The organism is Flavobacterium daemonense (assembly GCF_007341385.1).
GTDB lineage: Bacteria > Bacteroidota > Bacteroidia > Flavobacteriales > Flavobacteriaceae > Flavobacterium > Flavobacterium daemonense.
This window is the reverse complement of the sequence record NZ_VJYD01000004.1, coordinates 173,015-401,517: the sequence shown is the minus strand read 5'-3', so window position 1 is coordinate 401,517 and position 228,503 is coordinate 173,015. Positions and strand designations below refer to the sequence as shown.

Annotated in this window: 188 protein-coding genes (1 of these 188 cut by a window edge); 95 read left to right on the top strand and 93 right to left on the bottom strand. The window is 33.8% G+C overall.

Going from position 1 to position 228,503, the window contains the following annotated elements; genetic code table 11:
* The first annotated feature begins 338 nt into the window (after positions 1 to 338).
* From FND99_RS07950 to FND99_RS07925, 6 genes are read left to right on the top strand one after another with little or no spacing between them, the layout of a single operon-like run.
* Positions 339 to 1,193 carry a hypothetical protein gene (locus FND99_RS07950; RefSeq protein WP_144337439.1) on the top strand — a complete coding sequence of 285 codons (855 nt, stop codon included), beginning with the start codon at positions 339 to 341 and terminating at the stop codon, positions 1,191 to 1,193.
* 10 nt (positions 1,194 to 1,203) lie between these two features.
* Positions 1,204 to 1,623 carry a PH domain-containing protein gene (locus tag FND99_RS07945; RefSeq protein WP_162615543.1) on the top strand — a complete coding sequence of 140 codons (420 nt, stop codon included), beginning with the start codon at positions 1,204 to 1,206 and terminating at the stop codon, positions 1,621 to 1,623.
* A 50-nt stretch (positions 1,624 to 1,673) separates the two neighbouring features.
* Positions 1,674 to 2,276 carry a trimeric intracellular cation channel family protein gene (locus FND99_RS07940; protein WP_144337437.1) on the top strand — a complete coding sequence of 201 codons (603 nt, stop codon included), beginning with the start codon at positions 1,674 to 1,676 and terminating at the stop codon, positions 2,274 to 2,276.
* Between the two features lie 8 nt (positions 2,277 to 2,284).
* Positions 2,285 to 3,256 (top strand): GNAT family N-acetyltransferase, encoded by a 972-nt coding sequence (locus FND99_RS07935; RefSeq protein WP_144337436.1) that lies wholly within the window; start codon positions 2,285 to 2,287, stop codon positions 3,254 to 3,256.
* A 50-nt stretch (positions 3,257 to 3,306) separates the two neighbouring features.
* The gene (locus FND99_RS07930; RefSeq protein WP_144337435.1) at positions 3,307 to 4,800 is read left to right on the top strand and encodes an O-antigen translocase; all 1,494 of its coding nucleotides are present in this window, start codon (positions 3,307 to 3,309) and stop codon (positions 4,798 to 4,800) included.
* Positions 4,793 to 5,539 carry an acyltransferase gene (locus tag FND99_RS07925; protein ID WP_246074191.1) on the top strand — a complete coding sequence of 249 codons (747 nt, stop codon included), beginning with the start codon at positions 4,793 to 4,795 and terminating at the stop codon, positions 5,537 to 5,539. The genes FND99_RS07930 and FND99_RS07925 overlap by 8 nt, the downstream gene beginning before the upstream one ends.
* A gap of 129 nt (positions 5,540 to 5,668) precedes the next feature.
* Here the strand turns inward: FND99_RS07925 and FND99_RS07920 are convergent, their stop codons facing one another.
* On the bottom strand, positions 5,669 to 6,592 hold the full coding sequence (locus FND99_RS07920) for a glycosyltransferase family 2 protein (RefSeq protein ID WP_144337434.1): 924 nt from the start codon (positions 6,590 to 6,592) through the stop codon (positions 5,669 to 5,671).
* A gap of 173 nt (positions 6,593 to 6,765) precedes the next feature.
* Between FND99_RS07920 and FND99_RS07915 the strand changes: the two genes are divergently transcribed.
* Together FND99_RS07915 and FND99_RS07910 are read left to right on the top strand one after the other, a co-directional pair.
* Positions 6,766 to 7,863, top strand: a complete 1,098-nt coding sequence (locus FND99_RS07915) for a glycosyltransferase (protein ID WP_144337433.1) — start codon at positions 6,766 to 6,768, stop codon at positions 7,861 to 7,863.
* A gap of 106 nt (positions 7,864 to 7,969) precedes the next feature.
* Entirely contained in the window at positions 7,970 to 9,055 is a 1,086-nt protein-coding gene (locus FND99_RS07910; protein WP_144337432.1) for a glycosyltransferase family 4 protein, read from the top strand.
* 68 nt (positions 9,056 to 9,123) lie between these two features.
* On the opposite strand, the gene FND99_RS07905 is transcribed toward FND99_RS07910, so the two are convergent.
* Both FND99_RS07905 and FND99_RS07900 read right to left on the bottom strand, forming a co-directional pair.
* Entirely contained in the window at positions 9,124 to 9,990 is an 867-nt protein-coding gene (locus tag FND99_RS07905; protein WP_144337431.1) for a glycosyltransferase family 2 protein, read from the bottom strand.
* Positions 9,990 to 10,673 carry a cell division ATP-binding protein FtsE gene (locus FND99_RS07900; protein ID WP_144337430.1) on the bottom strand — a complete coding sequence of 228 codons (684 nt, stop codon included), beginning with the start codon at positions 10,671 to 10,673 and terminating at the stop codon, positions 9,990 to 9,992. Before FND99_RS07900 ends, FND99_RS07905 begins: the two co-directional genes overlap by 1 nt.
* A 308-nt stretch (positions 10,674 to 10,981) precedes the next feature.
* Between FND99_RS07900 and FND99_RS07895 the strand changes: the two genes are divergently transcribed.
* The 10 genes from FND99_RS07895 (at position 10,982) to secDF (ending at position 31,075) form a co-directional block, all read left to right on the top strand.
* Positions 10,982 to 13,999: a tetratricopeptide repeat protein gene (locus tag FND99_RS07895; protein ID WP_144337429.1), complete on the top strand. Its 3,018-nt coding sequence runs from the start codon at positions 10,982 to 10,984 to the stop codon at positions 13,997 to 13,999.
* An 87-nt stretch (positions 14,000 to 14,086) separates the two neighbouring features.
* On the top strand, positions 14,087 to 14,950 hold the full coding sequence (locus tag FND99_RS07890; protein ID WP_144337428.1) for a PhzF family phenazine biosynthesis protein: 864 nt from the start codon (positions 14,087 to 14,089) through the stop codon (positions 14,948 to 14,950).
* A gap of 145 nt (positions 14,951 to 15,095) precedes the next feature.
* Positions 15,096 to 16,850 (top strand): TonB-dependent receptor, encoded by a 1,755-nt coding sequence (locus FND99_RS07885; RefSeq protein ID WP_144337427.1) that lies wholly within the window; start codon positions 15,096 to 15,098, stop codon positions 16,848 to 16,850.
* A 160-nt stretch (positions 16,851 to 17,010) separates the two neighbouring features.
* Positions 17,011 to 17,460: a GreA/GreB family elongation factor gene (locus tag FND99_RS07880; protein ID WP_144337426.1), complete on the top strand. Its 450-nt coding sequence runs from the start codon at positions 17,011 to 17,013 to the stop codon at positions 17,458 to 17,460.
* 570 nt (positions 17,461 to 18,030) lie between these two features.
* The gene (gene asnB / locus FND99_RS07875) at positions 18,031 to 19,707 is read left to right on the top strand and encodes an asparagine synthase B (protein WP_144337425.1); all 1,677 of its coding nucleotides are present in this window, start codon (positions 18,031 to 18,033) and stop codon (positions 19,705 to 19,707) included.
* Positions 19,708 to 20,023: 316 nt separating this feature from the next.
* Positions 20,024 to 21,643 carry an asparagine synthase B gene (asnB, locus tag FND99_RS07870; RefSeq protein WP_144337424.1) on the top strand — a complete coding sequence of 540 codons (1,620 nt, stop codon included), beginning with the start codon at positions 20,024 to 20,026 and terminating at the stop codon, positions 21,641 to 21,643.
* Between the two features lie 209 nt (positions 21,644 to 21,852).
* Positions 21,853 to 24,597, top strand: a complete 2,745-nt coding sequence (locus FND99_RS07865) for a M16 family metallopeptidase (RefSeq protein ID WP_144337423.1) — start codon at positions 21,853 to 21,855, stop codon at positions 24,595 to 24,597.
* 291 nt (positions 24,598 to 24,888) lie between these two features.
* On the top strand, positions 24,889 to 26,829 hold the full coding sequence (gene gyrB, locus FND99_RS07860; protein ID WP_144337422.1) for a DNA topoisomerase (ATP-hydrolyzing) subunit B: 1,941 nt from the start codon (positions 24,889 to 24,891) through the stop codon (positions 26,827 to 26,829).
* 109 nt (positions 26,830 to 26,938) lie between these two features.
* On the top strand, positions 26,939 to 27,874 hold the full coding sequence (gene mdh, locus FND99_RS07855) for a malate dehydrogenase (protein WP_144337421.1): 936 nt from the start codon (positions 26,939 to 26,941) through the stop codon (positions 27,872 to 27,874).
* 228 nt (positions 27,875 to 28,102) lie between these two features.
* A complete protein-coding gene (gene secDF / locus FND99_RS07850; RefSeq protein ID WP_144337420.1) occupies positions 28,103 to 31,075 on the top strand; it encodes a protein translocase subunit SecDF in 2,973 nt (990 codons plus the stop codon).
* A gap of 545 nt (positions 31,076 to 31,620) precedes the next feature.
* Here the strand turns inward: secDF and lgt are convergent.
* From lgt to FND99_RS07820, 6 genes are all read right to left on the bottom strand, one after another.
* A complete protein-coding gene (lgt, locus tag FND99_RS07845; protein ID WP_144337419.1) occupies positions 31,621 to 32,553 on the bottom strand; it encodes a prolipoprotein diacylglyceryl transferase in 933 nt (310 codons plus the stop codon).
* A 66-nt stretch (positions 32,554 to 32,619) separates the two neighbouring features.
* Positions 32,620 to 32,868 (bottom strand): membrane protein insertion efficiency factor YidD, encoded by a 249-nt coding sequence (yidD, locus tag FND99_RS07840; RefSeq protein WP_144337418.1) that lies wholly within the window; start codon positions 32,866 to 32,868, stop codon positions 32,620 to 32,622.
* A gap of 103 nt (positions 32,869 to 32,971) precedes the next feature.
* On the bottom strand, positions 32,972 to 34,450 hold the full coding sequence (gene cysS / locus FND99_RS07835) for a cysteine--tRNA ligase (protein WP_144337417.1): 1,479 nt from the start codon (positions 34,448 to 34,450) through the stop codon (positions 32,972 to 32,974).
* A gap of 83 nt (positions 34,451 to 34,533) precedes the next feature.
* Positions 34,534 to 34,899: a four helix bundle protein gene (locus FND99_RS07830; protein WP_144337416.1), complete on the bottom strand. Its 366-nt coding sequence runs from the start codon at positions 34,897 to 34,899 to the stop codon at positions 34,534 to 34,536.
* A gap of 93 nt (positions 34,900 to 34,992) precedes the next feature.
* Positions 34,993 to 35,664: a GTP cyclohydrolase I FolE gene (gene folE, locus FND99_RS07825; RefSeq protein WP_133525116.1), complete on the bottom strand. Its 672-nt coding sequence runs from the start codon at positions 35,662 to 35,664 to the stop codon at positions 34,993 to 34,995.
* 184 nt (positions 35,665 to 35,848) lie between these two features.
* Positions 35,849 to 37,045, bottom strand: coding sequence for a pyridoxal phosphate-dependent aminotransferase (locus tag FND99_RS07820; RefSeq protein ID WP_144337415.1), 1,197 nt, complete (start codon positions 37,043 to 37,045; stop codon positions 35,849 to 35,851).
* Between the two features lie 123 nt (positions 37,046 to 37,168).
* Between FND99_RS07820 and FND99_RS07815 the strand changes: the two genes are divergently transcribed.
* The 5 genes from FND99_RS07815 to FND99_RS07795 all read left to right on the top strand — a co-directional run bounded on the left by FND99_RS07815 (position 37,169) and on the right by FND99_RS07795 (position 45,006).
* Positions 37,169 to 38,494, top strand: a complete 1,326-nt coding sequence (locus FND99_RS07815) for a PDZ domain-containing protein (RefSeq protein ID WP_144337414.1) — start codon at positions 37,169 to 37,171, stop codon at positions 38,492 to 38,494.
* Between the two features lie 147 nt (positions 38,495 to 38,641).
* Positions 38,642 to 41,269, top strand: coding sequence for a gliding motility-associated C-terminal domain-containing protein (locus FND99_RS07810; protein WP_144337413.1), 2,628 nt, complete (start codon positions 38,642 to 38,644; stop codon positions 41,267 to 41,269).
* 31 nt (positions 41,270 to 41,300) lie between these two features.
* A complete protein-coding gene (locus FND99_RS07805) occupies positions 41,301 to 42,230 on the top strand; it encodes a PorP/SprF family type IX secretion system membrane protein (protein ID WP_144337412.1) in 930 nt (309 codons plus the stop codon).
* A 10-nt stretch (positions 42,231 to 42,240) separates the two neighbouring features.
* Positions 42,241 to 44,373: an OmpA family protein gene (locus tag FND99_RS07800; RefSeq protein WP_144337411.1), complete on the top strand. Its 2,133-nt coding sequence runs from the start codon at positions 42,241 to 42,243 to the stop codon at positions 44,371 to 44,373.
* 147 nt (positions 44,374 to 44,520) lie between these two features.
* Complete coding sequence (locus tag FND99_RS07795; RefSeq protein WP_144337410.1) at positions 44,521 to 45,006, top strand: hypothetical protein; 486 nt, start codon at positions 44,521 to 44,523, stop codon at positions 45,004 to 45,006.
* Between the two features lie 126 nt (positions 45,007 to 45,132).
* On the opposite strand, the gene FND99_RS07790 is transcribed toward FND99_RS07795, so the two are convergent.
* Positions 45,133 to 45,513 carry a DUF1573 domain-containing protein gene (locus FND99_RS07790; protein ID WP_144337409.1) on the bottom strand — a complete coding sequence of 127 codons (381 nt, stop codon included), beginning with the start codon at positions 45,511 to 45,513 and terminating at the stop codon, positions 45,133 to 45,135.
* 284 nt (positions 45,514 to 45,797) lie between these two features.
* On the opposite strand from FND99_RS07790, the gene FND99_RS07785 reads away from it, so the two are divergent.
* The gene (locus tag FND99_RS07785; RefSeq protein ID WP_144337408.1) at positions 45,798 to 48,431 is read left to right on the top strand and encodes a valine--tRNA ligase; all 2,634 of its coding nucleotides are present in this window, start codon (positions 45,798 to 45,800) and stop codon (positions 48,429 to 48,431) included.
* A gap of 213 nt (positions 48,432 to 48,644) precedes the next feature.
* On the opposite strand, the gene FND99_RS07780 is transcribed toward FND99_RS07785, so the two are convergent.
* The 3 genes from FND99_RS07780 to FND99_RS07770 all read right to left on the bottom strand — a co-directional run bounded on the left by FND99_RS07780 (position 48,645) and on the right by FND99_RS07770 (position 53,407).
* Complete coding sequence (locus FND99_RS07780; protein ID WP_144337407.1) at positions 48,645 to 49,958, bottom strand: APC family permease; 1,314 nt, start codon at positions 49,956 to 49,958, stop codon at positions 48,645 to 48,647.
* Between the two features lie 172 nt (positions 49,959 to 50,130).
* Entirely contained in the window at positions 50,131 to 52,359 is a 2,229-nt protein-coding gene (locus FND99_RS07775; protein WP_144337406.1) for a TonB-dependent siderophore receptor, read from the bottom strand.
* Positions 52,360 to 52,681: 322 nt separating this feature from the next.
* Positions 52,682 to 53,407 carry a DUF4198 domain-containing protein gene (locus tag FND99_RS07770; protein WP_144337405.1) on the bottom strand — a complete coding sequence of 242 codons (726 nt, stop codon included), beginning with the start codon at positions 53,405 to 53,407 and terminating at the stop codon, positions 52,682 to 52,684.
* 183 nt (positions 53,408 to 53,590) lie between these two features.
* Between FND99_RS07770 and FND99_RS07765 the strand changes: the two genes are divergently transcribed.
* Positions 53,591 to 54,751, top strand: a complete 1,161-nt coding sequence (locus FND99_RS07765) for an MFS transporter (protein ID WP_144337404.1) — start codon at positions 53,591 to 53,593, stop codon at positions 54,749 to 54,751.
* A gap of 141 nt (positions 54,752 to 54,892) precedes the next feature.
* Here the strand turns inward: FND99_RS07765 and FND99_RS07760 are convergent, their stop codons facing one another.
* The 5 genes from FND99_RS07760 to FND99_RS07740 all read right to left on the bottom strand — a co-directional run bounded on the left by FND99_RS07760 (position 54,893) and on the right by FND99_RS07740 (position 60,570).
* Positions 54,893 to 55,354, bottom strand: a complete 462-nt coding sequence (locus FND99_RS07760) for a hypothetical protein (protein WP_144337403.1) — start codon at positions 55,352 to 55,354, stop codon at positions 54,893 to 54,895.
* 42 nt (positions 55,355 to 55,396) lie between these two features.
* Positions 55,397 to 56,251 carry a hypothetical protein gene (locus FND99_RS07755; protein WP_144337402.1) on the bottom strand — a complete coding sequence of 285 codons (855 nt, stop codon included), beginning with the start codon at positions 56,249 to 56,251 and terminating at the stop codon, positions 55,397 to 55,399.
* A 33-nt stretch (positions 56,252 to 56,284) separates the two neighbouring features.
* Positions 56,285 to 56,761 carry a DUF6265 family protein gene (locus FND99_RS07750; RefSeq protein ID WP_144337401.1) on the bottom strand — a complete coding sequence of 159 codons (477 nt, stop codon included), beginning with the start codon at positions 56,759 to 56,761 and terminating at the stop codon, positions 56,285 to 56,287.
* Positions 56,762 to 57,003: 242 nt separating this feature from the next.
* Positions 57,004 to 59,310, bottom strand: a complete 2,307-nt coding sequence (locus FND99_RS07745; protein ID WP_144337400.1) for a type IA DNA topoisomerase — start codon at positions 59,308 to 59,310, stop codon at positions 57,004 to 57,006.
* Positions 59,311 to 59,460: 150 nt separating this feature from the next.
* Positions 59,461 to 60,570, bottom strand: a complete 1,110-nt coding sequence (locus tag FND99_RS07740) for an acyltransferase family protein (RefSeq protein ID WP_144337399.1) — start codon at positions 60,568 to 60,570, stop codon at positions 59,461 to 59,463.
* 143 nt (positions 60,571 to 60,713) lie between these two features.
* Between FND99_RS07740 and FND99_RS07735 the strand changes: the two genes are divergently transcribed.
* Positions 60,714 to 61,718 (top strand): hypothetical protein, encoded by a 1,005-nt coding sequence (locus FND99_RS07735; protein ID WP_144337398.1) that lies wholly within the window; start codon positions 60,714 to 60,716, stop codon positions 61,716 to 61,718.
* Between the two features lie 86 nt (positions 61,719 to 61,804).
* On the opposite strand, the gene FND99_RS07730 is transcribed toward FND99_RS07735, so the two are convergent.
* The 6 genes from FND99_RS07730 to FND99_RS07700 form a co-directional block, all read right to left on the bottom strand.
* On the bottom strand, positions 61,805 to 63,715 hold the full coding sequence (locus FND99_RS07730) for a S9 family peptidase (RefSeq protein ID WP_144337397.1): 1,911 nt from the start codon (positions 63,713 to 63,715) through the stop codon (positions 61,805 to 61,807).
* A 215-nt stretch (positions 63,716 to 63,930) separates the two neighbouring features.
* Positions 63,931 to 64,443 (bottom strand): hypothetical protein, encoded by a 513-nt coding sequence (locus FND99_RS07725; RefSeq protein ID WP_144337396.1) that lies wholly within the window; start codon positions 64,441 to 64,443, stop codon positions 63,931 to 63,933.
* A 909-nt stretch (positions 64,444 to 65,352) separates the two neighbouring features.
* Positions 65,353 to 65,847 (bottom strand): SRPBCC family protein, encoded by a 495-nt coding sequence (locus tag FND99_RS07715; protein WP_144337394.1) that lies wholly within the window; start codon positions 65,845 to 65,847, stop codon positions 65,353 to 65,355.
* Between the two features lie 13 nt (positions 65,848 to 65,860).
* Positions 65,861 to 66,217 carry a lysozyme inhibitor LprI family protein gene (locus FND99_RS07710; RefSeq protein WP_144337393.1) on the bottom strand — a complete coding sequence of 119 codons (357 nt, stop codon included), beginning with the start codon at positions 66,215 to 66,217 and terminating at the stop codon, positions 65,861 to 65,863.
* Between the two features lie 10 nt (positions 66,218 to 66,227).
* Positions 66,228 to 67,043, bottom strand: coding sequence for a DoxX family protein (locus tag FND99_RS07705; RefSeq protein ID WP_144337392.1), 816 nt, complete (start codon positions 67,041 to 67,043; stop codon positions 66,228 to 66,230).
* A gap of 268 nt (positions 67,044 to 67,311) precedes the next feature.
* Positions 67,312 to 67,548 (bottom strand): helix-turn-helix domain-containing protein, encoded by a 237-nt coding sequence (locus FND99_RS07700; protein ID WP_144337391.1) that lies wholly within the window; start codon positions 67,546 to 67,548, stop codon positions 67,312 to 67,314.
* Between the two features lie 118 nt (positions 67,549 to 67,666).
* On the opposite strand from FND99_RS07700, the gene FND99_RS07695 reads away from it, so the two are divergent.
* Positions 67,667 to 67,963 carry a hypothetical protein gene (locus tag FND99_RS07695; protein ID WP_144337390.1) on the top strand — a complete coding sequence of 99 codons (297 nt, stop codon included), beginning with the start codon at positions 67,667 to 67,669 and terminating at the stop codon, positions 67,961 to 67,963.
* An 80-nt stretch (positions 67,964 to 68,043) separates the two neighbouring features.
* Here FND99_RS07695 and FND99_RS07690 read toward each other — a convergent pair whose 3' ends face one another.
* The 5 genes from FND99_RS07690 to FND99_RS07675 all read right to left on the bottom strand — a co-directional run bounded on the left by FND99_RS07690 (position 68,044) and on the right by FND99_RS07675 (position 70,946).
* Positions 68,044 to 68,547, bottom strand: coding sequence for a hypothetical protein (locus FND99_RS07690; protein WP_144337389.1), 504 nt, complete (start codon positions 68,545 to 68,547; stop codon positions 68,044 to 68,046).
* 237 nt (positions 68,548 to 68,784) lie between these two features.
* A complete protein-coding gene (locus FND99_RS07685; protein WP_144337388.1) occupies positions 68,785 to 69,333 on the bottom strand; it encodes an REP-associated tyrosine transposase in 549 nt (182 codons plus the stop codon).
* 153 nt (positions 69,334 to 69,486) lie between these two features.
* On the bottom strand, positions 69,487 to 70,032 hold the full coding sequence (locus FND99_RS07680) for a hypothetical protein (RefSeq protein ID WP_144337387.1): 546 nt from the start codon (positions 70,030 to 70,032) through the stop codon (positions 69,487 to 69,489).
* A 200-nt stretch (positions 70,033 to 70,232) separates the two neighbouring features.
* Positions 70,233 to 70,370: a hypothetical protein gene (locus FND99_RS20175; RefSeq protein ID WP_162615542.1), complete on the bottom strand. Its 138-nt coding sequence runs from the start codon at positions 70,368 to 70,370 to the stop codon at positions 70,233 to 70,235.
* 57 nt (positions 70,371 to 70,427) lie between these two features.
* Positions 70,428 to 70,946 carry a hypothetical protein gene (locus FND99_RS07675; RefSeq protein ID WP_144337386.1) on the bottom strand — a complete coding sequence of 173 codons (519 nt, stop codon included), beginning with the start codon at positions 70,944 to 70,946 and terminating at the stop codon, positions 70,428 to 70,430.
* A gap of 325 nt (positions 70,947 to 71,271) precedes the next feature.
* Between FND99_RS07675 and prfA the strand changes: the two genes are divergently transcribed.
* Together prfA and FND99_RS07665 are read left to right on the top strand one after the other, a co-directional pair.
* Positions 71,272 to 72,348 carry a peptide chain release factor 1 gene (gene prfA / locus FND99_RS07670; protein WP_115886433.1) on the top strand — a complete coding sequence of 359 codons (1,077 nt, stop codon included), beginning with the start codon at positions 71,272 to 71,274 and terminating at the stop codon, positions 72,346 to 72,348.
* Positions 72,349 to 72,838: 490 nt separating this feature from the next.
* Positions 72,839 to 74,170 carry a DUF5723 family protein gene (locus FND99_RS07665; RefSeq protein ID WP_144337385.1) on the top strand — a complete coding sequence of 444 codons (1,332 nt, stop codon included), beginning with the start codon at positions 72,839 to 72,841 and terminating at the stop codon, positions 74,168 to 74,170.
* A 344-nt stretch (positions 74,171 to 74,514) separates the two neighbouring features.
* On the opposite strand, the gene FND99_RS07660 is transcribed toward FND99_RS07665, so the two are convergent.
* The 11 genes from FND99_RS07660 to FND99_RS07610 all read right to left on the bottom strand — a co-directional run bounded on the left by FND99_RS07660 (position 74,515) and on the right by FND99_RS07610 (position 81,061).
* The gene (locus tag FND99_RS07660) at positions 74,515 to 74,892 is read right to left on the bottom strand and encodes a hypothetical protein (protein WP_144337384.1); all 378 of its coding nucleotides are present in this window, start codon (positions 74,890 to 74,892) and stop codon (positions 74,515 to 74,517) included.
* 34 nt (positions 74,893 to 74,926) lie between these two features.
* Positions 74,927 to 75,286 (bottom strand): hypothetical protein, encoded by a 360-nt coding sequence (locus FND99_RS07655; RefSeq protein ID WP_144337383.1) that lies wholly within the window; start codon positions 75,284 to 75,286, stop codon positions 74,927 to 74,929.
* A gap of 45 nt (positions 75,287 to 75,331) precedes the next feature.
* Positions 75,332 to 75,616, bottom strand: a complete 285-nt coding sequence (locus FND99_RS07650; RefSeq protein WP_144337382.1) for a YtxH domain-containing protein — start codon at positions 75,614 to 75,616, stop codon at positions 75,332 to 75,334.
* A 49-nt stretch (positions 75,617 to 75,665) separates the two neighbouring features.
* A complete protein-coding gene (locus tag FND99_RS07645; RefSeq protein ID WP_144337381.1) occupies positions 75,666 to 75,818 on the bottom strand; it encodes a lmo0937 family membrane protein in 153 nt (50 codons plus the stop codon).
* A 37-nt stretch (positions 75,819 to 75,855) separates the two neighbouring features.
* On the bottom strand, positions 75,856 to 76,500 hold the full coding sequence (locus FND99_RS07640) for a porin family protein (RefSeq protein WP_144337380.1): 645 nt from the start codon (positions 76,498 to 76,500) through the stop codon (positions 75,856 to 75,858).
* A gap of 36 nt (positions 76,501 to 76,536) precedes the next feature.
* A complete protein-coding gene (locus FND99_RS07635) occupies positions 76,537 to 77,118 on the bottom strand; it encodes a DUF4142 domain-containing protein (RefSeq protein ID WP_144337379.1) in 582 nt (193 codons plus the stop codon).
* Positions 77,119 to 77,320: 202 nt separating this feature from the next.
* Complete coding sequence (locus FND99_RS07630) at positions 77,321 to 79,105, bottom strand: sensor histidine kinase (protein ID WP_144337378.1); 1,785 nt, start codon at positions 79,103 to 79,105, stop codon at positions 77,321 to 77,323.
* Between the two features lie 14 nt (positions 79,106 to 79,119).
* Positions 79,120 to 79,569 carry a response regulator gene (locus tag FND99_RS07625; RefSeq protein ID WP_133525071.1) on the bottom strand — a complete coding sequence of 150 codons (450 nt, stop codon included), beginning with the start codon at positions 79,567 to 79,569 and terminating at the stop codon, positions 79,120 to 79,122.
* Positions 79,570 to 79,590: 21 nt separating this feature from the next.
* Positions 79,591 to 80,142, bottom strand: coding sequence for a helix-turn-helix domain-containing protein (locus FND99_RS07620; RefSeq protein ID WP_144337377.1), 552 nt, complete (start codon positions 80,140 to 80,142; stop codon positions 79,591 to 79,593).
* A 158-nt stretch (positions 80,143 to 80,300) separates the two neighbouring features.
* Positions 80,301 to 80,486, bottom strand: a complete 186-nt coding sequence (locus FND99_RS07615; protein WP_144337376.1) for a CsbD family protein — start codon at positions 80,484 to 80,486, stop codon at positions 80,301 to 80,303.
* 101 nt (positions 80,487 to 80,587) lie between these two features.
* Positions 80,588 to 81,061 carry a Dps family protein gene (locus tag FND99_RS07610; protein ID WP_144337375.1) on the bottom strand — a complete coding sequence of 158 codons (474 nt, stop codon included), beginning with the start codon at positions 81,059 to 81,061 and terminating at the stop codon, positions 80,588 to 80,590.
* Positions 81,062 to 81,327: 266 nt separating this feature from the next.
* Between FND99_RS07610 and pyrF the strand changes: the two genes are divergently transcribed.
* Both pyrF and FND99_RS07600 read left to right on the top strand, forming a co-directional pair.
* Positions 81,328 to 82,155, top strand: a complete 828-nt coding sequence (pyrF, locus tag FND99_RS07605; protein WP_144337374.1) for an orotidine-5'-phosphate decarboxylase — start codon at positions 81,328 to 81,330, stop codon at positions 82,153 to 82,155.
* A gap of 251 nt (positions 82,156 to 82,406) precedes the next feature.
* Complete coding sequence (locus FND99_RS07600; protein ID WP_144337373.1) at positions 82,407 to 83,207, top strand: ABC transporter substrate-binding protein; 801 nt, start codon at positions 82,407 to 82,409, stop codon at positions 83,205 to 83,207.
* A gap of 1,058 nt (positions 83,208 to 84,265) precedes the next feature.
* Here FND99_RS07600 and purU read toward each other — a convergent pair.
* The 5 genes from purU to FND99_RS07575 form a co-directional block, all read right to left on the bottom strand.
* Positions 84,266 to 85,120: a formyltetrahydrofolate deformylase gene (purU, locus tag FND99_RS07595; protein WP_144337372.1), complete on the bottom strand. Its 855-nt coding sequence runs from the start codon at positions 85,118 to 85,120 to the stop codon at positions 84,266 to 84,268.
* 123 nt (positions 85,121 to 85,243) lie between these two features.
* Positions 85,244 to 85,960: a DUF4197 domain-containing protein gene (locus FND99_RS07590; protein ID WP_144337371.1), complete on the bottom strand. Its 717-nt coding sequence runs from the start codon at positions 85,958 to 85,960 to the stop codon at positions 85,244 to 85,246.
* 228 nt (positions 85,961 to 86,188) lie between these two features.
* Positions 86,189 to 86,614 carry a cytochrome c oxidase assembly factor Coa1 family protein gene (locus FND99_RS07585; protein ID WP_144337370.1) on the bottom strand — a complete coding sequence of 142 codons (426 nt, stop codon included), beginning with the start codon at positions 86,612 to 86,614 and terminating at the stop codon, positions 86,189 to 86,191.
* A 78-nt stretch (positions 86,615 to 86,692) separates the two neighbouring features.
* Positions 86,693 to 87,064, bottom strand: a complete 372-nt coding sequence (locus FND99_RS07580) for a hypothetical protein (RefSeq protein ID WP_144337369.1) — start codon at positions 87,062 to 87,064, stop codon at positions 86,693 to 86,695.
* A 168-nt stretch (positions 87,065 to 87,232) separates the two neighbouring features.
* On the bottom strand, positions 87,233 to 88,789 hold the full coding sequence (locus FND99_RS07575) for a L,D-transpeptidase family protein (protein WP_144337368.1): 1,557 nt from the start codon (positions 88,787 to 88,789) through the stop codon (positions 87,233 to 87,235).
* A gap of 296 nt (positions 88,790 to 89,085) precedes the next feature.
* Between FND99_RS07575 and FND99_RS07570 the strand changes: the two genes are divergently transcribed.
* The 4 genes from FND99_RS07570 (at position 89,086) to FND99_RS07555 (ending at position 94,841) form a co-directional block, all read left to right on the top strand.
* Complete coding sequence (locus tag FND99_RS07570; RefSeq protein WP_144337367.1) at positions 89,086 to 92,526, top strand: methylmalonyl-CoA mutase family protein; 3,441 nt, start codon at positions 89,086 to 89,088, stop codon at positions 92,524 to 92,526.
* 127 nt (positions 92,527 to 92,653) lie between these two features.
* Positions 92,654 to 92,995, top strand: coding sequence for a hypothetical protein (locus FND99_RS07565; protein ID WP_144337366.1), 342 nt, complete (start codon positions 92,654 to 92,656; stop codon positions 92,993 to 92,995).
* Positions 92,996 to 93,054: 59 nt separating this feature from the next.
* On the top strand, positions 93,055 to 93,252 hold the full coding sequence (locus tag FND99_RS07560) for a hypothetical protein (RefSeq protein ID WP_144337365.1): 198 nt from the start codon (positions 93,055 to 93,057) through the stop codon (positions 93,250 to 93,252).
* 386 nt (positions 93,253 to 93,638) lie between these two features.
* Complete coding sequence (locus FND99_RS07555) at positions 93,639 to 94,841, top strand: hypothetical protein (RefSeq protein ID WP_144337364.1); 1,203 nt, start codon at positions 93,639 to 93,641, stop codon at positions 94,839 to 94,841.
* Between the two features lie 224 nt (positions 94,842 to 95,065).
* Here FND99_RS07555 and FND99_RS07550 read toward each other — a convergent pair whose 3' ends face one another.
* Positions 95,066 to 95,452 carry a tetratricopeptide repeat protein gene (locus FND99_RS07550; protein WP_144337363.1) on the bottom strand — a complete coding sequence of 129 codons (387 nt, stop codon included), beginning with the start codon at positions 95,450 to 95,452 and terminating at the stop codon, positions 95,066 to 95,068.
* Positions 95,453 to 95,724: 272 nt separating this feature from the next.
* Here FND99_RS07550 and FND99_RS07545 point away from each other — a divergent pair, with 272 nt between their 5' ends.
* A complete protein-coding gene (locus FND99_RS07545; protein WP_144337362.1) occupies positions 95,725 to 96,171 on the top strand; it encodes a hypothetical protein in 447 nt (148 codons plus the stop codon).
* 53 nt (positions 96,172 to 96,224) lie between these two features.
* Here the strand turns inward: FND99_RS07545 and FND99_RS07540 are convergent, their stop codons facing one another.
* From FND99_RS07540 to FND99_RS07525, 4 genes are all read right to left on the bottom strand, one after another.
* On the bottom strand, positions 96,225 to 96,611 hold the full coding sequence (locus FND99_RS07540; RefSeq protein WP_144337361.1) for a secretion protein: 387 nt from the start codon (positions 96,609 to 96,611) through the stop codon (positions 96,225 to 96,227).
* Between the two features lie 375 nt (positions 96,612 to 96,986).
* Positions 96,987 to 97,394 carry a DUF3244 domain-containing protein gene (locus FND99_RS07535; protein ID WP_144337360.1) on the bottom strand — a complete coding sequence of 136 codons (408 nt, stop codon included), beginning with the start codon at positions 97,392 to 97,394 and terminating at the stop codon, positions 96,987 to 96,989.
* Positions 97,395 to 97,733: 339 nt separating this feature from the next.
* Complete coding sequence (locus FND99_RS07530) at positions 97,734 to 98,135, bottom strand: DUF3244 domain-containing protein (RefSeq protein WP_144337359.1); 402 nt, start codon at positions 98,133 to 98,135, stop codon at positions 97,734 to 97,736.
* Positions 98,136 to 98,584: 449 nt separating this feature from the next.
* Entirely contained in the window at positions 98,585 to 98,989 is a 405-nt protein-coding gene (locus FND99_RS07525; protein ID WP_144337358.1) for a secretion protein, read from the bottom strand.
* A 449-nt stretch (positions 98,990 to 99,438) separates the two neighbouring features.
* Between FND99_RS07525 and FND99_RS07520 the strand changes: the two genes are divergently transcribed.
* The 3 genes from FND99_RS07520 to FND99_RS07510 all read left to right on the top strand — a co-directional run bounded on the left by FND99_RS07520 (position 99,439) and on the right by FND99_RS07510 (position 101,964).
* Positions 99,439 to 100,311: an AraC family transcriptional regulator gene (locus FND99_RS07520; protein ID WP_144337357.1), complete on the top strand. Its 873-nt coding sequence runs from the start codon at positions 99,439 to 99,441 to the stop codon at positions 100,309 to 100,311.
* 175 nt (positions 100,312 to 100,486) lie between these two features.
* Entirely contained in the window at positions 100,487 to 101,356 is an 870-nt protein-coding gene (locus FND99_RS07515; protein WP_144337356.1) for an alpha/beta hydrolase, read from the top strand.
* Between the two features lie 86 nt (positions 101,357 to 101,442).
* Positions 101,443 to 101,964, top strand: a complete 522-nt coding sequence (locus FND99_RS07510) for a hypothetical protein (protein ID WP_144337355.1) — start codon at positions 101,443 to 101,445, stop codon at positions 101,962 to 101,964.
* Positions 101,965 to 102,034: 70 nt separating this feature from the next.
* Here FND99_RS07510 and FND99_RS07505 read toward each other — a convergent pair whose 3' ends face one another.
* Positions 102,035 to 103,009: a TerC family protein gene (locus FND99_RS07505; RefSeq protein WP_144337354.1), complete on the bottom strand. Its 975-nt coding sequence runs from the start codon at positions 103,007 to 103,009 to the stop codon at positions 102,035 to 102,037.
* Positions 103,010 to 103,394: 385 nt separating this feature from the next.
* Entirely contained in the window at positions 103,395 to 104,411 is a 1,017-nt protein-coding gene (locus tag FND99_RS07500; RefSeq protein WP_144337353.1) for a glutamine synthetase beta-grasp domain-containing protein, read from the bottom strand.
* Positions 104,412 to 104,838: 427 nt separating this feature from the next.
* Here FND99_RS07500 and FND99_RS07495 point away from each other — a divergent pair, with 427 nt between their 5' ends.
* From FND99_RS07495 to FND99_RS07440, 12 genes are all read left to right on the top strand, one after another.
* Positions 104,839 to 107,028 carry a glutamine synthetase III family protein gene (locus FND99_RS07495; RefSeq protein ID WP_144337352.1) on the top strand — a complete coding sequence of 730 codons (2,190 nt, stop codon included), beginning with the start codon at positions 104,839 to 104,841 and terminating at the stop codon, positions 107,026 to 107,028.
* Between the two features lie 392 nt (positions 107,029 to 107,420).
* Positions 107,421 to 108,104 (top strand): hypothetical protein, encoded by a 684-nt coding sequence (locus FND99_RS07490; protein ID WP_144337351.1) that lies wholly within the window; start codon positions 107,421 to 107,423, stop codon positions 108,102 to 108,104.
* A 66-nt stretch (positions 108,105 to 108,170) separates the two neighbouring features.
* Positions 108,171 to 108,653: a hypothetical protein gene (locus tag FND99_RS07485; RefSeq protein ID WP_144337350.1), complete on the top strand. Its 483-nt coding sequence runs from the start codon at positions 108,171 to 108,173 to the stop codon at positions 108,651 to 108,653.
* Between the two features lie 4 nt (positions 108,654 to 108,657).
* Positions 108,658 to 109,395, top strand: coding sequence for a CsgE family curli-type amyloid fiber assembly protein (locus FND99_RS07480; RefSeq protein WP_162615541.1), 738 nt, complete (start codon positions 108,658 to 108,660; stop codon positions 109,393 to 109,395).
* A 75-nt stretch (positions 109,396 to 109,470) separates the two neighbouring features.
* A complete protein-coding gene (locus tag FND99_RS07475; protein ID WP_144337348.1) occupies positions 109,471 to 109,947 on the top strand; it encodes a curli assembly protein CsgF in 477 nt (158 codons plus the stop codon).
* 51 nt (positions 109,948 to 109,998) lie between these two features.
* Complete coding sequence (locus FND99_RS07470) at positions 109,999 to 111,375, top strand: CsgG/HfaB family protein (RefSeq protein ID WP_144337347.1); 1,377 nt, start codon at positions 109,999 to 110,001, stop codon at positions 111,373 to 111,375.
* Between the two features lie 73 nt (positions 111,376 to 111,448).
* The gene (locus tag FND99_RS07465; RefSeq protein ID WP_144337346.1) at positions 111,449 to 112,939 is read left to right on the top strand and encodes a carboxypeptidase regulatory-like domain-containing protein; all 1,491 of its coding nucleotides are present in this window, start codon (positions 111,449 to 111,451) and stop codon (positions 112,937 to 112,939) included.
* Positions 112,940 to 113,120: 181 nt separating this feature from the next.
* Positions 113,121 to 114,299, top strand: coding sequence for an AIR synthase related protein (locus FND99_RS07460; protein WP_144337345.1), 1,179 nt, complete (start codon positions 113,121 to 113,123; stop codon positions 114,297 to 114,299).
* 184 nt (positions 114,300 to 114,483) lie between these two features.
* Positions 114,484 to 114,840 carry a hypothetical protein gene (locus FND99_RS07455; RefSeq protein WP_144337344.1) on the top strand — a complete coding sequence of 119 codons (357 nt, stop codon included), beginning with the start codon at positions 114,484 to 114,486 and terminating at the stop codon, positions 114,838 to 114,840.
* A 349-nt stretch (positions 114,841 to 115,189) separates the two neighbouring features.
* A complete protein-coding gene (locus FND99_RS07450) occupies positions 115,190 to 115,795 on the top strand; it encodes a GNAT family N-acetyltransferase (RefSeq protein ID WP_144337343.1) in 606 nt (201 codons plus the stop codon).
* Positions 115,796 to 116,000: 205 nt separating this feature from the next.
* The gene (locus tag FND99_RS07445) at positions 116,001 to 118,334 is read left to right on the top strand and encodes a GH92 family glycosyl hydrolase (RefSeq protein WP_144337342.1); all 2,334 of its coding nucleotides are present in this window, start codon (positions 116,001 to 116,003) and stop codon (positions 118,332 to 118,334) included.
* A 213-nt stretch (positions 118,335 to 118,547) separates the two neighbouring features.
* Positions 118,548 to 118,991, top strand: coding sequence for a hypothetical protein (locus tag FND99_RS07440; protein WP_144337341.1), 444 nt, complete (start codon positions 118,548 to 118,550; stop codon positions 118,989 to 118,991).
* Positions 118,992 to 119,152: 161 nt separating this feature from the next.
* Here FND99_RS07440 and FND99_RS07435 read toward each other — a convergent pair whose 3' ends face one another.
* From FND99_RS07435 to FND99_RS07365, 15 genes are all read right to left on the bottom strand, one after another.
* Positions 119,153 to 121,012 (bottom strand): M61 family metallopeptidase, encoded by a 1,860-nt coding sequence (locus FND99_RS07435; protein WP_144337340.1) that lies wholly within the window; start codon positions 121,010 to 121,012, stop codon positions 119,153 to 119,155.
* Between the two features lie 100 nt (positions 121,013 to 121,112).
* Entirely contained in the window at positions 121,113 to 121,391 is a 279-nt protein-coding gene (locus tag FND99_RS07430; protein WP_144337339.1) for a DUF2805 domain-containing protein, read from the bottom strand.
* Between the two features lie 119 nt (positions 121,392 to 121,510).
* On the bottom strand, positions 121,511 to 122,338 hold the full coding sequence (locus FND99_RS07425) for a sterol desaturase family protein (RefSeq protein ID WP_144337338.1): 828 nt from the start codon (positions 122,336 to 122,338) through the stop codon (positions 121,511 to 121,513).
* A 205-nt stretch (positions 122,339 to 122,543) separates the two neighbouring features.
* Positions 122,544 to 122,786, bottom strand: coding sequence for a GlsB/YeaQ/YmgE family stress response membrane protein (locus FND99_RS07420; protein ID WP_144337337.1), 243 nt, complete (start codon positions 122,784 to 122,786; stop codon positions 122,544 to 122,546).
* A gap of 38 nt (positions 122,787 to 122,824) precedes the next feature.
* Positions 122,825 to 123,532: an aquaporin Z gene (aqpZ, locus tag FND99_RS07415; RefSeq protein ID WP_144337336.1), complete on the bottom strand. Its 708-nt coding sequence runs from the start codon at positions 123,530 to 123,532 to the stop codon at positions 122,825 to 122,827.
* 34 nt (positions 123,533 to 123,566) lie between these two features.
* Positions 123,567 to 123,923: a DoxX family protein gene (locus tag FND99_RS07410; RefSeq protein ID WP_144337335.1), complete on the bottom strand. Its 357-nt coding sequence runs from the start codon at positions 123,921 to 123,923 to the stop codon at positions 123,567 to 123,569.
* Positions 123,924 to 124,010: 87 nt separating this feature from the next.
* Positions 124,011 to 124,907 carry an EamA family transporter gene (locus FND99_RS07405; RefSeq protein ID WP_144337334.1) on the bottom strand — a complete coding sequence of 299 codons (897 nt, stop codon included), beginning with the start codon at positions 124,905 to 124,907 and terminating at the stop codon, positions 124,011 to 124,013.
* A 218-nt stretch (positions 124,908 to 125,125) separates the two neighbouring features.
* Positions 125,126 to 126,268, bottom strand: a complete 1,143-nt coding sequence (locus FND99_RS07400) for a peptidylprolyl isomerase (RefSeq protein WP_144337333.1) — start codon at positions 126,266 to 126,268, stop codon at positions 125,126 to 125,128.
* A gap of 33 nt (positions 126,269 to 126,301) precedes the next feature.
* Positions 126,302 to 127,378: a peptidylprolyl isomerase gene (locus tag FND99_RS07395; RefSeq protein ID WP_144337332.1), complete on the bottom strand. Its 1,077-nt coding sequence runs from the start codon at positions 127,376 to 127,378 to the stop codon at positions 126,302 to 126,304.
* Positions 127,379 to 127,393: 15 nt separating this feature from the next.
* Positions 127,394 to 128,083: a gliding motility-associated peptidyl-prolyl isomerase GldI gene (gene gldI / locus FND99_RS07390; protein WP_144337331.1), complete on the bottom strand. Its 690-nt coding sequence runs from the start codon at positions 128,081 to 128,083 to the stop codon at positions 127,394 to 127,396.
* 6 nt (positions 128,084 to 128,089) lie between these two features.
* Positions 128,090 to 129,097, bottom strand: a complete 1,008-nt coding sequence (locus FND99_RS07385) for a DHH family phosphoesterase (protein WP_144337330.1) — start codon at positions 129,095 to 129,097, stop codon at positions 128,090 to 128,092.
* 157 nt (positions 129,098 to 129,254) lie between these two features.
* A complete protein-coding gene (locus FND99_RS07380; protein WP_144337329.1) occupies positions 129,255 to 130,511 on the bottom strand; it encodes a voltage-gated chloride channel family protein in 1,257 nt (418 codons plus the stop codon).
* Between the two features lie 139 nt (positions 130,512 to 130,650).
* Positions 130,651 to 131,034: a RidA family protein gene (locus FND99_RS07375; protein ID WP_056204327.1), complete on the bottom strand. Its 384-nt coding sequence runs from the start codon at positions 131,032 to 131,034 to the stop codon at positions 130,651 to 130,653.
* Between the two features lie 162 nt (positions 131,035 to 131,196).
* Complete coding sequence (locus FND99_RS07370; protein WP_144337328.1) at positions 131,197 to 131,502, bottom strand: chaperone modulator CbpM; 306 nt, start codon at positions 131,500 to 131,502, stop codon at positions 131,197 to 131,199.
* Positions 131,492 to 132,412 carry a DnaJ C-terminal domain-containing protein gene (locus FND99_RS07365; protein WP_144337327.1) on the bottom strand — a complete coding sequence of 307 codons (921 nt, stop codon included), beginning with the start codon at positions 132,410 to 132,412 and terminating at the stop codon, positions 131,492 to 131,494. The genes FND99_RS07370 and FND99_RS07365 overlap by 11 nt, the downstream gene beginning before the upstream one ends.
* A gap of 303 nt (positions 132,413 to 132,715) precedes the next feature.
* Here FND99_RS07365 and FND99_RS07360 point away from each other — a divergent pair, with 303 nt between their 5' ends.
* Positions 132,716 to 133,438 carry a hypothetical protein gene (locus FND99_RS07360; RefSeq protein ID WP_144337326.1) on the top strand — a complete coding sequence of 241 codons (723 nt, stop codon included), beginning with the start codon at positions 132,716 to 132,718 and terminating at the stop codon, positions 133,436 to 133,438.
* Between the two features lie 99 nt (positions 133,439 to 133,537).
* On the opposite strand, the gene FND99_RS07355 is transcribed toward FND99_RS07360, so the two are convergent.
* A complete protein-coding gene (locus FND99_RS07355; RefSeq protein ID WP_144337325.1) occupies positions 133,538 to 134,065 on the bottom strand; it encodes a hypothetical protein in 528 nt (175 codons plus the stop codon).
* A gap of 258 nt (positions 134,066 to 134,323) precedes the next feature.
* Here FND99_RS07355 and guaA point away from each other — a divergent pair, with 258 nt between their 5' ends.
* The 4 genes from guaA to FND99_RS07335 all read left to right on the top strand — a co-directional run bounded on the left by guaA (position 134,324) and on the right by FND99_RS07335 (position 140,427).
* A complete protein-coding gene (gene guaA, locus FND99_RS07350) occupies positions 134,324 to 135,853 on the top strand; it encodes a glutamine-hydrolyzing GMP synthase (RefSeq protein ID WP_144337324.1) in 1,530 nt (509 codons plus the stop codon).
* 62 nt (positions 135,854 to 135,915) lie between these two features.
* A complete protein-coding gene (locus FND99_RS07345; protein ID WP_144337323.1) occupies positions 135,916 to 137,832 on the top strand; it encodes a LysM peptidoglycan-binding domain-containing protein in 1,917 nt (638 codons plus the stop codon).
* Between the two features lie 94 nt (positions 137,833 to 137,926).
* The gene (locus tag FND99_RS07340) at positions 137,927 to 140,026 is read left to right on the top strand and encodes a LysM peptidoglycan-binding domain-containing protein (protein WP_144337322.1); all 2,100 of its coding nucleotides are present in this window, start codon (positions 137,927 to 137,929) and stop codon (positions 140,024 to 140,026) included.
* Positions 140,026 to 140,427: an OsmC family protein gene (locus tag FND99_RS07335; protein WP_144337321.1), complete on the top strand. Its 402-nt coding sequence runs from the start codon at positions 140,026 to 140,028 to the stop codon at positions 140,425 to 140,427. Before FND99_RS07340 ends, FND99_RS07335 begins: the two co-directional genes overlap by 1 nt.
* 152 nt (positions 140,428 to 140,579) lie before the next feature.
* On the opposite strand, the gene FND99_RS07330 is transcribed toward FND99_RS07335, so the two are convergent.
* From FND99_RS07330 to FND99_RS07295, 8 genes are all read right to left on the bottom strand, one after another.
* The gene (locus tag FND99_RS07330) at positions 140,580 to 141,866 is read right to left on the bottom strand and encodes a DUF3472 domain-containing protein (RefSeq protein WP_144337320.1); all 1,287 of its coding nucleotides are present in this window, start codon (positions 141,864 to 141,866) and stop codon (positions 140,580 to 140,582) included.
* Positions 141,867 to 141,963: 97 nt separating this feature from the next.
* On the bottom strand, positions 141,964 to 144,147 hold the full coding sequence (locus FND99_RS07325) for a M1 family metallopeptidase (protein ID WP_144337319.1): 2,184 nt from the start codon (positions 144,145 to 144,147) through the stop codon (positions 141,964 to 141,966).
* A gap of 23 nt (positions 144,148 to 144,170) precedes the next feature.
* Complete coding sequence (locus tag FND99_RS07320) at positions 144,171 to 147,266, bottom strand: DUF5107 domain-containing protein (protein WP_144337318.1); 3,096 nt, start codon at positions 147,264 to 147,266, stop codon at positions 144,171 to 144,173.
* A 278-nt stretch (positions 147,267 to 147,544) separates the two neighbouring features.
* Positions 147,545 to 150,541, bottom strand: coding sequence for a glycoside hydrolase domain-containing protein (locus FND99_RS07315; RefSeq protein WP_246074190.1), 2,997 nt, complete (start codon positions 150,539 to 150,541; stop codon positions 147,545 to 147,547).
* A 44-nt stretch (positions 150,542 to 150,585) separates the two neighbouring features.
* Positions 150,586 to 151,575, bottom strand: a complete 990-nt coding sequence (locus tag FND99_RS07310) for a c-type cytochrome (protein ID WP_144337317.1) — start codon at positions 151,573 to 151,575, stop codon at positions 150,586 to 150,588.
* 13 nt (positions 151,576 to 151,588) lie between these two features.
* Positions 151,589 to 153,001: an aryl-sulfate sulfotransferase gene (locus FND99_RS07305; RefSeq protein ID WP_144337316.1), complete on the bottom strand. Its 1,413-nt coding sequence runs from the start codon at positions 152,999 to 153,001 to the stop codon at positions 151,589 to 151,591.
* Between the two features lie 99 nt (positions 153,002 to 153,100).
* Positions 153,101 to 154,612 carry a RagB/SusD family nutrient uptake outer membrane protein gene (locus tag FND99_RS07300; RefSeq protein ID WP_144337315.1) on the bottom strand — a complete coding sequence of 504 codons (1,512 nt, stop codon included), beginning with the start codon at positions 154,610 to 154,612 and terminating at the stop codon, positions 153,101 to 153,103.
* A 32-nt stretch (positions 154,613 to 154,644) separates the two neighbouring features.
* A complete protein-coding gene (locus FND99_RS07295) occupies positions 154,645 to 157,743 on the bottom strand; it encodes a SusC/RagA family TonB-linked outer membrane protein (RefSeq protein ID WP_144337314.1) in 3,099 nt (1,032 codons plus the stop codon).
* Positions 157,744 to 158,451: 708 nt separating this feature from the next.
* Here FND99_RS07295 and FND99_RS07290 point away from each other — a divergent pair.
* Positions 158,452 to 159,090, top strand: a complete 639-nt coding sequence (locus FND99_RS07290; protein ID WP_144337313.1) for a sugar-binding protein — start codon at positions 158,452 to 158,454, stop codon at positions 159,088 to 159,090.
* Between the two features lie 244 nt (positions 159,091 to 159,334).
* Here the strand turns inward: FND99_RS07290 and FND99_RS07285 are convergent, their stop codons facing one another.
* Positions 159,335 to 160,372 carry a LacI family DNA-binding transcriptional regulator gene (locus FND99_RS07285; RefSeq protein ID WP_144337312.1) on the bottom strand — a complete coding sequence of 346 codons (1,038 nt, stop codon included), beginning with the start codon at positions 160,370 to 160,372 and terminating at the stop codon, positions 159,335 to 159,337.
* 231 nt (positions 160,373 to 160,603) lie between these two features.
* On the opposite strand from FND99_RS07285, the gene FND99_RS07280 reads away from it, so the two are divergent.
* From FND99_RS07280 to FND99_RS07210, 15 genes are all read left to right on the top strand, one after another.
* Entirely contained in the window at positions 160,604 to 161,695 is a 1,092-nt protein-coding gene (locus FND99_RS07280) for a mevalonate kinase family protein (RefSeq protein WP_144337311.1), read from the top strand.
* Between the two features lie 10 nt (positions 161,696 to 161,705).
* Positions 161,706 to 162,581, top strand: a complete 876-nt coding sequence (locus tag FND99_RS07275) for a sugar phosphate nucleotidyltransferase (RefSeq protein ID WP_144337310.1) — start codon at positions 161,706 to 161,708, stop codon at positions 162,579 to 162,581.
* Positions 162,582 to 162,758: 177 nt separating this feature from the next.
* Positions 162,759 to 164,132 (top strand): sugar MFS transporter, encoded by a 1,374-nt coding sequence (locus FND99_RS07270; protein ID WP_144337309.1) that lies wholly within the window; start codon positions 162,759 to 162,761, stop codon positions 164,130 to 164,132.
* Positions 164,133 to 164,165: 33 nt separating this feature from the next.
* On the top strand, positions 164,166 to 166,094 hold the full coding sequence (gene nagB, locus FND99_RS07265) for a glucosamine-6-phosphate deaminase (RefSeq protein ID WP_144337308.1): 1,929 nt from the start codon (positions 164,166 to 164,168) through the stop codon (positions 166,092 to 166,094).
* Between the two features lie 298 nt (positions 166,095 to 166,392).
* Positions 166,393 to 166,626: a DUF3820 family protein gene (locus tag FND99_RS07260; protein WP_144337307.1), complete on the top strand. Its 234-nt coding sequence runs from the start codon at positions 166,393 to 166,395 to the stop codon at positions 166,624 to 166,626.
* Between the two features lie 75 nt (positions 166,627 to 166,701).
* The gene (locus FND99_RS07255) at positions 166,702 to 167,415 is read left to right on the top strand and encodes a tetratricopeptide repeat protein (protein WP_144337306.1); all 714 of its coding nucleotides are present in this window, start codon (positions 166,702 to 166,704) and stop codon (positions 167,413 to 167,415) included.
* Positions 167,416 to 167,662: 247 nt separating this feature from the next.
* A complete protein-coding gene (locus FND99_RS07250; protein WP_144337305.1) occupies positions 167,663 to 168,499 on the top strand; it encodes a DUF6625 family protein in 837 nt (278 codons plus the stop codon).
* 62 nt (positions 168,500 to 168,561) lie between these two features.
* Positions 168,562 to 169,410 (top strand): hypothetical protein, encoded by an 849-nt coding sequence (locus FND99_RS07245; RefSeq protein ID WP_144337304.1) that lies wholly within the window; start codon positions 168,562 to 168,564, stop codon positions 169,408 to 169,410.
* Positions 169,411 to 169,907: 497 nt separating this feature from the next.
* The gene (locus FND99_RS07240; protein WP_144337303.1) at positions 169,908 to 172,094 is read left to right on the top strand and encodes a peptidase domain-containing ABC transporter; all 2,187 of its coding nucleotides are present in this window, start codon (positions 169,908 to 169,910) and stop codon (positions 172,092 to 172,094) included.
* On the top strand, positions 172,087 to 172,386 hold the full coding sequence (locus tag FND99_RS07235; RefSeq protein WP_144337302.1) for a hypothetical protein: 300 nt from the start codon (positions 172,087 to 172,089) through the stop codon (positions 172,384 to 172,386). The genes FND99_RS07240 and FND99_RS07235 overlap by 8 nt, the downstream gene beginning before the upstream one ends.
* A complete protein-coding gene (locus FND99_RS07230) occupies positions 172,374 to 173,411 on the top strand; it encodes an HlyD family efflux transporter periplasmic adaptor subunit (RefSeq protein WP_144337301.1) in 1,038 nt (345 codons plus the stop codon). The genes FND99_RS07235 and FND99_RS07230 overlap by 13 nt, the downstream gene beginning before the upstream one ends.
* Positions 173,412 to 173,633: 222 nt before the next feature.
* Complete coding sequence (locus tag FND99_RS07225) at positions 173,634 to 175,247, top strand: CTP synthase (protein WP_144337300.1); 1,614 nt, start codon at positions 173,634 to 173,636, stop codon at positions 175,245 to 175,247.
* Between the two features lie 77 nt (positions 175,248 to 175,324).
* Positions 175,325 to 177,232 (top strand): membrane protein insertase YidC, encoded by a 1,908-nt coding sequence (gene yidC / locus FND99_RS07220; RefSeq protein ID WP_144337299.1) that lies wholly within the window; start codon positions 175,325 to 175,327, stop codon positions 177,230 to 177,232.
* Between the two features lie 94 nt (positions 177,233 to 177,326).
* Positions 177,327 to 178,043 (top strand): toxin-antitoxin system YwqK family antitoxin, encoded by a 717-nt coding sequence (locus FND99_RS07215; RefSeq protein WP_144337298.1) that lies wholly within the window; start codon positions 177,327 to 177,329, stop codon positions 178,041 to 178,043.
* Positions 178,044 to 178,162: 119 nt separating this feature from the next.
* Positions 178,163 to 178,720, top strand: a complete 558-nt coding sequence (locus tag FND99_RS07210; RefSeq protein ID WP_144337297.1) for a DUF4956 domain-containing protein — start codon at positions 178,163 to 178,165, stop codon at positions 178,718 to 178,720.
* On the opposite strand, the gene FND99_RS07205 is transcribed toward FND99_RS07210, so the two are convergent.
* Positions 178,721 to 180,598, bottom strand: a complete 1,878-nt coding sequence (locus tag FND99_RS07205) for a PEP/pyruvate-binding domain-containing protein (protein WP_144337296.1) — start codon at positions 180,596 to 180,598, stop codon at positions 178,721 to 178,723.
* Positions 180,599 to 180,741: 143 nt separating this feature from the next.
* Between FND99_RS07205 and mnmA the strand changes: the two genes are divergently transcribed.
* Genes mnmA through FND99_RS07185 form a run of 4 tightly spaced genes read left to right on the top strand, consistent with a single transcriptional unit; the run spans position 180,742 to position 184,969 of the window.
* The gene (gene mnmA / locus FND99_RS07200) at positions 180,742 to 181,929 is read left to right on the top strand and encodes a tRNA 2-thiouridine(34) synthase MnmA (protein WP_144337295.1); all 1,188 of its coding nucleotides are present in this window, start codon (positions 180,742 to 180,744) and stop codon (positions 181,927 to 181,929) included.
* Positions 181,930 to 181,976: 47 nt separating this feature from the next.
* Positions 181,977 to 183,581 (top strand): S8 family serine peptidase, encoded by a 1,605-nt coding sequence (locus FND99_RS07195; RefSeq protein WP_144337294.1) that lies wholly within the window; start codon positions 181,977 to 181,979, stop codon positions 183,579 to 183,581.
* Between the two features lie 12 nt (positions 183,582 to 183,593).
* Positions 183,594 to 184,538: an NAD(P)H-dependent flavin oxidoreductase gene (locus FND99_RS07190; protein WP_144337293.1), complete on the top strand. Its 945-nt coding sequence runs from the start codon at positions 183,594 to 183,596 to the stop codon at positions 184,536 to 184,538.
* A gap of 20 nt (positions 184,539 to 184,558) precedes the next feature.
* Complete coding sequence (locus FND99_RS07185; protein WP_144337292.1) at positions 184,559 to 184,969, top strand: hypothetical protein; 411 nt, start codon at positions 184,559 to 184,561, stop codon at positions 184,967 to 184,969.
* A gap of 154 nt (positions 184,970 to 185,123) precedes the next feature.
* Here FND99_RS07185 and FND99_RS07180 read toward each other — a convergent pair whose 3' ends face one another.
* The gene (locus FND99_RS07180) at positions 185,124 to 185,558 is read right to left on the bottom strand and encodes a DUF4268 domain-containing protein (RefSeq protein WP_144337291.1); all 435 of its coding nucleotides are present in this window, start codon (positions 185,556 to 185,558) and stop codon (positions 185,124 to 185,126) included.
* Positions 185,559 to 185,650: 92 nt separating this feature from the next.
* Here FND99_RS07180 and FND99_RS07175 point away from each other — a divergent pair, with 92 nt between their 5' ends.
* Both FND99_RS07175 and FND99_RS07170 read left to right on the top strand, forming a co-directional pair.
* Positions 185,651 to 186,301 carry an NUDIX hydrolase gene (locus FND99_RS07175; protein ID WP_144337290.1) on the top strand — a complete coding sequence of 217 codons (651 nt, stop codon included), beginning with the start codon at positions 185,651 to 185,653 and terminating at the stop codon, positions 186,299 to 186,301.
* Positions 186,302 to 186,425: 124 nt separating this feature from the next.
* Entirely contained in the window at positions 186,426 to 187,235 is an 810-nt protein-coding gene (locus FND99_RS07170) for a lysophospholipid acyltransferase family protein (protein ID WP_144337289.1), read from the top strand.
* Positions 187,236 to 187,350: 115 nt separating this feature from the next.
* Here the strand turns inward: FND99_RS07170 and FND99_RS07165 are convergent, their stop codons facing one another.
* From FND99_RS07165 to FND99_RS07155, 3 genes are all read right to left on the bottom strand, one after another.
* Entirely contained in the window at positions 187,351 to 187,983 is a 633-nt protein-coding gene (locus FND99_RS07165; protein WP_144337288.1) for a hypothetical protein, read from the bottom strand.
* A gap of 8 nt (positions 187,984 to 187,991) precedes the next feature.
* Positions 187,992 to 188,486 carry an RNA polymerase sigma factor gene (locus FND99_RS07160; RefSeq protein WP_059118031.1) on the bottom strand — a complete coding sequence of 165 codons (495 nt, stop codon included), beginning with the start codon at positions 188,484 to 188,486 and terminating at the stop codon, positions 187,992 to 187,994.
* A gap of 147 nt (positions 188,487 to 188,633) precedes the next feature.
* Entirely contained in the window at positions 188,634 to 189,695 is a 1,062-nt protein-coding gene (locus tag FND99_RS07155; protein ID WP_144337287.1) for a DUF3810 domain-containing protein, read from the bottom strand.
* Positions 189,696 to 189,873: 178 nt separating this feature from the next.
* On the opposite strand from FND99_RS07155, the gene FND99_RS07150 reads away from it, so the two are divergent.
* Positions 189,874 to 191,334, top strand: coding sequence for an aminoacyl-histidine dipeptidase (locus FND99_RS07150; RefSeq protein WP_144337286.1), 1,461 nt, complete (start codon positions 189,874 to 189,876; stop codon positions 191,332 to 191,334).
* 86 nt (positions 191,335 to 191,420) lie between these two features.
* Here the strand turns inward: FND99_RS07150 and FND99_RS07145 are convergent, their stop codons facing one another.
* From FND99_RS07145 to FND99_RS07120, 6 genes are all read right to left on the bottom strand, one after another.
* Positions 191,421 to 192,734, bottom strand: a complete 1,314-nt coding sequence (locus tag FND99_RS07145) for a DUF389 domain-containing protein (RefSeq protein WP_144337285.1) — start codon at positions 192,732 to 192,734, stop codon at positions 191,421 to 191,423.
* 172 nt (positions 192,735 to 192,906) lie between these two features.
* Positions 192,907 to 193,263 carry a DHCW motif cupin fold protein gene (locus FND99_RS07140; RefSeq protein WP_144337284.1) on the bottom strand — a complete coding sequence of 119 codons (357 nt, stop codon included), beginning with the start codon at positions 193,261 to 193,263 and terminating at the stop codon, positions 192,907 to 192,909.
* A gap of 76 nt (positions 193,264 to 193,339) precedes the next feature.
* Complete coding sequence (locus FND99_RS07135; protein ID WP_144337283.1) at positions 193,340 to 194,113, bottom strand: carboxypeptidase-like regulatory domain-containing protein; 774 nt, start codon at positions 194,111 to 194,113, stop codon at positions 193,340 to 193,342.
* A 207-nt stretch (positions 194,114 to 194,320) separates the two neighbouring features.
* Positions 194,321 to 196,216 carry a DEAD/DEAH box helicase gene (locus FND99_RS07130; RefSeq protein ID WP_144337282.1) on the bottom strand — a complete coding sequence of 632 codons (1,896 nt, stop codon included), beginning with the start codon at positions 196,214 to 196,216 and terminating at the stop codon, positions 194,321 to 194,323.
* A gap of 204 nt (positions 196,217 to 196,420) precedes the next feature.
* Complete coding sequence (locus FND99_RS07125; protein WP_144337281.1) at positions 196,421 to 196,999, bottom strand: non-canonical purine NTP diphosphatase; 579 nt, start codon at positions 196,997 to 196,999, stop codon at positions 196,421 to 196,423.
* The gene (locus tag FND99_RS07120) at positions 196,971 to 197,369 is read right to left on the bottom strand and encodes a ribosomal maturation YjgA family protein (RefSeq protein ID WP_144337280.1); all 399 of its coding nucleotides are present in this window, start codon (positions 197,367 to 197,369) and stop codon (positions 196,971 to 196,973) included. The genes FND99_RS07125 and FND99_RS07120 overlap by 29 nt, the downstream gene beginning before the upstream one ends.
* A gap of 215 nt (positions 197,370 to 197,584) precedes the next feature.
* On the opposite strand from FND99_RS07120, the gene FND99_RS07115 reads away from it, so the two are divergent.
* The 3 genes from FND99_RS07115 to FND99_RS07105 all read left to right on the top strand — a co-directional run bounded on the left by FND99_RS07115 (position 197,585) and on the right by FND99_RS07105 (position 199,820).
* Positions 197,585 to 198,763: a glycoside hydrolase family 88 protein gene (locus FND99_RS07115; protein ID WP_144337279.1), complete on the top strand. Its 1,179-nt coding sequence runs from the start codon at positions 197,585 to 197,587 to the stop codon at positions 198,761 to 198,763.
* 8 nt (positions 198,764 to 198,771) lie between these two features.
* Entirely contained in the window at positions 198,772 to 199,176 is a 405-nt protein-coding gene (locus FND99_RS07110) for a hypothetical protein (protein WP_144337278.1), read from the top strand.
* A gap of 206 nt (positions 199,177 to 199,382) precedes the next feature.
* Positions 199,383 to 199,820 carry a hypothetical protein gene (locus FND99_RS07105; protein ID WP_144337277.1) on the top strand — a complete coding sequence of 146 codons (438 nt, stop codon included), beginning with the start codon at positions 199,383 to 199,385 and terminating at the stop codon, positions 199,818 to 199,820.
* A gap of 189 nt (positions 199,821 to 200,009) precedes the next feature.
* Here FND99_RS07105 and FND99_RS07100 read toward each other — a convergent pair whose 3' ends face one another.
* Together FND99_RS07100 and FND99_RS07095 are read right to left on the bottom strand one after the other, a co-directional pair.
* The gene (locus tag FND99_RS07100; RefSeq protein ID WP_144337276.1) at positions 200,010 to 201,524 is read right to left on the bottom strand and encodes an FMN-binding glutamate synthase family protein; all 1,515 of its coding nucleotides are present in this window, start codon (positions 201,522 to 201,524) and stop codon (positions 200,010 to 200,012) included.
* Between the two features lie 28 nt (positions 201,525 to 201,552).
* Entirely contained in the window at positions 201,553 to 202,332 is a 780-nt protein-coding gene (locus FND99_RS07095) for an NYN domain-containing protein (protein WP_144337275.1), read from the bottom strand.
* A 518-nt stretch (positions 202,333 to 202,850) separates the two neighbouring features.
* On the opposite strand from FND99_RS07095, the gene FND99_RS07090 reads away from it, so the two are divergent.
* Both FND99_RS07090 and FND99_RS07085 read left to right on the top strand, forming a co-directional pair.
* Positions 202,851 to 204,110 carry an aminotransferase class I/II-fold pyridoxal phosphate-dependent enzyme gene (locus FND99_RS07090; protein ID WP_144337274.1) on the top strand — a complete coding sequence of 420 codons (1,260 nt, stop codon included), beginning with the start codon at positions 202,851 to 202,853 and terminating at the stop codon, positions 204,108 to 204,110.
* A gap of 124 nt (positions 204,111 to 204,234) precedes the next feature.
* Complete coding sequence (locus FND99_RS07085; protein ID WP_144337273.1) at positions 204,235 to 204,717, top strand: hypothetical protein; 483 nt, start codon at positions 204,235 to 204,237, stop codon at positions 204,715 to 204,717.
* A 104-nt stretch (positions 204,718 to 204,821) separates the two neighbouring features.
* On the opposite strand, the gene FND99_RS07080 is transcribed toward FND99_RS07085, so the two are convergent.
* Both FND99_RS07080 and FND99_RS07075 read right to left on the bottom strand, forming a co-directional pair.
* Positions 204,822 to 205,940, bottom strand: coding sequence for a GTP cyclohydrolase (locus FND99_RS07080; RefSeq protein ID WP_144337272.1), 1,119 nt, complete (start codon positions 205,938 to 205,940; stop codon positions 204,822 to 204,824).
* A 49-nt stretch (positions 205,941 to 205,989) separates the two neighbouring features.
* Positions 205,990 to 206,958 (bottom strand): transporter, encoded by a 969-nt coding sequence (locus FND99_RS07075; RefSeq protein WP_144337271.1) that lies wholly within the window; start codon positions 206,956 to 206,958, stop codon positions 205,990 to 205,992.
* A gap of 124 nt (positions 206,959 to 207,082) precedes the next feature.
* Between FND99_RS07075 and FND99_RS07070 the strand changes: the two genes are divergently transcribed.
* From FND99_RS07070 to FND99_RS07045, 6 genes are all read left to right on the top strand, one after another.
* Positions 207,083 to 207,370, top strand: a complete 288-nt coding sequence (locus FND99_RS07070) for a DUF4834 family protein (protein WP_144337270.1) — start codon at positions 207,083 to 207,085, stop codon at positions 207,368 to 207,370.
* Positions 207,371 to 207,420: 50 nt separating this feature from the next.
* A complete protein-coding gene (locus tag FND99_RS07065; protein WP_144337269.1) occupies positions 207,421 to 209,880 on the top strand; it encodes a YfhO family protein in 2,460 nt (819 codons plus the stop codon).
* A 64-nt stretch (positions 209,881 to 209,944) separates the two neighbouring features.
* The gene (locus tag FND99_RS07060; protein ID WP_144337268.1) at positions 209,945 to 211,231 is read left to right on the top strand and encodes a glycosyltransferase family 4 protein; all 1,287 of its coding nucleotides are present in this window, start codon (positions 209,945 to 209,947) and stop codon (positions 211,229 to 211,231) included.
* 45 nt (positions 211,232 to 211,276) lie between these two features.
* Positions 211,277 to 212,746 carry an oligosaccharide flippase family protein gene (locus FND99_RS07055; RefSeq protein ID WP_144337267.1) on the top strand — a complete coding sequence of 490 codons (1,470 nt, stop codon included), beginning with the start codon at positions 211,277 to 211,279 and terminating at the stop codon, positions 212,744 to 212,746.
* A gap of 96 nt (positions 212,747 to 212,842) precedes the next feature.
* Positions 212,843 to 214,495 carry a mechanosensitive ion channel family protein gene (locus FND99_RS07050; protein ID WP_144337266.1) on the top strand — a complete coding sequence of 551 codons (1,653 nt, stop codon included), beginning with the start codon at positions 212,843 to 212,845 and terminating at the stop codon, positions 214,493 to 214,495.
* Between the two features lie 242 nt (positions 214,496 to 214,737).
* Positions 214,738 to 215,037, top strand: coding sequence for a hypothetical protein (locus tag FND99_RS07045; RefSeq protein ID WP_144337265.1), 300 nt, complete (start codon positions 214,738 to 214,740; stop codon positions 215,035 to 215,037).
* Positions 215,038 to 215,180: 143 nt separating this feature from the next.
* Here the strand turns inward: FND99_RS07045 and uvrA are convergent, their stop codons facing one another.
* Complete coding sequence (gene uvrA / locus FND99_RS07040; RefSeq protein WP_144337264.1) at positions 215,181 to 217,976, bottom strand: excinuclease ABC subunit UvrA; 2,796 nt, start codon at positions 217,974 to 217,976, stop codon at positions 215,181 to 215,183.
* A gap of 193 nt (positions 217,977 to 218,169) precedes the next feature.
* Between uvrA and FND99_RS07035 the strand changes: the two genes are divergently transcribed.
* The 5 genes from FND99_RS07035 to FND99_RS07015 all read left to right on the top strand — a co-directional run.
* The gene (locus tag FND99_RS07035; protein ID WP_281282463.1) at positions 218,170 to 220,977 is read left to right on the top strand and encodes a triple tyrosine motif-containing protein; all 2,808 of its coding nucleotides are present in this window, start codon (positions 218,170 to 218,172) and stop codon (positions 220,975 to 220,977) included.
* 241 nt (positions 220,978 to 221,218) lie between these two features.
* Positions 221,219 to 224,284: a SusC/RagA family TonB-linked outer membrane protein gene (locus FND99_RS07030; RefSeq protein ID WP_144337263.1), complete on the top strand. Its 3,066-nt coding sequence runs from the start codon at positions 221,219 to 221,221 to the stop codon at positions 224,282 to 224,284.
* A gap of 11 nt (positions 224,285 to 224,295) precedes the next feature.
* Positions 224,296 to 225,795 (top strand): RagB/SusD family nutrient uptake outer membrane protein, encoded by a 1,500-nt coding sequence (locus FND99_RS07025; protein ID WP_144337262.1) that lies wholly within the window; start codon positions 224,296 to 224,298, stop codon positions 225,793 to 225,795.
* 11 nt (positions 225,796 to 225,806) lie between these two features.
* Positions 225,807 to 227,420: a PKD domain-containing protein gene (locus tag FND99_RS07020; protein ID WP_144337261.1), complete on the top strand. Its 1,614-nt coding sequence runs from the start codon at positions 225,807 to 225,809 to the stop codon at positions 227,418 to 227,420.
* A gap of 11 nt (positions 227,421 to 227,431) precedes the next feature.
* On the top strand, positions 227,432 to 228,503 hold the 5' portion of the coding sequence (locus tag FND99_RS07015; protein ID WP_144337260.1) for a glycoside hydrolase family 16 protein. Its footprint extends 593 nt past the window's final position; only the first 1,072 of its 1,665 coding nucleotides appear in the window; it begins with the start codon at positions 227,432 to 227,434; its stop codon lies beyond the right edge, outside the window.

Genomic DNA, 228,503 nt, shown 5'->3' with positions numbered 1-228,503 from the left:
TTTGATTTTTAAAACTTTGCGACTCTGCGACTTCGCGTGATTTTTTAGTTAGTGTTTTTTAGTTTAAAAGGTTTATTTGCAATGTTTTGGATTTTTTTAAAGTTGCTATTCCGAAGCCTCGGGACTAAGACACTAAAGTTTCTGATTTTTTTGTAAAGTATTTGATTTTTAAAACTTTGCGACTCTGCGACTTCGCGTGATTTTTTAGTTAGTGTTTTTTAGTTTAAAAGGTTTATTCGCAATGTTTTGGATTTAATTTTTTAAATTTAACAAGTTTAATATTTAGAAAAGGAGTATACCGAAAAGCCAAAGAGTAGGAAAATCTAAGCGTAAATACCATGAAAATCAAAAGAGCTGCCGCGTTATTACTATTATTTTTTGTTTCTGTTTTTTCTTTCGCTCAAGGCGGAAAAAAATTGGATAAAATCATTAAACGAGATTACACAATTATTGAGTGTACCGTTTCTAAAGTATCTGATCAAACTGTGGAATATTCTTTGCCAGGCGAAACAGTTCAAATCGTTCTAGATGTTTCGCAAATTGCCCGAATCGATTTTGCCAGCGGGCGCTCCCAAACATTTGATGTAAGTCAGGGAAGCAGTTCTACATCGCCGTCGCCAAGTTCAGGATATGTTGCTGCGGCAGAAATAAAACAGAATACAATCGCAGTGCTTCCGGTTCCGTTTTTAAATGCAGACAATCAGCAAAGTTCTGAGGAAATGGCAAAATTTGCTCAAAATGATATGTACAATAAATTGTTGGATAAATCGGGAAATATTGCACCGCTGACCGTTCAGGATTTGAGAACAACGAATAGTTTGTTAAGCAAAGCCGGAATTGATTATCGCAATATCGATTCAACTCCTATTGAAGATCTTGAAAAAATATTGGGCGTCGATAATATTGTCGCAGCGAAGGTTTCGTATACGATTGGAACCGCTACAACTGCAACGACCTACAATAGTGGCAATGCAAAAGTGAGCGACAATAATAAAAAAGTTACCACAAATGATTATTCGACTACAACAGCAAATAATCAGCAATATTATTACTACACCGTTTATTTTGACATGTACAAAAATGCTGCAAAAATATACTCTCAAACGCGTAAACCTTTCCTTGCGGTAAAAGACAGCTGGATGGAGTCTGTCCAATATTTATTGAAAAGAAGCCCGATTTATGTTAGAAAGTAAAAGCACTTTAATGGAAAAATTTAGATCTAAAATTGATATTTGGCTTGTTCTTTTTTTAAGTGTCGCTCTTGGTGGTGCTCTAATAAATATGCTTTATAATAGAGTTTGGGGCGCAAGTATAATTTTATGTTTTACTATTGGCTTTGTTGTACACATGTTTTTAAATACTTATTATAGTATTGAGGATCAAAGATTGATTATAAAAAGCAGTTTTTTGATTAACAGTTCCATTAATATTTTGAGTATTAAGAAAATTTCGGAAACAAATAGTATAATGAGCGCACCTGCACTTTCTTTTGATAGACTCGAAATATTATTTAATGAGTTTGATACGATAATTATTTCGCCAAAAGAGAAAATAAAATTTTTTGAAGCAATAAAAAAAATAAACCCTGAAGTAGAAATAGTGTTAAAAAATAAGCAGAATTAAGGATAACCTTTGCACCTTTGTAGCTCTGAACCTTTGCACCTAAAAAAAGAATGTTTCATTTACTAGATATTATTGGGACAATGGCTTTTGCTATGTCCGGCGCTTTAACGGCAATGCATAAAAAACTTGATCCTTTTGGAGTTTTTATTATTGCATTTGTAACTGCCGTTGGTGGCGGAACGCTTCGTGATGTTTTGATTGGCAGAACTCCCGTTGGCTGGATGCGCGATATGCAATATGTATATGTGATTATTTTAGGTTTTTTTCTGGCTATTTTGTTCCGAAAAAAGTTTGATAAATTGAGACGATCTTTGTTTTTGTTTGATACAATTGGACTTGGAGTTTTTACTTTAATCGGACTTGAAAAGGGAATTACAATTGGTCTTCATCCCGTTATTTGCATTGCATTGGGAACTATGACAGCCTGTTTTGGCGGTGTTTTGCGTGATATTTTGTGCAACGAAATCCCCAATGTTTTTAGAGAAGAAATCTATGCAACGATCTGTATTTTGGGAGGCGTCGTTTTCTTTGTTTTGCGAAAATTAAACTTAAATGTTGATGTACTCTATCTTGTAACTTCTGTAGTCATTATCGTAGTTCGATTAATGGCGGTTAAATACAAATGGCATTTAAAGGCATTTGATCATAAATGATTTTAAATATGGCATTTACTGTAAAAAAATACGACCAAAACGATTATAAAACTTGGAACGATTTTATCGCTCTGGCTAAAAATGCTACGTTTTTATTTCATCGCGATTTTATGGAATATCACAAAGATCGTTTTGAAGATTTTTCGCTTTTAATATTTGAGGATGAAAAATTAAAGGCTGTTCTTCCAGCCAATATAAAAGGAAAATCGGTTCACTCACACGAGGGACTTACTTACGGAGGATTGATTTTTTTATCAAAATTAAAAGCAGAAAAAGCTGAAGTTATTTTAGATGAAATCTTGTCTTTTTTGAAAGAAAACCAGATCGAAACTTTTTATTATAAGCCAATTCCTGATTTTTATTTTTCGAAAGGAAATAGAGAGTTAGACTTTTTTCTATTTAAAAGAAATGCCATTTCAGAGCGAAAAGAAATGAACATGGCTGTTAATCTGCAATTGCCTTTAAAGATTTCAAAAAGCAAAATGAAGCATTTCAGACGAATTGAAAACTTGGATTTGGATATTGTCGAAGAATATGATTTTGAGCCTTTTTGGGATCAAATTTTGGAACCGAGATTATTAGAGAAATTCAATGTAAAACCAGTTCATACAAAAGCTGAAATTGCTCATTTAAAACAAAAATTTCCGCAGAATATCAGACAATATTCGGTTTACCAAAACGACGAAATAATTGCTGGAATTACCATTTTTGAAACTGAAAATGTGATAAAATCACAATACGGAGCAACATCAAAAAAAGGAGAAGAAGTGAGAGCGCTTGATTTTTTATTCATTAACTTGATTCATAAATACAAACGAAAAGGCAAACATTTTTTTGATATGGGAATTGTAAATGAGGATAATGAAAGCGGTTATCATCCTGGGCTTTTGAAACAAAAAGAAGAGTTGGGCTGTGCGGTTTACAATCAGGATTTTTATAAGATTGATTTAATGCAATTGCCGAAATTCACTCAAAAATAAAGGTTGTGAAAGTTAAAGCGATTATCAAAATTTTAAATAATTTCTAATTCTTGACGGATAAAAAATCATATCAACAGATTCTTAAAACAACTTCACTTTTTGGCGGAGTTCAGTTTTTCTCGATTTTGATTTCCATTATCCGAACCAAATTAATTGCTGTTTTTATCGGTCCCGCCGGAATGGGAATTATTGCTTTATTGAACTCGACTTTAGGTGTTTTGAGCAGTATTTCGGGTTTCGGAATAGAAACGAGTTCGGTAAAAAATATCTCCGAAAATTATAAAAATGAAGATTTGAAGACCGTTTCAAAGACCATTCAAATTGTAAAGAAAATTGTTTTTTTTACGGGAATATTTGGAATGGTTTTGACTTTTGTGTTTTCCAAAGCTTTGAGCATAATGACTTTTGGTGATTCCAGCCAGACATTTGCTTTTGCGGTTCTTTCTGTAACTGTTTTGTTTAAACAATTAAGTTCGGGACAATTGGCGGTTTTGCAAGGATTGCGTTCATTTCGTTTTTTGGCGAAAGCCAATTTGTACGGAAATCTTTTCGGGCTTCTTTTTTCGATTCCGCTATATTATTTTTTAAGTATTGATGCTATTCTGCCCACAATTATAATTGCATCTTTTTCGGCTTTGATTTTTTCATTTTATTATTCCAATAAAATAAAAACTGAAAAAGAGAAAATTGATAATTCCGTTTTTCTGTTGGAAAGCAAAGCCATTGTAAAACTCGGTTTTATGTTGACAATCAGCAGTGTTTTGACGCTTTTGTCAACATATTTTGTTCAGGTTTTTGTTGGAAAAATAGGAGGTCTAGAACAAGTTGGGTTTTATAACGCCGGATTTACCTTGCTGAATTCCTATGTCGGAATTATTTTCACAGTCATGAGCACCGATTATTTTCCAAAACTTTCTGCTATTAATTCTGATAATGAAAAAGTTAGAAAAAGCGTTCAGCAACAAGCTTTTATTTCGGTTTTAATTATAATGCCAATAATCGTTTTATTTTTGGCTTTCAGTCCAATAATTGTAAAAGTAATTTATACAGCAAAATTTGATGCGATTTTGCCCATGATTAGCGCCGGAATTTTAGGAATGCTTTTTCGCGCCGTTTCCTGGTCAATGGGATTTATTTTAATTGCAAAAGGCGATTCAAAAATTTTTATTAAAACGGCAATTGGTTTCAATCTTTTGTCTTTGCTAATGAATATTGCAGCGTATTATTTTTATGGTTTAGAAGGTCTGGGTTTTAGTTTTTGCCTGTATTTTTTGTGTCATTTTATCGGAATGAAAATCATAACTAAAAACCGCTATAATTTTTATTTTGAAAGCGAATTTTATAGGTTATATTTCATTTGTTTTGTTATTTGTGGACTTTCTTTTTTGGTGCAGTTCGTCGAAAATCCAATTTTAAAATATGTTTTATATGCTGTACTGATTTTATCGTCTTTAGGAATTAGTTTATTCGAAATCAATAAAAAAATGAATTTAAACGAAATTTTTACGTCATTTGTTCAGCGAAAAAAAGATAAAAATGATTAAAAATAGTTACAGAAAATGTCGTTCGTTTTATCATAAAATCAAGTTTTACTGGTCGGTAAACTGGACAAAAACGCTATATTTTAATTTTAAGAAATTGCCTTTTGAAACCGCTAAAAAACTGCCTGTTTTCTTTTATAAAAGAGTAAAGTTTGCTTCGATTTCTGGAGAAATTCAAATTGATGGTGAAATCAAAAGAGGAATGATCGGTTTTGGTCAACCTTATGAATTGAATACCGTTCATCGAGGCATTGCAGAAATCAATATTCAAGGAAAATTAATCTTTAAAGGAAAATTTCAATTTGGAAAAGATTACTTTCTTTTTGTTGGAGAAAATGCCGTTTGCGAATTGGGAAATATGTCCTCAATGGCTTCGAGTGGAAAATTAATTTGTACCGAAAAAATTATCCTCGGCAATTACGCTCGTTTTGGTTCTGAATCCCAAATTATCGACACCAATTTTCATGATTTAATCGATACACAAACTGGAGAAAAGCTAGAAAAATCGGCTCCAATTATTATCGGAAATTATAATTTTATGAGCAACAGAGTGTCGGTCTTAAAAGGGACGCAGACGCCCGATTTTTCTACCGTTGCATCAAATAGTGTGTGTACTAAAGATTACAAAGCTTTGGGTGAAAATATTTTGATTGGAGGAATTCCCGCAAAATTAATTAAGTCTAATATTTCCCGAGATTGGCAAGGTGAAAAACAACAATTAGAAGATTTTTTAACAATCTAAAATTTTAAACACATAGAGACATAGATTAAAAAATGTTAAAAAGGCGTTTCACTCAAAATAAAAAACATAAGCTAAGCTATGTGTGAAAATTGAGATTTTCTTGATTCTCTTCTTTAAGCAAGAAAAAATCTATGTTTCTATGTGTTTAAAAGATTTAGCGAAAACAATTTTAATTCTTTGTTTAATTTCCAATAAAATATATTTCAACAACAACTTAAAATTCGAAGTTTTGAACGCAAGAATCATTTCAAAATGTATTCGTTTCAAAATGGCTTTATGTTCTTCTTTTGTTTTATTTAAAGCAATTGCTTTTTTGATAATCAAACAAGTAGAATAATTTATTTTTCTGGATCTCTCATCGTTTTTGAGAAAGAAATGCGTTCCCAATGAATTCGTCGAAATTCTTTTTTTGATTAAAATTTCGTCAATAAAATCAACCTCATATTTTCTTGAAGCCCTAATCCAAAGGTCTAAATCTTCATAAGCCAGATTTTCATCATAACCTTTTAAGTCATCAAAAGCCGACTTTTTCACCATTGAAGAAACCGAACAAATACTGTTTCCTCCAGAAATTACGCTTAAATAAATATTGCCGGTTTGTCTTTTTTCGATTGTTTTTTTTGATGAATTTACTGGAAAATAATACGATTGATGTTCGTTGTTTTCAGAAATTAATTCAGTGTTTCCGTAGACAATTCCGAGATTTTTGTATTTGCTTTTTTGAAAAGCATTTATTTGAAGAGAAACACAATTTGGCAATAAAATATCATCGCAAGCCAAGTCTATTACAAAATCGCCTTTCGCAAGTTTCAACGCTTTATTGAAAGATTTTGTGCTTCCTATATTTTTTTTGTTTGCAATGAATTGAATTTCGGGATAGTCTTTCAGCCAGTTTTCAATTGTTTCTTTAGAATTATCAGTGCTAAAATCGTCAACAATAATCACTTCAATAAACGGATAATCCTGATTTATTGCCGAAGTTAAGCTTTCGGCAACAAATTTTTCCTGATTATAGCACAAGCAAATAATGGTTACTAATGGATTATCCTTCATGTTTTTTTGTTTTACCATTAAGATATTAAGGAAATTAAGTAGGCATGAGCTTAATTTTCTTTTCTCCGTTAAGAAAATTAAGTCCAAAGCCTTATACAGCTTAATGTCTTAATGGTTCTAAATCTTATTTTATTTTAAAGAGTTATATTTGATACGAAAATAAGAAAACACGAATGATATCGACTCACAAAAAAAAGAAAATTGCTTTAATTGGTTACCGTCTGAGCGGAGGTGGAAGCGATAAAGTGATGGCAAATTTGTCGATCTTTTTTGAGCAACAAGGTTCTGAAGTCGATATTATTATTGTTTTAGACGAAGTAGGTTTTCCGTATTCCGGGAAATTAGTGAATTTGGGTTTGCTGAAAAATAAAACAAATGGAGTTTTCAATAAAATTAAGCGCTTAAAGGCTTTAAACACTTACTTGAGACAAAATAAATTCGATTTTATTATTGATTTTCGTTTCCGAACCAAGATAATTCAGGAACTTATTTTGTCCCGATTTATTTATAATACCAAAACGATTTTCACGGTTCACAGCTTTTTGATCGATCATTATATGCCAAATAATTCGTGGTTGACACGTTTGATATACAATCATTGTTTGGCGAATGTCGCAATTACAGATGAAATGAAAACCTTGATTGAAGAGAAACATCAATTACAAAATGTAGTTAAGATTCATAATCCAGTTTATTTGGAAGAAATTGTAAAAAAGCAAAATGAAAAAATAGATCTCGAATTTGATTTTATAATCGCCGTTGGTCAATATGAAAATGAAATAAAACAGTTTGATCAATTGATTTCAAGTTATGCGAAGTCCGATTTGTCTCAAAAGAATATTCATTTAGTGATTGTTGGAAATGGTGACGAATCAAAACTTAAAAAAGCAATTTTGGAGAATAATATTTCAGAATTTGTTCATCTTTTAGGTTATCAAAACAATCCTTTTAAATATCTTCGAAAAGCAAAATTTCTAGTTTTAAGCAGTAAAAATGAAGGTTTTCCAAATGTTATTTTAGAAGCTTTAGCGTGTGAAATTCCTGTTGTTTCTTTTGATTGTGATTTTGGGCCGAGAGATATGATTGCTGATTTTGAAAATGGAATTTTAGTAGAAAACCAGAATTGGGAAAAACTAACGGAAGCTTTGAATTTATTGATTTCAGATGATGCTTTGCGTCAGAAATTGAAACAAAATACTTTAAAAAGCATTGAACCTTTTTTATTAGAAAAAATTGGAAAACAATGGTTAGATTTGTTAGAAGTACATTAGAAATATGGTAACAATTCAAAATATAGAAGTGTTAAAAATTCTTGTTGAAGAAGTCTTAAGTAGAAATTTGGCTTATATAGCGAATAACCATTTTAAATTCTAAAAAATGAAGTTGCTGTATATTGTTCCAAAGATAAAAAACGCTGGAGGAGTTGCTCGGGTTTTGTCAATAAAAACCAATTATTTTGTAGAAAATTTTGGATATGAAATTCATATTTTATCTCAAAATGAAAATGGCAAACCGCCGTTTTACAGCTTCAATTCTAAAATACACTTTCATGATATTTCTTTAGAAGGAAATGCAGTTGTTTTCCTGAAATCCTATCAATCGCAAGTAAAACAGAAAATTAAAGAGATTCAGCCTGATGTTATTTTAGTTGCAGACAACGGTTTAAAAGCGTTTGTTTTTCCTTTTTTGATCAAAACAAAAATCCCGATTGTTTTCGAATCTCATGGTTCTAAATTTATTGAAGAAAAACCGTTTGGAAATGATTTTCTCTCAAAGACATTTACAAAAGTTAAGTATCGTTTTAAAGATTTTGCAATTGAAAAATTTACCAAAATTGTAGTTTTATCTGAAGAAAATAGAAAAGAATGGAATGTTGAAAATGGAATTGTGATTCCGAATCCGTCTTGGATTCAAACGGAAACGGTTTCTAATTTAAAACATAAAAAAGTAATCGCGATTGCTCGGAATTCTTATGAAAAAGGATTAGATCGATTGTTGTTGATTTGGGAAAAAGTAATCAAAAAATATCCAGATTGGACTTTAGATATTTATACGGATGATGTTATTTCTTTAGAAAATATAATTACCGATTTAGGAATAAAATCAAACACAAATATTTTTTCTTTTCAGAAAAATATTAAAGAAAAATATGTCGAAGCTTCAATTTACGCCATGACATCTAGATCAGAAGGTTTTCCGATGGTTTTGTTGGAAGCAATGGCTTGTGGTTTGCCTTGCATTGCTTTTGACTGCCCGACAGGTCCACGATCCATAATCACAAACGCCGAAAATGGTTTTTTGATTCCAGACAATAATATTGAAATGTATGTTGAAAAACTTTCCTTTTTAATGGAAAATGAAGAAGTTAGATTGAAGTTTGGACGTGATGCAAAAGAGACTTCTGAAAATTACTCGGTTGAGAAAATAATGGGGAAGTGGAGGCAGTTTTTTGAGAAGCTTTAGTTCCGCTATCCTGCAAGGTTTTCAAAACCTTGTAGGTTTTAGTTAAGTTAAATGTGGAAAAGTAATACCTACAAGGTTTTGAAAACCTTGCAGGAGAAATGTCCCAATTTATAAAGATCAAAAAAGAATAAAGAAGGTTTTTCGGAAAGTAAATTTCTTTCGATTTTTATTTGACTTTTTTTGAAAATAGAAATAGCAAAATGAACCAACTTTAATTTTTTAAGTGCTTCAAAAGCTTTAATTATTTTACTTTCATCTGAAGAAATTTTTCCAGAATTATAAAGAAAAACTAGATTTTCAAGCGCTGTTTTTGTTTTGGCTAAAAACACTTCAGAAGTTTCTAAATTCAGATGAAAAGTTGGATTTTGTATTTCGGAAATTTGAAAATGATTTTTTTCTAAAACTGAAAAGAAAAGCAAATCTTCATAGCCATATTTTGTGATAAATTCATCAAATGGAAATTGTAGAAAAACTTCTTTTTTGATTAATAAATTAGAAGTTAAGATTGCAACAGTTTCTCTTTTCTGACCATAAATCCAACGTAAAAGCTTTTCTTTTTGAGGCTTTTTATCTCCATAAACAATGCCACCAAAAACAATTTTTTGTTCAGAATTTGAAATTGCAGAAATGTAGCTTTGGATAAAATTATCTTCTGCCGGAAAAGTATCGCAATCCAGAATCAGCAACCAATCATATTTTGCTTTTTGAGCTAAAGAATTGATGTTTTTTCCTCTTCCGAAATTGTTTTCATTTATAAAAAAGGAACAATTAGAAAAAGAATTAATTTCTTGATTTTGAATGTTTTTGTTGGAGTTGGATGCGTCGTCCTGACAAAGAATTTCAAAAGTAATTCCGCATAAATTGCATTGCTTTACGAGTTCTTCAACAAGCGAAAAAGCATCATAATCATAAACCGGAATTAAAATGGAAAGCATTACACGCTTCTTTGCACCACTTCAAAGATTCTTTCATCCTCGCATTTCAATGTTTTAGAAGGGAATTTCATCAATAAAGCATAATCATGAGTTGCCATGATAACTGTTTTGCCATTGGCGTTGATGTTTTTTAAAACCTCTAAAACTTCTGAACTTGTCTGAGGATCAAGGTTTCCTGTTGGTTCATCGGCCAAAATAAATTCAGGATCGTTAAGCAAAGCTCTTGCAATTGCAACACGTTGTTGTTCACCACCCGAAAGTTGGTGAGGCATTTTGTTTAGGAAATTGATCATTCCTACTTTGTTTAAAACTTCATCGATTTTATGTTCCATTGCTTCTTTTTCTGTCCAGCCAGTTGCTTTTAGAACAAAAAGCATGTTGTCTTTTACAGAACGGTCTGGAAGCAATTTGAAATCCTGAAACACAATCCCGATTTTACGTCTTAAATACGGAATATCATTTTCTTTTAAAGTTGCCAAATCAAATTCAACAATATGTCCTTCGCCTTCAGTTAAAGGCAAATCTGCGTACAAAGTTTTTAAGAAACTACTTTTTCCAGAACCTGTTTTTCCAATGATGTAGATAAACTCACCATGTTGAACATCTAAATTAATATGAGATATAATTTTTCTTCCTTCTTGATATATAGTGACTTCTTTAAGCGACAGTACGGTTTGTGACATAATAAAATTGATTTGATTGGTAAAAGTAATAAGATAACGATTGGATTCAAAATAAATTTCAATCATTTCTTAAGAAAAATTCTAGAAAATGAAATGAAAATTTAAACCGTATAAGTGATGTAAGTTCGTTTTAGTTCATCTGCTAAAACATCCTAGCTTATAATTACTTATATAACTTATAAGTTGAAAAAACGGTTTTTATTGTGCGTTAAAATGTCTTCGGTTGAAGATTTGTTTATAATAAAAGCCAGAAACGTTTCGTTATAAACGGTATAAAATGATAAATTTGAATACTAAATAAAACTAAAATGCGTAGACTTTCCTGGTTCTTTTTACTCCAAATTATTCTTATTTCGACCACGGTTTCGGCACAAAAATCAGCTATATACACTTACGATTTAAAGGATTTTGATAAAGCAGTGGCTTTATACAATGACAAGCAATACGCTTCGGCACAACATATTTTTGAATATGTAAAAAATAATGTGGCACCAACTGAGGAGGTAAAATCAGATTGCGCTTATTATATCGCAAACTGCGCCATTAGAACCAATCAGCCAAATGCTGATGCTTTGATGGAGAAATTTGTTGACGATTATCCAACAAGCACCAAACAAAATCAGGCTTATATTGAAGTGGCGCAATATTTCTTCGAACAAGGAAATTACCCAAAAGCGTTGCAATGGTTTGATAAAGTGGATGAAACTTATATGAGCAAATCGGATTCTGATAAATTTAATTTTCAGAAAGGGTACAGTTATTTCAATGCCAAAAAGAAAAAAGAAGCTACAACGTATTTCAACAAAGTGGTGAACTCTCCTGAATATGGTTCACAAGCCAAATATTATTTAGGATTTATGGCGTATGAGGGCGACGATTACAAAGAAGCGACTAAATATTTTGATGAAGTTTCTGGTGAAGAAAAATACAAAGAGAAGCTTTCGTATTATCAAGCTGATATGAATTTCAAACTTGGAAATTTCCAAAAGGCAATTGATTTGGGCCAAAAGGCAATGGCAAAATCAAATGAAATTGAAAAATCAGAATTGAATAAAATCATTGGAGAAAGTTATTTTAATTTAAAACAATACGACAAGGCGATTCCGTTTTTAGAGAAATATGCTGGTAAAAAAGGAAAATGGAACAATACCGATTTTTACCAATTAGGTTACGCATATTACGAGCAGAAAGACTACGAAAAAGCGATTTCTCAATTCAATAAAATCATTGAAGGAAAAGATTTCGTTGCTCAAAATGCTTATTATCATTTAGGTTTAAGCTACTTGAATACAGGCAAAAAACAAGAAGCGCTGAATGCTTTCAAAAATGCTTCTGAAATGGAATTCAATGCTCAAATTCAGGAAGATGCGGCTTTGAATTATGCTAAATTGAGTTATGATATTGGAAATGCGTACCAAACTGTTCCAGGAATTTTGCTTGATTTCTTAAAAAAATATCCAAATAATTCTAGCCGTTCTGAGGTTGAGAAATTATTAGTTGATTCTTATATTTCGACTAAAAACTACAAAGAAGCTTTAGTTTTATTGGAAAAAAATAAGTCTGCTGAAAACAAAGCTGCTTATCAAAAAGTGCTTTTTTACAGAGGATTGGAATTGTACAATGAATCTAATTATGCCGAAGCTGGAAAAATGTTCAAAAGTGCCATCAGCGAACAAAAAACGCCTGAATTTACTGCACGTGCCACTTTTTGGAAAGCAGAAACAGAATATCTAAATGATGATTTTCAGAATGCTTTATTGACTTACAAACAATTTGCAGGTCAAGCTGCTGCAAAATCGACAGAAGAGTATAAAAACATCAATTATAATATTGGTTACACGTATTTTAAACTGAAAGATTATGATCAGGCGGCGAATTCGTTTCAGGCGCAAATTGACAATTCACCTTCAGATAAAGTTCGTTTGAACGATTCTTATTTGCGTTTGGGAGATTGTCGTTTTGTGACTTCAAAATATGCTCAAGCAAACGAAGCTTATGCAAAAGCGATTGCGGCAAAAGGTGTTGATGCTGATTATGCACAATTTCAAAAAGCACTTTCGTACGGATTCATGTCAAATAACGCAAAGAAAGTTGATGAATTGAACAACTTTATTCAGATGTATAAAAAATCATCGTATCGCGATGATGCTTTATTCGAATTAGGAAATACGTACGTTGCAGAAAAGAAAAATGATCTGGCAATAAAAACATACGATCAGTTAATTTCAGAGTTTAAAGACGGGTCATTTACTTCAAAAGCGATTTTAAAACAAGGTTTGATTTATTATAATTCTGATCGTGATGAATTGGCTTTGGCGAAATTTAAAAAAGTAGCGGCTGAATTTCCAAAAAGCCCAGAAGCTTTAGAAGCAGTTTCGACAGCGAGATTAATTTATGTTGATTCAGGAAAAGTAGATGAATATGCGACATGGGTTAGAACTTTAGATTTCGTTTCGGTTACCGATGCTGAGCTGGATAATGATACTTACGATGCGGCTTTCAAACAATACAGCCAAAATAACAGCAAAGCGGCAATTACAGGTTTTGCGGGTTATGTGGGCAAGTTTCCGACAGGATTACATGCTTTGGAAGCTAATTTTTATTTGGCGCAATTGTATTATGCAGACGGTTCTGAAAATAAATCGACTCCAAATTATCAATATGTAATTGATCAGCCTAGAAATGAATTTACAGAACAAGCTTTGAATAGATTGGCACAAATTTATTTAAAAGCAAAAGATTGTGATAAAGCAATTCCAGTTTTGGTTCGTTTAGAAAAAGAAGCCGATTTTCCTCAGAATAAAACCTTTGCGCAAGCAAACTTGATGAAATGTTATTATGACAAGAAAGATTATGACAATTCGGTTATTGCTGCAGAGAAAGTTTTGGAGAACCCAAAATCAGATGCAGGTGTAAAAGCTGATGCGCAGATTATTGTTGCCCGCGCGGCCATGCAGACAAGAAACGAAGACAAAGCAAAAGCAGCTTATGCAAAACTTTCGGCATCTTCAAAAGGAGAATTAGCTGCCGAAGCGTTGTATTATGATGCGTATTTTAAAACGAAAGAAGGAAAATTTGACGCTTCGAATGTTGCTGTACAAAAACTAGCAAAAAGCTATTCAGCTTACAAATATTACGGAGCGAAAGGCTTGGTTTTAATGGCGAAAAACTTCTACGGATTGAAAGACAGTTATCAAGCAACTTATATTTTGGATAATGTAATCAACAACTTTACAGATTATCCGGATGTTGTCGAAGAAGCTAAGACTGAATTAAGTGCAATTAAGTTAGAAGAGTCCAAAACGAATTCGTCTATCAGTAAATAATTTTATAAGTGAGAAGTAATATGTTATCTGTAAAATGAAAGATAACAGAATTACATTTTACATTTCACAAAATACATTTCACAAATTATGAGTTTACCTTTTTATATAGTTGATGTTTTTGCTGATAAAAAATATGCTGGAAATCAATTGGCAGTTTTTTTGGATGCAGGAAATTTGAGTTCACAGGAAATGCAGCAAATTGCGCGCGAAATTAATTTTGCCGAAAGCACTTTTGTAACCAAACTTGACCAAGAAAATAATAAAGCAGAGATTAAAATATTTACGCCGGCTCAGGAAATGCAGTTTGCAGGTCATCCAATAATTGGGACTTCATGGGTTTTGATGAATAAAGTGTTCGGAAATTCGCCTGAAAATATCACTTTAAATGTTCCAATTGGACCAATCCAAATTAATCAGTCAGAAGGTTTGATCTGGTTGAAAGCGGCACAGCCAAAATTTTGGGATGTTTTCTCGAAAGAAGATTTTACATCGTTTAGTAACCTAGTTGTGAGTGATTTTGAAAATCAATTTCCAATTCAGGAAGTTACCACAGGGAGCGCGTTTGTACTAGTACCGTTGAGCAGTAAAAAAGCATTAGAAAATCTGGTTTTAGATAAAGATAAAGCCGATCAATGGATGAAAAATCATTGCAAAACAGATCATAGAGGACTTTATTTTTATTATTTGGAAGGTTCAAAAGTATTTAGCCGACTTTTATATGTGCAACACAACCAGCTTATGGAAGATGCAGCGACAGGAAGCGCAAGCACTTGTTTGCAAGCTTCTTTATTAAAAAATCATTTGCCTGAAATTGAAATAGTAAATCATCAGGGAGATTATATGGGACGTCCGTCTGAGATTTATTTCAAAGGAAAATTAAGCGATAATAATTTCGATATTAATATTGGAGGAAAAGCGCAGTTTATTGCAAAAGGAGATTGGGAAGTTTAGATTGAGAAAAGAAGAAAGAAGCGAGAAGAAAGAAACAAGAAGAAACATTAAGATATTAGAAAGTAGAAAAGATAGAGAAAAATAAGAATAAAGAAGAAGTTTTTCTTCTTTATTCTTGCATCTTTTCTCTAAAAAAGAAAGAAATATGAAAATTAAGTGCCGAAATAAAATAATTGTTTTGCTAGTATTATTTGCCTGCCAGCTTTCGTTTTCGCAAGTTAAGAAAAATGAAACCATTGGAACCGAAACGGTAAACGTAGTAAAGCCTTATTCACCAACAATATCAGATGCTTTTAAAGTAAAGGAAACCCCTTCTTTGGACGATTCTGGAAACCAACCTAAGGAAACAATTAAATACAGTATTTTGTCTGTTCCTGTGGCATCGACTTTTACCCCGTCAAAAGGAAATGCACAAGCTGTTGATAAATCTAAAAAAGAAAGACTTTTCAATAACTACGCCACTGTAGGAGTTGGAAATTATGGGACATTAAATGCTGAATTATTTGTAACTCAGGATTTGGGAAACAATGATTATGTTGCCGGAATGCTTCGTCATCATTCTTCACAAGGCGGTATAAAAGATGTCAACTTGAACGATGAATTTTATGATACAGCATTAAATGTTGGTTACGGCGTAATCAATCGTGATATGTCTTGGGGCGTTGATTTAGGATATCAAAATCAGCTTTATAATTGGTACGGTCTTCCAGCTGATTTTGGGATGAATCTACCGCCAGATACGCAAGAAGATTTAATCAGAGGAATCAATCCGAATCATTCTTATAATACCATTTCTCTTGGAGGAAATATCGAATTTACAGAAGGAATATTTGATAAGATTTCAACCAGATTTACGCATTTTTCAGATAGTTTTTCATCTTCAGAAAATCGTTTTTATGTGAAACCCTCGTTCAATGTTGATATAATGGATCAGGCAATTCATACCAATGTTGTTGTTGATCATGTAAGTGGTTCTTTCGAAAATAACTACACTTTAACGAATACAGAACCTGTAAAATATAGCTTGACCAATTTTGGAATTGAGCCAAGTTTTGTGGTTCATGAAAATGATTGGACACTTGAATTGGGCGCTGGTTTATATTATGCTTTAGATTCTGAAAACAGCGGCAACAAGTTTTATATTTATCCAAAAGTGAATGCTTCGTACAAATTAGTGGGTGATTTGATGATTTTCTATACAGGTGTTAACGGTAGTTTAAATCAGAATTCTTATGCTGATTTTGTGACCGAAAATCCGTTTTTGTCGCCAACTTTAGAGATGAGACCTAGCAGTACGCAATACAATGTTTTTGCAGGGTTAAAAGGTAAATTAGCAAATAATATTAGTTATAATTTGACAGGTTCGTTCCTAAATGAAAAAGAAAAAGCCTTGTTTAAAAGCAATGATTATACAGAGGATTTCTCGAACCAGAATTATGCTTTTGGGAACTCTTTTGGAGTTGTTTATGACGATGTAAGAACGCTTCGTTTTTACGGAGAATTAAAAGCAGATTTTTCTCAAAATGTATCTTTCGGAATCAACGGAACTTTTAACAGTTACAAAACAGATGGTTTAGAAGCTTGGAACTTGCCGTCTATGAAAATAAGTTCAAATTTAGATGTCACTATCACGAAACAATGGTATGCTGGGTTGAATGTTTTCTTTGTTGGAGAGCGTAAAGACATGCAGACTAATTTTGACGTGGCAACACTTGGAGTTCCAGTTACTTTAAAAAGTTATTTTGATGCCAATGCACATCTTGGATATAAATACAATGAGCGTTTAACTTTCTTCTTAAAACTGAACAATATTGGAAATCAAGCCTACCAAAGATGGCTGAATTATCCAGTTCAAGGTTTTCAGGTTTTAGTAGGAGGTAATTATAAATTCGATTTTTAAGTTTTCAATACGAAGACAGTAGGACGTTGAGTTTTTTTGACGTCTTTTAGCCATGGGTTCATGAATTTTTTGGAGTAGATTCGTGAATTCATGGCTATTTTTTTTGCACCAACAAAAAACCTTTGCACCTTTGCGTCTCAGAACCTCAGAACCTTTAAAAATGACTTTCAAACAAAAAATACATTCGCATTATTTACAAATGGTTCAAGACCGAATTGATGTTTTTAAAGACATGATTTCGGGATTAACCGAAGATTCTAAAAACGATGCAAAAGGTTCAGCTGGCGATAAACATGAAACGGCTTTGTCGATGATGCATATCGAGCAGGAAAAACTGACCAATAAACTAAAAGAAGCAATCGCTCAAAAAGCGATTTTAGATAAAATTGACGCTTCCAGAAATACTGAAAACATTATTTCTGGAAGTTTAGTAAAAGCAAACGGAATCTATTTATATGTTAGTGTTGCACTTCCAAAAATTGCAATAGACGGAATCAATGTTATTGCGCTTTCTCCTCAATCTCCTCTTGGAAATCATTTAATGGGAAATAAAGTTGGGTTTGAGTTTGAGATTAATAAGACGCATTATACTATTCAGAGTATTGAGTAATTAACGTTATAATGTGAAGTCCCTACGGGACAATTTTAGCTGTGAATATATTTTTCTACCAATATCAAACTCCTATCGGAGTAAATCTCGGAGAGATTAAATATTGGTAGAAAGGAAATTAGTGTGAATCATTAATTTGTCCCGTAGGGACTAAATAACATAAGCTATTCCGCGAAGAAAATCGCCAATCTTTGTAGAATTCTATTGTGATTTACTTCATCGGTTTGCTGTCGCTCGAGTCTCCCTTCGGTCGAATGACAAGATTGAGTAAAAAATAGTTTCTGAATAGTTTTATACTTCCTCTTTGCGAATCTTTCATCAATATTTTAACATCTTAAAATTTAATTCAAACATTTCTGTAAAACCTTAAATTTTACGCGCATTTTATCTTCAAAATTGAAATTTTTAAGTTTAGGTCATTTTTTGATGTTAAAATTTTACATTTTATATGTAAAATTTAATTATTGGTTTTAAATTACAACTTAAATAACTATTTGTGTTTTTCAATTATAACCATTACCGCATCTTTGCCTTATCAAATTAAAAATTACAAAATAAAAATATAGAATTATGTGCGGAATTGTATGTGCCTTTGATCTAAAACAAAAAGCCGAAACTTTAAGACCTCAAGTATTAGAAATGTCTAAAATCATTCGTCACCGCGGACCAGACTGGAGCGGGATTTACAGTAATGATAAAGCAATTCTTTCTCACGAGCGTTTGGCGATTGTCGATCCAGCTTCAGGAAAACAACCTTTATTTACAGAAGATAAAAAGTTGGTTTTGGCTGCAAATGGTGAAATTTACAATCACAGAGATCTTCGCAAGCAATTTGAAGGGAAATATAACTTTCAAACAGAAAGTGACTGCGAAGTTATTTTGGCACTTTATAAAGAAAAAGGACCTCATTTTGTTGATGAAATGAACGGAATCTTCGGATTCGCAATTTATGATGTGGATAAAGATGAGTATTTCGTAGCTCGTGACCATATGGGAATTATTCCATTGTATATTGGTTGGGATCAACACGGAACTTTTTATGTAGCTTCAGAATTAAAAGCTTTAGAAGGATATTGTACAAAAATTGAATTATTTCCTCCAGGGCATTATTTGTCTAGCAAAGACGGTGAATTTGTACAATGGTACAAAAGAGACTGGACAGAATATGATGCAGTAAAAGACAATGAAACAAGTATTCCAGAAATCAAAAAAGCGCTTGAAGCAGCGGTTCACAGACAATTGATGAGTGACGTTCCTTATGGAGTTTTACTTTCAGGAGGTCTAGATTCGTCTATTACTTCGGCTGTAGCCAAAAAATATGCAAAAAACAGAATCGAGTCTGATGATACTACAGAAGCTTGGTACCCGCAATTGCACTCGTTTTCAGTTGGTTTAGAGGGTTCGCCAGATTTAGCGGCTGCAAGAAAAGTAGCAGATCATATTGGGACTATTCATCACGAAATCAAATTCACAATTCAAGAAGGTTTAGATGCTGTTCGTGATGTAATTTACAACCTTGAAACTTATGATGTAACTACAGTAAGAGCTTCGACTCCAATGTGGTTGATGGCGAGAGTGATCAAATCAATGGGAATCAAAATGGTGCTTTCAGGTGAAGGTGCAGATGAGTTGTTTGGAGGGTATTTATATTTCCACAAAGCGCCAAACGCAAGAGAATTCCACGAAGAAAACGTTCGTAAATTAGGAAAACTTCATATGTACGATTGTTTACGTGCAAACAAAAGTTTAGCAGCATGGGGAATTGAAGGTCGTGTTCCGTTCTTGGATAAAGAATTTATGGATGTTGCAATGCGCATCAATCCACAAGATAAAATGATCAACAAAGAACACCCTATGGAAAAATGGGTAGTTCGTAAAGCTTTTGAAGACATGCTTCCTGAAAGTGTTGCATGGAGACAAAAAGAACAATTTTCTGATGGAGTAGGATACAGCTGGATTGATACTTTGAAAGAAGTTGTAGCAAGAGAAGTTTCGGACGAGCAATTGGCAAATGCGAAATACAAATTCCCATTGCAGACACCAACTTCAAAAGAAGAATACTACTACCGTTCAATTTTTACAGAACATTTCCCAAGTGATGCTGCAGCATTATGTGTTCCGCAAGAAGCAAGTGTGGCGTGCAGTACAAAAATTGCTTTGGAGTGGGACGAAGCTTTCAAAAACATGAACGATCCTTCTGGAAGAGCTGTGGCAAACGTTCACGACGACGCTTATGTTAAAGCATAAACAAGTATAATTTTAGAATTAGTATATATATTGCAGAAAAACGTTCTCTTAATTGAGGACGTTTTTCTTGTCTAAAGTTGTTAAATTGTTTGTTTTTAGATAGTTGTAATGTGTTTTAGACGATAATTTGACTTTCTTTTTTATATTTGACATTTAACGAAATAAAGTTAAATCCCTTATATTATAATTAAGATTATCAAGGAAAAGCAGAAAATAATATTTAGTTTTGCTGCAGATTATAAATTATAATCGTTTTTGCAGCTAATTGGCTTCATATAGTGTGTTTGAAGAAAATAATAAGTAAAAAAAGTAGAATATGTCTGGATTATTAGCCGTAATAGGCAAAGGAAAAGACCCTAAACTTGTACAAGAGCTTTCAGCAAGAATGTCTCATCGCGGTCCTGATGAGAGTGACCTGCACATTATGGATAATGGAAGTGTGCTTTGCCACGAAAGCTTATCAATTGTTGACTTAAAGACTGGCAAACAGCCTATTCAAGGAACAAATAGAGCGTGGATGATTCATGATGGTGAAATCTACAATTATGAGGAATTAAAGAATACCATTTTAAAGGATCATACATTCAGAACCAATTCAGATTCAGAGGTAATTGTTCATTTATATGAAGAATTTGGATATAATTTCTGCAATAAACTAGATGGAGATTTTGCTTTCGTTATAATCGACGGAGACGATTATATCGCAGGAAGAGATCCAATTGGTGTAAAGCCACTTTATTACGGACTTGATGAAAGAGGAAGAATTTATTTTTCTTCTGAAATGAAATCAATTGCAGATCAATGCAAATCGTTTTCAACTTTTCCTCCGGGACATTATTACACTGCAAAAACCGGCTTTGTAAAATACTATCAGCCAGAATGCGAAGATCATAAAAAAGCGATCGAAAATCTTGATTTAGATTTAATTCGCGAAAGCTTAATTGAGGCAACTCGCAAGCGTTTATTGAGCAATGTGCCTTTAGGATCTGTATTGTCTGGTGGTTTAGATACCTCGTTGATTTCGTCTATTACTTCAAGACTTTTAAAAGAAAACGGACAAAAACTGCATACATTTTCTATCGGTTTAAATGCCGATGCGCCAGATAATATAGCGGCTCGAAAAGCAGCAGCGTTTTTAGGAACGGAACATCATGAAATTCACTTTTCTGTAGAAGAAGGTGTTAAGGTTTTAGAGCAAGTAATTTATCATATTGAAACATATGATATTATTTCTGTGAGATCTGGAGTTCCAATGTACTTGTTGTCAAAAGCAATTGCTGATGCCGGAATAAAAGTGGTCCTTTCAGGAGAAGGTGCCGATGAGATTTTTGGTGGACATTTATATTTTAGAAATGCGCCTTCAAGAGAAGCATTTCAGGATGAAACTATAGAGAGGGTTCAAAAATTGTTTACGGCCGATTTGCTTCGTGTGGACAAAACTACAATGGCGCATGGTTTAGAAGCCAGAGTTCCATTTTTAGATACTTCATTTTTAGATGTTGCGATCCGAATCAAGCCAGAAGAAAAACAGCCGAAAACATACGACGGAATTGAAAAATATATTTTAAGAAAAGCATTTGATACGCCAGAAGATCCGTATTTGCCAGCAGAAGTTTTATGGCGTCAAAAAGAACAGTTCTCTGATGGAGTTGGCTATAAATGGGTTGATGAGTTGATTGAATATTGTGCAACACAAGTAACAGACGAGCAATTGGCGGGCGCAAGTGCAGAATTCCCATACAATTCACCAACAACAAAAGAAGCATATTTATACAGAAGTATTTTCCATAAATATTATCCGCAGGTAAGCGCGGCGCATACGGTTCGCAAATGGATTCCGAAATGGCAGGATAATCTTGACCCAAGCGGAAGAGCAAATGCGGCACATGTAAAAGTGCCAGGTGTTGAACTTCCAAAATCTGGAATTACAGTTTAAGAGCGTCTTTAAAATTATAAATTATAAAACCCGAAACGGCATTTTAAAAGCTGTTTCGGTTTTTTTTGTTTTTAGTTTAAAAGGGTTAATTACATTCCTTTACGGCATTCCGTAAAATATTAAAAGTAAGTTAATAAGGGTTTTCTGTCTTGGAAAAATATTATATTTGGTTACCAAGAATAAATTAACATTAAACCACTAAATAATCTATGAGAAACCTATTACTAAGCGGAATTCTATGCTGTTCATTGATTTCCGTGAGTTCAGTTTGTGCACAAAAATCGGCGGCGCCTAAAGAGACACCTAAATTTATTACCAATGTCGAAGGTGTCAAAGAGTATTCTTTAAACAATGGATTAAAATTGCTTTTAATTCCAGATGCATCACAAAGCAATATGATTGTCAATATTGTTTATAGTGTAGGTTCTCGAAACGAAGGTTATGGTGAAAAAGGGATGGCGCATTTGCTGGAACATATGCTTTTTAAAAGCACAAAAAATCTTGGAGATATTAAAAAAATGCTTTCAGATAAAGGAGGAAATGCGAACGGGACGACTTGGCTTGACCGAACTAATTATTATGAAATTTTTCCGTCAAATGATGAAAATCTAAAATGGAGTATTGAAATGGAAGCCGACAGAATGGTGAACTCCACCATTTTACAGGCTGATCTTGATAAAGAATTTTCGGTAGTGCGAAATGAGTTTGAAATTGGAGAAAATAATCCTGATGGAGTTTTGCAAGAACGTATTCTTTCAACTGCTTATTTGTGGCATAATTACGGAAACAGCACAATTGGAAGTAAAGAAGATATTGAACGAGTAAAAGCAAACAGGCTTCGACTTTTTTATGAGAAATATTACCAGCCAGATAATGCAACTGTGATTGTGGCAGGTAAATTTGATGAGAAAAAAGCATTGCAGTATGTTGGACAGTATTTTGGCGCGATTCCGAGGCCAAAACGAGTTCTTGATAAAACCTATACAATTGAACCTGCTCAAGACGGAGAAAAATACGTAGAATTAAAAAGAGCTGGAGACAGCAAAAATGTTGGTGCGGTGTATCATACGGCATCTTATGCTGATAAAGATTATGCCGCAATTGATGCTTTGGGCGAAATCTTGACAGCAGATCCATCTGGCTATTTGTATAAAAGTTTAATTGAAACACAAAAAGCATCTAGCTTTTATTTTTGGCAGCCTACTGTAAGAGATGCTGGTTATATTTATTTTGGAATTGCAATTCCTAATAACAAAGATGTAATGGAAACCAAAGAAATTGTTAGAACGGAACTTGATAAAATCGCGACAACACAATACACAGATCAGGATGTAAGCAGAGCACAGGCAAAAATCATGAAACAACTTGATGCTGTAAAAAACAATACGATTTCGTATGCTATAAACATGACCGAGATTATTGGAGCGGGTGATTACCGACTTGGATTTTTATACAGAGATGCAATCGAAAAATTAACAAAAGAAGATATTCAGAGAGTTGCAGAGAAATATTTTAAAGCAAATAATAGAACAGTTGGTGTATTTATTCCGTCAAAAGATGAAGTACGTGTAAAACCAAATGAATATACAGATGAGCAGTTAGTTGCTTTCACCAAAGATTACAAAGGAAAAGCTTTAGAAAAAGAAGCTGCGCCATTTGAAGCGTCGATTAAAAATCTAAAACAGAATTTAGTTGAAGGGAAATTATCAAACGGAATAAAATACGGATTGATCAAAAAAGAAATCAAAGGTGGCAAAGTCAATGCGAGTTTTAAATTTCCAGTAAGCAACGAAAAAGAGTTGGAAGGCAAAACTGATGTAGCCGGAATTCTTGCTCAATTGCTAAAAACCGGAACAAAAACGCAAACTAAAGAGCAAATTCAAGATCGTTTAGATAAACTGAAATCATCTGTTAATTTTAATTTTTCAAGACAAACTTTATCTGTCAGCATCAGCACTTATAAGGAAAACTTTAAAGAAGTGATGGAAATTGTGGGAGATTTGTTGGCTAATTCTACTTTCCCAGAAAATGAATTGACAAAAACAATCAGCGATTACAACACCTCTTTAGAATCTAGTCTTAACGATCCGCAGTCTGTTGCGTTTACAGAAATTAATAGACAGACTACAAAATATCCTAAAGAAAGCGTTTTTTATACACCAACTATTCAAGAGCAAATTGATGCCTTCAAAAAAATAAAACAATCACAAATTGTTGATTTTTATAGCAATATATTGGGTGGAAATAATGGTATTGGAAGCGTTGTAGGAGATTTGGATCCTAAAACTACAGGTGATATTTTAGAGAAAACATTTGGAAAATGGAATTCTAAATCGAAATATGAGCTAATTAAGCCAACTTATTTTGATACACAAAAAGAAGATAGAGATATAGTTACACCAGACAAAGAAAATGCTGTTGCTATAGGAAGAATCAGTTTTAAAATGGACAGAAAAAGTCCAGATTATCCGGCTTTTATAATGGCGAATGAAATGCTAGGAAGCGGCGGATTTTTGAGTGCTAGAATTCCGATGCGATTAAGAGAAAAAGAAGGAATCAGTTATGGTGCGGGTTCTTTTATTGACGTGCCAATTACAAACGATGTTGCAGCCTGGTCGTATTTTGCATTTTTGAATCCGACGAAAAAAAATGCAGTTGAAACCGCCGCAAAAGAGGAAATTGCTAAAGCGTTAAAAGATGGATTTACAGCTGAAGAATTAAAATCAAATTTAGTGAGCTGGCAAAACGAAAGAAAAACAAGATTAGGAACGGATTATACTTTGATGGATTTGACAAATACGTATCTTCAATACGGAATTCCGTTAGAAGATTATGATGATCTTGAAGCTAAAGTAAAAGCGCTAAAAGTGGAAGAAGTAAACACTGTTTTGAAAAAATATCTTTCTCTTGATAAAATGAGTTCAGTTTACGCAGGAGATTTCAATAAAAAATAATAAAAATTTAAATTCCAATTGAGAATTCAGTTGTAAAAACATCATATCCGGAATGACTTAAATGTTATTTCGGATATCGTTTTTTATGGCATTTTGTTTTTTTGAGTTTTGGTCGCGATGCTTCACGAAGAAATAATAAGAATTTAAATTGAATGTTCTTTTTTTTATTGCCTTTTTTTGATAATATGTTAATAACTTAAGCGCTTTAAATGCTATTTTAACGGATATATAATCCGCGTTTTTATATATTTGCGTGTTAGACAATAATTACATTTTTTTAGAATAAATTATATGAGCGAAGAAATCAAGAAGAACAATTATTCAGCAGATAGTATTCAGGCATTAGAAGGAATGGAGCACGTAAGAATGCGTCCATCGATGTATATTGGAGATGTGGGGGTTCGAGGGCTTCATCATTTGGTTTATGAAGTAGTTGACAACTCTATTGATGAGGCGATGGGAGGTCATTGCGACACAATTGGAGTTGCTATTAATGAAGACGGTTCGATTACAGTTGAGGACAACGGTCGTGGTATTCCAGTAGATTTACATAAAAAAGAAGGCGTTTCTGCACTTGAGGTTGTAATGACTAAAATTGGTGCCGGAGGTAAATTTGATAAAGATTCATATAAAGTTTCTGGAGGTCTTCACGGTGTTGGGGTTTCGGTTGTAAACGCACTTTCGGTTCATATGAAATCGACTGTTTTTAGAGATGGAAAAATCTACGAACAGGAATATGAAAGAGGAAAATCATTATATCCGGTAAAACAAATCGGAGAAACAGATAAAAGAGGTACTCGTCAGACATTTTACCCTGATAATACCATTTTTACACAAACTACAGAGTTCTCTTATGATACTTTGTCGGCTCGTATGCGTGAGCTTTCTTTCTTAAACAAAGGAATCACCATTACTTTTACAGACAAAAGAGAAGTTAATGAAAAAGGCGAATTCAAAAGCGAAGTTTTCCATTCTGATGAAGGATTAAAAGAATATATCCGTTATTTAGATGGTAACCGTGAGCCAATTATTTCTCACGTAATCAGTATGGATCACGAAAAAGGTGAAATCCCGGTTGAAGTTGCTTTGATCTATAATACAAGTTACACAGAGAATATTTTCTCTTATGTAAATAATATCAATACACACGAAGGAGGAACGCATTTACAAGGTTTTAGAAGTGGTTTGACAAGAACACTTAAAAAATATGCAGATGCTTCTGGAATGTTGGATAAACTGAAATTTGAAATTTCTGGAGATGACTTCCGTGAAGGTTTGACAGCGATTATTTCGGTAAAAGTAGCAGAGCCTCAGTTTGAAGGACAGACAAAAACAAAACTTGGAAACAGAGAAGTAGTTTCTCCAGTTTCTCAAGCAGTTGGAGAAATGCTTGAAAATTATTTGGAGGAAAATCCAAATGATGCTCGTGTTATCATCCAAAAAGTAATCTTGGCTGCACAAGCTCGCCACGCTGCTAAAAAAGCGCGTGAAATGGTACAGCGTAAAACCGTTATGGGCGGTGGAGGATTGCCAGGAAAATTATCAGATTGTTCTGAGCAAGATCCTGCAAGATGTGAGGTTTACTTGGTCGAGGGAGATTCGGCGGGTGGAACTGCAAAACAAGGACGTGACCGTAACTTTCAAGCTATTTTGCCATTGAGAGGTAAGATTTTGAATGTTGAAAAAGCGATGCACCATAAAGTGTTCGAAAACGAAGAGATTAGAAACATCTTTACAGCTTTAGGAGTAACAGTTGGTACAGCAGAAGACAGTAAAGCATTAAATATTGAAAAACTAAGATATCATAAGGTAATCATCATGTGTGATGCCGATGTCGATGGTAGCCACATTTCTACCTTAATATTAACGTTCTTCTTCCGTTTCATGAAAGAGCTTATTGAAGAAGGACACGTATATATTGCGGCGCCACCTTTATACTTAGTTAAAAAAGGAAATAAAAAAGAATATGCTTGGAACGATGTTCAACGTGATCAAGCAAATGAAAGAATGGGCGGAAGTGCTAATATTCAGCGTTATAAAGGTCTTGGAGAGATGAACGCGGAGCAATTATGGGAAACTACAATGGATCCAGAATTCAGAACTTTGCGCCAAGTAACAATCGATAGTCTTGCTGAAGCTGACCGTGTTTTCTCAATGTTAATGGGGGATGAAGTACCGCCTCGTAGAGAATTTATCGAGAAAAATGCGGTTTACGCAAATATTGACGCATAAAATGAAAATTTAATAATTCCAATTCGTTTAATTGTTTAAATTTACTAGACAATTAAACGAATTGTCTGTTTAAGGAATAGACAAATTAATAACCGATAAAGTATAAAATATGAAAGTTACCATTGTAGGAGCAGGAAATGTTGGAGCTACTTGTGCAGATGTTATTTCTTATAGAGGAATTGCCAGCGAGGTAGTATTGTTGGATATTAAAGAAGGTTTTGCCGAAGGTAAAGCGTTGGATATTATGCAATGTGCCACAAACACAGGTTTTAATACCAAAGTGTCTGGTGTGACCAACGATTATTCTAAAACTGCTGGAAGTGATGTAGTAGTAATTACATCTGGAATTCCAAGAAAACCAGGAATGACAAGAGAAGAATTAATTGGTATCAATGCGGGAATTGTAAAAACAGTTGCCGAAAATGTACTTAAATATTCTCCCAATACAATAATTGTTGTTGTTTCGAATCCGATGGATACAATGACATATTTGGCCTTAAAAGCAACAGGTCTTCCAAAAAACAGAATAATAGGTATGGGCGGCGCATTAGACAGCTCACGTTTTAGAACGTATCTTTCATTGGCGCTGGATAAACCTGCAAATGATATTTCAGCAATGGTAATTGGAGGTCATGGCGATACGACTATGATTCCGTTAACGCGTTTAGCATCTTATAATGGTATTCCGGTTACGCAATTTCTTTCAGAAGAAGTGCTTCAAAAAGTAGCTGCCGATACAATGGTTGGTGGTGCAACTTTGACGGGTCTTTTGGGGACATCGGCTTGGTATGCTCCAGGAGCTTCTGTAGCGTATTTAGTGGATAGTATTTTGAACGATCAGAAAAAAATGATTGCTTGTTCAGTTTTTGTTGAAGGCGAATATGGACAGAGCGATATCTGTATTGGAGTGCCGTGTATAATCGGTAAAAACGGGGTTGAAGAAATTGTAGATATTGATTTAAACGACCAGGAGAAGGCATTATTTTCGAAAAGTGCAGATGCAGTTCGTAACATGAATGATGCTCTAAAGTCGATTTTAGTATAATAAAAACAGTAAAAAAAAGAAAAGGCTGCACTTTTGCAGTCTTTTTTTTGAGATTAATTAATAAATAAATTGCTTAATCATTTCGAGAATTATATATTTGCTCGGTTTAAAAAAAATGTTGTAATTCGTGATCTCGATTTTTTAGTTTTAAAATCTCATGTCAGGGCTTATTTTTAGGGAATTTAGAACCAAAAACAAACAATAAAACATAATTAATTTTTAGTAATAATGCAGAATAAAGGACTTATTAAATTTTTCGCAATTCTATTTGCATTGGTAAGTATTTACCAACTTTCATTCACTTTTGTGGCAAATAATGTCAAAGGTGAGGCTAAAGCTTTTGCAGGAGATAATCCTGATAAAGAGCTAAAATATTTAGATTCTATTGGTAAAGAGAAAGTATTTGATCTTGGTTTTACGGATTTTACTTATAATGAAGTAAAAAACAAGCAACTGAATAAAGGTCTTGACTTAGAAGGAGGAATCAACGTAATTCTTCAAATTTCTATTAAAGACGTTTTAAAAGGTTTAGCAAATAATTCTAAAAATCCAGTATTTAATAAATCATTAGCTGATGCAACTGCAAATTTAGAAGGAAACAAAACGTATTTAAATAAGTTCTTCGAAGCTTTTGAAGCAAATTCAAACGGAACTACAAAATTAGCTTCACCAGATATTTTTGCAAACAGAAGTTTACAAGGAGAAGGTGGAATTGATTTTCAAATGACTGATGCGCAAGCTCAAAAAGTAATTAAAAGAAAAGTTGACGAATCTGTTGAGAGTGCTTACAAAGTATTAAGAGAGCGTATCGACAAATTTGGTGTAACACAGCCAAATATCCAGAAATTAGGAGAAACAGGAAGAATCTTAGTAGAGCTTCCAGGTGCTAAAGATGTTGATAGAATCAAAAAATTATTAGGTGGAAAAGCTCAATTAGAGTTTTGGGAAACTTTTAAAATTGAGGAAATCGGAAACTTCTTAGTAGCTTCTAATGAGGCTTTGAAAAAAACTGAAGTTAAGAAAACTGAAACTAAAACTGTTGCTAAAGATTCATTGAATGCTTTATTGACTGATGCTAAAGATTCTGTTGATACTAAAAAAGGAAACAATCCATTATTTGACAAAATGATTGGTCAAGGTGGTGGACCAGTTTTAGGATACTTTGCTCCTAAAGATACTGCAACTGTTAATGCTTACTTCAAAAGAGCAGATATCAGAATTTTATTGGGTGCTGACCAACACAATGCAAAATTTGTTTGGAGTAAGCCAACTACATTAAAAGATGCTAAAGGAAAAGAAGTTGAAGCAGTAGAATTATATGCTTTAAAAGGTAACAGAGATAACGTTCCTGCTATGAGCGGTGGTGTTGTTACTGATGCAAAAGATACTTTTGATCAATTAGGAAAACCAGCTGTTTCTATGCAAATGAACAGCCAAGGTGCGAAAGTTTGGGAAGAATTGACAGGAAGAGCTTTCAATCAAAAAGGTTATATTGCTATTGTTTTAGATGATATTGTTTATTCTGCTCCTGGAGTTACAAGCGGACCAATCGCTGGAGGAAGATCTGAAATTACGGGTTCTTTTGATGTAGCAGAAACTAAAGATTTAGCTAACGTATTAAATGCAGGTAAATTACCAGCTTCTGCAGATATTATTCAGTCAACTGTTGTTGGACCATCTTTAGGTCAAGCTGCAATTGATGCAGGTACTATTTCATCTGTAATTGGGTTTTTATTAGTTTGTTTATGGATGGTATTCTATTATGGTAAAGCAGGATGGTACGCTAACCTTGCATTATTATTGAACTTACTATTCTTGTTCGGAATTATGGCAAGTTTTGGTTTTGTATTGACATTGCCAGGTATTGCAGGTATCGTATTAACATTGGGTACTGCGGTAGATGCCAACATTATTATATTTGAAAGAGCAAAAGAGGAATTGCGTGAAGGTAAATCTTTATCTGAGGCGGTTGTAACTTCTTACGGATGGCACGGTGCAATGCGTTCTATTATTGATGCAAACGTAACTCACGTTTTAACTGGAGCTATCTTGTTTATTTTTGGAACAGGACCAATTAAAGGTTTCGCATTAACATTATTAATTGGTATTGTAACTTCTTTGTTTACATCAATTTTTATTGCTAGAATTTTTATCGACAGAAATATTGCAGGAAAAGCAGATTTGACTTTCTCTACAAACATTACTAAAAACTGGTTTACTAATTTCCACTTTGACTTTATTAAAATCAAAAAATTCACTTATATCTTCTCTTCAATTGTAGTTGTAGTGAGTTTAGTTTCTATCTTCTTCGTTAACGGATTAGATGAAGGTGTAGATTTTGTTGGAGGTAGAACTTTCCAAGTTAAATTTGAAAAACCAATCGATGCTACTGTAATTTCAGATGAATTATCGGCTGCTTTTGGAACTCCAGTTGAGGCTAAAGTTTTAGGTGATGATGATCAGTTGAAAATTACAACTAAATATAAAATTAAAGAAGATGGTGTTGCTATCGATGAGGAAGTAAACCAAAAATTATATCAAGCTTTACAGAAGTACTACCCAAATACTACTTACGATAAATTCATCAACTCTTATGATGGTAAAAAAGTAGGGGTATTGCAAGCTTCTAAAGTTGGAGCTTCTATCTCTGAAGATATCAAAACTAACTCATACTGGGCAGTTCTTGGTGCTATGGCAGTTATCTTCTTATACTTAATGATCTCTTTCCGTAAATGGCAATATTCATTAGGTGCGATTGCAGCTGTTGCGCACGACGTTATCTTTGTATTAGGAATCTACTCTTTATGCTATAAATTCATGCCTTTCCACATGGAAATGGATCAGCACTTTATCGCTGCAATTCTTACCGTAATTGGTTACTCAATGAACGATACTGTAATTGTATTTGATAGAATTAGAGAGTTTATCATTGGAAACCGTAAAGGTAGTTTTGAAGATATTGTAAATGCATCTATTAACACTACATTATCAAGAACATTGAATACTTCATTAATGATGATTATCGTATTATTAACGATGTTTATCTTTGGTGGTGAATCAATCAGAGGATTTATCTTCGCGATGTTAATTGGTATTGTTGTAGGTACTTATTCTTCATTATTTATCGCGACGCCAGTATTGGTTGACACGATTTCTAAAGATGATAAACATACAATCGAAGAAAAACATAACAAGGCTTAATTAGAACCTTAGTTACTATAGAAAAAGATCCAGCGAAAGCTGGATCTTTTTTGTTTTATAGGAATTGATTTTTGAATTTCTTTGGTTTTAAAGCCAAGCTTTTTGTTGGAAATTTAAGTGTGATCTTTTTTATTGCTAATTTAATTTTAAGAGTAGATATTTTTTGAGTTTTTATGAAGATTTGCAAAAGCAAGAAAAGAAGCTGTATTTAAGTTTTAAGTGCTCATAGAGTGGGTTTTGCCAATTTGTTTGAGTGATTTGCTTGTGGCGTAATTTTGTTTATTAGCGTGATACTAAGTTTTTTTTTGCAGTTTTGCTAAAAGGTCTTTCGAAAACAAGAAAGTCTATTCTAGCCCCGATGGGAGCGGTATCCTTTTTATCTGCTTTTTTGCGGATAAAAAGATATAGCGGACAGCGGGACTGAAAGTTGTTTTGGAAAAATTTATTTCTGCTTCTAAAGCCAAATATGAATCTTAGAAATGTGTATATAAAAAAAACGCCCAATAATTTAATATTGGGCGTTTATATATTTTTAATTTTTTTTTTTATGATGTAGCTAGCGGATTTCTTTGTGCTCTAATGATAAAGAAAAGACCGATGATTATAAATGGTATGCTTAACCATTGTCCTGTTGAAAAATAACCTAACTCGCTTTCAAAACCACCTTGGCTTTCTTTTACAAATTCAACGATGAAACGTACTACGAATAGAAGAACAAGGAATAATCCGAATAATAATCCAGATTTAAGTCTTGCATTTGTTTTCCAATATAAAAAGTATAAAATCGCGAATACAAAAATATAGCAGAATGCTTCATATAATTGTGTTGGGTGTTTTGCAGGAACCTGAGCTAATAAATCGGCAAATTTTGGGTCATGTGCGATTGCGTTGTATGCTTCTTTTGGATCGGCAATACGGGTTGCGTTAGCAGCTTCTGATTTACTGAATGTATCATGCAAAAAACGAATTCCGAATGGCGAAGTTGTTTCGTGCCCAATAATTTCAGAATTGAAAAAATTTCCTAAACGAACGAATATCGCGCCACTAGCAACTGGAATAACAACGCGGTCTAAAATCCATAATAACGGACGTTTTAAAACCATTTTGCTGTAAAAATACATTGCAACAATAATTGAAATCGCTGCTCCATGGCTTGCTAAACCTTGATATCCTGTAAATTCAAATTTTGGTTCAAAACGGAATGGCAAGAAAATTTCAAGCAAATGATTTCTGAAATATTCCCAGTCATAAAAGAAAACATGTCCTAAACGAGCACCAGCTAAAGTGGCTAAAACGGTCCAAACAAATAAAGAATCCAGTTTGTCAAGCGATTCATTTTCGCGTTCGAAAATCTTTTTCATTAGGAACCAACCCAATCCAAAAGCAATTACGAACATTAAACTGTAATAACGAATCATAAAAAATCCCAGATTTATTCCTTCAGAAGGATTCCAAACCATGTTTAAGGCGTGTGTCATGTAATATTGTGTTTTTTATTAATTGTAAAAATAAATATTTAAAGCAGAGTTCCTATTTATAAAAAGTTAATGTTTGTGTGAACATTTCTTTTCTGGAACAGGATCGTAGCCGGTTCTTCCCCACGGATGACAGCTCAAAATACGTTTGATTCCTAAATATCCTCCATAAAATAATCCATGTTTTTGCAATGCTTCAATCATATAGCTGGAGCATGTTGGCTCAAAGCGGCATGACGCTGGTGTAAACGGCGAAATAGCGGTTTGATAAAAGCGCACGAGCATTACAAATGGATATATCAGAATTTTTGAAAACATATTTTTTAGTGTTCAGTGATCGTTAGTGCTCAGTGATCAGTATTTAGTAATCAGTTAAAGTATTTAATCTGTCAACTTTGAACTGATTACTGAACACTTTTTATTAGATACTAAAAGAAGTTCCCTCTTTGCCGTCCTTCAGCTGAATTCCTAAAGCGATCAACTGATCACGAATTTGATCTGAAAGGGCGAAATTTTTATCGGCTCTGGCTTGATTTCTCATTCCGATAAGCATGTTTACAACACCTTCTAATTTGTCGTTGTTGCTGTCAGCACCTTTTTCATCACTTAGTCCTAAAACGTCAAATACAAAAGCATTAATTGCGGCTGTAAATGTTTTTAGATCTTCGGCAGAAATGGTTTCTTTTCCGTCTTTAAGCAAATTGATATAGCGAACGCTTTCAAATAACTGCGCAATTAAAATTGGCGTGTTAAAGTCGTCGTTCATTGCATCATAACATGACTGTTTCCATGCATTGAAATCAATAGAGCTTGTTTTGCCTGCGTTGATTGCTGGCAAAGCATCTAGAGCTTCCATTAATCTTTTATAACCTTTTTCGGCTGCTGTAATAGCATCATCAGAAAAGTCTAAAATACTTCTGTAGTGCGCTTGAAGCATGAAAAATCTTGTTACCGATGCAGAAAATGCTTTGCTTAAAATGGTATTGTCGCCACTTAGAATTTCGCCTGGCAAAATATTATTTCCGGTAGATTTTGCCATTTTCTTACCGTTTAAAGTAAGCATATTGGCGTGCATCCAGTAATTTACTGGTGACTGTCCTGTGCAAGCTTCGTTTTGAGCAATTTCACATTCGTGGTGTGGGAATTTCAAATCCATTCCGCCACCGTGAATATCAAAATGATTGCCTAAGTATTTTGTACTCATTGCAGTACATTCTAAGTGCCAGCCCGGAAAACCATCGCTCCAAGGTGAAGGCCATCTCATGATATGTTCTGGTTCTGCTTTTTTCCAAAGTGCAAAATCCTGCGGATTTCTTTTATCTGATTGTCCATCAAGATCACGAGTATTTGCCAGCATATCTTCGATATTTCTACCGCTCAAAATTCCGTAATTATTGGTTTCGTTATATTTTACAACATCAAAATAAACTGATCCATTGGCAACATAGCCAATTCCTTTGTCGATAATTTTTTTGATGATTTCGATCTGTTCAATTATATGTCCAGTTGCAGTTGGCTCGATGCTTGGAGGTAAAAAGTTGAACGCTTTTAAAATATCGTGAAAATCTACAGTATAGCGCTGTACAACTTCCATCGGTTCTAATTGTTCTAATCGTGCTTTTTTTGCAATTTTGTCTTCACCCTCGTCAACATCATCTACAATATGGCCAACATCGGTAATATTACGAACGTAGCGAACTTTGTAATCCAGATGTAAAAAGTATCTGAAAATAATGTCAAAAGACATGAAAGTTCTCACGTTTCCTAAATGCACATTGCTATAAACCGTTGGACCGCAAACATACATTCCAACATTTCCTTCATGGATTGGTTTGAAATTTTCTTTTTCACCCGAAAGTGAGTTGTATATTTTTAAGGGCTGTGTTGTATATAATGGCATAAAATTAATGTTTAACCGTTTAATCGTTTAACTGTTGATTTGTTTAATCGTGTAAACGTTTGATCGTTTTAATTTACTTCGTCTTATTCTTTAGAAAGATAGTATTTTTTTAAACTGTTTATCTGATTGCAGATTTTTTCAATTTTTTCACGAGATTCTACATATTCCGCTTCAGAAACATAATTTAAATCTTTTGAAATAATTAAATGATTCAAAGTTTCCATTGCAGATGAATAAGATATCGTTAAAAAATGTGCTTTATCTTTATTTGTATTTCTTGAAGTTCCTTCTGCAATGTTTGTTGCAATAGATGATGAACTTCTTTTTATTTGAGATGTTATTCCGAATAATTCATTTGATGGAAATTTACTAGTTAATTTATAAATATCCAAAATAAACATTCTAGCATTTTGCCAAACTTCTAGTTTTTCGAATGAAAAAATGTACATTCTTTTCTGTTTAATTGTTGATTTGTTTAATCGTTTAATCGAAAAAATAAGTTCAATGAACCGATTAAACAAATTAACGATTTACCGATTAAACTAGAATTGTGTTTCAAGTTTGATGTAATCAAGAAATTCTCTCTTAGTTTGAGGATCTTTGAATTTTCCGCCGAATTCAGATGTTACAGTGCTGCTTTCGATATCTTTAATTCCTCTTGAGTTTACACAAAGATGTTTTGCGTCAATAACGCAAGCTACGTCTTCAGTTCCTAAAGCTTTTTGAAGTTCTTGAACAATCTGCATGGTTAAACGCTCTTGTACTTGAGGTCTTTTAGCATAATATTCAACAATACGGTTCATTTTTGATAAGCCAATAACTCTTCCGCTTGAAATATAAGCAACGTGAGCGCGCCCGATAATTGGCAGTAAATGGTGTTCGCAAGTAGAATAAACAGTAATGTTTTTTTCTACCAACATTTCGCCATATTTGTAATTATTGTCGAAAGTCGAAGCTTTTGGCTGCTTTGCAGGGTTTAGACCACCAAAAATTTCTTTTACAAACATTTTAGCCACACGGTTTGGAGTGCCTTTTATGCTGTCATCCGTCAAATCCATTCCAAGTGTTTGCAGAATGTTTTCAACATCTTTTTTAATTTTTTCTATTTTTTCTTCATCAGTTATGTCAAAAGCGTCCGCTCTTAGAGGGTTTTTTGCATTACTGCTGAAATGACTGTCACCTATTTCGTCTAAAAAATCTTCGTTGTTTATCATTAAAAACTACTATTATAATGGGTATATCTTTTTAAGGCGGTAAAGATAATTAATAAATGGGAAACCTTTTCTATGGTTTTTATTATTTAATCGATCCTTTTTGTAGATAATTTAAAATTGATCAAAAAACAAAAGACAATAACAGAAATAGTTATTGTCTTTTGAAAGTTTAAGTTTAGTTTGTTTATCTATTGTTGTACACCTGCAAAGCTTCTTTTAAAATGCCTACAGCCGTAATTAGATCTTTTTTGTTTAAAACATAAGCAATTCGAACTTGATTCAAGCCCATTCCTGGAGTTGAATAAAATCCTTTTGCAGGAGCAATCATAACCGTTTCTCCGTTTAGATTGTAACTTTCTAAAAGCCATTGCGCAAAATCATCAGAATCTGCAATTGGCAGTTGAACAATGCAGTAGAAAGCACCTTTTGGCTTCGTTACAATAACACCATCGATTTTATTTAATTCTGAAATTAAAGTGTTGCGACGTTCTTTATATTCGGCAATTACTTCGTCAAAATAACTTTGAGGCGTGTCAATTGCAGCTTCACAAGCAATCTGCTCTATTGTTGGCGGACTTAAACGTGCTTGAGCAAATTTCATTACTGTTGCTAAAACCTCTTTGTTTTTAGTAACCAAACAGCCAATTCTTGCGCCACACATACTGTAACGTTTTGAAACAGAATCAACCATGATGACATTTTGCTGTACATCTTCAAGATTCATTACAGAAAAATGCACATCATCTCCGTCATAAAGAAATTCACGATATACTTCATCAGCAATTAAATACAAGTCATGTTTTTTGATCAAGCTTGCCAGTTGTTTGATTTCTGTTTCAGAATATAAATATCCAGTCGGATTTCCAGGATTGCAAATCAGAATGGCTTTTGTTTTAGGTGTAATCAATTTCTCGACTTCTTCAATGCTTGGCAATGCAAATGCCGTTTCGATTGTAGAAACGAGAGGCACTACAGTTGCACTCGTTGAAGATGCAAATGCGTGGTAATTAGCATAAAAAGGCTCAGGAATAATAATTTCATCTCCTGGATCTGTAATTGTGGCCAGTGCAAAAAGTAAGGCTTCAGAGCCACCAGTTGTTACAATGATGTCTTCTGAGTTAACGTTTACATTTTGGCGCTGGTAAAATTTTGCTAATTTTTTTCTATAGCTTTCATATCCTGCAGAGGGACTGTATTCTATAAGAGTTAAATCAATATTTTTTACCGCCTCGATGGCCACTTCGGGTGTCTTGATATCCGGTTGACCAATGTTTAAGTGATACACCTTGTGTCCTTTTTTCTTTGCTAAATCTGCAAAAGGAGCCAGCTTGCGTATCGGAGATTCAGGCATGTTTCTGCCTTTGTGTGAAATTGTTGGCATGAGTATAAATTATTGAAGTGCAAATTTGCATTTTTTTTTCCAATTTAACGTAAACATTATGAGGTCTTAGTGAAATGTAACAATTATCAATATTTTTATTAATTTTATATGAAAATATTAGCAATGAAAAAATATTTCATGTTGTTTTTTGGGCTTTTGGCATCTTTTAACATTTGGGCTCAAGATGATTTTTTGATTCAGGGTCACACCACTAAGGTCACAATCCCATTTAAACTGATAAATAACCTTGTTTTTATTCCGATAAAAGTAAACGGAGTAGAATTGAATTTCCTATTGGATTCAGGTGTAGAAGAAACCATTTTGTTTAGTATGGAAGAGCAAAAGGGAGTCAGTTTTAATAATGTCGTAAAAGTCAAATTGAGAGGTTTAGGAAGCGAAGAGGAAATTGAAGGACTGAAATCGACTAACAATATTTTAGAAACGCATGGAATAAAATCCAGCAATCATTTGGTTTATATTATTTTAGATCAGAGTTTTAATTTGTCGTCACATATTGGGATTCCTGTAAATGGTATTATTGGATACAAGTTTTTCAGAAATAATTTAGTTGAAATCAATTACGCAAAGAAAAAAGTATATGTTTATCAGAATAATAATCAGGTTAGAGAAAAATTAGATAAAAAATTTAAAGAAATTCCAATTTCTATAGAACGATCCAAGCCTTATATTACAACAAAAGCTGTTGTTGATAGTGTTGAAGTTCCCGCCAAACTGCTCATTGACATTGGCAACAGTGATGCTTTTTGGATTTTTCAAAATGATAAAATCAAGTTGCCTAAGAAAAATTTCCCCGACTTTTTAGGAAAAGGCTTTAGTGGTGATATTGAAGGGCATCGTGCTAAAATTGCTAAATTTTCTGTTGACGAATTTGATTTTAAAAACCCGATTGTTTCCTTTCCTGATTCCACTTCCATTCGAAATGTGAAGATGGTTCCAGGACGTATCGGTTCTATAGGAGGTGAGGTTTTAAAACGCTTTACAGTAGTTTTAGATTATGCAAATCAGAAACTTTACCTCAAAAAAAATAGTAAATTCTCTGAACCATTTACTTACAATAAAAGTGGTATAACGGTACAACACAACGGATTGCAGTGGGTTCAGGAAACGGTGCATCTAGAGACTGTACAAGTCGCAAATTCACTATCTGATGTAAATTATGAAGGCAAAAAAGATGATAATTTCAAATATAAATTTTCATTGAAACCAGTTTACGAGATTGTAAACATTCGTAAAAATTCTGCAGCTGAAAAATGTGGTCTGCAAAAAGGCGATATAATTGTCAGCATAAATAACGCGGTTCCATACAAATATTCTTTGCAGCAAATAAATAATCTTTTAAAATCGGAGGATGATGTCTGGATAACGCTTGAAGTAGAGCGCAACAGCTTGATACTTAAGTTTAGATTTAAACTTGAGGACGAACTTTAATAAGACATTTTAGAAAGTTTTTTGGGTCATAAACAATAGAATCACTATTTTTGAAACGCAAGTGTAAATTTGTGATAAAATAATTGTTAAATTGTTTTATTCTTTTCATATTGCCTCAAATTATAATGTTTAGCCAAAAACAAATTTATGGTCAAAAATTACATTAATTTCCTAAGAATTAGTCTCTTTTTTCTTTTTTTATTGGTAATCCCTAATACTATTTACGCGCAATGTGCAGGTGATGATGGAGCGTTGACGGTTTGCGATATTCCGGCGGCGAGCAGTAAAACAATCAACTTATTTGCGCAATTGACAGGATCTCCGCTTTCGGGAGGTGTTTGGACAGATCTTGATGGTTCTGGTGGCTTAGATTCTGATACGGGAATTTTAAATGCACAGTTGATTACACAAAGCGGAAAGTTTAGATATCTTTATACAGTTGATGGAATTGGGCTTTGCCGTGATAATGAGGCTATTGTTACTGTGACAATTGGCGGCTATTCTGGAGTAACTTCTCCAAATGTTTCTGTGTGTAGTGCTGTGCAACAGTTTAATCTTTTTTCTGCTTTCAACGGATTATATTTAGGACCTCAATCAAACGGGAAGTGGCACAACGATACCACAAATCAATATGTAGATCCAGTTATAAATGTTACGGATACCGAAGGAACTTTTCAATACACTTATACCATGCCCGCAATAGGTACATGTTCCGCAATGTCATCAACGGCAGTAGTAACAATTTTTAAAGCACCAAAATCAGGAAAAGGTTCTAATTTAGGATTATGTGCGACCGACGGTTTGACGGGTTATACCGATTATGATTTAAATAATTTGCTTTCGAATCAAGACCCAGGAGGAACATGGACAGATGTCAATAATACTGGCGAGTTGACATTTGTGGGAGATCATAATGTTAATGTTCAAAGAATTTATAATACGCGCGGCTTAGGAAATTATTTTTTTACTTATACCGTTAAATCCAAAAATCCAATATGTTCAGATGTAGCTACAACTGTTCGAATTACCTTAGAACAAAAACTCGATTTTACCGGAGCAAAACTTAAAATCGACGCCAATAATATCTGCGAAACCGAAATACCTACGGCAACTTATACGGCAACTATTACAAAAGGGCCTGCCGTAATCCCTAATGGCGATTACAATGTATCATTCACTGTTTCTGGTCCAAATGGCGGAAGTGAAACTTTACCGGGAAACTTTATTAATGGTGTTTTCGTTTTTCCATTAAAATCAGAATATTTTCAGAAAGTGGGCAGCTACAATGTCGTTATTACAAATCTTTATGCGACAAATAGTGAAAGAGCTTGCCAAAACATTTTTAATCTTTCAGAAGTTGTAAATATATTCCCAATTCCCGATTTGGCAGGTGCAAAAATTACGCCTGTAAATACTTGTCAAAATACTGATACTCCAGTTAATATAACTGATGCTGTAAAGATTGTAGATGGAACATATACCATTCTTTATAATATTTCGGGTGTCAATAATGCATCATCGCAAACCGCGACAGCCACTTTTGCTGGCGGAAATGCAACATTTTCAGTACCAGCCATTCTAAACGCTCAAAGCGGAAATGGAACGATTCAAATTGTTAAGATTACTCATACAATTTCGGGCTGTACAAATAACGCCAATGTGCAGGGAACTATTGTTGTGAATCCTTTACCTAACGCTTCAAATGTCAGAATACAAGCCACAACAGTATGTTTTGGAAGCGCTGTTACGGCTTCAGTTTCAGGATTAGGAACCTTAACTGATGTTACGGTGTCATATTCACTTTCCGGTGCAAATGTTGCAACTGTACAAATGGTTGTTTTGAAACCTGTGAGCGGTAATGCAAGTTTTGTTATTCCTGCTGCTTTGCTTGCAAATACGGGTTCAACAACAATTACGGTTTCTAATTTGAAAAATAATATTACGGGTTGCGAAATAGCCGTAAATGGTACAGCAGCAATATTTTCTATAAATCCGATTCCGGTTGCGCCAACAGTGTCAGATCAGTCTTTTTGTAAGTCGGAGAATGCTACAATTGGTAATTTGGTACCAAACGGAACACAGTTTAAGTGGTATAATTCACCAACATTGACAACGCCCCTCGCTAATACTTATGTGCTTAAAAGTGAAACCTACTATGTTACCGAAACGACATTATCATGTACTTCGACAGCAACAATGTTTAAGGTTATCATAAGAGACACGCCTGCTCCTGAATTAAATACAAATGGCCAGAATTTTTGTGGTTTAAACGCTCCAACAATTGCTGATTTATCAAATAATACAAATGTGCCATCGTCTGTGGTTTGGTATGATGCGCCTAAAAACGGATACCTTTTGCCTGCGTCAACGCCTTTAGTTGATCAAAAGAAATATTATGGGTTTGATTTTTCGACAACCGAAAATTGTCTCTCTTACGATAGTCTTGAAGTTGTAGTTTCACTAACAGATTGCGACGTCGTTCCGCCTGACTTTTTTATTCCTGACGGATTTTCTCCAAATGGTGATGGCGTAAACGACACTTTTGTAATACCTAATATTGACTTTTTATTTCCGGACTATTATCTGCAAATTTTCAATAGATATGGAAATAGAATGTATGAAGGATTTAAAGACAAAGCAGGCTGGGATGGAACCAACTGGCAAACAGACGGATTTGCTCATGGAATAGCGCCAAACGGAGTTTATTTTTACACACTCCAGTTTAATAAAGGCAATAAACCGCCAATACAAGGACGCCTTTATTTAAACCGATAATTCCATTTTGCAATATTTTAAAATGATTCAAATGAAAAAAATAATACTCTTTATAACTTTTCTCTTTTGCTTTACGACTGTTTCAGCGCAGCAGGATCCTGAATACACGCATTATATGTATAATATGAGTGTGGTAAATCCGGCTTATGCAACTGGAACTCCTTTGATGATGAATTTTGGAGGGCTATATAGAACACAATGGGTTGGGGCAGTAGGAGCGCCAAAGACATTTACATTTTTTGGACATACTGCTTTATCTGAAAAAGTTGAAGTTGGTCTTTCCTTTATTTCTGATGATATTGGAGATGGAGCAAAAAAAGAAAATAATATTTATGCTGATTTTGCTTATGTATTGAACTTAGGCGGAAACAATAAACTATCGCTAGGTTTAAAAGCAGGAGTGTCATCAATGCAGACAAACTTCAACGGGTTCAAATTCAGCGATCCTGCAACTGATTTTGCTTTTTCGCAAAACATAAATGCTACAAAACCTAATATTGGTGTTGGTGCTTATTATTTTAGAGATAATTTATATGTCGGATTTTCGGCTCCTAATTTAATTAAGTCGAAATATATCGAAGAAAAATCAGGTGTTAATGCTTTTGGTGCAGAAGAAATTCATATGTTTTTCACCGGAGGTTATGTTTTTCAAATCAACAATAATTTAAAGTTGAAACCAGCTTTTATGACAAGATTTGTAAAAGCGGCTCCTATGTCTATTGATTTGACTGCAAATGTTTTGTACAACGAAAAGTTCGAATTTGGTGCAGCTTATAGAATCGATGATTCGGTGAGTGCTTTATTTAATTTTAATGTTACGCCATCGCTTAGAGTGGGTTATGCCTACGATTATACACTTTCAAATTTAGGTCAGTTTAATTCTGGGACGCATGAAATTATGCTTCTGTTCGATTTAGATTTATTAGGAAAAGGATATGATAAATCACCTAGATTCTTTTAAAATGAAAAATATGAAAAAACTGCTTGTTATTATATTCGTATTTTCAATACAATTTATAAACGCCCAAGATAAAGAATTGGCAAGAGCCAAACGCTTTTTTGATAAGACCTATTATAGCGAAGCCATAACTTTATATGAAAAATTAGCCGAAGAAAAACCTTCGCAGGAAGTCATTAAAAACTTGGCAGACTCTTATTATTACACTAATAATCTAGTAAAAGCACAGCGTTATTACAGATTGCTGCTTAAGAATTATAATAAAGATTTGAATCGCGAATATTATTTTAGATACGCTCAAACTTTAAAAGCAACAAATAGTTATGATGATGCAAATGAAGCACTGAAAAAATATTATGCGTCTTCAACGACTAGTAAAGATTCTGTTTATTTTCAAAAAGAGCTGAAAGAGCTTGAGAATGTTTCGGCAATTGGTAACCGATTCGAAATAAAAAATCTTGGAATAAACACACCAAATTCGGAGTTTGGAGCGGTTAAGTATAAAAACAATTTGGTTTTTGCAGCCGTTAAATTGAAGCCAGGATTATTCGACAAGAAATTCAAATGGGACAATGAAACGTATTTAAACTTAGTTTCGGTTCCTTTAAGTGATGTAAATGCGCCCGAACCAAACGTAACTTATTTTGCAGAAGAATTAAAAACGGGAATGCACGAATCAAATGCTGTTTTTACAAAAGATGGCAAAACGGTTTATTTCACGCGTAATAATTCTAAAAATAAAACAAGAAAAACAAACGATCAAAAAGTATCGAATCTGCAGATTTTCAAAGCCGAATTAGTTGACGGAAAATGGACAAATATAGTGTCGCTTCCATTCAACAGCCCAAATTATTCAGTTGAGCATCCAGCTTTAAGTGCAGATGAAAAAGTACTGTATTTTTCTTCGGATATGCCGGGATCTGTTGGTTCTTTTGATATTTATTCGGTAAACATCAATAAAGGAGCATTTGATACACCTAAAAATTTGGGTCCAGAAATTAATACGGATAAAAGAGAGCAATTTCCTTTTGTGTCTTCTGATAATAAACTTTATTTTTCTTCAGACGGGCATTTGGGTTACGGATCGCTTGACGTTTTTGTTTCAGAAATTAAAGGAAATGAATATTCAGAACCAGTAAATATCGGTTTGCCTTTAAATTCAAATTTGGATGATTTTTCATTTAATATTGATGCCAATACCAAAGAAGGTTTTTTTGCATCAAATCGTGATGGCGGAAAAGGAAGCGATGATATTTATCAATTTAAAGAAACAAAAGATTTAATTGTTGAAGATTGTAAACAGTTTATCGCCGGAACAATTACAGATGTTGATACTAAATTAGTTTTAGAAAATGCAACTGTAATGCTTCAAGATGCTGATAAAAAGACTTTAAATACAATTACAACTTCGGCCGATGGGAAATTCAGTTTTACAGTTGCCTGCGAAAATTCATATACGATTGTTGCTTTTAAAGAAAAATATACCAATGAATCTAGAACATTAACAATCGATAAAACTAGGAATGTTACCAACGATGGTTCATTGGCACTTAAATCTTTAGAAGCAATAAAACTCGAAGAGAAACAAATTGCTGAAAACAAAAGAAAACAAGAACTTCTTTTAGAGGAAGAAAAGAAGAAAAAAGAAGCACTAGCGATTATTGCTTTAAATGAAGCGGCTAAAAAAGCCAAAGATGACGAAATAAAAGCCGAACAAATCAAGAAAAAAGAGAAAGAAACCGAGATTTTAAAACAGGAAAAAGATGTTGTAAAAGACAATAAAGATCGATTGGTCATCAAAACCGATCCTATTTATTTTGATTACAATATGTGGTACATCCGAAAAGAATCAAAAGTGGTTTTAGGCAGAGTTGTGGCTTTGATGAACAAATATCCGGGAATGGTAATCGAAATTGGTTCTCATACAGACTCGCGAGGAAATGCTAAATTTAATGAAGAATTGTCTCAAAAAAGAGCAAATTCTACCAGAGAATTCATAATTCAGTCGGGAATAAATGCAAGCAGAGTTTCGGCTAAAGGTTATGGTGAATCGGTGCCAATTATAAAATGCAAAACTGATGATGCCTGCTCAGAAGAAGATCACGAATTAAACCGAAGATCTGAGTTTGTAATTAAGAAATTATAAAAACGATTTGGAACATTATATAAACCCGACAGGTTTCAAAAACCTGTCGGGTTTACTTTTTATGATCAATATTTAGCAAAACACTTTTTGTTGAATTCTTTTTTATTTAATTTTATAAAATAACCGTATCAAATAAAATATCAAATTATGAAAAAAATAGCCTTATCATGTTTGCTTATTACCTGCATTGGATTGCAAAGCTGTAAAAACGAAGAAAAACAAAAAGAAATTGAAGCAGCAAAAGCCGAAGGCGAAAAAGTTGTAAGCACGCAATGTTATCGAGCAGTTTATGAAAAAGATACTCTTGATTTAAAATTGAATACGCTGAAAAACGGAAAAATATCAGGTAATATGAACATGAGAGTGGCGCAAGCTACAGAAACGACTGGAGAAATTGCAGGAGAATTTCACGGAGATACTTTATTTGCCGACTATACTTTTGTTGAAGTAACCAATAAAAACAAAACTTTTAAAAATCCGATGGCGTTTTTAAAACGAGACAAACAGCTTATTTTAGGAAAAGGAGAGATGCAGACTACAATGGGAGTTACATATTTAGTAAAAGACAAGCCAATTGATTTTGATCGCGTAAAATATAAATTCGAAAGCGCAGAATGTGCTGATAAAAAATAAGATATTCTGATGCAAACCCGACAGGTTTCAAAAACCTGTCGGGTTTAATTCTTATAACGATTAAAAAAATAAAAAAGCCGTTTCTAAATTCAGAAACGGCTTTTTGTATTTTGAGATTTTAATTTTTTATAAAACTTCACCTTTGATTTTCAAGGCAACCCTTCCGTCAGGATAATTGACAGCATTGGTTTCAACGGTAATTGTTTTACGAATTGGCCCTGAAGCCATATTATATTTTACATCAATTTTTCCTTTTTTTCCAGGCTCAATAGCAGCGGCTGGCTTAGTAACTACAATCGAACTAACTGTTGATTCTGCGCCAATAATTAACAGCGGAGCATCGCCAGTATTAGTGAATTCAAAAGAGCGGACTCCATTATCACCTTTCGAAATTTTTCCATAATCAATCGTATTGTCCTGAGCCGAAAATTCAATTTTCGGGCCGTTTTGTGCATAACCGATTGCGCTAAACAATACGACTGCAATAAATGAGGCAACATTTTTCATTTGAAATTATTTTAAATTGTAAGTAAATATACATTCTTTTAATTAACACACAAATTAATAATTCGCTTTTTATAGTGTCTTTAATTATTTACTTTTGCTGTCAGTTATAATTACAAAAATTGAACCAATTTTTTGTTTAACTGTTTAATCGTTTATTTGTTTAATCGTTTGGATTGATTTTACGAATATTGTTATTGAGCAGAAAAGCAATTAAAAAGTCAATTTAATTATAATGATCAAAGCCGATTAAACGGTTAAACAAATAAACGATTAAACATATATAAATGACAATTCCAGCACAATTTGACGCTAAGACGATTGAGAATAAATGGTATGATTACTGGATGAAAAACAATTACTTTCATTCAGAGCCAGATCATAGAACGCCATATACTATTGTAATTCCGCCGCCAAACGTCACAGGTGTCCTGCACATGGGACATATGCTGAATAATACAATTCAAGATGTTTTAATTCGTCGTGCACGTTTAAAAGGCTTCAATGCTTGCTGGGTTCCGGGAACAGATCACGCGTCTATTGCTACCGAAGCAAAAGTTGTTGCTAAATTAAAAGCAGAAGGAATCAATAAAAATGATTTGACTCGCGAAGAATTCCTAAAACACGCTTGGGAATGGACCGATAAATATGGCGGAACAATCTTAGAGCAACTTAAAAAACTAGGTGCTTCATGCGATTGGGAACGCACTAAATTTACTATGGATCCTGATATGTCAGCTTCTGTAATTAAATCGTTTGTTGATTTATACAATAAAGGATTAATCTACAGAGGTTACCGAATGGTAAACTGGGATCCTGAAGCAAAAACGACTCTTTCTGACGAAGAAGTTATTTATGAAGAACAACAAGGAAAGCTATTTTTCTTAAAATATAAAATTGAAGGTTCAGAAGATTTCTTGACGATTGCTACAACACGTCCAGAAACCATTTTTGGAGATACTGCAATTTGTATCAATCCAAATGATGAGCGTTTTGCACATTTAAAAGGAAAGAAAGCTATCGTTCCAATTTGCGGTCGTGTAATTCCAATTATTGAAGACGAATATGTAGATGTAGAATTCGGAACAGGATGTTTGAAAGTTACTCCGGCGCATGACATGAATGACAAAACGCTAGGAGAAAAACACAATCTTGAAATCGTTGATATTTTTAATGAAGATGCGACTTTAAACAGCTTCGGATTGCATTATCAAGGAAAAGACCGTTTTGTGGTTCGTACTGAAATCGCAAAAGAGTTAGAAGAAATTGGAGCTTTGGCGAAGACTGAAATCCATTTAAATAAAGTAGGAACATCTGAAAGAACAAAAGCGGTAATCGAACCAAGATTATCGGATCAATGGTTCTTGAAAATGGAAGATTTGGTAAAGCCAGCAATTAAGTCGGTTTTAGAAACGGGAGATATTAAATTGCATCCAAAACGTTTCGAAAACACTTATGCGCATTGGTTGAACAATATCCGTGATTGGAATATTTCTCGTCAATTATGGTGGGGACAACAAATCCCGGCATATTATTACGGAGACGGAAAAGAAGATTTTGTAGTTGCTGAAAACATCGAAGATGCTTTAAAATTAGCAAAGGAAAAAACCAACAACCAACAACTAACAACCGACAACTTAAAACAAGATGTTGATGCTTTAGATACTTGGTTTTCATCTTGGTTGTGGCCGATGTCTGTTTTTGGCGGAATAATGGATCCAGAAAGTCCAGATTATAAATATTATTATCCTACAAATGACTTGGTAACAGGTCCGGATATTTTGTTTTTCTGGGTTGCCAGAATGATTATCGCAGGTTACGAATATGCAGGTGAAAAACCATTTACAAACGTATATTTGACAGGTTTAGTTCGTGATAAACAACGTCGTAAAATGTCTAAATCATTAGGAAATTCTCCTGATCCTTTAGACTTGATCGATAAGTTTGGTGCCGATGGTGTTCGTGTAGGATTGCTTTTAAGTGCTTCTGCAGGAAACGATATTATGTTTGATGAAGAATTATGTAATCAAGGAAAAGCGTTTTCGAATAAAATTTGGAACGCCTTTAAATTGATCAAAGGTTGGGAAGTTTCAGAAACAATCGCACAGCCAGAATCGTCAAAAGTGGCAATCGAATGGTACGAAGCGAAGTTGCAACAGACTCTTGTTGATATTGAAGATAATTTTGAGAAATACAGAATTTCAGATTCATTGATGGCAATTTATAAATTGGTTTGGGATGATTTCTGTTCATGGTTCTTAGAAATGATCAAACCGGCTTATCAACAGCCAATTGATAAAGCGACGTTTGATAAAGCAATCGAAATGTTAGAAAGCAACTTGAAATTGCTTCACCCATTTATGCCGTTCTTGACGGAAGAAATTTGGCAATTAATTGCTGACAGAACTCCGGAAGAAGCTTTAATCGTTTCAACTTGGCCAGAATTAAAACCATTTGATGCTAAATTGATTGCTGATTTTGAAAATTCAATTGAGGTAATTTCTGGAATTAGAACCATTAGAAAAGACAAAAATATTCCGTTTAAAGATGCTATCGAATTAAAAGGAATCAACAGCGAAAATGTTTCAACTTATTTCGATTCAGTTGTAACGAAATTAGGAAACGTTTCAGCATTCGAATATGTTTCTGAAAAAGTAGACGGCGCATTGTCATTCCGTGTAAAATCAAATGAATATTTCATTCCGATTACTGGAAATATCGATGTTGAAGCTGAAATTGCAAAATTGACAGAGGAATTGAATTACACAAAAGGTTTCTTGAAATCAGTAGAAGCGAAACTTTCAAACGAGAAATTCGTAAACGGAGCTCCGGAAAAAGTTCTTAATATTGAAAAACAAAAACAAGCTGATGCTTTAGCGAAAATTGCTACAATCGAGCAAAGTTTGGCTGGTTTGAAATAAGAATCAAACTGAGTTTATAAAATCAAACCCGACAGGTTTTTAAAACCTGTCGGGTTTGTTGTTTTTATATACAGTTTGTCATTCGAGGAACGAGGAATCTTCGTGAGTAATTCCGCAACGAAAAATACCAATCTATGTCGAGCTTCTCGCGAAGATTTCTCGTGCCTCGAAATGACAAGATTGTGTTGTTCTCTTCTGAAAATAAAAAACGTGCTACTTTCTTCTCTTCAAAACTAAAAACAAAGGATAAGAAACAATCGTAAATCCGATAATGATTGCAAAACCTTTTGGGTCGCTATAAATAAATCCAATTAATAATGCAATTGAAGCAACAATCGCAATTATAGTTGTCCATGGATACCAAAAAGAATGATAAGGTCTTGGCAAATCAGGTTCTTTGGTTCTTAATCTTAAAAGGGAATAATAGGCCAATCCCCAAACAATAATCGAGATAAAAGCTGCAAATGAAAACAGAAACTCGAACGAGCCAATACAAATTAAAAACAAGCTGAAAAGAGACGAAACCAAAAGCGCTACAATTGGTGTTCCGCCTTTATTAACTTGCATTCCTTTTTCGATAAAAAATCCATCGCGGCTTAATCCGTATAGAATCCTTGGGGGAATCATCATAAAAGCGTTCAAAATGCTGATTAAGGAGAAAATAGAAATCACCGTTACAATTTTAGCACCACTTTCTCCGAAAAGAATCTTGGCAACATCGGCAGCAGCCAAATTAGATTTTGCCAAAGTTTCAATTGGCAACACATGAAAAAAGGCAGCGTTTACTAAAACATAAATTGCCACAACCATTAAAACGCCGCTGTATAATGATTTTGGAATATTTTTGTTTGGATCATCATTTTCTTCAGCAAAAAAACAAACAGAATTCCAGCCATTGTAAGTCCCTATAATTAATTGCAGGGATTTAAAAAAGCCAAACACAAGTCCAATTTGAAAGATCGTATTATCAGTCCTAATTGGCGGAATTTCAGTTCCAGTGTACATAAAACAAGCCACAACCAAAGCGACAAAACAAATCACTTTTAAGAAGCTGGTAATTTGCTGAATTACGCTTCCGTTTTTAACTCCGCTCAAATGAAGCAATACAAAAGCCACCAGTAAAGAAATTGAAATTACACTCGAATAATTGGCCAATTCTGGGAATAAAATAATCGTGTATTCGCTTATTACAATACAATAAAAAGCGGGCGGAATTGCATTGCAGATATAATCATACCAACCTGATAAGAAACCTGCATATTCGCCAAAAGCTCGTTTGATATAATTATAAGATCCGCCAGCTTTTGGGAGCATTGTCGCTAATTCAGCATAGGAATTGGCTCCTAATAAAACATATAATCCTCCAAAAATCCACGAAGCAAGAATAAGCCAGTAATTATTTAATAATTCTGCAATCGATCCAGGTGTTCGCAAAATCCCGACTCCAATTGTTCCGCCAATTAATACTGCAATGTTAAAGCTTAATCCGAGCGTTTTTTTTAATTGGTTTTTCGTGGAATCCGACATAGAATTTGGTTTTATTGTTGTTGAGTAAATGTAATTAAAAAATGAGTGATTTATAGAAAAAACAAAAAACCTCATTTATTGCTAAATGAGGTTTTTGATGAAATTTGAATTAAAACTTTTTTTGTTTTCAAAGCAGAAAAAGTCTGGACAAATTAAAATCCAATTCAAAAAATTAGAATTTGTAACGTAAGCTTGTCATGATTTGACGAGGCGGAATTGGGTTCACACTATAATTTTCGTGAACAGTATAATTTAACTCGTTTGTAATGTTTGATAATTTACATAAAATTGAGATTTTTTTCCAAGTGTAACCAGCTGAAACATCAATTGTAGTATAACCTTTTAACGGAATTTCTCTGTGGTAGATACCATCAGGATACGTCACAGTGTCTGTACTGTATTGATCGTTCCATCCACCTAAACGGTCACCAATGTAATTTCCAATTGCTCCTAAAGATACTCCTTTAAAAAAGCCTTCTGAAACTGTGTAAAAGAAACTTAAGTTTGCTGTGTTTGCAGGAGTTCTCACAAGACGATCACCTTCAATAAAACTTCCGTTTAAACCAGATGTTTTAGTGTAACGCATGTCATTATAGCTGTAACCCGCAATAATATTTAAACCTTCAATAGGTCTTGCAGTAACATCAATTTCGATACCTTTACTTTTAGTTTCACCACTCAAAACTTTTACGTTTGTGTCAGTGTTTAAGCTTCCGTCAGCTTTAAATTCAGCTGTTTGAGCCAAATTGCTGTTTACGATTTGATAAACCGTAACATTCGTGCTTAACATTCCTTCTAAGAAATCAGTTTTAACACCTGCTTCATATTGATCAATAATTGATGGCGCAATTGGTTTTAAATCTGCAGTCGTTCCTGTGTTTGGAGTAAATGAAGTAGAATAGCTACCAAAAATAGAAATGTCTTTTCTTGGTTGGTATATCAATCCAAATTTCGGAGAAAATGCATTATCTAATTTTTTATCACCAACTGTCGGTACTGAATTTTCTGGAGCTACAGTTTGTTTTCCGTTTACCAAAGTTTCTTTGTAAGTCGTAACTTGAGCTTCTTGCCAAGACCAACGTACACCCGCTAAAACTTTAAGTTTTTCTGTAATTGAGATCAAATCCTGAAAATAGACACCAAAACGGTTCGTTTCTGTTTTTGCTATTTGAGTCGTTCTTGCATCAGGAATATCATTTCTTTGCGTTGACGGATCAAAGTTGAAAAGATTAATTGTGTCATAATTTGCAGGATTAAACGCAAAAGTATAAGCTGTTGCAAATGAGTTTTCCCAGTCTGAACCTGTAAAAATTTGATGTTTTACTGATCCTGTATTGAAATTCCCTTGAAGACTTAATTGATCACCTAATATTTGTTCTAAGTTTTCGTTTTGAACTAAAGGTCTTGTCCAGTCACCGTTAGGTTTAATTGTAGATAATTGAGCAGTAGATTTTGAAGCTCTATTATAGGTTTGATAAGAACTGTTAAAGTTAAGTTTCCAGTTTTTATTAAAATCATGATTTAATAACGCAGAAGCACTAGCAGATTTTGTATTTCCATTAGACCAAAGCGATCCGTAAAAAGCATTACGAGGTAAATCAAGGATTTGTGTACCAATGATTCCGGTTCCAAAATCTGGAGTCCAGTCTGCTGTTAAATAATCCCCTTGTACTGTAATTTGCGTTTTTGGACTAACAAGAAAAAGCAACGACGGGTTTACATACAAACGCTCATTTTTTACAACATCTCTAAAGCTTTCTGAATTTTCGTAAGAACCATTAATTCTGAAAGCAATTGATTTCGTAAGGCCTCCATAAAAATCAAAAGAAGGCTTATAATAAGAAAAACTTCCTATTTGCATTGATACTTCTCCACCAGATTTAAATTGAGGCGTTTTTGTTACAAGGTTCACGATTCCACCAGGCGCAACATTTCCAAATAATAATGCAGAACCACCTTTTAGGAATTCTACTTTATCTAAACCTGAAACATCTGGAATAGAACCTGCATTGTAACGAAATCCATTTTTGAACATATTGTTAGTTGACAAGTCATAACCTCTTGAGAAAAAAGATTCCTGTGCACCACCTCTGGCAGAACCAACATATACACCATTTGCATTTTTAAGAACTTCGCTTAATCTGATCGCTTGTTGTTGCTCGATAACTTCAGATCCAATAACTTGTATCGCTTGTGGATTATCCATTGGTTTTAATCCAGAACGAACTGCAGTTACAGGTTTTGGCTCTTTGTTTTTGGTAATAATTACCTCATTTAGGATTTCTCCTTTTTTGTTTTTAACGGTATCACTAACAGTTGTGGTATTTTCTGCACTTGTAAATTCTTGGCTATAAGCACCGAAACTTATCAAAGATAAAGCAAGTAGTAAACTATGTTTCATGTGATTTATTTAGATTTAATAAAAATAATTTTCTGTGCAAATATAAGTCTTCATTTCTCGTTTAACAAAATTTACAAAAGGGTTTTCTTACTTAAACTTAAGTTATTTTTATCTTAAGATTTGCTTAAGATTTTGGTTTTTAAAGTATATTTGTTTATTTAGAATGAATTAAAAGAATGAATTAAAAGAATGAATTAAAAGAATGAATTAAAAGAATGAATTAAAAGAATGAATTAAAAGAATGATTTAAAACAAAAAAACCTTGCTCTGCCGAACAAGGTTTTTTACTAAGACTAATTTATTTAAAAATGAAGGGGTATTATTATTTTACAGTAATCTGATAAGTAGCCATCTTCCAAATTTCATTGTATTTTTTACCATTATGCTCTCCCGTCGATTTATCTGTGTGTGCATATTCAACCATATAATTTCCTGACCAAATAGGAGTAAAGGAGAATTCGCCTTTATCGTTTGTCAATAATTCTTTTTCCCAGCCATTTGGCGCGATTACTTTGATTTTTGTCTTTTTTGCCAAAGCGCCTTCATAAGCAGCAACCCCAGTTATTTTTGCATCTTTTTTTGTTGTATCAGCATTTTCAGAAAATAAACTGATCCGGTTTTTATTTGCCTCTATAGTATTTCCCGTAGTTTTATTGCCAACAACTACAGTTGCACTCGAATTATAATCTAATTTCATTGTTCCGTAAACATCTCGAACGGTATGATGCATTACAATCGTATAAACTCCATCTTCATCTGGCGTAAAAAACGCTTGATATTTATTGTCTGATGCTTTCGCAGTCAATGTAGTTTCCTTTTTTGACGGACTAACAACAACTAATGAGAAATCTTTGAGATCCGAAAACCATTTGTCTGCTTTTGTAATATCGTTTTCTGAAAATTCTCCAAAATAAACTGAAATTTCTTGTGCTTTTCCTTTAACTCCAGTTGCTTTTGTCTCGATCCAAAGTGCGTGTGCAAATAATTTCGGGCTTGCAACTAACATTAAAAGTATAAACGTAATTGTTTTAAAGGTTTTCGATTTCATAATAGGAAGTTTAAGTTTATTAAAATAGAATTATGTTGCAAACTTAAAGTTTATTTAGAATAATTAAAAATAAAACAATAAGAAGATTGGTGAAGTTTTTCATTTTTTTTAAGATTTAGTACAATGCAAAAAGGAAGAAGTTCATTTTAAAAGCCTTAATTTTGCAGTCAGAAAAATGACTTCATGATTTTACCTTTCTTAAAAAAGTACCAAAATACCCCAAAAGGATATCGTATTGCTAACACGGTTTTTTTCTTTCTCTCTGGAATCGGATATTCGTCTTGGGTTTCTAGAATTCCGCACATACAAGCACAATTGCATTTGTCCGAAGCGCAATTTGGAGCCGTTTTATTTGCTTTTCCAATTGGTTTGATGCTTACAATGCCTTTTACAGGAAAGCTTTTAAATAAATACAGCAGTCGCTACATCATGCTTTTAGGAGCAGTTATGTTTAATATCGTTTTGGCTTTGCCTGGTTTGGTTGCTTTTGTTTGGCAACTCGTTATTGTGCTGTTGATTTTTGGAGCTTCTCGAAATATTTTCAATTTGTCCATTAATGCGCAGTCTCTTGAAGTACAGAAATTATATCCAAAATCAATTATAACACGTTTCCATGCAGTTTGGAGTATTGCTGTTTTCTCAGGTGCTGGATTGGGTTATGTAATGGTGACACAACACGTTGCACCATCGCACCATTTATTGGGCGTAAGTGTTTTTATGATGGCGCTTACGGCTTGTTTTTATCCAATGAGTATTCATAATGAGCCAGTTCCGGTGAAGAAGAAATTCTTTTCAATGCCTGAAAAAAACTTAGTTAAGTTTGCCTTGATTTGTTTTGTTTCAATGGCTTGCGAAAACACAATGTACGATTGGAGCGGAATTTATTTCGAAAATATTCTAAAAGCTTCTCCAAAATTAACAAGTGCGGCTTTTGTGTTTTTTGCAACAGCAGTAACGCTAGGACGAATTTTTGGCGATTACGGAGTAATGAAATTTGGAACTAAAAAAATCCTGCTTTACAGCGGTATATTAATCACAGTAGGTTTTGGTATTTGTTTTATTCTGCCGTACGCATATCCAACTATTTTTGGTTATATGTTAATCGGGTTCGGGGTTTCGTGTGTCGTTCCTTTAGTATTCAGCATTGCCGGAAGATCTTCAAAATTAAGCAGCGGTTCTGCATTGACTTCGATTTCGACAATTGGTTATTTAGGATTTTTACTAGTACCGCCAATGGTAGGTTTCATCTCTGAATATCTTAGCATGAAATGGGCATTTTTGGTAATGGCGCTTTTAGGTATTCTGATGATTTTTATGGTGAATAAAATCGGAGAAAACGAATAGTTTCTTTGAAGATGCTAAGGTTCTAAGGTGCTGAGGTTTTTATTTGGTGCGGATAATTCTGTGTAAACTGGACTGATCTCGAAGCTTCGGACCAGCTCTACAGAATTTTTGAACCTTTGATTCTTTTTTTTCGAAAGCAGATTATTTCTCTAGTTCATTAAGATAATCTTTCCACTTTTGTTTCTCAATAATGTATGAATATTGAAAGCTACTCTCAAAGATTCGTATTTTATTTTTGAATTCAAGAGTATCAACATAAAATAAAGCAAGTTGCTCTTTCTGATTAAAAAAATGAACAGAATAAGAACTTATCGGACAACAACAATAACCTGTCTTTTCAGCATTCAAAAATATTGTGTCAAAATCCTCAATTTGCTTTTTAGTTGTTGTTTTAAATTCCTTTGTTGGAATAAAAACTTCAACACCGCTGCTTCTTTTGTGTGTTACAGTTGAATCGTAAGCTTTTATAATTATTTGGGAACTGTTTGAAAGCGTTGAATTAAATGAATAATTATCAAAAATATCATCAATAATATTTTCAGATTTATAATTACAGCTCAATAGCATAAATAGAATTAGAAAAACAGAGAGGCTTTTTCTCATTTGATTACGATTGTCCAATTTCAGATAATTTGTCTTTCCGTTCTATTGTAATTCTTGCTTTGCATTAAACAAATTTTCAATTTGCATTCTTTCAGCAAAATTCTCAAGTTTAATATTTGAAGTTACATTGTTGAAAATCGTTTTAACTTTTTGCGCATTTTCGGGATGAATTATTTTGCAACCTTTAAAATCATGATTTTCTAAGTACTCACCAAAAGTATTTAGTAATTCCTCTCTTGAAATTAGTGCATTTTCGGTTTTGGTCTTGAACCATTTTTTTTGAACTTTAGTCAATAAAAAATAATCAGCAGAAGGAATAATATTCGGAATATGTTCTGTCCAACTAGAAACGGTTATTACTTCATTATTTTTCTTTGTTTTGAAAAAGAACATTTTAGGAACGAAATAGGAATCTCCTAACTTTTCCTGAATTGAATTTCGATTAAAGTTGTAATTCCAAATGGAATTGGATTTTTCAATTTCTAAATAATTGCTTTGCTCGTGAAAATGTACGGAGCTAACTTTTAGATTTGTTTTATTCCAATTTTCATAAAGCTCAGTACTTGTCGGTTTGTACGGTTCTTCATTTTCAGATTGAGGATTTAGAACGTATAAATCTAGATCTAATACCAACTTTTCTACAAATTCAAATGCCTCAATTCCGAAAAAACTTGGGCGAAGAAAATTTAGATTGAAAGAAATATTTAGAGTCTCAAAACTTTCAAAATTATCTTTATTTTCTGTTTTTTCAAAACTATAATATACTTCAGTATCAGGATTTTGAAAGAACCATTGATTGTTTTCTTCGGGAACTAAATTAAGAGATAAATAATCCTCGATTTCGTTAGTAGTTATTTGATTTTCTTTGCTTTTAAAAAAGTATAAATCGTAACTCATATTTTTATTTTAATACTAATTAGAACTTATAAACTACTTCTTCGTCATAACAAACTTCTCAGAACTCGGCTTCCCATTCAAATTTCCAGAAATTTCAGCAGTCAAAGTATTATTTGCACCTTTTGTATACGTGATTTTTTGAGGATAATCGTGTTTTGGATTCTCGAAAACCAATTTTTGAGCTGTTTCAGAAGTCGATGGAAATGAAACCGGCTTGTCATCATTTTGTCCTTTTACTGTCGCTTTATAAGTAAGCGTTTCGCCAAGCTGTGCCAAAACAATACTCTCAAAATGAATGGTGTCTTTTTCTTTTATAAAATATGAAGAAGCGCTAAATGTACTATCGTTAAGTTTTATCCAGTTTTCAGTCAAAACACCTTCTGGAGACGTATTTTCCCAGTTTCCAATAAGCCAATCGGCAACTTTGATTTTATCTTTTTCAACAGATTCTTTTTTCTGGCAAGAAACAAAAGTGATTATAAGTGCGATAAGAATAATTTTCTGAAACATAATTTATAGGTTTTGGTTGTACTAAAGTATGAAAAAAATGTTTGCCACAGATTACAAGATTAAAATGATTTTGTCTCCCGCAGATCTAGCAAATATGGCAGATTTAATTTATAATTAGAAGCTGAAAAAATCACCTAAATCAGCTAAATCTGCGGGAGAAAAAAATTAGCGAAAATTGGTGTAATTCGCGGCGGAAAAAATAAAGAATCTTTGCTAATCCTTTTAATCTGTGGCAAAAAAACTTAAACGCTTTCCTGTAAAATAGAATAAACTAATTCTTTAGTAGGTTTTTGATCTTTAAGTTTAGCTCGAACCTCATCAAAAGTGACTTTAAAATCACAACCCGATTTGTATTCGGCGCAGCCATAAGCTGTTTTTCCTTTCAAAATTGTTCCTTTTTGACATTTCGGACACACTAAAGAATCTGATGTTTCTTGCGTTGCCTTTTTTGCTTCAGTTTTCTTTGGTTCTAATTTGAGTTTGTAATTTTCTTCAAAACGAATCAAGCCTTCAACCGTTCCAGCATCGGTTTTAAAGCCTTTTATGTTTACCGTTGAACCTTTTTGAACCAATCTTAAATATTGAGCTTCAGTAATTTTTTTATCTGAAAAAACAAAAGGAAGCACAAAATCACAACCCGATTTATATTCACTGCATCCAAAAGCCGATTTTCCTTTTATCAGATTCCCTTTTTGGCATTTCGGACAAGTTTCTGCTAAAATTCCTCCAGCAACTTTCTTTTTTTCTGGTTTTGCGACAGGTTTTTGAATTGTAGCGGCATGCGAAATATTAGCGTGTCTCGTTTCGCTTCGGACTTCTGTAACTAAGGCTTCAACCATACGTTTCATGTTTCTGATAAAAGCAGAAGCCGTAAAAGTTCCTTTTTCAATATCTTTCAATTGTTTCTCCCAAGAACCAGTAAGCTCAGCTGATTTTATCAATTCATTCTGAATCGTATCAATCAACTGGATTCCGGTAGTTGTTGGCAAAACCTGTTTTTTATTTCGAATAATATATTGACGTTTAAAAAGCGTTTCGATAATATTCGCACGCGTTGACGGACGCCCAATACCGTTTTCTTTCATCAATTCACGCAAATCTTCGTCATCAACTTGTTTTCCGGCGGTTTCCATCGCGCGCAGTAAAGTCGCTTCGGTAAAATGATTCGGCGGTTTCGTTTCTTTTTGAAGAAAAGAAGGTTCGTGTGGACCTTTTTCGCCCACAACAAAACTCGGAAGCAAATCAGGTTCTTTTTCTTTTGCATTCGGATCTTCAAAAACAATTCTGAAACCTTTTTTTAGGATCTCTTTTCCTGTTGCTTTAAAAGTTACATCGGCTGCTTTTCCTATTACTGTTGTATTGGCAACCAAACAATCATCATAAAAAACAGCAATAAAACGTTTTACAATAATATCATAAACTTGCTGCTGATTGTATGGCAAATTAATTTCGATTCCAGTTGGAATTATCGCGTGGTGATCGGTTACTTTTTTATCGTTGAATACCTTTGGAGATTTTTTAATTTTCTTTCCTAAAAGCGGTTCTGTCAAATGACTATAATTGGTCAGTTTTTGCAGAATTCCCTGCACTTTCGGATAAATATCTCCAGGAAGAAATGTCGTATCAACTCTCGGATACGTAATTGCTTTTTGCTCGTATAATGTTTGTGCAATTTTAAGCGTTTCTTCTGCCGAGAATCCGAATTTTTGATTGCAATAAACTTGCAAACCTGTCAAGTCAAACAGTTTTGGTGCGTATTCATTTCCGTTCTTTTTGTCCACAGAAACAATTTCGAAATCACTTTCTTTGACTTTTTCAGCCAAGATTTCACCATCTTCTTTGTTTAAGAAACGACCTTCTTCATAACTAAAAAGTGTTTCTCTATATAAAGTCTGTAACTCCCAATACGGCTGTGGTTTGAAATTTTCGATTTCTTTAAATCGGTCAACAACCATTGCCAATGTTGGCGTTTGCACGCGTCCTATAGACAAAACTTGTTTGTAGCCGCCATGTTTTACGGTGTACAAACGTGTTGCATTCATTCCGAGAAGCCAATCGCCAATGGCTCTTGAAAATCCAGCGTAGAATAAATTATCGTAGTTTTCAGATGGTTTTAAATTATCAAAACCTTCTTTGATAGCTTCAGTCGTTAATGACGAAATCCACAAGCGTTTTATTTCGCCTTTGTAATGCGCTTCGTTCATCACCCAGCGCTGAATCAATTCTCCTTCTTGTCCAGCATCCCCGCAGTTTATGACTAATTCTGCTTTGTCGAAAAGTGTTTTGATGATTTTAAACTGTTTCTGTATTCCTGAATTCTGAACCACTTTGGTTTCAAATTTTTCGGGAAGCATAGGAAGATTATTGAGATCCCAGCTTTTCCAATGTGGTTTGTAATCGTTGGGTTCTTTCAAGGTACATAAATGCCCAAAAGTGTAGGTCACGGCATAACCGTTGCCTTCATAATATCCGTCGTGCTTGGTATTAGCGCCCAAAACGGATGCAATTTCACGTGCTACACTTGGTTTTTCAGCAATACAGACCTTCATTTACTTCATTTGATTTGAGAGCGAAATTAGGAATTTTTTATAAGAAAGTTGCTAAGGTTCTAAGATACTAAGACACTAAGGTTTTACTCTTTTTTTGTCATCCTTTGTTCCTCAGGATAATACAATGCACATTTACATAAATGAAAAGTATTAAACCTTTTTTCTTCTCTCAGTTAAATAATTTCTAATTGGCGTATCGTAAAAAGTCATTGTTAAATAAGCAAAACCAAGAAGAAGTAGCGTTCCAAAAATTATAATAAAAGTCAGTTGTCCGGCATCTGGTTTGTATTTCGCATAATAACCTGCAAATATCCACATTACGGAATAATGCGTCATGTATAACGGATATGATATTTTTCCGAAGAAGATGCATAGTTTTCTAAAGCTTTCTGATAGTTTCGCTCCGGCTCCTAAAACAATTAATAAAGGAAAATAAAGCAATACGATAACAGGTTCAGTTAGCCAATTCCAATTTGTAAAAGGCAATAAAAGTGCTAATAATAGCAATATTGATAAACCAACAAAACCCAGTTTTGACGTAATAATCCAGTTTGAACGATAAATAAGCATTCCGGCTAAAAAAGAGTAGGAAATACGGCCAAATCCGTCCCAAAAGGTTTCGCCACTCCAGCCTCCCATTAGTGAACCGCCCGCGCGATTACTGATAAAACAGATTCCTGCTGCAGCAAAAAGGGTTAATATAAAGAGTACGCGACGGCTCAGTTTATGAAGGAACAGCGCATAAAAAATATTCGCAATATATTCCCAAAACAAAGACCAAGCCGGCGCATTTAAGCCAAAATTATTGAAATAACGATCAGCCATTGTGGGAAACGGAATAAGGAGGAGCGAACTAACAATTACTAGGATTAATTTGCCAGTTTCATAAGTTTCAGAATGACTGCTGAAAGGATCAAAAAGAAAAGTCAGCAAACCTAAAATCGAACCAAAAATAACCAAAGGATGCAATCGGATTAATCTCAATTTAAAGAATTCAGTCAACGTCATTTTGCCAATTCGATCATGATACGCATAAGCAATAACAAACCCAGAAAGGCAGAAGAAAAAGTCAACCGCTAAAAATCCATGTGCAATGAAATTTTCTTTTGGAGGATAAACGATTTCCATAAAATGAAAAACGACAATGGCTAAAGCGGCGATGCCTCTTAAACCGTCTAGGATTTCAAAATGTTGTTTTGTTTTTATAATTGGAGTAGTCGAATTGTCGGTTGGTTGAATTGTTGGGTTTTGGGTAATCATTTTTGTCTTTTGTGTTTTATAGAAAAAATAAAAATAAGTAAAAATCCTCTTATGATTTGTAATCAAATTTTATATATTTTTGGTTTAAAGACCAATTTGCATAATCAACAACCAAATCACCAAATTAGAAACCATTACTTTTTATGAGCGAAACTACTACCCAAACAAGTTTACCAAAATTCTACAGCACTACCGCATTAATTGCTTTTATTTATGCGGGTTTTACCATTCTCTTTGGCATTTATAAACTATTTTTTTATGTCGATGGAACTTGGTTTCATGGCCTGACAGCAAACGGCTTGTCTCTCGTAAGCACTTTGGTTTGGATGGGAATTTTGTTTGTTTTTAAATTATTTTTAAACCGAATATTGAACTACAAAAAAGCCGATTCGTTGATAAATGTTTATCTAGTACTCTCATTAATTGCACTTTATTCAGTAGCTTTAGTTGTTTTCAAGTCAGTTCAAATCTATATGGCGCTTGATGGTGAGCAAGATATTAATTCAGTAATGGCGTTTGCATCGAGTTCCATTTCGAGTGCAATATTGCTGATACTTGCGGGTATTGGATTGATTATCACGACTATTTTGTTAGGAATCCGAATCAGAACTATTGATGTTGTTTTAAAAGATATTTTCCCAATTCTAGGTTTCTCGCTTATATTGCTTGGCGTATTTTCCGCACTTCAAATTGCAACTATTCCTGGCACTGAGGCGGTTGTGTTTTTGCTGAAAGCGCTTTCTGCGGCGGTTTTAGGTTATATTTTAAAAGAGGTTTCACAAATGAATTATGCTGATTTGCCTGTTTCGCGAGAGCCTGAAAAAAAGAATGTTTTTTCCAAAGTAAACGCTCAACCTGCATCTCAAAATGTTGTAGAAAGAACTGAAAAAATAAATGTTTTAAAGAAAGCCAAAGTAGTTGCGCCAGAACCAGAAGTCATTCCGAATCTTGATATCAATGCGCTTGAAGATAAAGAATTGGTACTTTCTTATTTTGAAAACCTATCAAAAGACGAATTAAACCGACTAGAAATTGTGGTGGCGAAAAAATACACGCAGAAATTAAACGAAGATCAAATCAAGAATCTTGTTTTGCAACATATTGCAGAGAAAAAACTGTATGATCATAATCGATATGCACCAAAATAAGACATTTTTATAATGATGTTTATAAAACAGAAAAGCTGCAAGAAATCGACTTTGCAGCTTTTTTGTTTTTAATATAAAACTCAGTTTTATTTTGCTTTCTGTTTCAAATGTTTGTCAAGGAATTTCTCCATAGCCGAGTAAAAATCAAAACGATTATCTTGATTTCTAAAACCGTGTCCTTCATCATTTTTCACCATATATTCTACCACAACGCCACGTTTTTTTAACGCTTCAACCATTTGGTCGCTTTCGGCTTTGTTTACTCTTGGGTCATTTGCGCCCTGAGCAATAAAAAGCGGCGTTTTAATTTTGTCAGCGTGCAGAGCTGGTGATGATGATGCAAGCAATAAACTGTCTTTTTTAGGATCGCCCACCATTTCGTGAAATTGATCCAAGTATGGTTTCCAGTAAGGCGGAATGGTATTCATAAACGTAAACAAATTGCTAACGCCTACATAATCAACAGCTGCTGCGTATAAATCTGGAGTAAAAGTGATTCCGGCAAGTGTGGCATAACCGCCGTAGCTTCCTCCATAAATTGCAATTCGGTTTTCATCGGCAATACCTTCTTTTTTCAGCCATTCGGCGCCGTCAGTAACATCGTCCTGCATGGTTTTTCCCCATTGTTTGAAACTCAATTCCCAGAATTTCTTTCCGTAACCGGTACTTCCTCTGTAATTCATTTGCAAAACAGCATAACCGCGATTGGCCAAAAATTGAACTTCTGGATTATAATACCAGCCATCTCTTGCCCAAGGTCCGCCATGCGGATTAATAATCACGGGCAGATTTTTTGGTTCAATTCCGAGTGGAAGTGTCAAATAACCGTGAATTTCCAAACCGTCTCTAGATTTATACGTAATTGGTTTGATATGGCTCATTTGGTTCTCCTTAATCCACGGATACGGATCTGCAACTTCTTTGATTTGCGCAGATTTAAAATCATATAAATAGAATTTTCCTGGCGTTCTGTCATTTCCAGCCCAGACAATTGCTTTAGTTCGGGCATCGTCATAACTTACGATATCTGTTTCATAACCTTCAATTTGTTTTTTCAGATTATTGTTGATTTCTTCCCATTCTTTATCAAAAAAATGTTTTTCTTGTTTTTCAGCTTCCCAATCAACCGAAACCAAAGTTTGCTTTTTTCTGTCGTAATTGATGCCGTCTAAATCGTATTTGCTGTCGCCAAAAAGTTCTTTTACATTTTTTTTGCCAATGGGATCGTATTCAACCAAAACCACTTTGTCTTTTCCGATGTTGCTCAAAGCATAAATATTTTTATTGTCTTTATCGAAAGACGAAGGCGTAAAAATATCTTTGAAAGTCGTTGTAATCAAAGGTGTAAAAGGTTCTTTGTCTGAATTTCTGTAATTCCATGTAATGTTTACACCGTCAGTTTTTGAAGCAAGGCGAATAACGCCATTATTGTCTGTAACCCAGCCGTCAAAATTTTCTTTATTGTCATAAAGCAGCGTCAAAGTTCCAGTTTCTACATTTAAAAGATACGGATCAAAATATTCCTTAACTCGTTTGTTGATCTGTACAATCAGTTCTTTTTCTTTTCCTTTAATGTCAATCAGTGCGTCGGTAATATCGCTTCTGATGCCCGGAAAAGGAGTTAATTTTTTTAAATCTGTTCCATCTGCTTTAACCGAAAAAAGCTGAAAATTTTCATCGCCGCCAATATCCTGCGCATACACAATTCTGTCGCCTTTCCAGAAATAGTTGAAAATACTTCTCAGCGTGTCATTAGTCACGCGAACCGATTTTTCTTCACCCACTTTTTGAACAAAAATGTTGGTTTTTCCTTTATAATCGGCACGATAGCTGAAGTAATTTCCATCGGGAGAAATTCTGAAGGAGCTTTTTTCTCCATTTTTGAAGAAAGTTTTCACATCAATTAATGGGGCAGGAGTTTCTTTTGGCTCCTGTTTGCAGGAAATAAAAAGTGTCGCCAAAACAACTAAAACGGATAAAACGGATTTTCTAATCATATTTTGCTTTTTTTGGTGTTTTTGGAATTATAAAGGATTCTGAAAAATACAATTTTTATTATTGTATACTATTGAAAATGTGGTTTTTATAATTTCAAAAGTAAGAAAAAGTTTCTAATATTGATTAATGCCGTAAGGTTTTATTTTATTGGAATATTGTGGGAACACACAAGAAATGAGCAGAATATACAGCGCTGAACTTGAAGAATAAAAAATTATTTTTCTACAAAAGAAATCAGATAATCGTTTGAACTGGTCATTAATAGATTGTAAGTTGTTGTGGTGATATTATTTTCATTTTTTGAAAATACAGTTAGCTCAATAGTCAGTCCTTTGCCAAGATACAATTTGATAATAGCATCATTTTGAACTTTAGATACTATAAAATCATATCCCAAAATTTTAAGTCGGTTTACATAAGAATTGTATTGATCCTTGTTCGCAAATTGCAAATTCAGCCGATTTGTGGTGTCAGAATAGGCGTAAGTCAAAAAACTTTCGGCTAAATCATTAGTATCACTTTTATTGTAAGTAAATGTGGCGCTTGCCATTTCGTTGTGTTGAGGCGCATTTGCGGAAAGGAATGTCCAGTCTTTTTGGGTAACAAATTCTTCAACTTCTGCCACATCACATTTTCTTAAATCGATTAATTCATCCAAGGTTAGATTTTGGCAATAAAAATTATTGGAGCATGAAAAGAACAATACTAAAAAAATAAATTTTTTCATTTTTGTAGATTTAATTGTTTTACATACAAAGTTTTAAAAACGCAGCCTATTTTTCCTGATCGAAGCGCATGAGAAGACAAACAGGAAATAATCAGAACACTATGTAAAATAGTTTTCTGAGGTTCATAATTTTCCTTGGGGTCGATGATTTATTTTAATGTGGTAGGTAAGTTGTCAAGTTTTGGAGAAATGCTAACTTGAAAGTGTAAAGTTATTGATTTTTAATGAGATAACTTGTGTTGTTTTGAAAGTTTCGTTATGTCACAAAAAGTTTTCTTTTTAGGATTTAAATTAATTTGGGGCTTTAAAAGTGATCAGATACAGAATTTCATCCTCATATTGTCATGGCAAATACAGTTACGCCTAGAAACACAAAAAAACAAATTACATCGAGTATTGTGCCTTTTCGATTGTCATAAAGATCTGTTGCGCCGTTTTTTGCAGGCATAATTAGTTCTTTGTTCTGAATTTGTAAACTTATAAATCGTAATAATTGAAAAAGGAATAACGAGATTAAAGTACTTCTTAATACTTTAACAGCGTGTATGTTACTTTGTTCAAAAACATTTTCTGGTAAATTTTTAAATGCAAGAAAAGCACAAAAATGAAGCACGCCAATTAATACCCAGATTAAAAAATAATTGAAATTTCGAAGTGCTCGATATTGAAAACTATAAAGAAAGAATTGTGTAAAAAGTCCGTATAAAAATAGTATATCTTGGCAGTTTTTGTTTATTGAGACATAACTCAACAAGAAAAAAGAAAGCACGACATAAAAACTAATAGTAATAATATTCCAATTGGTTAATTTGGAACGACGAATAAATTTGTTTTTCATTAAAAAGATTTGAGCTCTTAATTATTTTGCCAAAAATATAAATTACGAATGAATAGACATTTTAAAATTTCCTAATTATTAATCATCGGATTCAAATTTTCATCCTTATTACGTAAATCCAAGCCACCTTCATAAACCGATTTAAGATTGGTCAAATAAAAATGCCACCCGTTTGAACAGCCAAGCCTGATATATTGCTTTGAAGAATCATCAGTAGGAATATTATGCTGACGAAGTTCGACGATCGTGTAGCCGTTACTTTCACTCAAATTAATATCAACAAGGCAATTGCCTTCAAATGTAAATTGCAAATGATCTTTTCCGTTTGCAGCAATTATTTTTCCTTTCATCGCATCTTTGTACAAATGCCAAAGCCATTCATACGTATCGCCTTCAGAAACATTTTGATCTTTGCTGATTAATTCCTGATTTGCATCAAAAAAAGACACTTTCTCTAGAAACCATTTTTCTAAATCGGCAGCAATTGTCCAAGCATTATAAATGTCGCTTAAGCTAGCTCTAATCGCTATTTTTTTTGTGAAAGAAGTCCAGTCGAAATTTTCCATGATAAATTGTTTTTTACTTGTTATAATCTTCTAAATTTCTTTTCAGATCTTTAATTCGATCTTCTGTGCATTCAGCTAGGCAGGTATAATAAATCGATGGCTGAATACTTCCTCCGTCATATTGCTGTTTTTCAAAATCGCATTTTGAATCTCTAAACTTAATCCAGTTTTTCTGCGCTGCGATTAATAAGTTTTTCTCTTTTTCATCTAATTTTTTCATTAGATTTTGATATACCTGATTAAGTTTATTGTCTGCTTTTTTTAAATTATCAATAGCGATTTGATTCATTTCAAGTTGTGTCTGTGCCAATAAATTAGTGCTAAAGCCAAAGAGAAATATTGTTGAGAAATAGAGAAAGAAGTTTTTCATATAATTTAAATTAAATCTGTTTTTTACAATCATTTGTCAATGCAATTACTAACGCAATACCACAGAAAAGCAAGCATACAATTGCACGTACAATTTCGTTTCCGCCACCTGCTGACGGATTTGCAACGGCATCAGGAATATGAAAGAATAGAAAAAACAGAAAAAGCGTAAGTGCAAAAAGTAGCGCAATTGGTTTTATCAATATTTTAAAAATAATAGATACGCCAGAAACAACGATGACCACGCCAAAAAAATAAGTCCAAAACATTGGTGCTGGCAACCATTTCGGAACCATGGTAGCGATAAAATTGGCAAAAGCAAAATGGCTCAATCCAAATACGATCATCAAAATCGAATAAAAAACACGACCGCACGGAATAAATTTTTCTAAAAATGCAGCGAAATTCTTTTCGACCGCAACAGAGTTGTTTTTTGGAAATGATCCCGCCATTACAAATGCTCCGCCACTATACGTTAATGCTTCGAGCGCATTTATCCAAACTTGAAAATCGGGAGTTTTTTCGGCGCTGAGCATGATGATATACGGCAAATGAGATGTGATAACACTGGCAAGAAAAGCAAAACCCAAATAAAGACAGACTTTTTTGATGTCAATAGATTTAATTGCGAATATTCCAGAAATAATAATTCCTGCAAGTATTAAAGCAATTCCGACAAGAATAGGGAAGATGCTAGTGCTATGCGCCCAAGCAGGAAATGGAGATAAAATTTCTGAACGAAAGTCTTTGATGATAAGTTGATGAATTCCTAAAGCAACAACGCCAATTCCATAAAAGAAACGGCCAAGTTTAATGAGTTTTTCCATTAGTGGTTTAGTTAGAAAAAATGATTAAAGAATAGATTTTGGCAACTATCAAATATATAAATTAATTCATAATGTATTGATTAACTGTAGGTTTTGTTTTGTTATGAAAAAACGGTTATGAAAGATTTTTGTTGATGTTGTGCAAATATCTCCCAATTTGCGCAATGTTCTCCGGCTAGCGCGAGCGTCCCGCTCGTGAAAACAATCTAGATTAATTTTAGAGACTGTTCAGGCACAAGCAAGAGAGGGAATGCAAAAAATCAAAACACTACAAATCCTTAATCAATTCACTAGGATGAATTTTTAAAGCCTGTGCTATTTTAAACATAGTGCTTATTTTCATTTCTTGTGTGCCTTTCATGTATTTTCTTAAGTTTTCTACATCCATTTCGGCATCATGAGCGACATCTCTTGGTTTTAGTTGTTTGGTTTTAATTATATCTTTTATCTTGATTCCCAGTTTTTTTACAACCTCTGGAATTTCAGTTTTTCTTCCTCTTTTCATAGAAATGAAAGTACAAGTAACTGATTGTTTTGATGTGATTGTTAAAAATCGATTGTTTTCAACCGAAAAATTATATATTTGTCTTTAATTGTAAATTAAATCTTATATAATTTTCAAAATGAGAAATAAGGAAAGAGCCGTAGAATTGTTAGAATTGATGTATAGCGAAGGGTATTTTGCTAAGCTGAAACCAAAAAATGAAAAAGATAATTTAAATATGAAATCGTTTGAAGAACCTGCAAGCAACGAATTAAATTTAATGGTTTCAGATTTGCTAGAAGCAAGTATTCTTCTTCTTGATAATGCTTCTAAAGGCTTGTCTAATGCTACAAAAGATAAATATGGCAGTATATTGACGTTCCTTGAAATTGGATTAAAACTGTTGTTTGAGGATGAAATGAAAGCCACTAAATGACTTGTTTAAACGTCATTAAAAGGAATAATTTCTGGATTGCGTACACGAGCGAGACGCTCGCGCTAGCGAGACAAAGTTTACTATAATTTATTTAATTGATATAGATTTTCCAAAAAAAGCACCTTTTTATCTTCATCCCAAGCATTCGTGCAAACGAGCAGATTTAGAAAATTATCTTTAGTCGAACCGAATAGAAAAACATTATCCAATTTTCCGTCATTGTATTTCCAGATGATGTATTCTGATTTAGAATTCTCTTTGATTTTATCGGTTTTGAATTTGCTTTCTTTCATGTAATCAGAATCCCAGACGTAAAATAATTTTACATTTTCAAAATCTGATTTATTGCTTTTAAAAAACGAATACGCTTTTTTAGGGTTTTGAGCAACGGCAATTATGACACCTTCGCTGTTTTTTAAAAATGTTTGGCCAGAGTCGTTCGTCGTGTTCATTTGTTCCCAGCTTCCCGGAATTTTCACGTCGCCCGTAGGTGTTTTTACATTCGAGAAATCTGTTGTGGCTTGGCAAAATATGAAATTTGGCAAGAAGAAAAACAGAACTACAATTGAGGTGAATTTGCTCATGGTTTTTGGTTTTTATTTAGGATATTAGGTTTTGGTTCGTGCATTTCTTTTGTCACTTTTGCAAAGATTTGCAATCTGTGTGCGCAAAGGCTGGTTTGCGCTATGTAAATATAGAACAAAAGCTACATGATATTGTAGCTTTTTGATTTTAAATGGTTTGTAATCTGTGTCCGTAAAAATTGGTTTGTACACGCTGGACTGCTAGCGCGAGCGTCTCGCTCGTGCCCGCAAAGAAGATCAATTAATGTCAATTTCTAAAACGGTTTGATCATTATCACCATAATTTCTTGCAGAACTGTATTTCCAATCAACAGGATTGGTAACAAAACCAGTTTCAAGAGGATTATTATGAATATAATTTAACTTTTGCTCGAAAACTTTAAAGGACCAAATTTCGATAGGTTGGTTGTTTTGTTGCCAAAATTGTCTGAATTTAACATTGCTGTTTTTCTTTCCAGCTCTTTCAAACATCCAAAGCATCCATTCTTTTCTACTTTCTTGCGGATTATCTTCAATTACTTTAAGCATTTTTTTAGACGTGAAACCTTTGAAATCTCTTATAAGGCCAGAAGGATCTCCATTTTCAGATCTAAAAATCAAATGAATATGACTTGGCATAATACAATAGCCATAAATCTCCATCCCTTTCTTCTTTCTGCAGTAATCTAATGATTCTACAATGTTTCCAAAATATTCCTCTCTTGTAAAAACATCAATCCAATAAACAATTGCAAAACTTATAAAATATGCTCCCGTTTTTTCTCCAAACTTATATTTTCTGCTCATTTATTAAATTTTGAGCTAATGTAAGAAAAACTTTTATTTGTAAGAAAAGACTTTGTGTCCGCTAGCGCGAGCGTCTCGCTCGTGCCTGTGCAGTTTTTGAATTGATTTAGATTGTGTTCACGAGCGGGACGCTCGCGCCAGCGGGGAACAACTTTACAAACTGGCTTTCGCTTGTTCTAAAATTGATAACAGTTTAGGTAAATCTTCTTTATCTAAGAACACATAAGATTTTCCATCATATCTTTCGAGTTTCATGTAAAAATCCCAACTATTCTTTTTTGAAAAACAACCGGCTTCAAAACCACTTCTACTTCTAAACGAAACTTCTGTATAGCTTGTCGCGGTCGTTGGAAGAATTTTTTCCTGAACTAATTTCAAAGATTTGATTAAGCCATCAATTTCGTCAGAATCTAGTAAGGCAAGTTTTGTGTCGCTTGAATACGAACTTACATAACTATATTCAAATCTAACCGCACTTGTTTTTTGATTGCTAACCAAATCTGTAAATTTTGCAATTTGAATTTTACACTTTTTCAAATCACCAACATCAATAAATTCTTTTTGAATTAGAGTTCCTGATTTATCTGAAAATTTTTCTGCGTTACTTTTTTCTTTTTCTTTTAAATCAGTCTGTGCACAAGAGATTGTAATAGACGATATGCACAAAAGGATTGTGCAAAGGTTTTTTGTGAATTTCATATGTTTTTTTTTTTTATTGGTTACTTTCTTGTTGCTTGCGACTAACGTCTTGGCACTACAACGGGTTTGGGATTAAATTAAACCGATTTTTTGGATTTGCCACCCGAACGATAACGAACAAGTAAAGCAAATTTCCCAAATACAAAACTCTCGGCTATCGCGAGCGGCACGCTAGTGCCTGTGCAGTTTTTAAAATTGATTTAGATTGTATTCACGAGCGGGACACTCGCGCTAGCAGGTGGTTTTGTAGTATTTATTTCAAAGTCGCCAATTCTGATTGGACAATCTTGTGCATTTGAATTAATTCCAATTAAAATTATCAATGGAAAATATTTCATAAAACTTTTTTAAAAAATTATTTAATTTGCTTCAACATCGCAAGTAAATCTGGAATTTTACCTACTTGTGTCTGTCCAAAAATAATGCTCGTTATCAGTCACACCATTATCTTTAAGATAGATTGATATTCTTCTTGAAGTTTTTTCAATATAAAAACTAAATGTTATTTCTCTTGAATTGAAAATGTAGGTTACTGACTGATTTTTTTCAGTTTTGTCTTTAAGATTTGGAATAACATATTCTTCAATAAATAGTATAAATTCATCGACTTCGCTTAAATCAATCCATGAAGATTTAAAATAATTACCGCCTTTTCCTAGAAATTGAGACGTTACACTCATATCCATTTGTAATGATTTTATTTTGTTGTCTGATTTCAAATCAATTGCTTCAACAGGAAAGAAGGAAACTATTTCGCCAATTCCTGATTTAAATTCTGCTTTGACATTCCAATCTTTGTTAATTTGAGTAATTTCTGCATTCTCAATAAATTGGCGGGTTTCAGAATTCTTTTTTTGAGAATAAGTAAATGAGGTTACAAAAAGTAAAAAAAGTATAGTTAGTTGCTTTTTCATTATATGGTTTAGGTTATTGGTTTGTTGATTTCAAAAGTAATTTCTCAGAATTTAAAAGCATTACGGAAATCCGTAAAACTTCTTTTGAAAACAAATGTTCTAGCCCTGATAGAAGCGGCATCCTTTTTAGGCAAACGAAAAAGAGCTTATAAACCATGGTATTCTGCCTAAAAAGATATAGCGAATAGACAGTCCCGATAGCTATCGGGATCCAAAAAACCATCCTAATTCCACTAAAATTTCTCCTTAAAATTCCCAAAAAAACAACGCTAGAATAATCAATAAATATTTTGTAATTTTGCAGTCCAATAAAAGGAATTAGAAAATGTTAGATAGACTTCAATATGTAAAGCAGCGTTTTGATGAGATTTCGGATTTGATTATTCAGCCGGATGTTATTGCTGATCAAAAACGTTATGTGCAACTCAACCAAGAATATAAAAGCATTAAAGCTTTGGTTGAAAAGAGAGAAGAATACATTCTTGTTTTAGCAAATATTGACGAAGCAAACGAAATTATTGCTGACGGAAGCGATGCTGATATGGTCGAAATGGCCAAAATGCAGCTTGACGAAGCTAAAGAGCGCTTGCCTCAACTAGAGGAGGAAATCAAATTTATGTTGATTCCTAAAGATCCTGAAGATGCTAAAAATGTTATGGTGGAGATTCGCGCCGGAACGGGTGGAGACGAAGCGAGTATTTTTGCAGGGGATTTATTTAGAATGTATACTAAATACTGTGAGTCACAAGGATGGAGAACATCTGTGGTGGATATGAACGAAGGTACTTCTGGAGGTTTCAAAGAGGTTATTTTTGAGGTTTCGGGAGAGGATGTTTACGGAACTTTGAAATTTGAAGCGGGTGTTCACCGTGTACAACGTGTTCCGCAAACTGAAACGCAAGGTCGTGTGCATACATCGGCAGCGACTGTTATGGTTTTGCCAGAAGCAGAAGAGTTTGATGTTCAAATCGATATGAACGAGGTTCGTGTAGATTTCTTCTGTTCATCAGGACCTGGAGGACAATCGGTAAATACTACGAAATCGGCTGTACGTTTAACGCACATTCCAACTGGATTAGTGGCGCAATGTCAGGATCAGAAATCGCAGCATAAAAATAAAGATAAAGCCTTGATCGTTTTACGTTCTCGTTTATACGAAATGGAATTGGCGAAAAAACAGGAAGAAGATGCTACAAAACGTAGTTCTCAAGTAAGTTCTGGAGACCGTTCGGCTAAGATTCGTACCTACAACTACGCACAAGGTCGTGTAACCGATCACCGTGTTGGTTTAACGCTTTACGATTTAGGAAACATCATGAATGGTGATATCCAAAAAATTGTTGCCGAATTACAGTTGGTGAACAATATGGAGAAATTGAAGGAAGCTTCAGAAGTTTACTAACTTAAACTTCTTAGATGCTGAGATTCTAAGATACTAAGATTCTAAGGTTTTTCTCTTTGAACTTAAAATATATTAAAAGCCGAACTCATGTTCGGCTTTTTTTTTTGATAATAAAAACTCAGAATCTTAGCGTCTTAGTCCCTTAGCATCTTAAAAAAAATTGCAAGAACCTTCTTAGATTTTTGATTTTTTTAATTTTTTCTTCATTTCAATGTTAAATTTATGAGATAAATCTGTTAATGTGTGTTTAAGGAAATTTCTTAAGCTCTTAATTTTAAATTAAGAGCATTACTACAAGATGTAGTGGTTAAGTAAGATTAATAATATTTTTAAATAAATCTTGGAATCTTAGCAACTTAGAATCTTAGCGTCTAAAAAAAACTTCCCAAATCGATTAGATTTGGGAAGTTTTTTTTTGCCATTTTTTTGTTAATATTTGTGTGCTTTTTAATGAAAAAGGCACAACTAACCAACCCCTTAAAAAAAATCTATGAAGAGAACTTTACTATTATTTTGCTTCTTTGGAAGCTTTTTTTATGCGCGATCGCAATCGTATTTCGGATTTAGAGATGATAATTATGCCGGAATCCAGTCGGCTTTATTTAATCCGTCGGTTATTGTGGATTCAAAGTACAGAGCCGATGTTACTATTTTCTCTGCCAGCGCAACCGGACAAAATGATTTGTACGGATTTAATTTTGCCGAGGTTCTCGACGGAAATTACGACATCAATAAAGATGCGAGCAAAAACATCAAGACGAACAACAGAGGAAATGTAAATTTTGATATTCTTGGCCCGTCGTTTATGATGAATATTACACCTCAACACAGTATTGCACTTTATACGCGCGTTCGCAGCGTTACAGGCTTAGTTGATGTCAATGGACAACTTATTGACGAGATGAACAAAGACATCGATGTTTCAAACAGCTTTTTGATTAAAGGCGGAAGCCCAAATGGTGTGAGTAATTCTTGGGCAGAAATTGGCGCCAGTTATGCCACAATATTTTTAGACGAAGAAGATCATTTTATTAAAGGAGGGCTAACAGTAAAATATCTAATGGCTGGCGTAAACGGTTATATCAACGGAAATGATTTGAGTGTTGCTTTCAATAAAAACAATGCAAATCCGGCGTTGAGCGAATATTATTCGACTGGAACATTAAGAACGGCTGCAAGTTATGATTATCAAAACGGAAATGATCCAAAATTCAGTGGCGCTTCAGCTGGCGTTGGGTTAGATTTGGGGTTTACATACGAATACCGCACCAATTGCCATACTTGTATTGGAAACCGATATAAGCTTAAAGCAGCAGCTTCTATAACAGATATCGGAAAAATCAATTACAAAAACATCGTCGAAAACACTTATAATTTAGCTGGAAGAGTTACGCAGGACGATATTGACAATGCCGAAAATATTTTTGAATTCTTTGACAAGCATTATACCAAAGTTTCCTCAAGAACTGGCGTAAAGGCTAATTTGCCAACAGCGCTTCACACGAATTTCGATTGGAATATCGACAATAAATTTTACTTAAATCTAAGCACTGATTTAAGTCTAGTAAATGCAAAAAATATCAACGGAACAGCACTTCCTAGTTCGGTAACCTTTACACCTCGTTATGAAACCAGACAATTCAGTTTTTATGTTCCGGTAACGTATATGGAATACAGCGGCACGCAAATAGGAACAGGTTTTAGGGCTGGTCCGCTGTTTGTAGGTTCAGGATCTTTGATTTCGAATTTATTTTCAAATACTTCTAAAGCCTGTAATTTGTATGTGGGCTTGAAATTGCCGATTTATCAAAATTATAATTAGAGGTTCTAAGGGACTAAGGGACTAAGGTTCTGAGGTTTTTAATGAAAAAGGTGCTGTTTCACTTTGTGAAACAGCACCTTTTTTGGTTAAGAAAAGCGTCAGCTTTTAACAAAACCTTAGTCCCTTAGAACCTTAGTCCCTCAGAACCTTAAAATATATTGTGTATTAACCACTTAACCGTTTGATTAAATAAAAAGAAACGTATAAGCAAGTTAGATACCTAGAAATACTCTTGTGTATTCAAAACATTTATATAGATTAGAGTACATGTAAACTCCGTTTTTTATTACGATATGGCTTAACTTTTCCATGATATATAAAATTTAAGTTAAACAGATTACTCTTTAAGATGGTTCGTATTGTGATGTTTCTTCTTCTGAAGATGCATCTGATGATTCGTGCTTTGGTTTCGAAACCAGATTGGTAACAACCAGCTGAACGATTGAGCCTAAAATCCCTTTAAACATTGAATCGCCTTTCCCGACGATGAATCTTTTTGCCAAATATCCAATTCCGATACTGATGGCAGACTGCGCCATATGGCTCTTAAAACCAATCGTTTCGTTGATTTCTTCAACGGTATTGCGAATCAGGTTTATAGGTTTTAAATTCTCTTTTATATCGTCAATTTCATCTTTTATAGAACACCACTCGGCGTCCTGACGATTTTCTAAAAGCTTTATTCGCTGATTTAATTCACCAATATTTGAAATAGGCTCCATTGTGTAGTCTTTTTTAGTTATTAATTCGTTTAAATCAGTTTTTATCTTCTTTTAAAATACTGGAGATGATGGTATTTCCAATAGGTGTTTTTATCAAGCTGTGATGCGTTTTATGAATCACAATGGCGACAATTAAGTAAAAAAGCGCCATGATAAAAAAACCGTAGTAATACTCTCCAAGTTCTTTTCCGAGCCATAAACTGATCCCGATATTAAGGAACAGGGTAAAAAATGCAACAACAACGCCAACTGCAATCTTTGATGTTAAGGTTGATACCACATCGGCGACTGAACACACTGTTTTGAGTTTGAGTAATTCTAAACTCGTTTTAGCATAATTTTCCGCTTTTTCATAAAGATTTAAATCCTCGTTTGTTGTTGCATTTGGTTCCATGATATAAGGTATTTATGGTTTAAAAATCTCACTGTGTACTAGCGACTAGTAGTTTGATTTTACAGTTTTTGCCTCGTCTTTTAATGAATTGTAATCATCTTTCACTTGATTGAATTTTGATTTTCCTTCATCTACCAATTCTTTTCCGTTTGATTTGATTGTGTCAACAATTCCATCAAATTTTGTTTTTAAGTTATCTCCGTAATCTTTCGATTTATCTTTGATTTTTTTGCGAGTTTCAGAACCTTTGTCTGGTGCGAATAAAACTCCTAATAATGCTCCCGCAGCTGCGGCTCCAACAATTCCTAAAATGGTGTTACTTGCTTTCATAATATTTGATTTTTAATGATTAATATGTAATTGTTAATATAATTTGTTTTTAAACTTCTCTTCCTTTAATAAGTCTTAGCAATACAGCAATTATGGCGATCACTAATAAAATGTGAATAACGCTTCCGAAGCTGTAAACAAAGAACCCAAGAGCCCACAGAATAACTAATATTACTGCGATTGTATATAATAAATTTGACATGGTTTTTATTTTTTAGAGGGTTAATTAATTCGTTTTACTAATTCAGTTTGTACGAAAGGTATAATGATAAATTGCTGTTTTTAGCATCTGGAACCGTGTATGTTGTTCCTGCAATTGTTCTTTCTTTTCCTATCGTTGTTAATCCATAGTTGTATCGTAAACCAATACTTATCGGACTAAAATCGACTCCAACACCGGCTGATAAACCAGCATCAAATCTGTTTAGATCATCTTCGTTGATATTTTGGTCAAAGTTGAAATCACCGTCACCAGAAACTTTTGAACTTACCAGATACGATGCGTATCCACCGGCATGAATGTTGAAATTTTTGGTAACATTAACTCTCACTAACAAAGGAACTTCGATGTAATTCAATTTAAATTTTCCGGTTCCGCTAACAAAGGCATTATTATATTCAAGTTCAGCACCTTTTGTTGTAAACAAAATTTCGGGCTGGATTGCAATAAAATCTGAAATTGGCAATGTTGCATAAACACCGGCATTAAATCCGTATATGATATTTTCGTCGTCAGCATTATTGTTATATAAATTCGACATGTTAAATCCTCCTTTTACACCAAACTCGGTAGTAACATTTTCGTTATTTTGAGCTTGTAGCATTCCAAATGAAGCTGAGAAAAATAGGGCTAAGGCGCATAAAAAATTTGAGTGCATTTTCATAGTAAAAAATTTAGTTAATAATAGATCTTAAGGCGTTTAAATAAATTCTGTTTTTAATCTTTGTGTTTCCCTTAAAAGCTGATACTGGTCTGGCAAATATTGAAGAACGAGTTTCAAAATCTTTTCATCATTTGTTTCTGATGAAATTTTTTCAAACAAATTAATCTGTTCTGATAACGACTCTGAAATGGAATTCAGATACGTTCTACTGAACGAGTTTTCATCAGTATCAATCAATTCATATAAATCTCTTTTATGAGTTACATTGATATCAGTAATTATAATCAGCTTTTTATTTGCCATTTCTGATATTCTCTGCAGCAATTGATTTTGATTTTCTTCAATTTTTTTGCTCAATTCCTGTATCGGAATTTCGGAACGTTTTTGTGCAAATTGACTTTTTGAAATAAGCGCATTACTCACATTTGCCGCAGCGATAAAAAAAGAAGTTTCGACTTGCTCTTTATCAATTTGCTGTTTATTGTTTTGGCTAAAAACTTCCTCTCTAAAAGAATTTGGTTTTTGATGTTCTTTTTTTCCGCATGCTGAAAAAGAAGTTACAATCAATAAAAAAAAGACTTTTAAAATAGCAGCTTTTATAAGGGGCATTGCTTTCATTTTTACTTCATAAAGTATTACATTACAAAGTTGCTAAGGAATGACTTGTTTTGCTTTACAGCATAAAAAAGAAACGTTATATAATTCCCATAATCGGTTTATATAAAGGCTTTAAGGCGTTTTTTAGAATAAAAAAAAGAGCGTTTACTGCAAATAAATGATTATTTGCGGTAAACGCTCTTTGTAAGATTTTGCAGATTTTTTAATCCGGAAGAAAAACTGTAAACAGAGAACCTTTTCCTGGAACGCTGTCGGCTAAAATATAACCTTTATGATTTTCGACAATTTTTTTGCAGATCGCTAAACCAATTCCGGTTCCCGGATAATCGGTTTTAGAATGCAGACGCTGAAAAAGAACAAAAATGGTTTCTTTAAACTGCGGATCAAATCCCATTCCGTTGTCTGAAAAAGTGATTTTATGGTATTTCTTTATGCTTTGCTCCAATAAATCGGGATAACTCGCCGAAAGTACTTTTTCGCTTTCAATGATAATTTCCGGAATTCGGTCAGGTTGGCTGTATTTTAATGAGTTTCCAATCAAGTTGATGAAAAGCTGTTCTATTTGATACGGAATAACATCTAATTTTGGCAATTTTGAAGCTGTAATAACTGCTTTTTTTTCATGAATTATTTCGGTTAAATCAGATTCGGCGTTTTCAAGCAATTCATTTAAATTCGATTTGATGAACTCTTTTTTGGTTGTATTGGTTCTTGAAAACAAAAGAAGATCGTCAATTAAAACACGCATTCTTTTTGCCGAACTTTCAATTTTAGAAAGATATTCACGTGCGCTTTCAGACATGACAGCTTTATCAGCATCAGAAACTCTTGAAATAAAGGTTTGTATTTTGCGGAGCGGTTCCTGCAAATCATGACTCGCAACGTGATTGAAAGAAGCCAATTCTTTATTGCTTTTTTCCAATTCTCTGTTTCGTTCTTGAAGTTCAATATTTAAAAGATGCTCATCTGTGATATCAAAATTGATTCCGAGCAAGATTTTGCTTCCTTGTTGATCGGTCAATAATTTTCCAGTCGATTTAAAATGTCTGATTTCGTGATCCCGACGAATGATTTTGTAATAAATAAATGGGAGATTTTTTTTCTCGATAATTCCCTGCATTGATACCGCAACAGCTTCTTTGTCATCTGGATGTACAAAATCAAGAAAAGTTTCTTTTTCTGGAACAAAAGAGTTGGGCGCAACTCCTAAAATTCGGTATTGATTGTCTGAATAATCAATTTTATTAGCATCCAAATCCCATTGCCAAGTGCTGAATTTTCCAATGATTTCAGATTCGGCCATCAAACCGCTTGAAATCAAAAGTCTTTTATTGAATACTTTCAAACGCTCAAAATCGCGGCTGATTTGTCTATAAGCCAATAAAATAAAAGTTAGTGCAGTTAAAAAAAGCGAAACAGAAAAAAGCGGACTTAATGAAATTTCTTGATCGTAGATTTTTTGTCTGTTTTCAAGATATTTTTTCTCAATATCATTCATTTTGTCAACCTGAAACCGAATATTTTCCATTAAAATTCGGCCGCCAAACATATGATTGTCGAGTTTTCGTTTATCGTACGTTTTGGGATCGCTGTATTTCAGGCAATTTTCAAAAGAGACAAATCGCTGAATGATCAGTTTGAATAAATTTTCGAGATTCTGCTGCTGTATCGGATTATCGGCAGTCAGTTTTTTTAAGGTAATAAAAGAAGCATTTACTTTGTCGCGCGAGTAAAGATAGGGCGCTAAAAAACGGCCATTGCGAGTAATGATATACCCGCGCTGGCCTGTTTCAGCATCTTTAATCGCCGACATTAAACGTTCTAGCTGAATGTTGATTTCATAAGTATGCATCACAAGCTTACTCGACTCATTCAAGTCTTGATTGTGTTTGTAAGCAATGGATGAAAGAAATAACAGAATGAAAACTGCGATTACAAAAATAACTCTCAAAGAGTTTGAAGAATTAAAATTTGGTATCCATTTCATGTGACAGGCTTATACTATTTTAGTCGCAGCAGGAAATTATCACGGTTTAACCCAGAGGTATGATAGTGCCAGTTTACGGTCACGACTTCATTAATTATTTTTTTGAGCGTGTTAAAATCGCTCGGCTTTTTGATGTAAATATTGGCACCTTGAATAAATGTGTCTTCAATATCTTCTTCAGATGATGAAGTTGAATAGATGGCAATAATAATGTTTTTGAGGCGCTCTGTTTTTTTGATTTCGATCAAACATTCTTTACCGGTTTTCTTTGGCATGTTCAAATCCAGAAACAAAATATCCGGAAGTTTGTTGTCAAGATTGTTTAAATGATCCATCAACTGCATTCCGTCGTGAACAAAATCGACATTTGTCTGAATTTTTATTTCTTCAAATGCGTCCTTAAAAAAAAGGCGATCGTCTTCATCATCATCAGCCAGTAAAATATATAATGCGTTTTTTTGCATTTTAGTGTGGTATTTAGGTTTTTATTTTAAATTTTCTCTTCGTTTCTTAATTATTCGCTGAAAGGCCGACGGTGTAATTCCGGTCGTATTCTTAAATTGTGTGCTCAAGTGGGCAACGCTTGAATAATTTAATAAAAAAGCAATTTCGGTCAAGCTCATTTCGTTGATAATGATGAGTTGTTTTGCTCTTTCAATTTTTTGTAAAATGATAAAATTTTCAATAGAAGAGTAGGTTACTTCCGAAAAAACGTTAGATAAATAGCCATAACTGTGGTTAAGCTTCTCAGCCAGAAAAACAGAACTTTTATAGTTGTTGCTGTCCTCCATGAAAACCAGTTCAATTATTGCATCTTTAATTTTTTGAACTAAAACACTTTTTTGGTTCTCTACGATTTCAAAACCGCACGGACTCAAATTATTTTTTAAAGTTTCGAGTGCATCAGCATCAAGGTTGTCAGCAATCTCGATCTCACCAAACCCCAAACTCGTAAAATTAATATTTTGTTTGTCAAGGTTGTGTTTTAGATAAAGAGAACAAATGGTATTAATGTCGAACTTTATAAATAGTTTCATTTTATAAAAATTTGGTTAAAGATACTTAATTTATTTTTGGTTATTGTGTTTATCGGTTGTTAGAAATGCAGAAATTGCAAGAAAAGTAAATAAAATTTTCAAAAAAATACCGTCTAATACTTGTACTAGACGGTATTCCCTGATTGAGTTCAAAGGTTTTACAAATCTGCAAGGATTTGATGAAATTCTTCTTTAGTTTTTCCCAGTTTTTGCTGAAGTTTACCATACATTTCGTCTTCTTTTCCTTCAGCATACATCAAATCATCGTCAGTCAGATCTGCGTATTTTTGTTTTAATTTTCCTTTTAACTCATTCCAGTTTCCTTTTATTTCGGTAGTATTCATGATAGTCAGATTTTTGTTGTTATTATTGTAATGTAAAATTGCAATTTAAGTTAGAAAAGTGTGTTACATCAATTTCTGGCATCGTTGCATAATTCACATTTTTAAACTTGATAGCGGCGCAGAATCCAAGCCATTTTTTCGTGCTCCTGCAAAAGTCCCGTAACAAAGTCGGCAGAACCCGCGTCATTTGCCTCGTTTTCAAAAACCGGAATATAATCTCGAAATTCGGTTACTAATTGTTCGTGATTTTCAAGAAGTTCTTCCAGCATATGTTTCTGCGAAGCGTATTCTTTTGGTGATTCTTTTAATGTAGAATTCTCAATAAATTCCTTCATGGTTCCAATGGTTTTTTCACCAAGTTGGCTGATTCTTTCGGCAACCTCATCAATTTGAGCTTCTAAAACTCGGTATTGTTCCTCAAACAATTTATGAAGTTCCATAAAACTGTTTCCAGAAATGTTCCAATGAAATTTTCTTGTTTTCACGTACAATGTCATTTCATTTGATAAAATCGTGGCTAATATGCTAGTGCTTTTCTTTAAATTTTTCGTCGATATTCCAATATGTGGCGTCATAACTGTCTGATTTTTGGGTTCTTTCCAAAATTAGAAAAGACAACTTCGTTTTTTCTTACACAATTTTAAGAAGTTGTTATAGGAATTCAATGTTTTAATCGAAAGTCGAAAGCCAAAACAAGAAAAAAGAAAAAAACTAAAATAGCTACGATGTCACCCTGAGCGATCCCAAAGTCTCGAGATGCTCAGCCTGACAACAATTCACAATTCACCATTTACAATTCACAATTATAATTCGTAATTTTGCGCCACTATTAAAACACACTATGACAACACAACAGCTTCACGAACAAATTCTTCAAAAAAAAACATTTTTATGCGTTGGTTTAGATCCAGATTTAAGCAAACTTCCACCGCATTTATTAGAAACTGAAGACCCAATTTTCGAATTTAATAAAGCGATAATCGATGCGACTCACGATTTAACGGTTGGTTACAAACCAAATACCGCTTTTTTTGAAGCTTACGGAATTAAAGGCTGGATGTCGCTGCAAAAAACGATCAATTACATCAATGAGAATTATCCTGAAATTTTTACAATTGCCGATGCAAAACGTGGTGATATCGGAAATACTTCAAGTATGTATGCCAAAGCATTTTTTGAAGATTTGAATTTTGATAGCGTTACGGTTGCGCCATATATGGGAAAAGATTCGGTTGAGCCTTTTTTGGCTTTTGAGAATAAGCACACAATAATGTTGGCTTTAACATCTAATGAAGGCGCTTTCGATTTTCAGACTTTAAATACAAACGGAACAGAATTGTACAAACAGGTTTTAGAAACTTCTAAAACATGGAAAAACAGTGAAAATTTAATGTACGTTGTAGGCGCAACAAAAGCCGAATATTTTGCCGATATCAGAAAAATTGTTCCAGACAGTTTTTTATTAGTTCCAGGAATTGGCGCGCAAGGCGGAAGCTTGTCTGAAGTGTGTAAATACGGAATGAACGATAAAATTGGTTTGTTGGTAAACTCGGCAAGAGCTATTATATACGCTTCAAAAGGAACTGATTTTGCTGAAAAGGCTAGAGAAGAAGCTTTGAAAGTACAGCAGGAAATGGAAGAAATTATTCGTTTAAAGTTTCAGGTTTAAAGTTTCAAGTTGCTTTGTTTTGAACATAATTTTTTAACGCAGAGTGCGCTAAGTTTTTTCGCAAAGTGCACAAAGAAGTTATTTACAGTCTTGTAAAAGTTTTTTAAGTTCTCAAAGAAGAGTGTAAGTTTTACTTTGTCTAAGCTTAGAGAACTTAAAAAACTTTTATTTAAAATTATAAGCCTTCGCGAACTTTGCGAAAAAACTTAGCGCACTCTGCGTTAAATTTGACATTCCAATAAAACAGAAACATGAAACAAATAAAAGACCAACTTGGTACTGTTCACTCTTTTGAAACGGCTCCAAAACGAATTATTTCTTTGGTACCTTCTCAGACAGAATTGCTTTATGATTTGGGTTTAGAAGAAAAAATCATCGGAATCACAAAGTTTTGCGTTCATCCGTATCATTTAAAATCTACCAAAAAGATTGTCGGTGGGACAAAGAAAATTCATTTTGAAAAAATAAAACTACTTCAACCCGATATTATCATCTGTAATAAAGAAGAAAATACCGAGGAGATTGTAAACCAGCTACAGGAAATTTGTCCAGTTTGGGTTACAAATATTGTTTCTATTGAAGATAATTTTCAGATGATTTCCGATTTTGGCCAAATCTTCAATTGCCGAACCGAAGCTCAAAAATGGAACGACAAATTGGCTTTCGCCTTGAGCGATTTCAAAAAGTATATTGAGAATATTGAAGTCAAAAAAGCGGCCTATTTTATTTGGAAGAATCCGTATATGGTGGCCGGAAATGACACTTATATAAACGAACTTTTAAAACTGAATCATTTTAAAAACATCTACGAAGATAAAGGGCGTTATCCTGAAATCGAACTTAAGAAATTACGTTTAGAAGGCGATCCAGATATCGTTTTTCTTTCCTCAGAACCTTATCCTTTTAAAGAAGAAGATGCTTTTGAAATAGGAAGATTCACGCATCACGCAAAAACTATTTTCGTCGACGGCGAAATGTTTTCTTGGCACGGCAGCCGATTATTAAAGGCTTTTGCTTACTTCAAATTACTGCATGAAAGATTAAAAAATTAGTATTCTTTTGTTTCAAGTTTCTCCCGAGGCTTCGGGATCAGGTTGCTTTACTTTGAACATAATTTAACCGCAAAGGACGCTAAGAATTACGCAAAGTACGCAAAGTTTTTTAGACAAAGCTTTGCGACCTTTGCGTTTAATACATAGCCTCCTAAATAAAAATACTTTTGCGTTCTTTGCGGTTAAATTATGTTCAAAGTAAAGCAACCTGATCCCGAAGCCTCGGGAGAAACCTGAAACAAATAAATCAACTTGAAACAAAAAAAATGCCGACATCTCAAAGACGTCGGCATTGTTTAACTAACCAAAACCAAAATAATAAATAACCAGTTTATTACATTACAAAGATCCGACATATATCAATGTACTGCTGTTAAGATCTTGTTATTACTTTGTTGGATATAAGTTAATGTTCAAAAGATTGTATTTTTTAACCGCAACGAACGCTAAGAATTACGCAATCCCGATAGCTATCGGGAGGAAAGTTTTTTACATAAAGCTTTGCGAACTTTGCGCTTTATATAAGAGTTCATAAAAAAACCTTGCGGTCTTTGCGGTTAAATTGTATTCAAAGTAAAGTAACTTGAAACTAAGAAAACCTGAAACCTGAAACAAAATTTTTATAAAAAAAGAATGCCGGCATCTCGAAGACGCCGGCATCATTTAACTAACCAAAACCAAAATAATAAATAACCAGTTTATTACTTTACAAATGTCCGACATATATCAATCTTTTGCTGTTAAGGTTTTGTTATTACTTTGTTGACCATAAGTTAAGATTTATAAAAACCTATTTCTGAGGTTTCTGCAACATTAAATAATTTTTTATTACTAAAATATAATAACAATCAGTAATGATTATCAATGTGTTAATGATTAGTTTGTATTACTTGTTAAATGTTTAAAAGTCAGTAAGATATGTTTGGATGGAAAATTAACATCTACTGTAAAAATCGCCGTTTTCAGACAAGGAGTTGCAAAAAAAAAGGTTTCCGGTTTATTCGTTTTCAAAAACCTTTGAACCTTTGCTCCTTTGCATCTTAGAACCTTTTTTAAGATTAGGAAAAAACCACCGTCTTATTACTGTAAACCATTGTTTTACGTTCAGCGTGTAGTTTTATAGCTCGTGCCAAAACAATTCTTTCTAAGTCGCGTCCTTTCATAATAAAATCTTCAACCGAGTGAATATGCGAAACTCTCGCAATATCCTGTTCGATGATTGGACCTTCGTCTAATTCTTCGGTAACATAATGGCTTGTTGCTCCAATAATTTTTACACCGCGCTTAAAAGCCGAATGATAGGGTTTTGCACCCGGAAAAGCAGGCAAAAACGAATGGTGAATGTTGATGATTTTATTCTCGTAAAGCGAAATCAATTTTGGAGTCACAATCTGCATATAGCGCGCCAAAACGATAAAATTGATCTCATATCTTTGTAAAAGCTCAATTTGTTTGGCTTCGCCTTCTTCTTTATTATCTTTTGTAAAAGGCACACAGTGATACGGAATATTGAATCGTTCCGCAACAGATCTCAAATCGTTGTGATTGCTTATAATAACAGGAATTTCAACGTTTAATTCGCCGGCGCTGTAACGACCTAAAATGTCAAAAAGGCAATGATCATACTTAGAAACAAACAAGGCCATTTTTGGTTTTTGCTCTTGATTGTATAAATCCCATGACATATTAAAGTCGGATGCAAGGGTTTTGTCGAAATCTTCTTTAAAGCTATCGATTGTAATTTTGTGATTGGTCAATTCACATTCCAATCGCATAAAAAAAACATTTTGCTCAACATCAACATGTTGATCGATATACGTAATATTTCCTTCGACTTTAGCAATAAAAGTAGTCACTGCCGCAATAATTCCCTTTTGGTCTTTACAGTGAATAAGAATGGTAATTTTTTGCATCTTTTTTGGTTAATCGGTTAATCGTTGATTTGTTTAATCGTTTGATCTTAGAATTTTTTAATCTTATAATCGAATTGACGGTTAAACAATCAAACGATTAACCGATTAAACAGTTAAAAAAAACTATTTTCCGTCTTGCATGGCAAAAACACTTTTTAGCAAAGGCGTTGTTCTTGCACTGATATTATTTCGGATTTCTTTTTCTTCAACAGCAATCATTTTAAAAACACCAGACAAAGCTTGATTCGTTGTATAATCAGTCAAATCTGGATTTACTTTTTTAACTAGCGGAATTGTATTGTATTTCGTTATAATCTTTGTCCAAACTACATCGGCACCCACTTTTGCAAATGAATTTTTTATCACCGGATTAAATTTTCCATACAAAGCCGTTGTCGTGCTTCCTTGCAAGTAGGTTGTTGCAGCGCTGTCATTTCCTAGCAAAATATTTTTAGCATCTGTAAACGACATATTTTTTACAGCCGAAACAAATATTGGAGTCGCTTCTTTCACAGCATCTTCTGCAGCACGATTCAGCATTTTGATTCCGTCATCGGCCAACGAGCCTAAACCAACTTTTCTTAAAGTTGCATCTACTTTTTGCAATTCTTCAGGCAATAAAATTTTTACCGCTTCATTTTTATAAAATCCATCAACCGCAGTCAACTTGCTTACCTGTTGTGTAATTCCTTTATTTAAGGCTTCTTTTAATCCAGCCGAAATATCAATACCTCCAACAGGAATTTGTGATGATATTTGTGGCAACTGATTTAAAGTCTGCTGCATTTCTGCACATGAAACGAGTGAAAATGTAACGGCGAATAATAAAATCTTTTTCATTTGGGGTTTTTGTTTAAGTTTCAAAAATACTACTTATTCAAAAACAACGCCACAAATTTATTTGGGGAGCAGAAAGATTTTGTTTCATAAATAACTTTTTTAAGATTCTTAGGTGCTGAGATTCTAAGATTTTAAATTTTAGAAACGTGTAGAATAAATTATGTACGCCGAAAACTAGAAAAAACTTTACAGTTTTGAATATTTGAGCAAAAAATATTTCTGCATAAATTACTTTTTCAGAAGATCAATTTTCTCATCTGTTTTTTTAATATACACAGACATTTCGCTGTATTTCCATTTTCCTCTTTTTTCGCCAACAACAAACAGCGTTGCTTTGCCTTTTGGACCTTTTAGCGGTACTTGAACATCACATTTTCTAACATCGTTTGTTGTGCTGACCGTTCCAGAAACCATTCCGTCAGTTTCTATTGGCGAACCAAGTTTTTCAACAAGAATTTTATTGTGTTGAACAAGTTCCATCGATTCGATATAAGCGTCAGAATCTTTAATGATCGAAGTTACTTCAAAAAAAACTCCAAATATAAATAAAGCAAATAATACAATAAGACTCACACAGCCCGTTGGAACAAACCATTTCCAGTTGCGGTTCCACCAGCTTCTTTTGTCTTGAATTAATTCGTTTGAATCTTCCATAATTTATATTTGCTTTAATTGGTTGAATATCAAAGCTAAAATATGGAATTTCTTAATAAATTTCAATTTAATTTTTGGTTATAATTCCTGAAGGCTATTTAGGTCGTATAAGTCATATAAATTTGAATTATAGACAAAATTTGTTCTGTTCAGTTTTTCCAACATTGTAAAAGTGTAGTCTTTTCCACCTTGCGCTAAAAGATATAGCGATTTCAGCATATAAATTGGAGTATTTGGAAATGCAGTTTGCAGACTCAGATTCAAATTGGAAAAGAAATGTTTCCAAGCGTATTTAAAAATATGTTCCTCAGGACGCACAAAGTAAATGTTTGAATTTTTGATTTTTTTAATCAATCCAGATGTATAAGGAAATTGAACAAATTTGCCTCCTTGTTGTACCAATAGATTAATTTCGAATGCTGTAAGTCCTTCGGTGTTATTTGCTGTCATAATTATTTTAATTAAATAGTGGTATTATTATGATGCAAATTTCAAAAAATATAGAAGTTAATTTTAAGCATAAAAGACTAAAAAATAGTGTTTTAGGTCTTTTTTAAATCAAAAATCGGGAATTCAAAACGATGAATTCCCGATTTACAATTCCTAGTAATTGAAATATTAATTTGAAGTAACAGATAATTGGTTATTTATTTCATTGTCTTTTTCATAAACATCAGGGAAGAAACCAATTTCGCCATTTTCATTCACCAATGAAGTAAAGTAGCAAATGTAGATAGGCACTTTTTTAGACAGTTTAAAACTATTTTCTGTTTTTCCAGCCATAGCTTTGTCTATTTTGTCTGGCGTCCATTCTGGATAATCTTTAAGCATTGCGACAGCAAGTTCTTTTGCCATTTTTACATTGATGCAACCATGGCTGAAAGTTCTTTTTTCAAAATCGAACAATGTTTTTGCTGGCGTATCGTGCATGTAAATATCATCTGGATTCGGAAACATAAATTTCACTAGACCTAAAGAGTTATCTGGACCCGGTTTTTGTCTAACTTGTCCGTTAACCATTTCCATATTATGATCAGCAAGATAATTTGGATCGGCAGCGATTTTAGATTTCAGCTCGTTTTGCACAATACTTTGTGGTACTGTCCAATAAGGGCTGAAAACAATTCTATCAATTTCTCCATTAAAAATGGCAGTTTTAGTTAAAGGTGAACCAACGAATACATTAGATCGTAAAACAACTTTTCCATTTTTAACGTAAACCAATTCATATGAAGGAACATTTACTAAAACATATTCGTCATTTCCAACCATTTGAGCCGAAATTGCACGACATCTTTCCATATTCAATTCTAAAGTTTTTATTTTATCTGCAAGTGATACGTTCATTTCTTTAATATGTTCTTCTGCAAGAATATAGTTCGGTTTAAATCCGTTACGGACTTTGTATTTCATCACAGCATCCATCAATTCACGATCATAAACATCGCTTTTAGAATCTGTTTTTAAATCTCCTAATAAATACAAACGAGTTCTAACTTGCGCAATGGTGTTTGAAACTGCATCAGGACGTAGATCTTTGTAAGGAGTTTCGGCAGGAACAATTGGTTTCCATTTGTTTGATCTTTCGATTTTTTTGTATTGTTTTAAAACACCTTGAAGTTTATAATATTGATCAAAAGTCACTTTGCTGTCTTCGGGAGCAGCGCTAGATTCTTCAATTGTGCTGTAATTCATAAAGTCTTTCAGCATCGCATCATAAGACAATTTTTTTGAAGTATCAGCATTGCTTTTTTTAGCATACATAATATATAGTGAGCTCAAAAGCATGTCTGCGTCTGTTTTTGAAAGATTTGTTGAAGCAGATGAATCAAATAGCTGATCAATTTCTTTTTGGTAAGGAATTACCAAATCAGTTTTTTTAGCTTTTTCATATAAAGCAGTTGCAAATTCACTTACTTGATCTTCATCATACCAAATCGTTCCTAAAGATCTGTTTTTATACAATGACATTACATCAGATTTATATTTTTTCAAATCAGAATATCTTTTGAAGAAATCATTTGAAATCTCATTTTCGTCATCATTGGGGTTAATATTGACGGCGGTAGTGTTTGGAGTTTTTGTATATAAAAAATTTGTGCTTTCAATTTTGTTATAAGATGATACAAAAAAACTCAAACCTAAAATTACGGTGAATGAATATAGTGTTTTCATTTTTTTAAATTTTTACGTTGTTACTTTTCAATCGTAAGTTTTTGGTAAAAATTTGGGGCTTTCTACAATGCTAAATTACTATCATAGAGCACGAAACACGTTTTTAGATTTTATTTAAATGTTGCGAAATTGCCATGTCTTTAAGCTTTCTTTAACTTTAAGAGGCGTATCTTTAAATAATGTCTTTCTAATCGAAAAAAAACATTTTTCATTTTTTTGTTAACATAAAGCTATTCTCGTAATCAAATATTAAAATAATTTGTACATTGGTCGCTTAAAATTATCATATTCATAAAATGGAACCACAAATACCATATATTCCTAAAAATAAAGTAAGAATTGTCACTGCAGCTTCGCTTTTTGACGGACATGATGCCGCGATCAATATTATGCGTCGTATAATTCAGTCAACTGGAGTTGAAGTAATACATTTAGGTCATGACCGAAGTGTTGAAGAAGTTGTAAATACCGCAATTCAGGAAGATGCAAATGCGATTGCGATGACATCTTATCAAGGTGGCCACAATGAATACTTTAAATATATGTATGATTTGCTTCATGAAAAAGGAGCAGGGCATATTAAGATTTTTGGAGGCGGAGGCGGTGTAATTCTGCCAAGCGAAATTTCAGAATTGCATGAATACGGAATTACAAGAATTTATTCTCCAGACGACGGACGTTCTTTAGGACTTCAAGGAATGATTAATGATTTGGTACAACGTGCCGATTTTCCTATTGGAGATAAATTGAATGGAGAAATCGATCATATCGAAAATAAAGTGCCAACGGCAATTGCGCGTTTAATTTCGGCAGCTGAGAATTTCCCGGAAATTGCAAAACCTGTTTTTGATAAAATCCACGATAGCAATGCAAGTTCAAAAATTCCGGTTTTAGGAATTACTGGAACGGGCGGTGCGGGAAAATCTTCTTTGGTTGACGAATTGGTTCGCCGCTTTTTAATTGATTTTCCTGAGAAGACAATCGGATTAATTTCTGTCGATCCTTCGAAGAGAAAAACAGGAGGAGCACTTTTAGGAGACAGAATCCGAATGAATGCGATTAATAATCCTCGTGTATATATGCGTTCGCTGGCGACACGTCAGTCGAATTTGGCTTTGTCTAAATATGTAGCCGAAGCGATTCAGGTTTTGAAAGCAGCAAAATACGATTTGATTATTCTGGAAACTTCAGGAATTGGTCAGTCCGATACTGAAATAATGGATCATTCAGATGTATCCTTATATGTAATGACGCCAGAGTTTGGAGCTGCAACACAATTGGAAAAAATCGACATGCTTGATTTTGCCGATTTAGTGGCATTGAACAAATTTGATAAACGCGGCGCTTTAGACGCTTTGCGCGATGTAAAAAAACAATATCAAAGAAACCATAATCTTTGGGATAAAAATCCTGATGAAATGCCGGTTTTTGGAACTATCGCTTCACAGTTCAACGATCCAGGAATGAATACGCTTTACAAAGCGATTATGGATAAAGTGGTTGAAAAAACGGCTTCAGATTTGAAATCAACTTTCACCATTACGAAAGAAATGAGCGAAAAAATCTTCGTGATTCCGCCACACAGAACACGTTATTTATCTGAAATTGCAGAGAATAATAGAAGTTATGATGAAACAGCGATTTCGCAACAAAAAGTAGCGCAGAAATTATACGGAATTTTCAAAACGATAGAATCGGTTTCTGGAAAAGTGCCACAAATCAATAAAGCTGGAATTGATGATTCGACTGTTCTACCAAGTGGAATTCAAGAGCACGACGAAAACCGAATCTTTTTAAATCTTTTACTAAATCAATTCGATAAAGTAAAAATGGACTTAGATCCGTACAATTGGGAAATTATTCTGAATTGGGATGAAAAAGTAGCTAAATATAAAAATCCAGTTTACTCATTTAAAGTTCGTGATAAAGAAATCAAGATTGCAACGCATTCTGAAAGTTTATCACATTTACAGATTCCGAAAATTGCTTTACCTAAATATGAAGGCTGGGGCGATATCTTGCGTTGGAATTTACAGGAAAATGTTCCAGGAGAGTTTCCTTTTGCGTCTGGATTATATCCTTTTAAACGAGAAGGCGAAGATCCGTCAAGAATGTTTGCGGGCGAAGGCGGACCAGAAAGAACCAATAAACGTTTTCATTACGTAAGCGCCGGAATGCCTGCAAAACGTCTTTCAACAGCTTTTGATAGCGTAACTTTATACGGAAACGATCCAGATTTACGTCCGGATATTTACGGAAAAATTGGAAATGCAGGAGTTTCAATCTGCTGTTTGGACGATGCCAAAAAACTATATTCAGGTTTCGATTTGGTTCATGCATTGACTTCGGTAAGTATGACAATCAACGGGCCTGCGCCGATGCTTTTAGGCTTCTTTATGAATGCGGCTATCGATCAGCAATGTGAGATTTACATTAAAGCAAATGATTTAGAAAAAGAAGTTGAAGCCAAAATCAACAAATTATACAAAGAAAAAGGAATCGAAAGACCGAAATACCAAGGCGATTTGCCAGACGGAAACAACGGTTTAGGTTTAATGCTTTTGGGTGTTACCGGAGATGAGGTTTTACCTTTAGATGTTTACAACGAAATAAAAATCAAAACATTATCGCAAGTTAGAGGAACGGTTCAAGCCGATATTTTAAAAGAAGATCAGGCACAAAATACTTGTATTTTCTCACCCGAATTTGCTTTGCGTTTAATGGGCGACGTTCAGGAATATTTTATTACTAAAAACGTTCGTAATTTCTATTCGGTTTCAATTTCTGGATACCATATTGCAGAGGCAGGAGCAAACCCAATTACGCAATTGGCATTTACGCTTTCAAATGGTTTCACTTACGTGGAATATTATTTGAGCCGAGGAATGAACATCAATGATTTTGGTCCGAATTTATCGTTCTTCTTCTCAAATGGAGTAGATCCAGAATATTCAGTAATTGGTCGTGTGGCGCGTAAAATTTGGGCAAAAGCCATGAAAAACAAATACGGAGCCAACGAAAGAGCACAAATGCTTAAATATCATATTCAGACATCTGGGCGTTCACTACATGCGCAGGAAATTGATTTTAACGATATTAGAACGACTTTGCAGGCTTTATACGCGATTTATGACAACTGTAATTCGCTTCACACAAACGCTTACGACGAAGCGATTACAACGCCAACAGAGGAATCTGTACGTCGTGCAATGGCAATTCAGTTGATTATTAATAAAGAATTAGGTTTAGCCAAAAACGAAAACCCAATTCAAGGTTCTTTCATCATCGAAGAATTAACCGATTTAGTTGAAGCTGCGGTTCTTCAAGAATTTGACAGAATTACAGAAAGAGGCGGCGTTCTTGGTGCAATGGAAACCATGTACCAAAGATCTAAAATTCAGGAAGAAAGTTTGTATTATGAAACTTTAAAACACAATGGCGATTTCCCAATTGTGGGTGTAAATACGTTCTTGAGTTCAAAAGGTTCACCAACGGTAATTCCGGCAGAAGTTATTCGCGCAACCGAAGAAGAAAAACAATATCAAATCACAATGCTGGATAACTTGCATAAATTCCACGAAGAAAAAGTAAACGAGCATTTAAATACATTACAACAAGCCGCTATTAAAAACGAAAACTTATTCGACCATTTAATGGAAGCTATAAAAGTTTGTTCTTTAGGTCAGATTACTTCGGCTTTGTTTGAAGTTGGTGGGCAGTATAGAAGGAATATGTAGAAATTTCAATTTTTTATAATATGAAAGCGCATTTGGTTTTTTACTAAATGCGCTTTTTTATTAAATAAAGTGATTATTTTTAGTGTTTGATATAGAAAAGAAATTTCTAAAATGGAAACTCATTTTTATGAAAATAGTAATAGAAAATAAGGGCATCAAAACAGATACTTTTTATATACCGCCTTTTGTTTTACATGAAGGCGAAATAATTGTTTTGTATTTATATAATGGAAAACATTTTTATGATACCGAAATGTATCTAAAAGATATCTTTTGCGGGGCTATAAAAAATGAAAATGTTATTGTAAATAGAAAAATGTCTTTTGTTAATTTTTTTAAAGAGTCGAAATTTAGGGATATTTTTTTTCCTTCAACAGTTAGTAGATATCTTAGAAAAGATAAAGAGCTTACGAATCCTTTTCTTGTAAAATTGTTTGAAGACAAAGAAAAACTAAAATCAATAAATTAGAAGGGACTCAACGAAAGTTATTAAGTCTATATGAAACGTTTTCAAAAACAAACAATATAGTGTTTGACGTAGCAGGTTTGGATTCTAATGGGGCTGTGTTAATATTTAAATTAGTAGAAGAAGCCGTAAGTAATGGAGGTTCAGCAATATTACTTGATAGTTTTGAAGATATGAAAGAACATACTTCTAAATTTATAACCTTAGAATGGAATGATGGCAGTTTTCCGCATCAGGAAAAGATTGATTTTAATTTTTAAAGAAAAATATTACTTGTAAGTCTTGAAACAATAGCATTCCATATAGTTTGTCTTTTCGACGGAGGAGAAATCTTCGTATGCTGAGCACGCACTGTTGCGGAGTTACTTGTGGAGATTTCTCCTCCGTCGAAATGACAATATTGAGGTCGATTTTTCTGCTCCCTCGCTAGCGCGAGTGTCTCACTCGTGAACACAAAGTAATGCACGAGCGAGACGCTCCGCCAGCAAAACGACAAAGCTCCATAAAGTTTGTCATTTCGACCGAAGGGAGAAATCACACAAGTAATTCCACTAAGATTGGCGACATGCCATGTCGAGTTTCTATTGTGATTTCTCCCTTCGGTCGAAATGACAAGATTATGCGTAATTTTCTTAATTTTAGTGTCATGAAAAACACACTCTATTATATTCTGTTTCTTTTTATTACGATTTTTGGTTATACCCAAAACAAGCAATCATTAAAAACAGGAGTTATTATCGATTCAGTGAAAATTGCAACAGTTCCAACAGAATCGTATGCCATATATTTTCCTAAAAAATATGATGCTAAAACGCCATTGCCGTTGGTTTTTATTTTTGATCCGGCTGCGAGGGGCAAAAAAGGAATTGAGCCCTTTATTTTGGCGGCAGAAACGTATCAGTATATTTTGGTTTGTTCCAATACTTCAAAAAATGGATCAGTCGAAAAGAATGTTGCAATTGCTAGCAGATTATTTGATGATGTGTTGCAAACTTACGCTGTTGATACTTCCCAACTTTACGTAGCAGGTTTTTCGGGTGGCGCACGATTAGCGAGTTTTTTCGGAATCTCAACCGGTTCTTTTCAAGGTGTTATTGCTTGTGGCGCTTCTTTTAATGGAATGGATAAGTTTATTCCGCCGTCTAATAATTTTTCCTACGTTGGAATGGTTGGGGATCGGGATATGAATTATCGGGAAATGATTGAAAATAAAAATTGGCTGGATAAAGCAAAAATTATAAATACACTTTTTATTGCGCATGAAGATCATGTTTGGCCTAAACAATCTGAAATGCTTCGTGCATTTGATTGGCTGGAAATTCAGGCGTACAGAAAAAATATAAAACCAAAGAACGATTCTATTATTAAAAGAATTTATGATAAGAATTTGCGAATCGCTGATAGTTTAAAAGCAAATAACAAAATGATGCCTTCTGTAAATGCTTATGAAAAAGGAATTACTTTTTTTAATACCAACGAAGATAATTTTCTGAGAGCCCAAATTGCCGAAATTAAAAAATCTAAAGTCTATAAAGAGGAGACAACAAAAATGGAAGAAATAAAGGCTTCGGAAAATAAAATTATAGATAAGCTTTCGGTTCGTTTTAATGAAGAATTAAAGTCCGCTAAAGGTGATGCCGATTTTAAGTTTTGGAAAACGGAAATTAAGAGTTTGAATGCAATGAAGTTTGATGACAAAAATCCTTTAAACCAGAATATGGCTTTCAGAATATTAAATTGGCTTCAGATTATGGTTTATGAAATGGGTCAGGAGTATAAAAGGGATCATCAAAATGACAAGTTTGCTTATTGTCAGGAATTGTATAAAATTGTTACTGAAAAAAAATGAGTTTACTTTAAAAATTCCATAAAGTTTGTCATTTCGACCGGAGGGAGAAATCACACGAGTAACTCCGCAAAGATTGGCGATATGCCATGTCGAGTTTCGAGTGTGATTTCTCCCTCCGGTCGAAATGAAAATATTGCGTTTAGTTTTTAGAAAAGAATAACTAAAATTAGAAAAACCTCTCAGGAATGAGAGGTTTTTCTAGTTTTCTGAAAATTGTAAAATATTTAAACTTTTTTCTTAACGATCGTTTTAGATTTCCTATTCAATTTCTCAATAATTGCATCTGCTTTTTCATTTTGGCAAATGAAGCGCAGCGATTCGGCATAGCGATAATAATAAACGGGGTCTAAGTCGGAGGTCATGGCAAAAAGTTGATCGTACCAATCGGCGGCTTGGTCTAGTTTGTCATGTCGATAAGAGGAATCTCCCAGTTTTTGAAACAAGTCTACAGATTTGTAGCCTTTTGCAGCAATTTTTTCGTAGGTTTTTATCACATCAACGTAAGCATATTTATCGCTTATTTTATCAGTAATATAAACATTTTCATTTTGAGCAGCAGCACCAAATGAAAAAACAATCAATAATACTAAAACAATAAGTTTCTTTTGCATAAGTATTAGTTTATAAGATTGGTTTTGATAGTCACTTTTTCTCTAATAATTTTATTCTGAACTGTTAATTTTGTTTTGCAAATATATCTAAATCAATAACATAACGTGTAATTGAACGATTATTTTTTTCGTTTTATCGATTTTTATATACTGACTATAACTGCTATTTTTTGATTTTAGTATGTACGAGAATAAAAAAGGTTTCCTAAAAACTATTTTCGATGTATTCGATAATTATAATTTAACTTTATAATTATAAAGTAATCATTATCATGACAATACAAGAATATTTGGCTAAACTAGATCTTTTTCAGAAAAAGAAAAATGGAAATGCTTTTTTTAAAAATGCTGAATTGGAAAATTTTGTTTTAAAAATATCTTCAGATAGTACTGAAAACTATTTTATGCTTGATTCTTTTCTTAAGAAATCAGTTTCTGGTAGAATTGAGATAAATTCACAAATTATAAAGCAATTTTCAAATCATTGCGGTTTGTTGTTTTTAGAAGAAGAAACAGGAAATGTTTGTTACGCAGACAGCAATGAAGTAAGATCAGAGTTTAGGCAAAGTTTCAGATTATTCGATTTTTTAGATTACACATATGCTTTCGCAAATTCATCTTTTTATAAAGAAACTCAAAAAATTATAATGCCTCCAAATGTTGATTATTTTTGGAATCTGGTAAAAATAGGCAACCAAATTCGGAAAAACGAAACATAAAAAAAAGCAGCCCCTGGAACGAGCTGCTTAGTTTTTGTTGGGGACAAAAAGGGTTAGCGACGGAAAGACGGGCTTTGGTTCACTGATTCGTCTAACTTGACAGCTTTCACTTTTTTAGCTGCAACTTTAATCTCGTGTTTCGCAATTTTACCGTTTTCGGTAACTTCTAAAACATAAGTTCCGGCTGGATGACCTTCTAAGCTTATGGTTTTTGAAATTTCTAGTTTATTTGCTGCAGATTCTCCAGCATAAACTAAATTGTGGTTTTCATCATAAATAGAGAAAGAGCTGTTTTCAACAGTGTCTAAAGTAAAGCTTACTACTTTTCCGTTTCCTGTAACTATATTCAAAATATAGTCTCCTTTTCCATTAAATGCTTGTGTAAAAATTGTTGTAAATAAAAAGGCTGCAGCTAAGCCCATTTTGGTAAATTTTGTCATGTTTTTTTTAATCGTTTTTTAAAGGTTTATACTAAATAGTGGAACAGCAAAACTACAAAAGAAATTTAATTTTGTGCAAAAAATAGCCGTTTTCAAACGGTTAAGTTGCTGAATTAAAGATGTTTCTGTATTTTTCTTACAGTATTTACGAAAAAACGGTACTTTTGGATTTATTTTGATGAAATTTTTTAAAAGTGTAGAAATCAGACTTTTAAAATTATTAAGAATTGTTTTGTGAAAAAATAAAAGAACACAAAATTCAGGAAAAAAAAAGACATAAAAAAAACAGCTCAATAACCACAAAGAGCTGTTTGTAAAACAATCACGTTTTTACTAACTATCTAACCTTATACTATTATGAGAAGTATAACTTTTTTAGCGCACTGCTACGCTAGTATTTTGAGCAGCGTTACCTGCTTTATAAATTGACGAAATTGCTTTTGTTGATAAAACCGATGCATTATCAGTAATCGTAATTTCGTGTCTTACTTTTTTTGTACTGTCCTCAACTTCTAAATAGTAAGTTCCTGCTGGAAACTCTTCTAAGCTAAAAGTTCTCAAGATTCCGTCTTTGCCAGAAGCAGTTTCAGAATAGATCAATTCTCCGTTTTTGTCATAAATCGCCAAATTGGCTTTCTTAACCTGATTAAGAGCGAACGTAATTAGTTTTCCATTTCCTTTCAAAACGTGAACATTCAAATTGTCATTCCCGTCAATTGCAAAAGCATTGCTTCCTGCGAAAAGTAGTACACATACTAAACTTAATTTTAAAATCTTTTTCATAATCTTAGTTATTAAATTAATAGTTCTAATTATCTGATGCTAAATTACTCCTCAAATAGGTATTTGAACACAACTCTATTTGCAGATTTCTATGCTATATTCTCATTTACGAAACCGATATAGGTTAAAGTTTGAATTATAATTTGTGTTTTTGTTAAATTGCATGTTATTCTTCAATGTTTTTAACTGTCTCAGAATAAGGGGATTTTTGATTCTAAATCCTAGTTTTTAAATTAAGATGTTTGAAAGTCGCAAAAAAAAAAACAGCTTCCTTTGATAAAAGAAAGCTGTCTTAAAGAATATAAAATCTAATTTTGTTTTTCAATACAAACATCTTCATTAACGTGCTGCGACACTTGTATTTTTAGAAAATCCTGATTTGTAAACTGATGAAATTGCTTTTGATGACAAAACTGTTTTTTCGTCAGTAATCGTAATTTCATGTTTTACTTTTTTCACATTATCTTCTACTTCTAAATAATAAGTTCCTTCTGGGAATTCTGTCAAGTCGAAGGTTCTCAAAATTCCATCTTTACCAGAAGCACTTTCTGAATAAAGAAGCGTTCCATCTTTGTCATAAATTGCTACGTTTGCTTTTTTAACTTGATTAAGTGCAAACGTGATCAGTTTACCATTTGTTTTCAACACGTGAACATTCAAATTGTCGTTCCCGTCAATTGCAAAAGCGCTCATTCCTGTGAAAAGCACTGCACACACTAAACTTAATTTTAAATTTTTCATAGCATTAGTTTTTAAATTAATAGATCTAATTCTCTGATGCTAAATTACTTATGATATATAAGAAAATACACAACTCTATTTGCAGATTTCTATGCTATATTCTCATTTACGAAACCGTTATAAGTTAAATTTTGAATTATATTTAATGATTATGTTAATTGGGTAATTATTTTTTAATGTTTTGGTGATTTTGAGTTGATGATTTCTTTACAAAAGAGAGGTTTTTTTAACCGCAAAGACGCAAAGAAAAAACGCAAGGTTCGCAAACCTATATTAAACTTTGCGAGCCTTGCGAAACCTTTGCGTCTTTGCGGTTAAAAATTGTGGTTAAATAAAAAGCAAAAAAAAACAGCTCAATAACCACAAAGAGCTGTTTCTAAAACCTTTCGGTTTTTAAACTTTACTAACTATCTAACCTCATTTTTATACTGTGTTCGAGTATAAATTTTTTAGCGTACTGCTACGCTAGTATTTTTTGCAGCATTTGTTTTGTAAACAGATGAAATTGCTTTTGATGATAAAACAGTTGCATCATCAGTAATAGTAATTTCGTGTCTTACTTTTTTAACGCTGTCTTCAACTTCTAAATAATAAGTTCCAGCTGGGAATTCTTCTAAACTGAAAGTTCTTAAGATACCATCTTTTCCAGATGCATATTCAGTATATAATAAAGTACCTGCTTTATCGTAGATTGACAAATTAGCTTTTTTTGTCTGGTTCAAAGCAAACGTCATTAGTTTACCATTTCCTTTTAATACGTGAAGACCAAATTCTCCTTCACCATTAATTGCATAAGTATTTAATCCTGATAATAATACTGCTACTACTAAACTTAATTTTAAAATCGTTTTCATATTTCTTTATGTTTAAATTTTTAGTTCATTTTTCTGATGTAAAATTACTGCAGCAGTTGCTTTTTAAACACAACTCTATTTTCCAATTTCTATGCTATATTCTCATTTACGAAACCGATATAGGTTAAAATTTGAATTATTTTAGGTGTTTTTGTTAATTGGGCAATTATTTTTCAATGTTTTGATGAAAATTACGTTTGTTAAAATCTTCTGGTTTTCTTACAGAAATGCTATATCTGTATAAAAAAGCGGTTTTAAATATGATATTTGAAAAAAATCATTGATAAAAAAATGAGACCTGAAAAAATTGGCTGTTTTGGTGTAAAATAAGCAAGGGTAATGTGTTGATTTTTATGAAAAATTCTCAGTTACGAAACCGTTATAGGTTAAAATTTGAATTATTTTAGGTGTTTTTGTTAAATTTGCTATTATTTTTTAAAGATATTATCATGAAAACAGTCGCCCCAGCTCTTGAAGTGATATCAAACTCATACGGAAGTTCTTTTACCTACACTAAACATGCCGAAAAGACCAACAGTAAAGCCCATTTATGGCATTATCATCCAGAAATTGAGTTGGTTTATATTAATGGAGGTGCGGGAAAAAGACAAATAGGAAGCCATGTTTCTTATTACACGAATGGAGATTTGATATTAATAGGTGCAAATTTGCCACATTGCGGTTTTACAAATGAACAAACGGGAAACAAAAAAGAAACTGTTATTCATATAAAACCAGAATTTTTAGGAAACGATTTTTTTGTTGCTCCCGAAATGAAAAGGGTGCAAAATATTCTTAGTCAGTCAAAAGCCGGAATTGCTTTTAACGGAGAGACTAAAAAACATTTTGGCAAAAAAATCGAAATGATGGAGCACCAGCTTCCTTTTGAGCGCTTGCTGACACTTTTGAGTATTTTAGATGAATTGGAATCATCTGAAGAATATACGGTTTTAAATGCTGACGGATTTTCGTTGGAATTGCAGACACAAGACACAGATCGTATGAATATGGTTTTTAATTATGTTAAAGATCATTTTCAGGAATCTATAGCCATTGACGAGATTTCGAATCTGGTTAGTATGACTACGCCTTCGTTTTGCCGTTATTTTAAAAAGATTTCGAATAAAACATTTACTGAATTTGTAAATGAATATCGCCTAGTTCATGCTTCGAAACTATTAGCCGAAAAACAGCTGAGTATTAATGAAGTTTGTTACGAAAGCGGTTTTAATAATTTCAGTCATTTCAGCAAATCTTTTAAACAATACACGGGTAAAAGCGCGTCGCAATACCGTTTAGAACACAAGACTATAATTAGTTAGTTTTTTTTTATATTGCTGGTTAAATAATTTTTTAGCCACGAATTCACGAATCAATAATAATAAAATTCGTGAATTCGTGGCTAATTCTTTTTTGAATAAAAGCAGTCGGATTTTTCATATATTTTATTTTGAAAAAGGTATATTTACAATCCCTAATCAGAAAAAAAATATCACAATGAAGAAATTTAAAATGCTATTGTCGCTGTTTTTGCTTTGCTTGACTACGATAACCTATGCAGCAAAAGTTGACACTTTGCAAGTTGCCAGTACCGCAATGGGAAAAACCTATAAAGCAGCGGTAGTTTTACCAAATTCTTATGCTAAAAGCAAATCGGCTTTTCCAGTTATGTATCTTTTGCATGGCGCCTACGGACATTTTAGCGATTGGCTAAAAAATACACCAAATAAAAAATTAGTTCAGACATTGTCAGATCAATACAATATAATTATTGTAATGCCAGAAGGCGAAGTTTTTAGCTTCTATTTAGACAGTCCAGTAAATAAAGAAAGCCAGTTTGAGACTTTTGTAACTCAAGAAGTAATTCAGAAAGTAGATAAAACTTACCGAACCATCAGCAATAAAAGCGGAAGAGTAATTACCGGACTTTCGATGGGAGGTCACGGTGCTTTGTATCTTTCAGCAAAACATCCCGATTTATTTTGTGCGGCAGGAAGTATGAGCGGTGCTGTAGATATGAGTACGATGCTTAATAGAGATTCAGCAGCTCAAGTCGTAAAATTGATGCAGCCGGTTTTTGGCGATAAAAGTGGCAGTACCGAAATGTATGAGCAATATGCGGTTATGAATATGTTGGATAAAATAAAAGCAAACAAATTGCCATTAATTATAGATTGTGGCGTTGATGATTTTTTAATTGAACCAAACAGAGAATTGCACCGAAGATTAGTTTATAATAAAGTAGAACACGATTATACCGAACGTCCTGGCGCGCATACTTGGGATTATTGGGAAAATTCACTACCTTACCATGTATTATTTTTCAACAAAATCTTACTTAAAAATCAGGTTGTTGCTAAAAAATAATTGGAAATTTTATTCAAAGACCGGTTTAGCAAATTTTTTGGTTTGGTTTTTGGAATGCTTTTATAAACTTTAAAAAACAAAATATTATGAAAAAGATACTTACCTTATTTGCCCTTGTTGGATTAATCGTGTTTTCAAGCTGTGAAGGACCAGAAGGGCCTCCGGGTCCTCCGGGACAAGATGGATTAATCGCTGAAGTCTTTGAGCTTCCAAATGTGAATTTTGATTACACTGCTAAAGATGGTTATTACATTTATAGAAAATTAACGCCAAATATTTTTAGTTCTGACGTTATTTTGATTTATAGATTAACTGGAACTATCGATGCAAATACTCCGGTTTGGCAACAAATCCCAAGAACTTTATATACTGCAAAAGGGGAGCTTGATTATGATTTTGATTTTAGCAAAGAAGATTTTACGATTTATGCAGGTGGAAATTATGATTTATCATTAACGCCAGAATTACTAAAAAATCAAACATTTAGAATCGTAATTGTGCCGGGAGATTTTTCATCTAAATCGGTTAATAAACCCGATTATTCAGATTACAATGCTGTCATTAAACGTTACAACATTGATGATAGTAATGTTAAAAAGTTAAACTAGTAAAGAGAAATAAAAAAAAGGAAATCGTAAGATTTCCTTTTTTTTTTTATAATTATATGTTTTATAATAATTATTGTTCCGTAGAATCTGAATCTGTTAATAGTTTTTCTTTTCCAAATTTAAGTGAAACTAAAACTCCAACTAAAAGCGACAAGGCGATAAATCCCAAAGAAGCCCATTCTGGAACCTGAATCCAATCGTGAAGAAGCATTTTTAATCCAACGAAAGCTAGGATCGCAACTAAACTGTATTCCAAATAACTGAATTTCGCCAACATATTTGCCAAAAAGAAATACATAGAACGTAATCCAAGGATAGCAAAAATATTAGAACTGAATACTAAAAACGGATCTTTAGTAATCGCAAGAATCGCCGGAACACTATCTACGGCAAATAAAACGTCCATAACTTCAATTACAATCAAAGCGACAAATAACGGAGTTGCAGCTTTTTTTGCAGCTTTGGTTACAATGAAAAATTTCTCGCCATCCATTTCAGATGTAATCGGAATAACTTTTCCTAGTACCTTATATATGAAAGAATCTTTTGGGTGGAAATCTTCGTCTTCGCCAGAAAAAAGCATTTTTATAGCCGTAAAAATCAAGAAAGCGCCAAATAAATAGGTTGTCCAAGTGAATTTATTGATCAACATCACTCCGAAGAAAATCATCAAGCCACGGAAAACAATTGCGCCTAGAATTCCCCAGAATAAAACACGGTGCTGGTATTTTTGCGGAATCTTGAATGATGCAAAAATGATTGCAATTACAAATATATTATCAACGCTAAGCGAAAGTTCAATCAAATAACCTGTAATAAACTTCATTGAAGCCGCCATTGGCAACAGTTTATCAGGATTTGCGATATAATCGGTGGTGTAGAGCCAATATATTACTCCAGAAAACAGGAAAGATAAAGTAACCCAGATCAATGTCCATTTACTGGCTTCTTTGGTGCTGATGATATGCGGGGTTTTGTTGAAAACTCCTAAATCTAAAGCAAGAATTAAAACAACAGCTATTAAAAATAGAGTCCAGACCATTATGATGATTTTTTAAGTGAGATACAAAGATAAGTTTTGAAGTTCAACTTTAAAATTAATTTTATAAGAAACTTACTTTTAAAATTAAGGGGTTTTTGTAAAATGCTAGATGTGAAAGGTAAAAAGCATTTCGACTTCGCTCAATGTGACAAGTGTTGTTTATTAGAACTTTGTCAAAGTTTAACACAGTCTTGTCATTCCGAGGAATGAGGAATCTCCGTAAGTGGCGGGACAAAGATTGGCGATTTTGATTGTAGAGTTTCTTGCGGAGATTTCTCGTGCCTCGAAATGACAAATACATGGACATTTCAACTCTGATATTAATAAAATACAAAAAAAAGTGCCAGTAATGAAACTGGCACTTTTAGAATATAATTTAAGCTTTGAATTATAGCGCTGATTTAACAGTTTTGATAATTCTTGCTGCAATTTTGTATGGGTCTCCGTTTGAAGCTGGTCTTCTGTCTTCCAACCATCCTTTCCATCCTTTTTGAACAGTCATCAAAGGAATTCTGATAGAACATCCTCTGTCTGAAACTCCATAAGAGAAATCGTGGATAGAAGCAGTTTCGTGCTTACCAGTTAAACGTTGATCGTTGTAAGCTCCGTAAACTGCGATGTGCTCAGCAGTAACAGGACGGAAAGCCTCACAGATTCTTTCGTAAGTTGCTTGGTCTCCACATGTTCTCAATACATTGTTAGAGAAGTTAGCGTGCATTCCAGAACCATTCCAGTCAGTATCTCCTAGAGGTTTTGGGTGATATTCAATATAGTAACCGTATTTTTCAGTCAAACGATCTAATAAGTAACGAGCAACCCAGATTTCATCTCCAGCTTTTTTAGCTCCTTTAGCGAATAATTGGAATTCCCATTGTCCGCAAGCAACCTCTTGGTTGATTCCTTCAAAGTTGATTCCAGCAGCGATACATAAATCAGCATGCTCTTCAACTAATTTTCTTCCGTGTGTGTTTTTTCCACCTACTGAACAGTAGTACATCCCTTGTGGAGCAGGGTAACCTCCAACAGGGAAACCAAGTGGAAGTTGAGTTTTAGTATCCATGATGAAATACTCTTGTTCGAAACCAAACCAAAAATCATCATCTTCATCATCAATTGTAGCTCTTCCGTTAGATGGGTGTGGAGTTCCGTCAGCATACATAACTTCAGACATTACTAACCATCCATTGATACGAGTTGGATCTGGATAGATTGCAACTGGAACTAAAAGACAGTCAGAAGATCCGCCTTCTGCTTGTTTTGTTGATGAACCATCAAATGACCAGTTTCCAAGTTCCTCTAATGTTCCTTTGAAGTTGTCATGTTCTTCAACTTTAGTTTTACTTCTAAGATTTTGAGTTGGCTCGTATCCGTCTAACCAAATGTACTCTAACTTAATTTTAGCCATAATAATATAAATTTATTTTTTTTGTTTTTTCGCTGGGTCAAATATAGATTTATTTTTTTACTCCTAAAAATTAGGGGGCTATTTTGTTTTGCAGAGTATTATTTTTTAGAGAAGCGTAATTTTGGCAGGGGTATATTTTTAAAAAAGCAATTTTAGTGCGCTATAAAAAATAAATTCGTAATAATTAAGGACTATTTTTGATTTTTTGGGTTAAGGAATTATGAAAAAATGTTTATTTAATGATGATTATTGAAGTATTTTGTTACATTTCTTGATTGTGTTTGTTTATTCTTTGTAAAAAGCATGATATGTTGCATAATTGTGGGTCAAAAATCTAAAACTTATATTCTGAACAGGCATTTTTATTGTTTATATTTGTTCTTCGTTTTTCTGTGAAAATTATTACGAATTCTTAAAATCAAAATACATGTCAACATTACGTTTTCAAGCTTTAAAAGAAGCTTCTACAAGAAAGCCAGTACAATTTGAGGAAATTGATAGAAAATCAAATCTTTTTGGTTCAAATGTGTTTAATGAAAAAGCGATGAAGCAGTACTTGACTTCAGATGCTTTAAAAGGAGTTAGAGATGCGATTCAGCATGGAACTAAAATAGAAAGAAAACTGGCAGATTATATTGCCATGGGAATGAAAGAATGGGCTTTGTCTAAAGGCGTTACGCATTATACACACTGGTTTCAGCCATTGACAGGAACAACTGCTGAGAAACATGATGCATTTTTTGAAACATCTTATGATGGAAGTGATGTTGTAGAGAAATTTGGCGGAGCACAATTAGTACAACAAGAGCCAGATGCTTCAAGTTTTCCGAATGGAGGAATCAGAAATACTTTTGAAGCAAGAGGTTATACAGCCTGGGACCCAACTTCACCTGCTTTTATATATGGTACAACTTTATGTATTCCGACAGTTTTTATTGCCTACACAGGTGAGGCTTTAGATAATAAAATACCTTTATTAAGAGCATTATCTGCAATTGACGAAGCGGCGACAGAAGTTTGTAAATATTTTGACAAAAACGTAAAAAAAGTTACAGCAACTTTAGGATGGGAACAGGAATATTTCTTAATCGACAAAGCTTTGGCAAATTCTCGTCCTGATTTAATGATGACAGGAAGAACTTTATTAGGACATACATCTGCAAAAGGACAACAGTTAGACGACCATTATTTCGGATCGATTCCAACTCGTGCGCTTACTTATATGAGAGATTTAGAGCAGGAATGTATGTTGTTGGGAATTCCCGTAAAAACGCGTCATAATGAAGTTGCACCAAATCAGTTTGAGTTAGCGCCGATTTTTGAAGAGACCAATCTAGCCGTAGATCATAACTCTTTATTAATGGATGTGATGCAAAGAGTAGCTGAACGTCATGACTTTAAAGTATTATTCCATGAAAAACCATTTAAAGGAGTAAACGGTTCAGGAAAGCACAATAACTGGTCGTTGGCAACTGATACAGGAGTTAATTTATTGAGTCCGAGTAAAACGCCAATGAGCAATTTGCAGTTTTTGACTTTCTTTATTAATACAATAAAAGCAGTAAACGATAACGAAACTTTATTAAGAGCTTCTATCGCAACAGCAAGCAACGACCATAGATTAGGAGCAAACGAAGCACCGCCAGCAATTATGTCGGTATTTATTGGTGCGCAGTTGACAAAAGTTTTATCTGAATTAGAAAGCGTAACAACAGGAAAACTTTCGCCAGAAGAAAAAACAGATCTTAAATTAAATGTTGTCGGAAAAATTCCAGACGTATTGTTAGATAATACAGATAGAAACAGAACTTCGCCTTTTGCATTTACAGGAAATAAATTTGAGTTTAGAGCCGTTGGTTCAAATTCAAACTGTTCAAATGCAATGACAACTTTAAATGCAATTGTTGCAAAACAATTAAAGGATTTTAAAAACGAAGTAGAAAACCTGATCGAGTCGAAAGACATGAAAAAGGATGATGCTATTTTTAATGTTCTAAGAGAATACATCAAACAATCTAAAAAGATTCTTTTTGAAGGTGACGGTTATAGCGAAGCTTGGGAAAAAGAAGCAGCAAAAAGAGGATTAAGCAATTTTAAAACTACTCCAGAAGCTATTAAAGCTAAAGTTTCAAAACAAGCTTTGGATTTATTTGAAGAACTTGGTATTTTCAATCACGTAGAAGCGGAAGCGCGTTACGAAATTGAATTAGAGGAATATACTAAGAAAATCCAAATTGAAGGAAGAGTTTTAGGTGATATTGCAAGAAATCATGTTATCCCGACGGCAATTCGTTATCAAAATACTTTAATTGAAAATGTAAAAGGATTAAAAGAAATCTTCGGGAAAGAATTTGAAACGATTGCAAAAGAGCAGATTACTTTAATCAAAGAAATTTCAGGTCATATTGAAGGAATCAATTCTAAAGTATTGGCAATGACAAATGAAAGAAAGAAAGCTAATCAATTGACAGATGCTCAAAAAATGGCCGAGGCATATTGCAATAAAGTAAAGCCTTATTTTGAAGACATTCGTACACATTCTGATAAATTAGAATTACTAGTCGATGATGAAACTTGGACTTTGACAAAATACAGAGAATTGTTATTTACCAAATAACGTTGAATAAACATTTGCTTAAAGCCTGTCTCAAAAAGACAGGCTTTTTTTTGCGAATATGTTAAAATAAGCCCTTTATAACTTTTTTTTAACGTCTGTTTAGCGGTTAATGTAAAGAAATTGAAACAAATAAGTATTTTCTTACTAACAAAAAAAACTAAAACAGCAGTTCATCGAGATAGTTTCACATTTCATCGAAAAGACGTTAAGATCTTGTAAAATACGTATTTATACCTGATTTGAATTTCGATAAGTTTTCTAATTTTGAAATAGAAATCAAGAAATAAGCCTAAATTTCGGTATCGATTTCATATAGAAAAAGCCCAAATTTTTCTCCCCAAATTACAACCTGCATAATAATTTGTATTAATAACCAATTAAATATATTTATTATGAAAAAAGTAATTCTAAGCATCTCCGCGATGCTGTTTGCAGGTGTAGCATTTGCTCAAAATGTTAGTGATGTGGACCAAACAGGCGCATTAAATGGCGCATTAGTGGTTCAAGTTGGATCAAACAATTCAGATGTTGATCAAATTGGTATTGCAAACATTGCAATAGTAGGACAAGTTGGATCTGGAAACAAATCAACTGTTTATCAATTAGGTGCAGGTAACGTTTCGACAGTAGCACAAGTTGGAGCTAACAATACATCAAATATTGCTCAAGGAATTTGGGTTGGAAATTCTGCTACAACTACACAAATTGGAGTAGATAATGGATCTGATGTATTGCAAGTAGGTAATTTCAATTCAGCAACTACAACTCAAGCAGGATGGGGTAATGATGCTTCAACAGTTCAGTATGGCGATGCTAACTTTGCATCTACTACACAAACAGGATTGTTCAATGATGCTTCAACAACTCAAGCTGGAGTGTTGAATTTTGCATTTACTGATCAAGACGGTTGGTTCAACAATGCTTCTACTACACAAGCAGGATGGTTTAACATTTCAAGCATCGAACAAGATGGAATTGCAAACTATGCTAGTACTACACAATTAGGAATCTTAAATTTAAGCACAGTTTCACAAACTGGATTCTTAAACGGAAGTGTTGTAATCCAAGCAAACTAAATAAACCAGAAAAAGGAAGGACTTGATTAATTCAGTTCTTCCTTTTTTTTCTTATTCAAAAAAATTATGAAAGCAATACTAGTCATATTTTTTCTATTTACAGGAATGGTATTCTCGCAAACTATTGATGGGAATATTAATGATTATGCTATCGCTTTAAATGAAACCAACAATCGCAATCAAAATCAAAATACCAATCAATATATTATTAGTCATAATATAGTCAATATCACACAAATTGGCAATTACAATCAGGCCAATTTAACCATCATCAGTAATAATGCCAATGTAACTGCACGGCAAACTGGTAACAACAACTACATGAATGTCTACAAAAAAGCAGACGAAATAAACCAATCCTATATACAGTCAGGCAACAACAATTATATAAGTGATGTTTCATTGTACTCTCGCAACGCCGAAGCAATGAAAGTCAATCAGGAAGGCAATAATTTAACGGTTTTCAGTACGGGATCAAATTCGATTTCTAAGGATATGATCATTAATCAATCTGGAAATTCTGGAGTAGTTTATGTATTCAATCGATAAGATCATGAAAAGGTATTTAAACATAATTGTTGCAGTTTTTTTAATTTTTTTTTCTGAAAACGGATTTTCGCAAACCGAGTACAATAAAGAGGTGAAAGCGAAAATAGAAGTTAAGGAAGTAGAAAATATGTTGTTCATAACCGGAACTGTAGAAAATCTAAAATCAGAGTTTAAGAATATTTCATATAAACTAAGCGTATTCAAGAAAAACAAATCAAATTCAAACAAATCAACAAACGCTCAAGACGGAAGAGTAACATTAGAACCTATTCAAAAAGTAGAATTGTCTAAAACACAGGTCAATTATACCAAACAAGATGAAGTAATTGTAATGTTGTTGATTTATGATGAAAGCAATGCCATAATAGGCAAAGACCGAATTGTTTTTAATGAAGAAACAGAATCTGACGCAGGAAAATCTGTCCCTGTTGATGGTATCGAAATGGTCGGAATTGTGGCCAATGATGCCAAAACAAAACTAGGAAATGATTTTTATGATATGTTTTACGCGCAATATTCTAAGCTAAAAGTTCATACCACTAAAATTGTAACTGTTCAGGAAGAATTGACTTTCGGGCGTACAACAAAAATTACAATATTAGTTGATAGTGATGTTATAGAGGAGTTTATTTCACGTCCTGACGAAGATTTTTTAAAATACATGGCTGAATCAGCCGCATCAAAAATATTCAAGTATTTTAAAGATCAAGAAAAGCAAACTAAAATGATTACTCAATACTAAAATTGGTTTTTGAGAGTCTTTTTTCGATAAAAAGTTTACTATTTAGTGTTCAAAAATAATTAAAAAAGTATCTATATGAAAACTATAGCCTTACTCGTTTGCCTATGTGGTTTTACGACAATATCTATTGCTCAGAACCTTGCATACAAGCCAGCAAACCCAAATTTTGGAGGAGACACTTTCAACTATGCTTGGCTTTTAAGCTCGGCACAGGCTCAAAATGATTATAAGGAAGCAACAAATACAGGCTACAAACAGCAAACCGATTTGGAGCGTTTTAAAAGTAATTTGAACAATCAATTGCTTAACAAACTTTCAAATTCCTTATTTGATAATCAATTCGGAACAAGTACAGGTGGAACAGGAACTGGCACCGGAACGGGAACGGGTACAGGAACAGGAACTGGCACCGGAAATGGAACGCTTTCGCCTGGAACTTACGTATTTGGAACGTTGTCTGTCGATATTTATCATTCTAATCTAGGACTTGTCGTCGATGTACTTGATACCGATACAGGAGAACAGACACAAGTAATTTTGCCTGGTCAATAGGTTTGTATTTGAGATAGTTAAGTTCATGTAGTATTGTAAATAATTTAGATTATGAATAAAAGTCCCCTTTTTCTATTTTTATTAATTTGCCTATTCTCAGGATGTGGAGCATATTTTAATCAGCCTGTTGGGGTGCAAAAAGCAGTTTATGGAGAAAATACTCCTGCAACTGCAAAATTGGTAGACATGCCAAAGCCCAAAGAACAGATCGTTGTAGGTGTATATAAATTTAAGGACCAAACGGGTCAATATAAGCCTACCGAACTAGGAAGTACATTTAGTACGGCTGTTACACAAGGTGCAACATCCATTTTAATTAAAGCACTTCAGGATTCAAAATGGTTTGTACCTATCGAACGTGAAAATCTAGGGAACCTTTTAAACGAGCGAAACATTATTCGTTCTACTCGTCAGGAATATGCTTCTAAAACAGATCCTAATGAAGCAGTCTTAACGCCTCTTTTATTTGCGGGAGTGTTGCTAGAAGGGGGAATTATTTCTTATGATACTAATATTATTACAGGAGGTTTTGGTGCCAGATATTTTGGTGCTGGAGGCTCAACACAATACAGACAAGATCGCGTTACCGTTTATTTGCGATTGGTCTCTACTTCAAACGGAAAAATTTTAAATACGGTTTATGTATCAAAAACTATTCTATCACAAAGTGTCGATGCGAGTTTGTTTAGATATGTGAATTTAAACCGACTTCTGGAGGTTGAAACTGGTTTTACTCGAAACGAACCAATTCAGATGGCGGTTACCGAAGCAATCGAAAAAGCAGTCGAAGGACTGATCGTTGACGGAATCAAAGACAAACTTTGGGAAGTAAACGCACCGCAAAAACAAGTTGACGATTTTGTAGCCGAATACGATAAAGAAAGAAGCGAAGCCGATTTAGCACAACTATACAATAGAAATTTAAGCAATGAAAGAAGAGCCCGTTTTGGAATTGAAGCTGTTGGGGGAACAACCATGATGCAAGGCGATTATCCAAATCCAAAGCCGATGCCAATGATAAGAGGAGCCGTCAAGTTCTTTTTCTCGCCCGCATTTAACCTGAGTGCTTCATCAAATGCTTTTCAGGTAGCAAATAGAAATTATATGGATTATGGCTATCTGTCTCTCGATCTAAATTTAGAATGCATCGTACTGCCCAAGGACGTATTTAGTCCTTTCGTTTTTGCCGGAACCGGATTCGAGTTCGATCACCATCGGGAAAACTTTCATACAAAAGTCCAAGCTGGAGCAGGAGTCGAATATCTCGTCTCGCCACACGTAGGACTCAAATTATACGGCGAATTTAATGCAGCATTCAGTGATAATGTCGACCATATGATAGCGGGAATCCGGGATGATTATTTCTACCGGTTTGGTTTTGGAATGACGTATTATTTCCCTAAAAATCCGAAATACAAGAAAAAATAGGCAGCTTTAAATCTGTAATAACTAATGGTTAAAGGATTAGGTTCAATATAAGTTTAATAAAATTCAGTCTCAAATGAAAATAAGATTAAAAATTTTGGCGTGCTTTTTTCTTTTAATTTCTTGTAGTGAAGAACCACTTGACGTAACAGGAACAGGATCTATTAAAGGACGAGTTGTGGATGTGCGCGGCTATAAAGGCATCGAAAATGCCCGCGTGTCGTCTAACCCTACAACGAGCACAGTTTATACAGATAAGGATGGGTATTTTACAATCGATAAAGTTACAGCTGGCAAATATGCTTTTCAGGCTCAAAAAGACGGCTTTATCACAAGATTTGTTCCTGCCACGATTGAAAAAGATATTGAAACCGAAGTAATCTTTGAGTTAGAAGTATCAACAGCTACTAATAAACCGCCAGAAGTTCCTACGCTTACTGCTCCTGCAGATAATGCAGAGGGTCAAGCCCAAAGTCTGAATCTAACTTGGACCGCCACAGATCCCGAAGGAGATCCGCTGACTTATACCGTGACCGTGAAAAACGGAACTACAGATGAAGTTAAAACTTATTCTGATCTTAAAACCACAACTTTAAATATTAAGGATTTAAGTTTTAGTACCAAATACTATTGGCAGGTTACGGTAGATGACGGAATCAACAAGCCTGTTAACAGTGTGACAAATTCGTTTAGAACATTGGCTTTCCCGAATCCGAGATATATGTACGTTAAAAAAGTAAACAGCAACAACGTTATTTATACCGCAGATGATGCAGGAAATGAACTTCAGCTGTCTTCGGCTCAGGTGAACAGTTTCAGGCCAAGAAAAAATCTGAGCATTAACAGAATTGCTTATATCAGTTCAGATGGATCATTGTATCAAATTTTCAGCATGAAACCAGACGGAACAGATGTCAAAAAAATAACCAATTTTGTTCCAATTGCCGGTTTCAACATGGATAATGTAAGCTACGCTTGGAGTACAAACGGGAAACAGCTTATTTATCCAAATTTTGACAAACTGTATCGTATTGAAGCGGACGGATCCGGCTTGGTGCAGTTGTTTAAAACTCCAAATGGAAAATTCATTTCAGAATGTGAATGGAGTCGTGACGGAAGCCAGATTATCTTAAAAGTAAATGACGTTTCAGGATATAATGTCGAAATTTATGCCATAAATATGAGCGGAAATGTTTTATACACAGTGCTTTCTGGAGTGACAGGCGCAGCAAGCGGAATTGATATTTCTGTTGATAATAAGAAAGTTGTATATACTCGCGATGCTTCTGGATTCGAAAACTCAAATTACAGGCAATTGGATTCCCGAATATATATTTATACTGTAGCAACAAATACATCGGCAGAATTAGCATCTAACAAAGAAAATGGTTTTAATGATCTTGACGTGAAATTTTCTCCAAATGAAGCAAAAGTCATTTTTGTCAATACATCAAATGATGGATTATCGGCCAAGAATATTCAAACCGTCAGTTTATCAGACACTAGTAGTGGCACTAGTTCAAGAACAACCTTGTTTCAAAATGCCTCAATGCCAGACTGGAAATAAAATAATGATGTTTCAAATAATTTGAATTCAAAAAATCGGCAATATTCCCATTGCCGATTTTTTTATTCATTTTTTAAAATGAAATACCAAGCCTTAATAAAATCTAATTTTAAATTGGCGAGAAACCAAAGAATAAAAAAAACTGGTTATCTTTGCAGCACATCAACACAAACTAAGTTTCATGAGTTCAGATTCTAGCAAAAGGTACGCACAAAGAGGTGTTTCGGCATCAAAAGAAGACGTACACAACGCCATAAAAAACATCGATAAAGGTTTATTTCCTCAAGCATTTTGTAAAATTGTCCCTGATTATCTTACCCAAGATTCAGATCATTGCTTGATTATGCATGCTGACGGCGCCGGTACAAAATCGTCATTAGCATACATGTATTGGAAAGAAACTGGAGATCTTTCAGTTTGGAAAGGAATTGCTCAAGATGCTTTAATCATGAATATTGATGATTTATTATGTGTTGGAGCAACAGATAATATTTTGCTTTCATCAACTATTGGAAGAAATAAAAATTTAATTCCGGCCGAAGTTATTTCTGCAATTATTAATGGAACAGAAGAATTAATCAACGAATTAAAATCTTTTGGCGTAACAATTCACTCAACAGGTGGAGAAACTGCCGATGTTGGAGATGTTGTACGTACCATTATTGTAGATTCTACAGTAACTGCTAGAATGAAACGTTCTGATGTCGTAAATAATGCAAATATTAAAGCTGGCGACGTAATTGTTGGTTTGGCTTCTTTTGGTCAAGCAACTTACGAAAAAAGCTATAACGGTGGAATGGGCAGCAACGGACTTACTTCTGCACGTCACGACGTTTTCGGAAAATATTTAGCCAAAAAATATCCAGAAAGCTATGATGCAGCCGTTCCAGAAGAATTAATTTATTCAGGGCAAGTAAATTTAACTGATGAAGTTGAAAACAGTCCAATAAATGCAGGTCAGTTAGTGCTTTCGCCAACAAGAACTTACGCGCCAATCATCAAGAAAATATTAGATAAATATACTCCAGAAGACATCCACGGAATGGTACATTGCAGTGGAGGAGCGCAAACTAAGATTCTTCATTTTGTTCAAAATTTACATATTATAAAAGATAATTTATTTCCGGTTCCGCCATTGTTCAAGTTAATTCAGGAACAATCAAAAACAGATTGGAAAGAAATGTATCAGGTTTTCAACTGCGGACACCGTATGGAAATTTATGTTCCAGAAAATATTGCTCAGGATATTATCGAAATTTCGAAATCATTCAATGTTGATGCACAAATCGTAGGAAGAGTAGAAGCTTCAGATGCTAAAAAGCTTACTATTTCTAGCGAATACGGAACATTCGAATATTAATTTTTTAGGAACAGAGGTTCAAAGGTGCTGAGGTACTAAGGTTTTTTACTAAAGCCTTTAAATAGATTTTTTTATAAATTATAGTTTTTAGGAGCTAATCCCGCTATCCGTTACAATCTTTTGTTTTTTAAAGAAAAAAACAAAAGGATTTTCACTACTATCGGGGCTAAAAAAACATCAGATTATGTACGAACTGCTTTTTTGGAGATATTTAGATGAAATTTACCTGAACAATCAGGAAGTTTATGAAGCGCTTGTTGAGAAAGAAGAAGTTCAAGGACTTGCAGTTCTTCCTGTAGATGTAATCATCAACCGAATCAATCCGGTATTCTCAAAATGGGAAAGAGTCGATGAAAACAGTTGGAAAAACAATGCAGGAAAAGGCGCTTTTCAAGTAATTACAACGTCACAAAGCGTAAAAATCGATTGTTACGGCACCGAAGGCAAAACGATGAATCAATTGGTTTCTGTAATGGAAGAATTCAAATGTCCGTTGTACGACCCGCAAGTTCCCGAACGTTATGACGAAATGAACGAGTAATATTTAAAAGAAGTTTCGGACGTCAACAAATAAATAGAAAAAAGTAAAGTCCCTAACGGGACTTTTTTTATTTAGGCGTTTTTTTTCTACCGATATTTTGCTCCTAGCGGAGCATAGGACAGAAATCAATTTTATTTGATGTGAATTTTATACTAAAACAATATCTCGTAGAGATTATAAACCAGTGTTTTTCCTACCGATATATTACTTCTTTTGAAGTAAGCGAATTATAAAATAATATCTCGTAGAGATTATATATTGGTAGAAAAAAAAATGAGCATTCAGAATTTGTCCCGTAGGGACTTTATATTTATAGCCAAAAAATAATTTAACAACCAAAAAACGGATTATGAATTCATCAAATTTTAATTTCACAGACAATATCATTTTAGAAGACGATTTTGTTTTACTGCGCCCGCTTCAAGAATCAGATGTCGAAAACTTATTGGATATTTCAATCAACGAACCAGAAACTTGGAAATATTCATTAGTAGGCGCAGAAGGAAAAGAAAATTTGACCAATTATATTCAATTGGCCATACAAGCCAGAGAAAACCAAAAAGAATTTCCTTTTATCGTTTTTGATAAAAAATCTCAAAAATATGCTGGTTCAACACGTTTCTATGATATAAACTTAGAATTTAAAACCTTGCAACTAGGATACACTTGGTACGGTTCCGCATTTAGAGGAACGGGTTTAAACAAACACTGTAAATACTTATTGCTTCAGTTCGCTTTTGAAACACTTGGACTGGAGAGAGTTGAATTTCGTGCAGATAATAATAACGAACGAAGCATCGCCGCGATGAAAAGTATTGGCTGTAAAGTCGAAGGAGTTTTAAGAAGCAATATGCCAACAAGAGACAGCGATGTGAGACGTGACTCGATCGTTTTAAGTATTCTTAAAAATGAATGGTTTGATGAGGTAAAAGAAAACTTAAAACGCAAGCTTTAAAAAGAGTCAAAGGCTCGACAAATATTGTAGGGCTGTCCCGAAACTTCGGGATCAGCCCAGTTATAATAAATAAGAACATCCAAATTTTATATTTTTTAAAAGCATATTTAGTTGTAATTTTCTAAACTAAAAAAATAGCTAAAATATTTTACTAATTGCCTGATCTGTTTTTAGATAAAAAAATACAACGATTAAAAAATACCCAATGAATAAAATAAATTGCAAGAGCCTTCTTTTCGGATTTTCATTTTTGATGCTTGGAGTCACTTCAAACGCACAGAAAAAAACAACTGAAAAACGAAATTTGATTCAGTACGTAGATCCCATGATCGGAACGGCAAGAATGGGACATACTTATCCCGGAGCAACAGTACCATTTGGAAGCGTGCAACTGAGCCCAGAAACCGATACAATTGCCTACGGCTTAAACGGAAAATATAATGGAGACGTTTATAAATATTGCGCCGGTTATCAATATGAAGACAAAACAATTGTAGGTTTCAGCCACACACATTTCAGCGGGACAGGCCATTCTGATTTAGGAGATTTTTTAATTATGCCAACAACTGGAAAATTACAATTGAATCCCGGTATAGCATCAAAACCAGAATCAGGATATCGTTCAGCATTTTCGCATACGACAGAAAAAGCAGAACCTGCATATTACAGCGTTTTTTTAGAAGATCACAAAATTAAAGCCGAATTGACTGCCACAACCAGAGTTGGAATGCATCAATATACATTTCCGAAGTCAGATCAGGCACATATTATTCTGGATTTGACATCAGGAATCTATAATTACGACAAGAAAAATGTTTGGACATTTGTACGTGTTGAAAATGATACCTTAATAACCGGTTATCGCCAAACAAACGGCTGGGCAAGAACTAGAACCGTTTATTTTGCAATGTCTTTCAGCAAACCAATAAAAAGCTACGGCCAAGCAGCGCAGGAAAAAAGTGTTTACCGAGGTTTTTGGGGAAAATTTGATCAAACGAAAAATTTCCCAGAAATGGCAGGACAAAACCTGAAATTATTTTTTGATTTTAATACCGAAGAAGGCGAGAAGATCAAAATAAAAATGGCATTATCGCCAGTAAGTTCAGCTGGTGCATTAGAAAATATGAAAAAAGAAGTTCCGGGTTGGGATTTCGAAAAAGTAAAAAAGCAAAGTCAGGAGGTTTGGAACAACGAGTTGAATAAAATTCAAATTGAAGCTATTCAGAAAGATGACTATGTGAATTTTTACACAGCAATGTATCATGCCTTTTTAGGTCCAACAGAATATATGGATTTAGATCATAATTATAAAGGTTTGGACATGAACGTACATAAAGCCGATAATTTTACCAATTATACAAGTTATTCACTTTGGGATACTTATCGCGCATTGCACCCGTTTTTTAACATTATTCAGCCAACACGAAATGCCGATATGGTGAGTTCCATGCTGGCACATTCAGATCAAAGCGTTCATAAAATGCTTCCAGTTTGGTCGCATTATGCAAATGAAAATTGGTGTATGATTGGTTATCACTCTGTTTCAGTAGTTGCAGATGCGATTGTAAAGGGAAATATAAAATTTGATGCCGAAAAAGCGCTTCAAGCCTGTGTAAATACAGCAAAAGTTCCTTATTACGACGGACTGGAATATTATATGAAAATGGGCTACGTTCCTGAAGACAAAAACGGTGCTTCGGTTTCAAAAACATTAGAATATGCTTATGATGATTGGGCGATAGCGCAAGCTGCAAAGAAATTAGGTAAAACCGAAATCTATAATGAATTCATCGAAAGATCAAAGAACTATAAAAACGTTTATGATGCAAAAACTGGCTTCATGCGTCCAAAATTAAACGACGGAACTTTCAAAAAAGAATTCGATCCGCTTGATACACATGGACAAGGTTTTATTGAAGGAAATTCATGGAATTACAGTTTATATGTTCCCCAAGATCCTGCTGACATGATTAAAATGATGGGAGGAAATGATAAATTCAAAGTGCGTTTAGATTCATTATTTAATATGCATTTGCCGGATAAATATTTCGAAAATACCGAAGATATTACGCGTGATGGAATCATAGGAAATTATGTTCATGGAAATGAGCCTTCTCACCACGTGGTGTATTTATACAATTGGACAGATTCGCCTTGGAAAGCGCAGGACAAAATTAGAATGATTTTGAAAAAAATGTACCGAAATGGGGCAGACGGTTTAGGAGGAAATGACGATTTCGGACAAATGAGTGCTTGGTATATTTTCAGCAGTTTAGGATTTTATCCAGTTGCTCCGGGTTCAGACGAATATGCATTAGGAAGCCCGCTCGTAAAAAATGCTATTTTTAATTTAGAAAACGGAAAAAATTTCGAAGTTGAAACCGTAAATCAATCCGATAAAAATGTTTTTGTGAGCAAAGTTTTATTGAACGGAAAAGAACTTTCAAAACCATTTTTAAAACATTCAGATGTTATGAATGGCGGAAAAATTACGTTTTATATGAGTAATAAACCGAATAAAAAACAGTATCAAAATTAAGTTTGGCCACTGATTACACTGGTGACACAGATTTACACTGGTTTATTCTTTTGTCACCCTGAGCGAAGTCGAAGGGCTTTTGTGTTGAAAAGGGCTTCGACTTCGCTCAGCCTGACAAAAAAGTAACATTAAAATTCGAGAAAATTTGTGCAATTCGTGGCTAAACAACAAAAAACTTCACGAAATTTGCACTTCAAACAAAGAAAGATAAATATGAAAATAAATCTAAAATCAGGAATTGATAAATTGCTTTTCGGAATGAAGCAAAACGATGTTATTGCCGTTTTCGGAAAACCTGATAAAAACTATAAAGACGAAGATGACAATGTGATTTTTGTATATAATGCACACAAAATCAGATTGACATTTTATGAAGAAGAAGATTTGAAATTAGGATATCTTGTGGCCTCAAGCAACGATTTAGAAGTTTTCGGATTTAAAATAATTGGAAGAAAAATTGCTGATGTAAAGAAAGATTTTGCTGCAAAAGGAATTACAAAATACAATCAGGAGACTTTTGATACTTTCGAAAATTATTTTAATGAAGACAATTGGTTTATCCTTCAAACAGAATTTGATGAGGTAGTTAAGTTTGAAATTGGAGCCATTATCAATAATAAAGACGAGTTCGACTGGAAATTTCCGGTGAAAAAATAAGCAGATTTAAACGCATTCAAGGTCATTGCGAGGAACGAAGCAACCGCACTAAAATAAGTTCTATAATAATATATTCGAGATGAGATTGCTTCGTTCCTCGCAATGACAATCAAAAAAAAACCGACAATCACTTGTCGGTTTTTTTTGTGAATTAAAAGAAATTAACCTTTCAACCATGCATTTTTAAGTTGCTCTTTTGAAGCATCTGTAGCTTTAAAAGTTTCTGATTCTTCAAAAGGAAGTTTTACAGTTCCTTTTATAGTCTCTTCTTTTCCTGCACGTTTAATTTTTACAGTGATAGGATCGTTATCTTTCCAGTTTTCACTTTCTGTAATTAAGCTGTAAATATTCTCAAGTGAGTAAGGTTTGTTGTTTATTGCGACAATAACATCTCCGCCTTTAAGATTAAGATTTTTGAAAAAATCATTTGGCTCAATATCAGAACGAACCGCAATTTCTTGAGTCTGTTTACTTACAGAAATATACGGAGTTTGTCCTTTAAGGAAAATTGGACTTGTTTTTTTCTCAACTGCTTTAGTCACACCAACTTTTGCCAAATAAACGTCGTAAGGAATTGGTGTAGTTCCTGCCACATATTTGTTTAAGAATTCACCAACTTCAGGATAAGTCAACTGTGTAATTTTTGCAAAAAGCTCATCGTCATTAAATGGTTTTTCGATTCCGTATTCATTTGATAATTTATGCATTAAATCAAGAATTCCTCTTTCACCATTGCTTTTTTCTCTAATAATAATATCAATACACATACCAATAAGAGCACCTTTTTGATACACATTTAAGTATTGATCTTTATAAGGTTCTTGCAATACATTTTTGCTCATCACAGTAAATGACATTGTATCGTCTAAAGATTTAGACTGCTCGATTTTTTCTGCGATACGTCTGTAAAATTCTGCTTCGTCGATCAAACCTTGGTTGATTTGGAAAAGATTTGCAAAATATTCTGTTACACCTTCATACATCCACAAATGTTCAGACATTTTGGGAGCATTGTAATCAAAAAACTGAATTTCTTTTGAGTGAATTGTCAACGGAGTCACAATATGGAAAAACTCGTGAGAAACCACATCTTTCATTGATTCAACCAGTTTTTCTTTCGGCATCGATTCCGGCAAAACCACTGTTGTTGCAGTAGGATGTTCTAGAGCTCCAAAACCATGTGCATCATCTTTTGCTAAGGTTGATAAATACAATAAAACCGTATATTTTTTAGTCGAATTGATTTTTCCTAAAAAGTTTTTCTGCGCTGTCATCATCGTTTTCATTTCCGGCGTGATGCTTTCTGCAGTAAATTTTCCTGTTGGAGAATATACAGCAATCTGAATATCCATTCCATTAACATTGAAGGATGTGTAATCTGGTTTAGAGTACATAATTGGGTTTTCAACCAAAACAGCATAACGCGGCGTTATAAAAACATCGCTAGTTTTGCTTGCATCTTCATCCGTCATTGAAGTTGCGCCCCAAAGTGTTTCAGGATGCGTGATTGTAACTTTGTAAGGAACATCTAGTTTATCTTGAAAATAACCTACAAAACCATGTGTGTTAATCATGAAATTTATTCCAGCGTTGATGTTGGTTCCAGCTGGTGAAAATACATCATCATTTCCAAAGCCTGTTCCTTTTTCAGTATCAAAAGTATCTCCAACTAAATATGTGATTTTTTTAAGCGTTTTTGCATTCGAAATCGACCAAGAGTTGTCGTCAATTCTTTTTACTGCCAATTCATTTCCTTTAGCATCATAAGCTTTAAAACCGTCTGAATATTTACCATAATTATCTGTGGAGTAGGTTCCAGGAACTGTTTTTGGGATACTATAAATAATTTCGTCCGTTTTAATTGCAGGAGGTGTTACTGTTACTAGGACTTTATCGTCTTTTACATCAACAAGATTAATGTTGACATCAACAGTTTTACTTTTGGCATCTCCAGAGGAACTACCTGTTTTGCAGCTCCATAATGTTACAGCAAGAGCTAGCGTGTAGATTATTTTTTTCATTTGTTCGCGTTTAGTTTTGTGTATTTGACTTATAAATTATCAAATTGTTACACATGTTATATAAATATAAAAAAAACTCCTGAATTTCAGGAGTTTTCTTTTAGTCTAGTTTATTTTTTATGTAATATTTACCGTCCAAATCTTCATCAAAGTCATCTATTTTGACAGGTTTTGGCTTTGGTTTATTAGCAATTGCCTTCTTTTTCCACATCTCAAATTTTTCCAGAGGCATCTTCTTTTTCATGATTTCCAGAACTTCTTTTTCTGCTAATCCAAATTCTTTTTTTATAATTTCAAATGGATTTCTTTCTTCTAAAGCTAACGAAACAAGTCTTTCCGTTTGTTCCCAATTCAATTCTTTGCGGTTACTCTTTTTCATCTCGTGAAAATTAATTCAAAATAGAGGTTAATGATTAATAGATTGATTTTCATTTTATATATCAATATTAATAAAAAAAATAATTAGTTGGTACGCTGAACTATATTTTTTTATTGAATTTAACTGTTTTTTGCCGATCTTGATTTTTGAAACGGAATTTGCAATAAATTTTTCAATTTGTTATGTTCTTCGGGCTCTGGGTGCGTATCGACTCCATAAATTATCTGTTCTTTTGGTAAAGTTGTAAAAGTGCTGAAAAGGCGATCCCAAATAGAGAAAATATTTCCATAATTGCTATCCGTATAAGGGAGCATGTAATGATGATGAACTTTATGCATATTTGGTGAAACGATAACATAACTTAAAGCGGTATCCAGCTTTTTTGGAAGCGAAATATTGGCATGATTGAATTGCGAAGTGATTACAGATAACGATTGGTATAAGAAAACCATCCACATTGGGCTTCCAACAATTAAAACGCCCAAAGTTGTAAATAAAAATCGGATGACACTTTCGCCTGGATGATGTCGGTTTGCCGATGTTGTATCAACCCAAGTATCGGTGTGATGAATGAGGTGAAAACGCCACAAAAATTTCACTTTATGTTGTACAAAATGTGCCAAATAAGCACCAATTAAATCAAGCAGAAGCAATCCAATTATAGCATAAATCCAAAGCGGCATTTCTGGAAGCCATTGCAAAATTCCGAAATGATTTTCGGTTGTCCAAGCTGCAGTTTTTATCAGAATAAAAGCCAGAACAAAATTTACGATAATCGTTGTAACGGTAAAAAATATATTTATTCCTGCGTGGTGCCATTTTTTATAGTGCATCTGAAAAAGCGGAAAAGCATTTTCTATCAGCCAAAAAATAGTGATTCCTCCAATTAAAATTAGGCTTCGATGCGAAGACGGAATGGTACTGAAATAAGCAATAATATCATTCATAATTCTATAATGTATTTTTTCAAATGTAATAAAATTGATGAAATAATAACATTTATTTTAAGAAATATAGATCTTTATACTTGTTTCAGTGTTTATTGTTTAACGGGTGCATTTCTTTAGATAAAAAAAGAGAAAAAAGACCAGTAAAACTGCTTTTTTCTCTTTATAAGTTATTAGGTAACTAATTTATTTTGATGTTTTCAATTTAAGCTTTTTTGATAAGACTGATGATAAACAGTAAAACCCAAGCACCACCAACGGCGATAAGAATTTGCCAAAGAAGTCCTCCTCCGCCAATTCCAAGTTTTCCGGCAATCCAGCCTCCAATTATACCGCCAATAATTCCGACGATAATATTGCCAATTAATCCAAAGCCGGCACCTTTCCAGATTTGACCCGCAAGCCATCCAGAAATGGCTCCTATAAGTAAGAAATATAAAAATTCCATAGATTCGTTTTTTAGTTTGTAAGTAAGCTTTTTAGAAATTAAGCTTCATCATGATTTTGAAGCAGATTTTTATAGATAAATCCGGCAACGATTGCACCTAAAATTGGAGCGACCCAAAACAGCCAAACCTGAGATAATGGCTCGCCGCCTGTAAAGATAGCCTGAGACAAAGATCTTGCAGGATTTACAGAAGTGTTTGTGATTGGAATACTAATCAAGTGAATTAAAGTTAAAGCCAAACCAATTGCAATACCTGCAAATCTTCCGTTTGCAAACTTATCAGTCGCACCTAAAATAACCAAAAGGAAAAACAACGTCAATACAAATTCAGCAATAAAAGCCGATTGTAAAGAATAACCATCAGGCGAAAAAGCGCCAAAACCGTTTGATGCAAAGGCACCGGCTTTTGTATTATCGATCACAAAACCAGCTTTTCCGGAAGCAATCGTGTACAGGGTTCCCGCTGCGGCAATTGCGCCAATACATTGAGCGATAATGTAGGGAATAAGGTCTTTTGCAGAAAATCTGCCACCAGCCCATAATCCAAATGAAACGGCTGGGTTGAAATGTCCGCCAGAAATGTGTCCAACAGCATATGCCATTGTTAATACCGTTAAACCAAAAGCTAAAGCAACTCCAGCAAATCCAATTCCTAAATCTGGAATTCCTGCTGCAAAAATAGCGCTTCCGCAACCTCCGAAAACTAACCAAAAAGTTCCAAAAAACTCTGCAAATAATTTTTTCATAATTAAGTAATTTTAAATTAATAGATTCTGATTGTTAAAGAGTATATTGGTATGCCCAAAAAATCAAAACAATTTGTAAGGGCAAACGTACAAATAAAATCCATCTTGGTAAATTAAAACTTGCTTTTTTATTTTGAAGCATGTACAAATTTGCAGGAAATATTGCAATCAATAATGCAATAAAGCCCCATGCAGCAAAATTTTTTGTAAAAGGAAGCAATAGGAGGCAGCCTAGTACAATTTCGGCAGCTCCACTTAAATTATTTATTAATTTGGGGTTTTTAAAAACAGGAGGAATGATTCTGATGTACATTCCAGGTTTTCTAAAATGATTAATACCAGCAAGTATATATAAAAAAGCCATTAGATATAAATGCCAAGGTTGTTTCATGATATCTTATTGTTTATCACGAATTTATAAAAAAATTAACAATTATTGCATTACAAGGCTCTTTTTTTTAAAGCTATGCAAAATTGACTATTTTTTTGCCTTAAAATTTATATTCATAATAATTATGGCAAGAATGATTAAAACAATTCCAACCCATTGCAGAAAGATTACTTTTTCATTCAATAAAATAAAAGCCATCGTAACAGAAACCGGAAGTTCAAGGGCTGAAACGATACTTCCTAAACCAATTCCGGTTAACGGGAAACCTGCAGTCATAAGCATTGGCGGAATTATAGTTCCGAATAAAGACAAAACAATTCCCCATTTTAAGAAAATTGCAAGGTTAAAGGTTTCGGTTTGCGTGGCAAATGCAAAAGAAAATACAATTACCGCACCGCCTAAAAGCATATATAAACTGCGCTGTGCAGAAGAAATTTCTGTAGCAACACTATTTGCTGTAAACATAGTTGTAGTAAAAGAAGCAGCGGCTAATAATCCCCACATAATTCCTCGCCAGTCTAGTTTAAAATCAGCATGGATAAGATTTGTTGCCAAAGCGGTTCCAATAAGTACAATAAAAACGGCAATTACTTTTTGTAATGAGGGAAGTTTTTTCTCTAAAATCATTTCTAATAAAACCCCCATCCACACGGTCTGCATTAATAAAACGATTCCAATTGAAACTGGAATATATTTTACAGCCAAGTAATAAAACAAACTTGTCATTCCTAAAGAAGTTCCAGCAAGCATCAAACTGAAAATATTTTTTGATGATGCTTTTACGGTTTTGCCTTTATGTTTTATTTTTTGAAAAGCATTGATTATCAAAATTCCAATAATACCCAAAACAAATTGTGAAGTAGTGACTTCGGCAGTTGTATAACCTTCAGAATAGGCCATTTTTACAAAAGTGGCTAACATTCCGTAAGTTGTAGCTCCTAAAGCGACTAAAAAAACTCCTTTTAATACATTGTTTTGTGACATCTGAAATTCCTGTTTTAAAAATTAAGGCCGGCAAAGGTAAGTTATTTTGTTTATGATTTGGCAGAAAAATACAGTAAACATTGGTTTTAATGCTGTTTTGAGACTATTTTGCATTTGTAAATTGCTTATTTTTCAAAAGAATCAAACTCGGTAAAAAGAAAAAACCATCAAAACTTTTGCTTTGATGGTTTCTATTTTAAATAAATCTGTCAGATTGATTATTTGACTGGCTGATTTTTATAAGTTTCAATTTCGAAAATTAAAGTAGCGTTTGGCGGAATTACACCTCCGGCACCTTTTTCGCCATAAGCTAAGTTTGAAGGAAGAAAGAAAATTGCTTTTTCTCCGTCTGTCATCATATCTAAAGCTTCAATAAATCCCGGAATCATACCGTCTTTTTTTCCAACTGTAAAAGGGAAAGCTTTATAACCTCCTGCAGCATCTCTGCTTGCGTCATATTTGCCATAAGCTTGTGCAACTTTAGCCATACTGCTGTCAAAAAGATTTCCGTCTTCAAAATAGCCTGCATAGTGGAAATAAATTGTAGATCCTTCAGCACCTTTTACACCAGTTCCTTTTTGTGTAACTACATATTTTAAGCCAGATGCAGTTGTAGTTGCTTTTGCTTTTGTTGCTGCAAAATAAGCCGCTTTTTGTGTGACTACTTTTTTAGCTTCTTCTTTTTTAACATCTTCTTTTTTTGCATCATCAGCCAAAACTTTTACAGCATCAAATTTTTTAGCTGCAGCGCCTTTTCGCGTAATGGTGATTTTGTTCATGATATCATCTTGAACAATTTTGTTTACATTATCCATTCCAGAAACTACATGACCAAAAATGGTGTGTTTTCCGTTTAACCAAGGCGTATCTTTATGGGTAATGAAAAATTGGCTTCCATTTGTAGCTGGGCCAGAATTTGCCATTGCCAAAATTCCGCCTTTATCAAATTTTAATTCTTCGGTAAATTCATCTTTAAATGCATAACCAGGACCTCCAGAACCATTTCCGTCAGGATCTCCCCCCTGAATCATAAAATCATTAATTACGCGGTGAAATTTTAAACCGTCATAAAATGGTTTTCCTTTTAGTTTTTCTACTTTAACATTTGGGTTTGTTCCTTCTGCCAAAGAAATGAAGTTTGCCACCGTAACTGGCGCTTTTACATATTCCAATTTTACAACGATATCTCCTTTTGTAGTTGAAATTGTTGCAAAAATACCATCGTTAGGATCAGCTGGAACAACTGGTTTTGCAGCTGTAGTTTTAGCAGGAGCAGCTTTTGGTTTTGCTGCCGGTTTTTTTGTTTGTGCTTGAAGATTTACAACTGCCAAACAGAATAATAATAGAAATTTAAATTTCATCTCGTGTCAAGTTTAAGTCTGCGTACTAATTTATTATTGTGGTTTTTCTAATAATTGAATTTCGAAAATGATGTTTGCATTTGGCGGAATAACTCCTCCAGCACCAGTTGCACCATAAGCTAAATGAGACGGAATAAAAAGAACGGCTTTGTCTCCAAAAGAAAGCTGCTCAATTCCTTCAATAAATCCCGGAATCATACCGTCTTTTTTTCCTGCTTGAAACGGGATTGGCTGATAACCATTTTGTTCTGCTCTTGTCGCATCATATTTTCCGAAAGCTTTTGCAACTTCAGCAACACTTGAATCAAATAAAGTTCCGTCTTCTAGAAAACCTGAATAGTGAATGTAAATATGAGTTCCAATAGCAGGTTTTTTGCCAGATCCTTTTTCAGTAATAACATACTCTAGACCTGTACTTGTTTTAGTAGCTTTTGGTCTGATAGAAGCATAATAAGCAACTTTTTCTTTTTGAACGCCTGCATATTTGCTTTTTTCTTTTTCAACTTCTGTGAAATAGTCATGGAATACTTTTACAGCATCAAATTTTTTAGCGGCTTCACCATTTCTGATAATAGTAACTTTTACAATTGTATCGCCTTGTTTTACTTGGTTTACAACTTCTTGCCCTTTTTCAACAACATGACCAAAAATGGTGTGTTTTCCTGTTAGCCAAGGCGTTTCAACGTGTGTGATGAAAAACTGGCTGCTGTTTGTGCCAGGACCATTATTTGCCATAGCCAAAACACCAGCTTTGTCAAATTTCAAATCTGTGATTTCGTCTTTAAATTTATATCCTGTATCACCAGAACCAGTTCCTTCAGGATCTCCAGACTGAATCATGAAATCTTCAATAACTCTGTGGAATTTCAATCCGTCATAAAAAGGTTTGTCTTTTTTGTAGTCTTTGGTTACAAATTCATTTTTTCCTTCTGCCAAAGTCACAAAGTTTGCTACAGTAACAGGTGCTTTTTTATAATCTAATTCAACAATGATGTGTCCTTTATTTGTTTCAATATCGGCATATAAACCATCAGGCAAGTTACTATGCTCATCTTTACAAGAGTAAAGCGAGGTTACGGCTAATAGTAATACTAAAATACTTTTTTTCATTTCTAAAATGTTTTTTTAAGGGTTTACTGTATCTTTTTTGATTTGTGAGGCTGGTTTTACAGCAATAGGTTTTGGTGCAGCAGGTTTTGGTGTTTGTCCTGCCGGAGCTTGTGCAGTATTGGTTTGTGCCGCTGGAACTGCCGTTTTTGGCGCTGCAGGATCTGGAACAAAATTGCGAAGCGTTACGGTGCACATTAAAGATTCATTTGGACCAATTTTGTTGTTGTCGCCATGATATCCGTATGCAATGTGTGACGGAAATAAAAACGTAACGGTTTCATTTTTGTGCATATACTTGATACCGTCGCGCAATCCCATCATAATATCTTGCTTGTCTACATAATAGGTTTGTGGACCAAGATCAGCTTCTGAGTAAATTATTTTGCCTTGAATATCTTTTATTTCTAAATTGTAATAAGCAATATCACCTTTTTTTGGCGCTAAAGTTTCATTTGGGTTTTTCTCATCATAAAAGAACCAATATCCTTTTCTAGTGGCGTAATATTTTACTTTCGGATTGCTTTTTATGATTTTTTTGATGACTTCTTCTTCATTGGCTACTAATTTTTTATTTCGGTCGGCCGATTTTTTCATGAAAGTTCCCGAAGCCCTAGAAAGCGGTCTTCTGGCTTCTTCATGCTGTTTGCAGCTAGCTAATAAAATAGTAAAAAGAAGTGTGTAAATACTGATTTTTAAATATTTCATATTCGGTTATATGGTTAGTTTAGTTACTAAATCTTCAAATTTATTTAGTGTTTCTTCCATCGACAATAGCGATTTTCCGCCAGCAGCATTACTGTGTCCGCCACCATTGAAATGATCTCTTGCAAATTGATTTACATCAAATCCGCCTTGTGAGCGGAACGATATTTTGATGATTTTCTCTTCTTTATTTTCGATAAAAATAGCAGTAAAAACAATACCTTTTATACTTAAGCCATAATTTACAATTCCTTCTGTGTCGCCTTTAACATAATCAAAGGAATCTAATTCATCCTGAGTAAGTGAAGTGTACGAAGTTTTATGCGCTTCAAGAACTTTCATATTCTGCAGTGCGCGTCCAAGCAATTGAAGACGGCTGTAGGAGCTATTGTCAAATAATAAAACCGGAATTTGAGTGTTTTCAACTCCCAAATCTATTAATTCGGCAATAATTCTGTGCGTGTCGCCTGTTGTTCCTGGAAAACGAAATGAACCAGAATCGGTCAAAATTCCTGTGTAAATGCAGGTTGCGATTGTTTTGTCGATATCTCCTTTTTTGTTTAAAAAAGAAATAAAGTTGTAAATCATTTCGCAAGTTGACCCAAATGAAGTGTCAGAATACATGTATGTCGCATAATCATCAGGTTTTTGATGATGATCGATCATGATAAACGGAACTGTTAGTTTGTCTAAAGCTTGTTCCATGATTTCGCCAGTACGATGAAAAGCATTAAAATCAAGGGTGAAAATCAGCTCTGCTTCTTCTAATATTTTGGTGCAGTTTTCAGTATCTTTTTCAAATATTTTTACTGTTTCAGAACCTGGAAGCCAAGCTAAAAAATCAGGAAAATCATTTGGCGCAATTACTGTTGCCTGATGATTATTTTTAAGTAAAAAATGGTATAATGCTAAAGTTGAACCCATAGCATCGCCATCTGGTCCTCTGTGTGGGATTATTGCAATTTTCTTTGGGGCAGAAAGAAGCAACTGTATTGCCTGAATATCTTGTATTTTCATAGTGTGCGAATTTACATTTTTTTAATGTAATGTTGCAATCATTTTAGAGATTAACACACTTTTAAGTAATGAGGTTTTAATTGTGAAATGTGAATTGTGAAATGTGAATTGTGAAATGTGAATTGTGAATTGTGAAATGTGAATTTTGGAATTTCGGTTAAAGATGTTCCAATTCTTCTTTTTTAAATCGCTGGTACAATTTATATTTTGCTCCTTTTACGATTTGTGATTTGTAAATCCCAATAGAACCCGAAGAAAAATAAGCTATTGTACAGCCAATTGCGATAAAGAGCCCCGGCTGAATTCCGAATAATTCCATTCCCATAATCGTGCAAGCGATAGGAGTGTGGGTCGCGCCAGAGAAAACGGAAACAAATCCAATTCCGGCCAAAAGTGCTATTGGCATTGGAATTACAATTGATAAGGCACTTCCTAAAGTTGCGCCTACAAAAAATAAAGGTGTTACTTCACCGCCTTTAAATCCGGCTCCAAGTGTAAATCCGGTGAAAAGGATCTTCAGCAAAAAGTCGTACCATTGAGTTGCATTCGAAAAAGAATCAACAATGACCGGAACACCAAGTCCTGAGAATTTTGTGAATCCAAAACCTGCAATGGCAATCGCCAAAACTACGCCGCCAATAACCGGGCGAAGTGGCGGGTATTTTATGTTTTTTGAAAAAAGAGAACTCCAAAAATGAGTGCTTCGTGCAAATAATGAAGCTGCAAAACCAGATAAAGTTCCAAGAATTATAGTAAATATTAAGTTGTTTAGGCTGAATTCAGGAACAATTGGAATGTTGTAATGTGTATGTTTTATTTGCCAAAATTCTACTGTGAAATACGCTGCGTAAGCAACTAAAAAGGAAAGCAAAATGCTTTTGAAATTGATTTTGCTGAAATATAAAACTTCTAAAGCAAAAATTGCGCCTGCCAACGGAGTTCCAAAAACCGATGCAAAACCGGCACTGATTCCGAGGATGATTAAAATTTTGCGTTCAGAATTGTCGAGTTTGAAAATTTTGGTGAATTGATCGGCAATTGCTCCTCCCATTTGTACTGCAGTTCCTTCACGTCCCGCTGAACCTCCAAATAAATGCGTCAACAAAGTTCCTAAAAGAACCAAAGGTGCCATTTTAAACGGAATCACTTTTTGCGGATTTTCGTATTCTTCCAACAATAAATTATTCCCTTTCACAACAGATTCTCCCCAGTAATAATAACTCAATCCAACCAATAATCCGCCGAAAGGCAAAAGCCAGATAATCCAGTCATGCTGCATTCTAAATTGCGTTGCCCACTCTAAAGAAACAAGAAAAAATGCGGATGCAGATCCTGATAAAATACCAATTAAAGCACAGATAAGAATCCATTTTGGAAGAGAAAGAAGGAATTGTTTAATGTTTTGAGAGGTCATTAAATGTTTGATTTTTTTCTGCCACGAATTTCACGAATTTCCACGAATTAAAATAGAAAAAATCATTTTTAATCTTTTTTATCTGTGGCAAAAGAAAAATAATTAGTGCAAATTTGTGCAATTCGTGGCGGAAAAACATTTATTGTACTACAGCAGTAAATTCGATTTCAACCAAATATTCTGGAGCGACTAATTTACTGATTCCATAAAATCCTGTTGTAGGTTTTACATCTTTAAAGAAAGCTGAGTGTGCTCTCGCAACTTCTTCAAAAGTAGAAACATCTGTTGTAAAAATTCTAGTTCTGATCACGTCTTTAATTCCCACATTCAAGTCCTCCAAAACTTTTTCAACGCGTTCGATTATGTTATAAGTCTGAGCATAAGCATCGTCAGCTTTTACTTTGTCGCCGTCAACGATTGCTACAGTCCCAGAAACTTCAATGATGTTGCCAATTCTTACAGCACGGCAGTATCCCATTTTGTCTTCCCACGGTGATCCTGTTAAGATGTTTTCTCTTTTCATTTTATGAGTTTTTTTGAATTGTTTTTGACAGTTTTAAAAAACAAATTCAGGTTAATTAATGCGCAGCAATTTATGAAATACGAGCGTCAAATGGAATTGTTTTAGCTTGAAATCCCTGTTAAAATTGGTCTTTTTTGTGATATTTTGAAATCAGTTTTTCTTTTAGCGATTTTCCTGTTCTTCGTAAATTCGGAGTTTGTTTTGTGTTGTTGTCAAATGATGCTGCAATGCTTCAATCTTATTAAGCAAATGATAAATCGCATCAATTCCTTCTAAATTGATATTAAGGTCATAATGCATTCGCATCATTTTCTCGATCGCTGGCAATTGTTCCGGCTCGAGAAATTCGTCATTTTCTTCAAAAATAATTTCGACTAAACCGTAATTATTTAGTTCTTTTATAAACGTATTTTCAATTTCGTGATACAGACAAAATTGTTTTATTTGGATTAAATTTTTACTGCTCATGATTTCTTAGTTTAGATAATTCGGCAAATAATTCTTTTTCTTTTTCGGATAATTTGGTCGGAATTTTCAAATTGTACGTCACGTACAAATCGCCAAATTGATTCTCTTTTTTATAAACAGGAAAACCTTTTCCTTTTAATTTGACTTTAGTTCCTGTTTGTGTTTCGGCTGGAACTTTGATTTTTACTTTTCCGTCGAAAGTCTTGATGCTGATTTCGCCACCCAAAATTGCAGTGTACAAATCCAAATCAACATTTGAATACAAGTTATTTCCTTCTCTTTTAAAATCGGAATTATTTGAAATCGAAAACGTAATGTACAAATCTCCATTTGGACCACCATTGACACCAGCGCCACCGTGCCCCGGAATTTTTATGACCTGTCCATTTTCGACTCCGGCCGGAATTGTAATTCGGATATTCTTGCCGTTTACGGTCAAACTTTGTTTGTGCGTCGTGTATGCCGATGCTAAATCCAATTGTAATTCGGCATTGAAATCCTGACCTCTATATTTTGACTGGCTTCTGGAACTTCGGCCAGAACCATACATCGAATTGAAGAATTCTGAGAAATCACTTCCTGAAAAATCACCTCCAAAACCAGAAAAATCTTGTCCGCTTTGCTGTCTTGAATATTGCTGTTGTTGCTGATTTGGGTCATAACGAGCTTTTTCAAATTCATCAGCATGCTTCCAGTCTTTTCCGTATTTGTCGTATTTTTTACGATTTTCCGGATTGCTCAAAACCTCGTTGGCTTCGTTTATTTCCTTGAATTTTTTCTCCGCTTCTTTATCATTCGGATTCAGATCGGGGTGGTATTTTCGAGCTAATTTCCTGTAGGCTTTTTTTATTTCGGCCTCAGTTGCAGCTTTTGTTACGTCTAAAGTTTTATAGTAATCGATATAATCCATCTTTTTGATTTTTTATAAACGTGAATTAAAACCTTGAATTTAAGAATAAGTTGTTAACTATCAAAATATGAAGCTCTTTTTGAAGGAAAATGAATTGTATTTTCTGTAGCCACTTGGAATTTGGATTTTGTCTATTGAAAATTTTTTAAAGGAATATTGGCAAGTTTTTTGATTCTAAAAATTAGCCCAAATTATTGTTATAAAATCCTTAAAGTTAAAGTGCGTAAGTAAATTATATTATTTTTGCTTAGCTATACTATATATTTTATAAAATTAAAAGGCGAGATCGATAAAACTTTTTCAATGAAGCATATTTTATTTTTCATATTATTTTTTACCGCTGCAACAGTATCAGCCCAAACCGAGTTTAGTACTAAATTCAAGAGCATTCCAGCTCCAAAGTTTGGTGCAAAGCCAAAAAAAATGCCTGATCCAGCGATGCCGGATCTTAATGATCCTGCCGCTCCAACTTCTGAAATTCCGAGTATCAAAACTCCAAATGTTTACGATAATAACAAATTAACCACAAAATCTAAATTTCAGGTAGGCGAAGAAAAAAGCAAATTTACAATGTCAACTGAAACCGATTTTGCAAATCCTGGCGATCGTTATGTGGCGAAAATGGAGAAAGATGTTGATAAAGCTTTAAAAGACGCCGGACTTCGCGAAGGCAGAGGAACATTGGTAAAACACAATATTTCGTTAGGTGATTTCAGAACAAAATCAAAATATTTTACGGTAAAGCTTCGTGATTTTGGAGCAATCGACGGCGACCTAGTAAAAGTTTCAAATAATGATAGAGTAATTCAGGACCAGATATTTTTGAATGCTAATTTCAAAGACATAAGAATAGATCTTGCTGACGGATTCAATAAACTAGATTTTGAAGCTTTGAACATAGGAACTCTTGGAGGAAATACTGCCGAAATTCAAGTGTTTGACGATAAAGGACAATTAGTTACAAATGACTATTGGGATAATTTAGCCGCCGGATTTAAAGCGTCGATAGTTGTGACGAAAGAATAACGTAGCTAGCGCTAGGAGCAAAGCGACAAAGGTTCAAAGGGACAAAGTTTTTCACTTCGTTAACCTTTGAACCTTTGTCGCTTTGTCACTTTGTTCCTTTTAGAATGGATCCGCAGTCACCTTAAACTTCATATTTGCTTTAACAGTAACATCTTTTGTTAAAGTTTCTTTCAAAGTTACTTGGGTTCTTATTTTGTAGCTGTCTGCTTTTATGTATTGATCCAGTTTTTTATCGGTACAAATCAAATCAATAGTGTTGCTTGCTGACATGATATTATCTTGATACGCCAATTCAATTTCATCAGAATTTGCGGTTGAAATATACAAATGAACCGATTTTAGAAAAGTAAAAGTCTTGTCAGAAGGATCTGAAATCGATAATTGAAGTGATCTTAATTTGACATCTTTTACCAAACTGGCTTTAGTTTTATTGTTTTCAAATTCAGCAGATGAATTTGTTGTTACTTCTGGAGTGATTATTTCCGAAGGCAGATTTATTGGCGAAGTGCTCTTGATTTTTATCGAAGTTTCATTAGAAATACTGAAAGTCAACAAGTCATCAACAGCATCACAAGAAGTTAAAAATATTGACAGCACAAGCGTCAGGGCAATAAATTTTGATTTCATAGTTAATTTAAATTGGGTTTTTCGTTAGATACGAAATATTTTAAAGTTTGGATTTTTCTTTTTTTTAGGTTCAGAGTTGCAAAGGGGCAAAGGGACAAAGGGACAAAGGGACAAAGGGACAAAGGGACAAAGAAGAAAAAACCTTAGAACCTTTGCCACTTTGAACCTTTGCACCTAAAATCGAAGATGTGAAAAAAAAAATATTTTTTTTTCACATCTTCGATTTTTCATTTTGGAATATAAAAAGTATTTTTGCGCATGCAACACAACGTACTTATTTTAGATTTCGGATCGCAATATACACAGCTTATTGCGCGTAGAGTTCGCGAATTAAATATATTCTGCGAAATTTTCCCTTACAATCACATTCCGAGTGATTTATCAAGTTATAAAGCCGTAATTTTAGGAGGAAGCCCTTTCTCTGTTAGAGGAGAAGATGCACCGCATCCTGATTTATCGCAAATTAGAGGTAAAATGCCTTTATTAGCTGTTTGCTATGGAGCGCAATATTTAGCTCATTTCAGCGGTGGAGAAGTAGCAGCTTCAAACACAAGAGAATACGGAAGAGCAAACTTGTCATATATTAAAGAAGGAGAAACTTTTTTTGAAGGAGTTTCAGAAAACAGCCAAGTTTGGATGAGCCATAGCGATAGTATCAAAGCGCTTCCAACAAATGCTGTAAAATTAGCAAGCACGCATGATGTAGAATTTGCTGCTTACAAAATTGAAGGCGAAACAACTTACGCAATTCAGTACCATCCAGAGGTTTATCATTCAACAGATGGGAAGAAAATGTTGGAAAACTTCTTAGTTAAAATTGCTGAAGTTCCTCAAAACTTTACTCCAAATGCTTTCGTTGAAGAGATTGTTGAAGAGTTAAAACAGAAAATAGGAAACGACAAAGTAGTTCTTGGTTTATCTGGAGGAGTTGATTCAACAGTAGCGGCGGTTTTATTAAACAAAGCAATCGGACAAAATTTATACTGTATTTTCGTTAACAACGGACTTTTGCGTAAAAACGAATTCCAAAATGTATTAGATCAATACAAAGGAATGGGATTGAACGTTAAAGGAGTTGATGCTGGAGACCGTTTCCTTGGTGAATTAGCAGGAATCAGCGATCCTGAAACCAAACGTAAAACAATCGGGCGTGTATTTATCGAAGTTTTTGATGATGAATCACACTTGATCGAAGACGTAAAATGGTTGGCTCAAGGAACTATTTATCCTGACGTAATCGAATCGGTTTCGGTAAAAGGACCATCGGCTACAATCAAATCGCACCATAATGTTGGTGGATTGCCAGATTATATGAAATTAAAAATTGTAGAACCACTTAGAATGTTGTTTAAAGACGAAGTTCGTAGAGTTGGTGCTACTTTAGGAATTGATCCTGAATTATTAGGAAGACACCCTTTCCCAGGACCTGGATTATCAATCAGGATTTTAGGAGATATTACTCCAGAGAAAGTACAAATTTTACAAGATGTAGATTCTGTTTTCATCGAAGGATTAAAATCTTGGGGATTGTACGATAAAGTTTGGCAGGCTGGAGCAATTTTGCTTCCTGTAAACAGCGTAGGTGTAATGGGCGACGAGCGTACATACGAAAAAGTAGTAGCGCTTAGAGCCGTTGAATCTACAGACGGTATGACTGCTGACTGGGTTCATTTGCCTTACGATTTCTTGATGAAAGTATCAAACGACATTATAAACAAGGTAAAAGGCGTGAATCGCGTTGTTTACGATATAAGTTCAAAACCACCTGCAACAATTGAGTGGGAATAGTAAGATTTTTCAAATTAAGGCGTTACATTTGTAATGCCTTAATTTTTTAAAACCTACTATTTATGAGAGAATTTTTAACGTTTTTTCTTGTCTTTATTTTGTCTTTTAACAGAATAACTGCACAAGATTCATTTATCGAGCACAAAATTCAAAAGGGAGAAACCGCTTATTTTATAGCCCAAAAATATAAGGTTTCGGTTGATGAAATCTACAAATTCAACCCCGAATCACAAAACGGAATCAAAGACAATCAAATTATAAAGATTCCAGTTCATTCTTCAGAAAAACCAAAATCAGATCAAAAAATTACGCATATTGTAGGCGAAAAGGAAACGCTTTACGGTTTGTCAAAAAAATACCAAGTTTCTCAAGAAGCTCTTCAGGAAGCTAATAAAGAAATTCTTGCCGGCGGACTTCAAGTTGGTCAGGAATTAATTATTCCGCAAACGAATTCAAATCTTCCCAAAACAGAAATTACAAACTCTGCAAAGGCAACGCATCTTGTTGTTGCTAAAGAATCGTTGTTCAGTATTGCAAGACAATATAATGTCTCCGTTCAGGATTTAGAAAATCAAAATAAGGATTTATTGCAAAACGGATTGCAGATTGGACAGACCATTGCAATTCCGAATAAAAGGAAAACCGTTGACGGAAGAGTTCGCGTGATTAATCAGGAAACAATTTTTCATGTAGTTGAACCTAAAGAAACTAAATTTTCGATTTCTAAAAAATACGGAATTTCAATTGATCAGCTGGAATCTCAAAATCCTGAAATTGTAAACGGATTAATTGTTGGAAATAAATTGGCTATCAATACCAAAGAAATCAAACCAACAAATGAAAGCGAAGAATTGATGCTGGTTCTTGCCGAAAAACAAGTTGTAGTTGAAAAAACTAAGGCCAAAACAGTTGAGATTGAAGATTTAAAAGATCGATTGGTTATTCAGAAAGAGATGAATCAGAAGATTATAAAAATTAATGATCTCAAAGTGAATCTGAATGACATGAATGGTTCTAAAGAAAATTCAGTTGAAAAACTACGATTGGTTTTAGAAGCAAACAAAAATGTTCAAGATATTTTAATGGCTAAATTAGATTCATTAGTCAATACAATGAACAATGATTTAGTGGAACTGAAACGCATGGATATTTTGAATGTTGATGAATCAAAACGATTGGAAAAACAATCCTATGAAAGTATCGGAAAAACGAGCGAATTATCTTCTCAACTGAAAAAAGAATTGGCCGAAAACCGAAAAGCATACGCTGGTTTGATGAATAAAGTGGAGAAAATTGCCGTTGAAGAAAATCAGGAATACAAGAAGAAAATCCGCGAAAGCGAAAAAAATAATAACGTTAATTCCATTCAGCAGCGACTTTCGTTAGAAGAAATAAAACGTTATAAAATTGAGCAGGAGCAAGGCGATGCACAAAATCAATTGTTAATTGCAAAAATTGATTCGCTCGACGTTCAAAAGAAAATTGAGATAAAACGCCACATCAGCAAAGCCTCTTATTATAGCATGGAAGCCAGAAAATTTGATGATAAACTGGCTTTGGTAAAGCTGAAAAAGTATCAGGATGAGGCGATTAAAAATCAGAAAAAAGCAACTTCAAATGAAAACACAAAAACGCTTTCATTAGAAGAAATGAAGCAAGAATTAAAAGAAAATCCGCTAAGAACGGATAAAACAGTAAAGGTTGAAGTTTTTGATAATCTTAAAGAAGTTTCAAATGGGTATTACTTAGTTTTAGGTATATTTACAGACGCAACATTGCGCGATAACTTCATTATGAAACTTATTGATTCTGGTGATTTTAACGCAAGTTTCTTTTTCAATATAAACAGTCTTTCGTATTATGTGTACTCAGATAAGTTCGAAAACATGGAAGAAGTTTTATATAAATGCAAGAAAAAGGAAGATGATGAGTTATATAAAGAGGTTGTCATTGTTAAAGCTGAAATTGATCTTAGATAATTTTTAGGCCGAAATTAACAATGGCCCGAATCTTGCTCTAGCAAGAATTTAGTAACTTGTTTTGAATTAAAAATTAAATTGTTTTAAGCATATTATGAAGTATTATTCAACATTATTGTCTCTCGTTTTTTTGGTAACCTGCTCTGCTTTTTCGCAAGAAAAAGTCGTGAAATATACAGTTACAGGCGGCGAAACGATAAACCAGATTGCGGTAAAATTTAAAGTTACGCCTTATGATATTTATGCGCTGAATCCAGATGCTAGAAATGGAGTAAAACCAAATACAGTATTGTTGATTCCTGCAAGTGGAGGAAAAGCAGTAGCAAAATCAGAAGCAACTGTGGCGAAAACGCAAAGTAATTCGAAAGAAATTGTTCATGAAGTACAGCCAAAAGAGACTTTTTGGAGTATTGAGAATAAATATGGAATTTCGGATGAAGCGCTGAAAGCTGCCAATCCATTTTTAGAAAAAGACGGCGTTCAGACTGGACAAAAATTGGTAATTCCTGCAAAAGGCGCTGCACCAAAAACTGCATCTGCAAGTGCAAAAACGGTGAAAAGTACAGCACAAGAAAAGTATGTTTATCATGATGTTTTGCCTAAAGAAACGAAATTTGGCATCGCAAATAAATATGGTATTTCTGTTGCAGAATTAGAAAAACGTAATCCTGAAATTGTTCAGAATTTGCCAATTGGTTATAGATTGACAATAAAAGGAACTGCACCAAAAACTGACGCTGCGCCAATTGCAAATACGGTGAAACCTCAAGAAACTAAAAAAGCTGAAACTTCTAAAAAAGTAGTTTCTTATATGGAATATCAAGTAAAACCAAAGGAAACTTTTTACAGCTTGGGAAGAACATTTCATTTGAGCCAAGAAGAGTTGACGGCATTAAATCCGGCGCTTTCTGAAGGCGTAAAAGAAGGAATGGTTTTAAAAGTTCCGACAGGATATTTAGCACCACAGCCAATTATTCAGCAAGCACAGCCACAGTTGGTTGAAAAAACAGTTGAGAAACCAATTGAAAAAGCTGCTGATACGCCAAGCGGAATTAAAATTGTAGATAAAGTAAAATCGGAAACCGTTTCGGCGGATCCTGAAGTGGTGGAATTGACTAAAAAAAGAGGTCAAACAGATCGTCAAAAAGTAGTTTTGTTGTTGCCTTTTAATTTGGCAAAACTTCAAAGCGATACGACAAGTATGGCAACGAAGATTAAAAACGATAAATTTTTGAACATGACACTTGATTTTTATTCGGGAGCGATGATGGCAATTGATTCGGCTAAAACTTTAAAACTGCCAATTGATGTTGCTATTTATGATTCACAGGAAACCAAAACGTCATCAAATATTTCAAGTTTGATTGCTCAGAATAAATTACAGAATGCAAGTGCAATAATTGGACCATTTTATCAAAACAATGCCGAAGCGACAGCAAACATGCTTCGTGCAGATAGTGTACCGGTAATTTCGCCATTATCAAAAGATGCGGCAAACCCAATTGATAATTTGTATCAAGCGATTCCGTCAAATGATGTAATTCGTAATGCTGTTTTTGATTACATGCGAGCAAAAAATGGAAATATTGTCGCGGTTGTCGATAAGAAAAAAGAATCGGTGATTAATTATATTAAACAAAATCAAAAAGGAGTAGTTTTTGCTGCTTTGACAGAAACTGGCGGATTAGATGTTGCCAATTTAAAAAGTCTGCTTTTGCCAAATAGAATGAATTATGTGGTGATGGAAACCGGAAATACGGCAATGGTAAAAAATACGATAAAAGCATTGCTTGATTCTCAGAAAACGTGTCAAGTGCAATTAGTTATTTTAGAACCAAACAGCACTTTAGACACAGACGAAATCAGTTTTGATAATTTAATTAAACTGAAGTTGATGTATCCGTCAATAACGCGTGAAAGCGACGAAGCAGGTGCTTTGATTTTCAAAAAAGCATATAGATTAAAAAACAAGGTAAATCCGAGTACGTATGCAACGAAAGGATTTGATGTTACTTTTGATACCATGATGCGCTTGGTTCAAGGGAAAACATATCAAGAAACGGCAGATTTAATGACCACAGAACAAGTGGATAATAAATTTCAATATTACAAAAAAGAAGATGGCGGACACGCAAACAAAGGTGTTTACATTTTATATTACGACACCGATTTAACTTTAAAAGCAGCAAATTAATGACATCAAAAGTAACCTATTTAGGCGATTTAAGAACAAGTTCAATTCACGTGCAATCTGGAAGCGAAATTATCTCAGATGCACCATTAGATAATAACGGAAAAGGCGAGGCTTTTTCTCCAACAGATACAGTTGCTAATGCTCTAGCAAGTTGTATGATGACTATTATGGGAATAAAAGCTCGTGATTTACAAGTTGATTTTGTTGGTTCTACAGCCGAAGTAACAAAAATCATGAACGCAGAGCCAAGACGAATTGGAGCAATTGAAATTGTTTTTGACATGAAAAGCAATGCCGATGAAAAAAGCAGAACAATTTTAGAACGTGCAGCAATGACTTGCCCAGTATTCTTGAGTTTAAGCAGTGAAATTGAAAAGAAAATTACTTTTAACTGGGGTTAATCAGTAATTCTTACCGATAAAATAAAGAAAGGGCATCCAAAATAATAGGATGCCCTTTCTCACTTTAACTAACCAATAAAAAATTATTTTTCTTCTGTTTTTCAATGCCAGCAGAAATATTATTTAATAAAATACATGACACTATTTATGTCTTAAGGCAAAGCATTAAATTCTATTTCCGGTTTTTTGTTATTTAAAGGCCTTGTGAAAACCGTTTTTGGTTCGGTGAAATTGTCGAAAAAGCCACCATCTTTTAAGTAAAAAGAATCTTTTTCGAGTCCGCTCGCAAAATCCATTCTGTAACCTTTAGCTCCAGTGTTATCTGTTGTAAATCGTGCTGAATTAATTTCTGTCCAAACCCCCTTTTCATCGCAAACCCATTGATTATTAAATAAAACACGACGCGACAGATTACCCTGTTCTGGAATAAAATTCTCTAAAAACGAATGAAATCTCTTTAAATAAGTATTTGTTTGAGGGCGATTGAAGCTAGCAATCAAAAGCCATTTTTTTAATTCTGGAGCATAAAAATAAGCTGTATAAATAGTTGAATTATTGTTTTGAGGTGTTCCTCTCAATAAAAATTTATAAGTTGTTCCAGCCTTCCAATTGTATTTCAAATAACTCTGTCCGCCAGAACCTTCGCTTCCAAATTCGCCTGTATGAACATTTTCCCCTTTTTTGAGCATTTTAATTTTTTGAGATTCTGGAATACTTTTTGGATCATCGGTATTGAATGGACTCCAAACTGAAAATAATACTCTTCTTTCTGAAGCTGAGTTTACTTGAATACCAAAATAGCCTTCGCCAAAACCATTTGCCATAAAATAAGAACCAATTTTGTCTTCGTTTTCCGGAACTGTGACTTCATTATAATACCATTCGGCGTTGATATTTTCAGGAACTTGATAATTTAGGTGTACAGACGGCCCGCGTCGTCCCCAATGATAAAAATTGCCTTCATTATTTGGAACAAAAGAAATTTTTCCATCAAAATCGGAACTTGATATTGTTAATCGGTTAATAGATGGAAATTGATTACCTTTTTTACTGATTCCTTTAATTTTTATAGCAACATAACCTTCGTGATTGATTTTCCAATTTCCAACTAAAACAGTTTTTTTTGAGGTTTCAAAAGTTACTTTTTTAGCTTCATTTCCAATAGAGAATTCGACTTCTGATTTTCCAAAAACTTCGACAGATTCTTCCACTAAAACTTTAAAAGTTCCTGGTTTTGAAATTTTAAAATAAACAGTAAAAAACTCTTTAGGATCGTTCCAGTTTTCGATGCCGTTTTCAGTTATGGTATTGCTTTTGTCAACGTGTTTAGAGCTGAAAGCATTTCCCGCAAGAGGAATTGAAACCACAGTTTTAGCATCTTGTGCGTGAGAAGGGCTGCTTAAACAGAGAACAAAAAACAGGTAAAATAAATTTTTCATTTTGCAGTGATTTCGGTTATTTTTTAAAAGCAACCTCTCTAATGAACCAGATTAGAGAGGTTTTCAAAAACAAAACAATTCAAATGGATCTTGCTAATTATTTTTGACTATTAAATCTTTTCATTAATAAGGTTACATGTTTTTTAGTGTCGTCATCTAATGAAGCCAATGCTTTATCTGCTTCGGCTGGTGCATATTTTGTTAATCCTGTTAATCCTGCAGCAATCACGTTGTATGATTGTTCTTTAATGCTTTCTTCCATCAAACTTTTATAAGAAGCATCATTTGTAGAAGCTAATTTTACAATAGCTATTGCTCTTGCAATTGTCTTTTTATCGTTTTTAGCGATATCCAGAAGAGATTTTAAAACCTGCTCTTTTGTTTGAGTGTCATTTACATCAATTGCCTTAATGCTCATCACTCTCAAATCTTCTTGCTGATCTTTTAGACCTTCCAGTAAAATAAGTTGTGACTCTTGACTTCTGTCTTTTGAGGCAAATTTTATAGCTTCGATTCTATTGTAATACGATGGCGCATTTTTGTATTGAAAAAGGTAATCGGCAGCAGTTTTTTTATCTACATTAACTTCGCCAACTAGGATTTTATCGGGATCTAAATCTATAAATTCAGGTTTTGAAGGAAGATCAAAACTGAAACTTTGTTCTCTTTTATTAATTAGGATTTCTTTTCTTAGTTTAGTTCCGTTTACGTAAAAATCAACTTTTAAAGGCAATGTAAAGGTCTGAACTTCACTGTCTTGAGATTGATTTATTGTAATGGTGGTTTTCCCGTTTGCATATTTGTAAGTCACATCTAGAATCGGACTTCCAGCATGATAATACCATTGATCAAAATACGGCAGCAAGTCTTTTCCAGTCACTTCTTCCATTGATAAACGCAGTTGATGCGGTTCACCAGATTTATAAGCATTTGTTGTCAAATAATGATTTAATCCTTTAAAAAATGCTTCGTCGCCCAGTTGGTTTTTCATCGCATATAAAATGATAGAACCTTTTGAATAGCTGATATTATCAAACATATCGTCTGCATTTTTGTAATGAAAACGCGCTAAGATAGGGCTGTTGCCATTTTTTTGAGAACGAAGATAATTCATCAGTTTCTCATAACGTGATCTGTCTTCTGCATCTTGTCCAGCATCATGACCGTGCCAAAGAACTTCACCAAAAGTGGCAAAAGATTCATTCATTGTTAAGTTTGACCAAGATTCAGCAGTTACCAAATCGCCAAACCATTGATGAAAAAGCTCATGAGCAACAGTACTTTCCTGATTGTCATCAAGTAATTCGCGCTCTGTTTTTTGAACATATTCGCCATGTACGGTTGCAGAAGTGTTTTCCATCGCGCCGCCAAAATAATCTTTTACAACAATTTGTGAATATTTAGCCCACGGATATTCCACACCCAGCATTTTGCCATAAAAATTCATCATATCTGGCGTTTTATAAAAAATCTGTTTGGCGTACGGCGCATATTTTGGCTCTAAATAATAGCTTACTTCTTTTCCGTTATACGAATCTTTGTAGATTTTGAAATCTCCAACGGCCATCATAAATAAATACGGAGCATTTGGCTGTTCCATTTTCCAGATATCCGTTCTTGTTCCGTCTTTATTTACTTTTTGCGACGTTAATTTTCCGTTTGAAAGCGTCACATATTTTGACTGAACTGTCATTGCAATTTCAGAAGTTGTTTTCTGGTTTGGCTTGTCAATTGTTGGAAACCAGCACGATGAAGCTTCTGTTTCACCCTGCGTCCAAATTTGAGTTGGTTTGTCTCCTTTTCCGTCGGGATTTATAAAATAAAGTCCTTTAGAATCCGTGATCGATTCGCCGTTTTTGCTTTTCAGCTCTTCTGGTTTTGCGGTGTAGTCAATGAAAATAATGTACTTTTCAGTTCTTTTGTATTTTCGGTTCAATGCAATCGAAAGTTCTTCTTTATCGTACTTGTATTTTAGCGGAATGCTTTTTTTGCCGTCAATAATGGAAATTTCTTTAAAATCCATTCCTTTTGCATCCAACTTAAGTGAATCCACATCGTAGAAATGAGGTTTTAATGTAATCCATTCTTTTCCGTACAAATAGCGCTTTCCATAATCAAAAGAAACTTCAAGTTTGGTATGAATCAGATCATGTGTTTTTAGCGGCGTAGCTCTATAAACACTTAATTCATCGGGCTTTTCCTGTTTGTTTTGTGCTTCAATTTTGGGACTTGCGATAAAAATAAGTCCTAAAAAAGTATATTTTAAAAAATGCTTTTTCATTTTTAGTATTTTAAAAAGTTCTTTTACAATTTTTCGATTATTCTGACTTCGCCGTCTTTTTCATCTTCACTTAGAATATTCGATGGTTTTTTAGTGTAAACAAGTAAAGTCCACTGAACAATTTTGTTTGCAGGATATAAAGTTGCCTGATTTTGCAACCATTTTTCCGCTTCTTGCGAAGAAGAAGTTTTTTCGATTGCCCAAGCCGAAACGAGATCATTTGCTGGCAAAAAGTTCATTACCGTATTATCAACTTTTGGACTAAAAGCAACTATTTTCTGCAATGATTTTGACGCCATATCTTTATTGCCAAGACCAATATAGCATTGATAATCCAGCCAATTTTCTAGTCGTTCATCGATGTTTTCATCATAAGGTTTTCCAACACCTAAATTTTCTGGAAACAGTTTGGCATCGGCAATAAATTGTAATGCTTTTTTATATTGCTTGTTTTTGATTTCTGCTAAAGCCTGCATCAATTTAGCTTCGTGATACAATAATCTTCCGGCCGTTGCGCCTTCAAAAGGAAGAATTTGCAATTTGGTTAAAAAGGCATCTGCTTCAGCGTATTTTTTATTTAATAATAAAGTTTTAGCATAGAGCATTCCAATTAAATAATTGTCTTTGTGTGCTTTGTAAAACGATTCTGCTGTTGAAAGCGCTTTGTCAAATTGTTTTTGAACGATATAATATTCAATCAATAATTTATGATATCTCCAGCCTTGCGGATCTAATTTTAAAGCCTGCTGCAAACTTGCGTTTACAATTGCGGTATCATCTTTAAATAATGAAGCTTTTGCTGCATAAAACGCCGGATCATTTGGTTTTGTGCCACATTGCGAGAATAATTCTTTCGCTTTAGAAGTAGCATTTCGGTTCCACTCAATTAATCCCAAATGATATTTTAATTGATATTGATCGTTGGTCTGAATCAATTTTTTCAGAATTTCGGCTGTTTCATTTCGGAAAGCAAAACTTGTTGATGGCTTGATTTTGCTTAAATCGACTGGTTTATTTTCTAAAAATGCTTTCCAATAATTGATTTCAGCACTTGGTTCAGCGATTGAAAATACTTTCAAAGCATCTTCTTTACGACTTAAATTGTAATACCAAATTCCTAATTCAAGGAAAGTTTGCTCTGGCATTTCATTTCGAATTGCAGCTGTGAAATTTTGCTTTGTTTCATTTGAATTGTTCCAAAGGTATTTTTCAAAATCAACAAAATGATTTAACGGATCAAGTGAAGAAATTGTTTTTAGAACTGAATTTGCTTTATCCGAATTATTTTGAAGACGATATAAAACCGCCAATGTCTGCAAACCTTCTATGTTGTACTGATTGTACACTAAGCTTTTTTCGGCATATTCAACCGCTTTTGGCACATTGTTTTCAGCCAAATAAATTTTGCTTAATGAAGTGTAAGCCGGACTGCGGAATTCAACGCTGGCAGCTGCAATATCAAAACCATCTTTTGCGTCGGTTGTGTTTCCTAAATGCTGGTTTGCCAAGGCATAAAAATAATTGGCAGAAGCATCATAAGTATCAATTGACAGCGCTTTTTTGGCAGTTTCGACAGCTTCTTTATAATCTAATTTTCTAATTTGTAATGATGCTAAAGCCGAAAGAGCAGGAGCGAAGTTTGAATCTTTTTCTAAACAGGCATTCAGTTTTTGTTCAGCTAAAACATAATCTTTAAAACTGATATAATTTTTTCCCTGCAGATACAATCCATAAACCGAATTGTGGTCAAAATCTTTTGGGATTTCTACCGGACGATTGATATTTCCATCTTCTGGCGCGCTATTCCAAACTAATTTATTTTGGCCAAGAACAAATTTCAGTTTATTAGAATCGGCTTTTACTTGAATCGAATCCTTGAATAACTGCATTGTATTTACAGCAATATCTTTTGAATAGATTTTCTTTTCGCCTTCAAAAACTTCTATTTTTTCATTTAATTTTTGAAGCGGAGAAAGATAGATTTTCAACCAGCCATTTTCATTTTTAATATTAACGGCGCCATAATTATTGGCTTTTACAAAACCTTTTGTCTGTTTTACAGGAAACCAGTATTCTGTCCAAGTATCGGTTTGGTAAGGCGCAAACGAACGTTGTTTGAAAGGCGTTAAATTGCTGCCTTCACTCGCCTGATTAAATAATCTTCCGCTTTGAACCTCAGTATATTGTCCGTCAGTATCAGTTAATAATTTTTCCCAAATCATGCCTTGTTGCGACAATCCCCAAATCCATATTTTTTTTCCTGGTTTGTCATCGCGATTGCCGTATCTCGCCATTCCGAAATCTTCGTCATGCCAATATCCGCCAAAGAAATCATTGTATTTTCCAAAAACATGATACGACTTGTATCCTCCAAAATCATTGTTTTTATAATACGATAAGTCTTTTCCGTTTTCTTTATCAAGTGGCCAAGAATTATATTCGCCGTTATGCCCAATATAAGTTTGTCCCGGATAAATAAATTGAAGATTTCCGGCCGCTTTTATTCCGGTATTCATCCAAGTATAATACGGTTGTTCGAATTCTGTTGTATTTGACCAAAACGAATTTGTTGTAAAATAAGCTTTGTCTTTTGGTAGATTGATGTCTAATTTCCAAGAAGTTCTGGTCAATAAATCCAAAACTCCAATAACACAGCTAATGCTTCCATCTTCTCTAGTTATGATTTTATAATCAACGGGAGTGGCGCAATTTGGCGTATGCCCAATAATTCCGTAATTGCCTTCAACACCGCCGCTTGTCCACGGTCCGCGCATGGCGATATCTCTAAATTTGATCACATGATTGTTGTAAACAAAATCTTTTCCTGTTGATTTTTCAACCGCCGACCACACTTTTCCGCCAATTTCTGGCAAAATCATAAGCTTGATATAATCGTTTTCAATTTCGATTACTTTCCATTCTTTCTGCACCGACTTATCAGTAAAACCGTCAAAACGGAAATAAGGATAAAACTTGGTGTCAGGTTTCGGAATCGGGTCAGGATCTGAAAAAGGGTAGGTCGTGAATACTTTTTTAAACTCTTTTACAGTGGGTTTATTTTGTGCATTTATGAAAAGGCTTCCAAAGAGTATAAGGGATAATATTGGTCTAAATTTCATGATGGAGAGCTGGTTATTTGTGTTTTTTTTTTGCCACAGATTAAATAGATTTCAATGATTTAATATGTATTAATGATGAAATTTCTGCTAAATGTGCCGCTAGGCACTGGATATTGGTAGAAAACATGAATTAGAAAAGGTTTAGCGTGCCGTAGGTACGCAATAATTATTGTCTTGTTGCGTACCTACGGCACGCCAATGTATTTTAAACCTGGTTTCTACCAATATCTAGTGCCTAACGGCACGAAAAATATATATTCGATTCTTGAATCAAATTATTACTTAACAATCAACAACCAGCCTTTTCCTTTTGAAACCGGAATTTCGTCTTTTGCTGTAAATGTTCTTGCTGGTTGGAAATTCGCAACTTCTGGAGCCGTAATAGTTGCTTTTGAAGGATTGATTCCTAATTTTTTCCAGTCGATATTCAGTTTTACGTTTACATCAGTGTCTGCCCAGCTTGCGATTGAAATTAAAGCTGTCCCGTTCTTTTTGTAAACTGTTGCTAAAACTTTTTCGTTGTTTGTTTTTACCGGACAATTTTCACTCCAGTAACCAATCATTTCAGAACCTTTAATTCCGAAAGAATCCCATAATTTCCAGATATTTCTTGTATCTGCACCATCGCTCCAAGGCAATCTGTTTGTCATTCCGTAAACCATTCCTCTCCAAGGATTTCCTCCACCTTGAAGCATTTCTCCCATTAATCCAAACGGAATTCCGCTTACTTCAGTCAAGAAAAAGTCTGATGGGTTTTTCTCATAATCAAAATATTCTCCAAACCATAATTTATTGATATACGGGAAATGTTCCATATATAAATTGGCACTATTATTAAATCCGTCGCTTTTATTGTATTGGTTTGCACTATGCAAATCGATAATTCCCGGATGACCATCTTTAGTCAAAACTCTTTTAATACGCTTCATTGTGATTCTGTCAAAAGCAACATCATCCAAATAAATTCCGTCAATACCAACGTTTTGAGTCAACCAATTCATGCCTTCAACATAATAATTATGCCAACGGTTCATACCGCTGTTTACGATCGCAGCATCTTTAATTTCAGGTACAAACCAAGCAGCGATATAATCATCACCAACGTGTTCTTGAAGCCAAGAGAATCCGCCGCCTTTTCCAGGAGAATAAATTTCGTGGCCTAAACTTCTAAGAGCAAACGTTTCGTAAGCTTTGTTTGAAACCTCTCTAACCGTATTATAGATTTTTACTTTTAAACCTTTTTCATGCGCTTCATCAATGTAAGATTTCATCTTTTTAAATTCGATGAAAGGATAATTGATATACGGATTTATAGCATTAGCATGGTGAATATTGATTACAGTTGCGCCAGTTTTAGCAATTGAATCGATTGGACTGTATTTGTGGTAAAATTTAGTATCCCACTGAAAGTTAGTATTGATTGTATGAAAAGGCGTAATTAATAAGTTGAAATTATAATATAATACGTCACCTTTTTTCATTGATCTGGCGCCACTGTAAGCGTTAACTAGAACAGATTTTTCGTTTGGTGCAATTGTAATTCCTCCTTTATTATCATTACCCCAAGAAGTTGGCAATAATAAAGGTTTTTGAAGATAGAAATTTGTGTTTAAAGGACGGCTGTATTTTTCATCTCTTAAAGAAAACTGCAATCCAGAATTTACAGCACCAATCCAGGCACCATCTTGATTTTTATGTGCAACGTCCCATTTCCAGTCAAAAGTGGCAGGGCGAACGCCTCCTTTTTGGCCTAATCCCATCATGTATTTTGCAGATGTAGGCTGAAAAGGCATTTGGAAATTAATATCATTGAAAGCAAAATCTTCAAGAGCTGTAACTTTAACTGTATAATGAACAAAACCATCAAATTCAATAGAAGCATTTACATCCATTTGAACCGAGTTTGAAGTCGAGGTATTTTCCCAAGAAACAGTTCCCGCTTCTTTTTTAGTGAATTTAATACCGCTATTTTTCCATTGAACTTCTTTTCCTGATACGTCAACAAAATGAAAATCAATTGGCGAACTTAAAATGTCATTTGGTTTTGTACTTGTAGTTGTCATTTCTGGAGTAAAGAAAGTCTGAATTTGTGCTGGAAATCCGTTTTGAGCCAAAACCAATTTTCTTCCTAATAAAGAAATTTCAGAATCTTTTACAGCAAGCGGAGTATAAGGCGCGATAACAGTATTTTCTTGAACTAAAGTAGAATTCAACCATTTCAAACGTGTCATTTTTTCAGGACTGTCGATTCCTCCATTTTTAGTTACTTCGTTAGAAACTGTAATTTGAAGTTCGATTTCTTTTGATTTTCCATCAGCTGTAACCGTCGCTTTTCCTTTGTAGATTCCGGCCGCTACAGTTTGCGGAACGTCAATACCGCACCACATTGCTTGAATATTTCCTTTCGAAACCGAAACCGTATTTGTAAAAACAGATCCGTCGTATCTCGTTCCATCAGTATTGATACAGTTAATATCTTTTGCGTCGATCGTTCCAGTTGGACCTACTAAATTTGAAAAAGCAACTTTTAAATTTTTTAGATCTTCAAGAGCATAAACTCCCAATTGAAAAGCCAGATATTCTCCTTTCATTGCAGTGTCTGCAAAACTGTTTTGAATTCCTTTTTGAATCCATCTTTGTGGCAAATCCGTTTTCATTTTAATCGAATGTTCTCTGTCTTCTGGGAACACTATAAATGAATTTTCTTTGCTTTTTACAACTAATGCCGAAGTTTCTGCAGCAGTTGCAATTACTTCCATCGGATAAAAACTATTGAACGCATTCACGCTCTGAATTTCGCTTACAGAAGCATTGTCTTTTATATTCGTTTTTATTTTAGAAAGCCACTGTGCATCAGCTTTGTTCTCAGGTTTCTGATAAATTCCTTTCGGATAATTTGCAGTTCCTTCGTCAACATATGGCATATAATAAACGTAATACGTTCCTTTTCCTGAAATTGGTTCAAAGAAAATAGTTCCGTTTTCTCTATTGATATTTTCCGTTTTTACGTTCTGAATTTCCTTTCCGGATGCATCTTGAACAATGATCTTTTTAAGTTCAGGATTCTGATCTCTTCTTCGCCATTCGATCGTTGTTTTAGCAATATTTCCAGAACCAGAAAAAGCAATTACAGCGCGGTGGTTCCCAAATTGATTAGGATTCCAGCTGTCGTTTCCGTCTGAATATTTTATTTGTGCCGATAATGAAATACTGAAAACGAAAAGACACGCAATCAATATTTTATTTAGGAGTTGTTTGTTAAGGTTTAGTTTCATTTTATTTTTTGTTCAGATTATAATAGTGTAGTACGATTTTCAGATTAATAAACAGCTTTCCAACCATTCTTTTTCCAGTATGCGATAATTGGTTTGTAAGGACCGTATTTGTGTTGTTCTTCGGTAAAATTATCTTGAAAAGGACTGTGTGAGTAATCTATCGGTTTGCCCATTTTATCAGGATAATCAAAAGTTTTTGGGTTTGGTCGTGAATGTTGTGAATCATCATTTACAAATGCTGCAATGTCAAGAGCTTCTTTGTCTGTAAGATACGGTTTCCCCAAGGTTACTTTATCATACGGCATATTGCTTTTTAGCCATTGCGCCTGTTTGATAACGCGGTGCATGCTTGAACCCGGCTGATATCCATATTCGCCCCAAAGCGGCGGATAAGTGTAACCCGATTTATCAGCGTTGTATTGTCCTTCGCCATTATTTCCATGGCATCTTGCACAATTTTCGATAAATAATGCTTTTCCTCTTTCCGGACTTGCAGCAACATCTGGAAACTCAATTTCTAAATTTTTTGCTCCTTTAAAATTACCATCTTTTGGAACAAATTTGCTGATCCATTTAAAATAAGATAAAAAAGCTACCATTTCTTTGCTGTCCCACGGAAGCGGTTTTCCTGAATGCGGACGCATTATGCAGTTGTTTACACGTTCTGCAAGTGTTAATACTTTATTTTCTCGGCCTCTATACTGCGGATAATTATCATGAGATGACATTAAGTTGAAGGCATACGGTTTTGTTCCAGCATCTTGATGGCAGTTTGTACAATTCATTTTATTGCCCAGATATTTTCCTTTGATTCCGTCTGGACCAATATAATATGCCGTTTTCATCATTAATTCTCTTCCATAACGAACCGACTCCCCAAATTGGTCGTTAGGAATTTTTGAAGTATCAATGGTAATGTATGCCTCATCATCGGCAGAATTTGCAGCTAATGTTTGAGAATTAGATTTCGTGCAAGAATTGAAAACAATAATTGGCAACGCTGAAAAGAGACCGAGAAGAATTACTTTTTTCATGTTAATTGTTTTTTTAATTTAGAAGAAAAGGCTTCATCTTTTCTTCTTCAATAAACTGTGTTCTGTAGGGCGGAATTTCAGACTCTAAAGCCCAAAGCAAAACTCCTTTTTTATTTATTAATACTGTTATATGTCTTTTTGAACAGCAAACTAAAAAAAGATCTTTATTGATCATGTAAGCGCTCCCCATTCTGTCATTATAAATATCTTTTGGTAATTTTATTTGGTAATCCAGATTTACTGAATTGTCTTTTTCATTTATTTTTAAAGCAAAAACAGAAGATTGCTTTTTGTCAACGCCGTTATCAAAAAATAACAAACTTCCCTCTTGATTGATGTGCGCAGCGTGCGCCTGAGAAAAATTAGAATCTGGCGCCATTTTCATTGTGCCGCCTTTGCCTAATTTCCAAATTACTTTTCCTGTTTTAGAGTCAATTTTCCAAATTTGTCCGTTGTTGTAAAAGGAAAGCAGAAAATTTCCGTCGGTATCATAATTCAAACTGTTGGCGTGTGTCCAGTCTTTTTTTGTTTTCAGCAAATCTTTGTCTTTCATTGGATCCAATTCGTCAAAAACACTCCATTTCCAGATTTTTTTTCCTTTTTTATCCAATATCAAAATTCCGTCACCATTAATTGTATCTCTTTTTTTGCCTCCAATAGAAGTCAAATCCATAATTTTTTGATCGACCGTTATTGTAACAATTTCATTAGCCGATTTCTTTAAAATTTCATGATGAATACTTTGTTTCAAATCGCCTTGTCCTTTTTTAATGTGTGTCAATGTATCGCCTTGAAGATTGATTTCTAAGATCTCGCTTCCGTAGCTTGTAGGTTCGTCGTTTGTTCCTAAAATGGAAAGAATCGTTTGATCTTTAGTAAAATGAGCTACTTTAAATCCAGTTCCTTCAACAGTGTGATACCATCTTAAATTTCCTTTGTAATCCACTATATAAGCTGTTCCTGGAGTTTCTCTTTTTGCCAAAAGCATAAAGCCTTTTTTGAAATTTTCAGGCAATAATTCTGGTTTTGGGCAATTTGCTTTGAATTGCTTTTGAAGCCATTCTGGCAATTTTCTTGATTTGAAAGTATATATTTTGCTCGTATTTTTTTCACCGTCCTGAATCGTAACCAATTGATAATTATAATTAGTTTCCGGACTGATATTGCAAAGAACCAAAGAGTGCTTAAAACCAGTTTTTGATATAGGAGAAGTTATTTTATGTTCCGTTCCTTTTTCATCTGCCCAATATTCTGCATATACCTGAACATCGTCCTTCGTAGTAACATCGATCTGAATTTTCAGTTCGTTGTTGCTATGAGTCCCAATATTGATATTTGTGATACTAGTGTTATGATTTTTGGAACAGCTTGCAAAAACAAGCAAAACCAAAATAAAACTCCATTTTAATACTAATTTTTTGATCATCTTAAAGGTTTTCTTTGTGAAACAGAAAAGTACTTTTTTTGTTTAAAAAATCAAGAATAGACAGACAATTTTAACTGTCTATTCTTGATTAGGTATTTATTATTGTCTGTCGGCGTTGCTTAATTTTGGGTTAAGATCAACCTGACTTTGTGGGTATGTGTAATATTTGTTTTGTGGCATCTTAACAAGAGCAGCTTCTCCAACTCTAAGATGATATGCATTTACAAGAACATCATATTTGTTCATTCTGATCAAATCGGCGCGACGTTTTCCTTCGTAGAAAAGTTCCCAACCTCTTTCTTGCAAAATAGCATCTCTAAGCGTCTCTTTTGTCAATCCTGCCAAAACCAAAAGTTTTGCATGTGATCTTCCTTTAACTTGATTAATTAAGTCGATAGCTTCTTGAGTTGGACCACTAATTTCGTTTAATGCTTCAGCTCTGCTCAACAAAACATCAGCATAACGTAAAATATTCACACTATGTCCGTCATAATACGTTGTTGTTTCATCATCGGCATATTTTCTAGTTGAAACGTCTGGCATATAAAATTCGCCAGATGGTGGTTCAGCTCCTAATGAAGGTGCTTGTTTATGAAGAAGACCATCCGTTCCCATAAATTCTGGGAAGAAACATTGTTTTCTTTCATCTTCATCGCCAAAAGTGTTGTAGAAATCCCAGTTTACAGTATAATACTGCCATCTATTTTGAACAACCGGGTGATCAACAGGACCAAAATGATTTAATAATTCAGTTCCGTTTGTGTTCGCATCACTCAAAGAAGAGAAAATATTTTCGCTGCACCATTTGTTGCTTTCTTTAAACAAACCTAAGTAAGATGGAAAAAGACGGTATTCGTTTAAAGCCATTACCTGTTGTGTAAGCGTTGCAACTTTTTGCCAGTCGTGATTGCGCAAGTAAAGTTTTGCTAATAAAGTAAGTGCAGCACCTTTAGTTGCACGTGCCACATCATTTGTGCCATAAATTGTATTTTGCTTGTAATTAACAGGCAATACATTTGCTGCATCTGTTAATTGCTTAACCAAAAATGCATCAATTTCTTCAACAGAAGTTGGAGGAGTCTGCTCTAAATAGTTTGGATTAGCTAGGTTATCTTCTGTAATTAAGATAACTGGTCCCCAAGAATCTGTCAAATCCATATAAGCAGAAGCTCTTAAGAATTTAGCTTCAGCAATAAACTGAGCTTTTTCTTCATCAGTAATTGAAGTCATTTTGCTGATGTAAAAAATGGCGTTGTTTGCATTTGAAACCAATTTATACATCGCATTCCAGTCTTCTAAAAGCAAACCATTAGTAGAACTCCAAGTTCCTAATGACAACTGTCCCGGATCTCCACCGTATTGGCAATGACCTAAATCTGTCGCAATATCTGTCAACGCAAAATGTCGTGTTGCCCAGTACGAAAAGTTGTCTCCAACAGATGGTCCTTTTAATCGGCCATAGATTGAATTAACGGCAGCAATCGCATCAGATTTGGTTTGATATCCGTTTGTATTAGTTAAACTGCTGTATACCGTCGGATCCAGATCCTCATTACAGGAATATTGCAAACCTGCAGCAAGTAAAAGCAATAATATTGTATATTTTTTCATTTTGATAAATTTAATTGTTACTGAAAAAGCTATTAATGAATTGCTATTTTAATTCCTAAGATAAACGTTCTAGAAGCTGGGAAAGAGTTGAAATCAATTCCACCACCAAGGTTTTGTGCCGTGGCAGTACCAGTATGTCCGTTAATTTCAGGATCGTTTCCAGAATATTTAGTGATAGTCAATAAATTTTGGCCTGTAGCATACAATCTGATGTTGTCAATAAATTTCGTTGGTTTTAAAAGGCTCTCCGGAATCGAATATCCGATAGATAAATTTTTAAGACGCAAGTACGAAGCATCTTCAACAAATTTTGAATTTACATAACTTCCGTATGAGCTTTTGTAGTAGCCATCTCTCGGAATATCAGTGTTTTCATTAGTTCCAGCAACCCAGCGGTTCAAAGCATCAGTGCTTGTGCTTGATTCTCCAACCATTTTAGTCATGTTGTAAACAGAATAGTCAAGAGCTCCTTGGAAGAAAATGTTCACATCAAAATTTCCGAATCTCAAATCATTATTAAAACCAATGATGTAATGAGGTGTAGAATTTCCTAAATAAGTTCTGTCATCAGCAGTTATTTTTCCGTCTCCATTCAAATCTTCATATTTTGGATCACCTGGTTTTGATAAAGGTTGTGGCGCATATACTTCGCCCGTTTTTACAACACCTGCATATTTGAATCCGTATAATAATCCCATTTCTTTACCTGGCTCAAGTCTTGTGAATTCACGTCCAGAAACTGTACCACTCGGATTAGAAGTATTATAGCTGATGATTTTAACATTGTCTGCCAATGAAATCACCTCTTGTTTGTTGTAAGCAACATTTAAAGATGTTCTCCAGTAGAATTTATCATTTCTGAAATTTTCGCTGCTTATTCCTAGCTCAATTCCTTTATTCTCTATTGATCCTGAGTTAAGAACTTGTGTCGAAAATCCCCACCATCCTCCAACAGGAACGTTTAAAAGGGCATCTGTTGTTTTCTTTTGGTAAACATCAATTGTAGCAGTGATTCTGTCATTTAAGAATCCCATGTCTAAACCAATATTGGCTTGTGCTTGCTGCTCCCATTTCAAATCGGGATTTGCTAAGTTTTTAGGTTCATTACCACCTTCAAAAGAACCATCCGAAATAGTAGTGTTCCAAGGCTGTAAAGTTGACATGTACGCATAATCAGCAATTCCGTCATTTCCTGTAATACCGTAACTAACTCTTAATTTTAATTCTGAAAGCGTTTCAAAATTTTGCATGAAAGATTCTTTTGAAATTCTCCACGCCACTGCTCCAGAAGGGAAAGTACCGTATTTATTATTTGGACCAAAACGAGAAGAACCGTCACGTCTAATAGTAAATGAAGCTAAATATTTGTCGTCAAAAGCATAACCCAACCTTCCAAAATAAGAAGTAAGTTTTGTTTCTTGTTTTTGCGTTTCTGGTTTCAAGTAAACCGAAGCACTTTCAAGATTGTAATACGTCAAAATATCATTTGCGAAACCAGAACCAGCCGCTTTCATTCTTTCGTAAGTATCTTTTTGGTTAGATGTTCCAAACATTGCCGTAAAAGAATGTTGTTCTTTAATATTGAATTTATACGTCAAATATTGTTCTGTACTCCATCTAAAATACGTTTTATTTTCCTCAGAACCCGTACCGTTTAAGGCAGCACCAGCAACAAGAGTTCTTGGTGTATAAAGTCCTTGAATATTTTCTTGCCATTCTGCGCCGGCTCCAAAGTGGTAGGTTAAACCTTTGATGATTTCATAATCCATAAACATGTTACCGTTCACCAATCTATTGATTGTGTGGTTTGTTGGTTCAAGCAAAAGTGCCAAAGCGTTATCTTTTCCTTGGTATTTGTAATAAGAACCATCAGCATTGTAAATAGGAATTGAAGGAGGTGCAGTCTGGATAGAGAACATTGGAGACAAAATATTATCACCAAAATCACTATTATGTCCTTCACTTGCAGCCCCATATACATTTGCGCCTACAGTAACTTTTTCAGTAAATTTTTTCTCTGTTCCAATACGAACGCTGTATCTTGTAAAATCAGTGTTTTCAATGGCTCCGGTTTGTTTTAAATAATTTCCAGACAAGAAAAATTTGGATGTTTTATCGCTTCCGCTAAAAGTCAACGTTCTGTTTAAAACTTCGCCAGGACGAGTCGCCGCTTCAAACCAATTTGTATTTGCAATAGGAAAACTTGGAGGAAAAACCGCTGGTCTTCCGTTTTCAGCAGCAATAGCATTTTGAATAGAAGCATATTGTTGTCCGTTCAATAAAGATGGTTCCTGAATAATGTTTTGGAAACCATCAGAAATCTCGCCTTCAATTTGCATTTTACCTGATTTTCCTTTTTTAGTCGTAATCATGATAACTCCATTTCCACCTCGAGAACCGTAAATTGCAGTAGAAGCAGCATCTTTAAGAATCTGGATGCTTTCAATATCATTCGGGCTGATCGATGCACCAGTACTTGTAATAAATCCATCAACTACGTACAATGGCGCATTTGAAGTGGTGATCGAGTTTCCTCCACGAATAACCACAGATGGATTAGTTCCCGGAGCATAGCTATTTTGCTGTACTTGAACCCCCGAAGCACGTCCTTGCAAGGCTTGACCAACATTGGCAACAGTACCACCTAAGTTTAAATTGTCTTTGCCAACCGAAGCTACAGCACCTGTAAGATCTTTTTTCTTAGCTTTTCCGTACCCAATAACAACCTCGTCTAGTTTTTGTCCTGCTTCTTTCATGACAATTTTCAGAGGAGAATTAGTTACTGTTACTTCTTGATCTTCCATACCAATGTAGGTAACAACCAGTTTAGTAACGTTATCTGCTACTGTAATAGAGAAACTTCCGTCAACATCTGTCTGAACACCTTTAGAAGAACCTTTTACGACAACATTTGCGCCCGGAAGAGGCAAACCATTCTGATCAGTTACTGTACCTTTTATCGTTTTCTCAAAAAATAATGAAGTGTAATTTTTATCTGAAGTGCTTATTGATGCAGCAGCCGAAGCTTGAAATGTAAAAACTAATAGTGATAGAACTGTCAGTTTGATTTCTTTACGAGATAAATTGTTAATCCGAAAATCTCTTGGCTTTTTTTGGGTTAATAATTTCATACTAAAAATTGGTTTTGGTTAATGTTTAATTGTTTTTTTGTTTGTAGGTTTTAGATTTCTTTTTTGATTGGCAAATTCATTTTTGTTTTTTTATTCGACTTTTTTTTAAGATCATTTTCAATTGAAAATTCTATCTCATTTTTCAATCGAAATTCAGCTTGTTTAGTTCCTTTTTGATCATTTTTCAAGGTTGAAAATCACCAAAATTTTAACCGTTTTAACTAAGTTTTAAGATTAATCTCTGACGAAACTATAGATTATATTTTTATAAAACAAGAAAAAACACAAAAAATGTGCTCGAACACACAAAATTCATGTTCTCGAGCACATAAAATTGTGTGAAACATTTTTTTTCACTTAAATTCTTGCTATTTTTATAAAATATTTTGGAAATAAAAGCATCTTTGTATTCATGGCTTTTTTATGCGAAATTGCTGTTTAGATGAATTATAAATGATGTTTTGATAAAATCTTATGAATTTCGCAATTACGAATCCAAAAATGTGGATATTATACAGGATTTTCTGATGTTGGTTTTTAGTAGGAAAATTGATTTAAGAAGATTCTGAAGAAATTTTAAGCACACTTTTTTAGAAAATTATATGCGAATATTGAGGTTCAAAAAAACAGCTCTAAAAAGGGACGGAAATTTTAGCGAATTGCGGTTTTTTAGAAAGTCAAAAAACAAGAAAATTTAGAAGTAAAATCATGAAAGAATATCACGTAGTTTTAATAGATAAAAATCTGAAAAAGGAGAACGGAATTTTGGATTTTTCGGTTTGGAAAAATGCAAATTGCCTCACCGATTTTTCATCGCCTTGGAATAATAAACCGTTTTCAAAAATCGAATTTCGTGCACTTTGGGATTTCGAAAATATCTATTTTCAATTCAGAGTCTTTGATACTGATATTTATATAGACGAAAAAGATAATAGTTTTGATAGTATTGGAAATTCTGATCGCGTCGAACTTTTTTTTAGAGAAAATGATTCTTTGAATCCATATTATTGTCTCGAAATGGATACTTCGGCAAGATTAATGGATTTTAAGGCAAAGCCAAACAAAGATTTCGATTTTGGATGGAAATGGCCAAAAGCGGAATTGAATATAAAAGCATCAAAAGACGAAGTTTCTTTTGTTGTTGAGGGAAATATCAGCATTAAATCATTGAACCAATTGAATTTGATTCAGAACAATACTATTGAAACTGGAATTTTTAGAGCTAAATTTTCTAAAAATGAAAATCGGAATTATGAACCAACCTGGATTTCATGGGTAAATCCACAAACTCCTGAACCGAATTTTCATATTGCTTCTTCTTTTGGGAAATTGATTTTGATGAAGTAATTCGTCACAAAAGCAATATGGACCCAATATTGTCATTTCGACGAAGGAGAAATCTCCACGAGATACTCAACAAAGATTTGATTTTCATTACGGAGTTACTTGCGAAGATTTCTCCTTCGTCGAAATGACAAGCTATACGTAAAAGCATTTACGGCTTTATCTGCAAATTTTTCGCAAAACAAAAAATTCAGTCCCGAAACCTCGGGATAGTATCTCAGAACCTTAGAACCTTAGAAATAGTAACTCAAGAATAAAAAGAAGCATTTTCGACATTAATAATATCGATAGGAAGCAAAATAGTCTCCGGAATTTCTTTTCGGAATAAAAAATGATCCACTAAAGTGCTGACTCCCAAATAAGCCTGTCTTTTTTGATTTTGATGAATTAAAAAATGAACCAATCCCTGATTTAGGAAATTGACATTTTTTTCGATCAAGTCATAACCAATAAGTGCAATTTTTTTGTTTTTTGCAGAAGACAAAATAGAGGCAATTTGATACGCTTTTGAAGTCGTAATGAAAATACCGCTTAAATCTGGATTTTCTTCAATAAAGGCAGAAAATTTAGTTTCGATGTTCGAATATTTGAGTTTGAGAGTCGTCAAAGAAAATTCGGAAAGCTTTTTTTCATCAAAATAATTTCTGAAGCCTTTTTCCTTTTCCTGCATGTGAACAGCATTTTTCAGACTTTCATCAATATGGATAATGGCAATTTGGCCTTTGCTTAAAATTAGATTCATCAAACTCGCGGCAACGCGTCCGCTTTTGTGAAGATCTTGACCAACAAAACTTTTAATCGAAGAAGATTCAACTTGGTTGTTAAAGGTATTCACCATAATTCCCAATTCGTCGTATTGTTTGATGATTTCAACCGTTTCCTTATGAAATAGAGGAGCAAGCAAAACAGCATCAGGAGATTGCGCAATAATAGTTTCGTGCGTTTTTAAAAAAGATTTTTTGCTTTCTGGATTAAAGTAATAGGTTTCAATAATGACGCCATACGCTTTAAATTCTAAAATCGCTTCTTGAATTCCGTTTACGCAGGGACGCCAATAAGGATCAATTTCAGGATCGGGAAGAAATACGCAAATGCGGTATATTTTAGTATTTTTTAAATTTCTGGCAATCAAGTTGGGTTCATAATCAATGACATTCAGCACCTCATTGATTTTTTCAAGCGCAGCCGGAGAAACTTTTCCTCTATTATGCAAAACACGATCGACAGTTCCCTTAGAAACGCCTGCCATTTTTGCAATATCCTTTATCGTGTACTTTTTATCCATATAAGCAAATATAAAAACTTTAATTAATTATAAGAAAAAACTTTGCTATAATTTCATTGTGTGCTCGAGAACATTTTTTTAGTGTGTTCGAGCACATTTTTTGTTTTTTTCTTGTTTTATCAAAATATAATATATAGTTTCGTGGAATCAAAACTGAAGATCTAAAATAAATTTATAACCAATAAATATTGTAAAACATTGAATTGCAGTATTTTAATGTAAAGTTTTTACGTGAAAAAAATTACTTCATTAGCCCCGGGCCGTACCTGTCTCTTTGGAGATCATCAGGACTATTTAGGTTTGCCTGTTATAGCCTGCGCGATCGACCGAAATATTAAGCTGACAGCAGAGCAAAATAACACCAATACATTTGTTATTAATATGATTGATATTAATGAGGTTCGTATCATTGATATTCATGCCACTTTCGAAAAATTAGAACCACGAGACTATTTTGCGTCTTCGTTGCGTGTTTTGCGCAGAAACGGCTGTATTCCTACAACTGGTTACAATATTACCATTACGGGTGATATTCCAATTAATTCAGGAACATCAAGTTCATCAGCTTTATTGATGGCTTGGATTCGTTTTTTGATTGAAGCTTTTGGTGCCAATGAAGAAGCAACTCCCGATTTTATTGCCAAAATGGGATATGCATCAGAAGTTTTAGAACATGGAGAACCAGGCGGAATGATGGATCATTTTAGCATTGGAGCAGGAAATATTGTGTACATAAATACAAAGGAGCCATTTTCTTACAAATGTATTGGTACAGAATTAAAAGGCTTGATTACAGGTGTTTCTGGTGTTCCAAAAGAAACAATTGGATTAATTGGCGAATTGAAAGGAAATGCTTTGATGGCAATTGCTATCGTAAAGCAGCAGTATCCTGATTTTGATTTAAATGCCTCACAAATTGAAGATATTGACCAGTATAAGAACTGTCTTCCAGACCGTTTGATTCCGTTTTTTGAAGCGGCTTTAAAAAATTATCATTATACAAAAGAAGCCTTAAAAGAATTTGAAAAGCCGGTTTTGGATCTTAAAAAAATCGGTTTCTGGATGAATCAGCATCATGAAGTATTGCGTGATTTATTGAAAATTACAGTGCCGCGAATCGATGATATGATCAATGCTGCGTTGCGTGCTGGTGCTTACGGCGCAAAAATTGTTGGTTCTGGTGGTGGTGGAAGCATTGTTGTTATTGCTGATCCTAAAAATGAAACTGCAGTTATCGAAGCGATTTTAAAAGCCGGGGCACAAGAAGCGTATGGCGTATCAGTTGATCCAGGTGTGAGAATTATTGAAAATATTGAAATTTAGAGAAAGAAACATGCACAACAATTTAGTTATTCTTGCGGGCGGCGCGTCGTCACGCATGAAAAAAGAAGCCATTACAGATAATTTAACTCCAGAAGAAATTGCTCAAGCAAATGAAAGAAGCAAAGGCTTAATTGGCGTGGGAGCAAGCGGCAGACCTTTGTTGGATTATCTTTTATTGAATGCAAAAAAAGCAGGTTATCAAAATATTTACATCATTATTGGAGAACAAGGAGAATTATTCAAAGAATTTTACGGAAACCACGATACTAATAATGATTTTCATGGACTAAATATTTCATTTGCAGTTCAGTATATTCCCGAAGGAAGAGTGAAGCCTTTTGGTACAGCCGATGCTTTATTCCAGGCAGTTGAGCAGTTCCCTGAATTGAATAAAGCGGAATATTCGGTTTGTAATAGCGACAATTTATATTCTGCAGAAGCTTTATTGGCATTAAGAAAAACAGATAGTCCAAACGCTTTTATTAGTTACGACCGCGATGCTTTAGAATTTCCTTTAGAAAGAATTTCTCGTTTTGCGATTGCGAAATTAGATGAAAACAATCAACTTCTTGATATTTTAGAAAAACCAGAAGCTTCTGATTTGGAACATTATAAAGATGTTGAAGGAAAAATTAGAGTGAGTATGAATGCTTTTAAATTCACTGGAAAAACACTTTATTTTTATTTGAAAAATTGTCCTGTAAATCCTGAAAGAGACGAGAAAGAATTGCCGACAGTACTTTTGAACGCAGCAAAAGCAAATCCGAAAACCACAATAGGAATTCCATTTTCAGAGCATGTTCCAGATTTGACGGCAAAGGAAGATATTGCTGACGTTAAAGAATATCTTAAAAAACACTATCCAGTACTTGACTGGGAGTCTTAAAAAATATTAACAAAAAATTCATATCTATTTTAGGCGTACGTATTTCTTATTGTATTACATTTGCATTGCAAAAAAATTGCAAAAAATTGCGCAAAAAATGCAAATTAGGTATTTAGCGTTGATTCTATCATAGATTGGAAGCAAAAAAAAATCTATTAACAATCAACCCAAAGTAGTATGTCAAACATTGAAAACGTCATCCAAGCAGAAAAAAGGAATGCAATTATTCCGATGGTTATTCTGACCGCATTATTTTTTATTCTCGGTTTTGTAACCTGGCTCAATGGGCCTTTAATTCCATTTTTTGAATTGGCCTGCGAGTTATCTTCTGCACAGGCTTACTTTGTAACTTTTGCTTTTTACATAGCATATTTTGTAATGGCTGTGCCGTCATCTTGGGTAATCGAGAAAGTTGGCTACAAAAATGGTATTTCGCTCGGATTATTGATCATTGCGTTAGGAGCATTTTTGTTTTATCCAGCTGCGGAAAGCCGTACTTTTTTACTGTTTTTGATAGCACTTTTTGTAATGGGAACCGGTTTGGCAATTTTGCAAACCGCTTCAAATCCTTATGTAGTGGTAATTGGTCCAAGAGAAAGTGCTGCGGCAAGAATCAGCGTTTTAGGAATTGCAAATAAATTAGCAGGATTTGTAGCTCCAATTATTTTGACAGCAATGGTTTTGTCAAATATGCAGGAATTCACGGCAGATAAAATTGCAATGCTGGATGCTGTTTCAAAATCAAATGCTTTAAATACTCTTGCATTACAATTGCAAAGGCCTTATCTTTATATGGGATTGATTATTATAGTGTTAGCTATTTTGGTAAAGCTTTCACCTCTCCCAGAAATTGATTTGGATGAAGAGGGAAATATTTCAAATATGAGCATTTTTAAACAAATTAAAAATGCATTCAAACGTCCTCAATTGGTTTTAGGTGTAATCACTTTAATGTTGTATTTGGCTGCTGAAGTTTTGGCAGGAGATTCAATTGGTGGTTTTGGAAAACAGTTAGGTGTTTATGGAGATGAGGGAAATTTTTATCTAAAACTGACCTCTTTTACAATGTCGGCTATGGTAATAGGGTATATTTTAGGAATAACATTGATTCCAAAACACCTTTCACAAGTAACGGCCTTAAAAGGCTCAGGCGTTTTAGGAATTATTTTGGTTCTAGCAATCGTTTTGATTTCGCCTAAATTGACATTGCAGTTGCCGGGAATTCCGAGTTTGCCAATTGTAATTTTATTAGTTGCCATGTTAGGTTTGGCAAACGCGCTTTGCTGGCCGGCAATTTGGCCAATGGCGTTAGAAGATTTGGGCGGATACACTAAAATAGGAAGCGCCATTTTGATTATGGGGATTATTGGCGGTGCCATTTTTCCTTTGTTTTATGGTTTGATTACCGAAACTATAAATACAGCAAATATTGCGGCTGGAACACAGGCAACATCGCGAAGCGGTAATCAGCTGGCTTATTTAATGATTTTGCCATCGTATTTGATGATTCTTTTTTATGCTGTAAAAGGGCATAAATACCGAAGATGGTAAAATGAATATGAGAAATTAATAAAAAACTATATCATGTTAAAAAGTAAAATCGACAAAGCAACAGGATTCGAAAAACGATTCGAAAACATCAATACGGTTGTTTTTGAAAATTCGTCAGAAGCTTCAAAGGCAGTTGCTCAAGAAATTGCAGCTTTGATTCAGTCAAAACAAAAAGAAAACTTGCCTTGTATTTTGGGTTTGGCAACAGGTTCATCTCCAAAAGGATTGTATGCTGAATTAGTTCGTTTGCATAAAGAAGAAGGTTTGAGTTTTAAAAACGTAATCAGTTTTAACTTGGATGAATATTATCCAATGGAGCCAAACTCAATCAACAGTTATGTTCGTTTTATGAAAGAATTGCTGTTTGACCATGTCGATATTTTACCTGAAAACGCTCACGTTCCAGACGGACTTTTGACAAAAGAGCAAATTGCAGATTATTGTCATGAATATGAAGCTAAAATTGAAGCGCTTGGCGGCATCGATTTGCAGATTCTTGGAATTGGAGGAAACGGACATATCGGATTCAATGAGTCGGGTTCGCTTCAAAATTCAAAAACACGATTAGTAGCATTAGACCACATCACAAGAGTAGCCGCGAGTAAAGATTTCTTCGGATTGAATAACACACCAAGAACAGCAATCACGCTTGGAGTTAAAAAAATCATGGAAGCCAAAAGAGTCATTTTATTGGCTTGGGGAGAAGGAAAATCAAATATTGTAAAAAAATCAGTTGAAGATGAAGTAACAAACAGAGTTCCAGCTTCATTTTTGCAAGAGCATGATAATGCGGTATTTATTTTAGATAAAGAAGCGTCTTCAAAACTGACAAGAATCAATAAGCCTTGGTTGGTTGAAAAAATTGTTTGGACAGATAAATTAACTCGTAAAGCGGTTTTAGGATTAGCATTAGACCTTAAAAAACCAATTTTAATGCTTACAGATGCTGATTATATCGAAAACGGAATGAGCGATTTATTGGCAGATTCAGGTCCGGCGTATGATATTAATATCAAAATATTCAATAAATTACAAAATACAATTACAGGTTGGCCAGGAGGAAAACCAAATTCAGATGATGCAAATCGTCCTGAAAGAGCAGAACCAGCTAAAAAACGTGTGTTGATTTTCAGTCCTCATCCAGACGATGATATTATTAGTATGGGAGGAACTTTTATGCGTTTGCAGGAGCAAGGACATGAAGTGCATGTGGCATATCAGACTTCTGGAAATATCGCTGTCGCGGATGATGAAGCGCTTCGTTTTGCAAGATTCGTAATTGATTACAATGAGAAATTCGGAATCAAAAGTCAAGAAGCAGACGATATTTACAAAAAGGCACAGACCTTTTTAGAGAATAAAAAGAACAGTGAAATTGATATTCCAGAGGTTCGCTATATCAAAGGATTGATCAGAAAAGGAGAGGCGAGAGCAACTAGTTATTTTGTTGGTCTTCCAGATGAACAAATCCATTTTATGGAATTGCCATTCTACGAAACGGGAACAATTGAGAAAAAACCAATTGGTCCAGAAGATATTCAGTTGACAGTTGATTTAATTGAGAAAATCAAACCACACCAAATTTACGCTGCTGGAGATTTGGCAGATCCGCACGGAACGCATAAAGTTTGTCTTGATGCTATTTTTGAAGCTGTAAAAGTTCTAAAACCTAAATCATTTATGGATGATTGTTGGTTGTGGTTGTACCGAGGTGCTTGGCAGGAATGGGGAATTGACGAAGTGGAGATGGCAGTTCCTATGAGCCCAGATCAGGTTTTGGCAAAACGCCATGGAATTTTCAAACACCAATCACAAAAAGACGGTGTTGTTTTTCAAGGAACTGATGCCAGAGAATTTTGGCAAAGAGCCGAAGATAGAAACCACGAAACAGCTGCTCTATATCATCAATTAGGTTTAGCGACTTATGCAGCGATGGAAGCTTTTGTGAGATGGCATTATTAAGATGCTAAGGTTCTAAGGGGCTAAGATTCTAAGGTTTTTTTTCTTAGTCTTTTAGAAAATTAGTAACTAGTCAAATAATAATTTTGAAGCAGGGAGAGAGAATTAAAATACGTTCTTTTTTCTTGCTTCTTTTTTTTGTTTACATTCTAAGTCGCTGATTTTCTGAGAATATAAGTTGTTATCCGTGAGAATCCTTTTAATCTGTGGCAAAAGAAAAAATAAATGGTAGTTTTGCATGTAATCAAATAAGCAGAAAATTTATTAAATCTTTCTTCTTGCTTCTTTTTTCTTCTAACCTATGGAACAAGACAAAAAACTTCTCATAAAATTAGCTCACACCAAAATGCCTTTCGGGAAATACGAGGGCCGTTTTTTAATTGATTTACCCGAATATTATGTCGTTTGGTATCATAATAAAGGTTTTCCAAAAGGCGAATTAGGCCAGCAATTACAGCTTATTTATGAATTAAAACTAAACGGTTTAGAGGAATTAATACGGAATATTAAGAAACAATATGCCAAACCAATATAAAGTAGATGTTCATAAAATAATTTTTTAAAATGTAGGTTTTTACTTTCTTTTTTGTGTATTTTTGACTAAAAAATCATGAAAATTATAGGTAATAAAAAAACAAAGGCTGAATTAAATTGGTTAATAGTTTTTATTTTCTTTTTTATTCAGAATGGCTTTTCGCAGACAAAAGAAATTGACGAATTAATGGCTAATGGTGAAAAAGCATATTCTGAAAACAAATTTTTGCTAGCTAAAGAAATTTATTCTAAAGTAACAAATGTAATTCCAAATGATAAGAACGGATGGTACAATCTTGGTGCTTCCGAGTTGGAATTAGGAGATAATGAAAATGCGTGCGAGCATTTTTATCAAGCTTTTTTATTAAACGATGGAGAAGCATTAAAATTGATTAAAACACATTGCCCTAATTTTAGAAATGGATCAATAATGTCAATAGAAGATGTTGAGGAAAAACCTAAGTTTGTTTATAAAGGAAAAGAATACCTATTAATTGAAAACAATAATATAAATCCAAAATTCACCCAAATTTTAGTTAGGAAATTTCAAAGTTCTCGATTTCTATATGATAATTTTAGAGGACATCTCTTAGTAAGATTCACTGTGACCGCTAATGATTCTTTAAGTCTTGAGATAATAAGAGTGGAAGGAGATGAAAAAAAACGGCCAGCTATTAAAGCAGAAATAAATTCTATTTTTAACACTATGGTTAAATACGTTTCAGCTAAAAATAAAGGAGTAAATGTTGATTTATTTGAAAAATGGGGGATTCCTCTTGACTCTAGATAATTTGCCTTAACTTATTCTAAATTCCATTTAAACAAAATTATTAGTTTATCAATATTTGAATTATTTTTAAACGATATACTGAATGTATTAAATAGTAAGAAAAACCTTTGGAGGTTTAATTTTTTTTATTTAAGTTTGAAATACAAAAATATTATAATTTCCAAAAACAAAGTGATACCACAGAATTCAAGACTGAATTCATATAATGTGTACAAGTCAGTGTTTTTTAAATTATAATATTTTTTTTATGCCTAAACTTACTTCTATAGCAAGTATTACTTGTTGGTATGGCAAATTTCCTTGGTACTTTCCTTATTTTTTGCATTCTTGCTCTTTTAACCCAACTGTCGATTTTTATATTATTACTGATAATAAAAATAAGATTGGCAACAAACCGGATAATGTAAAAATCATTTACAAAACACTGGATGAGATAAAAGCTTCTGCATCTGAAAAGCTTGGCTTCAAAGTAAACATTGATTATCCGTATAAACTTTGTGATTTCAAACCTGCTTATGGTTTTTTATTTCCTGAAATTATAAAAGGTTATGATTTCTGGGGAATAACTGATATTGATATTGTTTATGGATCTATCAGGAGATTTATGACGGAAGAAGTTTTGAATAATCATGATATAATAAGTAGCCGGCATGATTATGTAACGGGCTCTTTTTGCTTATTTAGAAATAATGAATATATCAATAAATTGTTTCTAAAAAGTAAAGATTATAAAATAGTTTTTAGTAATCCAATTCATTTTTGCTTTGATGAGTGTAATTTTCTTTTTGAAAGATTAAAAACAGGGATATCAATATTAGAAATTCCAAATCAAATAGAAAGTATGACTTACGTTATTAAAAAAGAAGAAAAGGATGGAAAGTTAAAAGCATATTTTGATTTCATAATAGTTGAAGGTTTACCTGGTAATATTGAATGGAATAGAGGGAGATTAATTTATAAAGAGACATATGAAGTAATGTTTTATCACTTGATTCAATTTAAAACGATTTGTATAAATAGGAAAATTTTAAAACCATTGCCTCAGATATTTAAATTTACTAAAACATCAATTGTTAAAATTTAAAAATAAGATTTTTCTTTCATTTTTTTATGTATGTTTGTGGAGTAACTTTTAAATTTACTACTATGAGAATTAAAAAAATGAGTTTTTCAAATATTGAGGGTACAATGTGTAAAGAAGAGATGAAATCAATAATGGGAGGTTCTGGCTCAGGTATGACTGGAGGCAATTATTTGGGAGGCTCATTAGAATATGGAGGAAGCAATCCTCCAGCCTTCAGTGGATCTGGGGGGTATTACGGTAATACTCAAGGTTGGGAATCGGGATTTTCAGCAGGAACTAGTTCATCTAATGGTGGCGGTAGTTCGTCAACAACTAATTATACGCCTGGATGGACTCAATCAAGTAATGGGATCATAACAAGTGATCCAGCGATTATAAAACGTATCGTTGATTACTTAGATTGGGAACGTGTTATTTTAAAAAATGAACCAACGATGTATCAGATAAATAATTTTGTTAATATGGATTATTTAACTGGAGGAAAAGGGACATTAAGTGACGGAAGTGTTCTTGCACAAGGGATGAGCATTAATCACGATCCATATGGCGAATTTAAAACAATTGAAAATTTATCTCGAGTTTTTCAAGATTTCGGTGATTCTCTTACTATGGCTGGAGCAGGATTGTCCACTACAGGTGTTGGGGCTCTGGTTGGAGGTCCGATGATGGCAATAGGTGGAGGGATTTCTAAAATTGGCACTGTTGCTGAGCTGTACCTTGATTTAAAAAGTCAAGAACCTTTTGATTATGCAAAATGGGGAATTAAAATTGGTCTGAATTACGCACCTGAAGTTTACACTCAGCTTTTCAGTCAAAGAGCAGGCGCAATAGGATTTGATAATGCAATGGTAGAAATGTATGCCGTTGCCTCAGATCGTTGGTTTGATTATATGCATACAGTAAGAAAATAAAGTACTATGAACAAGTATGAAAGTTTGATGATTTACTTTTTAGGGATAATTTTTCTCATTTTTTTTTGGATCATGCGCTTCAAGAAGTACCATGATCCGAAAGATTTTTTAAAAAAAAACTTTTATTTAAAAGGTTTGACTTTTAGATTTTATTTAAGTTTTTTTTTAATACTTGGTTTGATTTATGCTTTGATTAGGGATTTTTTTAGGCTTTATAATGTATAAACGTAGGGAAAAGTTGATTATGGATGAGAAATATAAAGATTTTATAATTCATTTGATAGGACTATTTTGTATGATTTTGTTATGCTTTCTCATGTACAATTTATGCAAGAAATTAAAATATTTCTCTGAAGAAGATCTTTTTTTTAATAGTAAAACTTTAAGTTTTTATTGTTTTTGTGTACCGATAATAATTTTTTATGTTATTGGTTTGATATTAGAGTTTACTAAACTTTAATTAGAAGTGGTAAATTTTAAAATTTATAAAATTATATATGATTTATTTTCCTCATGAGAATCAGCTCGATACCAAAGATTGTGGTCCCACGTGTATAAAGATAATTACTAAATATTACGGCAGGTTTTATAGCCTGCCTTTTTTACGCGATTTATGCGGTATCACACGTGAAGGCGTTAGTTTTTTAGATCTCAGCGATGCTTGCGAAAAAATCAGTTTGCGTACTAAAAGTATTAAGATAGATTTTGATGCTTTAAAGGTAATTCCCTTGCCATGTATCGTACATTGGCAGGACAATCATTTTATTGTGGTTTATAAAATAAACAATAAACATATTTTTGTTTCTGATCCCGCAAAAGGACTTTTGAAATATTTATTTGATGATTTTAAGAATGGCTGGTTGAAAGAATCTAAAACGGGAGCAGTTTTAGCAATCGAGCCTATGGCAGATTTTAAACAACGATCAATAAATGATAAATTAGAAAGACGCAAGACGCTCGAAAATTTCTTAGGTTATTTTACTCCATACAAAAAGAGTTTTATAAACTTATTTGTAGTAATGCTTATCGTAACGTTATTGCAGGCATTTTTGCCATTTATTTCAAAATCAGTTATAGATGTAGGTATTCAGACTAATGATTTAGATTTTATAGATCTGGTTTTAATTGCCAATATTACAATTATAGTAAGTATTTTGTTAAGTAACATGATTCGGGATTGGATTTTACTTCATCTGACTTCAAGAATCAATATTTCGCTGATATCAGATTATTTGATCAAATTAATGAAGCTGCCCATTACTTTTTTTGAAAATAAGTTAATTGGAGATATTTTACAGCGTGCACAGGATCACGAGCGTATCCGTGATTTTATTATGAACAATTCGCTCAATTTTGTTTTTTCTATTTTAACCTTTTTCATTTTCGGAATTATCCTCTTTATTTACAGTCCAATTTTATGTTTGATTTATGTGATTGGAAGTTCGTTATTTATAGGATGGGTTTTGTTTTTTCTTCAATTTAGAAAAAAACTGGATTGGGAATATTTTGATGTTCATACCAAAAATCAAAGTTATTGGGTAGAAACTATAGGAAGTATTCAGGATATTAAAATTAATAACTACGAAAAGCAAAAGAGATGGAAGTGGGAAGCACTTCAGGTACAGTTATTCAAAATTGATCAAAAAATACTTCGCATCACAAATGCACAAAACCTTGGTGCACAGTTTATCAATCAGTTAACCAATTTAGTGATTACATTTTATTGCGCCAAAGCAGTGATAAAAGGCGATATCACTTTTGGAGTAATGATTTCGACTCAGTTTATAATAGGAATGTTGAATGGTCCAATTATGCAGTTTATCTCATTTATTCAATCGGCTCAATATGCCAAAATAAGTTTTTTAAGGCTTAACGAAATTCACGAGCTTGAAAATGAAGAAGAAAACGACATCAACAATAATATAAAACTGCCTGAAGACAAAAGTTTGTTTTTACGAAATGTGAGTTTTCAATACAGCCGTAATGGTGATTATATTTTGAGTAATATTTCCCTTATGATTCCTGAAGGAAAAGTGACAGCAATCGTTGGTGACAGCGGAAGTGGCAAAACAACTTTATTAAAACTTATCTTAAGATTATATAATCCTACTCATGGTGAATTGTCGATGGGGAATCTGAATATTCAGAATATTAACTTAAAGCAATGGCGCGAAAGCTGTGGGGCAGTTATGCAAGATGGCAAAATTTTTAGCGACACGATCCAGAATAATATTGTTTTAGATGATGAAAATATAGATTTTGTTAGATTGAAAAAAGCGGTAACTGCTGCTAATATTGCGACTGAAATTGAAGCAATGCCAAAAGGGTATCAAACCATGATGGGAGAAAGCGGAAGAGGTTTAAGTGGAGGACAAAAACAACGTGTTTTAATTGCAAGAGCCTTGTATAAAAATCCTGATTATTTGTTTTTTGACGAGGCAACAAATTCTTTAGATGTTATAAATGAGCAAAAAATTGTTATGGCGCTAGAAGAAATATTTAAAAATAAAACTGTAATAGTTGTAGCTCACAGATTGAGTACCATTCGCAAAGCGGATCAAATAATAGTTTTGAAAAATGGTTACATCACTGAAATTGGCAATCATGATATGCTGATGACCAGAGAGAACGGACATTATTATCAATTGGTTAAAACACAAATAGGAGATACTATAAATGGCTAAAAAAGGATTTCATAAAACGCTTAACGAAAATAGAACAGAAGAAGTGGCTTCGATAATTGAACGAATGCCAACTAAATTTGGAACTACAATAAGCGCTGTGGTAGTCGGATTAGTGTTGCTTCTGCTTTTATTCGGTTGGCTTATAAAGTATCCGTCAATACTTGCAGGTCAAATTGTTATAAATACACGTCAGGCTCCTGTCAAATTAATAGCTACAACTTCAGGTAATATTATTTTGTTAGAAAATAAATCAGGAGCAAAAGTTAGAATAGGTGAATATTGGCTTATATAAAAAATGAAGCAAATGTGGAAGATGTAAAACTTTTAGACAAAATGCTTTATAAAACAAATATTCATCAGCTTAGTTATAAAGAAAACCGTCATTCATTTCCAGAAAATTTATCATTAGGTGAGATAAATAATAAATATTTTAATTTTTTAAATTCGTTATATCAATATTTAGATTATTCAGTGCAACAGCCTTATGAATTCCAAAAACAAATAAATCAAAAGTTATTAGAATTGCAAGTGGTTAAATTTTCTCAATTAAAAAATGATGCTCAAAATCAAAAAATAAAATATAAAATATCTCAAAGTTTATTTAAAAAAGACTCAACACTATTTGCAAAAGATGTAACTTCTAAAGCTGATATTGAGCATTCCCTTATTGCTAAAGCGAATAGTGAATTAGATTATTATGCTATTGACAAGGAAATTAATAATACTGCTTATCAGATAAATGAAACTCAGAATAAAGCTCAGGTTATTGCAATTGAAAAAGCGGTTAAAGAAAGAGAACTTATAGTTAATTTGTTTAATAGCTACTATGATTTGATAGATGCAGTGAAAAAATGGGAAAGAACTTATGTTTTTGTTTCTCCTATTGAAGGTAAAATTGATTTTCTAAATTTTATAAAAAATAATGATTACATTCAGTCTGGACAGGAATTGTTTAAAATTGTACCAAATATTAATCAATTGATTGGGCAGGTTAATTTGCCAGAAAATGGATCAGGAAAAATAAAAGTAGGACAAAGTGTTATTATTAAACTTAATAATTATCCATATAACGAATATGGTTCTGTAAAAGGAAAAGTAAAAAGAATATCATTGGCAACAAATCAGCAAGCTTTGTCAGATAATCAAAATAAAGTTAATTCTTATCTTGTTGATGTCAGTTTACCCTTTGGATTAAAAACTAATTATGGCGTTGAATTAAATTTTCATGCTGAAGCAAAAGGAAGTGCTGAAATCATTACTGAGGATCGAAGACTTATCCAGAGATTTTTTGATAATTTGAGATATAAATTAAAATAACCATTGTTAATTCATTTTATAATATTCTATCACCGTACATTCTTTTCTAATCATATTCTTCAAAAAAATCTCTAATTAAAAGTTAAAATTATCGATTACAAAACCACTTAATCGATCTGTTTAAAAATTTGCAAATTATCTCATTCTCGAATTGATAAATTGTCTAATTAAATTTGTACTTTTGCCAAGTTTTTTACACAACTACTTACAAACAACAACAGAATGAATCAAACAAAATATATTTTTGTTACAGGCGGTGTGACTTCTTCATTAGGAAAAGGGATCATTGCAGCATCTTTAGCAAAATTGTTACAAGGAAGAGGATACCGTACAACTATTCAAAAATTTGATCCGTATATTAATGTGGATCCAGGAACTTTGAATCCGTATGAGCATGGAGAATGTTATGTGACAGATGATGGTGCAGAAACAGATTTAGATTTAGGTCACTACGAGCGTTTCTTGAACGTTCCAACTTCTCAGGCTAATAACGTTACTACAGGAAGAGTATATCTTTCGGTTATTGAGAAAGAAAGAAGAGGAGAATTTTTAGGAAAAACAGTTCAGGTTGTTCCTCACATCACAAACGAAATTAAAGACAGAATGCAATTGCTGGGTAAATCTGGCGATTATGATATTGTTATTACTGAAATTGGTGGAACTGTTGGTGATATTGAGTCGCTACCTTATATAGAGTCTGTTCGCCAATTAGTGTGGGAATTAGGTGAAAACAACGGAATCGTTATTCATTTAACTTTAGTTCCTTACTTGGCTGCTGCTGGAGAATTAAAAACAAAACCAACTCAGCACTCTGTAAAAACGTTGATGGAAAGCGGAATCAAAGCGGATATTTTAGTTTGCAGAACAGAGCACGAATTGTCTCAAGAACTGCGTCAAAAACTGGCTTTGTTTTGTAATGTTAAAAAAGAAGCGGTTATTCAATCAATTGATGCTTCTACAATATATGAAGTTCCAAATTTAATGCTTGAAGAAGGATTAGATGTTGTGGCTTTAAAGAAATTGGATTTACCTAAAAAAGCGTCTCCAGATTTAAAAAACTGGAACACTTTCTTACGCCGATTAAAAAATCCAAAACATAATGTAAACATTGGTTTAGTTGGAAAATATGTTGAAATGCAGGATTGCTACAAATCTATTTTAGAGGCGTTTATTCATGCAGGTGCAGCAAATGAGACTAAAGTAAATGTAATTTCAATTCACTCAGAGCATATTAATGCTGATAATGTGAAAGAGAAATTAGGAACTCTTGACGGAGTTTTGGTTGCTCCAGGTTTTGGCGAAAGAGGTATTGAAGGAAAAATTGAAGCAGTTCGTTACGTTCGTGAAAATAATATTCCGTTTTTCGGAATTTGTTTAGGAATGCAGATGTCTGTTATCGAGTATTCTAGAAATATTTTAGGTTACGCCGATGCAAATTCAACAGAGATGAACGATAAAACACCTCATCCGGTTGTGAATTTAATGGAAGAACAGAAAACGATTACTGATAAAGGTGGAACTATGCGTTTAGGAGCTTGGAAATGTGATATTAAACCAAATACTCTTGCGCATAAAATCTACGGACAGAAAACAATTTCTGAACGTCACCGCCACCGTTATGAGTACAACAATAAATACGCTGACGAATTGCAGAAAGCAGGTTTAAAAGCTTCTGGAGTAAACCCAGATACAGGATTGGTAGAAATCGTAGAGCTTGAAAACCACCCGTTCTTTATTGGCGTACAATACCACCCAGAATACAAAAGTACGGTTGCAAATCCGCACCCTATTTTTGTAAACTTTGTGGCTGCCGCTGTAAATGCGCACAAAAAATAATAATTCATTCTAAGAGGTGTAACTTTTAACTAAAACGAATAACTAATAACCTCAAACGAATAACTTTTTTTAAAATAATGGAAGAAAAAAAATTAGACCTTAATTCAATCATTGGTTTTGTATTGATATTCGGAATTTTGATTTGGATCATGTATCAAAATCAGCCTTCTGAGAAGGAAATTGCTGCTGAAAAAGCCAAGAAAGAATTAGTTGCTAAACAAGAAGCTCAAGCTAAAGCTGATAAAGCTAAAACGGCTGTTGCGCCAGTTACTGCTGCAACTCCAGGTGATACAGTTCAATTGGCACAATTGCAAAAAACATTAGGTGGATTTGCTTATTCTGCAACACTTCCTTCTGCAAAAGAATCTTTTACAACAATTGAAAACGAGAAGATTAAGCTTAAAATCGCTAACAAAGGCGGTTACATTGTTGAGGCAACTTTAAAAGAATTCGAAAAATTTAAAAAAGGCTCTAAACAATTAGTTGAGTTAATTAAAGACAATAATTCAAACTTAAATATTCAGTTACAGACTACTGACAACAGAACTTTAAATTCTAAAGATTTGTATTTTGAGCCAACTTTAGAAAAAATTGGTCAAGATCAGGTTTTGTCAATGCGTTTGAAAGCAGGTGCTAATGAATTTTTGGAGTACAAATATGTTTTAAAACCTAACGATTATTTAGTTGGTTTTGATATTCGTTCTCAAGGTTTGAACAAAGTTTTAAATTCGGCGAAACCATTAGATTTGCAATGGGATTTAAAAACGTACAGAAACGAGAAAAGTATTGCTTATGAGAATCGTTTCTCTCTGGTTGATTACAAATACGAAGAATCGAAATATAGTAGTGTAGGCGCTGGACAAGGGAAAGAAGAAACTCCTACTAAAGTGAGTTTTGTAGCTTTCAAACAACACTTTTTCACAACGATTTTAGCTACTGAAAAACCTTTTGAGACTTCTAAATTACAGTCTGATAATTTAGTTAAAGACGAAAAAATCGACACGGTTTTCACAAAACAATTCAGAGCTAATTTACCTTTGGCATTTTCAAATGGAGAGGTTGATTACAAAATGAGCTTGTATTTTGGACCAGCTGATTATAAAACATTAAAAGCTTACGACAAAAATTTCGAGAAAATCATTCCATTAGGATGGGGAATTTTTGGATGGATCAACAAATGGATCTTTATCCCTTTATTCGGATTTTTAAGTTCAACTATCGGATTATCATTAGGTATTGCGATTATTATCTTTACAATTATCATCAAATTGGCTATGTCGCCAATTACGTATAAGTCATTCTTGTCTCAGGCAAAAATGAAAGTTTTAAGACCAGATATTGCTGAATTGGGAGAAAAATTTAAAAAAGACCCAATGAAAAAACAGCAGGAAACAATGAAACTGTACAACAAAGCAGGAGTAAACCCAATGGCAGGATGTATCCCGGCGTTGATTCAGCTTCCTTTTATGTATGCATCGTTCCAGTTTTTCCCTGCAGCTTTTGAGTTAAGACAAAAAAGCTTCCTTTGGGCAGACGATTTATCATCTTTTGACTCAATTGTAAAATTACCATTTTCAATTCCGGTTTATGGAGATCACATCAGTTTGTTCCCAATCTTGGCGGCAATTGCGATTTTCTTCTACATGAAAATGACTTCTGGAGATCAGCAAATGGCTGCGCCTCAGCAAGAAGGAATGCCGGACATGGCTAAAATGATGAAAATCATGATTTATGTTTCGCCATTAATGATGTTGGTTTTCTTCAATAATTATGGTTCTGGATTAGCTTTATATAACTTTATTTCAAACTTAATCACAATCGGAATTATGTTTGTAATCAAGAATTACATTGTAGATAGCGATAAAATTCACGCTCAAATTCAAGAGAACAAATTAAAAGAGCCTAAAAAACCTAGCAAATTCCAACAACGTCTTAATGAAGTAATGGAACAGCAAGAAGCGGCAAAAGCAAATAAAAAGAAATAATTCAATAAAAAAATCTCGATTCATCGGGATTTTTTTATTTTTAGAACATACTTTATCACAAGCATTTTCGTTAAAGCTTAAAATTGAATTTAATATGATTTGTAAAAAAATAGTAATTGCTTTTCTTTTCTTAAACGGCCTTTTAGTTTCGGCACAAGACATTAATAAAGTTGATGCTAATGGTAAAAAAGACGGAGTTTGGAAAGGAACTTACGAAGCTTCAAAACGCCCTCGTTATGAAGGAACTTTTAATCACGGAAAAGAAACTGGAGTTTTTAAATTTTTTGACGATACTAAAAAAGGTGACGTAATTGCAACTCGAGATTTTTCTGCAAATGATGGAAGCTCTTACACTATTTTTTACGATCAAAACAAAAATAAAGTAAGCGAAGGAAAAGAAATTGGAAAATCGCGCGAAGGTGAATGGAAATACTATCACAAAGCTTCGAAGACTGTAATGTCGCTTGAAAATTATAAAAACGGAAAGCTTGAAGGAACACGTTCTGTATTTTATCCTGATGGTAAAATTGCCGAAGAAATGATTTATAAAAATGGCTCAAGAGACGGGATCTATAAAAAGTACGGACAAAATGCGATTCTGTTAGAGCAATCAACATATAAAGACAATCTTTATAATGGAGATGCGATTTTTTATGATTCTGACGGAACGATGGCATCAAAAGGAAAATTTTTGAATGGCAAGAAAGTAGGAATGTGGCAGTTTTACTTAAAAGGAAAATTAAGTAAAGAAGTTAATATGAGCGACCCGAAAAGTAATTATCAAGCCGACTCTAAACCTAAAATGGAATAGGTTAAGATATCTTAATAAAAGTTTTTTTGCCACGAATTCACGAATTAATTTTTAGAAGAAAAAAATTGTGAATTCGTGGCAAACTTTTTTTAAATTTGATTGTCTAACACTTTGAAAGAATGGATTTAAACGAACTAATAGGCCGATTTTTATTATTGTTTTTTTCAATTTTGGTTTTGTATTTTTTCTCTAATCGAAAAGATAATGAAACCATAAATCCTTTGATGGTAATTGTTGGATTGTGTACTTTTTCGCTTTGTTATTTATTTACCAAAATCGAAATTGGCGTTGGAATTGGGTTTGGGTTGTTTGCAATTTTTTCCATTTTAAGATTCAGAACACAATCATTTACTGTCAATGCGATTATTTTTCTTTTTGCCACCATTACACTTTCGATTTTAGACATTATGTACCCGTTTGAAAAAATTGAAATGCTTTTATTTTTTCAGGTTATAATTATCGGATTTTATATTGTGGCTTCGCTTATCGTAAATAAAAAGGCTTCAAAGTATTTGAATACCGTTGATGTCAAAATCCCTCTTTTAGACAGTTTTTCTTTAGAAAATGGAAATGTTAGAAAAGCGATTCAAGAAAAAATAAATATTCAGGATTTCGACTTCAAAATTATTTTGGTCAATACAGTTTCTAATGAAATTGATCTCCAAGTTTTTTATTGATTATTCGTTAAAAGGCCGAACTTGCTTGATGTATAAATCTCTGTTTTCGCCTACAATTTTAAACTCAAGATCAATTGGGTTAGACCGATTTTTCTTCCAATAACGGTACATTTTTGTTTCAATTTTTTTACTGACATCATAAAGTCGGTTCATTTCTTTTCGACTTAATAAAGGCTCATTGTTATTTAGATTTGAGTTGGAGGTATAATCGACATCAAAATCGGTTTCGTCTTTTCCATCATTAAAATGATAGGCGATAAACTGCTCACAGATTTCTCCTTTTTCAGGTTTTACGACTGAATTTTCACCCTTCTGGATATTTACGGTAATGCCTGGAAAATTTCTTCTAAAAATATTTTTTGTAATAACCACTCCGTTAGCAAGTTCATCAGGAAAAGATCGATGCACTAAAACGCCCATCGCAATATTATGCTGATTAATCCCAAAGAGTTCTCTTTCGGTATAGGAAGCTTCGTTCCAGACGCTCGCCCAGACTTGTTTTATGGCTTTTTCAAAACTTTTAATACTGTCACCTAAAATTCCGGTTTTTGAATCATATAATCCTGCGCCATTGAAATCGTCCAGATCTTCGGCGTTTGTTGAAGATCTAAATCGGAAGTTTTTGAATTTGGCATTTTTAAATGTTAGATTTAATTTGGCAATCAAATCGGGATCAATTGGCTCTTTTTTTATGGCGTCTCTTATTTTTTTCAATTGTTGATGCATCCAAACTGCGGAATCTTTATCTGGAGACGCTAAAAGTTCTTCAATTAAAGGAGAAATTGACTTTTTTTGAATGTGTTTGGTATAAAAGTAAAACGGAATCGCATGTGCATCTTCTGGCGTTTTAAACGGAATTTCTTTAGAAATAGCGATTAAGTAAGCCATGTTCTGTGCTTTTGATCCAATATAATTCACGCCATTTTTAGGGATCTTATTCAAATTGACTAAATCAGTAACGCTGTTGTCAATTACGAGTGTTTTCTTTTTTGAATTAGTTTTCTCAGCTATTTTTTTGCTAGTTTCTTTGATGAAAAAAGTATCAATTTGAATCGTTAATTCTACTTTTTTTGAAAGTAATCTTTTGATATTATTGTCATTGAAAGCTTTGGTATAAGCCATAATGGGAATTTTTCTGTTTTTGCCTAAAAGTACCAAATGGCTTAGCGGTGTCTGGAGTTCATTCACAATAATACCGCGAACATTTGGCAATATATCCGGCGTTCCGTCTAAAACTATAATTTCGTCTGCATTTGGTTTTACTTTTTCTAATTCCTTTATTTTATATTGTTTCAAAATCCCAATATTGCGTCCGGAAACCACTTCTTGATAAGTTATTTCGTTAAAAATATAATCTGATTTTACGCAAGGAATTTTAAATTTCTGTTGTTGAAACCATTCCATTTTTTCAGGATTATTCAGATAAAATTTTAAGCGTGTCCCAATAAATGTTGACTGAACGATTAGATTATAAAATCTTTCTATCAAAGGAATTGGCATATGATCTGAAGCGGCGAGTTCGAAAATCCATTTATCAGTTCCTTTAATGTGATTTAGATTTCCTAGAAGATAATCACGATTTTTTTCGGTGTTGCTGTAATTTTCGTCATTAAAAATTTCGATGCCTTTATCGTATCCCAAATAATCAGTAACAAAATCAATATGAAGCGGAATTAAAGTGCTGTTGAAATAGTACATTTTCTTTTTTTTCAAATCGTAAATAATTTTTACCGATTCGATATTTGAAAATTTATCCGACAGAGGTTTTCCTTTAAAAGCCTTGTAAGCTTCATAATTAGGTAAAGAAGCGCTAAATCGCTGCGCACTCAAAGATGCTGTTAAAAGCAATAAAATAAAGCTGAAAACAAATTTTTGCATGACATTTTAATTGGATATTAAAAGTAATTAAAAAAAACGATAGCTTTTGTCTACTGCAGGATTATATAAACTAATCAAAACGGTTATAATTTTCTATTATTTGGCTTATCTTTGCACCCTTGTAAAAATATAAACGATTTAGAATGAAACGTGTAGTAGTTGGACTTTCTGGTGGAGTAGATTCTAGTGTTGCAGCTTATTTATTGCAACAGCAAGGATACGAAGTTATTGGCCTTTTTATGAAAAACTGGCATGATGATTCGGTTACTATTTCTAACGAATGTCCTTGGTTAGAAGATAGTAATGATGCTTTATTAGTGGCAGAAAAACTTGGAATACCGTTTCAGACTGTTGATTTAAGCGAAGAATACAAAGAAAAAATCGTTGATTATATGTTCAACGAATACGAAAAAGGAAGAACTCCAAATCCAGACGTGCTTTGTAACCGCGAAATCAAATTTGATGTTTTTATGAAAATTGCTCTAAGTCTTGGAGCTGATTATGTGGCAACAGGACATTATTGTCAAAAAAACGAAATTGAAGTTGATGGAAAACCTGTTTATCAGCTAATTGCCGGAAACGATATCAATAAAGATCAGTCTTATTTTTTATGCCAATTATCTCAGGAACAATTATCAAAAGCATTGTTTCCAATTGGCGCTTTGACTAAGCCAGAAGTTCGTGAAATTGCGGCTGAAATGGAATTGGTAACTGCTGAAAAGAAAGATTCTCAAGGTTTATGTTTTATTGGAAAAGTTCGTTTGCCTGAATTTTTACAACAAAAATTACAGCCCAAAGAGGGCAAAATTGTTCAAATTGATAAAAATGATCCAATTTATGCTGTTGAAGAAACTGCAGGATTATCTTTAGAAGAACAATTAAAAGCGGAATCTGCAAAACTGAACTATTTGCCAACAATGGGAAAAGTGGTTGGGAAACACCAAGGTGCTCATTACTTTACAAACGGGCAAAGAAAAGGTCTAAATGTAGGAGGAACGACAGATCCTTTATTTGTAATTGCTACTGATGTTGACACCAATACTATTTACACAGGTTTGTCAAGCAATCATCCAGGTTTGTTTAAAAAAGCATTGTTTGTTGGAAATTCTGAAGTACACTGGGTTCGAACAGATTTGGCTTTACAACCGGGTGAATCAATGGAAGTGATGGCAAGAATTCGTTACCGCCAGCCTTTGCAAAAAGCCGTTTTATACCAATTTGAAAACGGAATGTATGTTCGTTTTGAAGAACCGCAATCGGCTATTACTGAAGGTCAGTTTGTTGCATGGTATTTAGATAATGAATTAGTTGGTTCGGGAGTAATTTCTTAGCTTTATACTTTTTTACAGAGGATTTTCCTTTTTTAAAAAAGTAAACTATGAAATATTGTTTCGTCTTTTTTCTATTACTTTTTTCATCGGCGATTTTTTCGCAAGAAGATGCGTGGGTCTATTTTAAAGACAAACCAAGTTTACAATCTTTTTTAGATAAACCTTCTGATATGCTGACACAGCGCTCTTTAACTCGAAGAACAGCGCAAAATATTGCATTGGATGCCACCGATGTTCCCATTGAAAAAAGCTACATAACGCAAATAAAATCAAGCACAGGAATTACGGTTTTAGCCAAATCAAAATGGCTGAATGCGCTTCATATTCGTGGAACACAAACCGATGTTTCCGCATTAAAATCATTGTCTTTTGTTGATAAAGTGGTTTTTACAAATAAAACGTTGAATTCGGCTGGAAAAAAAGTGAGAGAAAACAGCGTTGTTCAAACAAAAAATAAGCTTGAAACGACGATTGATTATGCCTACGGAAATTCGGCAAGTCAAATCCAGATGCTCAACGGACAAGCTTTACACAAACAAAATTATACGGGAACTGGAAAAGTTATTGCCGTTTTAGACGCAGGTTTCCCAGGCGTAAATACAGCACAACCCTTTCAGAATCTTATAACAAATAATAGAATTTTAGGGGGATACGATTTTGTAAATCGAAACTCCAATTTTTATACCGGTGATAGTCACGGAACTATGGTGCTTTCAACCATGGGAGGTTATAAAGAAAATGCATTGATTGGTACAGCTCCAGATGCTTCCTATTATCTATTTATTACAGAAAATGATGCGACAGAGAATCCAATTGAAGAATCACTTTGGGTTGAAGCTGCTGAAAGAGCAGATAGTCTCGGTGTTGATATCATTACAACTTCATTAGGTTATTTTGCATTTGATAAAGCCGGCGAAAGTCATACATATAGCGATATGAATGGCACGACCACTTTTATTTCACGAGGCGCAGAAATTGCTTTTAGCAAAGGAATGATTGTATTAGCTTCGGCCGGAAATGAAGGAAGGACTCCAGAACCGCACATTGGCGCTCCAGCCGATGCCGTTTCTGTACTTGCTGTCGGTTCAGTGACTTCGGCAAAAGTTAGATCCGATTTTAGTTCTATTGGACCTAGTTTTGACAATCGAGTCAAACCCGATATTATGGCTCAAGGAACCGGTACCGTCGTTTCTGACACTTCGGGGAACATTGGTACGGCAAATGGAACTTCATTTTCATGTCCTGTAATGGCTGGGCTAGTAGCGTGTTTGTGGCAAGCTTTTCCAGCAAAAACAAACAAAGAAATTAGACAAATGATTTTAGAATCTTCTGATCGTTATACGGCTCCAGATAATAATTACGGTTATGGAATACCGAATTTTGGAGCGAATTTGGGTGTCAATGATTTCTTCTTGTCTTCCTCTTTTTCCGTTTTTCCTAATCCAGCAAAAACAACTATTTCTTTTTCATTTCCAGAAGAAAATAATGCGGCGTCAGTTGTTATTTATTCACTTTTAGGACAAAAATTAATTGAAAAACAAATTACAAATCAAAATCCATTTCTGTCAGTTGAAACCTTAAACAATGGTCTTTATTTTTATACTTTTGATGCCGAAGGTTTGCATAAAACAGGAAAGATAATTAAACAATAACAGCCTTTTTGCATGAATAAAATTACGCAGCTTTTTAATATAAAATATCCAATAATTCAAGGAGGAATGATTTGGAACAGCGGATATAAGTTAGCTTCAGCTGTTAGCAATTCTGGAGGTTTAGGACTTATAGGCGCGGGCTCGATGTATCCTGAAGTTTTGAGAGAACATATTCAAAAATGTAAAAAAGCGACAGACAAGCCTTTTGGAGTAAATATTCCGATGTTGTATCCAAACATTGAAGAAATAATGAATATTGTTGTTGAAGAAGGCGTGAAAATCGTTTTTACTTCGGCAGGAAATCCTAAAACTTGGACTTCTTTTTTAAAGTCAAAAGGAATTACTGTTGTTCATGTTGTGAGCAGTTCTGTTTTTGCCATAAAAGCGCAAGAAGCTGGCGTTGATGCGATTGTTGCAGAAGGTTTTGAAGCCGGCGGACACAATGGTCGTGATGAAACAACGACCTTAACACTCATTCCGATGGTGAGAGAAAAAATCCAGATTCCGTTAATTGCAGCGGGCGGAATTGCAACGGGAAGAGGTATGCTTGCCGCTATGATTCTTGGTGCCGATGGCGTTCAGGTTGGAAGCCGTTTCGCAGCTTCAGTAGAATCATCGGCTCACAATAATTTTAAAGAAACTATAGTTAGTATAAAAGAAGGCGATACACATTTGACGTTGAAAGAATTAGCGCCCGTACGTTTGGTGAAAAATAAATTTTATCATGATGTACAAGCGCTATATGAAAAATGCCCTTCAAAAGAAGATTTAGTATCGCTATTAGGCAGAGCGAGAGCAAAAAAAGGAATGTTTGAGGGTGACCTTGAAGAAGGCGAGCTTGAAATAGGGCAAATTGCAGGATTGATTCATGAAATTTTGCCAGTTGAACAAATTATCCAACAAATGATTGCCGAATTTGATGTTGCTAGAAAAGAAAAGTCTAAATTTGAATTTTAATTATCTGTAAGAAATATTTCATGAATTTCATTCGTACTGCTATATTATTTTTGTTTTTTATTTTTGGACTGCAAAATGTTCAAAGCCAGACTTATAATTTTAAAACTTCGGGTTTTAGTGTTTTAGAGAAAAATCAAAAAGGGAAATGGGGCGAATGGTCTAATCTTGATTTGGTAAATCTGAGTGTGGTTTTAGACACCAATAAACACAGAATTGTGGTTTACTCGCAGGAAATTCAGCTTTTTTATATTTTGGATTACATCGAAAGAGAAGAAAACGATACTGATATTGTTTATTCTTTTATGTGCAAAGATAATGATGGAAAAGAATGCAAGCTTTCTATCATCACCAGAAAAAAACAAGACTTTAGAAAACAACTTTATATCAACTACGACGATCATATTATTGTTTATAATCTTTTTAGTGTGTAATAAAAGTTTCTGAGAAGCTAAGATTCTAAGAAAATAAGATTTGAAATTTTACTAAAAAAAACAAACCCGACAGGTTTTTAAAACCTATCGGGTTTGAATATTAGTTTTAGAACCTCAGTTTCTTAGAATCTTAGCATCTTAGTATCTAAAAAAATCACTCTATATCTTTAATAAACTCGTCATATTCTAGATAAAACATTTCAAGCGCATGCATGTTTTCGTTGAAAAAATCAAAAATAGCATCCCAATTATTACGATTACTAAAACCAATTCCAGATTTTTCGACCCAGATTCGGCTGATAGTTTTGCCACTTTCAAGCGTGTAATTTTTTTCGAAAACCAAATCCTTTATAAATTCTTCTTCCAGAATATTTTTTAAGGCTTCCAATTTTTCAAAATAAGCAGTTCGTTTTTCGTCGCTTCTATGTTCAATATCGATTAAAACTTGTGCTTTTTTATTATCCACATAAAATTTAAAAGAGAAATCTTTGATTTTTGTATCATAAAGAACCCATTTTCTTGGATACTTTTCTGCAAAAGCTACCCAAAATTCTCTTTTCATGCGTTGTGATTCTTCTTTACTGTACATTATCTATTGCTTTATCCTAGGAAATTTGCAGAACCGCATTTTCTAGAGTATATTTATATTTTTAATTGAAAGTACAAAAATAAACTTTGAATATGGATTTTCAAGATTTTTTGCAATATGTTCCTAATTTAATTCCTGTTGAATTGCCAGCGACAAGTTCGCATATAAAAATGGCACCAAAAGAACGTATGCAAGAACTTAAAAATCTTGATTTAAGTGCAAAAAGTCCGAGAATTGCAGCAGTAATGATGCTTTTTTACCCAAAAAATGGTAAAACACATTTAGTTTTGATTGTCCGAAATGCTTATAATGGCGTTCATTCATCGCAGATTGCATTTCCTGGAGGTAAATATGAAATCTCAGATTTTGATTTTAAAGACACTGCATTGCGAGAAACAAATGAAGAAATTGGTGTACTTCCTGAAAAAATTGAAGTTGTCAAGCATTTTACGCCAATGTACATTCCGCCGAGTAATTTTCTGGTCCATCCTTTTATGGGAATTGCAAGAGAGGAACTTTCATTTTACCCCGATATACGTGAAGTGGCAGACATCATTGAGCTGCCATTATCTGATTTTTTAAAAGATGAAATAATCATCAAAGCCACATTGTCAACTTCTTACGCAAAAAATGCTTTGGTTCCGGCCTTTAGTATCCAAAATCACATTGTTTGGGGCGCCACAGCGATGATATTAAGCGAACTTAGAGACGTTTTAAAATCTGTTTTAGAAGAAAATTCGTAAAAATGAAAATTTAACGATTTGATATTCATAATTATAACAATTTATTTCCGAAATTGCTATAAAGTATTGCTAAAAGAATAATTTTTGTATGTTTGCGACCTAACAAAAAACACGATAAACAGCTATGGGATTGTTTAAACGAAATCCTTTTGGACATATATTATTCATCAAGAAATGGTTAATCCGTATCTTGGGTGCAATGACGCACCGTAGATACAGAGGATTTAATGAATTGCAGATCGAAGGGTCTGAAATTATTAAAACATTGCCTGATACTAATGTGCTGTTTATTTCTAATCACCAAACGTATTTTGCCGATGTTGTGGCAATGTTTCATGTGTTTAACGCAAGTTTAAGCGGACGTCAAGATACTATTAAGAACATTGGATATTTGTGGCAACCAAAAATGAATATTTATTATGTTGCCGCCAAAGAAACAATGCATGCTGGTTTATTGCCAAGAATTTTAGCATATGTCGGAGCAATTACCGTTGAAAGAACTTGGCGTGCAAAAGGCGTTGACGTAACTGAAAAAAGAGACGTAAACCCAAATGATACAGAAAATATTAGAATTGCCCTTAATGATGGCTGGGTAATTACGTTTCCGCAAGGAACTACAAAATCTTTTAAGCCGGTTCGTAAAGGAACGGCACATATCATCAAACAACATAAGCCTGTCGTGATTCCAATTGTAATTGACGGTTTCCGTCGTTCATTTGATAAAAAAGGATTGCGAATGAAGAAAAAAGGAATTCTGCAGTCTTTCATCATCAAAGAACCTCTTAAAATTGATTATGAAAATGATACAATCGAAGAAATTGTTGAAAAAGTAGAATACGCAATCGAACAACATCCATCATTCTTAAAAGTTATTCCAGCCGAAGAAATCAAAACTCAGGAAGAACTTAACAAATTGAGACAATGGGAGTATTAAATTGTAGATTTTAGATTTCTGATTTTAGATTGTTTTTTGTTTTGTGTTTCTCCTGAGGCTTCGGGATCAAGTTTGAAAAAAACTTAGCGCCTTAGAATCTCAGAACCCTAGTATCTTAGAAATCAATTTTCTTCAACTCCTTATAATTCGCGTATAATCTGCGTAATAAAGTTCCGTAAAGCAATCTGTAGATACACCAGAATAGTCCTAATATTCCTAATATGATCAGAAATAAAATTCCAATTGTAAAAAACATTGTTTTTCCGCTTTCGGCAAGTTGTTCTCTAAAAAACGCCATATCTGGATTGTAAACAAAAGCAATAAAATAGCTTAAAATAGTTATTAAAACTAGCATTCCAAGATTATACCATACGTAATACTGAACTGTTTTTCGGGTTCTTAAAATGGCGCCCATTAGTGATTTTGTTGCAACAGTGGTTGAAATAGTTTTGTAGTTTTTATAAAAGATAATAATAAAAATCAGTACAACTACATAATTAAAATAGGTAAGGATTTCCATTGCCAATACTATTTCAGGATGATTCATTTTTTGCAATAAATCATCAGTATTGATAAATAAGTTTGAAAAAGTCCAAAAACAGACTTCCAAAATACTGATAATTAAAATCCACTTTACAATCGATGACGATTTTTTGTGAATCATCTTGTAGATTTCTTTTTCAGAAATTTGCTCAAAAGAATCCGAGTTCTTTTTCCAGTCTTTTTTTAATAAATCCAGTTCTTTCATAATAATTTTTAAGGATTTAGTATTTTTTTAAGTTTCCCCTTGATTCTGTTCATTTTCACGCGCGCATTCACTTCGCTGATTCCTAGAGTTTCAGCTATTTCTTGATAATCTTTGTCTTCTAAATACATAAAAACTAATGCTTTTTCGATGTCATTAAGCTGGTAAACCGCTTTGTACATCAATTTAATCTGTTCTTCTTCTTCATAGTTGTAATCAACATCTTTTACAAAATGCTGATGACTTTCGTATTCTACTGTCGATATAGTTCTTTTGGTTTTTCGGTATAAAGTGATTGCCGTATTTAACGCAACACGATACGTCCAGGTCGAAAATTTACTGTCGCCTCTAAATTTTGGATAAGCTTTCCAGAGCTGAATGGTGATTTCTTGAAACAAGTCTTTGTGTGCGTCTTCGCCAGCAGTATATAATCTACAAATCTTGTGGATTATATTCTGATTTGCCTGCAATTGCGCAACAAATGATTGTTCTAGATTTTCGCTCATATAAATATTAGTAGTTATGAAATCATTTTTGTTACAAAGATTTTTGATTTTTTGCCACAGATTAAAAGATTAAAAAAGATTTTTAATCGCATTTTAATTTCAATTCAAAATAGAAATCATTGAAATCCCTGAAATCTGTGGCAAAAACTATAGTTTTTTTTCTTTATAATAATTAATCATCAAATCAACAAACTTGCTATAGCTTTCCATTCCGTCTTTTTGATTGTTTGATTTTAAGAAATTATCATACAGGAAATGAAAACCTTTATCAATAAAAGTGTCATATTTATTCCAAAAATCTTGACTTTCCTGATAATTTTTTAAAATTCCGATGTGCACTGTTTTTTTCAATTCATTAAATATCTTTTCATTTTTAAATTGCCAGATGCCAAGGCAATAACGCAAAGCAAAACTATATCCGGAATATTGATAATATAAGTTGTCATTTTTTACGGTTGCTAAAACTCCGATGAAATTGCATTCGTTTTCGCTTGCAAAACCAATTTGATGTGCCATTTCATGTGAACTCGTTATTGGGAAATTATACATTGGCAGTAAATCATTTACTTGCGCTTCATTCGTAAATGGATTTAAATAACCGCCAAACCCCATGTAAGTCAAAGGAACGCTGAATAATGATTTTTTTACGCTTAAAATTTCGTATTTGAAATAAGGATGTTCTTTTGCTAAATTATCATAGCCACTGACATTTGTTTTAAAAACTTCTGTTTGCGAATAGGGGAAAACAACTCTAACAGTATCATTTTTAGTGATTTGATAATGTATTTCGTTAGTCTTTGCAATTAATCTTTTTGTAAATGCTAGAAGATCGGCATCAGTGTATTCTCTTTTGATTTCCATTTTTTCAAAAAGGGGTTTGCGATAATAATTGAAAGCCCAAAGCAGATGAAAGAAAAAGTAAAATACAGAAATTTTGCCTAAGATGGTTAAAAGATGATTTTTCCATTCTGTTTTCCAGGTTTTTCTAATTCTCCAAAACCAGCCAATTATAGAAATTATTAAAAGTGCGTAAAAACAATCTCCAACTGAAAAAGGAATTTTTCCTAAAACATTTCGAGAAAAATGCGAGATTCTGATATATAAATTGTTGCTGTAAAAACCTTCAACATAATCCGGAAAGAACTGAAGGATTTTTAAAAAGATAATCTGAATTAAAAGAAATAGGGGCAAAATATATTTTTTTTTCACAGCAAGATTTTTTGATACGTAAATATAAATACAATTATTATAACTTAAGACGAATCGTATTTGTGAAATTTGATTTTAAAGTTGATAATTAGTGCTAATTCGTGAAATTTGTTTCGAAAAAAGCGTTTAAACTTTGTAACTTTGGGACTCTTAATTGTTAAACTTCAAACAAAATATAATGAGTCAGGAAATTAGAAATCTGGAGCCAAAAGCGCTTTGGAATAAATTTGCAGATTTAAATGCTGTTCCGCGTCCGTCAAAAAAAGAAGAGCGTGTTATCGAGTTTATGAAAAACTTTGGAAATAGCTTGGGTCTAGAAACTTTTGAGGATGAAATTCGAAATGTAATCATCAGAAAACCGGCGACGCCAGGAATGGAAAACCGCAAGCCAATTGTAATGCAAGGACACCTTGATATGGTACATCAAAAAAATGCCGATACGGTTTTTGATTTTGACACACAAGGAATTGACATGTATGTAGATGGCGACTGGGTACGCGCGCGAGGAACAACTCTTGGTGCTGATAACGGACTTGGAGTTGCGACAATTATGGCAATTTTAGAAAGCAAAGATATTCCGCATCCAGCAATTGAAGCATTGTTTACTGTTGATGAGGAAACCGGAATGACAGGAGCTTTAAACCTTAAAGGAGGCATTTTGCAAGGCCAGATTTTGTTGAATTTGGATACAGAAGAAGACGACGAAATTGATATTGGATGTGCAGGTGGAATTGATGTCACAGCAACAAGAACATATCATGAAGAAGAAGTGCCAGAAGGTTCTGTTGGTTATACCATTACCGTAAAAGGCTTGAATGGAGGGCATTCAGGAATGGATATTCATAAAGGTTTAGGGAACGCCAATAAAATCATGAATCGTTTGTTGTTTGATGCTTTTGAAAATTTCGGTTTACAGATTGTGGAAATCAACGGTGGAAGTTTGCGAAATGCAATTCCGAGAGAAAGTGTTGCGAAAGTAATTATTTCTCAAATGTTTGATGAAGCTTATGTTTATGATATGCAGGAAATTATTGCTGATATCAAAGCGGAATACAAAACTACTGAGCCAAACTTATCGATCGAAATCATAAAAGGCGATTTGCCAGAAAAAGTGATGGATTTGGGTGTTCAGGAAGGAATTATAAGAGCAATTTACGCTGCACACAACGGAGTTTACAGAATGAGCGCTGATATGGCAGATTTAGTTGAAACTTCAAATAATATTGCTCGTGTTGTTATAAAAGATGGAGAAATTTTGGTGGGATGTTTAACACGTTCTTCTGTTGAATCTTCAAAATTTGATTTGGCCAATTCACTGCGTTCTGCTTTTGAATTAGTGGGATGTGAAGTAGAACTTACAGGTTCTTACCCAGGTTGGACACCAAATGTAAATTCTGAAATCTTAGAGGTTTTAAAAGAAATTTACGAGAAACAAAATGGTGAGCAGCCAAAAGTTGTAGCATGCCACGCTGGTTTAGAATGTGGTATTTTAGGAACTAATTATCCAGGAATGGATATGATTTCTTTTGGTCCAACAATTCACGGAGCACATTCGCCAGACGAAAGAGCGAGTATTTCATCTGCTCAAAAATATTGGAAATTTGTATTGGAAATTCTTTCGAATATACCAGTTAAATAGGAGTGGTCAGTGTTCAGTTTTTTTAGTATTCAGTAAATCTGTAAACTAAAAAACTGAACACTTTTTTTATTTTGCGAAAAATATTATTATTCAGGATTTTGACGATAAATTTCAATTGAGTCCTTTGCAAGTCTTTCCTTCAGCCATAGTTTTAGTTTTTGACGTGATTCTGGATTCAGTTCTTTTTTGGTTTGATAAAGAATAATAGGAATTACGTTTGAATCATCGTTATTTGTTTTAACCCTATAATTTCCAATTTTCAGCGAAGTGATTTCAGGAAATAAAATAGTGCTTTCGGCGCCAATTTTCTCGCTGTTGAAATGATATTCAGATAATTGATTTCGGAGATTGTTGATTATAATGTCTTTTTGGTCAACAATATTTTGACTGTTATTGATTTGATTCAGAATATCTTTTCTCAAATTAACCGTGTCTTGGCGAATAATCAGTTTGGTATTTGGTAAATTATAAGAAACCAGCTTTTTATTTAGACTATCGATTTCCTTTTCCGTAAATTTTTTGGTCAAAAAGGCGAGTTCAATTCTTTTAGGATCAGTATTGTACTGGATATTTTTATAAATAATAGGAAAGTCATTATTGATAAATTCGTTCTGAATAAATACTTGCGTTCTCGAATTATAACTCTTTTGGATATACAGTTGATACGCAAAATACACACTCGGAATAATTAACAGCAATATAAGAACCGTAATGCCATATTGTACTCTTTTTTCATTTTTCACATCAAGTTGCTTTGCTTTCGGATATTTTAAATACTTGACAATTACAAAAGTAGCGATGCAAATAAAAACACAGTTTATAGTATACAAATACATGGCGCCAAGAAAATAAATATAGTTGCCAAGCGCCAAGCCATATCCAGCAGTGCAAAGCGGAGGCATGAGTGCAGTTGCGATCGCGACGCCTGGAATTGGGTTTCCTTTTTCGACACGGGTAACGGCTATAACTCCAACTAATCCACCAAAAAAGGCAATTAAAATATCGTAAATATTGGGTGAAGTTCTTGCTAATAATTCGGATTGTGCGTCTTTAAATGGACTGATATAAAAATAAAAAGTCGATGTACATAAACTGACGATTGTGGCAATCAATAAATTTTTGATAGATTTTTTTAGAAGTTCAAAATCATACATTCCTAAGCCAAAACCTGCTCCAACAATTGGACCCATTAAAGGCGAAATCAGCATTGCTCCAATAATTACTGCCGTTGAGTTTACATTTAATCCAACTGAAGCAATGATAATTGCACAGGCCAGAATCCAAATATTTGAACCTCTAAAAGACACCGCGCTCGTAATATTTTCGATTACGAGTTTTTTGTTTTCTTCACCTTTATTAAGGTCAATAAAATTTAGAATTTTTCGGGTAATATCGGTCATTTTGTCTTTTTTGATTAAAGTAGGCGACTTGTTGTAATTGGTCTTGAAGTCTAATTTAATCAAAAAAAGTGGTAAAATGGGCTATTTGTTTTTTTATAATTTCAGTAGGTTTCATTGATTTATCTGAAAAGGTGAAACAAATCATCTGAAATACTAAGACAATTTTTGTTTGTCAATTGTCCAGATTTGTGGGTTTTAGAAAATCTCCGTCGATTATTAATAATTCAACACCTTCAGTAGTAATAGAACGATGTGAGCTCACATCATCAGACACTACGTAAGTCATTCCTTTTGTTAATTTAAAGTTTTGTCCGTTCTCTAATTCGCTTATAAATTCGCCATCAAGACAATGTACAATATGTCCTTTTTGACACCAATGATCCGCGATGTAATTTTTTGTATAAATAACTTTTCGAATGCGTAGATTTCCTAATTGCAAAGTTTGCCAATATGCGGTTCCAGATTCTCCAATGTGTTCTGTTTTTGGAATTGAGTTCCAGTCAATTGTTTGAAAAAGTATTTCAGACATGTGCTTTGGGTATTGGTTAAAAAAGAAAATAAAAAAATCCTCAAAAAAATTGAGGATTTGAATTTATAATGAAATGCTAATTTCGTTTCAACACTTTATATTGCTCATAACAGCCGCTAATAGCATCAAGAATCTGCAAGTCATTTGCTTGCTGAACAAAAGATTCTGAATAGTTGCAACGCTGTAAAATTTCCGGAATTTCTTCTTTTGTAATTCCTAAAAGCAGAGCAAGTGTTTCTCGGTCATATTTTGATTCTAGAAGATTCCTGATGGTATCATCTTTTTTCATGTCCTTGAGTTTCTTGAGTTCTTTTCCATTTTTTCCAAAGAAATTATAAAGCATATCGGCGGGGTTAAAAATAGAACCCAATACTTTTCCAAAAGCGTTTGGAGCATATTCACCCGCTTCATAACCTTGGGTAAGACCCGAAATACTATAACGGTAATTTTCCTTAGTCGGAATTAATTTTGAGTCGATTTCAAGATATCCAGTTAGGCTGAAAGGTGCAATAACAACTTCTTCAAGTGCGATTGCTTTTTCTGTAAGCTGAATTCTTGTGATTTTATTTTTGATCCAGTCATTAGTTACTCTGATTCGCAAAGATTGGAATCCTAGGATAGAGAATTGCAGTGTATCATTTGGCTGTACATCAATTTCAAAATAACCTTTAGCATCAGACATAGCGCCCAAAACTTTGTTTTTGTTGATGACATTTACATTAGGAAGAGGTTGTTTGGAGTTATCATTATAGATATAACCTGATACCCTTTGTGGAGCCGTTGATTCTGTTTCTTGGGCAAAACCAATACTCGTAAGTAGCATAAAAAAGAAAACTGCGAAATATTTCATATCCTGATTTAAAGCACTAAAAGTAGTAAATAGGGATTAAATATTTCGCAGTCTTGGAATATAATTATAAGAAAATTAACAAAGCAAAAAATATTGCTTTTTGTATTTAACTAAAACAAGGTATGGTGAAAGATTTTTTGACATAAAAAAATCCCAAATTCCAATTATGTCTGGAATTTGGGATTTGTATTTTAAGATATTAAAGTATTAATCTCTTCTTGGTCTTCTTGGTCTTGGTGAATCACCAAAGCTTTCAGAACGTCTTGGAGCTCTATCAGAACCACCTTCGTTTCTTCTGAAACCACCTTCTCTTGGAGCAGAGTTTCTTTCGCCTCTAAATCCTCCGCCTGAACCTTCACGTCTTGGAGAAGAATTTCTGTCACCTCTAAAACCTCCAGAACCTTCACGTCTTGGTGCAAAGTTTCCTTCTCTTCTTCCAGAATCGCGTCTTCCGCCACGGTTGTTGTGATCGCGTCTTCCGCCACCATCATTTTTAGAAATTTCAACATTAATACGACGTCCTTCTAATTGAACGTTGTTTAAAATATCCATTACTTTGTCAGTGTGCTCAGGATCAGTGTTAAAGAAAGAGAATCCTTCTTTTACATCTACTTTGAAAACGTCATCACGACCTAAGTCTAATGTTTCTTTCAAGTAATCTTTAAGAGACATCCAGTCGAAGTTATCTCTAGAACCAATATTTACAAAATAACGAACCGCTCCGTTATTATTGAATTCTCTTGGTTCAGAATCACCTCTTTCGCGTCTTTCTCCAGAAGATTGAGCAGAAATATCTCTATTCTTTTTATAGTAAGCAATAAAACGGTTAAATTCTACTGAAACCATTTTCTTGATCAATTCTTCTTTAGATAAATCTTCAAGAACATTGTTGATTGCTGGCAAATAGTTGTCAATTTCGTGATCAACCTCAGTATCTTTAATTTTATTTGCTAAGTGCAATAATTGAATTTCGCAGATTTCGATTCCAGAAGGAATCGTTTTTTCTTCGAATTTTTGTTTGATGATCCTTTCGATAGAAGAAATTTTACGCAACTCACTTTTTGTAACGATAACAATAGAAGTTCCTAATTTTCCAGCTCTACCAGTACGACCAGAACGGTGGTTGTACGTTTCGATTTCATCAGGTAATTGGTAGTTTACAACGTGTGTTACGTTATCAACGTCAATACCACGCGCAGCAACGTCAGTAGCAACAAGCATCTGAATTTGTCTTCCGCGGAAAGATTTCATTACACCATCACGTTGTGCCTGAGATAAATCTCCGTGCAACGCAGCAGCACTATATCCGTCTTCAATTAATTTCTCGGCAATAGCCTGAGTATCTCTTTTAGTACGACAGAAAACCACAGAGAAAATATCTGGGTTAGCATCGGCTAAACGTTTTAGAGCTTCGTAACGGTCACGTGCATTTACTAAGTAAAATTCGTGAGACACTGTTGACGAACCTGAATTTTTAGTTCCAACAGTAATTTCAACTGGTTCGCTCATGAATTGTTTTGCAATTCTAGCAACCTCTTGTGGCATAGTTGCAGAGAACAACCATGTACTTTTTTCATCTGGAGTATCTGATAAAATAGATACGATATCCTCATAAAATCCCATGTTCAACATTTCGTCAGCCTCATCAAGAACACAGTAGTCTATGTTTTTAATGTTAACCAAACCTCTGTTGATCATGTCTTGCATTCTTCCTGGAGTAGCCACAATAATTTGTGCTCCTCTTTTAATTTCTCTAGCTTGCTCTGTTATACTAGCCCCGCCGTAAACTGCTACCACATTAATACCTTTTTCGTATTTTGAGTAGTTTTTAAGTTCGTTGGTAATCTGTAAACAAAGTTCTCTTGTTGGCGATAAAACTAATGCCTGAGTATTTCTGTTGTCAGCATCAATTTTTTGAATTAGCGGAAAACCAAAAGCTGCCGTTTTCCCTGTCCCTGTCTGAGCCAACGCAACCATATCTGTGTCTTTTTCCAATAATAGGGGAATCGCCTTTTCCTGTACCTCTGACGGATTTTCAAATCCTAGATCTAAAATCGCCTTCAGTAACGATTCATTCAATCCTAATTGTTCAAATTTGTTCATATGTATTTTTAAAATAGGGTGCAAAATTACTGTTAATTATTCAGATAAACTAATGCTATTTTAAGAATTATGTATTTCTTATGATTTGATAATCAAAAAGTTATGTTTACTGTTAAATCATTTTTTAGAAAGATCGAAGAATTTTCGGAAAAAATACGTCGTGAAATATAAACTTTCGCTTTTAAAATGTTGTATTTTAAACAATTATTTTATGGAGTTCAGAAAATCAATTAGTTGCTCCGTAGCTTTTGCACGATGACTGATTTTATTTTTGATTTCTGCTGATAATTCGGCAAAAGTCTCTGAATAATTTTCTGGCTGAAAAATAGGATCGTATCCAAAACCGTAATTTCCAGATTTTTGTAGCGTAATTTTCCCTTTTGCCAAACCTGTAAATAGGTGTTGTTCCCCATTTAAGTTTAATGCAATAACGGTTTTGAACTGCGCATTACGATTTTCTTCTCCTTTTAAAGCTTTTAAAAGTTTATTCATATTATCGTCTGCATTTTTTTGCTCGCCGGCATATCTGGCAGAATAAACTCCAGGTTCGCCATTTAGTGCAGCCACTTCTAATCCTGTATCATCTGCAAAACAGTTGTAGCCATATTTTTCGGTAACGTAGTTTGCTTTTAAGATTGCATTTCCTTCAATTGTTTCAGCAGTTTCTGGGATTTCTTCAAAACATCCAATTTCTTCAAGACTTAATAATTCTATAGAACCATTTAAGATGCTTTGAATTTCTTTGATTTTGTTTTTATTGTTTGATGCGAAAACGAGTTTCATAGTTGGTATATTTTAAAATGATTTTTTCGATAAAAAAGATAAATAGTATTCCCGTGGTATAAGCCAACATATCTGACCATAAAAAACCTTGACCTAAAACATATCTTCCAAAAAGTGTTTTTCTGAGTTCAATAATCCATTCAGCTTGATAAAGCTGTAGAAATTCAATTGAATAACAAATCAATAAGGAAAGAATTGCGATTTGAATGGCTTTTTTATTGGGAAACAAAATTCGGATAAGCGCATAAATCATTATAGAATACAAAAAATCACCAATCCATAAAGGAACAAATGAAATTTTCCTTGAAATGATTCCGAGAAAAATAATCAGGAGGAAAAGAATGAAATAACGAAGTCTGGATTTTTGCAAGTTTGATTTAGATTTTATCCTTAAACAAAATTACAATTAATCTTTTAAACTTTTTGATTTGCGATTTCTCTTTGTAAAAGTTTGAAACTTTTGCAGAGAGAAGTAGTAATGAAATAGTACATTTTTAGGGAACGAATAATACAAACATTCAAATAAGTTCTCTTTATTTTATAAATTTAGCGATTCAAAAAACTATAGAATTAAAAAATAACCACATGAATGTAAGATTCCTTACTCTGATAACCGCTTTGTTTTTGCTTGGAAATCAGGGTTTCTCCCAAAAAAACAACTCATTTAATATTAAAAAACAGCTTGATTATTGTGCTGAACAAGCCTCAAAAACTTTAAAAGTGATTCCGAATGACGGAAGTTCGCCAAGAACTGTCCCAAATGGAAGCAGCGAATGGAAATTTGTTGGTTATAAAGATTGGACAAGTGGTTTTTGGCCTGGGGAATTATGGTATTTGTATCAAGCAACCGGTGATAAAAAATGGGAAAAAGAAGCCGATAAATTCAGCCGATTTTTAACACCCTTATCTGTAAGCAAAGCGGGAGATCACGATTTAGGATTTCAGGTCTTCAATAGTTTTGGAAATGGCTATCGTATGACAAAAAACAAGGAATACAAAGAAATCATCCTTAAAACAGCAGATACATTAGCGACACTTTTTAATCCGAAGGTGGGAACAATCCAGTCCTGGCCTCATAATAAAATGGGTGGGCACAATACGATTATCGATAATATGATGAATTTGGAAATGCTGTTTTGGGCTTCTAAAAATGGCGGAAGCAAAAAATTGTATGATATTGCTGTAAAACATGCCGAAACAACCATGAATAATCATTTTAGACCAGATTATACTTCATATCATGTTGTGATTTACGATTATGAAACCGGTAAAAAGATAAAAGGAAGAACGGCTCAAGGATATAGCGACGACAGTATGTGGGCGAGAGGCCAGGCATGGGGAATTTACGGTTTTACAATGGTTTACAGAGAGACAAAAGATTCTAAATTTTTAGATTTCGCACACAAAATTGCACGCGTTTATTTGGATAGATTAACAACAAAAGATTTGATTCCGTATTGGGATTTCAATGCCCCGGATATTCCAAATGCGCCTCGAGATGCATCTGCGGCAGCGATCGTATCTTCAGCACTTCTAGAATTAAGTTCGTATACAAAAGACAAAAATCTGAAAAAAGAATATTTGACGAAAGCTAAAAAAATGATAGTTTCGCTTTCAGATAATTATCAGAGTCACGATGTCAATTCGGCATTTTTGCTTCATTCAACAGGACATAAACCAGCTGGAAGTGAAATTGACTGTTCTATTAATTATGCTGATTATTATTATTTAGAAGCGCTTTTAAGACTTCAAAAACTTAAATAATTAGAGTTATGAATAAGAAAATAAGCCAAATCCTTTCCCTGCTTATTATTGTATTAATGCTTGCGAGCTGTAAAAATGCAAAACAAAAACTGCAGGAATATGTTGCTGCATATAATACCGCGGCACCTAGTTTTAAGGCAGATCATGTTACTTTGACAACCGCGCGAGGTTATATTAATGACGACAAAATTGAATTGCGATTTGAAACTGCTTTGCAACAAAATGAAGCTAATAAAATGGCTGGTGATATGGCATTTTCAAAATTGCTTAAGGAAATGATAAACAAAAACCAGATTCCGAAAGATTTGGTGGAAGAAGGAATTCGGTTTGATGCTTATTTTTTAGCAGATGACAATACTGTTCTTTCAAAGAAGGTAATTGACAAAGAATCAATTTCAGAAATACTAAAATAAGAAGTTTTACTATTTTGACAGCCTAAATTATTGAAGAACCTCTTTAGCTTTTCTAAAGAGGTTCTTTTATGCATTGCATTTTGTCCTATTTGTCTGTATTTGATTTGTAATTAAGAGGTTATAAAGTTTATTTTTGTCTTAATTTTGTTTTTGTGTTAGAAGTTTGTTATGTTTGAGTTAAAAAATAACCAAAAATCTAAAAAATTATGAAAAAAATTACCCAAATCGCATTTGCATTTATTTTAGTTTTAGCCCTTGTAAGCTGTAAAAACACTAAACAAAAAATTCAGGAGCACGTTAGCAACTACAATACGACTGCTTCTATAAAAGGAGGAAATGTTGTATCGACAAGCGCGAAGGCATTTTTGAATGACAATAAAATTGAAATTAGAATTGAAACAGATTTAGAAGGAACTGAGGAAAACAAAGTAGCATATCAGGACACTTTTCCAAGTTTGCTTACAGAAATGATCAAAAATGACCAAATCTCTAAAGAACTAATCGAAGAAGGGGTAAAGTTTGATGTGTATTTCATCTCTTATAACAATGTTATATTGGCAAAACAATTAGTTGACAAAGAAGAATTAGCAGTTTTAGAAGGTTCTGGAAGTGCTGGAAAAGGAAAAGAAACCGCAAAACTGTAATTATTGGAAATAAAATTACTTTAATAATATAAAAAATAGGGCGCAATTTTAAACACATAGAAACATAGTTTTATAATGCTTAAAAAAAGGCGTTTCACTTATTTAAACAAACATAGTTAAGCTATTTGTTAAAAAGAAAATATATAAAATTTAAAAAGCCTCTTTGATTATTCGAAGAGGCTTTTTTGTTTAATTTCTTTTAGTAACATTTGTCAAGTTATCTGGGAAATATAAGTCGGATAGATTTGCAAATTCATCGCCTCGCATAAAGATGTTGATGTCAACATCTGCAAAAGAAGTTTTTCCGGCTGCTGCCAAAAGTTCATTTGCAGAATGCAAGGTGTTTTTATGAAAATGATATACACGTTCTGATTTATCGGTGACAACCAAACCTTTCATCAGCATTTTATTTTGAGTTGCAACCCCAGTCGGACATTCATTATTATGACAACGAAGCGCTTGAATACAACCCAATGAGAACATGAAGCCTCGTGCGCTGTTGCACATATCGGCTCCAAGCGCAACGGCATGCAAAATCGAATATCCAGAAATAATTTTTCCGCTTCCAATAATTCTGATTTTATCTCTAATATTTAATCCAACTAAAGTTTTATTGACAAAAATCAAAGCAGGTTCAAATGGCATTCCAACTCCGTCTGCAAATTCTAAAGGAGCAGCTCCAGTGCCGCCTTCAGCACCATCAACTGTAATGAAATCTGGATAAATATCCTCAGCAATCATTTCGTGGCAAATAGCCTCAAATTCGGCTGTGTTTCCAATACATAATTTAAAACCGATTGGTTTTCCGTTTGATAAATCACGCAATTGCTTTATAAAATGAACAAGCCCTTTTGAGTCTGAAAAAGCATGATGACCTGGCGGAGACAAAATCATAGTATGTGGTTTCACACCTCTGATTTTAGCAATTTGCTCCGTATTCTTTTTAGCAGGAAGCACACCTCCGTGACCTGGTTTTGCACCTTGTGAAAGTTTGATTTCAATCATTTTTACATTTGGAAGGTTTGCTTTTTCAGAGAATTTTTCAGGACTGAAATTTCCTTCGTCATCACGGCATCCAAAATATCCCGTACCAATTTGCCATGTAATATCGCCACCGCCGGCAAGATGAAATTCGGTCAAACCGCCTTCTCCTGTATTTTGGTAGAAATTCCCTTTTTTGGCACCAATATTTATAGCGCGAACCGCATGCTCGCTCAAAGAGCCAAAACTCATTGCCGAAACATTAAATAATGATGCCGAATAAGGCTGTTTGCAATCTTTTCCGCCAACCAAAACGCGTGGCAATTCTTCATTGACTTTTGCTGGAAAAATAGAATTTTTTATTCCTTCGTAGCTTTCAGTATTTAAGTTTTGCTGCGTTCCAAAAGGCGTGCTCGAATCAATATTTTTAGCCCTTTGGTAAACTAAAGAACGCTGATTTCTAGAAAAAGGTTTTCCATCAGTAGATCTTTCAATAAAATATTGCTGAATTTCAGGTGCAATCATTTCAAATAAATATCTGAAATAACCTAAAACTGGAAAATTTCTTAAAATTGCATGTTTTTCTTGTAAAGTATTGTAAACGCCAACAACCAAAAGTATTGGAAGAACAATAACAAGAAGAAAACCGCGTCCTGTGTAATAATAAATTGCGGCAACAATTAGAAACAATAAGAAACCGTAGATAAAGAATTTTTTTCTCATGTTTTTTTAAATATTTTAAAAGTAATAATTAGTTGAATCTTAAGCGTACATAAACATGTTTAATGCCTTTTTTATCAGATTCTCTTTCATCGATTTCGAGAAAATCAGTTAAAGATTTCAGCATTGGCGTAAGTTTGGAATAACCATAATTTCGTGGGTCAAATTCTGGTTTTTTCTTTACAATCAAATTTCCAACGTCGCCTAAAAATGCCCATCCATCATCATCTTCAAGATCTTCAATTGTAGTTTCTATCAATTCAATAGTTTGTTTGTCAACTTTGTGAAGTGCTTTTTCAGTTGGTTTTTCGACAGGTTTTTTGGTGTCGGAAGGAGCAGTTTTTGGTTTTTTCTTTTGAATCGCTCCATCCAAAACCTCAATATAAATAAATCGGTCACAGGCAACAATGAACGAACTTGGGGTTTTCTTTTCTCCAATACCAATAACTTTCATTCCAGATTCCCTCAAACGGATTGCTAGTCTTGTAAAGTCGCTGTCGCTCGAAACAATGCAGAATCCGTCTAATTTTCCAGAATACAGCAAATCCATTGCATCAATAATTAAAGCAGAATCTGAAGAATTTTTTCCAACCGTATAACTATATTGTTGGATAGGGGTAATGGCATGTTCTAAAAGCACGCCTTTCCAGCCATTGGCATTTGGTTTTGTCCAATCTGCATAAATGCGTTTGGTTGTGGGAGTTCCAAACTTTGCAATTTCCTCCATCATACCTTTTACATTACTGTAGGGAACATTATCGGCGTCTATAAGAACGGCTAGTTTTAAATCTTTTGAAGTGCTTAAAGCCATTTTTCCAATATTTGAAAATTAAGTATTCTCAAAGTTAAAATTAAAATTTGTTTTTATGTGATTTTATTGGCGAATTAGTGTTTTTGGAATATTAAATAGTTTGGTTATAAATAAGTTTTTCTGAGATGAAATTAAAAGAGGAGTCACAATGTTTTCATAATTAACAACTGCAATCTTCCTACAACATGTTAAAAAGAATATTAGTAAAATAATAGAGCTATAAAGCGTCTCATTTTCATTGTAATATCTTTTTGTTTGTAATGTGTTTTTGTTTTTGCCAAGGTTTTCTTTAAGATTTATAATAAATCAGTAATTTGCCTTTTTTTAAGATAAAAATTTTGTTTTTGAAATAAGTATTTGTCTAATGTATAAAGGTTTGACTTAAATTATTAGGTTTAATCTTATTAAATGTAATGGTAAGAATTATTTTCAATAAAAATAATTGAGGTTCTTCATTTTAAATTAATAATGATTATTTTTGCTCGCTGATTAAGTTAAAATTATTACTACACTATATTATGGTAAAAGATTTATTCGAGAGAATTCAGGACAATAAAGGACCTTTAGGAAAATGGGCTTCTCAGGCAGAAGGCTACTATGTTTTCCCAAAGTTAGAGGGTGAGCTGGGTCCTAGAATGACATTTCACGGAAAGAATATTCTAAACTGGAGTTTAAATGATTATTTAGGTTTAGCTAATCATCCAGAAGTTCGTAAAGCAGATACAGATGCTGCAATCCAGTTTGGTGCAGCTTATCCAATGGGAGCTCGTATGATGTCTGGACACACAACGTATCACGAACAATTAGAAAATGAGTTGGCAGAATTCGTAATGAAAGAGTCAGCTTATTTATTAAATTTTGGTTACCAAGGAATGGTTTCTATCATCGATGCTTTGGTAACAAAAAATGACATCATTGTATATGATGTTGATTCACATGCTTGTATCATTGACGGTGTTCGTTTACACATGGGTAAACGTTTTACTTACAAACACAATGATCTTGAAAGTATGGAGAAAAACCTGCAGCGTGCTACTAAAATGGCTGAAGAAACAGGCGGAGGTATTTTATTTATTACCGAAGGTGTTTTTGGAATGCGCGGACAGCAGGGGAAATTGAAAGAAATTGTTGCGATGAAGCAAAAATACAATTTCCGTTTATTAGTTGATGATGCACACGGTTTTGGTACACTTGGAAAAACAGGTGCCGGAGCAGGTGAGGAGCAAGGAGTTCAAGATGAGATCGATGTTTATTTCTCTACTTTTGCAAAATCAATGGCAAATATTGGTGCTTTCGTAGCAGCTGATAAAACGGTAATTGACTACTTAAAATACAACTTGCGTTCACAAATGTTTGCAAAAGCATTGCCAATGATCCAGACAATTGGTTCTTTGAAGCGTTTAGAATTATTGCGCAATTCATCTGCAATTAAAGACAAACTTTGGGAAAACGTAAATGCATTGCAAAACGGTCTTAAAGAAAAGGGATTCAATATTGGAGATACAAACACTTGTATTACTCCAGTTTATTTAGAAGGAAGTATTCCTGAAGCAATGGTAATGGTAAACGATTTAAGAGAAAACTACGGTATTTTCCTTTCAATTGTGGTTTATCCAGTTATTCCAAAAGGAATTATTTTATTAAGAATGATCCCGACAGCTTCTCATACTCTTGAAGATATTGAAGAAACTTTAACTGCTTTTGAAGCAATCCGCGAGAAATTAGTTAACGGAACTTATAAAGAAATTGCTGAACGTACAACTGTTGACGTTTCGTAATTTATTATAAAAATAGATTCCCGAATGTGGGAATTATGTAAAAAAATCCATTTGTTCTACGAATGGATTTTTTTTTATTTGGACTAACTTTATATTATAATCAACAAAATAAAAATAACGAATTATGAAAAAAGTAATAGCAATAATGGCTTTAGTTACGATAGTTCTTGTTTCGTGCAAAAAAGCAACAGAAACAGAACCTGTTCAAATTGAGCCAAAAGCACCAAAAGAAGCTGAAATTGTAGAACCAGCAGGAGATCAATGTTATGCATCAAGATCAAATGGATATATTGTAGCGATCAGTTATAATGTCAATTCGCATCAAGAAGTTAATGGAAAATTAAGCTATAATTTGACAGGAAAAGATAAAAACGAAGGAACTTTAGTGGGGAATATGAAAGGCGATACATTAATTGGCGATTATACATTCTTGTCTGAAGGCGTTTCATCTGTCAGAGAAGTTGCTTTTCTGCAAAAAGATGGAACTTTGATCGAAGGATATGGCGATGTGGTTTCGACAAATAACAGGGTCACTTTTAAAGATAGATCAAAATTAAAATTTGACGCAAAAAACACATTGAGCAAAGTTGACTGCAAAGTAGAATAAAAGTAGAATAAATATAGTTTATAAATTGAAAAATCCATTCGTTTGGGGGCGAATGGATTTTTTTATAAGAAACTGAACACTAAAAACTGCAAACTGAAGACTTTTTACAAGTTCTTCAGATACGTTTTTCTTTGACAGTGAATAGTTGGATCAAAGTTTTTCCATAATAAATGGATTGCATTATTTTCTAAAAGTTCAGGAGTTCTAATGCAGTTTCGGATTCCCTTTTCAGTGAAAGTTTTGTAATATTCATCAAAAATCAAAGCTGTAACGCCTTTATTTTGATACTCAGGACGAATACCGATTAGATAAAAAACAACGTCTTTGCTGTGTTTTTTAGCCTTCAATAACTGCAAAAAGCCAAACGGAAACAATTTGCCTTTTATTTTCTGCAAAGCCTCTGTAAAACTCGGCATAACGATACTAAAAGCGACTAAATTATCATCTTTATCAACCACAAATTTGATGTATTCAGGATTGATGAAACTAATGTATTTCTTTTTAAAATATTCTTTCTGAACATCTGAAATGGCAACAAATGAAGCCAGTTTTTCATAAGATTCATTGAACAAATCAAACATTTTGTCTACATGAGGCATAATGTCTTTTGTTTTGGTAAAATTCAGCGTTCTTAGTTCATAACGTTTTTTGATCAACTCTTGCGCCTTCTGAAAAAACTCCGGTTTTACATTAGAGAAAGGGAAAATACTTTCGATATATTGTTTTTCAACCTGAAAACCAAGCTGTTCAAAATGACCAACATAATATGCATGATTGTACCAAGTAATCATGGTTCCAACTTGGTCAAACCCTTCTGTAAGAACTCCCACTTTATCTAAGTTTGAAAATCCCATAGGGCCTTCAGCGTGCTCTAAATTATGTTTTCGGCCTAATTCATATACCTTTTCAAGCAATGCTTTGGTAACTTCAATATCATCAATTACATCAAACCAGCCAAAACGCACTTTTCTTTTATGCTGATTATTAACTTCAGACCAGTTGATGATTGCAGTAATACGTCCAACAGCTTTATTATCTTTATAAGCAATATAGAAATAAGCCTCAGCATTATCAAAAGCAGGGTTTTTTGTCTTGTCAAAAGATTCCAATTCATCAGCAATAATTGGCGGAACCCAATATGGATTATCCTTATAAAGTGAGAATGGGAATTTTATATATTCAGTTAATTCTTTTTTGGTTTTGGCTTCTTTAATTGTAATCATTAAGATGGTATTATGAGATTCTCTCTTTTAGAAGAGCGTTGTTATAAATTTACTCGTATTTAGATTTTCGTTTTCTTTCTTTTTCCTGATAATCAACTTCTTTTTTATTGTCTGAGTTTTTATCTGCTTTTTCTTTGTTTTTAACTTCAGTCAACTTCGATTGATACCATCCGTCATAGCGCCATGAAACCCCAATTCCGCCGTATAATATTGAAGGCGTGTTTTTGAAATTTGTGCTTATCGACGCATCAACCTGCATATTTCTTGAAAGCAAGTAAGCGGCACCGCCACGAACAATTGCATCACTATAAAAATCGCTTTTATATCCTTGATTTTCTACAAAACCTGACCATTTATCGTTAAATCCGTGGGTCAAAGTTAAAATATATCCGTAGCTCGGATAGTCAGTTCCAATATAATCGGCAATAATATTCGTTACAAAAACCCATTTTCCGCCTCCAAATAAGTTTTGCGTAACCAACGCTACTTTTGGAGAAATGGCACTTTGCGGCGAAAAATAATAAGGATTGTCTGCCCCAACAAAATTTGCTCCTGCAAATATAGACACTGCAGGAATTAATTCGTGCCAATTAAAAGCATGATTTGCTTTGTAGCTGTAAATATTGTTTTCTCTTTTGTAATTTTTATAAGGATCGTAAATTAAATATTTAGCTCCCAAGACTGTTTGTCTGAAATCGTTTTTTTTGTAGCTGGTATACGGAGTATCAAAGTTTTCCATTTGATACTGTACATCAAGAACAAACTCTAATTGTTCAAGAAAAGCACCATATCGAAGCGTAAAATCGGTTCCGAAACCGCTGGCATCATAATCTAATAAATCGTGTTTTTCTTTGATTCCGTAAAAGCCTAATTCGGCTTGAATTACTGTTTTTCCAACTGCGTAGGCAGACATAGTTTCGCCGGGGCGGTTTGAATTTATGACATCAGTGTATTGTCCGAAAAAGAAATGGGGCACAAAAAAAAGAGCTGTAATAAATAATTTTTTAATTTTTAACATAAATGTATTTTTGGATTAAAAAGTTATAACGCATTTCAAATGTACTATATTTTATTATTTATTTAAGATTGATATTTTAATTTTAAACTGCGGATTTACTAATTTTGGCAAAAATTATATAGTTATGCAAGAAGCATCTTTTTCAAACTTGTTTAAAACGATAATGTGGATCATTGCGTTTTATTATATTTTTAAATTTTTAGCTCGAATCTTTTTGCCAGTGTTGGTAAAGAAAGCAGTTGAAAAAGCAGGCGAAAATTTTCAAAGACAACAGCAATATAGCCAGGACAATTCATGGCAGAAAACTCAAACTAGAAATAATGATGAAATAATCATTAATACTGCCAATGCTAAAAATCCGCGTGAGACCAAAAAAGTTGGTGATTATGTTGATTACGAAGAAATAGATTAAGTTTGTATCCTGATTAATTAGGATTCATCATTTAACCAAACCTGCCAAAATTGAAAATAGTAAATAAGTTCATTCCGCACGCCCTTGTAGTATTGGGCTTTATTCTTGTATCATTAATTTATTTTTATCCGGTACTTCAGGGAAAACAAATTTTCCAGTCAGATATTGCACAGTACACCGGAATGGCTAAGGAGCAAAATGACTTCAGAGCAGCCGAACATACGGAGCCATATTGGACAAATTCTGCTTTTGGCGGAATGCCGACGTATCAGTTAGGTGCCAATTATCCAAATGATTTTGTTGGAAAAATTGATGATGTTTTGCGCTTTTTGCCAAGACCAGCCGATTACTTATTTCTATATTTCTTAGGTTTTTATGGTTTGTTGTTAGTTTTAAAAACAGATCCACTAAAAGCTTTTATAGGCGCAATTGCGTTTGGATTTTCTACTTATTTAGTTATTATTCTTGGCGTTGGACACAATGCAAAAGCGCATGCTATTGCTTATATGCCGTTGGTTATTGCCGGATTTATACTTGTTTTTCAGAAAAAATATGTCTGGGGAGGTTTGCTCACCATGTTTGCGGTTGCATTAGAAATTAATGCGAACCATTTTCAGATGACGTATTATCTCTTAATTTTCTTATTGATTCTTTCAGGTTATTTTGCCTTTAATTTTATAAAAGATAAAGAATATAAACCGCTTTTAATTTCGATTGGAACACTTGCCGTAGCAGGGATTTTTGCTATTGGTGCTAATGCTGGAAATTTATTAGCGACAAGCGAATATGCTAAATTCAGTACAAGAAGCAACAGCGAATTGACTTTTAATCCAGACGGAACTAAAAAAACAAATGAAAATGCATTAAGCCGTGATTATATTACGGAATACAGTTACGGAATTGCAGAAAGCTTCAACTTGATTGCCCCAAGACTTTTTGGAGGTTCAAATCATGAAAATGTTGGAACAGACAGTCGTATGTATTCATTTATGATTGAACATGGTGTTCCTAGTGATCAAGCAGCAGATTTTGTATCAGGAATGCCTGCTTATTGGGGAGATCAGCCTATAGTTGCTGCACCAGCATACATAGGAGCTGTGGTTTTCTTTTTAGCAGTTTTAGCTTTGTTTATCGACGATCGAAAAATAAAATATGTGTTCTTAACGGGGGCTTTATTTTCATTGGTACTTTCATGGGGTAAAAACTTCTCTTTATTGACAGATTTCTTTATTGATTATGTTCCAATGTATGATAAGTTTAGAGCAGTTTCTTCTATTCAGGTTATTCTGGAATTATGTATGCCAGTTCTTGCCGTAATGGGAATCCAATCGTTTTTTAAAGCAAAAGATGAACCAAAAATAAAGCAGAAAGCACTTGTTCAGACGGGAGTTTTTGGTTTAGGAATCATTTTGATTTTAGCGATTGCAAAAGGTTTCTTCCATTTTTCAGGAAGCAATGACAACTATTTCATGGAAACTTATGGACCAGATTTCGTTGATGCTTTAAAAGAAGATAGAATGTCGTTGTATTTTGCAGATTTGCTTCGTACAGGATTTTTTATTGTAGTGACTTTTGGAGTTTTATGGCTGTTTATTAAAAATAAATTTTCTCAAACTACAGCATTAGTTATTGTTGCAGTTTTAATGATTTTTGATTTGTTTTTTGTGGATAAAAAGTATGTTTCGGCAAAAGATTTCGTTAGTCCGGTTCAGATTGCTGCTCCGTTTCAAGAAACACCTGCTGACGCTAAAATTTTAGAGGACACAACGCATTATCGAGTTTTTGAGGTAAGCGGAAACATGTCAAGTGCCCGCGCTTCCTATTTTCATAATTCAATTGGAGGTTATCATGCTGCAAAACCTCGTAGAATGCAGCAATTATTCGATTACCAAATTGCCAAAAATAATCTGGAAGTGCTTAATATGCTTAATGTTAAGTATGTAATTCAGACCGATAAAGAAGGAAAAGAGATTCCGACCATAAATCCAGAAGCAAACGGAAATGCGTGGTTTGTAAGCACTGTAAAATTAGTGAACAAACCAGACGACGTGATGAAAGCTCTAGATCATATTGATACTAAAGAAGTAGCTGTTTTCAACGTTCATGAATACGAAAAGAAGTTCCAAAACGCGCGCATGAAAAAACCTTGGGATACAACAGGAACTATTAAAGTTGTTGAATATAAACCAAATTATATTAAATATCATTCTGAAAGCAAAAATGACGGTTTAGCTGTCTTTTCTGAAATGTATTATAAAAATGGGTGGAATGCTTATGTTGATGGCAAGCTGACAGACCATTTCCCTGTTGATTATGTTTTAAGAGCAATGGAAGTTCCAGGTGGAAAACATACAATTGAATTTAAATTTGAGCCACAGGTTATTAAAACTGGAGGAACAATTACTTTAATAAGTTCAATTGGAATGTTGTTGCTTTTAGCTGGTGGTATTTATTTTGAGGAATTCTTCCGCAAAGATTCACAAAGTAATCACGGAGATGCTCAAAAGTAATTTAAAATCTTCGCGAAACTTAGTGATTACTTTGTGAATCTCTGTGAAACTGAATAGATCCTAAATGGAACAAAAAAAGCTCTTAATTATTACCTATTACTTTCCACCAGCAGGAGGACCGGGAGTACAGCGCTGGCTGAAATTTGTAAAATATCTGCCAGATTTTGGTATTCAGCCAATTGTTTATGTTCCAGAAAATCCAACGTATCCAATTGTTGATGAAGGTTTAGTAAGTGAAATATCAGATAAAGCCATTGTTCTTAAAAATAAAATTTGGGAACCGTATCAATTGGCTTCTGTATTTTCAAAGAATAAAACCAAGAAAATCAGTTCCGGAATTTTTCCGCATAAAAAAAAGCAGACATTTTTAGATAAAACTTTCCTTTGGATTCGTGGCAATCTTTTTATTCCAGATGCACGTGTTTTTTGGGTGAAGCCTTCTGTTGCTTATCTTGAAAAATATATCAAGGAAAATAATATTGATACCATTGTAACTTCGGGACCGCCACATAGTCTGCATTTAATTGGATTAGAATTAAAAGAAAAATTAAATGTAAAATGGTTTGCTGATTTCCGTGATCCTTGGACAACTATTGGCTATCACAAAGCATTGCGATTGTCTTCTTACGCTGAAAAAAAACATAAAAATCTTGAGCATAAAGTGCTTAATAGTGCTGATACTATTATAGTTACAAGTAAGACTACAAGAACTGAATTTCAGGCGATTACTAATAAGCCAATTTCGGTAATTACAAATGGTTATGATATTGAAAAGGTTGAAAAACAGCCTTTAGATACAAAATTCACACTTGCTCATATCGGCTCATTTTTATCAGATAGAAATCCTAGATTTTTGTGGGAATGTCTGGTTGAACTTCTTCATGAAATTCCAGATTTTAAATCTCATTTAGAAATTAAGCTAATTGGCGCCGTAAGTCAGGAAGTTTTAGATGCAATTGATGAATTGAAACTAAAAGATTATTTGAATCTTTTAGGATATGTGTCGCACAATGAGGCGATTGCGCATCAAAAAAAGTCTCAGGTTTTGCTCTTGATTGAAATTAATTCTGAAGATACAAAAAGCATTATCCCTGGAAAATTATTCGAATATATGGTTTCAAACCGCCCAATTATAGCAATTGGACCTCAAGGTTCTGATTTCGCCGACATTATAACCGAAACGAATACAGGTGTATTTTTCGATTATTCTGAAAAAGCGAAGTTAAAAAGTGTAATTTTGGACTTTTATAATCAATTTTTAGAAGGGAAATTACAATCTAATGGTGTTGGCTTACAGCAATATTCACGAAAAAATCTTACCAAACAATTAGCACAATTGATTAGCGAATAGTCTAATTTTGCAAAAAATCTAAAATCTAAATTCAGAAATCCAAAAATGGGTATTGTCTTAAATCAATCTTTCAAAAACACAATTATTACCTATATAGGTTTCGCAATTGGAGCTATTAATACACTTTATCTGTATCCTGTTTTTCTTGGTGCAACTTATTATGCTTTAACAAATTATATTACTTCTGCGGCAAATGTTATTATGCCTTTGTTTGCAATTGGAATGCAAAATACTTTGGTGAAATTCTATTCACAATATAAGACAGAAGAAGAGCGCGAGCAATTTTTATCATTCACGGCGCTTTTTCCCATATTAATGTGTATTCCGCTAGGGATAATAGGGCTTTTCTTTTTTGATGATATTACCGCTTTTGTTTCAAAAGAAAATCCTGTAGTAAAAGAGTTTATGCTTTTAATTCCGTTTATTGGGATCTGCATGGCTTATTTTGAAATTTTCTATGCTTGGGCGAGAGTGCACATGCATTCTGTTTTTGGAAATTTTATTAAAGAAGTTGGTTTGCGATTGCTTTCGACAATTGCTTTGATAGGCTTGTATTTTAAATGGATTTCGTTAGTTGAATTTGTATATGTAACGGCAGGAATCTACTTTTTTGCATTTTTAATTACCATGTTTTATGCGTTTTACATCAAAAAACCAAATTTCCAGATTACAATCCCAGAGAATGTAAAAGCAGTAATGGAATATACATTTTACATTATTTTGTCTGGAAGCGTTGCCAATTTGCTTTTAGACGGCGATAAACTGATGCTGAACCAATACATGAAAATTGAGAATATTGCTTATTACTCTGTTGCAACCTATATTGCTTTGGTAATTTCAGTTCCGAGCCGAGCGATGCATCAAATTGTGTATCCAATTACAGCAAAATTGATGCATGAAAACAAACATGATGAACTGAATACGCTTTATAAAAAGACATCTATCAATTTACAGATGGTTGGAGGATTTGTAATGCTTTGTATTTTCGTAAATATCAGTCAACTTTATGAATTGGTTCCAAAGGAATACAGTGGCGGAATCGCGGTTGTATTTATGATCGGATTATCAAAATATTTCGACTTGATTTTAGGGAACAATAATGCCATTATTTTTAATACTAAATACTACCGAATGGTTCTATATTTAGGATTAATGTTGGTTGTTTTGACCATTATTCTGAACATGATTTTCATCCCAATTTTTGGAATTTTTGGTTCTGCATTTGCAACATTGCTTTCTATTACTTTATACAGTTTGGCAAAACTTCTTTTTGTGGTCAAAAAGCTTCATTTATATCCTTTCACAAAAGAAACAATCTATTCGGCATTATTGACATTTGCCTTGTTTTTAGTGTTTTATTTCTGGGAATTTCCGTTTTTCCAATTGATCAGTATTGCTTTGAAATCTGTGTTGGTAACGATTTTGTATGTTTATCTGAACTATAAATTTAAAATCTCTCCAGATATTAATAAAGTGATCGATAATTTAATGAGAAAAGTGGGAATCAAAATTTAATACGATTTCTTTTAGAAAACAAAAAGTAATTTAAATTTCAATCAATTTTGTTTTTATATTTGTTAGAAAGGATAACCAATTTATTTCTAGCGGATTATGAAAAATAAATTTAATTGTTTTTTAGCGTTTACTATTCTTTTATTTTCTCCATTTTTATTTGCCCAAAAAGACAAGCTGCAGACTGCAAAAACTGCTGTTTTGATATCAAAGCCAAAAGGATATGCGGTTGCTCCTTTTAAAGACACACTTTTTTATGTTTATAATAAAGTAGGATCTTTTTCTGCAGAAAATAGAGCCAAAGCAATAACAGAGAAAATTAAATCCCTCTATGAAAATGAAGTTTTTGATGCAGATTCGCTAAAAATTGTTCCTTCAGATATCAGCTATGACATTGTTTATAAAAATGATTTGATATTGATGGCAGTTTTAAATGCCGATGCGGTTTCAGAAAACAAACCTGCTAAAGAAATTGCCACACGTAATTTTAATGAGATAAAAAAAGCCGTTATTTATCAAAATGAAAATTTTTCGCAGCTGCCAAAAAGATTAGGTTATACCGCATTGCTGATTTTAATAATTGGTTTGGTTTTATACCTTGTTTCCAAAGTTTTTAATTGGATAAAACTCTACATTTTAAGAAACAGCGATCGCTATTTTAAAGGAATAAAATACAGCAACATTGATATAATCGCTGCCAATAAGCAACAGTTTCTGTTGATGAAACTGTTTGGAATAATAAAAATAATTGCATTAATATTTATCGTTTATCTTTCACTTCCTGTTTTATTCAGTATTTTTCCGGCTACAGAAGTTTATACAACAACATTGCTGCGTTGGATATTAACGCCTGCAAAATTGGCTGTTATGGGGTTTGTTGGTTTTCTGCCAAGCCTAGTTACAATTATAGTCATCATTATTATTTTCAGATACAGCACCAAAGTAATTAAATTCTTTTTTGAAGAAATTAAGAACGAAAAAATCAAAATTGATGGCTTTTACAGCGATTGGGCAATGCCGACATTCAATATTATTCGGTTTTTGATGTTTGCCTTTATGCTCGTAATCATTTTTCCGTATTTGCCTGGATCAGATTCCGATATTTTTAAAGGAGTTTCTGTATTTGTAGGTATTTTGTTTTCATTAGGTTCTTCAAATGCAATTGCTAATATGGTTGCCGGATTAGTAATAACCTATATGCGGCCTTTCAGGATTGGAGATTTTATAAAAATTGGTGATGTGAGCGGAGAAGTAATTGAGAAAACAGCTTTGGTTACCCGAATCAGAACGCCGAAATTTGAAGACATTACAATCCCAAATGCGACGGTTTTATCCAGTACTTCGACGAATTATTCGGCGAACACAAAAGATTCAACAAACGGTTTGCTTATTCATACCACAGTAACAATTGGTTATGATGTACCTTGGAAAGATATTCACAAAGCTTTAATAGATGCGGCTTTAAAAACCGAATTGGCAGAACAAACACCTCCGCCATTTGTTCTTCAAACTAGTTTGGACGATTTTTATGTTTCGTATCAAATTAACGTTTATACTAAAGAGCCAACAAAGCAACCTAGAATTTATTCTTCGTTGCATCAAAATATTCAAGATTCTTTTAATGCCGCCGGCATCGAAATTATGTCACCGCATTATAATTCGCTTCGTGACGGAAATGCTACCACAATTCCGGCCAATTACTTGGATCCAGATTATGAAGCGCCATCATTTGAAGTGAAAAATAAGAGTTAAGGCATTGATATTAAGTTGTTAACTTTAAAATTTTAACACTTTTTTCCTTTGCAATTAATTTTATTAAAAGTAACTTTAGCTAAGAAATCAGCAAGGTTTGGCTTACAATGATAAAAAATATCATTCAATAAGCAATAAAAGCTGTTTTTGTTATGTTTTATTGAGATTGAAAATGCTTTTCAGAAGTTGAAAAGTGTTAAGGAGTTGTAGTAGTATTTAGATTAATCTTTTAATTAATGATTATGAAAGGCAATCCACTTAGTCAAGAACAAAGCTTGCAAGTGTTTTCAAATATGATCTCAAACAAAGTTCATAATGGATTTACACTAGAAGAAAGAAATGATGAATTACTTTTTGCAGTACTTTCAAAAGGCGGAAAAGTAGTGAATCATGGTTTGAATTTTATTATTTTTTGCTTGACACTCGGATTGTGGTCGTTTGCATGGCTTTACCTCACATTAGAGGCATCAAAGCAGAAAAAAATATTAGTTGCCATCGATGAAGATGGTGTTCCCTTTGAAGAGAAATGTTTAGTAGCTTAATTTATGCTTTAGGCTTTAAGCCGTAAGCTATAAGCAAAATCAAACCTAAAAACAAACAAAAAAACAGCTATTTATAGCTGTTTTTTTATTTTATTCCTAAAAGTAAAAGTCTAAAGCGTATTACCTAAAGCCTAAAGCTTTACTTAAAGTTTGTCTTTCAAATAAATCCCAGTTACAGATTCCTTTACTTTTACAATATCTTCAGGTGTTCCGGCTGCTAATAAATGACCTCCGTTTTCACCACCTTCTGGGCCAAGATCAATAATCCAATCGGCGCATTTAATTAAATCAAGATTGTGTTCAATTACAATTATCGAATGACCTTTTTCGATCAAAGCATCAAATGAAGCCAATAATTTTTTAATATCATGAAAATGCAGACCAGTTGTTGGTTCGTCGAAAACGAAGAGTGCTTTATCTTTTGTTGCTCCTTTAACTAAAAATGAAGCCAATTTAATACGCTGCGCCTCACCACCAGAAAGAGTAGAAGACGATTGTCCTAATTGTACATATCCTAATCCAACATCTTGCAAAGGCTGCAGTTTTTGAGTAATTTTAGATTGTTTGTTTTTTTCAAAAAAAGCAATCGCATCATCAATTGTCATGGTTAAAATATCATTGATGTTTTGATTGTCAAAAGTAACTTCTAAAATTTCCTTTTTGAAACGTTTTCCGCCACAAGTTTCGCATGGCAGAGAAACATCGGCCATGAAAACCATTTCGATGTTTATCGAACCTTCACCTTTACAGGTTTCGCATCGGCCGCCATCAACGTTAAATGAAAAATGTTTGGCTTGATAACCTCTTATTTTCGAAAGTTTTTCTTTTGCATATAAATCTCGGATATCATCATATGCTTTGATATACGTTACAGGATTTGATCTTGAACTTCTTCCAATCGGATTTTGATCGACATATTCAATATGTTTGATTTGAGAAAAAGAGCCTTTGATTTCACTGAATTGCCCCGCTTTTTCGGCTGCATTTTCCAGTTTTTTCTGCATGGCAGGAAATAAAATCTTTTTAATCAAAGTACTTTTTCCACTTCCTGAAACTCCTGTTACAACGGTTAAAACATCAAGCGGAAAAGTAACGTCAATATTTTTTAAGTTGTTTTCTCTCGCGCCAATAATATCAATATGATTTTTGAATTTTCGTCTTCTTTTTGGAACCGAAATCTCTAAATCGCCATTCAAATATTTGGCTGTAAGCGAATCTGATTTTAAGATTTCTTCATAAGTACCCTGAGCGACTAAATTTCCGCCAAAAGTTCCTGCTTCGGGACCAATATCAATAATCATATCGGCAGCTTTCATGATATCTTCGTCGTGCTCCACCACAATAACCGTGTTTCCTAAATCGCGGAGAGAAAGCAAAACCTTGATAAGACGTTCAGAATCTTTAGGATGCAAGCCAATACTCGGCTCATCTAAAATATACATTGAACCAACCAAACTACTTCCTAATGAAGTCGCAAGATTAATACGCTGCGATTCTCCTCCAGAAAGAGTTGAAGAATTTCTATTTAATGTAAGATAATCTAAGCCAACTTCAGTCAAAAAAGACAGACGATTATTGATTTCAACCATTAATCGTTTTGCAATTTGCGCTTCATAAACATTTAATTCAATGTTTTTGAAAAAAGTAACCAAATGTCTAATAGGCAAATCGACTAATTCTGAAACTGTTTTGCCGTTAATTTTCACATAAGAAGCTTCTTCGCGTAAACGTTTTCCACGACAAGCGTGGCATTTTGTTTTTCCGCGGTAGCGCGACAACATTACGCGGTTTTGTATTTTATAATTTTTCTCTTCTAATTCTCTGAAAAAATCATTTAATCCCTGAAAATATTGATTTCCTTTCCAAAGCAAATCTTTTTGCTCTTCAGATAATTGAAAATACGGCTTGTGAATAGGAAAATCAAATTTATAAGCGTGTTTTACCAATTCATCCTTGTACCAGCTCATGCTTTCGCCTCGCCACGGATAAATGGCACTTTCAAAAACAGACAAAGAAGTATTTGGAACCACTAAATCGGCATCGATGCCAATAATATTTCCGTAACCCTCACAAACTGGGCAAGCGCCGTACGGATTATTAAAACTGAATAAATGAACATTTGGTTCTAGAAAAGTAATTCCGTCAAGTTCAAAATTATTAGAATATGAAAATCGTTTTTCAGTCCCTAATTCCTGCAGAAAACAAATTCCTTTTCCTTCAAAAAAAGCAGTTTGCACAGCATCGGCAAGGCGATTGTAGAATTCTTCTTCCTCTTTAACAACAATACGGTCAATAATTAAGAGAATATCTTTATTATCAAGCGAATGAAGATCAGAAGCTGTAAAATCATCCAGACGCACCATTTCGTTATCAACTAATATACGTGCAAAACCTTGTTGTAAAAGCACTTTTAGTTTGTCTTCTAGTTGTCGTCCTTCTTCTAAATGAATCGGAGCCAATAAAAGCCATTTGCTGTCAAGTTCCAATGTTTTTACATCGGAAATAACATCGCTTACCGTATTTTTTTTAACCTCTTGCCCAGAAATTGGAGAAAAAGTACGGCCAATTCGGGCATATAAAAGTTTGATGTAATCGTAAATTTCGGTAGAAGTACCAACCGTCGAACGGGCATTTGTAGTATTGACTTTTTGCTCAATTGCAATTGCCGGTGCAATACCTTTAATGTACTCTACTTTTGGTTTGTCAAGACGCCCCAAAAACTGACGCGCATATGATGATAAACTTTCTACATAACGACGCTGTCCTTCGGCATATAAAGTATCAAACGCTAAACTGGATTTGCCTGATCCTGAAAGCCCTGTAATGACAACAAGTTTGTTTCGCGGAATCGCAACACTTACATTTTTTAAATTATGTACTTGTGCTCCTTTAATGATGATATTTTGCTTTGGGTCGAGTGTAGAAAGATCAATTTGCATAAAAAAAGTCAATTTTTACAAAAGTAATCAATTTTGAATTGAGTTTAGTTAAGGTGATTGTTCCAAATTTTAACTAATTCAGTAAAGTGCATTTTGTTTTAGGATTGGAGTTTTTTTATTAAAAACTTGTTGTTTCTATATAAAATAAGCTATTTTAGAACTGTTTTTACAATAAATTAATACCCCGATAGATTTGAAAACAAAACTTTCTGCCCTTTTTCTCTTGTTGTCTTTTTTCTTGTTTGCACAGGAATTTCCGCCAATTGTCAAATATTCATCCTCTGTATATGGTGCTGGAAATCAGAGTTGGATGATTTCGCAGGATGATCAGAACTATTTGTATTTTGCTAATAATGACGGACTTTTAGAATACAACGGAACAAATTGGCAGTTGTATCGTGCGCCAAATGAGACTATTCTGCGCTCGGTAAAAGTAATTGGAAACAAAATTTATACAGGAACGTATATGAATTTTGGCTACTGGACCAGAAAAACAGACGGCAGATTGCAGTATACGTCACTCAGCGATCAAATTAAAAGCAAGATTCTCGACGATGAGCAATTTTGGAATATATTGAAATATGATCAATGGGTTTTGTTTCAGTCGCTTAACCGAATTTATATTTACGATACCAAGACCAAACAATTTAAAATTATTGCTCCAAAAAACGGCGTTGTAAAATCCTTTGCTCCAAAAAACGCGATTTATTTTCAAACGCTGAAAGAAGGGCTTTTTGAAATTGAAAGCGGGAAAGCAAAATTAGTTTCAGATGATCCTATTTTGAAGAAGTTTACCATCGCTAATATTTTTACTACAGATGAAGGTTTATTGATTCAGACACAACTTGACGGAATGTATAGATTGGTCAAAAATTCCCTGACACGTTTTGTGACCGATGTTGATTCAGAATTGAAATCGAGCTTTGTTTACAGTAGTCAGCGACTTCAAAATGGAAATTTCGCCTTAGGAACAGTTTCAAACGGGATTTTTGTTTTATCGGATTCTGGAAAATTAAAATACCATCTTTCGCAAAGCAAAGGATTAAGCAATAACACGGCTTTATCGCTTTTTGAAGATAAAGATCAGAATTTATGGGCTGGACTTGATAACGGTATAAACTGCATCAATATGCAGTCTCCTGTACATAGTTTTACTGATGATTCAGGAGTTTTGGGAACAGTTTACGCTTCGGCAGTTTATAAAGGATTTTTATACATCGGAACAAATCAAGGACTCTTTTGCAGACCGCTTGAAAGCAATAGCGATTTTAAATTTATAAACGGAACAAAAGGTCAAGTTTGGTCGCTTTTTGTTTATGAGGATACGCTTTTCTGCGGACATGATTCTGGGACTTTTGTCGTGGCAAATGATTCGGCCAAAAGTATTTTTTCGGCATCAGGAAGTTGGAAGTTTGAGCCGGTTCCAAATAATAAAAATATATTGCTTCAAGGAAATTATTACGGAATTTCAGTTTTAGAAAAAGTCAATAATCAATGGGTATTTCGAAACAAAATCAAAGGATTCGATTATTCCTCCCGATATTTTGAAATCACAAATAATCTAGATGTTTATGTAAGCCATGAATACAAAGGAATTTTTAGACTAAAATTAGATAATACATTTTCTAAAACTGCTATTTTTTACACCTATAAATCACCGCAGAAAGGAATACGCGCCAGTTTGACAAAGTTCAATAATTCGATTTATTATGCATACAAAGGCGGAATATTCAAACTAAATGCTGCAACAAAACAATTTGAAAAAGACACAGTTTTAAGTGCAATTTTTGAAAATGATGAATACACATCGGGGAAACTGATTGTGGACAATTCGAATAAAATTTGGCTCTTTTCTAAAAATTATATTCATTATTTCTCCGCCAGCAAATTGAGTAATCAATTGAAGGAAAATGTAATCCCGATTCCGGCTTCGTTGACAAATTCAATGCTTGGGTATGAAAATATCACTCAAATTTCTAAATCAGCGTATCTAATAGGAACCACAGATGGTTATTATACGTTGAATATTGATGATCTAAGTTTTAAAAATTACACGGTATTTATCTCAGATATTACAATTAACAAACAAAACGAAACATTGAAAAATGTTGCTATTCAAGAAGAAGGAAGTTTTGCATCCAATGAAAATAATATCACTTTAAACTACACTGTTCCTGAGTATAATAAATATATTAATACAGAATATCAGTATTTGCTGGAAGGTTTTCAGAATGAATGGAGCGAATGGAGCACAAAAGCCAATGTGAATTTCAAAAATCTTTCGCCAGGAAAATATACTTTTAAAGTCAGAGCAAAATATGCTAATGTGATTCTGGAAAATACCGCCGTTTACACGTTTACAATTTCAAAACCTTGGTATTTGACCAATCTTGCCGTTTTTATTTATTTTCTGTTGATGCTTGCCTTGGCGTATTTTATCAATAAAGCGTATCGAAATTATTATCAAAAACAAAAAGAGAAACTTATTGAGGAGAATAATCTTTTGCTCGAAATAAAAGAACTAGAAAACGAACAGCAATTGATGAAACTGAGAAACGAACAGCTCTCTCAAGATGTTGACAACAAAAGCAGAGAATTGGCAGTTTCGACGATGAGTTTAAATAGTAAAAATGAATTGCTGGCTTTCATTAAGGAAGATTTGAAGAAAACAGCTTCGGGAGAAGGAGACAGCAAAAACATCAAATCGGTTATCAGTACCATTAATAAAAATATTACCGAAGAAGATTCTTGGAATGTTTTTAAAGAAGCCTTCGATAATGCCGATAAAGATTTCCTAAAAAGAATCAAACAGCTTCATCCTTTATTGACTCCAAATGATCTTCGTTTGTGTGCATATTTGCGTTTGAATCTTTCGTCGAAAGAAATTGCGCCGCTGTTCAATATTTCAGTGCGAAGTGTAGAGATAAAAAGATACCGTTTGCGTAAAAAAATGGATTTGCAGCACGAAATCGGTTTAGTAGAATATATTCTGGCTGTATAGTAGCTCAAAAAAGCAGTCAAAAAAACTATACATTACCACAACATTTTGTCTTTGTTAAGATTTTGTAATGCAAATGTTAAAGAAATTAACATTCGTAAATATTAGTCATTTCAATATTTTTTTTGCGAAATATTAAAATTAGTAACATTTTTTTTGAGATGTATGTTTTTTGTTGAGGTTGAATTTATGGAATTCCTAATCGGAACAAATAAATTTATCTTTCAATAAAAACTAACTAATTATGAAATCGAAATTATTACTAATTGTACTATCGTTATGTACATCATTTGCCTTTGCGCAATCCTATGATGTAAGCGGTACGGTAGTAGATGGGTCGGGATTATCATTGCCTGGCGTAAATGTAAAAGTTAAAAGTTCGTCACAGAGTACAACCACAGACTTTGACGGATCTTTTAAGTTAACCGGAGTTCCAAAAGGAGCTTCACTTGTGTTTAGTTATATTGGTTACAGAACGCAGGAAATTGCAGTTTCTGGAACCAAGATGAACGTTAAGATGATCGATGATGCAAAATCACTAGAAGAGGTAGTGGTTATTGGTTACGGTACTCAAAAGAAACGAGAAATTACGGGAGCCGTTTCTGTCGTTGACAGCAAAACGCTGGATATCTTGAAACCGGCGAGAATTGAACAGGCGTTGCAAGGAACTGTTTCGGGTGTAAACGTGACCACGCAGTCTGGAGCTCCAGGCGCACCTTTGGATATTCGTATTCGTGGTGTTGCGACAAACGGACAAAATGCACCAACTGCTATTATTGACGGATATGTTGGAGATTTTGGTCTTTTAAATCCAAATGACATTGAAACCATTACCGTTTTAAAAGATGCTCAAGCTGCGATTTACGGAACAATTGGTGCCAACGGAATTATTTTGGTGACAACCAAAATGGGTAAAAAGAACTCTAAAACTAAAGTTTCGTTCAACAGTTACGCAGGATTTCAGGAAACTTCTAGAAAACTACCAACTTTAAACGCTACAGAATATGCTCTTTTATTGAATGAAAGCTACGCAAATGGCGGAAAACCAATTCCGTATCCAAATGTAAGCGGACTAGGAAAAGGAACAAACTGGCAAGATGAAGTTTTCCAGAAAGGTGCTCCTATTATTAATAACGACTTGACTATTTCTGGAGGTTCAGAGAATATTACGTATTCGATCAGTGGCTCGCATTTAGATCAAGAGGGAATCGTTGGCGGTGATAAATCGGGTTATTTAAGAAATACGGCAAGAATTGGTTTAGGTGCCGATTTAAGCAGTAAAATCAAACTTAAGACAAATGTTATTTACACGTATTTTAATAGAAAAACATTAAACGAAAACGGACTTGGATCGGTGTTGTTTAATGCTTTGAATGTTCCAGCGACTTTAAGTCCGTATAATGCTGACGGAAGTTTTACGCTAGTGCCAAATACTACAGGATTAGGAAACGAAATCATTAATCCGCTGGCGCAAATTGCTAATACACATAATAGTTATAATTACAAAAAAATAAACGGAAACTTCGGATTGGATTATAAAATCTTCAAAGGATTTACGCTTTCAAGTTCAATAGGTTTTAATACTTCAAACAGCGAATCAAAAACGTTTGCACAGCAAATAAGCTACGGCGGAAAAGTTTTTGATGTTCAAAGAAGTTCTGTTACTCAAGGTGCTGTAAATGATAATAATTATTCATTTGACCTTTTTGGTACTTATACCACAAAAATTGCCGACGCACATAACATTACAGGAACTGTTGGTACAACAATCTTTAAAGAATGGGGCAACGGACTTACAGCGACTGGTTACGATGTTCCAAATAACTCTTGGGAATTTGCAGATATTTCTTTAACCAAAGGAATTTCAGAAACACTTACAAACAGTTCTTATAATTATGATCAGCGAAGATTGTCTTATTTTGCAAGACTTCAATACGATTATAAAGAGAAATATTTAGTCTCTGGAATGATTCGCCGTGATGCTTCGACAAAATTTGGACCAGGAAATAAAGTAGGATATTTTCCTTCAGTTACAGGAGGTTGGATTATTTCGAAAGAAGATTTCTTTGGAGAATCAAAAGCAATCAGTTTCTTGAAGTTGAGAGCTAGTTATGGAACGTTAGGAAATGACCAAATTCCGAATTATGGTTATTTAGGACTTTTGAACGGTGAAGCAACGTATGTTTTTGATGGCGCAATCGTAAACGGAAGCGCTACAGGACAGGTTCCAAATCCTAATTTAAAATGGGAAGAAGCTAAAAAATTCGATGTCGGTCTGGATATGAAGATCTTGAATGATAAATTGTACATCGTAGCAGATTATTTTAGTGATATCAGAAAAGATTTATTAGTGCCAAATATTCCAGTTTCAGGAATAAACGGAACGGGAGCTCCAGGGGCAAGTGCTCCAACTTTAAATGCAGGATCGGTGAAGAATTCAGGTTTTGAATTTGCTATTGATTACAAAGAAAAATTCTCAGATTCATTTAATATGAGTCTTGGCTACAATGTTACTTTCCTTAAAAATGTTGTCCAGGAAGTAAACAACGGAACAGGATTTATTGAAGGTGGCGCATTTGGTGTGGGTCAGCCAGCACCATCGCGCATGGAAATTGGAAAACCGATGGGTTATTTCTACGGATATAAAACAGATGGAGTTTTCCAAAATCAGGCAGAAATAGATGCACATCCGTCACAAATTGCTTTGGGTGCAAATGCAGTTCCGGGCGACCTTCGTTTTGTTGATGTAAATGGAGACGGAAAAATCGATACCAATGATAAAACCAATATTGGTGATCCAATTCCGGCGGCTACAATGGGTTTCAATATCCAAATGAATTACAAAAATGTTGATTTTGCTATGTACACTTTTGCTTCGGTAGGAAATGACATGGTTCGTAATTACGAAAGAACACTTTCTGATGCAAATCGTATCAATTATGTTTTAGACCGATGGACAGGCGAAGGGTCAACAAATTCAACACCTAGAGTTACAACGGGCGCAACGGCAAACAATGTTTTTTCTGATTATTTTGTAGAAGATGCGTCTTATGTACGAATCCAAAATATTCAATTAGGATATTCTCTTAGTCCAAATGTGGCTCAAAAAGCAGGACTTACAAAGTTAAGACTTTATTTAGGGGTAAATAATTTATACACATTTACAAAGTATAAAGGTTTTGATCCGGGCGCTTCATTTGGCCCAGGAAATCGTGACAATGTTTCGCAGTCGCCTATTGGTGCGGGAATCGATTATGGTTTTTATCCAATTCCAAGAACTTACTTAATGGGACTTAACCTTAATTTTTAATTTCAATTAAAATGAAAAAACATTTATATAAAACCGTTATAACGCTTATTCTTTTTTCGACTTTAAGCATTTCTTGTTCGGATGATTACGTAGATCCTACACCAGCATATTCTATCGACTCTGAAAACTATTTTAATTCAAAAGCCGATTACGATCAAGCATTAATTGCTGCATATGATTTATTACAAGCCACATATGCTAATGTTATATTAGGAGAAATAGCCTCAGATAATACATTATGCGGAGGAGAAAGCCCAACAGACGTAATTGGTTGGCAACAAATTGATGACATGATTCACACTCCGGTAAACAGCAATTTGAGAGATATCTGGAATTGGATGTTTGCAGGTGTTCAAAGAGCCAATTATATTCTTGAATTTCAAAATAAAACCGATTTTCAAGGAAAAGCACAAATTATAGCCGAAGCACGTTTTTTAAGAGCATACTATCAGTTTGAGTTAGTAAAATGGTTTGGTGGTATACCAATGAAAGGCGATGCTAGGTTTAAAATTGGAGATGAAAAAACAGTACCGCGTTCTAGTAAAGAAGAAGTTTACGCTTCGATTGAAGCCGATTTGACTTTTGCTGCTGCTAATTTATCTCCAATTGCTTCTCAAAAAGGACGTGCTACAAAAGGTGCAGCATTGGCACTTTTAGGAAAAGCATATTTATATGAAGGCAAATTTGCTCAAGCTGCATCTGCTCTTGATGGCGTAATTACATCAGGAAAATATTCATTAGTAACCGATTATAATTCGATTTTTGAAATGGACGGAGAAAACGGAGCAGAATCTGTTTTTGAAGTACAATATACAGATGTTGAAGGGGCAGGTTTTGGATGTCTTCAGTGTAGTGAAGGAAACGTAGCTGTTGGATTTAGCGGTGTTAGAAATTATTCTGGGCCACTTTTCTCTTCAGGTTTCAGTTTTAACGTTCCAACAAAAGAAGGTGCTGACGCTTTCGAAGCTGGTGACAAACGTAAAGATGTTGCAATTTTGGATATTGCTGCTTTCGCTGCGGCAAATGCTTCTTATGATAATGGAAAAGGCGTGAGCTACGGAAAAGGAAATGAAGACACAGGATATTTCAATAGAAAATACCTTCCAAGAAAAAGAAGCGCAAATGCTGCGGGAGATTTGAACTTGACAAATCCAAACAACTACAGAGCAATCCGTTATGCAGATGTTTTATTGATGGCTGCCGAAGCATATAGTCGTGCAGGAAATAATGATGCAAAAGCAAGAGACTATTTAAATCAAGTAAGAAGACGCGCTTTTGGTGATAACAATCACGATATCACAGCTTCTGGACAAGCTTTAACTGATTTTATTTATGCAGAAAGAAGAGTAGAACTTTTTGGCGAAGGACACCGTTTCTTTGATTTGGTAAGAACTGGAAAAGCTGTTGGAAAAATCCCTGGTTTTACAGCTAATAAAAACGAATTATTTCCGCTTCCTATTGAAGAAATTCAATTTTCAAACGGAAACTGGCAACAAAATCCTGGATACTAAAAAATACAATTATGAAAAAAATATATCTAATATTAAATGTTTTCGTTTTAACAATGCTGATCGCTTGTGCAAACGATGATAGTCTAGATGTCGATTTAGACAGTGCTGCAGCGCCTACAAACATTTCGGCACTGACAACAGTTACGCAGGACAATACAGGAAAAGTAACTTTTATTCCTACCGGAGAAGGTGCGACGCAGTACAAAATCAATTTTGGAGACGGAACTCCTGAGTCGGCATATATTCCTTCTGGCGGTATTTTATCGCATACTTATAAAGAAGGAACTTATAAATCGAAAATTACGGCAATGAATGTTAATGGAAAGACGACTGAAGTAACGAAAGATGTTGTAGTTTCATTTAGAGCTCCAGAAAATTTGAAAGTTGAAATAACTAACGATTTATCGGTATCTAAAAAAATAACAGTAAAAGCAACTGCAGATTTTGCCTTGTTTTATGATGTTTATTTTGGAGAAGCAGGAAAGCTAGATCCTATTTCAGCAAATAATGGAGAATCAGTTTCTTATACTTATAAAGATGCAGGCGTTTATACCGTTCGCGTAGTTTCAAAAAGTGCAGCAATCAAAACTACAGAATATACAGCTCAGGTTACTGCAAAATTGGTTGTAGCACCTTCAGCATCAGCGCCAACGCCACCAAACAGACAACCGGCAGATGTTATTTCGATTTACGGATCTAAATATACAAATGTTGCAGGAACAAATTATTTCCCAGACTGGGGTCAGGCAGGGCAAGGAAGCAGCTGGGCAGAGTTTGATTTGAACGGAGACAAAATGTTGAATTATATCAAATTAAGCTACCAAGGAATTGCATTGGCAGACAATGTTACAATCGATGTTTCAAAAATGGAATATTTGCACTTTGATGTTTGGACAGCTGATTTGCAAAAAATTGAAACATCATTAATTCAGACAGGACCTTCAGAAAAACCTGTTGTAAAAGATCTTACAGCAAATCAATGGACAAGTATTGATATTCCAATTTCGGCATGGACAAGCCAAGGATTGACAGTTGATAAAATTTTCCAATTGAAATTTGTTGGAACGCCTTGGGCAGGAGGAACGGTATTTATTGATAATATCTATTTCTACAAATCACCTGCCGAGTCAATCGCCTTGCCAATTGATTTTGAATCGGCAAACTTGACTTATAATTGGGGCGGTTTTGGAAACGTTATTGCTTCAATGACAACAAATCCAGATAAAACGGGAGCAAATGTTTCTGATAAAGTCGTTAAAATGGAGAAAAAATCAGGTGCAGAAACTTGGGCAGGAGCAAGCTTGAATCTTGATGCTTCACCAGATTTTTCTAAAGGAACAAAAGTAAAAGTAGCAGTTTGGTCTCCAAAAGTGGGTGCGGATATTTTATACAAAATGGAACTTTCGACTTCACCAAAAGACGGAAACGGAAATCCGAGCGTTAATTTTGAAGTCCACGCTTCAACAACCGTTGCAAACGCATGGCAGATTTTGACTTTTGACTTAACAAGTGCAGCAAGTTTTGACGCGAGCATAAAATACGACAGAGTAATTTTATTCCCAGATTTTGGACAAACAGGAACGGGAGCGACTTATTATTTTGACGACATAAAACAATCCAATTAATTTAAGAAATCATGAGCAAAAATATAATTATAAAAATAGTATCCATATTTACGATTCTCTTGATGACGGGTTGTCAAAAAGACGATTATACATTTGGATCAATAGATTCGCCAACAAATCTTACGGTTACAGCCGAGGTTATTGGCAAAACGACCGCAGCGCCAAATGGAGACGGTTCAGGAACTGTAAAGTTTACTGCTAAAGCAGATGGTGCAATATCATACAAATATGTGTACAGCGACGGAACATCTGATAATGCGCCAAATGGGGTGATTACAAAACGTTTTACAAAAACTGGAGTAAATACCTATACGGTAACCGTAATTGCTTCTGGAAAAGGAGGTGTAAGCAGTACAACTACAACTGACGTAACCGTTAAAAGTGATTTTAGCGATGCTGAAGCGGTGCAGTTTTTGACAGGCGGTACATCTAAAAAATGGTATTGGTCGGCTTCTGAAGCTGGACATTTAGGTGTTGGCCAAAATGATGGTGATGCAACTAAAAATTACTATGGCAATTATTATAGTGCTGCACCATGGGAAAAAGCAGGTTCACCAACCAGCAGCTGTTTATACGAAAACGAACTGACTTTCTCTCTTGAAGGCGATCAGCTTAAATTTCAATTAAACAATGGTGGCGCAACTTTCTTTAATGCTTCTTTTGAAAGTGTTGGAGGAGGAAACTCAGGTTCTGATGCTTGTTTGCCATATGATACTTCGGGTAAAAAATCAGTTTCATTAAGTCCTTCTGAATCAGTTGTAATGCAGAATCCAAATCACGCAACGCAAACTAGAGGAACAGTAATGAACTTCTCTGACGGCGGATTTATGGGTTATTATATTGGGCAGAGTTCATACGAGATTTTATCGATTACAGCTAACAGAATGGTAGTAAGAGCCGTTATGGGCGGTAATTCATCATTGGCTTGGTATCATATTTTCACGACTACAAAACCAAGTCAAACCCCAACAACACCAGATAAAGACTATACAAAATTAGTTTGGTCAGATGAGTTTAATACTGATGGTGCTCCAGATTCGGCAAAATGGGGTTATGATCTTGGAAATGGAGGTTTCGGAAATA

What these genes read in the sequence shown, in the direction of transcription:
- cysS (WP_144337417.1), bottom strand. Translation starts at nt 34,450, where the DNA reads ATGCCATTATATACAACACAGCCCTTAAAAATATACAACTCACTTTCG.
- FND99_RS07315 (WP_246074190.1), bottom strand. Translation starts at nt 150,541, where the DNA reads ATGAAACTAAACCTTAACAAACAACTCCTAAATAAAATATTGATTGCG.
- FND99_RS07805 (WP_144337412.1), top strand. Translation starts at nt 41,301, where the DNA reads ATGAAAAAAATAATACTCTTTATAACTTTTCTCTTTTGCTTTACGACT.
- FND99_RS07285 (WP_144337312.1), bottom strand. Translation starts at nt 160,372, where the DNA reads ATGGATAAAAAGTACACGATAAAGGATATTGCAAAAATGGCAGGCGTT.
- FND99_RS07145 (WP_144337285.1), bottom strand. Translation starts at nt 192,734, where the DNA reads ATGACCGATATTACCCGAAAAATTCTAAATTTTATTGACCTTAATAAA.
- FND99_RS07535 (WP_144337360.1), bottom strand. Translation starts at nt 97,394, where the DNA reads ATGAAAAAGATTTTAAAATTAAGTTTAGTATGTGTACTACTTTTCGCA.
- FND99_RS07750 (WP_144337401.1), bottom strand. Translation starts at nt 56,761, where the DNA reads ATGTTTCAGAAAATTATTCTTATCGCACTTATAATCACTTTTGTTTCT.
- FND99_RS07725 (WP_144337396.1), bottom strand. Translation starts at nt 64,443, where the DNA reads ATGAAAAAATTTATTTTTTTAGTATTGTTCTTTTCATGCTCCAATAAT.
- folE (WP_133525116.1), bottom strand. Translation starts at nt 35,664, where the DNA reads ATGATAAACAACGAAGATTTTTTAGACGAAATAGGTGACAGTCATTTC.
- lgt (WP_144337419.1), bottom strand. Translation starts at nt 32,553, where the DNA reads ATGACACACGCCTTAAACATGGTTTGGAATCCTTCTGAAGGAATAAAT.
- FND99_RS07540 (WP_144337361.1), bottom strand. Translation starts at nt 96,611, where the DNA reads ATGACAAAATTTACCAAAATGGGCTTAGCTGCAGCCTTTTTATTTACA.
- FND99_RS07405 (WP_144337334.1), bottom strand. Translation starts at nt 124,907, where the DNA reads ATGTCACAAAACAATGTATTAAAAGGAGTTTTTTTAGTCGCTTTAGGA.
- FND99_RS07260 (WP_144337307.1), top strand. Translation starts at nt 166,393, where the DNA reads ATGGAACAAGACAAAAAACTTCTCATAAAATTAGCTCACACCAAAATG.
- FND99_RS07650 (WP_144337382.1), bottom strand. Translation starts at nt 75,616, where the DNA reads ATGAAAGCAAGTAACACCATTTTAGGAATTGTTGGAGCCGCAGCTGCG.
- FND99_RS07215 (WP_144337298.1), top strand. Translation starts at nt 177,327, where the DNA reads ATGATTTGTAAAAAAATAGTAATTGCTTTTCTTTTCTTAAACGGCCTT.
- FND99_RS07690 (WP_144337389.1), bottom strand. Translation starts at nt 68,547, where the DNA reads ATGAGCAAATTCACCTCAATTGTAGTTCTGTTTTTCTTCTTGCCAAAT.
- FND99_RS07275 (WP_144337310.1), top strand. Translation starts at nt 161,706, where the DNA reads ATGCACAACAATTTAGTTATTCTTGCGGGCGGCGCGTCGTCACGCATG.
- FND99_RS07625 (WP_133525071.1), bottom strand. Translation starts at nt 79,569, where the DNA reads ATGCAAAAAAACGCATTATATATTTTACTGGCTGATGATGATGAAGAC.
- FND99_RS07060 (WP_144337268.1), top strand. Translation starts at nt 209,945, where the DNA reads ATGGAACAAAAAAAGCTCTTAATTATTACCTATTACTTTCCACCAGCA.
- FND99_RS07330 (WP_144337320.1), bottom strand. Translation starts at nt 141,866, where the DNA reads ATGAAAAATTTATTTTACCTGTTTTTTGTTCTCTGTTTAAGCAGCCCT.
- FND99_RS07695 (WP_144337390.1), top strand. Translation starts at nt 67,667, where the DNA reads ATGAGAAATAAGGAAAGAGCCGTAGAATTGTTAGAATTGATGTATAGC.
- FND99_RS07660 (WP_144337384.1), bottom strand. Translation starts at nt 74,892, where the DNA reads ATGGAGCCTATTTCAAATATTGGTGAATTAAATCAGCGAATAAAGCTT.
- secDF (WP_144337420.1), top strand. Translation starts at nt 28,103, where the DNA reads ATGCAGAATAAAGGACTTATTAAATTTTTCGCAATTCTATTTGCATTG.
- mdh (WP_144337421.1), top strand. Translation starts at nt 26,939, where the DNA reads ATGAAAGTTACCATTGTAGGAGCAGGAAATGTTGGAGCTACTTGTGCA.
- mnmA (WP_144337295.1), top strand. Translation starts at nt 180,742, where the DNA reads ATGAAACGTGTAGTAGTTGGACTTTCTGGTGGAGTAGATTCTAGTGTT.
- FND99_RS07600 (WP_144337373.1), top strand. Translation starts at nt 82,407, where the DNA reads ATGAAACAAATAAAAGACCAACTTGGTACTGTTCACTCTTTTGAAACG.
- FND99_RS07585 (WP_144337370.1), bottom strand. Translation starts at nt 86,614, where the DNA reads ATGGAAGATTCAAACGAATTAATTCAAGACAAAAGAAGCTGGTGGAAC.
- yidC (WP_144337299.1), top strand. Translation starts at nt 175,325, where the DNA reads ATGGAAGAAAAAAAATTAGACCTTAATTCAATCATTGGTTTTGTATTG.
- FND99_RS07050 (WP_144337266.1), top strand. Translation starts at nt 212,843, where the DNA reads ATGAAAAATAAATTTAATTGTTTTTTAGCGTTTACTATTCTTTTATTT.
- FND99_RS07935 (WP_144337436.1), top strand. Translation starts at nt 2,285, where the DNA reads ATGGCATTTACTGTAAAAAAATACGACCAAAACGATTATAAAACTTGG.
- FND99_RS07070 (WP_144337270.1), top strand. Translation starts at nt 207,083, where the DNA reads ATGCAAGAAGCATCTTTTTCAAACTTGTTTAAAACGATAATGTGGATC.
- FND99_RS07640 (WP_144337380.1), bottom strand. Translation starts at nt 76,500, where the DNA reads ATGAAAATGCACTCAAATTTTTTATGCGCCTTAGCCCTATTTTTCTCA.
- FND99_RS07240 (WP_144337303.1), top strand. Translation starts at nt 169,908, where the DNA reads ATGATTTATTTTCCTCATGAGAATCAGCTCGATACCAAAGATTGTGGT.
- FND99_RS07815 (WP_144337414.1), top strand. Translation starts at nt 37,169, where the DNA reads ATGAAAAAATATTTCATGTTGTTTTTTGGGCTTTTGGCATCTTTTAAC.
- FND99_RS07910 (WP_144337432.1), top strand. Translation starts at nt 7,970, where the DNA reads ATGAAGTTGCTGTATATTGTTCCAAAGATAAAAAACGCTGGAGGAGTT.
- FND99_RS07245 (WP_144337304.1), top strand. Translation starts at nt 168,562, where the DNA reads ATGAGAATTAAAAAAATGAGTTTTTCAAATATTGAGGGTACAATGTGT.
- FND99_RS07150 (WP_144337286.1), top strand. Translation starts at nt 189,874, where the DNA reads ATGAGTCAGGAAATTAGAAATCTGGAGCCAAAAGCGCTTTGGAATAAA.
- FND99_RS07525 (WP_144337358.1), bottom strand. Translation starts at nt 98,989, where the DNA reads ATGAAAACGATTTTAAAATTAAGTTTAGTAGTAGCAGTATTATTATCA.
- FND99_RS07250 (WP_144337305.1), top strand. Translation starts at nt 167,663, where the DNA reads ATGCCTAAACTTACTTCTATAGCAAGTATTACTTGTTGGTATGGCAAA.
- FND99_RS07095 (WP_144337275.1), bottom strand. Translation starts at nt 202,332, where the DNA reads ATGGCTTTAAGCACTTCAAAAGATTTAAAACTAGCCGTTCTTATAGAC.
- FND99_RS07115 (WP_144337279.1), top strand. Translation starts at nt 197,585, where the DNA reads ATGAATGTAAGATTCCTTACTCTGATAACCGCTTTGTTTTTGCTTGGA.
- FND99_RS07325 (WP_144337319.1), bottom strand. Translation starts at nt 144,147, where the DNA reads ATGAAAAAGCATTTTTTAAAATATACTTTTTTAGGACTTATTTTTATC.
- FND99_RS07700 (WP_144337391.1), bottom strand. Translation starts at nt 67,548, where the DNA reads ATGAAAAGAGGAAGAAAAACTGAAATTCCAGAGGTTGTAAAAAAACTG.
- FND99_RS07830 (WP_144337416.1), bottom strand. Translation starts at nt 34,899, where the DNA reads ATGTACATTTTTTCATTCGAAAAACTAGAAGTTTGGCAAAATGCTAGA.
- FND99_RS07320 (WP_144337318.1), bottom strand. Translation starts at nt 147,266, where the DNA reads ATGAAATTTAGACCAATATTATCCCTTATACTCTTTGGAAGCCTTTTC.
- FND99_RS07715 (WP_144337394.1), bottom strand. Translation starts at nt 65,847, where the DNA reads ATGGAAAATTTCGACTGGACTTCTTTCACAAAAAAAATAGCGATTAGA.
- FND99_RS07360 (WP_144337326.1), top strand. Translation starts at nt 132,716, where the DNA reads ATGAAGCATATTTTATTTTTCATATTATTTTTTACCGCTGCAACAGTA.
- FND99_RS07165 (WP_144337288.1), bottom strand. Translation starts at nt 187,983, where the DNA reads ATGAAAGAACTGGATTTATTAAAAAAAGACTGGAAAAAGAACTCGGAT.
- FND99_RS07480 (WP_162615541.1), top strand. Translation starts at nt 108,658, where the DNA reads ATGAAAAGGTATTTAAACATAATTGTTGCAGTTTTTTTAATTTTTTTT.
- FND99_RS07645 (WP_144337381.1), bottom strand. Translation starts at nt 75,818, where the DNA reads ATGTCAAATTTATTATATACAATCGCAGTAATATTAGTTATTCTGTGG.
- FND99_RS07340 (WP_144337322.1), top strand. Translation starts at nt 137,927, where the DNA reads ATGAAGTATTATTCAACATTATTGTCTCTCGTTTTTTTGGTAACCTGC.
- aqpZ (WP_144337336.1), bottom strand. Translation starts at nt 123,532, where the DNA reads ATGAAAAAATTATTTGCAGAGTTTTTTGGAACTTTTTGGTTAGTTTTC.
- FND99_RS07675 (WP_144337386.1), bottom strand. Translation starts at nt 70,946, where the DNA reads ATGAAAAAGCAACTAACTATACTTTTTTTACTTTTTGTAACCTCATTT.
- FND99_RS07785 (WP_144337408.1), top strand. Translation starts at nt 45,798, where the DNA reads ATGACAATTCCAGCACAATTTGACGCTAAGACGATTGAGAATAAATGG.
- FND99_RS07915 (WP_144337433.1), top strand. Translation starts at nt 6,766, where the DNA reads ATGATATCGACTCACAAAAAAAAGAAAATTGCTTTAATTGGTTACCGT.
- FND99_RS07495 (WP_144337352.1), top strand. Translation starts at nt 104,839, where the DNA reads ATGTCAACATTACGTTTTCAAGCTTTAAAAGAAGCTTCTACAAGAAAG.
- FND99_RS07940 (WP_144337437.1), top strand. Translation starts at nt 1,674, where the DNA reads ATGTTTCATTTACTAGATATTATTGGGACAATGGCTTTTGCTATGTCC.
- FND99_RS07455 (WP_144337344.1), top strand. Translation starts at nt 114,484, where the DNA reads ATGTACGAACTGCTTTTTTGGAGATATTTAGATGAAATTTACCTGAAC.
- asnB (WP_144337424.1), top strand. Translation starts at nt 20,024, where the DNA reads ATGTCTGGATTATTAGCCGTAATAGGCAAAGGAAAAGACCCTAAACTT.
- FND99_RS07565 (WP_144337366.1), top strand. Translation starts at nt 92,654, where the DNA reads ATGAAAATAGTAATAGAAAATAAGGGCATCAAAACAGATACTTTTTAT.
- FND99_RS07345 (WP_144337323.1), top strand. Translation starts at nt 135,916, where the DNA reads ATGAGAGAATTTTTAACGTTTTTTCTTGTCTTTATTTTGTCTTTTAAC.
- FND99_RS07635 (WP_144337379.1), bottom strand. Translation starts at nt 77,118, where the DNA reads ATGAAAGCAATGCCCCTTATAAAAGCTGCTATTTTAAAAGTCTTTTTT.
- FND99_RS07510 (WP_144337355.1), top strand. Translation starts at nt 101,443, where the DNA reads ATGAAAAAGATACTTACCTTATTTGCCCTTGTTGGATTAATCGTGTTT.
- FND99_RS07380 (WP_144337329.1), bottom strand. Translation starts at nt 130,511, where the DNA reads ATGACCTCTCAAAACATTAAACAATTCCTTCTTTCTCTTCCAAAATGG.
- FND99_RS07025 (WP_144337262.1), top strand. Translation starts at nt 224,296, where the DNA reads ATGAAAAAACATTTATATAAAACCGTTATAACGCTTATTCTTTTTTCG.
- FND99_RS07420 (WP_144337337.1), bottom strand. Translation starts at nt 122,786, where the DNA reads ATGGAATTTTTATATTTCTTACTTATAGGAGCCATTTCTGGATGGCTT.
- FND99_RS07610 (WP_144337375.1), bottom strand. Translation starts at nt 81,061, where the DNA reads ATGACGCCACATATTGGAATATCGACGAAAAATTTAAAGAAAAGCACT.
- FND99_RS07465 (WP_144337346.1), top strand. Translation starts at nt 111,449, where the DNA reads ATGAAAATAAGATTAAAAATTTTGGCGTGCTTTTTTCTTTTAATTTCT.
- FND99_RS07575 (WP_144337368.1), bottom strand. Translation starts at nt 88,789, where the DNA reads ATGAAAACACTATATTCATTCACCGTAATTTTAGGTTTGAGTTTTTTT.
- FND99_RS07430 (WP_144337339.1), bottom strand. Translation starts at nt 121,391, where the DNA reads ATGAAAAAGAGTAACCGCAAAGAATTGAATTGGGAACAAACGGAAAGA.
- FND99_RS07790 (WP_144337409.1), bottom strand. Translation starts at nt 45,513, where the DNA reads ATGAAAAATGTTGCCTCATTTATTGCAGTCGTATTGTTTAGCGCAATC.
- FND99_RS07735 (WP_144337398.1), top strand. Translation starts at nt 60,714, where the DNA reads ATGAGCGAAACTACTACCCAAACAAGTTTACCAAAATTCTACAGCACT.
- purU (WP_144337372.1), bottom strand. Translation starts at nt 85,120, where the DNA reads ATGCAAAAAATTACCATTCTTATTCACTGTAAAGACCAAAAGGGAATT.
- FND99_RS07520 (WP_144337357.1), top strand. Translation starts at nt 99,439, where the DNA reads ATGAAAACAGTCGCCCCAGCTCTTGAAGTGATATCAAACTCATACGGA.
- FND99_RS07045 (WP_144337265.1), top strand. Translation starts at nt 214,738, where the DNA reads ATGAAAGGCAATCCACTTAGTCAAGAACAAAGCTTGCAAGTGTTTTCA.
- FND99_RS07400 (WP_144337333.1), bottom strand. Translation starts at nt 126,268, where the DNA reads ATGAAATTTAAATTTCTATTATTATTCTGTTTGGCAGTTGTAAATCTT.
- FND99_RS07255 (WP_144337306.1), top strand. Translation starts at nt 166,702, where the DNA reads ATGAAAATTATAGGTAATAAAAAAACAAAGGCTGAATTAAATTGGTTA.
- FND99_RS07125 (WP_144337281.1), bottom strand. Translation starts at nt 196,999, where the DNA reads ATGAAACTCGTTTTCGCATCAAACAATAAAAACAAAATCAAAGAAATT.
- FND99_RS07490 (WP_144337351.1), top strand. Translation starts at nt 107,421, where the DNA reads ATGAAAAAAGTAATTCTAAGCATCTCCGCGATGCTGTTTGCAGGTGTA.
- FND99_RS07760 (WP_144337403.1), bottom strand. Translation starts at nt 55,354, where the DNA reads ATGAGAAAAAGCCTCTCTGTTTTTCTAATTCTATTTATGCTATTGAGC.
- FND99_RS07555 (WP_144337364.1), top strand. Translation starts at nt 93,639, where the DNA reads ATGAAAAACACACTCTATTATATTCTGTTTCTTTTTATTACGATTTTT.
- FND99_RS07075 (WP_144337271.1), bottom strand. Translation starts at nt 206,958, where the DNA reads ATGTTAAAAATTAAAAAATTATTTATTACAGCTCTTTTTTTTGTGCCC.
- FND99_RS07665 (WP_144337385.1), top strand. Translation starts at nt 72,839, where the DNA reads ATGAAGAGAACTTTACTATTATTTTGCTTCTTTGGAAGCTTTTTTTAT.
- FND99_RS07705 (WP_144337392.1), bottom strand. Translation starts at nt 67,043, where the DNA reads ATGGAAAAACTCATTAAACTTGGCCGTTTCTTTTATGGAATTGGCGTT.
- FND99_RS07925 (WP_246074191.1), top strand. Translation starts at nt 4,793, where the DNA reads ATGATTAAAAATAGTTACAGAAAATGTCGTTCGTTTTATCATAAAATC.
- FND99_RS07460 (WP_144337345.1), top strand. Translation starts at nt 113,121, where the DNA reads ATGAGTTCAGATTCTAGCAAAAGGTACGCACAAAGAGGTGTTTCGGCA.
- FND99_RS07085 (WP_144337273.1), top strand. Translation starts at nt 204,235, where the DNA reads ATGAAAAAAGTAATAGCAATAATGGCTTTAGTTACGATAGTTCTTGTT.
- FND99_RS07305 (WP_144337316.1), bottom strand. Translation starts at nt 153,001, where the DNA reads ATGATCAAAAAATTAGTATTAAAATGGAGTTTTATTTTGGTTTTGCTT.
- FND99_RS07590 (WP_144337371.1), bottom strand. Translation starts at nt 85,960, where the DNA reads ATGAAAAAGATTTTATTATTCGCCGTTACATTTTCACTCGTTTCATGT.
- FND99_RS07425 (WP_144337338.1), bottom strand. Translation starts at nt 122,338, where the DNA reads ATGAATGATATTATTGCTTATTTCAGTACCATTCCGTCTTCGCATCGA.
- FND99_RS07655 (WP_144337383.1), bottom strand. Translation starts at nt 75,286, where the DNA reads ATGGAACCAAATGCAACAACAAACGAGGATTTAAATCTTTATGAAAAA.
- FND99_RS07755 (WP_144337402.1), bottom strand. Translation starts at nt 56,251, where the DNA reads ATGAGTTACGATTTATACTTTTTTAAAAGCAAAGAAAATCAAATAACT.
- yidD (WP_144337418.1), bottom strand. Translation starts at nt 32,868, where the DNA reads ATGTTTTCAAAAATTCTGATATATCCATTTGTAATGCTCGTGCGCTTT.
- FND99_RS07055 (WP_144337267.1), top strand. Translation starts at nt 211,277, where the DNA reads ATGGGTATTGTCTTAAATCAATCTTTCAAAAACACAATTATTACCTAT.
- FND99_RS07770 (WP_144337405.1), bottom strand. Translation starts at nt 53,407, where the DNA reads ATGAAATCGAAAACCTTTAAAACAATTACGTTTATACTTTTAATGTTA.
- FND99_RS07375 (WP_056204327.1), bottom strand. Translation starts at nt 131,034, where the DNA reads ATGAAAAGAGAAAACATCTTAACAGGATCACCGTGGGAAGACAAAATG.
- FND99_RS07950 (WP_144337439.1), top strand. Translation starts at nt 339, where the DNA reads ATGAAAATCAAAAGAGCTGCCGCGTTATTACTATTATTTTTTGTTTCT.
- FND99_RS07435 (WP_144337340.1), bottom strand. Translation starts at nt 121,012, where the DNA reads ATGAAAAAAATAATCTACACGCTAGCTCTTGCTGTAACATTATGGAGC.
- FND99_RS07175 (WP_144337290.1), top strand. Translation starts at nt 185,651, where the DNA reads ATGGATTTTCAAGATTTTTTGCAATATGTTCCTAATTTAATTCCTGTT.
- nagB (WP_144337308.1), top strand. Translation starts at nt 164,166, where the DNA reads ATGTTAAAAAGTAAAATCGACAAAGCAACAGGATTCGAAAAACGATTC.
- FND99_RS07885 (WP_144337427.1), top strand. Translation starts at nt 15,096, where the DNA reads ATGAAAATTAAGTGCCGAAATAAAATAATTGTTTTGCTAGTATTATTT.
- FND99_RS07890 (WP_144337428.1), top strand. Translation starts at nt 14,087, where the DNA reads ATGAGTTTACCTTTTTATATAGTTGATGTTTTTGCTGATAAAAAATAT.
- FND99_RS07475 (WP_144337348.1), top strand. Translation starts at nt 109,471, where the DNA reads ATGAAAACTATAGCCTTACTCGTTTGCCTATGTGGTTTTACGACAATA.
- FND99_RS07105 (WP_144337277.1), top strand. Translation starts at nt 199,383, where the DNA reads ATGAAAAAAATTACCCAAATCGCATTTGCATTTATTTTAGTTTTAGCC.
- FND99_RS07775 (WP_144337406.1), bottom strand. Translation starts at nt 52,359, where the DNA reads ATGAAACATAGTTTACTACTTGCTTTATCTTTGATAAGTTTCGGTGCT.
- FND99_RS07500 (WP_144337353.1), bottom strand. Translation starts at nt 104,411, where the DNA reads ATGGCTAAAATTAAGTTAGAGTACATTTGGTTAGACGGATACGAGCCA.
- FND99_RS07550 (WP_144337363.1), bottom strand. Translation starts at nt 95,452, where the DNA reads ATGCAAAAGAAACTTATTGTTTTAGTATTATTGATTGTTTTTTCATTT.
- FND99_RS07470 (WP_144337347.1), top strand. Translation starts at nt 109,999, where the DNA reads ATGAATAAAAGTCCCCTTTTTCTATTTTTATTAATTTGCCTATTCTCA.
- FND99_RS07080 (WP_144337272.1), bottom strand. Translation starts at nt 205,940, where the DNA reads ATGATTACAATTAAAGAAGCCAAAACCAAAAAAGAATTAACTGAATAT.
- FND99_RS07620 (WP_144337377.1), bottom strand. Translation starts at nt 80,142, where the DNA reads ATGAAACTATTTATAAAGTTCGACATTAATACCATTTGTTCTCTTTAT.
- FND99_RS07745 (WP_144337400.1), bottom strand. Translation starts at nt 59,310, where the DNA reads ATGAAGGTCTGTATTGCTGAAAAACCAAGTGTAGCACGTGAAATTGCA.
- prfA (WP_115886433.1), top strand. Translation starts at nt 71,272, where the DNA reads ATGTTAGATAGACTTCAATATGTAAAGCAGCGTTTTGATGAGATTTCG.
- FND99_RS07685 (WP_144337388.1), bottom strand. Translation starts at nt 69,333, where the DNA reads ATGAGCAGAAAATATAAGTTTGGAGAAAAAACGGGAGCATATTTTATA.
- FND99_RS07445 (WP_144337342.1), top strand. Translation starts at nt 116,001, where the DNA reads ATGAATAAAATAAATTGCAAGAGCCTTCTTTTCGGATTTTCATTTTTG.
- FND99_RS07880 (WP_144337426.1), top strand. Translation starts at nt 17,011, where the DNA reads ATGACTTTCAAACAAAAAATACATTCGCATTATTTACAAATGGTTCAA.
- FND99_RS07365 (WP_144337327.1), bottom strand. Translation starts at nt 132,412, where the DNA reads ATGGATTATATCGATTACTATAAAACTTTAGACGTAACAAAAGCTGCA.
- FND99_RS07900 (WP_144337430.1), bottom strand. Translation starts at nt 10,673, where the DNA reads ATGTCACAAACCGTACTGTCGCTTAAAGAAGTCACTATATATCAAGAA.
- FND99_RS07530 (WP_144337359.1), bottom strand. Translation starts at nt 98,135, where the DNA reads ATGAAAAATTTAAAATTAAGTTTAGTGTGTGCAGTGCTTTTCACAGGA.
- FND99_RS07810 (WP_144337413.1), top strand. Translation starts at nt 38,642, where the DNA reads ATGGTCAAAAATTACATTAATTTCCTAAGAATTAGTCTCTTTTTTCTT.
- FND99_RS07545 (WP_144337362.1), top strand. Translation starts at nt 95,725, where the DNA reads ATGACAATACAAGAATATTTGGCTAAACTAGATCTTTTTCAGAAAAAG.
- FND99_RS07335 (WP_144337321.1), top strand. Translation starts at nt 140,026, where the DNA reads ATGACATCAAAAGTAACCTATTTAGGCGATTTAAGAACAAGTTCAATT.
- FND99_RS07270 (WP_144337309.1), top strand. Translation starts at nt 162,759, where the DNA reads ATGTCAAACATTGAAAACGTCATCCAAGCAGAAAAAAGGAATGCAATT.
- gyrB (WP_144337422.1), top strand. Translation starts at nt 24,889, where the DNA reads ATGAGCGAAGAAATCAAGAAGAACAATTATTCAGCAGATAGTATTCAG.
- FND99_RS07395 (WP_144337332.1), bottom strand. Translation starts at nt 127,378, where the DNA reads ATGAAAAAAAGTATTTTAGTATTACTATTAGCCGTAACCTCGCTTTAC.
- FND99_RS07030 (WP_144337263.1), top strand. Translation starts at nt 221,219, where the DNA reads ATGAAATCGAAATTATTACTAATTGTACTATCGTTATGTACATCATTT.
- FND99_RS07450 (WP_144337343.1), top strand. Translation starts at nt 115,190, where the DNA reads ATGAATTCATCAAATTTTAATTTCACAGACAATATCATTTTAGAAGAC.
- FND99_RS07300 (WP_144337315.1), bottom strand. Translation starts at nt 154,612, where the DNA reads ATGAAAAAATATACAATATTATTGCTTTTACTTGCTGCAGGTTTGCAA.
- FND99_RS07780 (WP_144337407.1), bottom strand. Translation starts at nt 49,958, where the DNA reads ATGTCGGATTCCACGAAAAACCAATTAAAAAAAACGCTCGGATTAAGC.
- FND99_RS07800 (WP_144337411.1), top strand. Translation starts at nt 42,241, where the DNA reads ATGAAAAAACTGCTTGTTATTATATTCGTATTTTCAATACAATTTATA.
- FND99_RS07185 (WP_144337292.1), top strand. Translation starts at nt 184,559, where the DNA reads ATGAATTTCATTCGTACTGCTATATTATTTTTGTTTTTTATTTTTGGA.
- FND99_RS07235 (WP_144337302.1), top strand. Translation starts at nt 172,087, where the DNA reads ATGGCTAAAAAAGGATTTCATAAAACGCTTAACGAAAATAGAACAGAA.
- FND99_RS07820 (WP_144337415.1), bottom strand. Translation starts at nt 37,045, where the DNA reads ATGCCAACAATTTCACACAAAGGCAGAAACATGCCTGAATCTCCGATA.
- asnB (WP_144337425.1), top strand. Translation starts at nt 18,031, where the DNA reads ATGTGCGGAATTGTATGTGCCTTTGATCTAAAACAAAAAGCCGAAACT.
- FND99_RS07515 (WP_144337356.1), top strand. Translation starts at nt 100,487, where the DNA reads ATGAAGAAATTTAAAATGCTATTGTCGCTGTTTTTGCTTTGCTTGACT.
- pyrF (WP_144337374.1), top strand. Translation starts at nt 81,328, where the DNA reads ATGACAACACAACAGCTTCACGAACAAATTCTTCAAAAAAAAACATTT.
- FND99_RS07485 (WP_144337350.1), top strand. Translation starts at nt 108,171, where the DNA reads ATGAAAGCAATACTAGTCATATTTTTTCTATTTACAGGAATGGTATTC.
- FND99_RS07370 (WP_144337328.1), bottom strand. Translation starts at nt 131,502, where the DNA reads ATGAGCAGTAAAAATTTAATCCAAATAAAACAATTTTGTCTGTATCAC.
- uvrA (WP_144337264.1), bottom strand. Translation starts at nt 217,976, where the DNA reads ATGCAAATTGATCTTTCTACACTCGACCCAAAGCAAAATATCATCATT.
- FND99_RS07945 (WP_162615543.1), top strand. Translation starts at nt 1,204, where the DNA reads ATGGAAAAATTTAGATCTAAAATTGATATTTGGCTTGTTCTTTTTTTA.
- FND99_RS07110 (WP_144337278.1), top strand. Translation starts at nt 198,772, where the DNA reads ATGAATAAGAAAATAAGCCAAATCCTTTCCCTGCTTATTATTGTATTA.
- FND99_RS07680 (WP_144337387.1), bottom strand. Translation starts at nt 70,032, where the DNA reads ATGAAATTCACAAAAAACCTTTGCACAATCCTTTTGTGCATATCGTCT.
- FND99_RS07355 (WP_144337325.1), bottom strand. Translation starts at nt 134,065, where the DNA reads ATGAAATCAAAATTTATTGCCCTGACGCTTGTGCTGTCAATATTTTTA.
- gldI (WP_144337331.1), bottom strand. Translation starts at nt 128,083, where the DNA reads ATGAAATATTTAAAAATCAGTATTTACACACTTCTTTTTACTATTTTA.
- FND99_RS07310 (WP_144337317.1), bottom strand. Translation starts at nt 151,575, where the DNA reads ATGAAAAAAGTAATTCTTCTCGGTCTCTTTTCAGCGTTGCCAATTATT.
- FND99_RS07290 (WP_144337313.1), top strand. Translation starts at nt 158,452, where the DNA reads ATGAAAGAATATCACGTAGTTTTAATAGATAAAAATCTGAAAAAGGAG.
- FND99_RS07020 (WP_144337261.1), top strand. Translation starts at nt 225,807, where the DNA reads ATGAAAAAAATATATCTAATATTAAATGTTTTCGTTTTAACAATGCTG.
- FND99_RS07140 (WP_144337284.1), bottom strand. Translation starts at nt 193,263, where the DNA reads ATGTCTGAAATACTTTTTCAAACAATTGACTGGAACTCAATTCCAAAA.
- FND99_RS07920 (WP_144337434.1), bottom strand. Translation starts at nt 6,592, where the DNA reads ATGAAGGATAATCCATTAGTAACCATTATTTGCTTGTGCTATAATCAG.
- FND99_RS07205 (WP_144337296.1), bottom strand. Translation starts at nt 180,598, where the DNA reads ATGCAAAAATTTGTTTTCAGCTTTATTTTATTGCTTTTAACAGCATCT.
- FND99_RS07225 (WP_144337300.1), top strand. Translation starts at nt 173,634, where the DNA reads ATGAATCAAACAAAATATATTTTTGTTACAGGCGGTGTGACTTCTTCA.
- FND99_RS07710 (WP_144337393.1), bottom strand. Translation starts at nt 66,217, where the DNA reads ATGAAAAACTTCTTTCTCTATTTCTCAACAATATTTCTCTTTGGCTTT.
- FND99_RS07795 (WP_144337410.1), top strand. Translation starts at nt 44,521, where the DNA reads ATGAAAAAAATAGCCTTATCATGTTTGCTTATTACCTGCATTGGATTG.
- FND99_RS07895 (WP_144337429.1), top strand. Translation starts at nt 10,982, where the DNA reads ATGCGTAGACTTTCCTGGTTCTTTTTACTCCAAATTATTCTTATTTCG.
- guaA (WP_144337324.1), top strand. Translation starts at nt 134,324, where the DNA reads ATGCAACACAACGTACTTATTTTAGATTTCGGATCGCAATATACACAG.
- FND99_RS07130 (WP_144337282.1), bottom strand. Translation starts at nt 196,216, where the DNA reads ATGAACAAATTTGAACAATTAGGATTGAATGAATCGTTACTGAAGGCG.
- FND99_RS07100 (WP_144337276.1), bottom strand. Translation starts at nt 201,524, where the DNA reads ATGAGAAAAAAATTCTTTATCTACGGTTTCTTATTGTTTCTAATTGTT.
- FND99_RS07190 (WP_144337293.1), top strand. Translation starts at nt 183,594, where the DNA reads ATGAATAAAATTACGCAGCTTTTTAATATAAAATATCCAATAATTCAA.
- FND99_RS07630 (WP_144337378.1), bottom strand. Translation starts at nt 79,105, where the DNA reads ATGAAATGGATACCAAATTTTAATTCTTCAAACTCTTTGAGAGTTATT.
- FND99_RS07580 (WP_144337369.1), bottom strand. Translation starts at nt 87,064, where the DNA reads ATGACAGCAAATAACACCGAAGGACTTACAGCATTCGAAATTAATCTA.
- FND99_RS07135 (WP_144337283.1), bottom strand. Translation starts at nt 194,113, where the DNA reads ATGAAATATTTCGCAGTTTTCTTTTTTATGCTACTTACGAGTATTGGT.
- FND99_RS07295 (WP_144337314.1), bottom strand. Translation starts at nt 157,743, where the DNA reads ATGAAATTATTAACCCAAAAAAAGCCAAGAGATTTTCGGATTAACAAT.
- FND99_RS07765 (WP_144337404.1), top strand. Translation starts at nt 53,591, where the DNA reads ATGATTTTACCTTTCTTAAAAAAGTACCAAAATACCCCAAAAGGATAT.
- FND99_RS07740 (WP_144337399.1), bottom strand. Translation starts at nt 60,570, where the DNA reads ATGATTACCCAAAACCCAACAATTCAACCAACCGACAATTCGACTACT.
- FND99_RS07090 (WP_144337274.1), top strand. Translation starts at nt 202,851, where the DNA reads ATGGTAAAAGATTTATTCGAGAGAATTCAGGACAATAAAGGACCTTTA.
- FND99_RS07730 (WP_144337397.1), bottom strand. Translation starts at nt 63,715, where the DNA reads ATGATTAGAAAATCCGTTTTATCCGTTTTAGTTGTTTTGGCGACACTT.
- FND99_RS07440 (WP_144337341.1), top strand. Translation starts at nt 118,548, where the DNA reads ATGAAAATAAATCTAAAATCAGGAATTGATAAATTGCTTTTCGGAATG.
- FND99_RS07615 (WP_144337376.1), bottom strand. Translation starts at nt 80,486, where the DNA reads ATGAATACTACCGAAATAAAAGGAAACTGGAATGAGTTAAAAGGAAAA.
- FND99_RS07905 (WP_144337431.1), bottom strand. Translation starts at nt 9,990, where the DNA reads ATGCTTTCCATTTTAATTCCGGTTTATGATTATGATGCTTTTTCGCTT.
- FND99_RS07180 (WP_144337291.1), bottom strand. Translation starts at nt 185,558, where the DNA reads ATGTACAGTAAAGAAGAATCACAACGCATGAAAAGAGAATTTTGGGTA.
- FND99_RS07170 (WP_144337289.1), top strand. Translation starts at nt 186,426, where the DNA reads ATGGGATTGTTTAAACGAAATCCTTTTGGACATATATTATTCATCAAG.
- FND99_RS07570 (WP_144337367.1), top strand. Translation starts at nt 89,086, where the DNA reads ATGGAACCACAAATACCATATATTCCTAAAAATAAAGTAAGAATTGTC.
- FND99_RS07210 (WP_144337297.1), top strand. Translation starts at nt 178,163, where the DNA reads ATGGATTTAAACGAACTAATAGGCCGATTTTTATTATTGTTTTTTTCA.
- FND99_RS07385 (WP_144337330.1), bottom strand. Translation starts at nt 129,097, where the DNA reads ATGAAAATACAAGATATTCAGGCAATACAGTTGCTTCTTTCTGCCCCA.
- FND99_RS07195 (WP_144337294.1), top strand. Translation starts at nt 181,977, where the DNA reads ATGAAATATTGTTTCGTCTTTTTTCTATTACTTTTTTCATCGGCGATT.
- FND99_RS07410 (WP_144337335.1), bottom strand. Translation starts at nt 123,923, where the DNA reads ATGAAACAACCTTGGCATTTATATCTAATGGCTTTTTTATATATACTT.
- FND99_RS07160 (WP_059118031.1), bottom strand. Translation starts at nt 188,486, where the DNA reads ATGAGCGAAAATCTAGAACAATCATTTGTTGCGCAATTGCAGGCAAAT.
- FND99_RS20175 (WP_162615542.1), bottom strand. Translation starts at nt 70,370, where the DNA reads ATGAAATATTTTCCATTGATAATTTTAATTGGAATTAATTCAAATGCA.
- FND99_RS07865 (WP_144337423.1), top strand. Translation starts at nt 21,853, where the DNA reads ATGAGAAACCTATTACTAAGCGGAATTCTATGCTGTTCATTGATTTCC.